The following is a 226383-nucleotide window of genomic DNA, read 5'->3' as shown; positions in this document are numbered from 1 at the left end:
CACCACCGCCACCGTAGCCACCACCGCCGCCGCCGTAACCACCGCCGCCGCCGCCGCTGCGACCACCGCCGCCACCACCACCGTAGCCGCCGCCACCACCGCCATAACCACCACCGCCGCCGCCGCCGCCGTAGCCGCCACCACCGCTGCGGGGCGGACGAGCTTCCATCGGGCGAGCTTCGTTGACCACAACGCTGCGGCCGCCCAAGGGCTGGCCGTTCATGCCGTTGATTGCCGCTTGCGCTTCAGCATCACTGCCCATCTCTACAAAGCCGAAGCCCTTGGAGCGCCCGGTATCCCGCTCCATCATGACTTTGGCGCTGGTGACGGCACCGAATTGGCCGAAAGCCTGCTCGAGATCGCCGTCACGCACCGAGTAAGGCAGATTACCGACGTACAGTTTGTTGCCCATCAAGGGACTCCTAATAAACACGTAAAAAAAGCGATGGAGTCCCGAGAGCACCGCAAGGCGGAATCCGCCAATGTTGCGCGAAACTGACCGATCACCCAATCACCTCCACCTGAATTTCAGAGGGAGGCTCGCGCATTATGTGGGAAATAAAAGTTGCGCAAGTAGGAATTTGCCCGGACCGATGTCGCCCGCAAAATATATTTGATGTTAGTGCAAACTTACATGAAAGAGGTAGGCCACGCTACAATCCCCCACAGTCATCGGGGAGTAGCCGCCTTCCATTGCGAGAAGGGTTTGCGTCAACAGACTTGTCCTACATCGAGTGGGATATGGCGCAAGCAGCGGACAGCCTGGCGAGACCTTTGACCGTGCGACTTCGGGTTCGGCCGAGTTGTCGTGCGGTCAATTGCGTCTTCGGCCGAGGGATCCTTATTCATGGAAGCTTTTTTCGTTGCCACCGGCGTGGTCGCTCTCGCCGAGATGGGCGACAAGACCCAACTCCTCTCGCTCGTGCTTGCCGCGAGATTCCGCAGGCCTTGGCCGATCGTTCTCGGAATCCTCACCGCCACAGTCCTCAACCACGCATTAGCGGGCGCCGTCGGAAATTGGGTGACGCACTTCCTGGGCCCGGTCGTCCTGCGCTGGATCCTCGGTGGCTCGTTCATCGCAATGGCGCTGTGGATACTCGTCCCCGACAAGCTCGAGGACGACGAGGTTCCCAAGTCTTCTCGCTTCGGCGTTTTGGGGACGACCGTCATCGCCTTCTTTCTCGCCGAAATGGGCGACAAGACGCAGATTGCAACGGTGATGCTCGCGGCGCGTTATGTGGATGCCTATGCGTGGGTCGTTCTGGGCACGACGCTCGGGATGATGCTGGCGAATGCGCCGGTCGTGTGGCTTGGGGAGCGCATCGTCAAGCGCGTGCCGATCAAGCTTGTTCATGGCATCTCCGCCGTCATCTTTCTGGCGCTGGGCGTGGTCGCTTTGATCGACTGGGGTTGAAAGACAGAACGTCATATACTTTCGCGACGCGCCGATTTGCTCCAGCTTGCGGGCGCTTAACAAATGCAGCTAAAGACGGATGCCGACCCGGCTCGTTTTTGGCGAGGCCGGGTCTTTTTCATTCATGTCGTTCGTCGTTACTCCGCAATCCATGCAGTTCGCCGGCCCGCTGGCCCTGACCAGCGGCGCTTCGATCTCCGACTACACACTTGCTTTCGAAACCTACGGCGAACTCAACGCCGACCGCAGCAACGCGGTGCTGGTGTGTCATGCGCTCAATGCGTCGCACCATGTCGCCGGCATGTACGCGGGCCAAGCCAAGTCCGAAGGCTGGTGGGACAACATGATCGGGCCCGGAAAGCCGGTCGATACCGACCGGTTTTTCGTCATCGGCATCAACAATCTCGGCTCGTGTTTCGGCTCGACAGGGCCGATGCACATCAATCCGGCAACCGGCCGCGCCTACGGAGCCGACTTTCCGGTGGTCACGGTCGAAGACTGGGTCAATGCGCAGGCCGCGTTGCTCGATGCGCTCGGCATTCACACGCTTGCTGCAGTGATGGGAGGCAGCCTCGGCGGGATGCAGGCGCTCTCATGGGCTCTGCAATTCCCGGAGCGCGTGCGAAATGCCGTGGTGGTGGCGAGCGCTCCGAGTCTCACCGCACAGAACATTGCATTCAATGAAGTGGCGCGCCGGGCGATCGTGACCGATCCCGACTTCAACGGCGGCCACTTCTACGAGCACGGTGTCATCCCCAAACGAGGCCTGCGTATCGCGCGAATGGTCGGCCATATCACCTACCAGAGCGACGACCTCATGAACGAGAAATTCGGTCGGGCCCTGCGCAGTGCGGTCGAAGGGAGCGCCGTCAACACCGACTTCCTCTATTCGACGCAAGAGGTCGAGTTCCAGATCGAAAGCTATCTGCGCTACAACGGCGACAAGTTCAGCGAGTACTTCGACGCCAACACCTATCTGCTGATCACGCGCGCGCTCGACTACTTCGACCCCGCGCGAACCCACGGCGGCGACCTTCGCGCCGCGCTGGCCAAAGCATCGGCCAAGTTTCTGTTGGTCAGCTTCACGACCGACTGGCGCTTCGCTCCGGCGCGCAGCCGGGAGATCGTCAAGGCGCTGCTCGACAACCGCCGCAACGTGAGCTATGCGGAGATCGACGCGCCGCATGGGCACGATGCCTTTCTCCTCGACGACGTGCGCTACATGAGCGTCGTGCGCTCGTACTTCGAGCGCATCGCTGGCGAGCAGACCCTGTCACCCAAGCGCGTGGAAGTCGCACCGGCATGAGTGATCTCGATACGCAACGCCTCATTGCGCGACTCGTGCCGGAGGGCTCTCGCGTGCTCGATCTGGGCTGCGGCGATGGATCGTTGCTCGACCTTCTTCAGCGCGAGCGCGGATGCAGCGGCTACGGCGTCGAGATTGCCGATGGCAACGTGCTGCAATGCGTGCGACGCGGCGTCGACGTGATCCAGCTGAACCTCGACGAAGGCTTGGCCATGTTCGACGACGCGTCTTTCGATGTTGTGCTGCAGATCGACACGCTGCAGCACTTGCGCAACGCCGAGGTGATGCTGCGCGAAACCGCCCGCGTCGGGCGCATCGGCATCGTCGCGTTCCCGAATTTCGCGCATTGGCCCAACCGCATCAGCATCGCGCGTGGCCGCATGCCCGTGACGCGCCGGTTGCCCTACCAGTGGTACGACACGCCCAACATCCGTGTCGGGACATTCAAGGACTTCGGAGTGCTCGCGCGCAAGAACCGCTTGCGGGTGCTCGACTGTTTCGGCCTCGAAGCGGGACACGAAGTGCGCTGGCTTCCGAATGCGCGCGCCAGCACGGCAGTGTTCAAGTTCGAGCGCGGCGAATAGCCAATACCCAATACCAATATACCCGGCGAAGATGGGCGGCGAGCGCCCGACCCCCATGTCCTTCACACTTGCTGCTCCGACGCACAGCGAGCTGATCATCAAGAAAAGCCGATTCATCGGCTGCGTCCAGCTGGTCGCCAATCGCGAAGCGGCGCACGCCGTGGTGGCCGCGCTTCGCGCCGAACATCCCGGAGCCGCTCATGTCTGCTGGGCATTGATGGCCGGAGGCCAATCGGCGGCGAACGACGACGGCGAGCCAAGCGGCACTGCTGGACGGCCCATGCTCGAAGTGCTGCGCCATCACGATCTCGAAAGCGTGCTGGCCACGGTTGTGCGCTACTTCGGCGGCGTAAAGCTCGGTGCGGGCGGCCTGGTGCGCGCCTACACCGACAGCGTTGCGCAAGCGCTCGTTGGCGCGACGCTCATTCCATTGGTGCGTTTGCGCACTCTGAATTGCGCAGTCGCCTATGCGTTCGAAGGACTGCTGCGCCGCGAGATCGCCGCAATGGGCGCGACGCTCGACGAGGTGCATCACGACAGCCAAGTGCGTTTCTCGTTCACCCTCCCGCAATCGGCCGCGGATGCGTTCATCGCACGACTGGACGACGTGACGCAAGGGCGAGTTGCGTGGCTTAGCGCGTGATTGGCCGAACATGCTCGGCCGCGCGAGCACAAAAGTTCGCAGGCATCACGCTTTGGACTTATTCAGTTACGCCTATTGCGCAATGAAGTGCCGCCTTCGGTGACGGCGTTCTTACGATAGTCGATTTTGAGGAGCTACCCATTGGCCACACAGTCCCCCTTCTTCGGCAAGCGTGATCGCGACGCTGCCGACAATGTCACCTCCCGCCCCGCGCCGCTGATGGGTTCCGGTACCAATCTTTCCGGTACGCCCGTCAGTCCCTCGACGCTCACCACGCAGGCCGCCAACGCCGTTGCCAGCGTCGCCGCCCCCAAGGAGGGCGGCAGCAAGCTGACCGTGGGTCCCAACATCAAACTGAAGGGTGTCGAGATCACCGATTGCGACACGCTCGTCGTCGAAGGCCTTGTTGAAGCCACGATGGATTCGCGCGTGATGCAGATCGCCGAACAAGGAGCGTTCAAAGGCTCGGCGGAAATCGACATCGCCGAAATCCGCGGTCTCTTCGACGGCAATCTGACGGTTCGCGAAAAGCTCGTGATTCACTCCACGGGCAAGGTCACCGGCAAGATCCGCTACGGAAAGATCATCATCGAAGAAGGCGGCCAGCTTTCAGGCGAGATCACCTTCGGCGCCGCGGCGGCCGGCAGCAGCAAGCCCGCGGCGGCTCTTCACGCCGCTGCCTGACGCGCATCACGGGTCAGCTCAGTCGCTCGATCAAGGCACCGGCGGCCGCCGGTGCCTTTTCTTTTGCGCCGTTGATGAAGTAGACAAACACGTCACGCGCTTTCGAGGCGCCTGACTTGTCTTCTTCAACATGGGGCAATGACGAGGGTGTTCCGCCCGCGGCCCAGGTTTTCGCGGCCTCGGCCCATTCGTCCAACGCCTTCGGCGCGTATCCGGACGCAAGCTTCGCGTCGCTGTTCATCAGGCGCGCGTAGACGAAGTCGCCCGTCAGGTCGGCAAACGACGGAAACTTCGGCGAATCCGTGAAGACGGTCGCCACCTTGTGCTTGCGGACGAGCGCAAGGTACTCGGGCGTTCGAAAGCTGTCATGGCGCACGTCCAGCACATGACGCAGCGCACGGCTGCCTTCCTTCTTCGGCAGCAGTTCCAAAAACGCTGCGAGATCTTCCGGGTCGAACTGTTTAGTCGGCATGAATTGCCACACGATCGGCCCCAACTTGCTGCCGAGTTCGCCGATGCCGCTGTCCACGAAACGCTTGATCGATTCACCTGCCGTGGCGAGTTGCTTGCGATTGGTCGAGAAGCGCGAAGCCTTCATCGAAAACACGAAATCGTCCGGCGTCTCGTCGTGCCACTTCTTGAAAGTCGTCGGCTTGAAGGTGCTGTAGTAGGTGCCGTTGACCTCGATGGCGGTGACGTGGCGACTCGCGTAGTTCAGTTCCTGCGCGTGCGGAAGACCCGCCGGATAGAAGTTGTTGCGCCAGGGCTCGAAGGTCCACCCTCCAATGCCGACACGGATTCGCTCAGCAGCGGCGTTCATTTCGGGCCCTTTCCCGCGGTGGCGGGCAGGTGACAAAGGCGAAGCTGGATGCGCGCAGGCATGGCATTCCTCGGAAGCAATGGCGAAGCACGCCTTTTTATCCCATCCAGCGGGTGCTTGCCATCTGCGCACGACCGGCCAAGACCCACTAACATCGTTCTCCTCACCCCGCGGAGTACTTTCATGAACGCCCCTCTCCACCGCGAAATGCCCGCCGGCCTGCTCGACGCCGGGCGCGCACTGTCCGACGTCTCGTCCCAATGGGACAACGACATCGTCAAGCAACTCACCAACTACATCGCGATCCCAGCCAAGTCCCCGGGCTTCGACAAGGAGTGGGCACAGAACGGCTACCTCGAAACCGTGATGCGCAATGCCGCTGCCTGGGTCGAAGCTCAGAAGGTCGATGGCCTGAAGCTGGAGATCGTGCGGCTCGAAGGCCGCACGCCGGTGCTCTTCTTCGAGCTGGCGGCGACCGGTACGGACATGACCGAAACCGTGCTGATGTACGGCCACCTCGACAAGCAGCCTGAATTCACCGGCTGGCGCAACGACCTCGGCCCCTGGACACCCAAATACGAAGACGGCCTGCTGTACGGACGCGGAGGCGCGGACGACGGTTACGCCGTCTATGCGAGCGTGGCAGCAATCCAGGCGCTGAAAGCCCAAGGCGCGGCACATCCGCGCATCGTGGGTCTGATCGAAACGTGCGAGGAATCCGGCTCATACGATCTGCTCCCCTATGTCGACGCATTGCGGCCGAGACTGGGCGACGTGTCGCTCGTCATCTGTCTCGATTCGGGCGCGGGCAACTACGATCAGCTTTGGCTCACCACTTCATTGCGCGGCATGGCGAGCGGTACGCTGAAGGTCGAGATCCTGACCGAAGGCGTGCACTCGGGCGACGCTTCGGGATTGGTGCCGTCGAGCTTCCGCATCATGCGGCAGGTCCTTGACCGGCTCGAAGACAGCAAGACCGGGCGCCTGTTGCCCGAAAGCTTTCATTGCGCTGTGCCGGCCGAACGGTTGTCGCAGGCCAAGGCGACGGCCGCGATCCTGGGCGAAGAGGTCTACAAGCGCTTTCCGTGGGCGCACTACGATTGCGGCGGCGCATCGGCGTTTGCGCTGCCGACCACGACGGACCCGGTGGAGGCGCTGCTGAATCGCACCTGGAAGCCTACACTCTCCGTCACCGGCGCCGAAGGGTTCCCGGCGTTGAAGGACGCGGGCAACGTGCTGCGCCCCTATACCGCATTCAAGCTGTCGCTGCGTCTGCCGCCGCTGGTCGATGCGGGTCAGGCAGTGCAACAGCTCAAGTCTCTGCTCGAGGACAACGCACCCTACCAGGCCAAAGTCACCTTCGAGAGCCATGGCGGCGCGACCGGATGGAACGCGCCCGACACCGCGCCATGGTTCGAGCATGCGCTGAATGCCGCGTCACAGGCGCACTTCGGCGCGAGCTGCGGCTACATCGGGCAAGGCGGCACCATCCCGCTCATGAACATGTTGAGTGTCGGCTTCCCGAAGGCGCAAATGATGGTCTGCGGTGTGCTGGGCCCCAAGAGCAATGCGCACGGGCCCAACGAGTTCCTGCATATCCCTTATGCCAAGAAACTGACGGCGGCGGTGGCGGAGGTCATCGCGGCCTTGCCGGCGGCGAACGCCGTCGCTGCTTGAGCGCTCGTCCGACGCAAGCGGCGCCGCAGGTGCATCAAGCGCTGCGAACGCCCGACGGCGAAACATTGGCGCTGCACGTCTGGCCACCAGGACGTACCGTTGCAAGAGCCGTCGTCGTCATCGTTCATGGCTTGGGCGAACACGCCGGCCGCCATGCGCATGTCGCACAGCGACTCAATGGGTGGGGCTTCGAAGTGCTCGCCCTCGATCAGTATGGCCATGGCGCTTCCACCGGCGCGCGCGGCGGTTTGCCGACGTCCAACCGCCTTACCGAAGATCTCGCGCTCGTGGTCGACGATGCCAGGCGCCGGCACCCGGGGCTCCCGGTGGTTCTGCTTGGCCACAGCCTGGGTGGGCTGGTGGCTGCAAGCTTCGTCGCGCGCGATGTGCGCACGGTAGATGCACTGGTGCTTTCGTCGCCAGCACTCGATCCCGGTCTCAGCCGATTCCAGAAGCTCCTGATCGCAATGCTGTCGCGGCTCGCGCCCGAATTGCGCGTGAGCAATGGACTCGACCTCAAGTATCTGTCGCACGATCCCGCGGTGGCAGAAGCGTATCGAGCCGACCCGCTGTGTCACGATCGCATCGGCGCGCGGCTGGCGAGCTTTTTGGCGGATGAGGGCGCTACCGTGCAGTCAGCTGCCGCCGCCTGGCGCGTGCCCACCCTGCTCATCTACGCCGGGAATGATCGCCTTGTTTCTCCCGCGGGCAGCCGCGCATTCGAAAGTGCGGCGCCGCCTGAGACTGTGAGCACCACGTGCTACACGAGCCACTTCCACGAAATCTTCAATGAACGCGACGCTGAGCCCGTCTTCGACAGGCTCGAGCACTGGTTGGCCGAACGCTTTCCGAATCCCTAGGCGGCTGCCGGGGCGGACGCGGCGCGCCGCCGCGCAAGCCACAAGAGCGCAAGGCCGGTCAGCACCACTGGCACCAACGAGCCGAAGTTAAGCAAGCGCCATCCCTGTGTCGTGACCAGTACGCCTGACGCGAAAGAGCTGATCGCCAGGGTCCCGAAGACACAGAAGTTCAGCGCGCCTTGCGCCCGGTCCCTTTCCTCGGCCGTGTACGCGGTCAGCGACAAGGTCGTGCTGCCGGTGAAGAGAAAGTTCCAGCCCACTCCCAGCATGAACAACGCAATCACGAACCGATGCAAGTCCACGCCAGACAGCGCGACGGCGATGCACCCCAGGTTGAGCAGCAATCCGACACCCATGACCGGCAGCGCGCCGAACCGGCGGATCAGGTGACCGGTGAAGAAGCCCGGCGCAAACATCCCGATCACGTGCCATTCAAGGACGAGCGCTACATCTTCAAATGGAAGACTGCACACCTGCATGGCGATCGGCGTCGCGGCCATCAGCAGATTCATGACACCGAATCCCAGCGCGCCCGAGACAGCGGCAACGATGAATACCGGCTGACGTGCGATCTCGGAAAGCGATCGCCCGCCTGCGGATGCGTTCTTGGCCGGTGGCGCGGGAAAGTCGATGAATTGCATCATCGCCATCGACGCCAGCGCGATCACCGCCAGGGCGAGGTACGCACCAGCGAACGGCACTTCGAACCAATTGCGCGTGACCGCGGCGAGATTCGGCCCCGCGACAGCACCGATCAGACCACCAGCCATCACCAGCGACACCGCCTTCTCGCGCCATTCGGGAGCGGCGAGTTCCGCGGCGGCAAATCGGTAAAGGCTGGCGTTGGCGTTGTAGTAGCCAGCGACCAGCGTCGCAAAGCAGAGGAGCCAGAAGTCCTTCCAGACAGCAGCTTGCGCGCACAGCAGCGCCGAGAACAGCGCCACTGCAATGCCGATCTGGAATGAACGTCGACGACCGAGACGGCGCTGGGTGCGCGCCACCAAGCCGGTCGCGAGCGCGCCGCCCACCACGTAGCCCATCACGGGCAGCGTTGCCATCCAGCCATGCGGCGCGAGTGCCAATCCGACGAGACCATTGATTGCGATGAACGTGACGTTGTTCGTCAGGAACAAGCCTTGGCAAATGGTCAGCAGCCAGAGATTGCGATTCATGGCATGAACGAAGGACTGCGGTCGTCAGCCCTTTTGAAGCAAGCCGCTCAGGGATGACAGCAGATCATCGTGATTGCCGAGGCCTTCGGCAGGCACCTGCCCCTTCGGCGTCAGGTGATCGATCAAGGTGGGCAGCAGCGTTGCGAGCAATGGCAGCAAGGTTGCGCTGTTCATCCCGAGCTTTTGCGCGATGCCGGAGATCGCGTCGCTGCCCAGCACGTCCTGCAACTGGCCTCCAGAGATGGGCGCGTTCTCGCCCTTGCCTATCCACGAGCCGATGACGTCGCCCATCCCGGCCTGATCGAACTTGGACACCAACCCGCCGAGGCCACCAGTTTCACTGTTGTTAGCGAGCAGCCCGCCAAGGGCGCCGGCAATGCCGCCCAGATTGCCGAGCCCCTCGAGGCCGCTGAGCCCGCCGGGACCGCCTTCCTGAGGTTGCGCCTGCGCGCCGCCGAGCACCTGACCGAGTACCGAATCGAGCAATCCCATGATGGGCTCCTGAAGCAATGAAGGATGTGGAACGCGGCGTTACTTGGGGCGCGGTGTCCGCTTGGCCAGCAGCGGCTCGCTCACACCCTGCACGCCGACCAGCCCAAGCACGGTCGCGAGCGCATTCTGCGCGCCCTGCCAACCATCTGTCACGTCGATCCATTCAGACAGCGCATGAAAGCCGCCGGTCTTGCCTCCGCTACCGATGATGATCGCCGGGATCCCCAGCGACATCGGCACGTTGGCATCCGTGCTGGCGCCGGTGAGGAGCGTCTTATGGCCGAAAGCGGCGTTGGAGCGGACCGCCGCCTCGACGACCACAGAATCCGACCCTGTGCGTCCGCCTGGCCGATCGCCGATAAGCTTGGTCGATGCACTGAGGGTCGTGACATTCCAGCGCTTGTTTTCTTCCGCTACGGCCTCGTCGATTGCGGACAGCACCTTCTTTTCAGTGTCCAGCAAGGCGCCCATTTCGTCCGAGCGGATGTCCACCGCCATTCGCGCATCCGGCGCGATGGTGTTGACGGAGGTTCCACCGCCGACGGTGCCGACGGTGAACGTCGTCTTGGGAAAGCTCGGCGTCTTGATGTCGGCGATCTTTGCGATGGCGCGACCCATCCCGTGGATCGCGCTCGGAACCTGACCAAACGCCGCGTAGCTGTGGCCACCCGGGCCCTTGAAGTTCACTTCGTAGCGATGGCTGGCGGTACCGAGCACGAGAACGGTTCCGTCCGGCGCCGGCTCCAGGCCAACCATGCCGTCGATCTCCGGGTGATCGCGAAAAATGGCCTTCATGCCGCGCAAGTTGCCGAGTTCTTCTTCGCCCACATTGCCCACAAACATCAGGTCGCCGACCGTCTGCACCTTGTGATCGTTCAGCACCTTGAGCCAGGAGAGCAACACGGAAAGGCCCCGTGTGTCGTCCGAGATGCCAGGCGCATGGAGCTTTCCATCCCGCTCCTTGACCTTGACGTCCGTGCCTGCGGGAAAGACCGTATCGAGATGCGCCGAGATCAGCAGTGTCGGCCCGTTGCCGGTACCTTTGCGCACGCCGATCACGTTGCCCTCGGCGTCGATCCTGGCGTCCGCAAGGCCGAGTGCCTTGAGTCGCGCAAGAAACGCTTCGGCGCGCTTCTGCTCCTTGAACGGCGGCGCCTCGATCTCGGTGAGCGCCTTCAGATCCTCGACCGAACGCTCATGGTCAGCCTTGACGGCATCAAGCAACTGCTTGACGGCCGGTGCGGCCAGGAGCTGCGTATACGCCTCGTCGACTGCGGGCCGAACCTGCGACGGCGTCGGCGCCACAGCGGAGACTTGTGCGTGCGCGCCGCCGCCGATGCATGCTGCGGCAAGCACGATGGGCGCCATGCGCGACGGCAGCAAAGCCCGCGAGGGCAAGGAAATGAGGCGAGATGACATCATTCTTTGATCTTTCATTGCGAATCGGTGAGCAACACCAGCGCAGCGAGCGCGGCTGTTTCAGCGCGCAAGACACGCGGTCCCAGCGTCAGCGGGGCAAAGCCGCGGACCAGCGCTTCTTTTTCTTCTGAAGCACTGAGGCCGCCTTCCGGGCCGCTCAGGACCCAAACCGAACGCTGAATGCTGGCCGCCGCTTCGTGCGCCGACCAAGCTCCTTCGGTGAGGCTCAAGATGAACCGTTCCGAATCGTCCGCCGATGCCGCGAGCCACCCTGCCAGCGGCCGAACCGGATGAATCACCGGAACACGGTTGCGTCCGCATTGCTCGCAGGCCGAAATTGCGATGGCTTCCCAATGCAGGCGCTTCTTGTCGGCCCTTTCGCCTGACAACCGGAGCACCCCATGTGCCGTCACGAGCGGCTGAATGCTCGCGACGCCGAGTTCGGTCGCTTTCTCGACCAGCCAATCCATCCGTTCGTTGGCCGGCATACCGACGGCCAGGTGCACCGCTCGCGCAGCCTCGCGCTCGATGGGCTTGCGCGCGCCGACTGTGACATCGACGTCGCTCCGCCCCATGCGGTCGACGGTCGCCGCGAATTCGCCGCCGCTGCCATCGAAGAGGGTCAGCGCATCGCCGGGTTGCATCCGAAGCACCTGCACGTGGCGCGCAGCACCGGGCGGCAGCGTGAGCGAGCTGTTCTCGACCAGCGCCACAGCGCAGTGAAATCGCGCCGTCACATGCGTCCGTAGGCGAAGCCGCTCAACGGCTGAGTGCCTTCGACTTCGTCGATCACGCGCAGCAACGGTGTGAGTTCGCGATAGCGACTGGCGGTCGCGCGGATATAGGCGATGAACCGCGGCGTATCGGCCAGGTACTTGGGCTTGCCGTCACGAACCGTGAGCCGCGCGAAGATGCCCGCGACTTTCAGGTGGCGCTGCAGACCCATCCATTCGACGCCCCTATAAAACGCACCGAAATCGTCGTCGACCGGCAGACCAGCCTTGCGGGCCCGCTCCCAATAGCGCACGGTGACGTCGATCACGAACTCTTCGTCCCAACTCAGAAACGCATCGCGCATGAGGCTTGCGATGTCATAGGTGATCGGGCCATGAACCGCGTCCTGGAAGTCCAGCACGCCCAGCGCCTGTCCCTCCTTGACCATCAGGTTGCGAGGCATGAAGTCGCGATGCACGTACACGCACGGCGCGGCGAGATTGTTCTCGACGATCAATGCAAAACTGCGGTCGAGACGCTCCTTGAGCTGCCCCTCCACCGGAATTCCTCGGTGCCTGGCGATGTACCACTGCGGAAACAGCGCAAGCTCGCGCTCCAGCAGCGCGCGATCGTAAGGAGGCAGGACATTCGGCTTCGATGCCAGTTGCCAGCGAATCAGTGCATCGATCGCCTGCTCGTAGAGAGGCCGTGCCGCGCCAGAGTCGGCGGGATCGATCACGTCGAGCATCGTGTGCGCACCCAGGTCATCGAGCAACAAGAATCCGTCGGTCTGATCCCACTCGAGCACCGTGGGCGCAGTGACGCCTGCGTCGCTCATCAGCTTGGCGATCTGAACGAAAGGGGCGCTGTTCTCCTGGGCGGGCGGTGCATCCATGATGATGCGGGTCTTGGCGCCGTCGCTCGTGTCGACCCGGAAGTAGCGTCTGAAACTGGCGTCTGCCGAGGCGAGCCGCACGGTCTGCGGCTGCAATTGGTGCGCCGGCGCAACGCGATCCATCCAGCGGTTGAACGCCTGGGCGCGGGCCGGATCGGTCCACGCTGGGGAATGAAGGGGAGATGCGGCGCGGTCGACCGGGGACGAAGAGGCTGTCATGGATAATTGATTCTACAAATCCGCCTTGCGCGGGCTCTCCCAACTCGACGGCCGTCAGCGCCGCCCTTCCCCTTCAGAAGATATTTGTTCCGTACCGATGCCTGACCTGAACCGAGCTGCCTGGCGCCGGTGCCGCCCGCCCTTGCCGCTGGCGGTACTGACGCTCGCACTGTTGCATGCGCACGCCGTGCGGGCGCAGGATACGGAACTGGATGCTCCGCTCGTGCTCAAGCGCACACCGCAGCTTGCCGAAGTGATCACGCCCGCGCAGCGCGGCGACCGGCCCAGCTTCGTGGATGGAGATCGCATCTCCGGCAGGCCGGACCTCGAGACGGTGGTCGAAGGCAACGCCACGCTGCGTCGTGGCGACACCTTCATTCGCGCCGACCGGCTGGAGTACTACCAGCCCGAAGATCGCGCCCGCGCCACCGGTAACGTCCATGTGAACCAGGCCGGCAATGTCTACGAAGGCCCCGAACTGGAACTCAAGCTCGAATCCTTCGAAGGGTTTTTCAACAAGGTCCGCTACTCCTTCCTGGCCAATGGCGGGCGGGGAGACGCGGAGCGAATCGACTTCATTGACAGCAATGTCTCGGTCGCACGCATCGCGACCTACACCACCTGTCGTCCCGAGGACTATCCGGGCTGGATGCCGGCCTGGCTCCTGCGCGCCAAGACCATCACCACCGACTCGGAAGAAAACATCGGGGTGGCGACAAGCGCGCAGGTCACCTTCATGGGCATCAGTACGCCGCCGTTCCCGTCGCTCAGCTTTCCTCTGAGCAACGCACGCAAGACGGGTCTGCTGCCGCCAGTGATCGGCATCGACAGTGTCAACGGCATCGAACTGACCACGCCTTACTACTGGAACATTGCCCCGAATCGCGATGCAACGTTCTATCCGACGCTGATGAGCAAGCGCGGCATCAATCTCGGAAACGAGTTCCGATATCTTGAGAACACGTACCAGGGCGAGATTCGCGCGGACTACATGCCGTACGACCGCCTTCGCGATCAAGACCGCTGGGGCGTCTGGACCCAACACAACCAGACTTTCGACCCCAAACCGCTCGGCCTCGACTATCTGACCGGCTCCCTCAGCATCAATCGCGTGAGCGACGACAACTACTGGCGCGACTTCACGCGGACGCCGTCCCTGACGACGCGGCTGCTTGCCAATGATGGCGCGCTGCGATGGGGTTCAGGGGACTGGAGCGGCATGGCCCGCGCGCTGAGTTACCAGACGCTGCAATACGCGCCTTCGCCGATCATTCCGCCGTACGACCGCATGCCGCAGATCACGGCCAACTACAACAAGTACGACGGCCCGGCCGGTTTGGACTTTTCGTTCAACAACGACTACACGCGTTTCCAGGGCGATCCGATCTTGCAGGGGCAGCCCGACGGGGAGCGCGCTTTCACGCAGCTTTCGCTGAGCCGGCCTTTTCTGACCCCGGGCACGTTCGTCATTCCAAAGGTGATGGTGAACGCCCGCGCCTATCAGTTCGACGCGCCGATCAACGGATTGACTTCAACCAACGTGACGGTGCCGACGTTCAGTCTCGACAGCGGCATGATCTTCGAGCGGGACGCGAACTATTTCGGACGTGGGTTCCGGCAGACGCTCGAGCCTCGCGCCTTCTACGTCTATACGCCGTTTCGCAACCAGAACGAGTTGCCCAACTACGATTCAGCGGCCAACGACTTCAACTTTGCGACGGTTTACACCGAGAACGCCTTCTCCGGCAATGACCGGATATCCGACAGCAACCTGCTCACGCTGGGCGTGACTTCGAGATTGATCGATCCGGACACGGGCGCCGAGGCTGCCCGCTTCGGTATCGCGCAGCGGCTGCGTTTTGCCGATGAACTCGTCACGCTGCCGGGCGGAGTTCCTGTGACAGACCGTTTCAGCGACCTCTTGCTCGGCGCGCAGATCAACTGGACGCCCAAGTGGACCTTCGACGGCACTGTTCAATACAACCCGGACCAGCACAACTCCGAGCGCACAGCGCTGACCGCCCGCTATAGTCCCGGACCTTATCGCACGATCAGCGCCGCCTATCGCTACCAGGCAAGCAGCTACGCCGCAGCCGCGGACGGGACCAGAGTCTCCAACAATGACGGCAACCAATCGATCGATGTCGGCTGGCAGTGGCCCATCAACGATCTCTGGGGCGACAAAGGCAAGGACCTCGGCTCGGGGCGGGGTCAGGGGGGTGGGCGCTGGTACGCTGTAGGCCGTCTGAATTACAGTCTGCAAGACAGCAAACTCACCGACGGCGTACTCGGCTTTGAATACGACGGCTGCTGCTGGATCGGCCGCGTGGTTGTTGAACGTATCACCACCGGGCAAGTCACAGCCAGTACGCGAATCATGTTCCAGCTCGAGCTGGTCGGCTTCGCCAGCATCGGTACGAGCCCGCTTCGCACGTTGACGCAAAACATCCAGCGCTACACCCCTCTACGCCAACCCGGCGCCGCGCCGAGCCGCTACACCAATTACGACTGAGATAGAGCTTCGCCATGAAACACATTCGCTCCATCCTTACGCTTGCCTGCATGGCGACCCTGGCCACCGCTTCTGGCGCGCAAGGCATCACCGACATCATGCGCTCGGGGCCGCGCATCGCGCCTCCGGTCCCGGCCGACACGAGGGCCGCGCCGCCCAACGTGCAGCGCTCGGCCGAGTACATCGTCGCACTGGTCAACTCCGAACCCGTCACGAACACAGAGGTGCAGGCGCGCGTTCAGCGCATCCTGAGAGAGAACCCCGAAGCCGACCGCATGCCCCGGCCTGAGCTGACGCGTCTGGTGCTGGAGCGGCTCATCAACGAGCACGCCCAGCTGCAGATGGCCCAGGAAAACGGCATCAAGGTGGACGACCTTGCAATCGACCAGGCCGAACAGGCGGTGGCCCGGCAGAACCAGATCAGCCTTGTCGAGCTGCGCCGCCGGGTGGCGGCCGAGGGACTCTCGCAGGAGCAGTTCCGGCGCGAGCTTCGTGATCAGCTCATGCTGACCCGCCTGCGCGATCGCGAGATCGAAGCCAAGGTCAAGATCAGCGACGTCGAAGTCGACCAGTTCATTCGTGAACAGCGTGCCGGCGGCAACGCGGCAATCGCGCCGAACATCAACATCGCGCAGCTGCTGGTCGCCGTGCCCGAGAACGCGAGCGAGACAGACATCGCAAAGCTGCAGCAGCGCGCGCAGAGCCTCGCCCAGCGCGCGCGGGCCGGCGAGGATTTCGCAAAGCTCGTTCAGGAAAATTCCGACGCGGACCGCGCTGCGGGTGGCGCGCTCGGGGTGCGCAGTGCCGAGCGTTATCCGCCACTCTTCGTCGAAGCTACACAGTCGACCCCGGTCAACGGAATCGCCGGCCCGGTTCGGTCGCCAGCAGGCTTCCATGTGCTCAAGCTGCTGTCCAAATCGCAGCCTGGCGCGACTGACGCGGTCGTCACGCAGACGCACGTGCGTCATATCCTGCTGCGCAACGATCCCAAGCGCACCACTGCTCAATCGGTCGCGCAACTCGCCGAGTTCAAGGATCGCGTGCAAAAGGGTTCGGCGGACTTCGCGAGCCTTGCCAAGGACAACTCGGAAGACGCAAGCGCTAAGGAAGGCGGCGACCTCGGCTGGGCGCGCCCGGGCCAGTTCGTGCCCGAGTTCGAAGATGCAATGAACGGCCTCGCTCCCGGTCAGATCAGCGATCCGGTGGTGTCTCGCTTCGGGGTCCACCTGATCTTGGTGGAAGGTCGCCGAGAAGCCAAGCTCACCCAGACCGAGCAGCGTGAGGCAGCGCGCGCGGTGCTGCGCGAGAAAAAGATCCAGCAAGCCACCGAGACTTGGGCCCAGGAAGTGCGCGCGCGGGCCTACGTCGAATACCGCGACCCTCCGCAGACCTGATGCGTCGCCCCAAGGTTTCGCGCGCTTCCTCGTGAGCCGCGTTCATATCCCTCGCAAGCGCTTCGGGCAGCATTTCCTTGCTGACCAAGGCATCATCGACGCGATTGTTCGTGAGATTGCCCCGAAGCCCGGCGATGCAATGGTCGAAATCGGCCCAGGGCTCGCGGCGCTCACGCAACCACTCGTCGAGCGCCTTGGCCGATTGACCGTAATTGAACTCGATCGCGATCTGGCGCAGCGTCTGCGCAGCCACGGTCAATTGGATGTGGTTGAGTCGGACGTCCTGAAGGTTGATTTCGCCGCGCTTGCCGACAGGCTCGTGGCGCTGCCTTCCACCGGCCTGCGCGTCGTAGGCAACCTGCCCTACAACATCTCCACACCGATCCTCTTTCACTTGCTCGGCTTCGCACCGTTGATCTCCGACCAGCACTTCATGCTGCAGAAAGAGGTGATCGATCGCATGGTTGCGCGACCGGCAACCTCGGACTATGGCCGTCTGAGCGTCATGCTGCAGTGGCGGTACGAGATGGAGAACGTTCTTTTCGTGCCGCCGGAAAGCTTCGATCCCCCTCCCCGTGTCGATAGCGCCGTGGTCCGCATGGTGCCGCTGGCGGAGCCGCCGAAGGTTGACGCGGAACTGCTCGGCGAGATCGTCCAGGTCGCTTTCAGCCAACGCCGCAAACTGCTGCGCCACAGCTTGGGCAAGTGGCTGGATCAAAAGGCTTTCGCCGGCACCTTCGACACCCAGCGCCGCGCCGAAGAAGTCCCGGTCCACGAATACCTAACCCTGGCCCAGCAGTTCCCAAAATGAAAAAAAGCCCGTCACTGACGGGCCTTTGTTAGTGAAACACCGCGGAACCGGCTCTGCCGGGCCGCTGGTGTTGCCCCCGGTAGGGGGTAGGTGGCCACACGAAGTGGGCAAGCCTGGGGGCGAGCAACACCTACGCTGCAGCGAGCCAATATCCCGCGTTGAACGGGCTGCTCATGCGCAACGCCAACGGGGAAACATCGACCAATTTGTCTGTCGGCATTTTTTCTGCCGCTGGGTCGGAATTCTGAACTTCGATATCGGCGGCCGGTGCGGTGCCGATTTGAGCCTCGTTCGCCCGTTCTGCTTGGCTGGTTTGTGCAGAACGGGCTACAGAAAAGAATAGAAGCACCGGAAGGGTATCTTTCGGTCTCCCCAGTAATCGGCAGCGTCACGGAAGATGTCCAGCAGTTGCTCCCGCGCTTCCTTGTCGAACTTGGCGTTCGCAGGGATCTGCTCGAGCACGATCACAAAACCGGGCTGCGGGCCCGATTTGTGCAACGGGTCCGTCATGCAGTCATACAGCGCATCGAAGTTCTTGCCGAAGTGCTGCGGAAAGGTGAATTGCTGAGCGATCAGATCCAGCACATCCTGCTTGGTCTGGGCGTTGCCGAGGTTGGCATATAGAAAGTGCTGACCGGCCGCATGTGCTGCCTCTTGCAGGTCGTTCACGCGAAATGCGCGAATCGACTGCACGATGTTCGGTCGCACGCCACGAAGGGATAGGGTCATCTCCGCTGGTCTTTCCATGGTTGTATTCATCATTTCGTCAGGACGCTCGTTCGCGCCTTTCCAATTCTGTTTGTCGCTCAAGGTTCGATCCGCCGAAAACTCGCATAGTGATCTGCCGTGTACCAGCAGGCCGATGGCGTCGTACGCTCGCCTCCGCAGACGATGCGCCGTGCACCACGATCGCGCGAGCCGGGCGTATCGACCGTGTACTCTCGGTAGTGGCCTCGGCGCTCCTGCGGCAGCAGGCGTTCGCGATTGCCGAACACCACGCCGTCTTTTTCATGCCGGAAAGGGCCACCGTTCAAAATGGCCTCATATGTACGCTGGCCTTGCACAGGCAATTCGGCCAACGCAATCGATTCCTGCACGGGCTGACCGGCTTCAGTACCGAACCATTCACGTGCCTGAACTCCAGTTGCAAAAGCCACCAACAACAAGCTGGTAAGCGCAAACTTGGAAACCGGAGACGTGATCGAGGCGTAAGCCGCCATGGGGCACCAGAAAGAAAAGAGCGAGAGCCGAATTGGGGGGTCAACCGGTTGGGGTTAACCCGCAAATTCAAGGCCGCAAGTGTGCACCAGAGGCGCGCAAATAGCAAGCGCCTGCCCAATCTTTGAGCAGGCGCAAGGGTTTGAGCGCGGGTTTGAAGTTAGCGACCGCTGTCGCCACACTGCCTAGCGCTCTGCGTTGGCGTCCGCGACTGTCAGTGCCGTCATATTCACGATGCGACGAACAGTGGCGCTCGCCGTGAGAATATGGACGGGCTTCGCTGCGCCCAGCAGAACCGGGCCGATCGCGATATTGCCGCCTGCTGCCGTTTTGAGCAGGTTGTACGAAATGTTGGCCGAATCGATGTTGGGAAACACGAGCAAATTGGCATCGCCAGCCAATGCGCTATGGGGCATTACCGCCGCACGCTGCTTGCCGTCCAACGCCACGTCGCCATGCATTTCCCCGTCGACCTCGAGCCACGGCGCTTGGGTGCGGAGCAAATCGAGCGTTTGACGCATCTTGAGGGCCGTTGGCAGATTGCTGCTGCCGAAATTGGAATGCGACAGCAAGGCGGCCTTTGGCTTGAGGCCGAACCGCATCATTTCTTCCGCGGCCATCGTCGTGATCTCGGCGAGTTCCTCAGGCGTCGGATCGTAGTTGACGTGCGTGTCGACCAGGAACACCTGCCGGTCGGGAAGCAGAAGGCCGTTCATGCAGGCATAGATCGGCACGTTCTGACTGGTACTCGCGCAACCGCCCGGGCGCTTTCCGATCACCTGGTCGATGTAATGCAGGTGAATGGTCGTGGTACCCCAGGTACCGCAGATCATTCCGTCGACATCTCCCTTGTGGAGCAACATCGCGCCGATCAGGGTCAGGCGGCGACGCATCTCGATCTTTGCTGTCTGGACGGTCGTGCCCTTGCGTTCGGTCATCCGGTGATAGGTCTGCCAGAAGTCGCGATAGCGATGGTCCTGTTCGACGTTCACGATGTCGTAGTCGAGATCTTCCTTCAGGCGAAGGCCGAATTTTTCGATGCGTTGGGCAATGATTGCGGGACGGCCGATGAGCGTGGGTCGCGCGATTCCTTCGTCGACCACGATCTGCGCAGCGCGCAGCACGCGTTCTTCCTCGCCTTCGCAGTAGGCCACGCGCTTCTTCGGCGCGCGCTTGGCGGCATCGAAGATCGGTTTCATCATCGACCCTGAGGTGTAGACGAAGGTCTGCAGCTTGTCCCGATAGCCATCGAGGTCAGAGATGGGCCGCAGCGCCACCCCGCTCTCGGCAGCCGCCTGGGCGACGGCGGGTGCGATCTTCATCATCAACCGCGGATCGAAAGGCTTCGGAATCAGGTATTCGGGGCCAAAGCTGAGTTTCTCACCCGCGTATGCGGCCGCCACCCGCTCGCTCTGTTCTGCTTGCGCGAGTTCAGCGATGGCATGGACCGCCGCCACTTCCATTTCGTCCGTGATGGTGGTCGCGCCGCAGTCCAGGGCGCCGCGGAAGATGTATGGAAAGCAAAGGACGTTGTTGACCTGGTTCGGGTAGTCGGTCCGGCCGGTGGCCATCACGACGTCGTCGCGAACGGCGTGAGCATCCTCGGGCGTGATTTCCGGATTCGGATTCGCCAGCGCGAAGATCACGGGCTTCGCCGCCATCTTTGCCACCATGGCGGGCTTGAGCACGCCACCGGCGGACAAGCCAAGGAAAACATCCGCGCCTTCGATGACCTCGGTCAACGTCCGCGCCTTTGTCTTCTGCATGTACTGGCGCTTGTCGTCGTCCATCAATTCGGTGCGGCCTTCATAGACGACGCCCGCGAGATCGGTGACATAGACGTTCTCGCGCTTGAGGCCGACTTTCAGCAGCAGGTTCAGGCAGGCCAAGGCTGCAGCGCCTGCGCCCGAGGTCACGAGCTTGACCTGGGAGATTTCCTTGCCGACCACCTTGAGGCCGTTCAGCATGGCTGCCGCAACCGTGATGGCGGTGCCGTGCTGGTCGTCGTGGAAGACCGGAATCTTCATGCGCTTGCGCAGTTCGCGTTCGACGTAGAAGCAATCCGGCGCTTTGATGTCCTCGAGATTGATGGCCCCGAATGTGGGCTCGAGGGCGGCAATGACTTCGACCAGCTTTGCCGGGTCCTTCTCGTCGATTTCGATGTCGAACACGTCGACGCCGGCAAACTTCTTGAACAGAACGCCCTTGCCCTCCATGACGGGCTTGGAAGCCAGAGGGCCGATGTCGCCGAGACCGAGAACGGCCGTTCCATTGGTGATCACCGCAACGAGGTTGCCACGCGCGGTGTACTTGAATGCGTTGACGGGGTCCTTGACGATTTCCTCACACGGGGCCGCAACGCCGGGCGAATAGGCGAGCGCCAAATCGCGCTGATTGACCATCTGCTTGGTCGCGGCGATCGAGATCTTTCCGGGGACGGGATGCTCGTGATATTCGAGGGCTGCGCGGCGCAGTTCGGCACGTTTGTCCTCGGGCGTGGGGATCGGTGAAGTCGGATCGGACATTGGGCCGTGCCTCCAGTGACGCTTCTTGCAAAAGGGCGCCGATTGTAGACCTCGACTTTGGCGCGGCCGACGCGGATCGGGGGCCTCTGCGGCCCGGCGCCGTCTGTTCCTACTTCTTCTACTTATTCTTCCTATTTAGATTAGTAGTAGTAGTAAGGGACCGGCTCCGCTGTGGACAGTGGCACTTTCCCGTTGCGCAGCAAGCACTTGCCGAAGCCGGCCAGCTGTGGGCAGCTGCGCTTTCGTGCTGTCGCGCGAAGGCGAACAACTTTGACGAGAGCCTCTCGCCTGTGGATAACTGATGGGTTGTGCCGGAACTGTCCCCAGGGTTGTTCGACGGGCGCTGTGGCAATATGCCCGGCACAGCAACCCCGTAGCGAGGAACGACCATGGCGCTGATGGATTTCATCAAGAAGCAGTTCATCGACATCATTCAGTGGACCGAGACCAGCGATGGAACGCTGGCCTGGCGCTTTCCGATGCAGGACCTGGAAATCCAGAACGGCGCATCGCTGACGGTGCGGGAGTCGCAGGTGGCGGTGTTCGTGAACGAGGGCCAGGTGGCCGATGTCTTCGGGCCAGGCATGTACAAGCTCACGACGCAGACGCTGCCCGTGCTCACATACCTCCGGAACTGGGACAAGCTGTTCGAGTCGCCCTTCAAGAGCGATGTCTACTTCTTCAGCACGCGACAGCAGGTCGATCAGAAGTGGGGCACGCCGCAGCCGATCACCGTTCGTGACAAGGATTTCGGTGCGGTTCGCTTGCGGGCATTCGGCAACTTCAGCTTTCGCATTGGCGACGCCAAGCTGTTCCACAAAGAGATCTCGGGCACCCGCGACCTCTACACGGTGGCGGAGCTCGACGGTCAGTTGCGCGGGCTGGTGCTTCAGAACATCAGCAACGCCATCGCTTCGAGCGGCGTGCCATTTCTCGATCTTGCAGCCAACCAGATCCAGTTCGCCCAAGCGCTCGCGACCCAGCTCGTGCCGGAGTTCGCAAAAATCGGCATCAAGCTCGAGACCATCACGGTGCAGAGCGTCTCGTTGCCCGAAGAACTCCAAAAGATCCTCGACCAGAAGATCGGCATGGGCATGGTCGGCAACGACATGGGCAAGTTCATGCAGTACCAGACGGCGCAGGCCATTCCGAAGTTTGCCGAAGGGGCCGGCACTGGCGGTGGCATTGCGGGCGATGCCATGGGATTGGGCGCCGGCGTTGCGCTGGGCCAGGTGCTCGCGCAGAACCTTGCGCAGGGGCTGGGTCAGCAAAACCCTGCTGCTCCCGCGGCGGCCGGTCAGCAGCAGTCGCCCGTCGTCGCCGTTGTCAATCCAGCCGACGTGATGGCGACCCTTGAAAAGCTCGGTGAACTCAAGGCCAAGGGAATCCTCACCCAGGAAGAATTCGACGCCAAGAAGGCGGAGCTTCTGAAGAAGCTGGTCTGATCCGCGCGCGTTGGCCACCGATTCGTTTCAGCAGCGGCTCTATCGCGCGCCGTGCCCGGGCTGCGGCGCGCCGGTCGAATTTCGATCGGCGCAGTCGACCCATGCTGTGTGCCCCTACTGCCAGAGCACCGTGGTGCGGCAGGGCGAGACGCTCTCGCGCATCGGCAAGATGGCGGAGCTGTTCGATGACTTCAGCCCACTGCAACTCTTTGCGGCCGGCCGCTTCGCGGATCGACCGTTCACGCTGGTCGGCCGCCTTCAGTACAGCTATGACAGCGCGCGTTGGACCGAATGGATTGCCGCGTTCGATGCCGACCGCACCGGCATCCTGAGCGAGGACAACGGCGCTTACGTCTTCACGCTGCCGATCGACCTGCAACGCCCTGCTCCGCCTGCGGAGGACTTGCGAGTCGGCGCGACGACAGCGTTCAACGGCCAGAGCTACACGGTCACGTCGAACGAACAGGTTGCGCTGATCTCCGCGCAGGGCGAGTTGCCGAGGTTGCCCGAACTCGGCCGCCGATTTCCGGCCGTCGAATTGCGCAACGACCAGGGAGAGGTGCTCAGCCTCGACTACGACACAAACCCGCCTGGCGCGTACCTTGGGCGTGCGGTGCGTCTGGAGGACCTCCAGCTCACGGGATTGCGTGATGAATCGGCCAAGGAGGAGAGGGGCCGCAGCTTCAACTGCCCGAACTGCGGCTCGCCGGTCACACTCAACCTGGCCGACAGCAAGAGCGTCACCTGCCCTTCGTGCAACAGCATCATCGATCTGTCGCAAGGCATTGGCGGGGAGTTGCGGCACGCGTCGCAAGACGAACCCATCCAGCCGCTGATTCCGCTGGGTGCCGTCGGGCAATTGCAGGGCGTGAATTGGCAGGTGGTCGGCTTCCAGCATCGCATGGGCGTGGCGCCGGGCGATGACGAGCACTTCGGCTGGAGCGAATACCTGTTGTTCAACCAGAAGCGCGGCTTCAGCTTTCTCGTCGACGCAGAGGATGGCTGGAGCATGGTCAAGCCGACCACCGGCGCACCGACCATGGCGGAAAGCGGGTCGCGGGCCACCTACCTCGGCAAGGTCTACCAGCAGCAATATGCCTACAACGCCGAGACGGGCTACGTCGCCGGCGAGTTCTACTGGCAGGTCCAGCGCGGGCAGAAGACCTTCAACCGCGACTTCGCCGCCGGCACCTCGCTGCTGTCGATGGAGCGTTCCGCCAACGAGCTGACGTGGTCGGCTGGCAGCAGGATTGACAGCGCCACAGTGGCGGCGGCCTTCAAGCTCGACCGCCGCAAGGACATGTTCAAGCGCAACGATGCGTTGCCCGTGAGCGCGGCATCGAGCCTCGGATGCGGCACCATCGTTCTCGTCATCGTGGTGATCATCATCCTGCTGATCATCTTGAGCACGTGCAGCGGTTCGGGCGGAACGGGCGGCACGCGCAGCGCAGGCGGTTCGTACGGCGGCTATTCGAGTGGCGGCGGCCACAAGTAATCAAATTTTTTCCGGAGGTTCTCTCATGACACTTGAATGGTTGAAGCCCGACGTCATCCTCGGATCGCTCGTCTATGCGGTGATCGGCATATTGGTCTTCTGGTTTTTCTTTCTGCTCATCGACAAGATGACGCCTTACGACCTCTGGCTCGAGATTGTCGAGAAGCAGAACGTGGCGCTGGGTCTCGTGGTTGCGGCGATGAGCCTCGGGATTTGCATCATCGTCGCAGCGGCGATCCATTGAGACCGAGCGAGGTCGCTGTGCCGGCGCATGCGGCCGCGAAGAGCGGCCCGCAGCCTGTCGAGGTCGCGCTGCTCGCCAGCGTGTTCGTGGTCGCGGCCTGCGGGCTGGTCTATGAACTCAGTGCGGCGGCGTTGAGCTCTTACCTGCTGGGAGATTCCGTGCTGCAGTTCAGCACGGTGATCGGCACCTACCTGTTCGCGATGGGTCTTGGCTCATGGCTCTCGCGCTATTTCGATCGGCAGCTGCCTGCGCATTTCCTGCGCATCGAACTGCTCGTGGCCTTGATCGGCGGCACCTTGCCCGCCGTTCTCTTCGTGGCCAACGCGTACATGCCAGGCGCTTTCCGGCTGCTGTTGTATGGGCTCGTGCTGGCCGTGGGCATGCTCGTTGGGCTCGAGATTCCGCTGGTCATGCGGATCCTGCGGCGCAATATCTTGCTGAAGGAACTGGTCTCGCAGGTCCTGACCTTCGATTACCTTGGCGCGCTTGCGGTGTCGATCGCGTTTCCGCTTTTGCTGGTGCCGCAATTGGGAATGATCCGCACCGGCTTGTTGTTCGGGCTGATGAACGCGGCCGTGGCGGTGTGGGCGCTCTGGCTATTTAGAGGCGAACTGCGACGGGTCAGGGCACATGCAATGGCCTGCCTGCTGGTGCTGCTGGCGCTCATGGCTGCCTTCATCTTCGCAGAGCGCATCACGACGCTCGCGGAGGACAAGTTCTATCAAGACCGGGTGGTGTTCAGCGCGACCTCGCCCTACCAGCACATCGTGGTCACACGGGGTGCTTCGGGGCACCGTCTGTTCCTCAACGGAAACCTGCAGTTCGCGGAGCGAGACGAGTACCGATACCACGAGGCCTTGGTCCATCCGGTGATGGCCGCGCACGGGGCGCCCCGGAAGGTCGCGGTGCTTGGCGGCGGCGACGGAATGGCGGTGCGCGAGATCCTCAAATATCCCTCCGTCGAAGGCGTCACGCTCGTCGAACTCGATCCGAACATGACGCGGCTCTTCACGGAGCACGAGACCCTGGCGGCGCTGAACGGCGGCTCGCTGAAATCGCCGAAAGTACGAATCGTCAATACCGACGCCTTCCAATGGCTCCAGGAGCAGGGCGAGACCTTTGACGTGATCGTGGTCGATTTTCCGGACCCGACGAATTTCGCCATCGGCAAGCTCTACACGAGCTCGTTCTATGCGTTGCTCGACAAGCGCCTGTCGGCCAGCGGCTACGCAGTGATCCAGACCACGTCGCCGTTGATTGCACGCAAGAGTTTCTGGACCGTCGCCACGACCATCGAATCGGTCGGGCTTCATGCGACGCCCTATCACGCGCATGTACCCAGCTTCGGCGAATGGGGCTACATCATCGCCAGCCGGCGGCCCTATCGCCTCCCCGAAACCTTGCCCGCGGGCTTGCGCTTTCTGTCGACGGAAAGCTTGCCGTTGCTGTTCGACTTTCCGCTGGACATGGCGCGCGTGCCAACGCAGGTGAACCGCCTTTCGAACCAAGTCCTGGTCACGACCTACGAGCAGGAATGGGGGAAGCGGTGAGGCGCCGCGGGTTTCTGGGCGCGGTTGCAGGCGCGGCCATGCTGCCGGGGTGCAAGCCGTCAGACGAAATCCAGGGCGGCTTTGCAGGCATCGAAGTCGCACGAGGGCACGCACTTCGCGATGGTGCATTGAAAAGTGGTGACGCTCCGGACATCGTGCGTCGCACCCGGGTCGTGATCGCGGGCGGCGGTGTCGCAGGCCTGGCTGCCGCGCGTGCGCTGCGGCTCCACGGCATCGATGACTTCGTGCTGCTCGAACTCGAAGACACAGTGGGTGGCAACAGCCGGGGTGGCGCGGTGGATGGCATCGCTTGTCCGCTCGGCGCGCACTATTTGCCCATACCCGGCGAAGACGCGCACGAGGTTCAGGACTTGCTCGAAGAACTGGGCTTGCGGCGCCGCATGGCGGGCCGCTGGGGTTACGACGAGCGCAATTTGTGCAGCGCGCCTCAGGAGCGACTCTTCTTTCGCGGCGCTTGGCAGGACGGGTTGCTGCCGATGGATGGCGTCGCCGCGAGCACGCTGGCGCAGTACCGCCGTTTTGCCGGTCGGGTCGATGCGTTGCGTCGAGAAGCGCGGTTCGTGATCCCGACCCTGAGGGCAGAAAGCGCGCCCCTGCTGCTCGAGTTGGACGGGCAAACTTTTCAGGCTTGGCTCGACCGCGAAGGCTTCACTGACCCGAACCTCCGCTGGTATCTGGACTACTGCTGTCGAGACGACTACGGCGCAGGCATGGCTTTCGTGTCGGCCTGGGCCGGGATTCATTACTTTGCCAGCCGCCACGGCTTTCACGCGCCGGGCAACGACAGCGCGGAGCCCGATGCTGTGCTGACGTGGCCGGAGGGCAATGGCTGGCTGACGCGGCGACTTGCCAAGCCTTTGGGCGAGCGGCTGAAGACTGGGCATGCGGTGAGCCGCATCGCGGAGCTCCGCGGGAGTGTCGAGGTCGACGCCTTCGATATCACGACCCGATCTCAGGTGCGCTGGCACGCAGAGCGTTGCATCGTTGCGCTCCCCGCATTCATCGCTGTGCGCGTTGTCGAGAACCCGCCCGAGGTACTGCGTCGAGCTGCGTCGGCGCTGGGCTACGCGCCATGGCTGGTTGCCAATGTCCATGTGCGTGAGCCGCTGGCAGACAGGCCGGGCGCGGCACCCAGTTGGGACAACGTGATCTTCGGAACGCGCGGGCTCGGCTACGTGGACGCGCGCCATCAGACTCTGGACCCAACGCCGCGCGCCACGGTGCTGAGCTGGTATCGGCCGCTGGGGCCGAGCGGTTTCGATGGGCCTGACGGTCGGCGCCTGTTGCTGGACCGCGCGTGGTCCGATTGGCGCGACGAACTGCTGGCGGAGCTATCGGTCTCTCATCCCGACCTCGCGGGACTGGCAGCGCGAATCGACATCACCCGATACGGCCACGCCATGGCGATTCCCGCTCCGGGCATGCTGAAGCAACTGGGCGCGCGCGACCGAATCGTGGCGGGACGCCTGGCCTTTGCGCACAGCGATTGGTCCGGCTACTCGATCTTCGAGGAAGCATTCACGCGCGGCCACCTGGCGGCTGCGGCGACCTGAGGTCCGTCCTTCAGCCCCGCATCAGCGCTTCGATCTCGTCGCCATCTACGGGCACGCCGCGAGAGATGAGCTCGCAGCCGGTCTCGGTGACGATCGCGTCGTCCTCGATGCGGATTCCAATGTTGTGGAATTGCTCCGGCACGCCTTCCGCAGGGCGCACGTAGATGCCGGGTTCGATCGTCAGGACCATGCCGGGGTGCAGGATTCGACTCGGCCGGTTCTTGATGATCTCGTTCGACAGCGGATCCCGGCGCTCGCTCACCTCACCGATCTGCGTGGGTTCGACATAGCTGCCGCAATCGTGCACGTCCATGCCAAGCCAGTGGCCTGTGCGATGCATGTAGAAGGGAAAGTAGGCGCGGTTTTCGATCACGTCATCCAGGCTGCCCACCTTGTTGGCGTCGAGCAACCCGAGGTCGAGCATGCCTTGCGAAAGCACCTTGACGGTGGCTTCGTGTGGATCGTTGAACCGTTGGCCCGCGCGGGTTGCCGCAACGGCGGCGTCCTGGCTCGCGAGGACGAGGTCGTACAGCGCGCGCTGCGGGCCGGTGAACTTGCCGTTTGCCGGAAATGTACGCGTGATGTCGCTCGCATAGCCGTCGAGCTCACAGCCCGCGTCGATGAGAACCAGTTCACCGTCCCGCACCGGCGCGGTGTCGGCCCGGTAGTGCAGGACGCAAGCGTTCGCGCCCGCCGCCACGATCGAGCTGTACGCCGGGTATTGCGATCCGCCCAAGCGGAATTCGTGCAGCAACTCCGCGTCCAGGTGGTATTCGCGGACGTCCTTGCCTTCACGCAGCATTCGCGCCGATAACTGCATCGCACGGACATGCGCCCTGGCGCTGATTTGCGCCGCCCGGCGCATCGTGTCCTGCTCATGCGCGTCCTTGACGAGCCGCATTTCATCCAGCGGGCCGCACAGGTCGCGCTGTTCCTCAGGACAGAGCGCGCCGAAGCGCACGCGGGCGCGTACTGCAGAAAGCCATCCGTCGACTCGCGTCTCCAGCCCCTTGTGGGTGGCGAAGGGATACCAGACGACTGATTTGTTCTCCAGCAGCCGTGGCATCCGGGTGTCCAGTTCGTCGATGGAGTAAGCCTCGTCGACGCCCAGTGCGGCCGGCACGGCTTCGGGGCCGAGCCGGTAGCCGTCCCAGATTTCCCGCTCCAGATCCTTCGGTGCGCAGAACAAGGTGGACCGGCCATCACCCGACAGCACCAGCCATGCGTTCGGCTCCGTGAAGCCCGTCAGGTAATAGAAATAGCTGTCGTGCCGAAACAGAAAGTCACTGTCTCGGTTGCGCTGCCGCTCTGGCGCGGTGGGGATGATGGCGATGCTTTCGGCACCTATATAAGCAGAAAGATGTACACGTCGGGGGGCTTGATGAATTGCGGTCATAAGGTCACTATCCGATACGTTTGTAAGCAGTCCCTGGGGTAGGGAAAACACGAAGAAAGCAATTGCAAGAAGAATTGCCGTGTAGGACTACTCCCACTAAAAACCACCACTTCTTATTTCGGAGGTGTTTTTTTGTTCAATGTTCTAAATAAGAGCGCGATTCTGCTCGCGATAGGCGCTGGCGTGCTCACAGGTTGTGGTGGAGGAGGAAGCGGCGGCGGGGGCGGTATTGCCGCGACTGCCGTCAATGCGGCAGTGACACCCGACGCGGCCAATGCGTCGGCCCCCACAGTCTCGTCTGGCGGCACGACACTCGGCACCGCCGCGGCTTCGACCACGTTCTGTTCGACCCAAAGTACAGACATCGTGGACGCATCTTCCAACATCGTGGCTGCGCAGTACACGGCGATGGCCAAGCAACTGAGCAAGGATACCGGCATCGCGTACCGCTACGGTCCCGACGCGGCGTCTTGCGGAACCGCCAACACCGGTCCCGCCCTGGCCAAGCGCACGGACACCAAGCTTACCGACCCCGCGCAGAACGTCCCGTTCTACTGGTCGGTGGGCGGGCCTGTTTCCGGCGATCCGGGGCTTTTTTCCACCAACCAGGCCAACATGCTCTTCGCGGCCGACAATACGAGCGAACGCGTCGGCGTGGCCCTGTTCCAGGCTTCGGCGTACGTCTACAACGTCTTCGCCCAACTGCCGCAACTCCCATGGCAGATCTATCAGAAAGGCCAAGGCATCGACACCCCGAACGTCATGAACTACAAGGCGGCGGGCATCACGAGCGGCGATCCGGTGGCAATGGGCCGCTGCTATGGCCGCACGGGCTTCTGCGCGGAAGCCGTGGTCGCCTTCCAGAACGGCGTCATCGGCAGTGTCGGCACCAACACGGCGAGCAACAACGCGACGACCACGCTGGGGCCTAACAAGGTGCCGACGGGTGTCGCGGTGACCAATAACAACGAGTTCGCCCTGATCACGGTGTGGGACACCGTGGCGCTGAAGGGCCAGGTTGCCGTGGTGGCGCTGGCGGGCCTTTGCGATGGCTGCGATGCCATGAATGGAGCGGCGCACACCGTCAACGGCGTCTCATACGCGGCTTGGCATGACTGGTGGGGCGAATGGACGAGTCCCTACCCTGGCTTGCCCAACATGGGCAACACCGCTTTCATGAAGGTGCTGGGCTATGTCGATCTTCCTGGCATGGCGGCGCCTACCGAGATCTCGGTGACCACCGGCATGGACCAGTTCGACACAGTGCTTCCCAACGGCGCCGGCTTCATGGGATCGGCCAATTCGCCCCTGACCAGCAACTGGCAGAAGTTCGCCAAAGGCGGCAGCGACTACCGCCGGTATGCAAAGGGCGGTGTGGCAGTGGTGGTTTCCAAGTCGGAGCAGAAGGCTGCCTTCATCGACCTGAAGCCGCTCTTCAGCTACATCAACGGCGTGTATTTCAGCTCGAACGTCGGGTCCACCAGCAACCTGGGGCAAGGCGCCAACCAGTGGCCCTTCATCTCGGATGCAGCGACCCAGATGCCCAAGGTGGTGAAGACCGTGTCGCTGGGCGGCCGCCCGACGGCCGTGAAGACGACGGTCCTCGCCAGCAATCCGCGCGCATGGATCGCGACTCAGGACGGCACGTTGCACATCTACAGCCTGGACGGCTATGCACCGGGCGGCGCGGACAGCTCGCCGGCAGCCAGCGCCATCGCTGAAGTGGGCACCGTCAGCGGCATCGGCCGCAACCCGACTTCGCTGGCCACCTCCAAGGGCGAGCCGAGCAACTGGAGCGGAGAGCCCCTGAACCAGCAGGTGATTGTGGGATCGCGCGGCGACAACAAGATCTCCTGGGTGCGTTTTGCTGCCGACGGGAACAGCGGTGGCATCGTGCGGACCATCCAGCACAACGAGCTGAAGGACCTGATCGCCGTGGAAGATGCCGACAACTTCGCCAACGCGAACAACGTGGTGAGCGTGACGGACTACGCCGGCAAGGCAGTGCGCAACTACCGCTACGGACCGGTGATCTTCTCGGACGGCGGTGCGTGTCCCAAGCCCAATGGCTGCTCGGTCAACTCGATCAACGGCAGCGTCGCTGAATACGGCGGTGCCATGACGGTGCCTGGCAAGCCATTCCAGGTGTCGACAGTCAACGTCCCCTGACGCGGATTCGAGACTTCATGTAGCAAACGGCCCGCCTCATGCGGGCCGTTTTTTTGTGTTCAGTTCAGCAAGCCGTTCGGGCGTGCCGACATCGGCCCAGCGCCCGCTGTAGCGCTCGGCACTGACATGCCCGTCCTTCATGGCATGGCGCAAGATCGGCGCCAGCGCAGCCTTGATTCCCTCAGGATTGCCCCTTGGGATGTCGCAATGAGGCGTGGCGAACAACTCGGCGCGGTACAACGCAATCGTGGAGAAGGTGTCCTTCTGTGCCGATACGCTCAGGGCGCTCCCGTCCGGCGCGATGCCGAAATCGCCGTTCGGGTTGTGCGCAGGATTGGGCACCAGCCATAGATGCGCCAGCCGGCCGCTGGCCGCAAAACGATCCACCGCCGCTTGCGTGAACTCGAAGTCCGGAGCGAACACATCTCCGGCAACCACCCAGAAAATTTCTCCGAGCAAAGGCAAGGCCCGTACGATGCCTCCTGCGGTTTCGAGCGGGCCGCCGAAATCGTGCCCTTCATGCGAATAGGCAATGGTGGACGTTTCGAATCGCTGGCCAAAACGCACCTGTATCTGATCGCCAAGCCATGCCGTGTTGATCACGAGTCGGCCGAATCCTCCCGTTGCGAGCGCTTCCATGGGCCATTGCATGAGGGGCTTGCCTGCGACCTCCAGCAGAGGCTTCGGCGTGGTGTCGGTCAAGGGCCGCATGCGCTCACCGCGCCCTGCGGCAAGAATCATCGCGCTGACTGCTGGAGTCGCTGAAGTGGCTGGAGTCGTCATGCGGCCTCCGCCCGGATCGCTCCGCGCTGCAGCGCATGCCGCTCGACGTGCAGTGGCAGGAAGAGTGCCTCCAGCGAACCCATCAGCGCATGCGCCTTGGCCGAATGATCAGCGCCGAAGTTGCAGACGTAGACGTCGAGCGTGACGCTGCCTTCCTCGGGCCATGTGTGCACGCACAGGTGCGACTCCGCGAGCAGCACTGTGGCAGTCACTCCGCCCTCGCCCTTCGGTGTCGCCGGAAACGCATGAAAAAGCCGCCCAACCACCTGCAGCCCCGCGGATTCGGCCGCTTCGGCACAGGCGGTGCCGAGCGCATCGGCGTCGACAAGCCAGCGCGTCTCGCAGCGGCATCGATGGAGATCGGCAGTGAGGTGCAGTCCATGCATGGGCGGCACTCTAGCAGCCGTCCGCGCTTCGTTCGAAGTGCACCGACCTCGGCCGCTAAAATGCCGGGTTCCCCCTAACTTGCTCCCAGGAAGCCACAGATGGCCAACCAAGCCTTGATGGCCAACGCGATTCGCGCGCTGGCAATGGATGCCGTACAACTCGCAAACTCGGGGCATCCGGGCGCACCAATGGGCATGGCCGACATGGCTGTCGCGCTATGGGGCGAGCATCTCAAGCACAACCCCACCAATCCACACTGGTTCGATCGCGACCGCTTCGTGCTGTCGAACGGCCATGCGTCGATGCTCATCTACGCGGTGCTGCACCTCACGGGTTACGACCTGCCGATCGACGAGCTGAAGCACTTCCGCCAGTTGCACAGCAAGACCGCCGGCCACCCTGAAACGGGCATCACCCCCGGCGTCGAGACCACCACCGGGCCGCTGGGCCAGGGCATTACGAATGCCGTGGGTTTTGCGCTTGCCGAAAAGCTGCTTGCGTCGGAATTCAACCGCAAGGACCACACCATCGTCGATCATCACACCTACGCTTTCCTTGGCGACGGGTGCCTGATGGAAGGCATCAGCCACGAAGCCGCTGCCCTCGCCAGTGCATGGAAGCTTGGCAAGCTGATTGCGCTCTACGACGACAACGGCATTTCGATCGACGGTCCGGTCAAGCCCTGGTTCGTCGACAACACCGAAGAGCGTTTCAAAGCCTACGGCTGGCGAGTGATCGGGCCGATCGATGGGCACGACATCAAGGATGTGTCGAAGGCGATCGAAAAGGCGAAGAAGCACGACGATCGGCCCACATTGATCATCTGCGAGACGCAGATCGGCAAGGGAAGCCCCAATCGCGCCAACACGGCCAAGGCGCACGGAGAGCCGCTCGGTGCGGACGAGATCGCACTGACGCGCAGCGCGCTCCAGTGGAGCCACGCGCCCTTCGACCTGCCAGCGGCCGTCTATGAGGAATGGGATGCCAAGGCAGCCGGCGCCAAGGCCGAGGCCGAATGGAATGAAAGATTCGCGGCCTATGCGCAGTCCTTTCCCGATCTCGCGGACGAGTTCACGCGCCGTATGAAGGGAGAGCTGCCGAAGAACTTCCATCAGACCGCCTTCGATACGGTGGTGGCCGCCCACACCAAGGCCGAGACGGTCGCGTCGCGAAAAGCATCGCAACTCGCTCTCGAAGCCTTCACCGCCGCATTGCCCGAGTTGCTCGGCGGCAGCGCCGATCTCACCGGCTCGAACCTCACCAACACCAAGAGCACGCCCAGCCTGCGCTTCGATGCCAATGGCGCCGTGATCCGCAGCGAAGGCAACGAGCAGTTCCCTGACGGTCTGCCGGGCCGCCATATCAATTACGGCGTCCGCGAGTTCGGCATGGCCGCCATCATGAACGGCTTGGCGCTGCATGGGGGCTACATCCCTTACGGCGGCACCTTCCTGACTTTCAGTGATTACAGCCGCAATGCCATTCGCATGGCCGCGCTGATGAAGCAGCGCGTGATTCATGTCTTCACGCACGACTCCATCGGTCTCGGCGAAGACGGCCCGACACACCAGTCGATCGAACACGCTGCCTCGCTTCGCCTGATCCCGAACCTCGATGTCTGGCGCCCCGGCGACACGGCCGAGACTGCCGTCGCCTGGGCCGTGGCGCTGCAAAGCGCAAATCGTCCGACCGCACTGCTGCTGTCGCGCCAGAACCTGCCCTACTCGCCCAAGTCGGATCTGAGCGACATCAGCAAGGGTGCGTATGTGCTGTCTGAGCCGGCGGCAGTCGGGCTCAAGAACAAGAACGTGAAGGCCGTGATCATCGCGACGGGCTCCGAAGTGCAATTGGCCCTCAAGGCGCAAGAGCTGCTGGCCGCAAGGAAAATCGCGGTTCGCGTGGTTTCGATGCCTTCGACCACCACCTTCGATCGCCAGGACGTCGCCTACAAGACCAGCGTGCTGCCGAGCGGCACCCCGCGCATCGCCGTCGAAATGGGCGCCACCGGTGGGTGGTGGAAGTACGGCGTCGCGGCGGTGGTCGGCATCGACACTTACGGCGAATCGGCGCCTGCGGGCGTGCTGTTCAAGCATTTCGGGTTCACGGCAGAGAACGTGGCTGCCACGGTCGAAGCGGCGCTCAAGCGCTGAAATCGATCGCCCTTTCGGTTTTCATCATCCAGGAGCAAATGACATGGCTATCAAACTCGGCATCAATGGCTTCGGTCGCATCGGTCGCAACGTGCTTCGCGCGGCGGTGCAGAACTTCAAGAACGACATCGAGATCGTCGCGATCAACGATCTGCTCGAGCCGGACTACCTGGCATACATGCTGCAGTACGACTCCGTGCATGGCCGCTTCCAGGGTGAAATCAACGTCGAGGGCAACACGCTCATCGTCAATGGCAAGAAGATTCGCCTGACGCAGGAGCGCGACCCGGCACAACTGAAGTGGAACGACGTCGGCGCCGACATCGTGCTCGAGTCCACCGGCCTCTTCCTCACCAAGGAGACGGCGCAGAAGCACATCGACGCCGGCGCGAAGAAGGTTCTTCTCTCGGCGCCGAGCAAGGACGACACACCCATGTTCGTCTACGGCGTGAACGACAAGAAATACGCGGGCGAGGCCATCATCAGCAACGCCAGCTGCACGACAAACTGCCTGGCGCCGCTTGCCAAGGTCGTGAACGACAAGTGGGGCATCAAGCGCGGCCTGATGACCACCGTGCACGCAGCCACCGCCACTCAGAAGACCGTCGACGGCCCGAGCAACAAGGATTGGCGCGGCGGCCGGGGCATTCTCGAGAACATCATTCCGTCGAGCACCGGTGCAGCCAAGGCCGTCGGCGTCGTAATCCCCGAGCTCAACAAGAAGCTCACGGGCATGAGCTTCCGCGTGCCGACTTCCGACGTGTCGGTGGTCGACCTCACTGTTGAGCTGGTCAACGCGGCGACCTACGAGGAAATCTGCGCTGAAATGAAAGCCCAGAGCGAAGGCGCGCTCAAGGGCGTCCTCGGCTACACGGAAGACAAGGTGGTCGCCACCGATTTCCGCGGCGACCCGCGCACCTCGATCTTCGACGCCGACGCTGGCATCGCCCTGGACGGCACCTTCGTCAAGCTCGTGAGCTGGTACGACAACGAGTGGGGCTACTCGAACAAGTGCCTGGAGATGGTTCGCGTGATGGCGAAGTAAGGCGGTTTCGAGCACTCACCGACAACGCGCCCGAGGGCGCGTTTTTTCATGGTGCCTTAAGAAAGCGCTTGGAGAGCTGGCGAGTCGTTGAGACGACGAATCGATGCAGCCGGACGGCCAACGTTTTCGCACCCGCGGATAAATCGGGCTCAAGGGACTCGATGGCTGCTTCCGTTGCGTCAGGCAGCTTGTTGGCGAGTTCTTCGGCAATGGCGAACAGGAACCCCGAGCGCATATTGAATGCTTCGGCGAGCGCCATGATGTTCGCTCGCGACATCGTACCGGGCGTCGTCTCGCCGCCGATGGAGAAAGCGAAGTGCGGTGACAGTCCGGGATAGATGCGGGTGCACATCAAGTCGTAGAACGGCGTGAGCCTCATGCCAGCGCAAGGCACCCGATAGAGCGACAAGTTCTTGGCGTGGCTGTCGTTGTTGCCGACATAGAGGTTGAAGAACAGCCAGGCGACGAAGTTCTTCAAGTCCGACGCAGGTTGCGTGCTGTACCGGCGAATCAGTTCTGCGCAACGTGCTGCACCGGGGCCGCCTTCAATCTCGTATTTTTTCTCCGACACTGTGCCGGCCAATTGGCACAAGTCGTACTGCAACAAGCGACCCAGGGTGCCGTCCGCCCGGTCGAGGCGGTCGAAGCGCTTGACAACGCAAGCCTGGGTGGTCGGCTCATAGAAGACTTGCGCTGTCGGCAGCCCGCACAACGCCGAGGTGCGCATCATCACAGCTTCGTTGGCCGCCGAATGCCAGATCTTGGCAATGCGGCGGATGTCCGGCTTGAGAATGTGCGTGGACGGAGAAGTGCCCTGAGGAAGTCGCGGCAATCCATCGTCGAACAATGCGATGGAAGCCTTGTCTTGGGCGCCGGCCAGCGACACTCGGGCATGGTTGCCTTTGATGTCGATAGCGGCAGCTGACTTGCGCCCCAGCATCAGCGCGAGGGCCTGCCAGCTCGTTGCCTCATAGGAAGGGGGTTCGGGTCGCTCCCCACCCGGGAGAATGACGAACCCGCCGGCGGTGTCGCCCGCGACTTCGTGCAGCAGCGAGAACAACGTGGAAGCCTTCTTCTGCTCTGAGAGATAGGCGCGCAGTTCGCCTTCGGGCAGCAGGTTTTCCAAGAACGCCTGCACGGCCGCCGAGGATTGATGCCCTGGAGAAAGGTCTATGGCGGCGACTTGCAGCCGCTCAGCGCGGGCGAGCCATTCAGGCGTGTACTCGAATTCGATGGGGGAACTGTCGTGGACTACGGCGACGTGCTCTTCGCCGAAGAAGACGTCCAGGCTGTGCGGCCGGGCCATCAAATGCCACCGGAGGTTCGGGGCCGCACCACGACTTCCAGTCCCAGCAGGTCAAGCACATCCAGCGCTTTTTGCAGTTGGACCGTTGGCTTGCCGCCCTCCAGATCCACGATGAAACGGTTGCCTGTATTGCCCAATCCAGCGATGTCCAACTGCTTGAGGTTGAGAGAACGGCGGCGCTGGCGAATCAGTTCGCCGAGATCGGCAGTAGAACGGATGACGCCATCCGTGTCTTGTGAATTACCGATCGGTAACGATGACTTTGCTCCAGGCATTGTTGCTCCCACGAATTACCTGTCGGTAATTCTGCCGCGACGCCGCACTCAAAGTCAATAAAAATTACCGATCGGTAACTGACCTATCGATGCGCTATACCGGCTCAAGCACATGGATCAAGCGGCTCTCCGTCCAGTCTTTCACCTTCGCTCCATAGGCGGCCATGTGTGGCGCTGCCGCGTGCGCCTGCAGGTCCGCGAGCGTTTCCCACTTCTCGATCACCACGAAGGTGTCCGGTCCGAATGAAGCGCGCGAGGTCGGCACGCCGGCGGCGTCCGCGGTCGCGGTGTATTCGATGCAGCCTTTTTCCGCGAGAACCGCGGCCCGATTGGCGCGGTAGGCCTCGAGGATCTGCGCGCGTTGGCCGGGTTTGGCGGTGATGACGGCGACGACGTGAATCATGGGCGAATGCTCCTTGGTTGCCTGGATGATGGACCGTCGAATTTACGAGGAACAGGCGCCTTCCGCCTGTCGCATCGGAGGCCGGCCGACATGAGCCGGCGTTCAAATCTCCAGGAGCGTGTCGGGTTGGGTCCTGTACCAGCCGCGGTCGGGCATCTCGTGCCAATGATGAAGGCTCACCCCCCGCGTTGCGAAGCTGAGGGCGCCGCGCCGGCTCAACGCCTCCGTCAGTATCCGGCTGAGGCGCTGCCGCGCTTCGATGCTGATGGAGACGAAAGCCGACTTGGTGTGTTTGCGCTGCGCCGCAGGCGTGCTCTGCCCGACGATCCGATCGAGCACCTGGGTCGACACATGGTTCAGGTTCCCCGCATTGGGTGCCTGCAGCAGGCAGAGCTGCGACGGAAGATCGACACCCAGCCGCTCGGCAAAGGTCGCTCCCGCGTCGAGCGCCTGAACGCCCGCCCTTCCCGTGAGCAGAACCCCCTGCCCACCGAACTCGCCATAGAGCACCGCGCTTGATTCGTTCTCTGCCGTGGTCGTGGCATGAGCGCGCAGACGTTCGCGCGCGTAGCGTCGGGTCCAGCGGTCCAGCAGGTGAACAAACTCGAGAAGCCGAGCGATCCGCTGCGAAGCGCCCTCGCCGGGGCCATCAAATTTCCCATCGAACTTCGCATTAAAGGCCGGCAGCAATGCATCGACATACCAGTCGTGGCCGGGAGACAGGACGACGAAGGGGCCGACATTGGCGCCGGCAAAAGGTTCGAACACAGGGACACCCCGCGATTTGGCCAGGCTCTCGAGGGCACGCGCCGGTCCCATGGCGCTCCGCAGCCGCCTCGAATAGGCCCAGGGCCGCTGCATCCACAACTCGCCGACTGTCAGTTTGCCGAGAACCACCGGCAAGCCGTCCATGTGATCGCTCGCCGGATGCGAACTCACCAGGTAGTCCACATGAGACGTCATGTACAGGTTCTGGATGTGAGCCACCATCTGCGCGCCTGAGAGCGCCGTGCCGGCGTCGTAGACAAGCACCTTGTAATTGCCCGGTTGGCCCCAGCGGACGCTGATGGCTGCGCCGCCTGACTTCACAGGCAGGAAATCGACCTCATACCCCATCCAACACTCCCTGACCTTGACCATTTGTTCGCATCGCAAGGCGACGCACTGGTTTTGTGCCGAAAGTCTAGCGAGCCGCGGTCATCGAACCTTGTAGGATTTGCATCATGTCGATTGATGCAGTTCGTGTTTCGTTGGGGGAGTTGACTGCCATCAAGGCGGGCTATCCCTTTCGCGGCTCCATCGAGGAGATTCCTGGAGGCCCGGTCCGCGCCGTCCAGATGAAGGACGTGCATCCTGCCGCCGGGGTCCGATGGCAGACGGTGGTGCGGACGCGGCTCACGGGACGCGGCGATGCCGACTGGCTGCTCCCAGGCGATCTGCTCTTTGTGGCGCGGGGCAGCCGCTTCTATGCCGCCTGTCTTGATGAACCGCCTGAGCATGCAGTTTGCGGGCCTCATCTTTTTCATCTGCGCCTCAAGCCTGGGAGCCCCGCGATCGCGGCCTTTCTCGCCTGGCAGATCAACCAGCCGCCTTTTCAGCGAGCGCTGCAGCGCGCGGCCGAGGGTTCGAGCCAACTGAGCGTGCGCCGGCCGATGCTCGAAGCCATGCGCGTCAGCATTCCTTCTCTGCCCGATCAGCAGCGCATCGTCGAACTGGTGCGGCTGGCCCACCGTGAGCGACACCTGCAGGCCCTGCTCATCCGCAATCACGAGCGCCTCTTCGAATCGATCGCCGAGGAACTGGCAGCGACCCCATGACAAAAACCACAGGGAGAACATGAAACAACCCACCATCGAGCAGGATGCGATCAATGGCGCCGTGTGGACCGCTTGCGAAACCCTTCGAGGGATCGTGGACCCGGGCATCTACAAGGACTACGTCCTGACCTTGCTGTTTCTCAAGTACGTGTCGGACGTCTGGCAGGAGCACTACGACGGGTATCTCAAGGAATACGCCGATGCCGAACCGGGGCTCATCGACGAATTGCTCAAGACCGAACGCTTCGTGCTTCCGCCGAACGCCAGCTTCTACGCGCTGCACGCGGCGCGCTATCAGCCCGGCAATGGGGAGCGCATCGATCGTGCGCTGCATGCGATCGAAGACGCCAACCTATCGAAGCTGCGCGACATCTTTCAGGACATCAGCTTCAACGCGGGCAAGCTGGGGGACGAGCAGCAGAAGAACGACATGCTGCGGCAGCTCCTCGAAGCTTTCGCCAGGCCCGAACTCGACCTGAGCCCCAGCAGGGTCGGGACGCTCGGCGTGGTCGGCAACGCGTACGAATTCATCATCAAGCGATTTGCCTCGACCAGCGGTAAGAAGGCCGGCGAGTTCTACACACCGCCGGAAGTTTCGGAGCTCCTCGCGCGCTTGATGGACCCGCGGGACGGCGATGAAGTCTGCGACCCCGCATGTGGATCCGGTTCGCTGCTGCTTCGGTGCGGCCGGCTCATCCGAGAACGCAGCGGCATGCGGCGCTATGCGCTCTATGGGCAGGAGGCCATAGGCAGCACCTGGGCGCTCGCCAAGATGAACATGTTCCTTCATGGCGAGGACAACCATCGCATCGAATGGGGCGACACGCTCCGCAATCCCAAGCTGGTGGTGGGCGACACGCGGCTGCGACGCTTCGATGTCGTCGTCGCCAACCCACCGTTCAGTCTCGACAAGTGGGGCCATGAGAGCGCCGAGAACGATCGCTTCGGCCGCTACCGCCGCGGGCTGCCTCCGCGTGGCAAAGGCGACTTCGCCTTCATCCTGCACATGGTCGAGACCCTGAATCCGCGCACCGGGCGCATGGCGGTGGTCATGCCGCATGGCGTTCTTTTTCGCGGAGGCGCCGAGCGCGCGATCCGTCGAAAGCTGATCGAGGAGAACCTGCTCGACGCGGTCATCGGCATTCCTGAAAAGCTCTTCTATGGCACCGGCATCCCTGCCGCAGTGCTGGTGCTGCGCAAGGACAAGGCCGACGACAAAGTCCTTTTCATCGACGCCAGCCGCGAGTTCCAGCCTGGCAAGAACCAGAACCTGCTGCGCGCGGCCGACATTGAACGGATCCTCGCGACCTATGCCGGGCGTGAGTCTGCTGACAAGTACGCCATCCTCGTCGCTCCCGACGCCATTGCCGAACAGGACTACAACCTCAACGTCGGCCGCTATGTCGACAGCACGCAGGCTCCACTCCACGTTGACCTCGACGCATTGCGGCGCGAGCGGATCGAACTGAAGAAGGAGTGCGCAGGCATTGAAGAGGAGATGGCCGGGTACCTGAAGGAGCTCGGGTATGACTGATGACGCCCGCCTGAGTGCGTTGCGCATGCTGTGCAATCTCGACTGGCGCTACCTGAATCCGGCGGCGTGCCTCGAACTGCGAGGCGGCGCGCGCGAAGTTCTGGTCAAGCGCTGGGTTGTCGAGTTTCTCCAGACGCGCCGGTTTGAATACAAGGGCGCTCACCACTCGCTCTCCGCTGGCGCCATCGATCAGATCCTGCGCGAACTCGCCACGCTCGGGTTGGGAGACGGACTGCTCGCCGCCAACCAGCGGCTCTATTCGAGGCTTGCCTACGGCGTCACGGTCACCGAGTTCATGCCCGACGGCAAGAAGCATCAACCGACCATCGCGATCATCGACTGGGACGACCCCGCCGCCAATCGCTTCGACGTGACAGAGGACCTGAGCGTGCTTTCGCAGGGCAGCGGCAACCACCGCGCGCCCGACGTCGTCGCCTACGTGAACGGCATTCCGCTTGTTGTGATCGAGTGCGGGCGCCCCACGGTGCGTGAAGCCATCGAGCGGCACCTGCGCAATCAGCGCGACGAGGAAGTGCCGCATCTCTTTGCATACGCGCAACTGCAGATCGCCATCGGCCCGACCGATGCCTGCTATGGCACCACTCGCACACCTGCGAAATTCTGGTCGAGATGGAACAAGGAAGAAGAGTTCGACGAAGCGCACGTGCGCTCGCTGAAGAATGCGACGCCGCCGTCCGAGACGCTCGGGCAGCTCTTGCAAGGAAAGTCTTCCGTGCTGAGGACCGGGCTCGAATCGCTATGGGCTTCGCCGCTGTCGCCTGATGCGGCCGACCGCCTGCTGGTCAGCCTGCTCACGCCTTCGAGACTGCTCGAAGTGCTGCGCGGATTCATATTGTTCGACCGCAAGCTGGGCAAGATCGTGGCGCGCCCGCCGCAATTCTTCGCTGCGGGTGCGCTGCTGAAGCGCCTCGCGTCCTTGCGAGCCGATGGTTCGCGCAAGGGCGGCGTGGTCTGGCACACCGCAGGGTCGGGCAAGAGCCTCACCATGGTGTTCTTGGCCAAGGCATTGCTCTTGAACGAAAACTTGAAGGACTGTCGCATCTTCGTCGTCACTGATCGGGTCGATCTGGAGCATCAGCTGGCGCGGAATTTCGTGGCGAGCGATGCCTTCGGTCCATCCTTCGGCGCGCACAAGGAAGGCGAGCGCAGCAAGGCCGTCACGGGCCGGGATCTCGCAAGGCGCATTGGCAGCGGCACCGAGCGGATCACCTTCGCGCTGATTCAGAAGTTCAACATTGCGTCGCGCTTGCCCGAATGCCGAAACGAGTCGGCAAACATCATCGTGCTGGTCGACGAAGGCCATCGCAGTCATGGGGGCGAAACGCACGAACGCATGCGCAGGGCTCTGCCCCGTGCGGCCTTCGTGGCCTTCACCGGCACACCGCTGCTGAAGGACGAGAAGACGACGAAGAAGTTCGGGCCGATCATTCACGCCTACACGATGCGCCGCGCGGTCGAAGATGGCGTCGTCACGCCGCTGCTCTACGAAGAGCGTGTGCCCGAACTCAAAATCGACGCGAAGGCGGTGGACCGCTGGTTCGACAAGATCAGTGCCACCTGCGGCGCGAATCAGCGAATCGATGCGAGCAAGCCATGCGCGGCGCGTGGAGTCATCCACGGCGCGGCCGGGCGCATCGAGCTGATTGCGTGGGACATCGCGACCCATTTCAGCGAAAACTTCAAGAAGTTGGCGCCCGGGCTGAAAGGCCAGGTCGCCACCGCCAGTAAGCGCGATGCAGTTCGCTACAAGAAGGCGCTCGACGCGACCGGGCTCGTCACCAGCGCCATCGTCATCTCGCCGCCCGACGCGCGCGAGGGCGACTTCGATCCCGACGATGATGGGTTGGCAGAGGTGCAGCATTGGTGGCGCCACAACGTGCTCGCAAGTGCGCACAAGCCGGCGGAACACGAGCGACAGGTGCTGCGTGGCTTCGGCACCGACGCCGAACCCGATCTACTCATCGTCGTCGATCGGCTGCTCACAGGGTTCGACGAGCCGCGCAATGCCGTGCTCTACATCGACAAGCCGCTCCAGAGTCATGGCCTCATCCAGGCAGTGGCCCGCGTGAATCGGTTGCACGACGCCAAGCGACACGGTCTGTTGGTCGACTATCGCGGCGTCCTCAAGCAGCTGGATACGGCGATCAGCGGCTACCAGGACCTCGAGGAGCGCACGCAGAGTGGGTTCGACGCCACGGACCTCGTCGGGCTATACACGCCGGTGCATGCCGAATTCAAGCGACTGCCGTCGTTGCACGCGTCGATGTGGTCGTTCTTCGATGAGGTCGCCGATCGCGACGATCCCGAGCAACTGCGGCAGGCGCTGAGCGCGGGAGTTCGCGATGACTTCTCCGCGGCCTTCAATGCCTTCGGACAATGCTTGAGGACGGCGCTGTCCTCGCGCAGCTTCTTCGAAGACCCGCAGTTTTCGGAAGAGCAGGTTGCCCGCTACAAGCAGGACTTGCGCTTGTTGCGAAATGCGCGGCAGACCGCTCAACGCGATGCCATGGAGAGCGTCGTGGACAGCGAATACGACAAGCAGATCCAAAGGCTTGTCGACGCATGCGTCGAAGGCAGCACGGTGCGCGAACCTGATGCCGTCTATGCAGTGAGGCAGTCTTCCCACGGCGATGCGGCTGATGCTTGGCCTGAGCAAAGGGCGCGCCGTGAAGCCGCGTTGATCAGGACGCGCCTTCAGAACACCATTGCGCACGAACTCGTCGAAGATCCGTACGCGCAAAAGGTGTTGTCCGGCTTGCTCAAGAGCGCAATCGAAGATGCAGAAGCGCTCTTCGACAGCCCGCGAAAGCAATACGCCCTGTTTCGCGAGTTCGAGCGAAGCGTCGACCTTCGCGCAGTCCCTGGCATGCCCGACGTGTTGTCAGCCAACCCGCGGGCCAGGGCATTCTTCGGCGCCATCCTGATGGCCTTGGGCGATGAAGCCGCCGCGGGACTCGATGCATCGGCGCGCCGCGGCTATATCGACCACGCGCTCGCCGTCAGCCGCCTCGTGGATGACGCGATGGCTGAACACTCACTCGATCCGCAAGGCTTCGAGTCCGCCGTCCGCAGGGATTTGCTGATGCGCTTCCATGCGTCGCTGGGCGTCAACAGGGCCAACGCCGTGATCTCCCATGTGCTTCAGATCACCCGCGCTGGCAGAAGCCGGAGCGCCTGACGATTGCGGGTCCGCTCAACCTTCTTGCATCACCACCACCATCCAGGAAACGCCGAACTGGTCCGCCACCATGCCGAAGGCCGGGGAGAAAAAGGTCTTGCCAAGTGGCATCTGCACTTGGCCGCCATCCCCCAGTGCGGTGAACAAGCGATTGGCTTGCGCCTCGTCGTCCACGATCAGCGACAGCGAGACCCCTTGAAACACTGGCTTGCCGGTGCTATTGCCGTCTGACGCCATGAGCGTTGTCTTGCCGATCGTGAAGCTTGAGTGCATCACCTTCTCCGCCGAACCGGGCGGGCACATCTCTGCAGCATTGGGTTCCGGCATCTCCTTGAAGCGCATCAGCGAGGTGATCTGCGCGCCAACCGCCTTGCGATAGAACTCGAGCGCTTCTTCGCAGCGGCCATCAAACATCAGATAGGGCTGAACTTGCATGAGGTTCTCCTGTGGGTGAATGCACGGATGGGCGATTGGAGGCGGGGTGCGGATGCACCCGCAGCGACGTGACTTGCTTTGTGTACAACGTCCACAAGACAATAGCAAACACAATGAACGCTGTCCACATGAAACGCTCGATGACCCCATCTGCTGCCCTGGCTCCTGCCGCACGCAGTACCTATCGGCACGGAGATCTTCGGCGTGCGCTTCTCGACGCGGGCATCGAACTCGCGCGAGCCGGCGGCCCGGAAGCGGTGGTATTGCGCGAGGCGACGCGCCGCGCAGGCGTGGCCCCCAATGCGGCGTATCGGCACTTCACAAATCGGCAGGCCCTGCTGCAAGCGGTGCGGGCCGCGGCCCTGTCCGCGGTGGCGCGCGCGATGGAGGCTGAATTTGCGACCCTCCCGCCTGCGCCGGATGCTGCGGAATTCGCCCGCGCGAGCCTCCGCGCGGTCGGCACCGGCTATCTGCGCTTCGCGCAGGCGGAGACCGGCTTGTTCCGAATGGCCTTTGCAACGCCTGTCGATGTGAATGACCAGCCCGCCGAAGCCAAAAGCGGCCAAAGCGGCTTGAATCCATTCGAACTCCTTGGCGCCGCGCTGGACCGCTTGGTCGCCGCCGGCGCCATGGCGCCCGAAAGCCGCCCGGGCGCGGAATTCCTGGCTTGGTCGGCCGTGCACGGATTCGCGCTGCTCGTCATCGATGGACCTCTGAGAGGCATGCCGCCGGCGCAAATCGAGGCGCTGGGCCGGCGGGTTGTGGATATGGTTGAAAAGGGGCTGTAGCGTCGCGCCAACTGACGACCTGTTCACTTCTCCAGTGAGAGTCGCCAAGCGCGCGGAGCGAACTCACTGAGCAGTCTTGGTGAAGCCGGGTGAAAAATTTGCCCTTAGCCGGCACAAAGAAAACCCGAGCAGCAACCAGGCAATTGCCGCTCCAACGACAAAGGGCGCAGATCGGCTCTGAGCATTTATAGGCCACGCCCCGAGGGCTGGCCCACTCACCACAACCAGCATCTGCAAGCTGCGCGCGGATGTGCTAATCCGCCCGAGCATTGGCAAGGGACATGTATTCTGCAAATTAACTCCATTGCCGATCAGGAACAACTCGTAGCCGAGGCCGTTGAGGAGCCAGATCAATACAAAGACAGATATCGTTGCCGAGTCCATGTAAAAGGTCGACACGACAGCAGCGCCAGTTACTGCAATAGTAAACGCCGCGATACCGCTTTGCATCAGCGCCACTGGGGCCGCCCTCGAAAAGACAAAGCGAACCAATATCGCACCGATCACAGCGCCCGCACCTGTGGCAGACACTACGATCGAAAAGGCGCGAGCATCAAAGCCGGAACCGGAAAGAAAACGAGCCAGGTGAGGATCGTAAACTGCCAGTGCCAACGACATGCCAACCCCCAGCGCGATGGTGACAATCAAATTGCGAGGAAGAAAGAAAAACTGACGAAACCCCATTGCATTTCCTTTTGGGCCCCGCTCTTTGGATTCCGGCGAGCTCCAGTCAAGACTCGCGCTGCTCAACAGCTTCGGTAATAGTATTGCGCCGACTATCGTCATGCATGCAGAGAAAATAAAAATCATCTGTGATGCAAAAATCATCGTAAGCACGCCCGCAACGAGCGGCGTAATGATCTTGGCGCCCTGATCGAACACGCTAAGGCCGCTGTAATATTTGACGCGATCGGCGCTTCCTAGAATGCGGTTGGTGACGATAGCCGCTGCCGGCCAGTAGCAAACATTCGCGAAGCCCTTGAGGAAAACCAGAACGGCAAAAGATCCATAATTGGGCGCAAAGGCGATCGCACCCGTCAATATTGATCGCGTCAGGATGCCGACATAGATAACCCTTCGAGCGTCGGCGCGATCTAAAAAGGAGCCCATGATCGGCCCTAAAACCAAAGTCGGGATTCCGAAAAGAGCCGCAAGAAGCGCCATCTCGCCCGGGCTGGATTTCCACAGAAAAGCAGGGACAGAAAAAATAAGGAAAACGTCCATCCATTGGGCGAGGCCTGCAAGAGCCTGTACGGTCAAAAGGCGGCGGGTGCGAGGATTTGACGGGTGCGCCTCCCTTTTCACGAGGGGTCACGCGCGAGGGTTTTCAAAGCCTCGGCGTGCGGAAAGCTCGAAGGTTCTTCAGGATGCATCGAATTAGCTTGATATGGAGAGAAAGCGCCTGATTCTTCTTAAGCGAATGCGCATTCAAAGACCATCTTCAGGCCTGCTCGAGCGCGGAGTGTAGGGGGCGCTTTTCGCCAGCCGCGCACTTCAACGGTCGGCTCATCGGGTCTGACGCACTCCGAGTTGTAACGGCGCAAGCGTTGTACTTCGAATGTCGCAACGCTACTGTGCAAACCTCCCGGGAGCGCGCGCAGATGGCACTGCTGATCCTGATGACACCCAAGGGCGAGACCACGCAGGTCCCCGTTGCCGAGCCCGTTCTGGCCATCGGTCGGGCCGAGCGCAACCATGTCGTGCTCGCATCCATGCGCGTGAGCCGGTTTCATGCGGCGCTGAGGACGGAGGGGCCGCTGATCACCATTCGCGATCTGGGCAGCAAGAACGGCACTTTCGTGAATGGCAGGCGTATCCATGTGCAACTTCTGGCAAACGGCGACAACATCGATATCGCCGGTTACTGGATGCGCTTCCTCGCGGTCGATCAAGAGTCGGTTGCCGACGAGGCCATGCGGCTGATGAGTGAACGGGGACCGTTGATGTGATTCGCCCCCAGGCTTGCGCACTTCGTGTCGCCGCCTTCCCCCTGCCGGGGGCAACACCGGCGGGCCGGCTTAGCCGGTTCCGCGGTGTTTCTGGAACTGGCGCGCCCGTTTTGGGGCGGCTTTATCGGGTGTGGTGGGTGGGGGCCAGCTCGTAGACGCGGGTGGGGAGTCCTTCCATGCGGGCTTTGAGTTGCAGGGCAAGGAACTGGGAATAGTGGCGCGACTGGTGGAGGTTGCCGCCGTGGATCCAGAGTTGCGGGACTTGGGTGGGCTTCCACATGTTGCGGAGTTCGCCTTCCCACGGGCCGGGGTCCTTGGCAGTGTCGGAGCCGAGGCCCCAGACTTTGCCGACCTTGTCGGCGATCTCGGGCGAGATCAGGTCGGCGAGCCAGCTATTCATGGAACCGTAGCCAGTTGCGTAAACGATGAGGTCCGCCGGCAGTTCGGTGCCGTCGCTGAGCGTGACGGAGCGCGGATTGATGCGCTCGATGGTGACGCCGCTTCTGAGCTTGATGCTGCCGTTGGCGACGAGCTCGGATGCGCCGACGTCGATGTAGTAGCCGGAACCGCGCCGCAGGTACTTCATGAAAAGGCCGGAGCCGTCGGGGCCGAAGTCCAGCATGAAGCCGGCCTTTTCAAGGCGCGCGTACAGGTCCGCATCCCGCTTCTTCATCTCTTCGTAGATCGGCACCTGCATCGGCGCCAGGATCTTGTAGGGGATGGACGCGAAGATCAGATCGGCCTTGTCGGTAGTGACACCAGCCTTCAGGGCGGCCTCTGAATACAGGGCGCCGAGCCCCAGTTCCATCAGCGAATCGGATGGCGCGATATGCGTCGAACTGCGCTGGATCATCGTGACGTCGGCGCCGTTTTCCCACAGCGCGGCGCAGATGTCGTGCGCCGAGTTGTTCGACCCGAGCACCACGCACCTCTTGCCGCGCCAGGCTTCAGGGCCCGGATGAGCGCTGGAGTGGTGCTGTTCGCCCTCGAAGGTTTCCGCGCCGGGGATCTTCGGCACGTTGGGATAGCCCGATACGCCGAGCGCGAACACCAGTTGCTTGGGTCGCAACGTGATTTCCTTGCCGTCGCGCTCGACCGTCACTTCCCACTCGTTCTTCTCTTCGTCGAAGCGCGCCTTCCTTGCCGTCGTGGAGCTCCAGTAGTTGAGCTCCATCACCTTGGTGTACATCTCGAGCCAGTCGCCGATCTTGTCCTTCGGCGAGAAGACCGGCCAGTGCTCCGGAAATGGCAGATACGGCAGGTGGTCATACCAGACCGGGTCGTGCAGGCACAGGCTCTTGTAGCGCTTGCGCCAGGAATCGCCGGGCCGCGCGTTCTTCTCGACGATGATGGTCGGCACACCCATGCGCCGCAGGCGCGCGCCGAGCGCGATGCCGCCCTGGCCGCCGCCGATGATCACGACATATGGCTGCTCCGAATAGCCGAGGGTCTTCGATTCTTCGTCGCGCCGCTCCTGCCAGTTTTTGCGCTGCGGATTCGCCCCATGCTCGGCACCCTTGATGCGGCGCTCGCCCTTGGGCTCCTCGAAGCCCTTGAGCTCGGTCATGGTCGTCAGCAGCGTCCAGGCCTTGCCATTGCGCAATCGCAGATGGCCGCGCCCGCGCGCCACAGCGGTCTCGAAGGTGAACCACGCGTCGACCACACCGTCGGCCTCTGTCGCGTCGCCTTCGACGGCGAAGCCCACGGGCTTCGTGTCGGCCAGTCGCGCCTTCAGCATCTGGCGGATGGCCTCGGCGCCTTCTTGCGTGCGAATGTTCCAGGTGAAAGCGACGAGATCGCGCCAGTACGAATCAGGCTCGAACAGCGCCACCGCGGCGTCGATGTCCTGTTTTTCGAGCGCGGAGCTGAAATCGGCCAGCCAGGCGCCGGCGATCTGTGTCGGGTGAGTGGACAGATCCGTCATCGCTTTGTCTCCTTCGATCCGGCCCCCGCGTGCAGGCCGGCGGCAACCGTACCCCCATCGGCGCCTGTCGTCAAACGCCGATCACTCGCCTTGGACTTGCGCCGGTTCGGTGATCGTGCCAGTCTGGAGGCGGTGCCTTGATATCCGCCTCGCAGACCTGATCTGACTCCGTTCGGTGATCCACGACTTCCACCCCGCCGTCGCCAACTGGTTTCGCGCGACATTCCCCGCCCCGACGGACGCCCAGTCCGCTGCATGGCCGGCGATCGCCGCAGGCCGCCACACGCTGATCGCGGCACCCACAGGCTCGGGGAAGACGCTGACGGCTTTTCTCGCGGCACTCGATGCGCTTGTGCGGCAGGGTCTCGATGCCGGGGGGCTGGTCGACGAAACGGTCGTGCTCTATGTTTCGCCGCTCAAGGCACTATCCAACGACATCGGCCTCAACCTGAAAGCGCCACTCGCCGGCATCCGCCGCGAGCTCTCCAACCTCGGGTTGCCGGACGTCGAGATTCGCACCGCGGTCCGTACGGGCGACACGCCTGCTAAGGAGCGTCAGGAGAGCCTCCGCAAGCCCCCGCACATCCTGGTCAGCACGCCCGAGTCGCTGTACGTGCTGCTGGGATCGGCATCGGGCCGCAAGATGCTGTCGACCGTTCGCACGGTGATCGTCGATGAGATCCATGCGGTGGTCTCCAGCAAGCGCGGCAGCCACCTGGCGCTGTCGCTCGAACGGCTGCAGGCGATCTGCGAACGCCCGCTGACGCGCATCGGCGTCTCGGCGACGCAGAAGCCGATCGACGAGATTGCGCGCTTTCTCGTCGGTGCGGGCGCGGTGAAGGACGGCGTGGCAGATTGCGAGATCGTCGACATCGGCTATGCCAAGCAGCGCGATCTGGCGCTGGAACTCCCGCCTACTCCGCTTGCAGCGGTGATGTCGAACGAGCAATGGGAGCAGGTCTATGCGCGGGTCGCGGCGCTGGTCCATGCGCATCGCACGACGCTGGTCTTCGTCAACACGCGCCGCATGGCCGAACGCGCAGCGCGGCACCTCGGGGAGATTCTGGGCAAGGAAGTGGTGGCCGCGCACCATGGCAGCCTGTCGAAGGAAACGCGCCTGGACGCCGAACAGCGCCTGAAGCGCGGCGACCTGAAGGTGCTGGTCGCCACGGCCTCGCTAGAGCTCGGCCTGGACATCGGCGATGTCGATCTCGTCTGCCAACTGGGTTCGCCGCGATCCATCGCCACCTTCCTTCAGCGCGCAGGGCGCTCAGGCCATGCGGTGGGCGGTGTGCCGAAGGCGCGGCTCTTTCCGCAATCGTGCGATGAACTGGTCGAATGCGCGGCGCTGCTGGACTGCGTGCGCCGCGGCGAACTGGACGCGCTGCACGTGCTGCCGGCGCCCCTCGATGTCCTGGCACAGCAAATCGTCGCCGAGACCGCGAGCCGCGAATGGGACGAAGACGAACTCTTCGCGCTCGTCCGTCGCGCGTGGCCCTATGCACAGTTGACGCGTGAGGCCTATGTGTCGGTGGTCCGCATGCTGGCGGAAGGCTTCACCACACGGCAGGGGCATCGCGCGAGCTATGTGCATCGCGATGCCGTTCATCATCGCCTGCGGCAGCGCAAGGGTGCACGCCTGACTGCGCTGACGTCCGGCGGAACCATTCCGGAGACGGGCGACTACACGGTGATGCTGGAACCGCAGGCGCACAAGATCGGCACGGTCAATGAGGACTTCGCGGTCGAGAGCCTGGCGGGCGACGTCTTCCAGCTTGGCAACGCGAGCTATCGAATCCTGCGCGTCGAACCCGGCCGGATCCGGGTCGAGGATGCACATGGTGCCGCGCCGAATATCCCGTTCTGGCTGGGCGAAGCGCCGGGGCGGACGGATGAGCTCTCATTCGGTGTGTCGCGGCTGCGCGGCGAAATCGCCGAGGTGCTCGCGGCGCGCGGCGTCGATGCGGCCCAGGAGTGGCTCGTTCGCACGACAGGCATCGATGCCGCCTCTGCGCGACAGATCGTCGACTACCTTGCGCGCGCTGAACGGGCGCTGGGCGCATTGCCGACGCAGGAGCGCATCGTGATGGAGCGCTTCTTCGACGAATCCGGTGGCATGCAGCTGGTGATTCACTCGCCTCACGGAAGCCGAATCAACCGCGCCTGGGGACTTGCGCTGCGCAAGCGCTTCTGCCGCAAGTTCAATTTCGAATTGCAGGCCGCAGCGACCGAGGATGGCATCGTGCTGTCGCTGGCGACCAGCCACAGCTTTGCGCTGGATGAGGTTGCGCGTTATCTGCATTCGGCATCGGCACTCGACGTCCTGGTGCAGGCGCTGCTGGATGCGCCGCTCTTTGGCGCGCGCTGGCGGTGGAATGCCACCACGGCGCTAGCGCTGCCGCGCTTCGTCGGCGGGCGCAAGGTGGCGCCGCAGTTGCAACGCATGAAGTCGGAGGATCTTCTTGCCTCCGTGTTTCCGGACCAACTGGCCTGCGCCGAAAACCTCGCCGGTGCGCGAGAGATCCCGGACCATCCGCTGGTCGCGCAGACCCTGCAGGACTGCCTCTATGACGCGATGGATGCCGAGGGCTGGCTCCGGTTGCTTAGTCGTATGGAATCGGGCGAAGTCGAAGTGGTGGCGCGCGATCTTCCCGCGCCCTCGCCGCTTGCCGCTGAGGCGCTGAATGCGCGGCCCTACGCATTCCTCGATGACGCCCCCATCGAGGAACGCCGCACGCAGGCTGTGCAGAGTCGCCGCTATGTCGATCCCGAAAGCGCGGACGATATGGGTCAGCTCGATCACGACGCCATCGACAGTGTTCGTGAAGAAGCCTGGCCCACTGTGCGTGGCATCGACGAGATGCATGAGGCGTTGAGCGGCCTGGGCATTGCGACAGACGCGGAAGCATCGGCGAACGCCGAGTGGCCGACTTGGCTGCAAGCACTCGCGCAAGTCGGACGCGCCACGCGGTTGGTGCCTGCAGGCGCGCAATCCGGCGCGGGTCTGTGGGTCGTGGCGGAGCGTCTTGCGCAGGTCGGGGTGCTGTACCCCAATGCCGCGCTGCACCCGGCGATCGAGTCGCCCGCCGAGTACGCGCACGCGCACGGCAGTTCCGAAGAGGCGTTGCGCGAGTTGCTGCGTTCGCGCCTGACGGCGCTCGGACCGATGCATGCTGACGATTTGGCAGCGCAGTTGCAATTGCCGCGCGGCGCCGTCGATGCAGCCCTGTCTGCCTTGGAGGCCGAAGGCTACGTGCTCCAAGGCCGGTTCACGCCCGGGGCCGAATCGATCGAGTGGTGCGAGCGGCATCTGCTCGCGCGCATCCATCGCTACACCTTGAAGCGTTTGCGGCGCGAGATCGAACCTGTCGAACCGCGGGACTTCGCGCGCTTCCTCTTTGAATGGCAGCACGTCGGTCCCGCCAGCCGCGTCAGCGGGCCCGACGCATTGGCGGGCATCCTGACGCAGCTCGAAGGCTACGAGGCGCCGGCGGCCAGTTGGGAGGCCGAGCTGCTGCCGGCGCGGGTCAAGGACTACGCGGCTGCATGGCTCGACGACCTGTGCACTTCCGGGCGCACGCTGTGGACGCGACTGCGTCCGCCCGCCGCGGATGGCCGGCCCGGTGGCGGCGGCGCATCGCTGCGGGCAACCCCCGTGCTGTTGCTGCCGCGCAAGACGGCTTCTCTTTGGGCGGGCCTTGCACCGGCGCCAGTCGACGATGCGGCGCTGGGCTCGCGCGCGCAGCGGGTGGCGGCGTTCCTCGCCGAGCGCGGCGCGTCCTTCTTCGATGAAATCGTCCAAGGCACGCATCTGCTGGGCACGGAACTCGAAGACGCATTGAGCGAACTGGTCGTACGCGGTCGCGCGCATTGCGACAGCTTTGCGGGGTTGCGCGCGTTGCTCATACCGCCATCCAAGCGCTCGTCGACGCATGCGCGTCATCGCCGCCGCACGTCGCTGTTCGGCATCGAGGACGCAGGTCGATGGTCGCTGGTGCGGCAACGCGCGGCGGACTCTGGTGGCGCGGCCGCCTCCACATCGCCGGACGCCATCGAGCAGGTCGCGCGCATCCTGTTGCGCCGCTACGGGGTGGTGTGCTGGCGCGTGCTGGAGCGCGAAGCGTCTTGGCTTCCGCCGTGGCGTGATCTCGTGCGCTGCTATCGCCGCCTCGAAGCGCGCGGAGAGATTCGTGGAGGCCGCTTCATCGCCGGCGTTGCCGGCGAACAGTTCGCGCTGCCCGAGGCCATCGGCCTGATGCGGCAAGTGCGGCGCCAGTCGCTGGACGGCGCACTGGTTTGCCTCGCCGCGACCGATCCTGCCAATCTGCTCGGCACGGTCTTGCCAGGGCCGAAGGTGCCGCGCGTCTCGGGCGCGCGCGTGGCTTTCCGGGACGGAGTTCCCTTGGGCACCAATGTGGCTGGCCAGGTCGAGCTGCTGATTACGTTGCCATCGTCGGAAGCTCAAGCCGTGACGCGCGCGCTGACGTCCGATCTTTCCGTGCGGTTCCTTGAGATGGCAGCGCAGGCTGCTTGACTATGATTCCATCAGCCCAGCGATCGGAGTCTTTCCATGAGCATCCCCACCACCCGCCTTGGCCGCACCGGCCTGACCGTGTCGCGCCTCGCGCTCGGCACCATGACTTTCGGCCTGCAGACCGACGAAGCCGTGTCGCACCGCATCCTCGACCATGCGACGGAAGGCGGCATCAACTTTCTTGACACGGCCGATGTGTACCCGCTCGGCGGCACCGTCGAGACCACCGGGCGCACCGAAGAAATCATCGGCCGCTGGCTGCACGCAAAGGGCGCCGGCGGACGCAGCCAGTTCATCATCGCGACCAAAGCCTGCGGCAAGGTCGGGCCGAACAGTTGGGACCAAGGCGCATCGCGCAAGCACCTGCTCGATGCCATCGATGCATCGCTCAAGCGCCTGCAAACGGATCATGTTGACCTTTACCAATTGCACTCGGACGACCGCGAGACGCCGATCGACGAAAGCCTGGAGGCGCTGGACGTGATCGTGCGCTCGGGCCGAGCACGCTACATCGGGGTTTCCAACTTCCTGGCATACCGGCTTGCCCGAGCCATCGGACGCAGTGAACTGCACAAGCTCACGAAGCTGGTGTCGGTGCAACCGCGCTACAGCTTGCTGTTCCGCGAAATCGAGCGCGAACTGCTCCCGCTGGCGGGCGAGGAAGGCTTGGGCGTGATCCCGTACAACCCATTGGCAGGCGGCCTGCTGACGGGCAAGTACAAGTCCGGCGCCAAACCGGAAGACAACACGCGCTTCACGCTCGGAACCGCCGGCTCGATGTACCAGGATCGCTACTGGAACGAGCGCAGCTTTGCCACGGTAGCGCAATTGCACAAGCTGGCCGATGAAGCCGGCGTGCCGCTCGCGACGCTTGCTGTGTCATGGGTGATGGCCAATCCGCTGATCACGGCGCCGCTGCTGGGTGCCAGCCGGCCGGAACAACTGGATGCGACGCTCGCCGCCGCGGATTACAAGCTGGATGCGGACCTGAAGACGCGCCTGGACGAGCTGACAGCGGAGTACCGCAAGGGCGACGCTCCCCGTTGATTCGCACCCGCGGCCGGCGGTGTTCAGGCCGTCTTGGCTGGGGCTGCTTTGACCGCTTCCTGCCGGCGGGCATAGCGTTGTGCCAGCACAGCGCAGACCATCAGCTGCATCTGGTGGAAAAGCATCAGCGGCAGCACGATGGCGCCGACTGCATGTGAGGCGAAGAGCACCTTCGCCATCGGGATGCCGCTCGCCAGGCTCTTCTTGGAGCCGCAGAACACGATCGTGATCTCATCGGCCTTGTCGAAACCGAGGGTGCGGGCCGCCCAGGTGGTGATACAGAGCGCCAGAGCCAACAACACGGCGCAGACCACCAGCAGTCCTGCCAGCGCGCTCATCGGCACTTGCTTCCACAGGCCCTCGATCACGGCCGCACTGAACGCGGTGTAGACGACCAGAAGGATGGAGCCGCGGTCGACCAGCGTGAGCACTGATGCACGATGCTTGATCCAGGCGCCGATCCATGGCCGCAGCAGGTGCCCGGCGACGAAAGGCACCATCAGTTGCAGCAGGATGCGCCCGATGGCGTCTAGCGAAGCGCCGGAGCCGTTGTGCGGCACGACGATCAGGTTGACCAGGATCGGTGTCACGAAGACCCCGAGCAGCGTCGATGCCGATGCGCTGCAAACGGCGGCCGGGATGTTGCCGCGCGCCATCGAGGTAAAGGCGATTGCCGACTGCACGGTGGCGGGCAATACGCAAAGAAAGAGCACGCCCGTATAGAGCTCCGGGGTGACCAGCGGCGTCAGTACCGGCTTGAGAGCCAATCCCAGCAGCGGGAACATGACGAAGGTGGCTGCGAACACCAGCACGTGCAGGCGCCAGTGCGTGATGCCTCCGAGGATCGCTTCGCGCGAGAGCTTGGCGCCGTGCAAAAAGAACAGCAGCCCGATCGCGACGGTAGTGAGCCGTTCGAAGAAATGCGCCGCCCCCCCGCTGGCGGGCCAAAGGCTGGCGAGCGTGACGACGGCGACCAGCGCCAGGGTGAAGTTGTCGGGGAGGTAGCGTGAACGTGCCATGGGGCGAGATTGGACGCTTTCCACATTCAAAAGTGAAATGGATTTATTTGATAGATATATGATTGCACCGCATGAATGTCACGCTTCGACAGCTCCGCGTTTTCCAGGCGGTTGCCGAGGGGCGCAACTTCAGCCGTGCGGGCGATCAGGTCGGGCTCACGCAACCGGCGGTCAGCCGCTCCATCGTTGAGCTCGAGGCGCAGCTCGGCCTGAAGCTGCTCGATCGCACCACGCGCGAGGTCGTGCTGACCGAAGCCGGCCAGTCCTTGGCGCTGCGGCTCGATCGGGTGCTCGATGAGCTCGACCAGACACTGGCGGAAGTGCATGGCATGGCCGGTGCCAGACGCGGAAAGGTCAGGGTCGCGAGCAGTCCGACGTTGTCCGCGAACCTAATGCCGGCTTGCATCGCCGAGTGCGCGCGGCGCGATCCCGACATTGAACTCGTTTTGCTCGACCGAATTCAGCAGGACGTGCTCGACAGCGTGCGCGCCGGCGAGGTCGACTTCGGCGTAGTGGTCGAGCCGACGGCGGCGGACGACCTGCATTGCGAGGCGATTCTCGAAGACCCCTTCTGCCTCGTCATGCCCCCGACCCACCGCCTTTCGGCGAAGACGTCGGTGCGCTGGTCGATGCTCGAAGGCGAGCCGCTTGTGTTGCTCGACCATGCCTCAGGCAGCCGGCGCCTGATCGATCAGGCCCTCGCCTCGCATGGCGTGCGCTGCGATGTCCGGCAGCAGGTGGGTCATCCCACCACGGCTTTCCGGATGGTCGAGCAGGGAATCGGCATCAGCGTGATGCCGGCGCTCGCGATGCCGCCCATGGGGTTGCGGACGCTGGCCGTGCGGCCGCTGCTGCCCAAGGTGAAGCGCGCGATCATGCTCGTGCACCGCCGGAATCGAGCGCCAGCCCCGCTGGCTCAGCGCGTGTGGGCGTTGATCCGTGAGATGGCCTTGCAGCGAGGGAATTGAGGGCGCTGAAGGCGCTCAGCTCTCCGCGCGGTCCAGCGGCCGTTCTTCCCGGCCGCCGGGGTGCCGCGCAAAGCGCGAAGGGTCGCGCCCATGCACCGGCGCGTCGTCAGGCCACGGCCAACCGCCGAACTGCGTGCGGCGATAGTCCGACATCGCCTGCGCGATTTCGGCCTGCGTGTTCATGACGAACGGGCCGTACTGCGCGACAGGCTCGCCGATAGGCCTGCCCTGCAGCACCAGGAATTCGCTCGGCGCGTCGCCGTTGAGCAGATCCACGGCAGCATCAGCGCGCAGTTCGATGGCCGCATGGCTGTCGACGTTCTGACCGGCGATCGACACCGAGCGGCCCTTGAAAAAGTAGAGACTGCGGCGCGTGCCTTCACCCGCCGCTGCCGGCAGTGTCCAGCGCGCGCCGGGCTCCATGCGGATCGTCCAGATGGCGAGATCAGCCTCCGGCTTCGATGCCCACGAGTCCGGCGGAGGCGCGAGCGGGCTGCCCTCGCCGGGTTGCCCGGCGACGGGACCGATCCGCCCCGCGATGCTGGCGATCTCAGTCTTCAGGCCATCGGCGTCAGTTGCCGTGAAGCTGGGAATCTCCTCGGACCAGAACATCGTGAAGTGCGGCTCGGCCATCTTGCTGGCAGCGGGCAGGTTGAGCCAGATCTGGAACAGCTCCAACGGGTTGGGTGCGGTCGTGTCTAGCAGGGGGAACATCTCCGAATGCACGATGCCCTTGCCTGCGGCAAGCCATTGCACGTCGCCGCCGCCGAAGCGGGCCGTTGCGCCGAGCGAATCCGAATGATCGATCAGGCCCTTGCGCACGATCGTCACGGTTTCGAAGCCGCGGTGTGGATGTCCCGGGAAGCCGGGAACCGTCGTGCCGTGATACATGCTCCAGCCGTCCTTGCGGCTGAAGTCCTGCCCCAGGTTGCGGCCGGCCAACACAGTGTCGGGGCCCATCTGCGCATTCGCGCGCGGATAGGCATCGTCGTGATAGACGCAGAAGAGGAACGGGTCGATCGTCTCCCACGGAAACCCGAGGGCTTTGATCTGGACGATGGGGCTGGCAGTGGTCATGGCGCTCGATTCCTTTGAGTTCCCCGGTCGATGCGACTCGGGCGATCAGCGGAATATGAGGCCATTGGGCCGCTGCAGAAGGCCGGCGCGCGCAACGCAGTCGAGCGACGAGCGCAACAGTGGCCCGGTCGGCCCTGTCAGTGAACCATCATCATGTTGATGGAATGCGCCGCGGCAAGCAGTGCCACGGCAACCGCCGCGGAGGCGGCATGCTGCAGGATGAGTGCTGCGGACAACGGCTTTGCGCTCTTGAGGGTCTTCAGACGTTTGCTTCTTCGGGAGGGGAATGGCATGGCGCCGAATGTGCCTCAGCAAGCCTGAATGCCCGCTGACGTCAGTGATGGTGCCCGTGCTCGCCATGCGCATGACGATGCGTGATCTCTTCTTCGGTCGCTGCGCGAACATCGGTCACCGTCAGGCTGAACTTGAGCGACTTGCCTGCGAGCGGGTGATTGCCATCGAGGATCACCTGCGGCCCCTTGATCTTCATCACGCTGAAGACCTGGGGCTCGCCCTTGTCGTTGCGCCCTTCGAGTTGGCCCCCCACCTTCACGCCGGGCGGGAACTCGCTTTTGGGAATGGTTCGCACCAATGATTCATCACGCGCTCCAAAAGCATCGTCGGGCTGCAGGTTGAGCGTGGCCTGGAAGCCGGGCTCTTTGCCTTCCAGCGCAGCTTCGATCTTCGGGAAGGTGTTGTCGTAGCCACCGTGCAAATAGACCATGGGCTCGCGACCTTCGTCCACGAGTTTCTGGGTGGCGGCATCGGAGACTTTGTAGCGAAGGGTGACGACGGTGTTGGCTGTGACTTTCATTGGACGGTCTTGCGGAGTGTGCGGAGTGTGTACGGATGCCCGCAGTCTACGATTTCGTCCCCGTACCTCCGCAGCCGCACTACAACGCGCCGATGCTGCCCGTGATCGGCAGGACGATTCCCGTGATGTAGCTTGCGCACGACGGCGCAGCGAGGAACACATAGGCCGGCGACAGCTCTTCAGGCTGGGCCGGGCGCTTCATGTCGGTGTTCTTGCCGAAATCCTTGACCTGGTCGGCCGAGCTGTCCGCGGGATTCAGCGGCGTCCACACCGGGCCGGGCGCCACTGCGTTGACGCGAATGCCCTTGTCCAGCAGGTTGCTCGCCAACGACTTCGTGAATGCGTGGATGGCGCCCTTGGTCGTCGAGTAGTCGATCAAGTGCGCGCTTCCCTCGAAGCCGGTCACGGATCCGGTGTTGATGATCGAACCCCCTTTGGGCAGGTGCGGAACCGCCGCGCGTGCCATCTGGAAATAGCCGAACACGTTCGTGCGCAGGGTGAGGTCCAGGCGCTCGTCCGTGATGTCTTCGATCGAGGATGCGTGGAGCTGGAACGCCGCATTGTTGACGAGGATGTCGAGCTTGCCGAAGGCCTCCAGCGTTTGCTTGACCGCCAGCTCGCAGAACTGTGGATCGCGGACGTCGCCAGGAATCAACACGCAGTGGCGGCCTTCGGCTTCGACGCAGCGGCGCGTCTCGTCGGCGTCGACCTGCTCGTCCTTCAGGTAGACGATGGCCACGTCAGCGCCCTCCCGCGCATAGAGCAACGCCACCGCGCGGCCAATGCCCGAGTCGCCGCCGGTGACCAGTGCGACCATTCCGTTGAGCTTGCCGCTGCCGAGATAGCCGCTCGCCTTGAATCGCGGCTGAAGGTCCATCTCTGCCTCCAGGCCGGGCTTGTCGAGGTGTTGGGCGGGCATGGGGTTCTCGGGCTCTGGCACATGGCCGGCTTGCACCGGCCCTTTGCCTTCCGAGGCGGATTCGGTCGCACGGTCCTTGGCGTCCTGCTCGCGCTGCACTTTGCGGTGCTGGACGGCGACGTCGCCGTTCTCCGCGTCCGAATTCGAGGGGTCCTGGTTCGAGGTCATGGATGAGTGCTCCTGCAAAGAATGGCCTCAACGTAGGGACGCCTGGAGGCCCGCCTTGTCATCCAAGACCGCGTCCCCTGCGCAGAAGTCGACGACGTCCCACAGCACGCCAGGGCGGGCACCTATTCGCGCCGGGAAGACCTCACGCCAATGTCGGCGGCTGCGACTCTCGGAATCCTCGATCCTCATGAGCACCCCATCCAATCTTGCGACCGCCGACCTGGCGCCGACCGGCAAGCGCTGGTGGTCCAAGCTCGGCCCCGGGCTGATCACGGGCGCAGCGGACGACGATCCCAGCGGCATCGCCACCTTCTCGCAGGCTGGCGCGCAGTTCGGCTACGGCCTCGGCTGGACCTTGCTGATCACGTTTCCGCTGATGATGGGGATCCAGCTTGCAAGCGCGCGCATCGGGCGCGTCACTGGCAAGAACCTGACCGAGACATTCGCGCGCTTCTGTCCGCGCTGGATGGTCGCCTCGCTGGTGTTGCTGCTGCTGACCGCCAATGTGATCAATCTGGGCGCCGACCTGAGCGCCATGGGCACCTCGGCCGCAATGGTCCTGCACGGGCCGGCGGCCTGGTACGCGGGGGGCTTTGCGGTCCTGTCGCTGCTGCTTCAGGTCTTCATGACCTACGACCGCTATGTGCGTGTGCTCAAGTGGCTCACGTTGTCGCTCTTCGCGTATGTGGGCGTCGTGTTCGTGGTCGACGTGGACTGGGGTGCTGCGATGAGAGGCGTTTTCGCACCCTCCTTCCACTGGGGCCGCGAGTACGTGACGACCGTCGTCGCCATTCTCGGGACCAGCATCAGCCCTTACCTCTTCTTCTGGCAAGCCTCGCAGGAAGTGCAGGACATCAAGCGCGTCCCGGCAGATCAGCCGCTGCGCGTTGCCCCGGAGCAGGCGCGGCGTCAATTGCGGCGCCTGCGTATCGACACCGCCGTGGGCATGGGCTTCTCGAACCTCATTGCATTCTTCGTGATCACGGCGGCGGCCGCGACTTTGCATGCGACCGGCCAGACGCAGATCGAATCCACTGCGCAGGCCGCCGCTGCGCTGCGCCCGGTGGCCGGCGATGCCGCGTTCTTGCTGTTCGCCGTCGGCATCATCGGAACCGGAATGCTGGCGCTGCCCGTGCTCGCAGGCTCGGCGGCAGAAGCCGTGGCGAGCTATTTCCACGTGCGCAAAGGCCTGGACCTGACGCTGGCGCAAGGCCGCAGCTTCTACGGCATCCTCGCCGCGGCCATGGCCGTCGGCGTTGCGTTCAGCCTATCCGGCGTCAACCCGATCTCCGCGCTCTACTGGGCCGCGGTAATCAACGCCGTCATCTCCGTGCCTGTGATGGCGGCCGTGATGATCGCGGCTTCGAGTCCCAAGGTGATGAGCGAGATGGTGCTGCCGCGAAAATGGAAGGTGCTCGGGTGGCTCGCCACGGGGGCGATGGCGGCGGCTTCGGTGGCGCTGGCCGTGGTTTCGATCTGGTGACCGGCGCGACCGCCCTTTCGCTCCAGGCTATCGGCCGAAGGCGATGAGACTCCAGACAATCAGCGCGAGCTGGCCGACATTGATCAGGATGGCCGTGATGTGAGTCCGGCGAAAGCCCGGGATGGCATCCATGTAGTTCGACTCGATCTCCGCGCCGAGTGAGTCCATCCTGGGAATGACCTTCTTGCGCAAGACCATGGCAAGCAATGCCAGCGCTGCTGCACCCAAGGCAACGCCGAAGCGGCCCGCGAGCGCATAGCTGACGGCCGTTGCGGCGGCACTCACGAAGGCCGCCACGTAGTAGATATTGAAGAACCCGCGCACGAAACGGGCATCGAGCGGACTGTCGTGCTTCAGGATCAGGAGCGGGATGGAGCCCATGATGAAGTAGGCCGTGGTCACGAGCAGTGCCACGGTGAAGCCCAGGGCGGCAAACATGGCGGCGGACATCTTTGTTTCCTTGGGCTGGTGGAATTCGCTTGGCCTTTCCGAGTTTGTCTTATCTCCGGCGCCGCTAACATGTGTATGTTCATCCAGTGCTTCGTCCGCCCCATTCATCAGCCTCATGGCCGCCGTATTCGATTCACCGCCAGCGTTCACAGTGTCCGTGAAAACGCTCTGCGCGTTCGCGGCGAAGGCTGGCGATCTCGATCTGCGCTTCGTGCCGGCGCCGAGCGCGCAGGAGGGACAGGCCGGCCATCGCTTGGTGCAGGGGCGTCGCGGCCCCAGCTATGAAAGCGAGATTGCGCTCGCATCGCACCACGATCGGCTGCAGGTGCGCGGACGCGCCGATGGCTACGACCCTCATCGCGCACGGGTCGAAGAGATCAAGACTTTCCGCGGAGACTTCGCAGCCGTCAAGGCCAACCATCGCGCGCTGCACTGGGCACAGGCCCGAACCTACGCCTGGATGCTTTGCGAGCGCGATGCGCTGGAGCGAATGGAAGTTGCGCTCGTCTATCTCGACCTCGGCACGGAAGAGGAAGTCGTGCTCGAAGAGACGTGCACGCGCGAAGCCCTGCGCGATCACTTCGAGATGCTCTGCGGCAGTTTCATCACGTGGGCCCAGCAGGAGGCGGATCATCGGGCGCAACTCGACAAGGCGCTGGGCGCGCTGAACTTTCCGCACGGCGAATTTCGTGCCGGACAACGCGATCTGGCACAGGCCGTCTATCGCGCTGCCGCCGGCGGGCGCTGTCTTCTCGCGCAGGCGCCCACGGGCATCGGCAAGACCGTCGCCACCCTCTTCCCATTGCTCAAGGCACGGCCTGCGCAGAAGCTGGACAAGATCTACTTCCTCACCGCAAAGACCTCCGGCCGCTCCGTCGCGCTGAATGCCCTGCGTACGCTGGAGGGCAATCGAGCCGCGCTGCGCGTGCTCGAACTCACAGCGCGCGAGAAGGCCTGCGAGTACCCGGGGCGGGCCTGCAATGGCGAAGCCTGCCCACTGGCGCGCGGCTTCTACGACCGGCTCCCAGCGGCGCGCAGCGAGGCAGCACGCGCCGCGTGGCTCGACCGGCCGACGCTGCGACGCATTGCCCTGGCGCACGAGGTTTGCCCTTATTTCCTGGCGCAGGAACTGGCGCGCTGGAGCGACGTGATCGTCGGCGACTACAACTATTACTTCGACGGTAACGCCTTCCTCTTCGGGCTGATGAAGGAGGAAGACTGGCGCGTCGCTCTGCTGGTCGACGAGGCGCACAACCTGCTGGACCGCGGGCGCGGCATGTATTCCGCGCAGCTTGAAGCAGCGGCAATGGATGCCGTGCGTGGCAAGGCACCGCCATTGATCAAGAAGGCGCTCGGGCAGCTGCACCGCGAATGGCAGTTGCTGCAAAGAGACCAGATCGCAGCCTATGAGCCACGCGACGAGATACCGGAACGATTCACGCGTGCGCTGCAGGATGCGGTCGGCACGATGGCCGAGCATTTCACGGCACGGCCGGATGATGCGCACGGGCCGCTGCAGGAGTGCTTCTTCGACCTCCTCCGCTTCGCTCGCTTGGCCGATTCCTTCGGCAAGCATTCGGTGTTCGAATGCACCGTCGCCGACGACGGTACGCGAAGCCTTGCCATCCGCAACCTCGTGCCGGCGCCTTTCCTGGCGAGTCGCTTCGCGGACTGCGATTCGGCGGTGTGCTTCTCGGGCACCCTGGCGCCGTTCGCCTTCTACCGCGACACGCTCGGCCTTCCCGACGACACGGCGACACTGGACGTGGGTTCGCCTTTTCGCAGCGAACAACTGAAGGTGCGCGTGGCGATGGACGTATCGACACGATTCCGGGATCGCGACCGTTCACTGGCGGCGCTCACCGACGTCATCGCCGGCCAGTTTGCCGAGCAACCGGGCAACTATCTCGCCTTCTTCAGCAGCTTCGACTATCTGGCGGCCGCATCGGCGGCTTTTGGAGAGCGCCACCCCGGAATTTCTGCGTGGGCGCAGTCGCGCGGCATGCGAGAAGCCGACCGCGATGCCTTCTTGGCCCGCTTCGCGGCGGGCGGGCGAGGCGTCGGTTTCGCGGTGCTTGGAGGTGCGTTCGCCGAGGGCATCGACCTGCCGGGCGATCGGCTCGTGGGTGCCTTTGTCGCAAGCCTCGGCCTGCCGCAGCACAACGAACCGAATGAAGTCATGCGCGAGCGGCTGGACACCCTCTTCGGCGATGGCTACGAATACACCTATGTCTACCCCGGCCTGCAAAAGGTCGTGCAGGCGGCGGGCCGGGTCATCCGAACCGAGACCGACGCCGGCGTGCTCTACCTGCTCGACGACCGTTTCGCGCGCCCGGAGATCCGGCAACTGCTGCCGGCATGGTGGCATGTGCAGCCGATGTTCGCTGCCAGGTGTTGAAGCGCGATCGCCTCAGGGCCTCAGAAGCTCTGTCCTCGCACGCTGGCACTGCGCCCTGTCTTTCTCAGCCTGGCAGAAAGCTGCGCCTGGGCTTCGAGCTCGCGCTGCCACAGCTCATAACCCGCATCGCTGGGATGAAGGCCATCCGGCGCGACCAGCCGGGCGGGATGCCGCGCGAAGGGATCGTCCTCCCGCTCCTGGTAGAGCGAAACGTACTGCGCGCCATTGGCTTGCGCGACCTCCGAGACGATGGCATGGAGCTGGCGCGAGCGGAAGCGCATCCACCAGCTCCAGGGCGGAAGAAGAAATCGGGTGTTGCCGACGTTGCCGGGCGGCATGAAGATGACGAGGTCCGAGCGGATGCGAGCTCGCTGGGCGATCTGGCGGACGCTGTCGCGCAGCGCGCCGCCGCTGGTCCCATGAAAGAGGTCGTTGCTGCCGCCGAGCACCAGCACCGCGTCGAAGCGCTCGTCTCCTTCGAGCTGTCGGGCAAAGTCCTCGAAGCGCGCGCCGTGCGCTCCTTTGTTGACGATCGTGAGTGTCGGGTTGGCGCGAGACAGCAGGCCGGCGAGGCTGTATTCAGGGGCGCTCGCGCTGGAGCCCTTGGCAGCGCTGTCGCCGACGATCAACAGGCGGGCACCCTCTGGACGTGCCACGCGCTCGAAGGGATGGCCCCTGCGCGCCTTGCGGCCGGCCTGGCGGATGCGAAGTGCGGCATAGCCGCCCGTGGCCGCGATGAAGCCGGCCAGCACGGACAGGCCCGCCGCGGCTGCAATGTTCTGGCGTTTCACACGGTCTCCTTCTGGGCTTTGTTGGATTGGATCTGAAGCCTAAAGGTAGCCTGATCCGCGAAATGTAGGAAGCGTCCCAACGGCCATGCTGAAGACTTCCAATGGCGCAGCGATCATCAATGAAAGTGACGGCTGACGCACATCGCCCGCGAATTCCTACCCGCGTGCCGCATGCGTCGCGGGAGATATGTGACGTCCCAACGCACTAGGAGCACAGCATGCCAAGGGGTGATAAATCGTCCTACACCGGCAAGCAGAAACGCCAGGCCGAGCACATTGAAAGCGGCTACGAGCATCGCGGCGTGGCCAAGCAGGAAGCGGAGCGCCGCGCCTGGGCGACAGTCAATGCCGAAACCGGCGGCGGCAAGAAGAGCGGCTCGGGCCGCGGCAAGGCGGAGAACCACGCGCCTGCGCACAAGGGCGGCCACAAAGGTGGAGCGGCGTCGGCCTCGCGCTCGGCTGCTGAACGCTCGGCGTCAGCCAAGAAGGCAGCTGCGACCCGCAAGCGCAACGCCGAGCATCGCGGCTGATTGTGCTGCCCGCCTTCGACGGGCGCCCGCTCAGGCGGGATCTGACCGCTTCGACATTTCCGTCAGTTGAAGCTCGATTCTGAAGAGGCGCTCGTTGAGGATCGCGGTCTGCAGCCGTATCGCCTCGATGATTGCCCGCGTCTGCGGGTCGGCAGCGTTGTTCGAAAGCTCTTGCAGCTCGTGCAGTTTGTTGCGCAGCTCGTTGCTCATGTCGGGACTCCGTGGGGCGTTGGCTCCATCGTAGGCAAAGCCGCGCTTCGCGTCATCAGCCGTGCGGCGTCGGCGGCAAAGTCTTGAGGTACAGATGCAACGCTTGCACGTCCATCTCGCTCATCTCGCGCAGTGAGCCGAAGGGCATCACCTTGACCGCCGTGCCATCGGGGCGATTGCCCGTCTTGAAGAGACGCGCAAAAGTCTCTACGTCAGCGTAGCGGGCCATGGCCGAACCTTCGCCGGGCGTCAGGTTGGCTGCTGCGGGCCAGTCGGGCGGGCCGCCCGGGATCTTGCCGCCGTTGAGCTTGGCGCCATGGCAGCCGAGGCACATGTTCGCCACGTAGGCGCCGTGGACGACTGTCACCCCGTCAGGCACCGGCTGCTCGGACGGCCGTGAATGATCGATCTTCGCCGCTGCGTCCTTGACCACGCCGAAGCCGTAGAAGGCACGAACCGGCAAAGGCAGTTCGACCACCGCACCACTGCCCGTGGCGGGCTCGGTGTGCCGGAGGTAGGCGACGAGTGAGGCGAGATCGTCGTCGGTCAGCCGGTTGTAGTCTTCGCTCGGCATCACCATCAGCGCCCTCCCCACCGGATTGACGCCATGCCGGATGGAGCGCTCCCAATCTTCCGGCTTGTAGCCTGCCACGACGCTCCCGGGGCCGGGGCTGATGTTCGGGCCGGCGATTCGCATGCCTTTGCCATCGTCGAGGAACACAGCGCCATTTGCCTTGGCACCGTGGCAGTCGACGCATCCTCGGGATGCGAATAGATAGCGCCCCCGTTCGATAGCGGCTGCATCGTCGCGGAACGCGACGCCCTGCACGACGACGTCGACCTTGCGCTGCATCTTGTAGCGCGCCAGCTGATCGCCGGCGAAGAGCGCCGCTGCAATGAGCGCGACCATGATCGCCAGTGCCAGAGCGATCCGCTTCAGCCACCGTTTGCCGGTCCGGCCCGTCGGGGCCGTCATGCCAGGTCCTTCGGCAGCCGTGGCGGATTCGCGACCTTGCGGGCGCCCGCTCCGGCGCCCAACTTTTTGTGAGACATGGCAAACTCCCGTTCGTTGATGTATGGTTTAAATTTGGATTGCGTGTTCAAAAATGGATGATCGCGTAAATTTCGGCGGAGCGTCAATATCGCTTTTGCCAGATGCACTGGCCGAAAGTGTGTGGCGCGCGCAGCCCGGGCTGCTCAAGCGCGAGCGCACCCGCGTGCAGCTCGTGCAGGCTGCAATCAAGGTTTTCGGCGCGCGCGGCTATGTCGAGGCCACCATTCAGGAGATCGCGGCGGTCGCCGGTATGGCGACCGGCACCGTCTACAACCACTTCAAGACCAAGGATGAGGTGGCCAGCGCAGTGGCGCTGCTTCTCGCGGACACGCTTTGCCGCCGGATCACGGACAGTCAGCAAAGCATTCAGGAAGGCGCCCAGCGCATGGCCATTGGCGTTCGGCGCTACATCTGGCTGGCGGAAGAGAGCCCGCAATGGGCACTGATGATGCTGGAGATCGCGGCCGCGGCGCCGCAGCTTCTCGCCGAGGTGCGTGACTACGCGCTGGCCGACCTGCGCCTCGGCGTCAGGCAGAAGGCTTTCCGCGTGCCCAGCGAGACAGCCGCGATGGACATGATCAACGGCAGCGTCCAGCAGGCGATGCGCACGGTCATCTATGGCGCCGCGCCCGCGAATCACGGACGTGATGTGGCGAACTGTGTGTTGCGGGGATTGGGCATGGAGCTGGCCGAAGCAAAGGAGGTCGCGAGCCGGCCCTTGCCGCCCTTCCCGCCAATGGCCGACAAACCCTCGGTGAAGGCAAAGAGCGCGGCCGGGTCGAAGCGCCGGGCCGCCTGACGGCGCTCAGCTCAGGGCTCGGACGCGTCCCATGCCGGAGAGTGCGGGGAGTGCCACCCAAGCAATTCGGCCAAGCGCCGCACGATCCAAAGAGCTTCGGCCGGTGACACACCCGCGTCGGGCGAACTCAGGCCCGCATGAATCCGCAGCAGGATCTCTTCTTCGGACGGCACTTCGACGTGGTGCAAGATTTGCGCGTGCTGCACCAGATGATTGGCAAGGTCCTCGCACACCTCATAGCGCGAACGAACGATGGCAATCGGTTCGCTGAGCCGCTGCCGATGATCGGTGTAGACGGCGAAGAACGAAGGCGGGATGTCGATCTGGTAGTCGTCAGACATGTCGGAAGGGGTGCGGGAAATCCAATGAAAAACGCGCCCGTAGGCGCGTTTCAGGAGATTGCTGCGCCAGACGGTGCGACTGGCGCAACGGGCCCCCGACCGATCAGCCGCCCTTCTTGGCGCGCTTGCCGGGGTTCTTCTTGCTGCGAGTGGCGGTGCCGCGCTCCAGGCTTACCTTCTGGCCGCCACCCATCTTGGGAAGGCTGTAGCCGGGCATCGGAACGGGCTTGGGGGTGGCAATGCGGTCTGCCTCGGTGCGGATTTTGTTGGGCATGGAAAGCTCTGGTGAAAAAAATCGAAGGACGTAATTAAGCCACATCGTCGAGCAGCCGCACTTTGACGGTCTTGCCCTTGACGCGGCCAGTGGAAAGCTTGTGCACGGCTTCGCGGGCAATGCGCCGGTCGACCGCCACGTAAGTGGAGAACTCGTTGACGTTGATCTTGCCGACCTGTTCGCGCGTGAAGCCGGCTTCGCCGGTCAGGGCGCCCAGGACGTCGCCGGCGCGTATTTTTTCCTTGCGCCCACCGATGATCTGCAGCGTGGCCATCGGGGCCCGCAGGGGATCAGCGTCGCCGGACGGGCCGGCAGTGAGCTCGGAAAGGGGATGCCATTCGGATTCGCGGCCTTGCAACTGCTCGATCTTTCCGACGCTGCCCATCTCGTCCATGCTGGCAAGGCTGAGCGCCAGACCTTCCGCGTCGCCGCGGCCCGTGCGGCCGATGCGGTGAATGTGGATCTCGGGATCGGGGGTCACGTCGACATTGATCACTGCTTCGAGTTGTGCAATGTCGAGACCGCGCGCCGCGACGTCGGTGGCGACCAGAACGGAACAGCTGCGGTTGGCAAACTGCACCAGCACCTGGTCTCGCTCGCGCTGCTCCAGCTCGCCGAACAATGCCAAGGCGCTGAAGCCCTGGCTTTGCAGCACCTGAACCAGATCGCGGCACTGCTGCTTGGTGTTGCAGAAGGCGAGCGTGCTGGAAGGACGAAAGTGGTTGAGCAACAAGCTCACGGCATGCAGCCGCTCGCTATCCTTGACCTGGTACCAGCGCTGGCGGATCTTGGCGCCGTCGTGCTGGGCCTCGACCGTGATCTGCTGCGGCGTCTTCATGAACTGCGCGCTGAGCTTGGCGATACCTTCGGGGTAGGTCGCCGAGAACAGCAGGGTTTGTCGTTCCTTCGGGCAGAGCCGTGCGACCTTGGCGATGTCGTCGAAGAAGCCCATGTCGAGCATGCGGTCCGCTTCATCGAGCACCAGCGTGTTGAGCGCTTCGAGGTTCAGGCTGCCGCGATCGAGGTGGTCCATGATGCGGCCGGGGGTGCCGACCACGATGTGTGCACCGTGTTCGAGGCTGGCGAGTTGGCCGCGCAGTGCGACGCCGCCGCACAGGGTGATCACCTTGATGTTTTCGGCGGCCCTGGCGAGGCGGCGTACTTCCGTCGTCACCTGGTCTGCCAATTCGCGTGTCGGGCACAGAACCATCGCCTGGACCGCGAAGCGCCTCGGATTGAGATTGGCCAACAGCGCCAGTGCAAAGGCAGCCGTTTTACCGCTACCGGTCTTGGCTTGCGCGATCAGGTCCTTGCCCAGGAGGGCCACTGGCAGGCTTGCCGCCTGGATCGGCGTCATCTGCAAGTACCCGAGCTGCGTCAGGTTCGCCAGCGTTTCTGGCGAAAGCGGCAGCGTGGCGAAATCGGTGGCCGGACCGGTCACGGAGAGGATCAGCGACGCTGCGAGTTGTTGCCGGAATTGACCGGCGGCGGACCACGGCGCTCGAGATGGCGGAACGTGATGCGGCCCTTGGTCAGGTCATAGGGCGACAGCTCCAGCGACACCTTGTCGCCGGCCAGGATGCGGATGTGATGCTTGCGCATCTTGCCGCCGCTGTAAGCGATCAGCTGGTGGCCGTTGTCGAGGGTCACGCGGTAGCGCGAGTCAGGCAGCACTTCCGTGACTGCGCCGTTCATTTCGATCAGTTCTTCCTTGGGCATGAATTACCTTTGATTGAATATGTTTGTCGTAATTGGACAGGAAAATGGTCGGCCGGTTCAAGCGGCGCAATGCACAGGTGGGGCGCTGCGTTCGCGCACCCAGCCCAAGCCTTCGTCGACGGCGTAGCGCACCGCTGCGGCGCGGCTGGCAAAACGTGGGGTGAAGCGCATGACCCGGTCATGCATGCCGCTGCCGCGGCCTGAGCGGATCGATACAGACGCCGCAAAGCGGCCGTCGTCCAGATCCTTGATGAGCGGCGAGACTAGGTACTTGCCCACCGCGATGCTGTGTTGAATGATGTCCATCGAAAGCCTTGCGCAACACGACTTCGCGCTACGCTGAAAAATATTTGAAAAAACGAGCGCAGGCCGGGCCGGATGGCGCCCACCGGGGCGGACAGCGCGCTATTCGCTTCAACAAGTACGAAGGCAGTGGTGGCAATCATGGGCGCCCGGTCTGGCGCACCAACACACTGTAAGAGCCGGCTTGCTTTTAAAAGGGCCTGGGGATTCCAGGCCAGCCGGCGAGTTTGACGAAATGCTTCGTCGTGGTATCGAAACGAACCCGGCATTCTATCCGACTGGCACAACAGTTGCTATTTCAATCTTGTGACACGACTTGCGTGTGACGCGCTTGCGACGCACGATGGCAAGTACAACGTCCGAGGAGCGCGGCCATGCAAGTTCAGCGATCAGGCACTCGATCTTCGCTCGTTCGATGGTATGGCTGCATGCTCGCGGTCAGTTTGATCTTCTTCTGCCCGGCAGCGATCGCGGCAACATCAGTCCCCGACAAGGCCGCGACGAACGCGCAGATTCGTGCGCTCAAGCGCGCTGGCGACGCGGTTGTCCTGGTCAACGTCACCGCAACGGAAGGTGCCACTTCGGCCGACAGCCTTGGCCAGCGGCGCTCGGGGTCCGGCGTCGTCATCGGATCCGACGGACTGATCCTCACGATCGGCTATTTGTTGCTCGAAGCTGAAACGATCGAAGTCGTCACGCAGGACGATCACGTCCTGCCGGCGCGACAAGTGGCGTATGACCTCGCGACCGGATTCGGCCTGATCCGGCCGCTGGTGCCACTGCGCGGCATCGAGCCTGTGCCGCTTGCCGGCATCGGAGCGCTCAAGCTGGGGCAGCCGCTCCTGGTCGCCACCGGGGGCAGCAGCGGCACAGAGGTGGGATTCACGCGTCTGACCGGTACACGTCCGTTCTCGGGCTACTGGGAGTACTACATCGACGCCGCGATATTCACCAGTCCACCGGTGCCAAACCACAGCGGAGCGTCGCTCTTCAACAGCAACGGAGAGCTGCTCGGTATCGGAAGTCTGTTCGTCCTGGAAGCCGGCGGGCCGGACGAGGCCTTGCCGGGAAATATGTTCGTCCCGGTGGAGCTGCTGCGGCCTGTGTTGTCGGAGATGAAAGCGACCGGCACCACGCGCGCGAGCACCAGGCCATGGTTGGGCGTGTCCTCGTCGGAGCGCGGGGGGCATGTGCAAATCGTGCGTGTGGATCGCTCCGGCCCCGCGCTCGAGGCAGGCGTGCAGCCCGGCGACGTGGTGCTGGAAATCGACGGCGTTCAGGTCAGTACGCTGGAAGCCTTCTACAAGCAGCTCTGGAAGCGGCCGGGCGCCGAAGGCGATGTCGAGCTCACCGTGCAACAAGGATCGGAAGTACGGAAGATCACGGTGCATGCGGTGGATCGCATGCGGACCCTCCGCAAACCTCAAGGCATATAGCCGGCGCTTTCGTCGGCTCAGTTGATTCCCAGGATTTTCTTGTTGGCGGCCTTGTCGATACCGCCTGCTGCGAAGTCATCGAACGCACGATCGGCCACCCGGATGATGTGCTGAGCGATGAATTCCGCGCCTTCCCGGGCACCGTCTTCGGGATGCTTCAGACAGCATTCCCATTCCAGCACCGCCCATCCCGGAAAGTCGTAGGCAGCCATCTTGGAGAAGATCGAGCCGAAATCCACCTGCCCGTCACCCAGTGAGCGAAAGCGCCCGGCCCTGTTGATCCACGACTGGAAGCCGCCGTAGACACCCTGCTTGCCCGTCGGATTGAACTCCGCATCCTTCACGTGAAAGATCTTGATCCGGTCGTGGTAGTGGTCAATGTACGCGAGGTAGTCCAGTTGTTGGAGGACGAAATGGCTCGGGTCATAGAGCAGGCAGGCGCGGGGATGGTTGTTCACGCGCTCGAGGAACATCTCGTAGGTCACGCCGTCGTGCAGGTCTTCGCCGGGATGGATCTCGTAGCAGACGTCGACCCCCACATCGTCGAAGCGGTCGAGGATCGGTTTCCAGCGCCGGGCGAGTTCGTCGAAGGCTTCCTCGATCAGGCCGGCCGGGCGAGGCGGCCATGAATAAAGATAAGGCCATGCGAGTGCCCCCGAGAAGCTCGCGTGAGCCGTCAAGCCTAGGTTGGCCGATGCCTGGGCGGCATAGTGGAGTTGCTCGACCGCCCATTTCTGGCGCTTGACCGGATCGTTGCGGACCTCCGGCGCGGCGAAACCATCGAACCCGGCGTCGTAGGCCGGATGCACCGCGATCAACTGTCCCTGAAGATGGGTTGAAAGCTCCGTGACCTCGAGCCCGTGGCTTGCCAGCGTGCCCTTCACCTCATCGCAGTAAGTCTTGCTTTCCGCCGCTTTCTTGAGATCGAAGATGCGGGCGTCCCAACTGGGGATCTGGACGCCCTTGTAGCCAAGATTCGCGGCCCAGCCTGCAATAGCTTCGAGCGAATTGAAAGGCGCAGTGTCCCCGGCGAACTGAGCCAGAAAAATCGCCGGCCCCTTGATGGTCTTCATCGGTGGTCTCCTAGGTTCGATCGGTGTAAATGATGCACTCGTTTTGCGTCCACGCAACGCAAGGCACCGTCCGACACGCGCGATAGGGCTTGGCGTGTGCGCTTGGCGGTGGAAGGTTTCACAATGGTTTCTCTGTCCACCTGGGGGCGACGCGGCATACGCGGCGGCCCGAAAGAGCGATGTCACAAACGGTTTCCGGGCGCCTCAAGATCGGCCTGTCCGCCTGCTTCTCCCACGCCGACCCCGAGCGCTCCTTGTTCACGAACAAGACGCTGCAATATGTGGAGCAGTCGATTGCGCACTGGCTGATGTCCGCCGGCGCGATGGTGGTGATGGTTCCATGCCCGACCGGCGAAACGGCGCGGGGTGACACCAAGCTCTCGCACTACGCCGAATGGCTCGATGGCGTCGTCATGCATGGCGGCTCCGACGTCTGGCCCGGAAGCTACGGTGAAGTGCCGCTCAAGGACGCATGGAACGGTGACCGTATCCGGGACCTCTACGATCTGGCGCTGGTGGAGGCTTTCGAGCAAGCTGGCAAGCCGATCTTCGGCGTCTGCCGGGGGCTGCAACTGATCAATGTGGCCTTCGGAGGCACGCTCTACCAGGACATCGAGGCGCAGCACCCCAACGCGCAGCGGCATCGTGATCCGGTGGCCTACGACCAGAATTTTCACGAAATCCGCCTCACGCCCGGATCACGCCTGTCGATGCTTTATCCGGGAATGGAAACCACGCGCGTCAACAGCATCCATCACCAGGGCGTGAAGGACCTCGCCCCTGGATTCGAAGTCGATGCATGGAGCATTCCGGACCACGTGGCCGAAGCGATCCGGCGCCGACCGGACCGCGGACGCAGCTACATTGCGGCCACGCAATGGCATCCCGAGTTCCACAAGTACGGCGCGACCGACACGCTCAACGACACCGCCATCCTGGAGGATTTCCTGTGGGCTTGCGCCACGGCCAAGGTCAGCCCCAAGGGGCCGCTGCGCACTGCCCCCGGCCGCATCCGCAACCGCGCGGCGCGCCTGCTGCGCCAGGCACTGCTGATGCGCTAGCGGCTTTGGTTCTTGTAGCTGCTGACGCCCGCGTCGACGGTACCGAATACCGTCACGCCGCTGCTGGAACTGCCGGCACTGGTGCCGCCGCCCGTCCCTGCGCAGGCAGTGAGCAGGCATACGACGCTGGTTGCAAGCAGCGCGGCAAAAATTCGCTTCATGCGGATCTCCGTTTTCAACTCAGATGCTTGCCGACGATGCCGGCCAGTTCGAACATCGTGACCTGATCCTTGCCGAACACGGGCTTGAGCTTTGCGTCGGCGTTGATCGCGCGCTTGTTCGTCGAATCCTGCAGGCCGTTGGCCTTGATGTAGTCCCATAGCTTCTTGATGACTTCGGTCCGGGCCACGGGTTCCCCACCGATCACCGCGGCCAAAGCGTCGCTCGGCTTGAGTCCCGCGCCGGGCTTGCGCGGCGCCTTGGGGGCGGCGGCTTTCTTGGCTGCAACCTTCTTTGCCGCGGCCTTCGCAGGCGCGGCAGTCTTCTTGGCGGCGGGCGCTGCCTTGGTGAAAGTCTTGCGCGGCGGGAACTTGCTGGTGCGCGGCTCGAACTCGAAAGTCACCTTGCCCTCTTCCTTGTTCCAGGCCAGGAAAGCCTTGAACGCGCGGCGCGTGCGCATCGACACGAACTTGTCGAGCAGGTCGGTCTTGCCGGTGGCGAGCAGCTTCTCAACCTGCGCTCGTTCCACGGGCTGCTGAAGAATGATCTTGCCGGTCTTGAAATCGCACGTCGGCGTGGGTTGTTCGTTGGTCGGCACCGACTTTTCGCAAACGTAGTTGCTGCCGTGTTCAAACACGCGTGCGCCGCATTTCGGGCAGGCGCCCAGTGACTCCTGGCCGCTGAAATCGACGATCTCGCCCGTCTCGGCGTTCTTGTCGTCACCGAAATCGAACTCGAGCTTCCAGTTCTTCGCTTCCTCGTCGAACTTGAGGATGATCTCCGACGTGAAAGGCCAACCCGCCTTCGAGCGGAAGCCTTCCAGCGGGCCGATGTGCTTTTCGCGCAGCAACTGCTCGGCTTCCTGGACCTCGAAGGTTCGTCCGGCAGGCGACTTGCCGAACGAGAAGCCGCAAGGTTCCTGGCCAGGCTTGCCGGTGCATGTGTAGCGGCGGTAGTTTTCTTTCACCACGCCGCCGCAGTTGGGGCAGGGTGTCGAAAGCGTGGCGTAGTCCCCCGGCACGGTGTCCCGGTCGTATTCCTTGGCCTTCTTGACGATGTGCTCCGTCATCTCGGCGATTTCGCGCATGAAGGCTTCCCGGCTGAGCTTGCCGTGCTCCATCTGCGCAAGCTTGTATTCCCACTCGCCGGTGAGCTCTGCCTTGGAGAGTTCCTCGACGCCGAGGCCGCGCAGCAGCGTCATGAGCTGGAACGCCTTGGCGGTCGGAATCAGCTCGCGGCCTTCGCGGTACATGTACTTTTCGGCCAGCAAGCCTTCGATGATGGCCGCGCGAGTCGCTGGCGTGCCAAGGCCTTTTTCCTGCATCGCCTCGCGCAGTTCGTCGTCGTCGATGGTCTTGCCTGCGCCTTCCATGGCGCCGAGCAGCGTGGCTTCCGAATAGCGCGCGGGCGGCCGCGTCTTCAGGCCTTTGGGTTCAGCGGATTGGACCTTGACCATTTCGCCAGGCTTGACCGGCACCAGGCGCTTGCCGTCCTTGTCGTCTTCCTTCTCGTCGTCCTGGGCTTCCTTGCCATAGATCGCGAGCCAACCCGGCTTGACGAGCACCTTGCCGTCCGTGCGAAACGGATACTTCTTGCCCGCATGCTCGACAGTGCTGATGCGTGTCGTCACCTGGTATTCGGCACTCGGGAAGAAGACCGAAAGAAACCGTCGAACGACGAAGTCATAGAGCTTCTGCTCGGCATCCGAGAGGCCGCTAGGCGCTTGCAAGGTCGGGATGATCGCGAAGTGATCGCTGACCTTGGCGTTGTCGAAGATGCGCTTGGAAGGCTTGACGTAGCTGCCGTCGATCGCCTGCTGTGCAAAGGGCGCCAAGTGCCGAATGCCGCTGTTGGCGAGCATGCCCATGGTTTGCTTCACGACAGGCAGGTAGTCCTCGGGCAGCGCGCGCGAATCGGTACGCGGATAGGTCAGCGCCTTGTGACGCTCGTAGAGGCTTTGCGCCAGCGCCAGCGTCGTCTTGGCGCTGAAGCCGAAGCGGCCGTTGGCCTCGCGCTGCAGCGATGTCAGGTCGAACAGCAGCGGCGACGCCTGGGTGGTCGGCTTGCTTTCCTCGGTGACGCTCGCGACCTTGCCGCGTGCGGCTTCGGCAATTTCACGGGCATCGCGCTCGTTCCACACACGGTCGGCACGTTGTTCAGGGTCGGCCACGCCATCAGGGCCGGGCGGCGGTTTCCTCCAGGCAGGATCGAACCACTTGCCGGGGTATTCGCCGGCTTCGGCCAGGAAGCTGCCATGCACTTCCCAATAGTCGCGGCTGACGAACTTGCGGATCTTTTCTTCGCGCTCGACCACCACCGAAAGCGTTGGGGTCTGCACGCGGCCCACGGTGGTGAGAAAGAAACCACCATCGCGCGAATTGAACGCCGTCATGGCACGGGTGCCGTTGATGCCGACCAGCCAATCAGCCTCGGACCGTGAACGCGCGGCGTCGGCCAGGCCCCGCATCTGCTGCTCGGTGCGCAGCTGGTCGAAGCCCTCCCGAATGGCTTGCGGCGTCATCGACTGCAGCCAGAGCCGCTTCACGGGTTTGCCGAGCGTTGCTTTGCCGCCGGCATATTGTTCGATCAGCCGGAAGATCAACTCACCCTCGCGGCCCGCGTCGCAAGCGTTCACAAGCTGGGTCACGTCCTTGCGCTTGGCCTGCTTGACCACCGCATTGAGGCGGGTCTTGGTCTTGTCGACCGGCTTCAGGTCGAACCGTGGCGGAATCACCGGCAGGTTCGCGAAGCTCCATTTGCCGCGCTTGACGTCGAACTCCTCGGGCGCCTGGATTTCGACCAGGTGGCCCACCGCACTCGTCACGACATACTTTTCGTTTTCGAAGTGCTCCTCGTGCTTGTCGAATTTGCCGGCCACGGGCGTGAGCGCGCGCACGATGTCCTGGGCCACCGACGGCTTCTCTGCAATCACCAAAGTCTTCATTGACAAGTCATCCTTACAATCTGGCGCTTCTCGCGTGCGCACGCGCACGCGCATGCGTACATATTCAAACTATCAGACTTCGCCGATGCCTTCCAAGTCCCCTGTTTCCAGCGGCCGTCGCATTCAGACTCGGCGCTCGGCCGTCCATGGCAACGGCGTCTTCGCCGTGCAGGATATCGCGGAGGGCGAGACGCTCATCGAATACAAGGGCGAAGTCATCACGTGGAAGGAAGCGCTGCGCCGCCATCCGCATGACCCGGCCCAGCCCCATCACACGTTCTACTTTCATATCGATGACGGCCATGTGATAGATGGCGGCGTCAAGGGCAATGCGGCGCGCTGGATCAATCACTCCTGCGACCCAAGCTGCGAGGCCGACGAACAGGACGGCCGTGTCTTCATCAAGGCGCTGCGCAATATCGCCGCCGGCGAAGAACTGAGCTACGACTACGGCCTTGTCATCGACGAACCCTATACAGAAAAGCTGAAGGCGGACTTCCCGTGCTGGTGCGGCTCGGAGAATTGCCGAGGCACTCTGCTGGCGCCGAAAGGCGGTGGCAAGGGCAAGAAGAAGGACAAGGGCGCCAAGAAGAACGCGAAGAACGCCAAGAACGCGAAGAACGTCAAGGACGCCAAGACAAAAAGCGCCGCGAAGAAGAAGGACAAACCCGAGAAGCCAGGGAAGGGCAAGGCGCGCAAGGATCCGAAGAAGCAAAAGGCCAAGTCCAACAAGGGCTGAACATGGCTGCACGCTGGTTCGAAGACGAGATCGCGCACGCACTGGCAGAGTCGCTGCCGGGCCTGAAGGTGGAAGTCGTTGCCGAGATCGACTCCACCAGCAGCGAATTGATGCGCCGAGCGCGCGATGGACGCCGGTCTCCCATGCTTCTGGTGGCCGAACGGCAGACTGCCGGCCGGGGGCGTTTGGGCCGCAACTGGCAAAGCGCGCAAAGCACGGGCGAGCCTGCATCACTGACCTTCTCGCTCGGGCTGCCCTTGGCACCGCGAGACTGGTCGGGCCTGTCGCTTGCCGTTGGCGTGAGCGTTGCCGAAAGCCTGGACCCTTCAAATGCGGCGGGGCTCGCGCTGAAATGGCCCAACGACCTATGGGTCGGCGACCGCAAGCTCGGCGGCATCCTCATCGAAACCGCGTTGCTCACTCCCGACGCGGCCGAGCGCTATCTGGTGATCGGCATCGGGATCAACATCGGTCCGCGCGAGGCGGCCGGATTCAGCACCGCACCAGCCTGGCTCCAGGAGTGGCAGCCGCTTGCCAAGGCCGGAGAGGTGCTTCGCGAGATCGTGGTGCCGCTGGTGCACAGCGTCCGTGAATTCGACGAACGAGGCTTCGTGCCTTTTGCGTCGCGGTTCGCAGCGCGCGACATTCTTCGTGGCCGCGATGTGTGCCTGAGCGACGGCACCGAGGGCCAGTGCGAAGGCGTCGGCTGGGGTGGTGAGCTGTTGGTGCGGACTGCCGACGGCATGAAGACCATCACCAGCGCTGAAGTCAGCGTGCGGCCTGCTCGTCCGTCCCGATGAAAGTGCGTCTCTTGGCGGTGGTGTTGCTGTTGGCCAACCTGGGCTACTACGCGTGGTCGCACGGCGGGTTTGCCGCGTTTGGTGCCAAGCCGGCGCGCTTCGATGAGCGCGAACCTCAGCGTCTGCAGCAACAAGTGCGACCGCAGTTGCTCGAAATTCGCAGGAACGAAGCCAGCGCCGCCCTTTAGCTGCTGACGCGAACGGCGTGTCGTTCGCTTTCGTTTCCGTCGAAACGCAGGCTGACGAGCGTGCCTGGTGGATGCTGTCCCGGATGCGCGTCTTCCAGTCGCACCGTCGCAAAGTGCTGGCGTGCAATCTCCCGCACGATGGGCAGACCAAGTCCTGAGCCGTCCGCCTCGTTGCCGAGCACACGGTAGAAGGGCTCGAACACCAGCTCGCGCTCGCTCTCCGCGATGCCCGGGCCGTTGTCCTCGACTTGCACGACGACGATCCGGCCGAAAGGATCCGCCAGCACTCGCGCAGTGATCACCCCTGGGCGCTCGGGCGCCGAGGGCGTGTAGTTGATGGCGTTGTCGAGCAGGTTTCGGATCAGTTCCTTGAGCAGGGTCGGATTGCCGTCGATCCCCACCCCCGGTGCGCCCGGCTCGGCGCCCTCATAGCCGAGGTCGATGCGCTTGTCGATCGCCCGGGGTACGGCCTCGCGCACGACCTCGATGGTGAGCCGTGCGAGGTCGCAGGGCTGGCGGCCGATGTTGGCGCCGCTGCTTTCCGCGCGCGCGAGCGACAGGAGCTGATTGACCGTGTGCGTCGCACGCACGCTGGCACGGCCGATTTGCTTGAGCGACTGCTTCAGTTCGTCCGCATTGGCGCCTTCGCGCTGTGCAAGATCGGCCTGCATGCGAAGTCCTGCGAGGGGGGTCTTCAGCTGGTGAGCTGCATCGGCAAGAAAGCGCTTTTGCGTGCCGATCGAATCGTTGAGCTTGCTCAGGAGATCGTTCACCGACAGGACCAACGGCACGACTTCGAGCGGCACCGAGGATTCGTCCAACGGACTCAGGTCTCCAGGCCGGCGCTCGCGAATGCGCGCCTCGACCACCGACAGCGGTTTGATGCCGCGCACGAGCGCCAACCAGATCAGAAGCACCGCCAGCGGAAGGATCGCGAACTGCGGCAACAGTACGCCCTTGATGATTTCTGTGGCGAGCACCGACTGCTTCTCGCGCGTCTCGGCCATCTGAAGCAACGCCACCGGTGTGTCGGGGCGGCTGCCGGCTATCCAGAGCGAGGCCACCCGAACCTGTCGCCCATGGATGTCGCTGCTGCTCAGGTACACCGCGCCGGGTGTTGGCGGATCGTCGCTGGACGGAAAGGGCACGTCCGGATCGCCGCTCAGCAGCGTGCCGTGCGCATCGAGCAACTGGTAATAGACGCGGTCGACGTCATCACCACCCAGGATCTCGCGTGCCGGCTGCGGCAGCACGAACTTGACGCGCCCTTGATCGACCTCGACCATGCGCGCCAGCGTCTGGATATTGGATTCGAGTGCGCGGTCGAAGGGCGCGTTGGCAATGCCCTGCGCAACCAGCCAGGTGACCCCGATGCTGACCGGCACCAGCAGCAGGAGCGGCGTGAGCATCCAGTCGAGGATCTCGCCGAAGAGAGAGCGCTGCGCGCGCTGGAAGAGCTTCACGCTCGCCCCCAGGCTTGCCCACTTCGTGTGGCCGCCCACCCCCTACCGGGGGCAACACCAGCGGCCCGGCGGAGCCGGTTCCGCGGTGTTTCACCAATGGGCCTGGCTGCGCAGGCCATTGACGTCAGGGCGCCATGGGGCATCAGGAGGGGATTTTTTCGAGGCAGTAGCCGAGGCCGCGGACGGTGGCGATACGCACCGGGCCCTTCTCGATCTTCTTGCGCAAGCGGTGGATATAGACCTCGATCGCGTTGAGGCTGACTTCCTCGCCCCATTCGCACAGGCGTTCGACCAGTTGATCCTTGCTCACCAGCCGCCCGGCGCGCTGGAGCAGCACTTCGAGAAGGCCCAGTTCGCGCGCCGACAGTTCGATCATCTTGCCGTCGATGGTCGCAACGCGGCCGGCCTGGTCGTAGACCAGCGGACCGTGCTTGATGGCGTTGCTCGTGCCGCCCATGCCGCGGCGCGTGAGCGCACGCACGCGTGCTTCCAGTTCCTGCAGCGAAAAGGGCTTGGCCATGTAGTCGTCCGCGCCGTAGTCGAGGCCCTTGACTCTTTCCTCGACGCTGTCGGCTGCGGTCAGCACCAGTACCGGCAGTTGCGAGCCGCGTGCGCGAAGTCGCTTGAGAATCTCCAGGCCATGCATATTGGGCAGGCCGAGATCGAGAATGAGTAGATCGAACTCGCTGTTCGTCATCAATGCGGCGTCGGCCTGCGAGCCGGTCGCCACATGATCGACCGCCGAGCCGGAAGTTCGCAGGCTTCGCAGCAGCGCATCGGCCAGCACCTGGTCATCTTCCGCAATCAGTATTCGCATCCCAGCCTCCAGACATCGCAGCTTGCACCGGCCGCCGCCCTATCGGGAATTCTAGGACGCGGCATAGGCTTCGAGTCCGATGGTTACCACGGTGGCGACGTCATCGCCGACGCTCGCCCGGAACTCTGCTTCGGCCTGTGCGACCGCGTTTCGAAATGCCTGGAGCCATGCCAGCCCATCCGAGGTGAACATCACGCGGCGCGCGCGTGCGTCGAGTGGATCCGCGCTGCGGGTCACGAGGCCCCACGCCTCGCATTGGTCGACCAGCGTGCCCATGGCCTGCTTGGTCATTCCTGCTCGCTCGGCGAGCTCCGTGAGGCGCGAGCCTTCGCGCGCCAGATGCCGCGTGATGTGGATATGGGCCGCGCTCACCTGCGCCCGTGCCGCGAGATTGGAAAGCGCCAGCGGCACGTCCGCGTCGTGGGCCATCAATGCGAGAACGCGTTCATCGAAGCGGCGCATGGCATGGCCCAGAAGCCGGCCCAGGTGGGTTTGCCGCCAGGCATCGTGGTCGATGGGAAAAACCATGTCATTCATGCCGGACGATAGTAAACCAAACTGACCAAAAAACACGAGATCGACCGCGAATCAACCTCTACACTACTGTTCAAGCATCCAGCCTGTGATTAAAAGCAGAGTGGATGAATCCAACACAACCCGTTGATATTCAAGGAGTTTTTACATGGACGCAATCGTCAAGGGCACAAGTATTTCGGCCCCCAACAGCGAAAAAGCCAAGGCTCTGCAGGCCGCGCTGGCCCAAATCGAAAAGCAGTTCGGCAAGGGCACGATCATGCGTCTGGGCGAGGGCGAAGCGCTCGAAGACATCCAGGTGGTCTCCACCGGCTCGCTGGGTCTGGACATCGCGCTTGGCGTCGGCGGCCTGCCGCGCGGCCGGGTGATCGAGATCTACGGTCCGGAATCCTCGGGCAAGACCACGCTCACGCTCCAGGTAATCGCCGAAATGCAGCGCCAGGCCGGCACCTGCGCCTTTGTCGATGCCGAGCACGCACTTGACGTGCAATACGCCCAGAAGCTCGGCGTGAACCTGTCCGACCTGCTCATCAGCCAGCCCGACACCGGCGAGCAAGCTCTCGAAATCGTCGATTCACTGGTGCGCTCCGGCGCGGTCGACCTGATCGTGGTCGACTCGGTCGCCGCGCTCACGCCAAAGGCCGAAATCGAAGGTGAAATGGGCGACTCCCTGCCTGGCCTGCAGGCTCGCCTCATGAGCCAGGCGCTGCGCAAGCTCACGGCCACCATCAAGAAGACCAACTGCATGGTCATCTTCATCAACCAGATCCGCATGAAGATCGGCGTGATGTTCGGATCGCCCGAAACCACCACCGGCGGCAACGCCCTGAAGTTCTACGCCTCCGTGCGCCTCGATATCCGCCGCATCGGCACCATCAAGAAGGGCGACGAGGCGATCGGCAACGAAACCAAGGTCAAGGTGGTCAAGAACAAGGTCTCGCCGCCCTTCAAGACCGCGGAGTTCGACATCCTGTTCGGCGAAGGCATCAGCCGCGAAGGCGAGATCATCGACATGGGCGTGACCGCCAAGATCGTCGACAAGTCAGGCGCCTGGTACGCCTACAACGGCGAAAAGATCGGGCAAGGCCGCGACAACGCGCGTGAGTTCCTGCGCGAAAACCGCGAGCTGTCGCGCGAGATCGAGAACAAGGTGCGCGAATCGCTCGGCATTCCGCTGCTTCTGGCCGAGACACCCGACGCGTCGGCGGAAAAGGCTGAGAAGCCCGAAAAAGCAGAGAAGGCCGAGAAAGCCGAGAAGGCAGGGAAGTAGGGCGGCTCCTCCGCAGCAGCGCTCGCCCGACGCGGCGGGCGCGGTTATGAACCGCAGCGATCATTCATGCCATGGCCTTTGCCGCACCATCCCTCAAGGGCCGCGCGCTTCGCCTGTTGAGCCAACGTGAGCATTCACGCGCGGAGCTCGAACGCAAGCTCGCCAAGTACGAAGAGCAGCCGGGCGAGCTGTCACGCGCGCTCGACGAGCTGACCGCCAAGGATTTCATCAGCGAGGCGAGGGTGGTGCAGTCGGTTCTGCATCAGCGTGCCGCAAGGCATGGCGCTGCCCGAGTGCGCCAGGAATTGCTTCACAAGGGCATCGCACCCGAAGCCATCGCGGAGGCTGTCGCGAGCCTGCAGGGCAGCGAACTGGACCGCGCCCGCGAAGTCTGGCGACGCCGCTTCGATGCGCTCCCGCAGGACGCAACGCAACGCGCGAAGCAGACGCGATTCTTGCTGGCGCGCGGATTCTCCGGCGCCGTGGTCTCCAGGGTGTTGCGCTACGACCCGGACGAGTGAGCCGCCGCGCCGGGGGGCTGCAAAGCCAGGATCGGCTCAGATCCCCAGCATCAGCTTCAGATTCTGGACCGCCGCACCGCTAGCGCCCTTGCCCAGGTTGTCGAGCCGGGCGATGACGACGGCGTGCCGATGGTCTTCATTCGGGAACACGCGGATCTCGAGCTGATTGGTGTCATTGAGGGCCAGCGGATCGAGCTTGCCATCCGAGCTCGGCGGCAACACCTTCACGAACTGCTCCGGCGTGTTGCTCTTGGCGTAGTGCGAGGCGAGAGCGTCGTGCAGGTCGCTCGCCTTCGGGCGGCCGGGCAGGTCATCGAGGTGCAGCGGCAACTGGACCAGCATGCCTTGCTTGAAGTTGCCCACTGCGGGAATGAACACGGGTCGGCGGGTCAGGCCGGTGTATTTCATGATCTCGGGGATGTGCTTGTGCTTGAGTCCGAGCGCATAGGTTTCGAAAGCCGGCGCGGCGCCTGCTTCATACGCTTCGATCATGGTCCGACCGCCGCCGGAATAGCCGCTGACCGAGGGCAGGGCGATCGGGAACCCGGGTGGAAGCAGTCCGGCATCGACCAGCGGGCGAACGATTGCGATGGCGCCCGTCGCGTAGCAGCCCGGATTGGCGACGCGCTCGGCCTTGGCGACGGCGTCCTTCTGGCCGGCCACCAGCTCTGGAAATCCGAACACCCAGCCTTCCGCCGTACGGTGCGCGGTAGAGGCGTCGATGATCTTGGGACGGCGGCCTGCGAGTTGATCGATCAAGGCCACTGATTCACGTGCGGCGTCGTCGTGCAGGCAGAGCACCACGAGATCGACGCCTGCCATCAGCTCACGCTTTGCGGCGACGTCTTTTCGGAGCTCAGGGGCGATGCTCACGAGTTCGATGTGCGGCATCGACTGGAGCCGCTCGCGGATCTGCAGGCCGGTCGTGCCGGCTTCGCCATCAATGAAGACCTTGGGCATGGGAGGGCCTCGAAAAAGCTCTGACGTCTCTGGAGTAACTACGTATTGACCACAGCGCAAGGGGCGGCCCTTGGTGCGGCGCACCATGATACAGTCCTCTGCTGTTCGCCGCCCCCGCCGCCAGGCGCCGTGGCCCGCGGACAACAGCCACAATTTCTCCCGATCTCCAAACCCCGTTCCGAGAGACACCCTCATGAAGATTCACGAGTACCAAGGCAAGGAAATTCTTGCCAAGTTCGGCGTGCCTGTGCCCCGTGGCATTCCGGCGTACACAGTGCAGGAGGCGGTCGAAGCCGCTCAGAAGCTCGGCGGCCCCGTCTGGGTCGTCAAAGCCCAAATCCACGCGGGCGGCCGCGGCAAGGGCGGCGGCGTCAAGGTCGCCAAATCGATCGAAGACGTCAAGAAGCTGGCCGGCGACATCCTCGGCATGCAGCTCAAGACACACCAGACCGGTCCTGAAGGCCAGAAGGTGCGCCGCCTCTACATCGAAGACGGCGCGGACATCCAGAAGGAATACTACGTCTCGGTCGTGACCGATCGCGCGACGCAAAAGGTCGCGATCATCGCTTCCAGCGAGGGCGGCATGGACATCGAGGAAGTGGCCCACTCCACGCCCGAGAAGATCGTCACCGAATTCGTCGACCCGCTCACCGGCCTCGGCGACGCGCAAGCCAAGAAGATATCCGATGCCATCGGCATGCCGGCAGACTCTACGGCCCAAGCCGTGGACGTCCTCAAGAAGCTCTACACCTGCTACATGGAAACGGACGCCTCGCTGGTCGAGATCAACCCGCTCAACCGTGACAGCAAGGGCAACGTCGTCGCGCTCGACGCCAAGTTCAACTTCGACAGCAACGCGCTGTTCCGCCATCCCGAAATCGTGGCGCTGCGCGACCTCGACGAGGAAGACGCAGCCGAAGTCGAAGCCAGCAAGTTCGATCTCGCCTACATCAGCCTCGACGGCAACATCGGCTGCCTCGTGAACGGCGCCGGCCTTGCCATGGCAACCATGGACACCATCAAGCTCTTCGGTGGCGAACCGGCCAACTTCCTGGACGTCGGCGGCGGCGCCACACCCGAGAAGGTGACCGAAGCCTTCAAGATCATGCTGAAGAACAAGAACGTCGAGGCCATCCTCGTCAACATCTTCGGCGGCATCATGAAGTGCGACACCATCGCAACCGGCGTCATCGCAGCCTGCAAGGCCGTGAACCTGCAGGTGCCGCTGGTGGTGCGCATGAAGGGCACCAACGAAGTCGAAGGCAAGAAGCTGCTGACCGATTCCGGCCTGCCGATCATCAGCGCCGACACCATGGCGGAAGCGGCCCAGAAGGTCGTGGCAGCAGTCAAGAAAGCCTAAGGAAACGTCATGTCGATCTACATCAACAAAGACACCAAAGTCATCACGCAAGGTATCACCGGCAAGACCGGTCAGTTCCACACTGAAAAGTGCCAGGAATACGCGAACGGCAAGAACTGCTTCGTGGCCGGCGTGAATCCGAAGAAGGCCGGCGAGTCGATCTTCAACATCCCGATCTTCGGCTCCGTCAAGGAAGCAGCCACGCAAACCGGCGCGACCGTGTCCGTGATCTACGTGCCGCCGGCTGGCGCTGCCGCCGCGATCTGGGAAGCCGTCGAGGCCGACCTGGACATGGCGATCTGCATCACCGAAGGCATTCCCGTTCGCGACATGCTCGAAGTGCGCAACAAGATGAGGGCCAAGGAAGCCGCCGGCGGCAAGAAGACGCTGCTGCTCGGCCCGAACTGCCCCGGCCTGATCACGCCCGACGAAATCAAGATCGGCATCATGCCCGGCCACATTCATCGGAAGGGCCGTATCGGGGTGGTCAGCCGCTCGGGCACGCTCACCTATGAAGCCGTGGCGCAATTGACCGAAATCGGTCTTGGCCAGTCGAGCGCTGTCGGCATCGGTGGCGACCCGATCAACGGGCTCAAGCACATCGACGTGATGAAGGCCTTCAACGACGATCCCGACACCGACGCCGTCATCATGATCGGCGAAATCGGCGGCCCCGACGAAGCCGACGCGGCACGCTGGTGCAAGGACAACATGAAGAAGCCGATCGTCGGCTTCATTGCCGGCGTGACTGCCCCTCCCGGCAAGCGCATGGGTCATGCAGGCGCGCTGATTTCCGGCGGCGCTGATACAGCGGACGCCAAGCTGGCCATCATGGAAGAATGCGGATTCACCGTGACGCGCAACTTCTCTGAGCTCGCCAAGCGCCTGAAGGCACTTATCTGATAATCGCGCCTAGCGGTGTGAACCACACAAGAAAAAGCGCCCGCAATTCAGGTTGCGGGCGCTTTTTCAATCAATAACACGTGGCTTGAGACATGGAACTTTTGCAAACCGCGGACTTCTGGATCGGTCTTGTCAAGATCGTCTGGATCAACATCATTCTCTCGGGCGACAACGCCGTCGTCATCGCGATGGCGGCGCGTTCGCTTCCACCCCAGCAGCAGCGCACGGCCGTGCTGTTCGGTTCCGGGGCCGCAGTGGTTCTGCGCATTATTCTCACGGTCGTCGCGGCCAAGTTGCTGGCGCTGCCTTATCTGCAGATCGTCGGCGGCGCGTTGCTGTTGTGGATCGGCACCCAGTTGCTCGGCGAAGAGGAAGACGATGGCGGCGAGGACAAGGAATACGGCAGCATGTTTGCGGCGGTAAGAACCATTTTGCTGGCCGACCTCGTCATGAGCCTGGACAACGTCATTGCCGTCGCGGCAGCGGCCCAGGGCAGCATGGTGTTGCTGATCCTCGGACTGGCAATCAGTATTCCGCTGGTGATTTTTGGCAGTACGCTCATGATCAAGCTCATGGAACGTTTCCCCATCATCGTCATGCTCGGCGCAGCGCTGATCGGCTGGGTCGGCGGCGAGACGATCGTCAGCGACACCATCCTTGCCGACGTCCAGGCAAACAACCCGTGGCTGCATTACGCCGCCGCGATCACCGGTGCCATCTTCGTGGTTCTGGTTGGCCGGTGGCTTCAACGCCGCGGACACGCTGAAAAGCTGATCGCCTGATCACCCACTCACGACCATGGCGAACTTGGGCGCACCAGCAACTCCGGACATCGGCACTTTGACCTGGGATTTCGCCGCCCTCACCGACGCCGGGCGGATACGCGCCAACAACGAGGACACCATCGCCTTCGATGCCTCGCTGGGTCTGGTTCTCCTGGCCGACGGAATGGGCGGCTACAACGGCGGTGAAGTCGCCAGCGGCATGGCGATCGCGCTGCTGCAAGCCAGCTTCGGCCGATGGCTGGCGCACGCTGGCCCCCAGGCAAACCCAAAGGCGGTTCGCCGAGCCTTGCAGGCCGGCACCGACGAGGCGAATGCGGCCATTCTCGAAGCCGGCATCGCGAACCTCCAATTGCAAGGCATGGGGACGACCCTGGTGCTGGCCGCTTTCGGGCAGCAGCGAGCCATCGTCGGCCACATCGGCGATTCCCGCTGCTATCGGCTCCGCGGAGAAAAGTTCGAATTGCTGACGCGCGACCACTCCCTTTTGCAGGAGCAACTCGACGCGGGGGCGATCACGCCAGAGCAGGCCATCCAGTCGCCGCACCGCAATCTCGTGACGAGGGCCCTGGGTATCGAGCGCCACGTCGAACTCGAAATGCACGAGCACAGCGTTCGGGCGGGCGACCTCTTTTTGTTCTGCTCCGACGGCTTGAGCGAGATGGTGTCGGACGCGCAGCTTTTCACACTTTTGTTACAGAATATAGAACTGCCCGAAAAGGCAACACTTTTGGTTGCAACTGCGAACGAGAATGGGGGACGGGATAACATTTCCGTTGTCCTGGCCCGAGCGAGCGGAAGCGGACGGTCCGAGGAACCTGGATAGCCAAAATCAAGGGACCGTCGCCGCAGGGACCTACTGTGAATAGAAAAATGAGATCCAGGAGTCGGCCATGCCGAAATTGATCGTGTCGATCGACGGCGTCGTCATCAAGGAAGTGACGCTTGCCAAGGACCGGACCACGCTGGGCCGCCGGCCCTATAACGACATCGTGGTCGACAATCTCGCCATCAGCGGCGAACATGCCGTGCTGCACTTGATTGGCGGCGATGTCTATCTGGAAGATCTCAACAGCACCAACGGTACCTACGTCAACGGCCGTGCCATCAAGAAGCAGGCGCTCGAGCAGAACGACATCATCGAGGTTGGCAAGTACAAAGTTCGCTACCTCGCGACGGGCGGATCCGAGAACGCCGCTGCTGTCCGTGCCACAGTCCCGCCCGTTCCGTCCGGCCCCATCCCCCTCTCGTCTGCGCCGACCGTCCAGTCTCCCCTTGGCGGCGGCACCGCCGGTGTCGCGGTCATCCGCGTCCTTTCTGGCAGCGGCGCCGGACGCGAACTCTCCCTCCAGAAGGTCGTCACGACCATCGGCAAGCCCGGCGTCGCCGTGGCGGCTGTCACCCGGCGCTTGCACGGCTATGTCGTGGCGCCCATCGATGGCGGAACCGTGCTCAATGGCGAGCCGCTCGGCAGCGAAGCGGTTGCCTTGCAAGACGGCGACGTGCTCGAGCTGGGCGGTACTCGAATGCAGTTCGTCGTCGGCTGACCTTTTTCCGCGGGACACAGCAACCCGCGGGCGCCGGCAGCAATGATTGGGCTGCGCCGGCGCTGGGCGCGGATCGCCGTCACTCTCTTGCCCGTCGCGTTCGCCATAGCGCATGTGGTGGGTGGCTGGCATCTCCCCTTCGTCGGGGCGCTCGACTACTTCATCTATGACACGCGCCTGCGCGCAACGATGCCGCGAACGCTCGATCCGCGCGTCGTCATCGTCGATGTCGACGATCGCAGCCTGCAGCAGCTCGGCCAATGGCCCTGGAGCCGTGACCTGCTGGCGAAACTCACCACCGAGATCATGGATCGGCAGCAAGCCAAGGTGCTGGGCTTCGACGTGCTCTTTGTCGAACCCGACGGCACCTCAGGCGTGGACCCGCTCCGGCGGCTGGCGCAGGGGCCTTTGTCTGACCGCCCCGAAGTCGTCGAGGAAATCAAGCGCTTCGCCTTCGAACTCGATCACGACGCCGCCTTCGCGAACACGCTGGCCGGGCGGCCCGTTTCGCTTGGCTTCTACCTTAAGCAGACGCGAGAGCCGCGCACCCGAGGACAGCTGCCCGCACCCGTCTTGCCAGCCGATGCCTTCCCCGAAGGACGCATCTACACGACTCAGTGGAACGGCTTCGTCGGCAGCATCCCCCAGCTTGCGCGCGTGGCGCCCGCAGCCGGCTTTCTCAACGTGGTGTTCGATGCGGATCAGGATGGCATCGTCCGATCGGTGCCGTTGATCGCCCGCTATACGGGCGAAGTCGCGCAACCAGGCTATTACGAATCCATGGCCCTGAGCGTTTACAGGATGGCGGTCGGTTCGGAGGCCATTCGACCCATCTTCGCGTCGACTGGCCACCAAGCCGGGCCACCCCCTCTGGAAGCTCTTGCCGTCGCAACCGCATCGGGTACTCAACGCATTCCGGTGAACGCGACCGCCAGCATGCTCGTCCCGTTTCGCGGACCGGGCGGCGCATCCGGCGGCTCTTTTCGCCATGTCCCTGCCGCCGATGCCATCCACGGTGCGCTAGAACCCGGTGAACTGAAAGGCAAGATCGTTCTCGTCGGCTCGACAGCGCCAGGCCTTGAAGACCTGCGATCCACCCCGGGGGGCGCCGCCTTTCCCGGGGTCGAAGTGCACGCCAACATCATCTCCGGGCTGCTCGACGGACGCGTGCGCGGCGTTCCGGACTACGCCCCCGGCTATGAATTGGTCGTCGTGCTCATTGCCGGTCTCGCGCTCGCTTTCGGGCTTTCGCTCAGCAGCGCGCCTCGTGCCTTGTTGATTGCCTTGCTTGTCGGCGGCGCGGCGGTGGGCATCAATACATGGCTGTTCCTGTATGCCAATCTCGTGCTGCCCTTGGGAGCCACCGTCATCATGATCGTGGCGGCGTTCTTGCTGAACATGAGCTGGGGTTACCTGGTCGAATCGCGCGCCAGTCGCAGGCTGGCCAGCTTGTTCGGCACCTACGTGCCACCCGAGCTGGTCGCCGAAATGCGGGCAGACCCCGAGCGCTACAGCATGCGCGCGGAAAGCAAGGAAATGACCGTCATGTTCTGCGACATGCGCGGCTTCACCCAAATGGCCGAACAGATGGCGCCTGTCGAGCTGCAGGATTTCTTGAACACCATCTTCAGCCGCCTGACTGCCGTCATCAGCGCGCATCGCGGAACAGTCGATAAATACATGGGCGATTGCGTCATGGCGTTCTGGGGCGCGCCTGTCGATACGCCCGACCACGCGGAGCTTGCCGTCCGCGCGGCGATGGACATGAGCGCGGCCGTGGGCGAGCTGAACGAAGTGCACCGCAAGACAGGCCGCCCACAGATCAGCATCGGGATTGGTCTCAACTCCGGCGTCATGAGCGTCGGGGACATGGGTTCGGCCGTCCGCCGCAGCTATACGGTCGTCGGAGACGCCGTGAATCTCGCGTCGCGAATCGAAGGCCTGGGCGTGCACTACGGGGTCGAAATCGTCGCCAGCGAGTCGACCCAATCGCTTGCACCGTCGTTCGTCTGGCAAGAGCTCGATCGCGTTCGCGTCCAGGGAAAAATGAAGATCGTCCGGATCTTCACCCCCGTCGGCTTGCGAGGCAGCATGGCGGAATCCCACGACGGCGAACTCGAGCGCTGGGATCGCGTTCTTGCTGCCTATCGCGCGCAGGAATGGCGGCAAGGTCAAGTTATGCTGGCAACCCTGCACGCCACGGATGCGAAAAAAGTCCTTTACCAGCTCTATGCGCAGCGATTAGCCTCGCTTTCGTTGCAGCCAAAGGACCCAGCCTGGGACGGTGCGACCCGGTTCGAATCGAAATAGCGGCCAAGCGGCTGAAAGGGCAAAGGTCTCGCCAAATGCAGGTGCGTGTGTTGGGGTGCTCCGGCGCCATTGCCAAGGACTGCCGCACGACCTCTTTTCTGGTCGATAGCGACCTGCTGGTCGACGCCGGCACGGGCGTCGGCGACCTGACGCTCGACGAAATGGCCGCCATCGACGACGTGGTGCTGACGCACTCGCACCTCGATCACGTCGCCGCACTCCCGTTGATGCTTGACTCCGTTGCAAACAACCGGGCGCGGCCACTGCGGGTGCATGCGCTGCGGGCAACGATCGAAGCCTTGCGGGCGCATGTTTTCAATAACGTCATCTGGCCGGACTTTGCGAGCATCCCCAGTCGTGAGGCCCCGTTCGTGAGCTTTCACGACCTGGTGATCGGGCAGCAGTTGCAGCTTGGGACGGGGGCGCTCAAGCACATCGAAGTGCTGCCTGCGGTGCATACCGTTCCGGCTTGCGGCTACGCCGTGAGATGCGCGCGCGGGGGGCCGAACTGGGTTTTCAGCGGGGATACCGAGCGCAATGCGCCGTTTTGGGATCGGGTGAATCAGCTCGATGTCGCGATGCTGGTGATCGAGACTGCGTTCAGCAATAGAGAGCAAGCGCTGGCTCAGCGGAGCTTGCATCTTTCGCCTTCGACGCTGGCAAGCGAACTGGCGCAGATCGCTGAGGGCAAGAACTATCCGATCTATATCACCCACACCAAGCCGGCCGAGACGGGCGAGATCATGAGCCAGATCGATTTGCTGGCGCATGGGTCCCAACGACATGGGAAGCAGGGGTGGGACATTCGGTGGTTGCAGGCGGCTGGCGTTTTGACGGTCTGACCGTCTGACCGTCTGACGACTCTTGCCAGTGGAGTGACAAAAATTGTCGCAGTGTTTGTTGGTAACAACGAAGATTGTCACGCGTTGTAACGCGAACGTGAACAAATTGGCAGCGGGATCGACGTCAACAGGCGTGCGGCAGCATGGCATGGATGCTGCGGTTAGATGAACGCACCGGGGGCTCGCCTCGGGCCCTCAAACCAAACTGGAGTAACTGAATGAACCGTCGTTCCATCGCACGCAATGTGCAAAAGGGTTTCACCCTTATTGAATTGATGATCGTTGTGGCGATCATCGGTATTCTGGCTGCTGTGGCTTTGCCTGCCTACCAAGACTATGTGGTCCGCTCGAAGGTTAGCGAAGCAATGCTCGCGATTGACGGCTGCAAGACGGCGACCGCCGAGTTCCTGCAAACCAACAACGTGTTTCCGGCCGATGCCGACCAAGCCGGCTGCAGCACGACTGCCACAAAGTATGTCACTGGCTTGGCGGTTAGTAACACCACCGCTGCAATCACGGTCACGGTGCAAGGCACCGGTTCTGCGGCAGACGGCAAGAAGCTCACGCTGCAGCCTACCTCAGATACGGCTCGCACCACAGCCATCAGCATCACGAACAATGTCATGACCCCTATAGTTGGTTGGTCTTGCTACACGGACGCCACAACCGCGGATCTGAAATTCTTCCCAGCAAGCTGCCGCCAAGCAGCACTCGGCGGTCTGTAATTCGCCACAGCGCTTCAAAGAGAGCCGCCTTCGGGCGGCTTTTTTCGTCGCGTTGACCGTCCTGCTCTGGGTCGACACTTTTTCCTCGAAGAAAAGTCGAATCAAAACGGCGTTAGACGCGCCCAGTGTGACTACAGGCTGACTTTTAAGCTCTCGATCATTGAGCGGGTAGAAAAAGCGAACTCACCTAATAACAAACCCGGGAGCCCTATTGCATCCAGGGCCGCTCGAAGGTGCTGATGTGACTGCGCAAACATGACCGTCAGAATTGGGGTCGGCATCATCACGACGCCCATGGCAGTTCCGATCAAGAAACCTCTTCCTCCAGTGCGCCTGCGGCGCCGCTCACTCCCGAGCAAAAGATAAAGGCCCTCGAAGTGCAACTTCAGCAGGCCAACGAGAAGGCTTAGTTGTTCGAGACCGTGCTCGATGTCCGCAAGAAGAACTCCGGGGTGCGTGTCTTAAAAAAGTCTTTGAGCAAGTCCTCTCGCAAAAGCTGCGTCCGGGCTGGGCGTATCGAGGACTCGCCGCCAACGTCGCCTGCATGCGCGCAAGCACCACCTGCTGGTGCAGCTGCAGAAGGCCAACGCGAGCCTCGTGCGTGAGTCATCAAGCGCTCGGCGCGGTCACGATACCCACCGGCTGGCGTGCACAGCCATAGGGCATTCGATGCAGATCGTCGCAACAGCTCGCGAAACCAAGTTGCGCGTTTGAGCGCCGCCGAGACGCGCCATAAGACGCTCACGCCGAGCGTCGCGTCTCAACTCGAGTTGGATTGCTTCGGTAACGGCGGGCCCGCGCGACGGTGCCCGCAACGACGCCCCACAAGCTCTGGCGCGTGCTTGAGCCATATAGTCGCTGCCGCCGAGCATGCGGAATTCGCCTCTCGGAGATGTCCAGCTAGCAGATGGACAGCACGATCTCCGGATTGGCTTCAGATCTCATGTGGGGCGACTGGCCGCTTCCACTGGAAACCTCTTGAGCCGCGGCACGCGCATCATCAACCCTTCCGTGGAACAGACGCCGGAGTCCGTTTGATGCTAATGGTCCAACAATCCGTGCGCGGTCGGGGCCTCCGCAATGTTGTCCTGGCGGTCTGTTCCTTCCGGTGTGTCGTCTCCAGTTCAGCGCACGACCCCTCAATCCGTCAATTCACGCCAAGAACTCCTATGCGCACTGCCGGTCCCAGTCAACGATTGTGTCGGCGGAATCTCAGTCCTGATGTCACCGTTGCTGCCCTGCTCGATGATGCGCACATTGCCGTTGGTGTCCTTGACCCAGCTCAGGCCGACGATCAGCGAGTTGCTGCTCCACTGCTCGCCTGAGGGGTTGGTAGTCACCACACCGCCATTCGTCACATCGAGGAAGTAGCGCCAGGACGAGCCGCCTGAGGCACAGGCATCGCCATTCGGAATAGCACTTGCAATCGCCAGCGTATTGAATTGCAGCCCCAGGCTGGTAGCGACGCGTTCGCCCGAATGCGGCAAGTCAATCCACCAGCCGCCCTTGACGCTCCAGTCGACAGTGGTGTCCGAGACTGCGGCGCTGGTGGCTGTGTTCGAAGGTCCATTCAGCGTGAAGGTCTGCTGCACGAAGTTTGTGGTGTCGGCGCGCACATCACCCCACCCGGTCGCATTCAAGTTGTCTTTGATGGCGTACACGCTTTGCTGTGTCGTGTCAGCGATGTCGGATGTACCGAGGTAGCGCCCCGTTGCGACGATCACTACGGGCTTGCCGGAGGGCTCCGACAACTCGGGCTTGGTCGTGATCGGTTGAGGGGTGTTCGTGTCGATCTGCAGGTTGGCGAGCAGCAGGGCACCCTGTTTAGGCGCGACGAGATTGTCGACGTCGAATCGCCAGACGTTGCCCTTCAGGTCACCGCCGTAATAGCGCTTGGCCGTGTTGTCAGTCGGGTTGTCGATCCAGGCGTTGATCTTGGCCAACCCACTCGGATCGGTGGAACTGCCTACGCCAGTGGAGATGTCCAGGAGCTTGGCGCCAGAATTCGCATTGAGCAAATACAAGTGCCCCTTGCCGTCGCCGCTGGTGTTGTTGTAGCCCGAACTGACTGCGACGGTCCAGGTGCCATCAGCGCGTTTGGCGATCACCGGGTTGCCGTAGGTCAAGCCCATGTTGGCGTCGGTGAACTCCCAGAGTGCCTTCGGGCTGTTCGGATCGGTGATATCAAGCGCGTAGTAGCCGCTACCCCCTGAATTGAGCCCCGCGACGAGAATTGTCTTCCAGGTACTTCCTACCTTGATGTCGGCCATGACCGGCGCACCGTCTGCGAGATACTGGTGCTTCGACGCATAGGTCGAGTCTGCAAGCTTGTAAAGATTCTGCATCACTGCGCTGGGCACGTAGGCCCAGAGTTCGGTGCCGCCGTCTGCGGTGTCGGCCGAAAACGCGTGCAACATCCCGTCGTTCGCGGCGACATACACCACGTTTTTGCGTGTCTTCTGTGCCGCGACGAAATCGGCGTAGCCGGCGTCTCCGTATTTGAAGGGCGGCACGCCGACATGGACCGGCGCACCATTGATGATGTCGCCGAGCAAGTGGTCGCGCTTGCGATAGAGCGCGTTGGTGGTAACGCTGATGCCGGTGGAGGCTGTCGTGACGACCGCCTCGTAGGTTCGGACACCCTTGAGATAGTCAACCAGGTTAGTGCCGGTGTTGGCGAGCGCTTTGTCGTCGGGCGAAAGCGTGGCGCACTGCGCGGCCATCAAGGCTTGGGAGCAAAGATTGTTGAAATAGCCCTGCTGCGTCGAGCTCAAATTGTTGTAGTCGAAGCTCTGCAAGCCGCTCGTTCCCTTGAAGTAGATTACGCGATTGGCGACAGGTGTCGAATCGAGTTTGCTCTGCGCTGACCAGGTCGGAGTGGCCGCGATGGTGGCGTCTGCGCCATTGAGCGCATAGGCCTGGAGGTCGCCGGTCCAGGACTCCGTGGTGTAGCTCGCCTTGTAGACCTGGTTGTTGTTGCCCGCAACGAGTTCGAGCGAACTGGTGGAGGCCGCGGAGGCCGATCCCGAGATCTGCTGAACAGACGTGATGACGCCGTTGATGGCATCCGCCAAGAGGCCGGCATTGAGGGCTGAGTAATATTGGCCGCGACCGTTGACGGCAGCGTGCCAGAGGTCGTCAACGTTCGTTGCATTGCCGCCATTGCTTGTTGACGCGGGAGTCGGCCAATCCAATGCGCCGCTGGTGAGATCTACGTAAGTGCCGACCTTCTGCGTCAGGTAGTTCCGGTCGTAGGGCAAGGTTCCGCTCACCCCAAGACCGATGGTGAACGTGTTCATGTGCTGCTTGGTATTGGTGTCCGCACCTGCGGGTCGAACGATGTCGGCGCACACATCCTGGCTGCTGCCCGAACTCGTAGAAGTGCAATTGCTCAGTGAGGTGTTTCGCAGGTCGGTGTTGTAGTAGTAGTCGGCGACGTCGGCCAATGTGTTGGGCGAGCCTCCCGAGGTCGAAGGCGTCGTGACAGTGTTCGACGTGTACTGCCCAATCACAGGGGAAGAGGTGCCACTTGTTCCCGCGACCCAACTGCCATACCCGTTGTTGACAGGGTTCGAATAGCTCGGCTTGTCATTGCCAGCAGTGGACTGCGAGCTGACGACCGGATTTCCACTGTTTACCCAGACGCTGCCGGCATTCGGTGCGCCTTTGTCTATGCCGGGGACGATATTGGAAGTCGCGGCGGCGGTGTTGTTCCATGAAGAATAGGTCACCGGACTGGTGACGGGGCTGCCGGCCACACCGTCCCTACTGACGACCGTCACGGTGTAGGTGGCCGTTGCGGACTGAGGAGTGGTATCCGTTCGCGCTTGCGTGTTCTCCGTATAGACCTGCGTCTGCGTCGACACAGAATATTTGGGCTTCTTGTTGGTACCGGTATTTGTCGACGAAACCGTGACAGCAGTACGCGTCCACGTCCACGTGTTTGAGTAATTGGCAGTTGCGCTTCGCGTTGCCTGGGCGGTATAGGTTGTGACCGTCGTCAGGATGCTAGTGGCGTCGTCCTTCATGGGCCGCAGTTCGGCGCTATCGGGACTTCCAACCAGTGTCGAATTGTCGAGTTGATAAGGACCGAACTTCGGCGCACTCGTGCTCTCCAGGCCGGTGTTCCAATAACCGTCAGTCGACAACAGCGCGTAGTTCCGCTGGCACGAGTACTGCATCGGGTCGTAAGTCTGCCCGCTGACCTTTTTGGCGAAGTAGCGGCCAGCCTTCGAGAGAGCGCCTCGCAGCGGTGTATTGCCGCTTGGAGACGCGTTGTAGAGACTGCTGTAGAAGTTTGTCTTCTGCGTACTATCGAAGTCCTTGACGTCCCGGAAGTTGTTGGTGCCGTCGACTGCCGACTTGTCGCTGATCGTGCTGAATCCTACGCGGTAACTGGAATCGAGCGCGGCGATCGCGCGGCCCATTGCCGTGCGCATCAGCAGATAGCGCTTGCGATAGTACGAATACCAATTCGCATAGTTTTGCGCTTCGGTGGAGTTGACGGTGACTGTGACTTTGGTGAACAGATTGCTCGTTGAACCGCTAGAGGTCGAGCACTCTTGGTAGAAGGTGTTGTTGACCGGACCGCTGGAGTCATAGACCCAACCCATCTTGGGTTGAGTGCCCGAATATCTGTAGTAGTAGTTGTTGCTGGACTGGGTGAGGTCGACCGTGGTGCCTGACGTGACGAAGCCGTCGACCGGCACCGCGGCGCCGAAGGTGATATTCGGATATGACGTGCCGTCTGCATTGAGCGGCGGTGAGTAAGTGAGCGTCGGGTCATAGGCAACCCCATTGCATTGCGCCGAGCGGTAGCCATAGGTGCTGGTTCCGCTCATGTCGTCCGGCATGTAGGCCGAATCCATACTGCCCGAGTTGTCCAGGATGAACAGCAGATTGGGTTTGGCTTGCACGGTGGGACGCGTGGCCAAGGGCTGATTCGAGAGATCAGTCACCCCGGCTCGCGTGAGTTGTCCGAAGCCTGCAAGCACTAGAGCGCAAGCGAGCGTCAATGCCGCGCGTTGGCTCACACCTCTAAATTGCCCAGGCGCCGTCGAGGCGGCAGTCGCTTTGTTCTTCATGGCAGCAGGTTCCTCTCTCCGTTGGCGCCGGTCGGCGCTCCCTCGTCAGAAATGCACGATTGTTTCTGTGTAGCTAGCTGTGTTGCGCACCCCAAGCACCCGTACAACAACACGGTAGTACGCGCTGGTTGTCGAGCACGACAGGGGGGTGTCGCTGTAGCTCAACCCTCCCTTCGATCCGCACGATCCGGTGCTGGCGGCCCGCTGGGCGCAAGTGATGGTGTTGTCGGTGAGGTAGTCGCCCGGCTTCGAGCAAAGCCTGAACACCACATAGCGAGCGGCGTTGCCGTTGATGGTGCCGGCGTTTGCTGTCAACACGCTGCAGCCGTTATAGGTTCCGCTGGCAGCGCTTTGGCAGCCATTGCCGTCCCAGTCGACCAGTTGGCGGTCGGCGGTGGTGGCCAACATCCGGCCTGTGACATCGATCGGCGGCTTGACAGTGACACCGTCCGCCGCGAGTTCTCGCGTGCTGGCGTAGTAGCCGTTAGCGGGGATGTCTGTATTCAAGGTGGCGTTGTTGAGCGTCAGCCAGTTGATGGCCTGGCGCGCTGCCTGATCCGCAGCGGAAGTCGCGTCTTGCTTGAAGCCGATGTTGCCGAGGAGCAGCGTGCTGGTATCGACCGAGCGCACCAGTGCAAGTGTTGCGAGCGACAAGGCGACCAGCGCCAGCAGCGCAAACAATAGCGAAACACCGCGCTGAGGTTGCAATTTCGGAATGGCGGGGGATGCGTCGAGATGCATGGTGATACTCAGGAATTCCATAGCACGTTGCGCAAGGGCACGATGGCGTCGTAGACCTTATAGCGGTAGTGCTGCCACTCGGCCAGTTGATCCACTTTGAGGGTGATGCACTTGCTGGTGCCGTTGCACGTGGTCGTGGCGGGACCTGTGATCGTTGCGGTCGCGCCCACGTCCCATTTCGGCTCGCTTGCACTCACAAGGTCTTTTTCGTATTCATTGCTACGCGCCACGACGGCGATTCGGATTGCGACCACTCGCTGCCACTCGGCATTGGTCAGCGGCGTGACGTTGTCATACGTGTCGACGATGACATTTCCGCTTGCGTCCTTCGTGCCCTTGCCATACAGCGCTTGCAGGTTGACGATCTGCGGATACAGGGCTTGAGCGGGACCGGGTTGGCCGTTTACAAGAGAAAGGTCGCTGACTTGTAGGTTGTACGCGCTGTTGGCCGTATCGATTGAGTAGCTGCGCGAAAGCATGGAGCCAACGTTCAGCAGATAGTCGTCCTTGGCGTAGCCGCCGGCGGGAAGCACGCTGTTCTGGTTCCACTTGCCCTTGCTCGTGGTGGTCAGCACGTGTGGGATGACAGTAGGACTCAACGTAGTGCTCGGAGAGGCGCTGTCGTTGGTGACGCTGAACAAGGTGCACCAATTGGTGCCGGGGGTCTGCGACAGCGGCACCGCGATCATCATGTTGCCAGCGACCGCGCCGAAGGACGAGTTGACGGCGAAGTGGTCGTCGGTGTTCGTATGAGCGCCTGACAGTCCGATGGGCGCCGAGAAGCCCGACGTCTGGCCGCGGAGCAAAGTGATTGTGTCTGGCGCACCATTGGGACCGTCGTTGATCACGACCGGAGCCAGCGTGAACGTGAATGCGGCATTCGTGTCGAATTGCGCCTTCACTGTGCAACCCAACGCATCGAGGCTCGAGGTTGTGCCGTAGCCCGCCATCTGGATCTCGCGTTGCAGTGTGTAGAGCGCCATCGCGCCATTGACTTGCGCGTCGGCACCCATCGAAACCGATCGCTTTTTTCCTTCGGCGAGTACCAATACTTGAGCGATGACCAAGACTGTCAGCATGCCCAGCACCAAGCCGACCATGAGCTCGATCAAGGTGAAGCCGCCTTCCCGCGAGGACGAGTGGAACGTCGAATTCATGGTGCGCATGTCAGCTCCCCGCTTTCGCAACCGTGGTGCTCGTGACGAACTTGTGCGATTGCCCCCCGGGCATGGTCCAGGTAATGGTGATGGATACGTCACCAGTCGGAGCATCGACGGCCACCGCGCCAACGCCACCGGGAAGCGTCGTGGCCACCTTGCTCTGCCATTCGCTGCAGGCCGCCTTGGAGGCACAACCGCTGCCGCTGTAGGTTGCCATGTTCGTCAGATCGGACCACATGCGCCCGACAAGGTCGCTTGCGAGCAGGGCAGCGTCAGCGCGGACTTTCGACTCGGTCTGCGCGCGCGTCATTGCGCCCTGCAAGCCAACGAGTCCAATCACGCCAAGTATGAAGATCAACATCGCGACCAGGACTTCGAGCAACGCAATGCCACGAACGTGGTGTCGCACAGCGATCCCGTGTCTGCTGCGGTTTCTCAGTGGGGCGTGCATGTTCTTTCTCGCTTCAGCACTTGCGCGGATCCGTGGCGCTGTTCACGCGGGGGTCGCACATTCGCACCAGTCCCATCGGTGAGATCATGACGCTCAAGTCGATGCTCGATGTGCCGCCAGTGATGTTGATTTGACTGATGGGGCCTGTGTTGGGGTCTGTGTTGGCTACTCTTCCAAAACCGTCGAAGGTCAGGCTCTTTCCGGGCGTGCCGTCGGATCGAACGGAGGCGACCGTGGCACCGGCACCCCCGTCACCGACTGCTCGCCCGGTGACGAGCATTGGCGAGGACGTGGTCGAAGGAGCGTCCGCGCAATGGCCCACCGGAGAATTCATGCTTACGATCCAGGAACCGCTTGTTCCCGAAAGGGTGCAATCGTTGCTGAGAACGCCGGGATCGTTGAGTGCAACCAGCCAGAAGGACACGTTCTGATTGCGCCGTATCGCTTCGGCACGTGCAATCTGGACTCCGTTCTGAATCGAGTCCGCGACGTTTCGAATACGAGCGTTGCCAAGCCAGTTGCCCACGCTTGGCACCGCGATGGCAAGGATCGTTGCCAGCACCGCAAGGGTGACGATGAGTTCGACGAGCGAGAAGCCGCGTTGACGCATAGTGGGGCTCGTCGTGTCGTCAGCAAGTAGGCGACTTCATGAGCCAGCACGACGCTGTGACCGAGCTGCCCTTGAATTGCGTGGTGGTGCGGTCGCCGTTCTGGTTGATGGTGTACGTTTGCCCTACCGCAGCGCCCGCGTTGCCGGTCGCAGTGACGATGTAGCTTTGTTGGGCGGCGTCGTTGGTGGCACAGGTGAAAGCAAAGTACTTCGCGCTGCTCGGCGCGAAATTGTTCCAGGCGTTGGCTGTCGGGTCGGTGGCGCACCCAGCGCTAGTACCGTAATTGCGGTTGTCCTGGTAGTACTGTTCCAACTTTGTCCGGTAGTCGGAAAGAAAGCCGAACGCTTCTTGGATCTGGCCTCTGCGGATGTAGTCGTTGTAAGCGGGCAGGGCGATGGCGGCCAGGATCCCGATGATTGCGACCACGATCATCACTTCGATCAGAGTAAAACCATGAGCGCGCGACTGTCGCGCACCGAAACGGAAGCTGACCTGTTTTTTCACGGTGAGTGCTTTCGAAGTACGGGGGTAACCGCTTTGCAATCTGGCAAATTCGTTTCAGATTGTGTCCGGCCCGATACTGACCCGCAAACCGCCAGTCGGCCATAAAGCGCCTTCTATCAACTTTTGGCTATGGCGGGTGCCGGCAGGATGCTCCGGGAGCTACATCTGCCCTGATCCGGGCGTTGGCGCCGGGTGCGATGACTGAAGAAGCCAGCAAAAGTGCAGGCGTTCATTCGCCGGCGATGTAACTCCCCGACTTCCCCCCATGCTTCTCCAACACATGCACCCCGCTGATCGTCATCCCCCGATCCACCGCCTTGCACATGTCATAGACAGTCAACAGCGCCACCTGCACAGCCGTCAGCGCCTCCATCTCGACGCCGGTCGGCCCGACGGTCTCCACCGTCGCGGTGCAACTCACGTGCGGGAGCTCGCCCTCGACAAGCGCAAACGCCACCGCCACGCGCGTGAGCGCCAGGGGATGGCAAAGCGGAATCAAATCGCTGGTCTTCTTGGCTGCCTGGATGCCGGCGATCCGAGCCACGCCCAGCACGTCGCCCTTCTTGGCGGTTCCGGATTCGACCAAGGCCAGCGTAGACGCCAGCATCTCGATACGTCCCGTAGCAACGGCCACGCGATGGGTCGCGGGCTTGGCTGCAACATCGACCATGTGCGCCTGGCCTTGGGCATCAAAATGGGTGAGAGAGCTCATATGAACGTTCCGCGGAGTGCCGCATCATACGAGCCGAGCCGTTGAAGAGGAATGCCGCGCTTGACCACGATTTCTGAATCCTCCTCCAGACCTGCAGTACGCGTCCGCCGCCCGCTGCGTGCCCTTTGCGCAGCCCTGGTGATCGCCTCCCAGCTGGTGTTGCCGGCCCCCGTCCGCTCCCAGCAACTGCCCGGCATGGGCGACGGCGCCGAAATGACGGCCACTGCCGAGCGCCATCTGGGCGATCAGATCGCGCGCGAGTTGTACCGCGACCCGGACTACATCGACGATCCGGTGCTGATCGAATATGTGACCGACATCTGGCAACGCCTGCTCGCGGCGGCGCGCACCCGTGGCGAGCTCACGCCCGAACTCGACGAACGCTTTGCGTGGACGATCCTCCTGGGCCGCGACCGCGAGGTGAATGCATTTGCGTTGCCCGGTGGTTACCTCGGCGTGAACCTGGGGCTGATCGCGATTGTCGGCAGCCGCGACGAGCTGGCCACGGTGCTCGGGCACGAAATGTCGCACGTCACGCAGCGCCATATCGCGCGCATGATGTCCAAGCAGAACAAGCAGTTTCCGTTGATGCTCGCGGGCATGATCCTGGGCGTGCTCGCCGCAAGCAAGAGCCGCAATCCCGATGCCGGCCAGGCAGTGATGATGGGCAGCCAGGCGGCTTTTGCGCAGAGCCAGCTGAGTTTTTCGCGCGACATGGAGCGCGAGGCCGATCGCATCGGATTCGGCGTGATGACGCAGGCCGGCTATGCCCCGCAGGGCGCGGCGTTGATGTTCGAAAAGCTGCAGTACGCGTCGCGACTCAACGACAACGGCTCGTACCCCTATCTGCGCAGCCACCCGCTGACGGGCGAACGCATCGCGGACATGCAGGCGCGCTTCCAGCTTCAGCCCGGCAAGTCGGGCGCCCTGCCGCTGGCGATGGATCACGCAATGATCTCCGCCCGTGCGAGGGTGCTGACGCGGCCAGGCGTGGATGTGCTGCGTCTCTGGGTCGATGCGCCGTCAACCGGCGAGTTCGCGCGCAGCTCGCCAGCGCAACAGGCGGCAATGCTTTACGCAGCGGCGTTGTCGGCGAGCGAATTGCGCGACTTCAAGGCAGCCCGCTCGTTGGCGCAGCGGCTCGTCACTCGAACTGCGGACGACGCACCGTCGGCGCGACTGGCCCGTTTGCTTTCGGCCGAGATCGAGTTGGTCGCGGGCTCCGCACCGGCGGCGCAGGCGCTGCTCAATCCCAAGGCCAAGGATCGTCCTGAAATGCTGCTCGCTGCGCAGGCCGCCATTGCCGTGCACAACCCGGCGCCGATGGTTCAGCCATTGCGGGACTGGGTCGCCACGCATCCTCGCGATGCGACGGCTTGGCGCACGTTGGCCAATTTGTATGGCGCCCAGAACGATCCGGTTCGCGCTGTGCGCGCGGACGCTGAGTCCAACATCGCGGTGCTGGACTATCCGGCCGCGCGGGATCGGCTCAGGGCGGCGCAGGACATGATCCGCAACAACGCGCGCGGAGCTGGGGGTGAGCCGATCGACAACTACGAGGCATCGATCATCGATACCCGAGCGCGCGCGGTGGAGGCTCTCGCGAGAGAACAGGCCGCAGAGCCGCCCCTCAAATAGACGACCAGGCGCCGCTCAAGCCCGGGCGAAGAGTCCACCCAGCGCCGATTCGATGATCAATCCGAGCAGCGAATAGAGCAACGATCCGATGAGGGCGGCCAGGAAGCTGTTGACGTGGAAGCCCGAAAGCAACCCTGAAGCCGCCCAGAAGAGCAGCGCGTTGATCACGAACAGGAAGAGCCCGAGCGTGACGATGGTCACGGGCAGCGTGAGCACCACCAGAACCGGCCGCACGAACATGTTCAGAAGGCCGATCACCGCCGCCGCAAGCAGTGCCGAGCCATAGCTGGTGACCTGGACGCCGCTGTAGATATACGTGACCGCCAGCAGCGCCAGTGCGCTGAGCAGCCATTTGATGACAAGGCGCATTGGCTGGGCGCGTATTCAGTCGGTGAACTCGGCGGCGAGCATCATCAGCGCACCCATGCTCAGCAGGGCACTGGGAAGCGCCCAGCTCGAGCGCCCGGGAGGCGCCACGTCCGCTGCCACGGGCTCCAGGTCGAGCCCGGCCTTTGGACGGCGCGCATCGACGACTTGCGCCACGCCATGCTCCAGTCTCAGTCGCTTGGTCAGGTCGGCGAGCGGCCCCTCGGCGAGAACCCTTGTGACGCGATCGCCTTCCTCGCTTTGCAGGGCAGGCACTAATTGCTCCTGCACCTTGGCGAACCATTTGCTCCGCCAGTTTTCGCGCGCACTGTGGCTGACCCATTTGCTGATGCGACGGGTCATGCGCGGCGCGCAAGCCACCAGCACCCAATGCCGCGGAGCCCGACCGTTCGCTTCCGCTGCCATCTTCGCCAGAAATTCGCGGGCGTAGGCGGCGTCATCAACGTACAGAATGATCTTTTCCATGGGAGCTCCTTCTTGCGATGGTTGTAGTGGCAGAGACATCGAGCGCTACGTCAAACGGTGACCGTGTCGGCAGGTTTCGGGCGGCGCGCGGCCACCCACTTGCCGATGGCCAGTACCAGCAGCGCGCCGGCGACACCGGCCGCATAGCGGACCACGTCGCTTTGGGGCAGCTTGGGCACCCATGTCCACGCGGCGGCGTTCGCCACGGCCGGATCGGAGACAGCCATGGTGCCGGCGATCCAGCCCAGAAGCATCCCTCCGAGCGTGATGATGATCGGGAAGCGGTCCATCAGCTTGATGACCAGCTGACTGCCCCAGACGATGATCGGAATGCTCACGAGCAGCCCGAAAACCACGAGCGACATCTGATGGCCTTCGCCGGCACCTTCGGCCGCACCGGCGATCGCGATGACGTTGTCCACGCTCATGACCAGGTCGGCAACGATGACGGTCTTGACCGCGGCCCAGAGCTTGTCGCTGGCAGCGATGTTTCCGTGGGGGTCGTCGTGCTCGGGTGCGAGAAGCTTGATGCCGATCCAGACCAGCAGGATTGCGCCCGCGAGCTTCAGGAAAGGTATGGCGAGTAGCGTGAGCGCGAAAAAGATCAGGATCACGCGCAGCACGATGGCGCCAGCGGTGCCCCAGAGAATGCCCTTGGTGCGCTGCGCCGGCGGCAGCTTGCGGCATGCCAGCGCAATCACCACCGCGTTGTCGCCGCCGAGCAGGATGTCGATCATGATGATCTGACCGACGGCAACCCAAAACTCGGGCGTCAGAAACTGTTCCATAAAGTCCTCTGTTCGTTTCGATTCATCCCGTAGGGGCCGGATGAAGCGGGCGGGTGAGGACCAACGCCCTCGAGGAACACGCAATCGCTTCGATCAAACCAGCAGGGGTTCAAATCGAAGGTCTTGCTCGACAGCGCGTGACTGCCCGAAAGGCCGGAAGTGTGATGCTTCGTATTGACGACCTGACGATGCCCGCTGAAAAGCGAGCGGGAGCTACTCCCCTTCGTGGCGGAATTAGAGCATTGCGCCTGATGTGTGGCAACCGGGCGGAGCTTCGGCCTTGAGCGAAAGCCGCTGGCGGGCCGCATCGGGTAAGAAGTTGTTGCTATGAATATGAGAGCTGATCAATTCCTTCGGGCACGGCGGGATTTGTCGGGACTATGATCGCCGCTCGCTTTTTTTCGTCCGTATGGCCGCCATTCACATCACCGACATCGAGGCCGCCATCAACTTCTGGCGCGGCCGAAAGCCCTCGCCCGACGGCGTGACGCTTGCGCCCGAACTGCGGGCGCTGGCCGAGGTGTACGCGCTCATGGTGTTCCACCACGAAGACGAGGTTGATGAAGTCGGCTTTCCGTCGAAGGCATGGGACGCATGGCTGACGTGGTACCAGACCACGCCCGATACGCCGTGCATCGCCATCTGCTCCACCAGCCAAGGTGATGACGAATGCAAGGGTTGCGGGCGAAGTTTCGACGAGGTCCAGCACTGGCCGGCCATGACGCCGGGCGAGAAACGCTCGACCTGGCGGCGCATCACGATGCAGGATTCGGCCTGGCGCTTCAATAAATACGCGGAGCGCGCCCGCGAGGTCTCCGATACTGCAGCGAGCACCGAGTAGCCTCGCCTCAATCTATGCGCCGCCTCGTCCAAGCCCCCAATCTGGCCATCGCGACGCTGTGGTTGCATGCATTGCGCGAAGACGGCGTGCAGGCGTCGGTGCAGCGTGAATATCTGGGTGCCGCAGCGGGCCAACTGCCTCCGGACCAGTGCCTGCCCGAAATCTGGATCGAGGACGACGCGCAGTTCGCGCTCGCCGAGCGCCTCTTGCATGAACTGCGCCATCGGCCCCAACGCCGCTGGCAATGCGTGTGCGGCGAACTGGTCGAAGGCGGCTTCGAACAGTGCTGGCAATGTGGCGAAATGATGCCGAGCTAGGCTCGCACCGGGGGCAAAGCAGCGATCCCTACTTGAGCTTCACGGGTTCGATATCGATGTTGTGCGTGCCGTCGCCCAGCATCAACGCGCCTTCCTGAATCGTCGCCTGCAGCTGCATCGACCGCTGCGCCAGAGCGGCAAGCGCCTGCGAAGCTGCGGTGGGTATCCGGAACACGCTCAGGTTCTGCGGCCGCGTCAGCTTGTTCTCGATGCCGCGCCACCAGATCTCGGCGGCGTGGTTGAAGCAATAGACGATGACCTCGTCCGCCTTGCCGCACGCCTTGATGATGGGCTTGTCTTCCGGCTGGCCGACCTCGATCCACATCTTTACTTCGCCGGTGAAGTCGCGCAGCCAGACGTCCGGCTCGTCCGGGTTCGAGAGGCCGGCGCCGAAGGCGAGCGTTCCGTCGCCATTGCAGACGTCCTGCAACTTGTGGGCGTTGAGCGCCAGCGCCACCAGCCGGATCATCATCCGCTCGTCGGTTTCGCTCGGATGACGCGCCAGCGTCAGCGTGTGATCGGCGTAGTAGCCATGATCGATGTCCGCGACAGCGAGACTGGCCTTGAATATCGTTGACTTGAGTGCCATCAGATTCGCCGCTCCGTCAGGGGGAAGCGAGGACACGAAGTGCCGAGAGTGGGGGCCATCATGCCCGCCGGGCCAATTCGGCAGCCTTGCCGATGTAGCTGGCCGGCGTCATGGCCAGCAGCCGATCTTTTTCGGCGTCAGGGATCGCAAGCGAGCGGATCAGCCCATGCAGCGCCTCGGCCGTGACCGTCTTGCCGCGAGTCACTTCCTTCAACTGCTCGTACGCACCCTGCACGCCGAAGCGCCGCATCACCGTCTGGATGGGTTCTGCGAGCACTTCCCATGAAGCGTCCAGATCCGCTGCCAACGCTTCTTCGTTGAGTTCGAGCTTGCCCAAGCCGGCCGCCAAGCTCGCATAAGCGAGCGTGGCATAGCCGAGCGCGACGCCGATGTTGCGCAGCACGGTGCTGTCGGTCAGGTCGCGCTGCCAGCGGCTGATGGGCAGCTTTTCGCTCAGGTGGCGAAGAACCGCATTCGCAAGGCCGAGATTTCCTTCGGCATTCTCGAAGTCGATCGGGTTGACCTTGTGCGGCATCGTCGAGGAGCCGATTTCGCCTTTCTTCAGCCGCTGCTTGAAGTACCCCAGGCTCACGTAGCCCCAGATGTCACGCGAGAAGTCGATGAGGATCGTGTTGGCCCGAGCGATCGCGTCGAAGAGTTCGGCCATGTAGTCATGTGGCTCGATCTGGATGCTGTATGGCTGAAAAGTCAGACCCAGACCCAGCGGCGCGGGCGTCTCGACCACTTTTCGGCTGAAGGCCTCCCAGTCGAAGTCTGGCCACGCCGCCAGATGCGCGTTGTAGTTGCCGACCGCTCCGTTCATCTTGCCGAGCAACTGCACGCCCGCGATCTGCTCGCGCGCCTTCGACAGACGCACGGCGACGTTGGCGATTTCCTTGCCCACGGTGGTCGGGCTGGCGGTCTGTCCGTGCGTGCGCGAAAGCATCGATACGTCAGCGAACTTCGTCGCCATCTCGCGCAAGGTCGAGATCAGGCCGTCGATGGCGGGCAGCATCACCTTCTCGCGGGCCGCCTGGATCTGCAGCGCATGGCTCGTGTTGTTGATGTCTTCGCTGGTGCAGGCGAAGTGCACGAACTCCGAAGCGGCAAGCAGCTCGGGCCGCGCCTCGAACTTCGACTTGATCCAGTACTCGACGGCCTTCACGTCATGGTTGGTGGTCTTCTCGATCTGCTTGATCGCTATCGCGTCGGCCTCCGAGAAGTTGGAGACCAGCCCGAGCAAATACTTGCGGGCGCCTCCGGTGAGTGGCTTGAATTCAGCGAAGCCGCAGTCCGAAAGGGCGATGAACCACGCCACTTCGACCTGCACCCGCCGGTGCATGTAGCCCTGTTCGCTCATCAGCGGGCGCAGTGCCGCGAGCTTTGGCGCGTAGCGGCCATCAAGGGGGGAAAGCGCGGAAACGGTGGAGAAACTCATCGGCGAATTTTAGGTCTCGCCCGGCTCGAAGCAATTGCGGCTCCGGCTCGCCGCCGCACGCCAAGAACGGGTCGGGAGGGCAACGTCGATTCCGCAGTGGTCCCGTTCCCATAGAATCAAAGCGCTACAACGATGACCCTGATGGGGGGAAAGCCCGAATGAAACTGATCGGATCCGCTGCCAGTCCTTACGTGCGCAAAGTGCGAGTGGTCATGGCCGAGAAGCGGCTCGACTACCAGTTCGTGATCGAAGACGTCTGGTCTGCCGATACCACCATTTCCAGTGCCAATCCACTCGGCAAGGTGCCCTGCCTGATCATGGACGGCAGCGAAGCCATGTTCGATTCGCGCGTGATCGTCGAGTATCTCGACACGCTCTCGCCGGTCGGCAAGCTGATTCCACAGCAAAGCCGCGAGCGAGCGGAAGTCAAGACCTGGGAAGCGCTGGCTGATGGCGTCATGGACGCGGGCGTGCTGTGGCGGCTCGAAGCAACGTGGGCACATCGTGCCGACGGCGAACGCAGCCAGGCCTGGATGGACCGCCAGCGCGCGAAGGTCCTCAACGGGATCGCGGCCATGGCCAAGGGGCTCGCCGACAAGCCATTCTGCAGCGGGATCCACCTGAGTCTTTCGGACATCGCTGTGGGCTGTGCCCTCGGCTGGATCGCCTATCGCTTTCCCGATATTGACTGGCGCGGCGATCACCCGAATCTTGCCAAGCTCTACGACAAGTTGATGTTGCGGCCCAGCTTCGCCGACACCTGCCCTTGAGCCGGCCCAGACAAAAAAATGCCCCGCAATGCGGGGCATTTTTTTGGTGGAGATAAAAACGTTGCGAGGCGCCCCGAGACGAAGGAGGGAGGGAGGGAGGAGGAGAAGAATCGCCTCGGGATTTCAACCAAGCGACACGCACCTGGAAGACCTCGCAACATGAAACCGATCGGGTGATCCACACCCGAAACCGTTATGAGCGTGGCCCCGGCGACCGGTTCCCGCGCGAGAGGTAAGCGTTTGTGACGGTAAATCGATCAGTGGGTCGATCGATCGGGACCGAGTTGCTTTTCGACATCGCGGATAAAGGATCGATCCTCAGGCGTCGTGAGGCTTGAGTAAGACTCGACCACCGTTCCGTCTCGCGCGATCAGGTATTTGTAGAAATTCCATTTCGGCGTTGTTCCCGAAGCGCGCGCCAACTCCTTGAACAATGGGTTGGCGTCTGTTCCGCGGACAGAGCTTTTCGCAAACATCGGAAATTTGACACCAAAGGTGCTTTCGCAGAAGTCGGCGATTTCCTTGTTCGAACCTGCCTCTTGCGCGAAATCGTTGGACGGGAAACCAAGCACGACCAAGCCCCGAGCGCGGTATTTGCTGTGCAGGGATTCGAGACCTTTGTACTGGGGTGTAAATCCACAGAAGCTCGCGGTATTTACGACCAGCAGCACCTTGCCCGTGTACTGGCACAGATTCTGGGGTTTCTCATCTTGAAGCCGCGCAAAGGTGTGCTGCAGGATGGCTGGGCAGGCGGATGCCGCGGTCGAGGCGGCTTTGGCGTCGTCAGCCTTGGCGCTGCGGGGGAGAAAGCTGGCCACGGCGGCAATGGCCAAAAGAATCGTCAACGGCAGCCGGACGTGAATTCGCATGGCGGATTTCCTCAGTTTTGCGCATGGGAAGCGTACGCGTATTTGTATGTTCTTGCGCGTGTCATGGACGCGCCAAGACCGCCGTCTAAAATCCAGCGGCTTCAGAAAGACACCAATGCTGTACCCGGAACTCTTCAGACAACTCGAATCCGTCCGCTGGGACATGGACAAGGATATTCCGTGGCAGTCATTCGACGGGACCCTGCTATCCGAAGAGCAGGCCCAGACCATCAAGATGAATGCCATCACGGAATGGGCCGCATTGCCTGCCACCGAGATGTTCCTGCGCGACAACCGGCATGACAGCGACTTCTCGGCCTTCATGTCGATCTGGTTCTTCGAAGAGCAAAAGCATTCACTGGTGCTGATGGAATATCTCAAGCGCTTCAGCCCGCAGCACGCGCCGACCGAACAGGAACTGCACGACGTGCGCTTCGATTTCGATCCCGCGCCGCCGCTCGAAACCCTCATGCTGCATTTCTGCGGCGAAATCCGCCTCAACCACTGGTATCGCCGCGCGGCGGAGTGGCACACCGAGCCCGTCATCAAGCACATCTACACCACGCTCAGCCAGGACGAGGCGCGCCATGGCGGCGCCTATCTCCGCTACATGAAGCGTGCGCTCGAAAAGTTCGGCGACGAGGCGCGTTCGGCATTCACCAAGGTGGGCGTGCTCATGGCTAGCGCCCGCCGGACCGCGCAGGCGCTGCACCCGACCAACCTGCACGTCAACAAGGCGCTTTTCCCCAACGACACGATCCAGAGCCGTGTGCCGGACCCCGACTGGCTCGAGCACTGGCTCGACAAGCAGATCAAGTTCGACACGGTCTGGGAAAACAAGGTCGGCGACCGCATCCTTCACAACTTGAGCTTGCTGATGAACAGGAGCTTCAAGACCGTGCAGGAACTGAATCGCTATCGCAAAGAGCTGGCGGCTTCGCTTGGGCCGAAGCCCGAGTACCAGGGAGCCTAGCCAAGCTCGCCCCCAGGCTGCGCGCACTTCGTGTCGCTTCGCCAACCCCCTGCCGGGGGCGGCCGGCCGCTTCGGGCGGCCGGGCGCGGCGGCCCTCCTCTGAAGACGCATCGCCGTCAGTGGCGCTCTACGATCACGGGGGTTAGTTGGAGGCCGTTGCGGACTTGCTCTGCGGTGTTGCGGGCTGATTCGCGTGAGGCGTAGGGGCCGGCTTGCAGGCGGTGGGTGCCGCGCTCGCTGAAGACGTTGAGGGACGGCGCGAGGCTGGGCAGATCGCGTGCGACCTGTTGCTGAAAGCGCGTCGCGCCATCTCGCTGGCTGAATGCGCCGAGTTGTACCCAGAAGCCTTGCACACCTTGCACTCTTTGCGTTGGCGCCGAAGCTGCGCCTTCGGACGGCAGCATGGGCGAAGCGATCGGGGGCGATGCGGCAGCGGTTGAAAGCGGAGCCATCGGTGCCAGAGGCGAGACTTCCATTGCCTCGAAGCGCGGCGTGGCCGCGACTGGCGCCGTCAATGCTGCTGGCACGGCGACGCTGTCCGCCGCCGGGGCAAGTTCGGCAGGTGTGGGCGGCGGCGTACGGCTTGCCAACTGCGTGGCATCGGCATTGCCGCGACGCCAAGCACCTGTGCGGATGTCGTCGTTGGTGATGCGTTCGATCTCGACAGGCGCAACGCCGCGCAGCAAGTCCAGCTTGAGCGCGGCGGTATAGCTCAGATCGATGACGCGGTCGTCGTGAAAAGGCCCACGGTCGTTGACTCGCACGATCACTTCGCGACCGTTTGCCGGATTGCGAACGCGCACATAGCTCGGCAACGGCAGTGTCTTGTGGGCCGCGGTCATCGCGTACATGTCGTAGGGCTCGCCGCTGGCGGTCGATTGGCTGTGGAATTTGCGGCCATACCAGGACGCCAAGCCGCTCTCGCGGAATGGGCGGTCATCGACGATGGGAACATACGAGCGGCCCAGCACGACATAGGGCTTGCTGGTTCCACCGCTGCTGCGGATGGGTTCGACGCGGGGTTCCGCATCGGGGACCTGGCTCAGGTTCGGGGGCGGGCTGGCATCGGCGCCGTCGCGCCCGAAGCCGCCACTCTTGGGGCCGCTCGCGCAACCGGCGAGCAACAGAAGGACCAGCGAAATGACGCGCGTTGCTCCCTGAGAGCGGATGGGCGGCCACACGAGGTGGGCACGCCTGGGGGCGAGCGTCGTCCTATCCAAAGACCGCCTTCCAAAGTGCCAACATGGCCTCACGCTCGTGGACGAGAGAGCTCATCGGCACCTGCGTCGGTTCTTCGTTGAGCCGCGCCCGGTGCTGCACACGACGCAGTTCACGGTATGCCGCCGCGGCGTTCTGGCCGATGCCTTGGGGCAGCAAACCGGCGTTTTCCGCGCGCACGAGCAGGGCGATGTTGCCGACGTTGGGGACCAGTTCAGGGTGGGCTTTGGCTGCGGAGAGGATGAGAAATTGCACCGCGAATTCGGCGTCGACCATGCCGCCCGCACTGTGCTTAACGTCGAAGTGATCGGGCTTCACCGGCCGCGCTGCTCGCACCTTCTCGCGCATGGCAACGATCTCGGCCTTGAGGGCATCGTGATCGCGCGGCGCGGTGATCACGGCTTCACGGACGCGGTCGAACCGCTCCCCCAGCGACGCATCGCCGAGTACGAAGCGCGCACGCGTCATGGCCTGGTGTTCCCAGGTCCAGGCCGTGTTGCTGCCGCGGCCAAGCTGATACTTCTCGTAGGCCTCGAAGCTGGTGGTGAGCAAACCCGAATTGCCGTTCGGCCGCAGCGCCGTGTCAATCTCGAACAGATCGCCTTCGCGCGTCTTCACCGTCAGCCAGTTGATGAGCTTGCGAACATAAGCCGCATACACCTCGCCCGCGCGCTCGTCGTCGTCGTCATAGACAAAGACGATGTCCAGGTCGCTCCCGTAGCCGAGTTCCTTGCCGCCGAGTTTTCCGTATCCGATGATCGCGAACTGTGGCTGTTCGCGGTGCGGATTGCGCACGTGCGGCCAGCACCAGCGCGCCGTGGCGCGCAGCACCGCGTCGGCCAGGGCGCTGAGATCATCGGCCACCTGCTCGACGGTGATGCGCCCGTCGACGTCACGAGCGAGCGTGCGAAACAGCTCCGCGTGGTGGGCGTGGCGCAAGAGATTGAGCAAGCGCTCCTCGTCGGCTTCGCCGGTTCGGGTGAGCGACTGGTGCCGCGCTTCGAGTTCGCGCTCGAACTCCGTCGCGACAAAGCGGCCCGAGAGCATCTCGTCGCTCGCGAGCTCGTCGATCACACCCGGGTGCTGCATCAAATAGCGCGCCGGCCACTTGGCGGAGCCGAGCAGTCGCAGCAAGCGCTCCTGCACGGCGGGCCGCTCGACAAGCAAGGCGATGTAGTTCTCGCGCCGCAGGAGTGGTTCGATCCAGTCCGCCCAGCGCAGCGCCGCGTCGATGTGATGGCCGATCTTGCCGGGCGCCTCGCTGTCGGGTTCGCGCAGCCATTGCCCCGTGCGGTGCACGAGCTGGCGCAGGCGGGCACGCGTTTCGTCGCGCAAGGCCCGGATGCGGGGGTTCTCGCGCCATGCTTCGATGCGTTCGGCGAAAGGTGCGGGAAGGCCGTCGATCAGGTCGGCCAGGTCCGTCGGCGCCGCGCTCGCGCCGCCGTTGCATCGCTTGCAGGGCGCCTTGCCGCCGAGCAGCTTGTCGAATTCCTGGGCGACGAACTCACGGTGTGTATCGAGTTGGGCGAGGAAGCTGCAGCAATCGGCAAAGCCGAGCGTCTGTGCGATCCATCGGACGTCGTCGTCGCTGACCGGCAGCACGTGTGTTTGCTGGTCATCCAGGTACTGGATTCGATGCTCGACGCGCCGCAGGAACACGTATGCCGCGGCTAACTCGTCGGCGGCTTCCTGCGGCATCAGGTTGGCGCGCGCCAGTCGCTGCAGCGCATCGAGCGTCGGGCGGGTGCGAAGCTCCGGGAATTGCCCGCCGCGCACCACCTGAAGCAACTGGACCGTGAATTCGATCTCGCGGATGCCGCCACGCGACAGCTTCACGTCGTTCGCGCGCTCCGGCCTTCCAGCGCTGCGGCGCGATGCCTGTTCGCGAATCTGCCGGTGCAGCGTACGCAACGAGTCGAACACGCTGTAGTCGAGATAGCGGCGGAAGACAAAGGGCAGAACCACGCCCCGAAGCGCTTGGGCCGAGCCGCTGGTCACCACCGATCGCGGCGCGACCACGCGGCTCTTGAGCCAGGCAAAACGCTCCCACTCGCGCCCTTGCACCTGGAAATACTCTTCGAGCGCGTCGAGCGAAACCACGCTCGGGCCTGAATTGCCGTTCGGTCGCAGCGCCAGGTCGACGCGGAACACGAACCCGTGCTCAGTGGTGTCGCCCACCAGTGCATAAATGCGCTTCACCGCCCGCGCGAAGTATTCCTGGTTGGACAGCTTGCCCCGGCCGTCGATGTCGCCGAGCGTGTCGCCATCCTGGTCGTACAGGTAGATGAGGTCGATGTCGCTCGACACGTTGAGTTCGCGCGCACCGAGCTTGCCCATTCCGACGATCCAGATCTGCGCGCGCTGGCCGTCGGCTCCGATGGGCGCGCCATGGGCCGCGTCGAGTTCAGTGCAGGCCTCATGGCAGGCGACGTCGAGTGCAAATTCAGCGAGTTCGGTGACCGCGGTCGTCACGACGGCGAGCGGCGCCTGCTGGTCGCAATCGAGGGTAATCAGCCGTTCCATCACGAGCTGGCGCACGATGCGCAGCGCGTCGGCGGCATTGTCCCCGCGGCGGCGAAGGGATTCATATGCCTGGGCCATGTGCGCGAGAACCGGCGCACCGGGCGGCAGCAGCGACAGTTCGCCGGCATAGCGGCGCCTCAGGCGTTGAACGAAGCGCGAGTAGCCCGCCAACGGCGTTGTGGGCGCGGATGCCTGTGGCGCGCCATGCGGCGCGGAGCCGGGGCCGTTGGAACCGGGTTGGGAGCTGGCAGTCATAATTCTCGACACAGCGCGATCCTCAATGAACGACACGACGTCTTCCCCTTCACGTCTGCTCAAGATCACCGCTGTAACGGCGCGCTGGTTGCTGGCATTGCTTTTCGGTGCATGGCTCCTGCTCGTGCTGTCCGTCGTTGTCCTACACGTCTGGATTGTGCCGCGAATCGGCGACTACCGTGGTGCCCTCGAAGCGCAAGCCAGCCGGGCCATCGGTGTACCTGTGCGCATCGGTTCGGTTGCTGCTGAGTCCGGCGGATTGTTCCCCACGATCGAGTTGCGCGACGTCGTGCTCCAGGATTCGAACGAGCAGGAGGCGCTGCGCCTGATGCGCGTGGTGGCGAGCGTTTCGCCGCGATCGCTCTGGAATCTCAGTTTCGAGCAGCTCTACATCGAAGAGCCGCAGGTCGACGTGCGGCGCGACGCCGCCGGCAAGCTCCACATCGCGGGCATCGACATGTCGGCCGAGACCAGCGGCGAGCGCGACGGCGCCGACTGGTTCTTTGCGCAGCGCGAGCTCGTCGTGCGGGGCGGCACGGTCGTCTGGATCGACGAAGGCCGCAGGATGGAGCCGCTGCGGCTGACCGATGTTCAGTTCGTTGCGCGCAACGGCGGGCGGCGTCACGCCATGCGCCTGGACGCGACACCGCCGGCAGGTTGGGGCGAGCGGTTCACCCTCGTCGGCGATTTCCGCCAACCCCTTTTGTCGGTGCACAGGGGCAACTGGAAGACCTGGGACGGCAAGATCTTCGCGAATCTCCCGTATGTCGATGTCACGCGCCTTGGCGGCTACGTGGACCTCGACGCGCGTATTCGCGAAGGCAGTGGAGGAATGCGGCTCTGGGCGGACATCACGGACGGCAAGCTCACGGGGGCCGTCGCCGATCTGGCGCTGCAAAGGGTCGACGTCTCGCTGGCCAAGGGCCTTCAGCCGCTGTTTCTTCGTGACGTGACGGGGCGTCTCGCTGGCCGTCTCGACAATGAAACCTTCGAATTCTCGACCACCAATCTGCAGTTCGATACGGCCGGTGGAAAGCGTTGGCCTGGCGGCAACATCTGGCTGCAGCACACACCCGCCAAAGACCGCGCGGCGGAGCGCGGCGCCTTCCGTGCCGATCGGCTGGACCTCGCCGCGCTGGCGCTCATCGCGGACCGCTTGCCGTTCGGCGAAGCCACGCGCAAGCTCATCGGTGAATTCGGTTTGAGCGGCCTCGTCGAGCGCGTCGATGCGAACTGGCAGGGTCCGGCGTCCAAGCCCGACAAATACCAGGTGCGCGGGCGGCTGAGTGCCTTCGGCATTGCGTCACAGCCCGGCGCGCCGGTCGAGGCGGTGGCAACAGCCACGGCCGAACCGCCGCCGGTCCCGGTGGGCACGCCGGGCGTGCGCGGCGCCACAGTAGAGTTCGACGCCAGCCAGACGGGCGGCAGCGCCACCGCGTCCATTGCAAACGGCGCGCTCGATTTTCCCGGTGTTTTCGAGGAACCAGTGATCCCCATCGACCGGATGTCGATGCAGGCGCAGTGGAAGGTCGACGGAGAGGCCGTCCAGTTGCAGGTTTCGAACCTGCGCTTTGCCAATGTCGACGCCGAAGGCGAGGCGCAGGCCAGTTGGCGAACCAGCGATCCGGCGGTGTCCGGCGGCGGCGCGCGCTATCCAGGCATTCTCGATTTGCAAGGAAAGCTCACGCGAGCCGATGGAACGCGGGTCTATCGCTACCTGCCGCTGCATATACCCAAGGGCACCCGCGACTACGTGCGAGACGCAGTGACAAAGGGAACGGCCAGTTCTGTCGATTTCAAGGTGCGGGGCGATCTGTACGACATGCCGTTCATGGACCCGAAGCAAGGCGACTTCCGCATCGCCGCGCGGGTGGCCGACGTCACCTATGCCTACGTTCCCTCCATGCCGAACGCGTCCAAGTCGTGGCCCGCGCTGACGGGGCTTTCCGGCGAGCTCGTCTTCGAACGGGCCGGCATGCTGGTGCGCAACGCACGCGGGCGTATCGTCGGCGCGCCCGGCGTGGAACTGACGAAGGCCGAGGCGCAGATCGCCGACATGTCGCACCATGCCGCGCTGTTGAAGGTCGATGCGCAGGCCAAGGGCGCCCTTGCCGAAGTGCTGCGCGTGGGCGCACCGCTGGCAGGCGACGCCGAGAAGACGCTGGCCGACATGCGCGCAACCGGCAACGCCGACTACAGGCTGCGCCTCGAGCTGCCGCTTTCAGCCATGGACAAGTCGAAGGTGCAGGCAGGTATCGTGCTCACCGACAACGACCTGCAACTCGCTTCTTCCGCGCCCGCGTTGACGCAGGTGCGCGGCACGGTCAACATCACCGAGACGGGCTTTTCGCTGGCGGCGATTCAGGCGCGCGCATTGGGCGGCGCAGTGCGCATCGAGGGCAACGGGCGCTTCGGCAATGCGGTCCAGGACCTGAACTTTCGGGTGCAAGGCAATGCCACCGCAGAGGGGCTGCGCGCCGCGCGCGAAGTCGACTGGCTGACGCGCCTTGCCAGGGGCGCAAGCGGCGGTACAGCCTATGCGGCCACCTTCTCCGTGCGTGACGGCGTTCCAGAATTTCTGCTCACCAGCAGTCTTCAAGGATTGGGGCTGCAAATGCCGCCGCCGCTGACCAAGGCGGTCGAAGAGTCGATGCCGTTGCGCATCGAAAAGAAGGTCGTCCTGCGCGGCTCTCGTTCGACGGGCGGCGCCACGCAGCCCATCAACGACCAGATCTCGATCGATCTCGGACGCGCGGTATCGGCGGCCTACGTGCGCGACCTTTCCGGCAGCGAACCGAAGGTGCTGCGAGGCGGAGTCGGCGTCGGCCTCTCGGCGGGGGAATCGGCGGCGCCGCCCGATCGCGGCATCTTCGCGAACTTGCGCTTCGATCGCCTCGACATCGCTGCCTGGCAGGCACTCTTTGCAGACGCAACCGGCAGGGCGCCGGAAGCCGCCGGCGCCAATGAAAGCGCGGACGACGCGCTCTCCTATCTGCCCACTCTCATCGCCCTGCGGGCGCGGGAACTCGCCGTCGGTGGCAGGACGTTGCACGACGTTGTGCTTGGCGGAACGCGCGAGGGGTCGCTCTGGCGCGCCAATATCGACGCGGCGGAGCTCAGCGGCTATGCCGAATACCGGCATACGCAGTCTGGTCGCCTGTATGCGCGGCTGGCACGACTGAAGATCGCACGCAGCGAGGCCACGGCCGTCGAAACGCTGCTCGACGAACAACCCAGTACGCTGCCTGCCCTCGACATCGTGGTGGACGACTTCGAGCTCTTCGGACACCGGCTCGGGCGTGCGGAGATCGACGCGGTCAATCGTGGCGGCGCCGCGCGTGAATGGCGGCTCAATCGGCTGGCGCTGTCCAATCCGGATGCCACTTTCACCGCGCAGGGCACGTGGGGTGCGCTTCCGGGTGGTGGTGCCTCAGGCGGGCGCGAGCAGCGCCGCACCAGCATGGACTTCAAGCTCGAGATTGCGGATGCCGGCAACCTTCTCACGCGGTTTGGCATGAAGGACGTCGTGCGGCGCGGCCGGGGCCGGCTGGAAGGCGCGGTGCAGTGGACCGGCTCGCCGTTCGCAATCGACTACCCAAGCCTTGGCGGGCAACTGCAGATCAACGTCGAAACGGGACAGTTCCTCAAGGCCGAGCCCGGCATTGCCAAGCTGCTGGGCGTGCTCAGCCTGCAGGCCTTGCCGCGACGGCTGACACTCGACTTCCGCGATGTCTTCAGTGAAGGCTTCGCATTCGACTTTCTGCGCGGCGACGTCAAGTTCGACCAGGGCGTCGCGTCGACGAACAACCTGCAGATGAAGGGCGTGAACGCCGCCGTGCTGATGGACGGTTCCGCCGACCTGGCGCGGGAAACGCAGAGCATCCGCGTGGTGGTCGTGCCGGAGATCAATGCCGGGACCGCGGCGCTGGTGGCCACGGCGATCAATCCCGCGATCGGCCTGGGCACCTTCCTCGCGCAGATGGTGCTGAGCAGGCCGCTCATCGCGGCCGCCACGCAGGAGTTCAAGATCGACGGCACCTGGACCGACCCGAAAATCACCAAGGTGCCCCGCCGGCTGCTGCCGGAAGCGCAGAGCGCGCCGGTGGCACCCGCTCCGCGCTAGAAGCAAAACCGAAGGAGACATTCGCCATGAAAGTCGCTGCAATCCAGATGGTGTCGGCCATCACCCGCGAAGCCAACCTGGCGAGCGCCCGCGCGCTGCTGGCCGAAGCTGCGGAAGGGGGCGCGGAACTCGCCGTCCTGCCGGAATATTTCTGCATGATGGGCGCGCGGGATACGGACAAGCTGGGGCTGCGCGAGGCGACGGGCTCGGGTCCGGTACAGAGCTTTCTCTCGGACGCCGCGCGCGAATTCGGCTTGTGGATCGTCGGCGGCACTCTGCCGCTCGAGACGGGCGATGACACCCACGTCTACAACAGCTCGCTGGTCTATGCACCGGACGGCGCCTGCGTCGCGCGCTACGACAAGATCCATCTCTTTTTCTTCGACAACGGCCGCGAGCGCTACGACGAACGGCGCGTGATCGCGCCCGGCAGTCAGCCTGTGACATTCGATCTGCCCTCGCGGGACGGTCATCTCTGGCGCGTCGGAATGAGCGTGTGCTACGACCTTCGCTTTCCCGAGCTTTATCGGGCGCTGGCCCGCGAGGGTGCCGAACTCCTGCTGGTACCCAGCGCGTTCACTCACACCACGGGGGCTGCGCATTGGGAGGTGCTCCTGCGCGCCCGCGCGATCGAGAACCTCGCTTGGGTGGTTGCGCCCGCACAAGGCGGCAAGCACGAGAACGGACGCCAAACCTGGGGCCAGTCGATGGTGGTCGACCCCTGGGGATCCGTGGTTGCGCAGCAGGCCGCTGAAGAGGCGGTGGTGCTGTTCGACGTCGATGCGCAGCAGGTCGAACGCGCGCGCACGCAACTGCCGGCGCTGTCTCATTGCGTGCTCTGAAGACGGTGTCCTCGCCCACGCTGCCCGTCGCCCGCGTCCTTCGCCCCGCATTCGCGCGGCTGCGCTTCCTGCGCTCGGTATGGAGGCGCTGGTTCCTGTGGGTGCTGCTGGCCATCCTCGTGCTTGCGTTGCTCGTCACTGTCGTGTGGCTGGCCGGGCGGCATGAGGTCGAGCAGGCACAGACGGTGCTGGACCGTGACACGGCCGATGCCGTGGCGGACTTGCGTGGAGGCCTGCAGCGCAACGTGCAGACCTTGCGCGCTTCGCTCGCTGGCGGCGTGAATCGCGAGCAGTGGGATCTTCGCGCCGGCAGTCTCCTGCGCGAGCACCGCGAATGGCTGCGGCTCGAATGGCGAGATGCCGGCTTGCAGACGCAGGCGGCGGTCGACACACCCTACCGCCGGCGCATCTTCGACGAGTCCGATCGCGGCGGGCAGGAGCCTTCGGATGTGGCGCTCGCCTGCGCCACTGCGCGCAAGCTCGGCGGCGCCGCCTATTCGCCAAGCCACTATGTTCCGGTCACTCAGGGCAACGGCCTGGAAGTCATGGAAATGTGCCTGCCAGTCGAGGGCGGCGGCTATCTCATCGCCTCCTATTCGCTGCGGGACATGTTGACTGAACTGGTCGCCCCCACGCTGAGTCGTGGACAGGAGGTCGCTTTCACCGAGGCGGATGGCACGCGGCTGGTGGCGATTGGTGTTCAGCGTCGCGTCGGCACCCGTGTCTTCACGTCGCAGCAGCTCATCGATCTTCCCGGCGCGCCGCTGATGCTGCGGGTCGACGGCTGGCGTGCCGTGCCGGATCTCTTCCCGAACATGCTGACGGCGCTCGTCACGGCGATCTCGATCGCGCTCGTGTCCGTGCTGGTGTTGCTGGCGCGCGATACGCGTCGACGCCAGCGCGCCGAGCACGACCTCGCCGATGCGCTCGCGTTTCGCAAGGCCATGGAGGACTCGGTCATCACCGGCCTGCGGGCGCGCGATCTTCAGGGCCGCATCACCTATGTGAACCCCGCCTTCTGCGAAATGGTGGGCTTCAGCGTGGAGGAACTCACCGCCAGCGGCGGCAACGAGGCGCCCTATTGGCCGACCGAACTCGCCCACGAATACCAAAGCCGCCAGGCGGTGCGGATGGCCGGTGGCGTGCCACCACGCGAAGGCTTCGAATCGGTGTTCATGCGCAAGGACGGTAGCCGCTTTCCGGTGCTGATCTTCGAGGCGCCGCTGATCAACGCGCACGGCTCGCAAACGGGATGGATGAGCGCCTTCATCGACATCAGCGAGCAGCGCCGCATCGAGGAGCTTTCGCGCGCGAGCCAGGAGCGGCTTCAGGCCAGCGCGCGCCTCGCGACGGTGGGTGAGATGGCGTCGCTCCTGAGTCATGAGTTGACGCAGCCGCTGGCGGCCATTGCCAGCTACGCGAGCGGCTCGCTCAATCTGCTGCAGGCGCCCGACGAGAGTTCGCTGCAGAGCCATCGCGACGATGTCGCCATGGCCGTGCGCCGTATCGCCGAACAGGCCGACCGTGCCGGGCGGGTGATTCGCAGCGTCCACGATTTCGTTCGGCGGCGCGATCGTACCCGCGAGACTGTCGCGCCGCATGCCCTGATCGATGCGGTGCTTCCGCTCGTGCGCCTGCAGGCACGCAAGCTGGGCGTGCAGATCGACGTCTTCGTGGAAGACTCACTGCCTTCCGTGTACTGCGACCGCACGCTGGTCGAGCAGGTGCTGCTGAATCTGGCGCGCAATGGCATGCAAGCCATGGACATGCCCGGCTTGAGCAATCGCGTGCTGCGCCTGAGGGTCGCTCGCGCGCGGAACACAGGGCGCAACCGCGAAGCCGCCTCGGGTGCGGACGCACGCCGCTGGCTCGAATTCTCAGTGGCCGACGTCGGCTCAGGCATCAGCGACGAGGTGGCCGCTCGCCTGTTCACGCCTTTCTTCACGACGCGATCCGATGGCATGGGCCTCGGCCTCAGCCTGTGCCGCACGGTCGTCGAGCAGCACGGCGGGGTGCTGATGTTCGAGCCGCAGCGGCCTCGCGGCACCCTATTTCGCTTCACACTGCCGGCGGCCTGAGAGTCCGTCGGCCCATATTTATGCAACCCCTGATCGATGCCCTGATTTTTATCGTCGACGACGATGCGAGCGTCCGCGATGCCCTGGCATGGCTGCTTCGTTCTCGACGACTTTCGAGCGAGAGCTTCGCGAGCGCCGAAGCTTTCGAGGCCAGGCTGGCCTCCGAACCGCTGAGCGACCGGCCGCATTGCCTCTTGCTCGACGTGCGCATGCCCGGCACCAGCGGATTGGTGCTGTTCGACCGGCTGGCCGAGCGCGGCCTGGTGGATGCGATGCCGGTGATCTTCCTGACCGGCCATGCCGACGTGCCCACGGCAGTCGATGCCGTCAAGCGCGGCGCCTTCGATTTTTGCGAGAAGCCTTTTTCGGACAACGCACTGGTCGACCGCATCGAGCAGGCGCTCGGCGCGTCACTGCGCGCGGTCGAGGCGGAGCGCGCACGTCAGGTATTGAAGCGGCGCATCGGCGAATTGACCGACCGCGAGCGCGACGTCATGCGTTGCGTCGTCGAAGGCTTGCCCAACAAGCTGATCGCCGATCAACTGTCGATCAGCGTCCGCACCGTCGAAGTCCACCGCGCCCGCGTCTTCGAGAAGATGGAAGTCAAGTCAGCCGTCGAACTCGCCAATCTCCTTCGCGGAATGTGAACGTTGCTCGCCCCCAGGCTGCGCGCACTTCGTGTCGCTTCGCCTACCCCCTACCGGGGGCAACACCGGCGGCCCGGCGAAGCCGGTTCCGCGGTGTTTCACTAAGGAGCCGGGGCCTCCGCGCGGGGGCTATCCTTGCGCTCGTTCGCCTACGTAGATTTCGACGCGGCGGTTCTGGGCGCGTCCTGCGGGGGTGTTGTTGTCCGCGACGGGTTCGCGTGAGCCGCGGCCGTCGATCTTGAACGCGCTTTGCGACACGCCGCGTGCGATCAGGTAGTCGCGCGTTGCGGCGGCGCGCTGGATCGACAACGGATCGTTGATCGCGTCAGTGCCGGTGCTGTCGGTGTGGCCGATGATCCGGACTTCGGCGTTCGGGTTGTTGCGAAGGCCGGAGGCAAATTGGTCGAGGATCGGCGAGAAGTTGGGCTTGATGACCGAGCGGCCCACGTCGAACGACACGTCGCTCGGGATTGCGAGCTTCAGTTCATTGTTCGGGGTCTGGGTCACGGCGACGCCGGTGCCTTTGGTCGCGGCTTCCATCTGACGCTTCTGGTTCTCCATGCGCTGCGACCACAGGTAGCCGCCCGCTGCGCCCGCCAATGCGCCGATGGCCGCACCAGCGCCTGCGTTGCGGCCGGTCGCCGAGCCAATCGCTGCACCAGCGACCGCGCCAACGCCTGCACCGATGCCCGTGTTCTTCTGCGTCGTGCTCATGTCCGCGCATCCGGAGAGCACGTAGGCGGCGGCGCAGCTTGCGAGTACGAGTTTTTTCATTGGACCCTTTCGATGGTGAGAATTGACCGGGCGATTATCCAGAGCGAGGGGTCGGCTCCAGGGGCGTCGGCAGTTTCAGCATGTAACGCATGCGGCGCATTTCAGTCGCGTCGTGCGTTGTCGCCGGGCGCGGGTTTCTCGTCGGTGTCCGCATCGTCGTGCAACTCGCCGCGTTTGCGTCCCGAGAACATGGTCCACCAGATGATGAGGATGAACACGATTCCGGCGCCCAGGGCTTCAAGCAAAATCAGACCCATGAAAAAAGGACTCCAGTGGCTGGTTGGGCTCGCGATCGTAGCAACGCTCGCCGGCTGTTCCACCAGCATCAGGCAGCCCGAAGTGCCGATTGCAACGCCGAGCGTGGGCACGCCGCCTCGCGACCTGGGTCCGCTCACCGGTTCGCTCGCGCATCCGAAGAGCCGTTGGGTGCCCGTCGCGTGGTCCGAGCTGCCGGGCTTCAACGATGACGCCTTGCATGAAGGCTGGGTGGCGATGATTTCGAACTGCGCGCGCCCCAACGCCGCATTTGCGCCGCTGTGTCGGGAGGTCCGGCAGTTGTCGCTCGCCGAGACCGGCGAGCAGCGCGAATGGATGATGCAGCGGCTGCAGCCCTACCGGGTCGAATCGCCGACCGGCCCGACCGATGGCAAGCTCACCAGCTACTACGAACCGGTGTACGACGCCACCCGCCGTCCCGATGCCACGCACACGGTGCCCATCTATCAGGCGCCAGCCGGACTAGTTCCGAAGCGGCCCTGGTACACGCGTCAGGAGATCGACACGCTGCCGCAGGCGCAGGCCGCGCTGAGGGGTCGTGAGATCGCGTGGCTCGCGGATCCAATCGACGCGCTCATGCTCCACATCCAGGGTTCGGGGCGATTGCGCATGACTGAAGCCGATGGGACACAGCATGTGATCCGTGTCGCCTTTTCGGCCACCAACGAGCAGCCGTACCGGAGCGTGCAGCAATGGCTCATCAGCCAAGGCGTGCCCAAGGTCAGCTTGTGGCCTGACGACGTCAAGCTGTGGGTGGCTCAGAACCCGCAGCGTCTGTCGCAGTTGCTGTGGAGCAATCCGCGCTACGTGTTCTTCCGCGAGGAATCCATGTCTGAAGTCGACGCTTCTTCGGGTCCGGTGGGGGCGCAGGGTGTGCCGCTTACTGCCGGGCGCTCGATCGCTGTGGACCGAGACAGCATTCCGTACGGCACGCCGGTCTGGCTTGCGTCGCCGGGGCCTGCCATGCCTTTGGCGAAGCTGGTGGTGGCGCAGGACACAGGCAGCGCGATCGTGGGGGCGGTGCGGGCGGACTACTTCGCCGGCACTGGCGCGGATGCGGGGCGAATCGCAGCGAGGATGAATCAGCCGCTGCGGCTTTGGGCGCTCTGGCCTAAATAGGGCTCGCCCCCAGTCTTCGCGCACTTCGTGTCGCTTCGCCTTCCCCCTGACCGGGGGCAACACCGGCGGCCCGGCGGAGCCGGTTCCGCGGTGTTCCTGGTGCTCGCCCCCAGGCTTTGCGCACTTCGTGTCGCTGCGCCTTGCCCCTGACCGGGGGCAACACCGGCGGCCCGGCGGAGCCGGTTCCGCGGTGTTCTTGTTGCTCGCCCCCAGTCTTCGCGCACTTCGTGTCGCTTCGCCTTCCCCCTGACCGGGGGCAACACCGGCGGCCCGGCGGAGCCGGTTCCGCAGTGTTTCTGGAAGGCGTTGCGGAGGCGGGTGGGTGTGGTTAGAGGCCGATGATGCCGCCGTCGTCCTTGGTGATCATTACGGTGGCGGAGCGGGGGCGGGCTGTGGGGCCGCCGGGGCCGTAGGCTGCGACGCCGGCGCCGTTGCCGGGCCAGTGGCTTTCGTATTTGCTGGGGTCGGCGATGCTGGCGGCGGAGGTGTTTTCGCCGGGGTGCTGGATGTTGATGAATAGCGCCTTGCCGTCGGGGGATTCGGCCAGGCCGGTGACTTCGGCGCCCAAGGGGGCGGTGAGGAAGCGCTTGAAGATGGTGTCGTTCATCTTCTTGCCGGCGTAGGTGGTCACGGTGACTGGGGCGGTGGCGGCTGCGCCGGGTTTGCCGTTGGGCTGGTTGACGACTTCGATCTTGGTGCCGTCGCCGTATTCGCCAGGGATCGCCGCGAGCAGCATGCAGTTGCTGACGTCGGTGTAGGCGTTGTCGTCAGTCTCGATCCACAGGATGCCGCTCGCGCGCGAGAACCAGCAGCCGTCGGGCTTGGAGAGGTCATTGAAGTCCGAGAGACCCGACAGGTTCACGTTCTTCTGATAGTTGACGTCATCGAGTGCGGCATCGGCCTTGGCTTGGCTGCCGAACAGGAAGATGTCCCAGTTGAAGGTAGCGGAGGACGCGTCGTTGCCGCTCTCGCGGATGCGCATGACCTGACCGTTGACATTGCCCTTGGACGTGGAGGCCGTGGCGTTCTGCGTCGAGACTCCCTTGTTGTCGAGCCAATAGCGCGGAAAGGCGGGGTCGACATCCGGGTTCGGCACGTTGTTGCTGCTCGTGGTGCCGACTGCGCCCCGATCGGGGTTCTCTGTCATCGTGATGTAGATCTCGCCGTTCTTGGGGTTCACGGCTGTCCATTCGGGTCGGTCGCATTTGGTGGCGCCAGCCGCATCGGCGGCGAGGCGCGCGTTGACCAGCACATCGGCGAGGTCGGCGAAGGCATATGCCGCATTGCCTGATAGGGCGGAATTGCTCAGGTCGAGCTTGAGCCATGTGCCGGTGCCGTCAGCGTTGAACTTGGCTGCATAGAGCGTGCCGTCATCGAGGTACTTGCTGCCGGTGGCGAGGCGGTCGGCCGGGTTGGCATCGGCCGCGCTCCACAACGCTTTCGAGACGTACTTGTAGACGTACTCGCTGCGCGAATCGTCACCCATGTAGAAGGCCAGCGGCTTGCCGACGACGGGGTTGCTGGGCCATGCGCCTTCATGCGCGAAGCGACCGAGGGCGGTGTGCTTGACCGGTTTTGAAGTCGGATCGTACGGATCGATCTCGACCACCCAGCCAAAGGTATTGGCCGTGTTGCGGAAGTCATCGCTGCCGTCCGCGGAGGCGCCGATGCTGCTTGCATCCCATCGCGCGTATTCGGTGCTCGTGCCGTCCGCCGGCACGACGGTGGCCCAGCGCTGACCGCCGCCTGCGCCCTGCGCAAGGCCAATTCGCTTGAAAGCAACGAGTTCCTTGGCGGTGCGCTTCGCATCGTCGGCTGCGCCGCGCCTGAAGAAGCCGGCGAAGTTTTCTTCACAGGTCAGGTAGGTGCCCCACGGGGTGTAGCCGGACGCGCAGTTGCCGATCATGCCGCGCGTGTCGGTACCGGCGGGCGAGTAGGCCGTCTTCAGCAGGGCCGAGCCGCGCGCCGGACCGCCGAACGCCATCGGCGTGCGCGGCGTGATGCGGCGGTTGAAAGGCGAGCCCTTGACCACTGCGAACTTGCCGTTCGACCGGGCGATCTCGACGACGGACGCGCCGTGCGCTTCCACTTCCTTGAGCGCCTCTGCTTCGGGGCGCGGACCGGCGCTGGAGCCGGCATTGGTCTGCCCGCTCGGGTGCATGAAGACCACGGTGCCGTTGATGGCCTCGTGATTGATCGCCATCAGCGCGCGTTCGTTGGCGCCGGGAGACGGCTTGCCGTCAGCGCCCAGGCCGAAGTAGTGCATGCCGTCGTGTTGGTCGCCGCTGCGGCGGCCAAAGGTGTCGTCGGTGCCGTTGTTCTTGTAGTCGCCGACGGCGGGGTCGATCGAATCGCCCGTCGCGTAGATCACCGTGGCGGTGTAGCCGGCCGGTACGGTGATGCGGTCCGCAAGGTCTTTGCCGACAGCCGAGAAGCCGAGCTTCGGCTCTGCGGGGCCCGGTGCGGGCGCGGGTGTCGGCGCCGGTGCCGGCGAGGGCGTCGTGGCAGGCGCGGGCGCGAAGATGCCGCCGTTGCTGCCTCCGCCACAGGCGCTCAGCGCCAAAGGGCCCAGCGTGGCCGCTGTCAGCGCGCCGACGCCGCCGCGCAGCAAGTGACGGCGATGCATGCGCGCGGCGATGACGTCGTGAAGACTGGCGTTGGAACTTGCGTTGTTGTCTAGGTCGTCCGGATCGATGGAGTCGATGGCGTTGACGGATGCAGGGGGTGCGGAAGGATGCTTCATCTTGTGGTCTGGCTGACGAGAGCCTGACCATAGCCACGCAATATGAAACTTCTGTGTCGCTGCGGCCCAGCGCGAACATCCTCTCAGGGAAGCGGCAACGCCGTCTTGTAGCGGACCTGCTTGAGCGCAAAGCTCGAGCGGATTTTCTCGATGCCGCTGATGGGCGTGAGTTGTTCGAGGATGAATTTCTCAAGGGCGGCGATGTCGGCGACGGCAACGCGGATCAGGTAGTCGCTGTCGCCGGTCATCAGGTAGCACTCCATGACCTCCTCGTGCTCCGCGATGCGCTGCTCGAACTCCGCCAGCGATTGCTTGCTTTGCGTCTTCAAACTGATGGAAATGAACACGTTCAGGCCGAGGCCGAGCGCGCTAGCGTCGACGAGCGCCACATAGTGCCGGATCACGCCGGCGTTCTCGAGCGCCTTGACGCGCGCCAGGCAGGGAGACGGCGAAAGATGCACCCGGCGCGCGAGTTCGACGTTCGAAAGCGCGCCGTCGCGCTGCAATTCATCGAGGATGCGAAGGTCAAGAGCGTCGAGTTGCATGAAGTGCTTCGGTTGAAAGATGTTGCGGCAGTTTATGCGGTGCTCTTGCCGATATGGATGTAGAAACAGCATCCAATGTCAGCGAACGCAGCCTAAAGTGCGGCCTATGAACGCCCCGATCTCTCCCGACCCATTGCGCGCCGTGCCCGATGCAGCCCTGCGCGACGCGGACCCTGCCGAAACAGCCGAATGGCGCGAAGCCTTCATCTCGCTGGCCGAGACGCAGGGCCCTGAACGCGCGCGCTGGATGCTCGACGAACTGGCGCGCATGGCGCGGGCCCAGCGCATCGCCTGGCAGCCGGAGTTGTCGACGCCATACGTCAACACCATCGCGGTCGACTCGCAGCCGTCCTTTCCCGGCGATCTCGCGATCGAAGAGCGGCTTGCCTCGCTGATGCGCTGGAATGCGCTCGCCATGGTCGTGCGCGCCAATCAGGCCTACGGCGAACTCGGCGGACACATCGCGAGCTACGCCAGTGCAGCGGATCTGTTCGAGACGGGCTTCAATCATTTTTTCCATGCCCGCACGGCGGCGCATCGCGGTGATCTCGTGTTCTTCCAGCCGCACAGTGCGCCCGGTGTCTATGCGCGTGCGTACCTCGAGGGCCGCCTGGGCGAAGAAGACCTGATGCATTACCGCCAGGAGCTGACGGCGCCGGCGTTCGTCGACGGGAAGGGCGCTCGCGGACTGAGTAGCTATCCGCATCCGTACCTGATGCCGGACTTCTGGCAGTTCCCGACCGGCTCGATGGGCATCGGCCCCATCAGCTCGATCTATCACGCGCGCTTCATGCGCTATCTCACGAATCGCAATCTGCTCGATTGCGGAGGCCGCAAGGTGTGGGGCGTGTTCGGGGACGGAGAGATGGACGAGCCCGAGTCCATGAGCGCGCTGACACTCGCCGCGCGCGAGAAGCTCGACAACCTCGTCTGGGTCGTCAACTGCAATCTGCAGCGCCTCGACGGGCCGGTGCGCGGCAACGGCCGAATCATCGATGAGCTCGAAAAGCTCTTCGCCGGTGCAGGCTGGAATGTGATCAAGCTCGTGTGGGGCAGTGATTGGGACGGCCTCTTCGCGCGCGACGTGAACGGCGCATTGGTGCGCGCGTTTGCCAACACGGTCGACGGGCAGATGCAGACTTTCGCGGCCAAGGATGGCCGATACAACCGCGACACCTTCTTCGGGCAGGACGACGAACTCGCGCGCCTCGCGCAAGGCATGACCGACGAGCAGATCGATCGCCTGAAGCGCGGCGGCCATGATCTCGTGAAGATCCATGCTGCTTACGCCGCGGCCGCTGCACACCAGGGGCAGCCCACGGTGATCCTTGCGCACACCAAGAAGGGTTACGGCATGGGTACGGCGGGTCAGGGCAAGATGACCACGCACTCACAGAAGAAGTTGGACGACACCGACCTGATCGAGTTTCGCAACCGCTTCAACCTGCCCCTCACGGACGAACAGGCGACCACCGCCGCGTTCTATAAGCCGGCCGATGACAGCGCCGAGATGCACTACCTGCTCGGCCGTCGCGCCGCGCTCGGCGGCAGCATGCCGCGCCGCGAGACCGTTTGCGACGTCGTGCCCAAGCCCGACATCGCCGCGTACGCGCAATTCGCCGTCGCCGCCGCGGGCAAGGAGATGAGCACCACGATGGCCTTCGTGCGCCTGCTGGGAAACCTCATGAAGGACAAGGCGCTCGGCCCGCGCGTGGTGCCCATCGTCGCTGACGAGGCGCGCACCTTCGGCATGGCGAATCTCTTCAAGCAGGTGGGCATCTATTCGAGCGTGGGCCAGCGCTATGCGCCGGAAGACATCGGCTCCGTGCTTTCATACCGCGAAGCCACCGACGGACAGATTCTGGAAGAAGGCATCAGCGAAGCCGGCGCCATCGCAAGCTGGACGGCGGCGGCCACGAGCTACAGCGTGCATGGCCTGGCGATGCTGCCTTTTTATATCTATTACTCGATGTTCGGCTTCCAGCGCGTGGGCGACCAGATCTGGGCCGCGGCTGACCAGCGTGCGCGCGGTTTTCTGCTGGGCGCCACGTCGGGGCGCACCACATTGGGCGGCGAAGGGTTGCAGCACCAGGATGGATCGAGCCACCTGATCGCGGCAACCATTCCGAACTGCAAGGCGTACGACCCGGCCTTTGCCGGCGAGATGGCGGTCATCGTGGATGCGGGCATCCGCGAGATGATGGTCGAGCAGAAGGACGCGTTCTATTACGTCACGCTGATGAACGAGAACTACGCGCAGCCCGATCTGCCGCCGGGTGTCGAAGCCGACGTGCTGCGTGGTTGCTATCGATTCAAGACATGGACCGGCGGGCAGCCGGCATCGAAAAAAGGCAATCGCGAGTTGACCTTGCTCGGCTCCGGCGCGATCCTGACGGAAGTCATCAAGGCCGCTGAACAGTTGGCGGCCGAAGGCATCGCCGTGGATGTGTTCAGTGTCACGAGCTGGAGCGAGCTTGCGCGCGACGGTCGCATCCGGGAAGAGCGCGCGCTGTCTGGCGACCCGGATACTGGCGCGCCCTACATCGCGCAACTCCTCGCCGGCGGAAGCGGCCCGATCATTGCGGCGACCGACTACGTCCGTGCTGTGCCCGAAAGCATTCGCGCCTTTCTCCCTCAAGGTCGGCGCTTCCTCACGCTCGGCACCGACGGCTTTGGCCGCAGCGACACGCGGGCAGCCTTGCGCCGCTTCTTCGGTGTCGATGCGCAAAGCATCGTGCGCGCCGCGCGGCATTCGCTCGCACCGCGCTGACGAGCCAAGCGGGGTTATTCCCGTTGTGAAGCGCGGCCATGGATTCCTAAGATCGCGTTTCGCGCCGCGCCCCCTTGAGCGCCGGCCATCGTTCGAACGCCTCGGGAATCTCCATGAAAAAAGCAGGACTCATCGGCCTCGGCGCCATGGGCGCGGGCATCGCGGCCACACTGCGGGCCAAGGGCTATGAAATGCACGTGTGCGACGTTCGGCCTGGCGCGGCGTTGCGCTTTGCGGAGGAAGGCGGCGTCGCCTGGGGAACGCCCGCTCAAGTCGCTGCCACATGCGAAGTTGTGGTGTCGGTCGTGGTCAACGCCGTCCAGACCGAAGCCGTGCTCTTTGGCGACCACGGAGCGGCTGCGGCGATGAAACCGGGCAGCGTGTTCGTGATGTGCTCGACAGTCGACCCGAACTGGTCGGTGGCGCTCGAAGCACGCCTTCAAGCGATGGGCATCCACTACATCGACGCGCCGATTTCCGGCGGCGCCGCCAAGGCGGCCAGCGGACAGATGACGGTGATGAGTTCGGCGCGACCGGAAGCCTATGCGCGGGCCGATGCGGTGCTCGACGCGATGGCCGGCAAGGTCTATCGCCTGGGTGACCGTGCCGGCGCGGGCAGCAAGGTCAAGATCATCAATCAGCTGCTGGCCGGCGTACACATCGCCGCGGCGGCCGAGGCGATGGCGCTCGGGCTGCGCGAAGGCGTGGCGCCCGATGCGCTCTACGACGTCATCACGCACAGCGCGGGCAACAGCTGGATGTTCGAGAACCGCATGGCCCACGTGCTGGCCGGCGACTACACGCCGCTATCGGCCGTCGACATCTTCGTGAAGGACCTGGGACTGGTACTCGATACGGCGCGCGCGAGCAAGTTTCCGCTGCCACTGGCCTCCACGGCGCACCAGATGTTCATGCAGGCCTCTACTGCAGGCCATGCGAAGGAAGACGACAGCGCGGTGATCAAGATCTTCCCCGGCATCGAACTTCCAGTCAGCTCCAGAGCGCCGTCCAAGCCATGAGCATTCTCCTGGGCTGCATCGCCGACGATTTCACGGGCGCGACCGATCTCGCGAACAACCTCGTACGCGCGGGCATGCGCGCCGTGCAGACGATCGGCGTGCCGGCATCGCCATTGGCTGCGGAAGTCGATGCGGTGGTGGTGGCGCTCAAGTCGCGCACGATCCCGCCGGCCGATGCGGTCGCGCAATCGCTGGAAGCGCTGCGCTGGCTTCAGACGCAGGGTGCAGGGCAGATCTACTTCAAGTACTGCTCCACATTCGACAGCACGCCAGAGGGCAACATTGGCCCCGTGACCGAGGCGCTGATGGATGCATTGGGCTGCGACTTCACGATCGCGACGCCGGCCTTTCCGGACAACAAGCGCACCGTGTTCAAGGGCTACCTTTTTGCGGGCGACGTGCTGCTCAATGAAAGCGGTATGCAGAACCATCCGCTGACGCCCATGACCGACCCCAACCTGGTGCGCGTCCTGCAGGCCCAGACAAAGCGCAAGGTCGGCCTGATCGACCATGCGGTGGTCGCCGGCGGGCCGGAGTCCATTCGCGAGCGCATGGCTCAGTTGCGCGCCGAAGGTGTGGGCATCGCCATTGTCGATGCGGTCTCCAACGCCGATCTCCTGCGACTCGGCCCTGCCCTGGCCGACATGCCGCTGGTGACGGCCGGCTCGGGCGTAGCGATCGGGTTGCCCGCGAACTTCGGCATCGCGCCGTCATCCACCGCGGGAGCGTTGCCGCCGTCGAGTGGGTTGCGGGCCGTGGTGTCGGGCAGCTGCTCGCTCGCAACCAATCGGCAGGTGGCGGATTTCATCGGGTCGGGGCGTCCGGCCCTGGCGATCGATCCGCTGCAGATTGCGGCGGGTGCCGATGTGTCTGCGCAAGCGCTCGAGTGGGCGGCTCCGCTGTTGCAGGACGGACCGGTTCTGATCTATTCGACTGCCGACCCGGCGGCCGTCAAATCGGTGCAGGGCCGGCTCGGCGTCGAAGAGGCGGGCGCCATGGTCGAGCGCGTTATCGCGGCCATCGCGCGCGGGCTGGTGGAGCGCGGCGCGCGGCAGCTCGTCGTCGCGGGCGGCGAGACTTCGGGAGCCTGCATCCAGACCCTCGGGATTGCGCAATTGCAGATCGGCGCGCAGATCGATCCCGGGGTGCCGTGGTGCCATGCCCAGAGCGACGCGGCAGGCGGGGTCGGCCTGCACGTCGCCCTCAAGTCCGGCAACTTCGGGACCGACGATTTCTTCAGCAAAGCCTTTACATTGCTTGGATGAATGAAGCCCAGATCCGCGAGGAAATCTGCCGCGTCGGCCGCAGCCTGTTCGAGAGAGGCTATGTGCATGGCACCGCCGGCAACATCAGCGTGCGGCTCGACGACGGCTTCCTGATCACGCCTACCGAGGCCAGCCTCGGCCATCTTGATCCCTCGCGGCTCGCGAGGCTGGACGGCAACTTGCGGCAGACGCACGGCGATCTCGCGAGCAAGACCATCGCTCTGCATACGCGCATCTACGGAGCAGCGCGCCGCTTTGACCCGGGCACGCGCTGCGTCATTCACACGCACAGCACGCACTGCGTGGCGCTTACGCTCAACGCACCGGGCGCCGAGCTTCTGCCGGCGCTCACGCCCTATTTCGTGATGAAGGTAGGCCACGTGCCGGTGATACCGTATCACCGGCCGGGCGCGCCGGAGGCCGCGGTGCTCGTTGCGCAAACCATTGAGCACTACGGCACGCGGCGCATGCCCATTCGCGCCGTGGTGCTCGAACGGCTCGGGCCCAACGTATGGCACGACTCCCCTGCCGCGGCGATGGCTGCGCTCGAGGAGTTGGAAGAAACGGCAAGGCTCTGGTTCGTCTGCCGCCAATCGCCGCAGCGCGCGCCCGCGCCGCTGGATGAAACACAGATCAATGACCTGCGCCGGAACTTCGGTGCCCGTTGGTGACGACACTATGCTCACCCCCAGCCTCGCCCACTTCGTGTGGCTCGGGCACCCCCTCCCGGGGGGCGACACCTGCGGGCCGGCAAAGCCGGTTCCGCGGTGTCTCCCGACGGGGCCGCACGTGACCATTGGAGCCTTTGATGCCTCGATTTGCCGCCAACCTTTCGATGCTCTATCCGGAGCTCGATTTTCTCGATCGCTTCGAAGCCGCTGCCAAGGATGGATTCCGCGCTGTCGAATATCTGTTTCCCTATGCCTACAAGCCGCATGAACTCGCGGCCCGGCTGTCGGCGAACGGGCTCGAACAGGTGCTGTTCAACGGGCCGCCCGGCGATTGGGATCGCGGCGATCGCGGCGTGGCCTGCCTGCCCGGGCGCGAGGCCGAGTTCCGCGAGGGCATCCTGAAGGCAATCGATTACGCGGATGCGCTCAACTGCCCGCGCATCCATGTGATGGCGGGTCTCGTGCCCGACGGTGTGGAGCGCGAGACAGTGCAGCCCGTCTATCTGGACAACCTGCGCTGGGCGGCGGTCCAAGCGGCCAAGGCAGGACGTGACGTGCTCATTGAGCCCATCAACACTCGCGACATCCCGCGCTTCTTCCTGAATCGCCAGGACCATGCGCATGAGATCGTCGACCTGGTCGGCGCGCTCAACGTGCAGGTGCAGATGGATCTCTATCACTGTCAGATTGTCGAAGGCGATGTGGCGATGAAGATCCGCAAGTACTTGCCGGGCGGCCGCGTCGGGCACTTCCAGATCGCCGGCGTGCCCGCGCGGCACGAGCCCGACATGGGCGAGCTGAACTACGGCTATCTCTTCGACGTGATCGACGAAGTCTCGGCGCAATGCGGCTGGAACGGCTGGGTGGGCTGCGAATATCGTCCGCAGCGCGGCGCAGTGGCGGACAGCACTTCCGCAGGCCTCTCGTGGTTGCGTTCCCTGCAAGGCACGTCCCGCGAATGAAGCTCCAGGCGGTACGCATTCCTCCGCGCCTGCGGGCTTTCGAGGCCGGTGAAGACCAGGTGTTCGACGTGATGGTGGCGGGCGGGCGCGTGACATCGATTGCGCCGACGCAACAAGCCGCGCGCGGCACGCTGCTCAGCGGTCTGGTCGACGCGCACGCGCACATCGACAAGAACTACACCGTGCGAGAGGTGGGCGCGGCCGAGGGCAACCTCTTCGCGGCCATCGGCCGCATGGTCGCGCACCGTGCAAGCTGGACCGCTGAAGGGTTGCGCGCCCGCATGCAGCGGGCGTTGGATGAAGCATGGCGCGGCGGAACGCGCGCGCTGCGCACGCATCTCGACTGGAGCGATGCGGAGGCGCCGACCTCGCTCGCGGTGTTCGAGCGCTTGCGCGACGAGTGGCGCGGCCGCATCGAGCTCCAGTTTGTCTCGCTCACGCCGCTCGACGTGTTCGCCGACGCAAAGACGGGCGACAGCATCGCGCGAAAGGTGAAGCGCGCGGGTGGCGTGCTGGGCGCATTCGTCTATCGCAACGACGGCATCGTGCACAAGCTGGGACGCGTGTTCGATCTTGCGCAGGAGCACGGTCTCGCGCTGGACTTCCATGTCGACGAAGGACTCGATCCCGAGGCGACCGGCCTGCGCACCATCGCGCAGATCGCGATCGCTCATGGCATGCAAGGACGGGTGATGTGCGCCCATGCATGTTCGCTGTCGGTGCAGGACGAGGCGTTTGCCAACCACACGTTGGCCCTCTGTGCGCAGGCGGGCATTCATCTGGTCGCCCTGCCCACCACCAATCTCTATTTGCAAGGCGCCTGGGACCGCACACCCTTGCAGCGCGGCATCACGCGTGTCCGCGAGGCCGCGAGCCGCGGAATTCGCGCCAGTCTTGCCACCGACAACGTGCAGGACGCCTTCTACCCCTATGGCAGCTATGACTTGGTCGAGACCTTCGGCCTCGGCGTGCAGATGGCACATCTCTCGCCCGCGACCGACTGGCTGGACGCAATCACCGTCAGCCCCGCGAAGGCACTCCGGCTTGATTGGGATGGCCGCATCGCGCCGGGCTGCCCTGCAGACATGGTGTTGCTGGCCGCATCGGACGAATATGAACTTCTGGACCCGCGCGGACGTCGACGCACCGTCATCCGCGCCGGCCGCACTTTGGAGAGCATCGCATGAGCATGGGCAAGCCGATGGCGAACTACGCCGCCGCCAAACGGGTCGGTGACTTCGTCTTGATGAGTGGCGTCGTCGCCGTCGACCCCACGACGCGCCGCGCGGTCGCAAGCTATGAAGACATCCCAGAGGCGGCCCGCACGGCGCTGCGCACGCTGGGCTACGCCACCGGACAAATGTCCGTGGACGTCTTCGAGGCGCCGATCGTCGCGCAAAGCTGGTTCGTGCTCGAACGCATTCGCCAGATCGCGGCGGAACATGGCGGCACGATGGATGACGTCGTCAAGCTGGTGCAGTACTTCACCCATCTGCCGAACTACGCGCCGTACAACCGCGTGCGTGGACTGTTCTACCCCGGAGAGCCGCCGGTCAGCACGGTGGTTGAAGTGTCGCGATTCCTGCCGGGGAGCGAGGTCTTGGTGGAGGTGGAGGCGACGATGTATTTGCCGGCGCAGTAAGTCGAGGCCTCAGCAACGCAGCAGTTCGAGAGCAACGCTCAATTCAGAATCCCAAGCACCGTCGCGCGCACTGCCGCCGCCGTCTTATTTGGTACTTGCAGCTTCGCGACGGCATTCCTGACGTGGAAATCCACCGTCGCCTTCGAGAGACTCAGTATGTTGGCAATGTCCTGAGCCGACTTGCCGTCGGCGGTCCACCTCAGCACTTCAATCTCCCGGACGGTCAGCTGTGGGTGGCACTGCTCACGCTGCACTTGGCGCACCGATCTCGCCACCTTCCTGGACCGGCCACATTTCAAGCGCGCCAATCACAGCCAACCCAACGGCCAATCCGAGCAGAATAGGGGACGCACCGTGGCAGACGGCCCAGATCTGACATGACACCACCATAAAACGCAATATTCCATCCAGACGCCCCAATTCGCGCGAAGTCATCTTCAGGCGCGCAAAGGCCCAAACGAGGTACGCACAGCCACCAAGATTTATCAGAAAAAGTGCGCTTGGGTCTAAGGGTTGAAACGCCGTTGCTAGCCCCATCGTTTCATCGATCCATTGAATAAGTTGTAGGGCGAAGGGCGTAATAAAAGGCACTGCAAGGGGGGTCGTAGCGACAATGTCGTACATCGCGCCGAACTGAACAATTTTCTTATAGGATACTGGAGTCATCGTGAGCTTGAAGAGGAATGAAGAGTTAGGAAAGCTTGGGGATCAACTGGCGTATCTCTCGAAACTCGCCCGAAGGCAGCATCAGTCGGTCGCGCTGGTCGATTACTGATGCAATGTGCATGGCTCGGTCGCGTGCATTGACCAAATACCCCGGCCTGAAAGACCGCTCGCGCAATGCGCAAAGCTCATCGAAGCGTTCATCCGCTTGTAGGATGACCTCCGCGAGGCGCGTATCAACATTGCAAAGGCCAAGAACGGCGAAGAAGATTTCGGGATTCTCCAACTGGTAAACCTTGGCTAGTGCATTCAGTGCGGCCTTTGATACGGAGTAGGAGAGCATTCCTGGGCGTTGTCGTATCGCCGAAACGGACGAAGAAAATATCACGCACTTCGGTTGCACTTCTCTCGCTAAGCATGCATCGAGGACCGCCTTGACCGCGTAGACATTTAGGCACAGTACATCTTGAAGATGCATGATCGAAGTTTCGTTGCCACGCTGCGGTTGATCACCGAACTTGCCAGCATTGAGAAACACGTTCTCTATCGGCGCGTGGCTGGTTCGATCCAGCAGCTTTGTCACCACCCGCTTAGCTTCGGCGAAGGATCGTAAATCACAAGAACTGAAAGTCATGTTTGGATGATTTACTAGGTGTTCAGGCGGTCTCCGTGACACGCCGCACACCACATACCCTTTCTCAAGATAGAGCCGACCCAATTCGTAGCCAATACCGGAACTAATGCCGGTAATTAGAACGGACTTCATCGCTACCGTTGTCACGATTTGCCGCTGTGATAGCCGCCGTCGACGCCCAGGATTGCTCCTGTCACGTAAGAGGATTCGGTGCTCAGTAGATACAGAATGCTCTCTGCTATCTCGTCTGGCCGGGCGAAGCGCTTCATCGCCGTGGCGTCTGTCTTCCGCTTGGCTCCTTCTGGATTCGCAGCCAGCCTCTCGGGCGAGTTCATACCCCCTAACGTTGGCCCAGGAGCTACAGCGTTCACTCGAACCGCGAATCCTTGATCGTTGTCGCAGGCATTTTCCAACGCCGCCACCTGTGTCACTGCATTGACTGCGGCCTTGCTTGCCACGTACGCCGCTTGATTTGGAATTGGGACGACGCCCGCACAGGATGAAACGTTCACGATAGCGCCGCCAGGAGCAAGTCGTATGCACCGCAATTCGCGTCGCATGCAATAGAGCGGTCCACTGGCATTGATTCGCATCACCCTATCCCAATCGTCGGCAGAGAGTTGAGAGACGCTTTCATACGGAGTCGTCACCCCTGCGTTGTTGACCGCGTATTCAAAACGCCCGTAGCGTCGCTCGATCGTATCGAACGCCTCATCCACTGCCAGCGCATCGCTCACGTCACACGCGAGAAAGCTAGTCTGTGGTCCTAGAGCCTCGATGGCGGTCCGACCCTTGTGCTCGTCTCGGCCCAAGACTGTGACCCTGGCGCCCTCTAGCACCATCCGTCGAGCTACAGCGAATCCGATGCCGCTCGTACCGCCAGAAATGACGCAGTATTTATCTCTAAATTTCATGTGTTCCTTGCGAATAGCTGATCTGGGAGGGTCGCCGATAATTTGGATTGACACAGCAATAGACTCGATCCAGTTGCGGATTGTTTTTGTCGCGAAAGCAGTTTCCGTCGAAGCGACAAGCATGAATGAGGTGATCTTGCCTCGCTATAGACTTAATGATCAATTCGTTATCTGCGAACAAGGCGCGAGTCATCCCGACGAGATCTGCGGTTCCGGTCGTTAGGTGCGATTCGATCTGGTCCAACGTACCAACGAAGCCAGCGAATCCAACTGGCACGCTGCTTGCGGAGCGAATCAGGCGAACGCCCTGAACAAGCGCTTCGCGTGTTTCCGCGCTCGGCCGAATCAAGTGATCAAAGGTCTCTGCGATCGACATGGAACACATAATTGCAACTACGCCTGCTTGGCTCAGGGCGGTCACCACATCCTTTAACAGGTGTGGTTGCTGGCCTCTCGTACCGAGGCAATCATCTATGCCGAGCCTTACCGAAATATCCAGCGAGTCTTCAGTCGCCATCCGTATGTCGTGGATGACTTCGAGCAGAAATCGAGCCCGACGCAGCGGTGTGCCTCCATACTCGTCTTCCCGCTTATTGGTGTAGGGCGAAAGAAAGCTGCTGAGGAGGTAGCCGTTGGAGGCCTGCAATTGGACGAGCTTCGCCCCCGCGCGTTTCGCAAGGCAAGCGGCGCGCGTGAACTGACGTCGCGCGGCTCTAATGTCGAAGGGGCTCATCGCGAGCGTTCGATATGAAGGATCAGCCTTTTGCATCCGTCGACAGGGGAGTCCACTCGGTCCTAGGAGCGGCACGCCTGTTTGTTGAGTGCTGCCCTGCGGTCCATAGTGCTGAAGCTGCACCGCCACCGTGCAGCCGCGATCTGCGCCGTAAGCAATCAAAGGTGCCAAGTCTTGTGCATGGCGCTCATCGTGAAGGCACAGACCTCGACGATGAAGTCTGGTCGCGGAATCCACCGAGGAGTTACCCAGCACAACCATGCCGCATCCTCCATCAATGATGCGCTCATAAAAGTGCTTCATTGCTTCGGACATTCCACCGTTGTCCGCCGCCAAGTCGATACCCATTGGCGCGAAATAGATCCTATTCTTCAAGACGAGAGATTTGCCGAGTTGCAGCGACGAAAGTGCAGTTGGGCACCGAGAGCTTTGAGTCGATTGAGTCGTCACGCTGCTTCTTTGGTGTAGTGGCGGACGGGCACGAACTTTTCCTGCGCGACTTTGCTCGGCCGGTCGGCGTGTTCCGCGAAGAAGCAATGGCACTTTATCGCTTCCTTGAGCGCCGCCATCTGGTCGCGAGATGCACCATCGATCTCTAGCAACAAAATGCCATGTTCGGACATGGACTCCGCCGGGAGCACTGGCAGACATAGGAACCCCACTCCTTCGATGCTCAAAGTGATATGCCGAGCGGCCTTAATCGTTCTCAAATGAGTGGCGTCAACGCTCAACTTGATGGCCCGCACGGAGAGCATGGACAATCTCGCATGTATCGGCAAACCGGTGCTAACGCCAATCAGCACATGCGGAGAAATTCGTTCTGAGGGAATGAACCAATGGTGATCCGGAAAGTTCAACACTCGCATTCGACGGAACAAGGGAATCTTCATGACCCCACCACGAAGGCGCACCTTGGCCACTAAGCGACTGTTCTGATAAAAGCTCGCCAGCATGTCCACGAATCGTGGCTTGTCTCGCGCCAATTCTTCGGCATCAGAAACCACCACCTCGACCTCGTACGCCGACTCGACATAGCTGGAAAAGATGACATTGAGACTCGAGATTGAGACTGAGACATCGCCGCGCGCGTATCCGTTGAAACTATAGAAGTAGTGGTACATCGCCTGGCGAGCGATCTCAATGAGCATCAATCCTGGAACGTGCTCATGCACTTTTCGGTAGAAAAAGTAGTTTTTTGTATCGTTACGTACCATGTAGGACTTGATCCTCGCCCACGTGTAATGGGGAGACTTCGCTAGCAGGTCTGCGACACACGCCGCATCTTGTTCACTTAGGGCGGTTACGTCTGGAAAGAAGTTCTCGCGCAAGCGGTTCTCGACGGTGCGAGGAAGGCAACGCGAGGTCAGCAGAAGCTGCCCTTTATGCGGAGAGTAGTGCTCCGGCAGGTCCATCTCAAATTGGGATATCTGCCCGGCAGCGTCGAAGCTCAGATGCAACGGCACACCCCGACGAACGAAGAAGCCACTGTCTTCGCGATATGCCGTGTCAAAGGCCGTCCTTTCATGAAGCTGCCAGCCTTGAACAACGCTCTCGACCAGATCACTTTCAATACGCGCAGGGAGGATCTCGAAAGCATTCTGGATTAGCACGTCATCTGGGTTTTCCTTGTGAAGAGTCTCTGGTTCGATGGACTGGTGGGCTGGCATTGACAATTCCTCCGCAATTGACACTTTTGTTAAATCCGTACGGCTTGCAACATTTTCTTCACGATCACCCTGTGGGCGGGTGCAACCGGAACCATGTAGGCTTTGCCGAATGCGTTATAGGTTTTGACCGAAGCTGTTAGGTGAAGCCACTTTGATGGTTTTGCCGTTGGAGCGACTTCGGCGCGCGAAATCAGGTCTAGCGACACCATTACCCCCAGGTGCTTGTCTTTTGACGTTAGTACCAGTTGGCTGTCGGTTAGAGCTTCAACGGTGAAAAAATCGAGCTTGCCTCCCGCATGTGGCGCCTCAGATGGCCTGTGTCCCGTGAAGCCGTAGATTTCCTCCACCTTGAATAACCTGGAGATCTTGTCGCGCAGAAGGAATGCGAGCCGCAGCGCCGTCGACATGTTTTTTGTCATCTCACAATAAGCCTCGAAAGCGGTCAATTCTGGGTCCACTCGTGTTCCTGCGGAGTGGAGAAAATCGAGTTGCGAAATATCAGAAATAAGTCGCGCGCATTGAGGCAAGTCGTGAGCGGCACATTCGTAAGACGCGATCATTGAATCAGATCGATTTGTGCCACCTCTGCCTTGATGAGGAGCTTTTCGTAGGCCACGTCAGGCGGGTCTTGAATAGCCTGGACGGCGGAGGCTACATCGTCTGCCACAGCGGCGATAGCCACGTCGCAAATGAACACAGATTCGTACACGACGATAGGTGTGAGATACCTTCCTCCGACGTATGAAACTGTCTGCTGAAAAGGGCGGAGCAGTTCGTCAACGGTATAGCTGTTGAACCCCCCAGCTCGATAGCCCGCTTCAGGCGCGCCTACCGTAGTGGCAACTAAAAACTCCTTGCCTTGCAACTTGTCTCCATGGCGCGCGTACGCAAAGCCCGGCGTGAACACATCATCAATCCACTTCTTCATGATGGCCGGGCAGGAATACCAGTACAAAGGAAAGAGTAAAACTATGCGGTCGTGTTGAGCGAGCAGTTCCTGCTCGGCGTGTACATCGAATTGGTAATCCCGATGAATCTCGGAAAGCCGGTGCAATGTCACTTCCTCAGCTGCGAGCCGATTCAAGAGCGCGTTGCTGATCCGCGACAGGTTTAAATTGGGATGGCCCGAAATCAGTAGTATCTTCAAAATTACTCCGATTGAATTTATGAAGCGGCGATTCGCAAGAATTGCAAAGAAAGTTTAAGCGTCAAAGTTTAGACATATCGACGTCAATCGCCGCCCGTCAAGTCGTCTGCTTCAAGTGAGTTCAACTAAAAATTGCGATATCCGGATTGGGACTCAATTTCCTCGGTTTGTGACCTCCTACTCTTCGTAGGTCTGCGAACCTTAGCTCGCATTTTTTTGATCTTCGACTGCACTTTTCATGATTCACCAAGAGAGTCTTTAGGCGGCGGTTGCTGGCAGGCGCGGGCCTGCCGATGGTAGTAATCGCGGGGAGGCTGTGGCTATGCACGAATCTTGGATGTGGCCGTCGCAATCTCGGAAAGATTCGTCTGGGTATGTGCGAGAAATATCTCGGTCGTCGACCAGATAAAAGATAGGTGCACTTTGTCAGCATTGCTGCTGATCGATCTTTAGCCATATTGAGTTGGAAAAATTGATCGAGCGCAAATGCCACCGGCGGGCCGCAGTGGCCAACGGAACTTTCGCTTGCCGCGCCCAGCCGCGCGCGCTGTGATTGACACCTCGCGGGCATGAGGCCCGAGACGAGCAATTTCTTCTCGCCTGCGGCAATTGGATGGAACGCCCTCGAACTGAGCCGTGCACCGCGGAAGCGGGCTGCGTCCTCTGACTGACGCGGTAGTTTGGTACTTATCTGCCGAACGACGCGCACGCGACCGAGCGCATGGACTGTCGAATTGGCGAAGGTGCGCCCGCGTAAGGTGATGGAAAAGACACGTTTTCTGGCGGTGACCGACCTCCCCCGGGGGGCGACCACCTCGAGCGAGGACTTTGAAAACGCCGAGCCGCGGCGGCTATAAGACTGGTGCCAAGTGAACGAGCTGCGATGCAGCTGGCAGGCGATCCTGTCCTCAGGAAGTAGAAGCCAGCCGCCAGTTGCCGCGCTGCTTCAACGACCTGCACAGCAACCGTAATATTCGCGTTCTTGCCCCGGAGAAGCATCATGCCCATCCATCTGAATCACACGATCGTCAAAGCCCGCGATCCGCGTGCGTCGGCGGAATTGCTGGCGGAATTGCTCGGTCGAGGCGCGCCAGTCCGCTTCGGGCCGTTCATCGGCGTGGAGACCGACAACGGCGTCACGCTGGACTTCATGCAGGTCGACGGGGAGGTCGATTGGCAGCACTATGCGTTTCTCGTGAGCGAGGATGAGTTCGACGAAATCTTCGGTCGCATTCGGGTGCGCGGCATCCGCTATTGGGCGGATCCCGGCCATCATCGGCCCGGCGAGATCAACCACGGCGATGGCGGTCGAGGCTTCTACTGGGACGACCCGGACGGCCACAGCCTCGAGATCCTCACTCGCGCGTATGGCAGCGGCAGCAACAGTAGCGGCTGACCATCCCGCTTGCGCTCCATGGACCTGCGACGTCCTCGTGATCGGCGCCGGACCGGCTGGCAGCGCCTGCGCCCAGGTGCTCGCAAATGCGGGCTTCGATGTCGTGCTCGCCGACCAGCATGAGTTTCCGCGGGACAAGGTCTGCGGTGACGGCCTGATCCCCGACGCGCATCGCGCCCTCGCGCGGCTTGGTGTTCTCGACGAAGTGCTGGCGCATGCCAGAAGCGCGCAGCATGTCGCGTGCTTCGGGCCTCGGGGAGGCAGGGTGGACGTACCGGCGCGGCTGGCCGTTTTGCCGCGCCGCCAACTGGACGAAATACTTCGCCAGGCGGCGGTCGGGGCCGGTGCGCGCTGGCTACCGTCCGCTCAGTTCGAGGAGCCCTTTCTCGACCCCGAAGCACAAGTTGCTGGCGCGATCTTTTCGATGTCCGGAGGTCTCTCGCGGACAGTGCGTGCGCGCTGGACTGTGCTGGCCACTGGCGCCGGTTCCGGGCCATTGGCGGCGGCCGGCATCTGCGAACGGCGCGCGCCGAGCGGGATTGCGCTTCGGGGCTATATCAAGAACGACGCCATGCTCAACCGTGTGACCGAGTTGCAAGTCGTATGGCATCGCGCGCTTCGGCGAGGCTACGGGTGGATTTTTCCGTGCGCCGGCGGCGTGTTCAATGTGGGTGTCGGCGTGATCGGAAAGACTGACGTCAACCTGCGCCACCTGTTCGACGCCTTCGTGCGGGTCCATCCGCCAGCACGCGATTTGTTGGAAAGCGGGCTGTCGCTCGGACCTCTCAAGGGCGCGCCGCTGCGCTGCTCACTCGATGGCGCGCGCTGGTCTCGGCCCGGGATGCTCGTGGTGGGCGAAGCGGCGGGCAGCACCTATCTCTTTACGGGGGAGGGCATTGGCAAGGCGATGGAGACCGGCATGCTCGCTGCCGATGAGATCGAGGCGCATCGCGACGAACGACTGGGCGATGACGAAGCGCGCAGGCGCTATGAAGCCGCGCTGGGCGCACTGAAGCCGCGCTTCGCCGCTTACGAGCAGGCCAATCGCATCAACAACCATCCGTGGCTGGCCGATCTCTTGATCTGGCGAGCGCGTCATAGCGAAGGAATCAAGACCCACCTGAGTGGTGTGCTGCAGGAAACCCATGACCCAGCCAGCCTCGTGAGCACCATGGGCATCCTGCAACTTCTGCTGCCCCGCTGACGCAGTGACACCGGCGACGACAGGGCGCTCTCACCGCGCGCTCTTGGGGCTCAAATGGCCGAGAGGCAAGGCGTGGCTTGCCTTGACCTCGCCGAGCGAGAAGCTGGTGTGCAGATCCTTGACGTTCGGCAGGTTGATCAGATGCCGCAAGGCGAAGCGCGAGAAGCTGTCCAGGTCCTGCGAAACCACCTGCAGCTCGAAGGTGCCTGTGCCGCTGATGTAGTGGCACGCGATGACTTCCGGCAGCTTGCGAATCGCATCCTCCAGCTTGCGGGTGAGGTCGCCAGTCGTGCGCTCGGTGTCGACGCGCACGAAGGCGAGCACCCCGAGGCCGATCTTGTGCCGGTCGATCTCCGCGTGATACCCCTTGATGAAGCCGGCCTCTTCGAGCGAACGGACCCGGCGCCAGCACGGCGCAGCCGACAGCCCCACGCGCTGCGCAAGCTCGGCGTTGGTGAGTCGTCCATCGGTCTGCAGTTCTTGCAGGATCGCGAGGTCAAACTTGTCAAGACTTTCCATTCTGGCGCATTTTAAGCAAGATCCTTTCAAGATCGGGCCTTGAGCGGGCAAAGAACGCAAACACCTGTCGTCACAGCAGGCATACACTTTGCGTGATGATGGCCGAGAGGCACCCGACCCGGATGCTTCGCAAGCCACGCCCACAAGGCACAGCCAACTGGTCACTTGGAGACAACCGATGAATGCCCCGCTGCCCGAGCACATCCGCAAAGCCCTGGAAACGGTCACGCTCGACGACAAATATTCACTCGACTATGGCCGCGCGTTCATGAGCGGCGTGCAAGCGCTGGTCAAGCTGCCGATGCTCCAGCGATTGCGCGACCAGCAGCAGGGCAAGAACACGGCCGGCTTCATCAGCGGCTATCGCGGCTCGCCGCTCGGCGGCTACGACCAGGCGCTATGGAAGGCCAGCAAGTTCCTCAAGGAACAGAACATCGTCTTCCAGCCAGGCGTCAACGAAGAACTGGCGGCCACCGCGCTGTGGGGTACACAGCAACTCGGCTTCTCGCCCGCGGGCACGAATAAGTTCGATGGCGTCTTCGGGATCTGGTACGGCAAGGGCCCCGGCGTGGACCGTTGCTCCGACGTCTTCAAGCACGCCAACATGGCCGGCACCACGCCCTGGGGCGGCGTCATCGCCGTGGCTGGCGACGATCACATCTCCAAGAGCTCGACTGCGGCGCACCAGAGCGATCACATCTTCAAGGCGTGCGGCACGCCGGTGTTCTTTCCCGCGAACGTTCAGGACATTCTCGACCTCGGCATTCATGCATTTGCCATGAGCCGCTTCGCCGGCATCTGGTCGGGCATGAAGACGATCCAGGAAATCGTCGAATCCAGCGCCACGGCAATGATCGACCCCGAGCGCGTCGAGATCGTGACGCCCACCGACTTCCAAATGCCGCCCGGTGGTTTGCACATCCGGTGGCCCGACCATGCGCTGGAGCAGGAAGCGCGGCTGATGCACTACAAGTGGTACGCCGCGCTGGCGTACATCCGCGCGAATCGGCTCAATCACAACGTGATCGAAGGTCCTCACGATCGCTTCGGCATCATGGCCAGCGGCAAGGCGTTCAACGACACGCGCCAGGCCTTGATCGACCTCGGCCTGGACGATGCGGCCTGCCGGCAGCTTGGAATCCGGCTGCACAAGGTGGCCGTGGTGTGGCCGCTCGAAGCGCAGCTCACGCGCGCATTTGCGACGGGTCTGCAGGAAATCCTGGTGGTCGAGGAAAAGCGCCAGGTCATCGAATACCAGCTCAAGGAAGAGCTCTACAACTGGCGGGCCGACGTGCGGCCCAACGTGGTCGGCAAGTTCGACGAAGGCGAAGTGCACCATGCGGAGGGCTACTCCGGCGGCGAATGGTCGATGCCCAATCCGACTGCGCACACGCTGTTGCGCTCGAACGCGGACCTGAACCCGGCGATGATCGCCAAGGCCATTGCCCAGCGTCTGAAGAAGACCGGCATCCTCGCCGCCGCGGGTGCGGACATGGGTGCGCGCATCGACGCGCAGCTGGCCATCCTCGAAGCCAAGGAACGCGCCATGGCCGCGCCGCAGACGATCGCCATGGCCGACGCGACGCGCCAGCCGTGGTTCTGCTCGGGCTGTCCGCACAACACCAGCACCGTGGTCCCGGAAGGCTCCCGTGCCATGGCCGGCATCGGTTGCCATTTCATGGCCACGTGGATGGACCGCTCGACCATCGGCTTCACACAGATGGGCGGCGAGGGCGTGCCTTGGGTGGGCCAGCAGCCCTTCACGACGGACCAGCACATCTTCGCCAACCTGGGCGACGGCACGTACTTCCACAGCGGGCTCCTGGCCATTCGCCAGAGCATCGCGGCCGGCGTGAACATCACCTACAAGATCCTCTACAACGACGCGGTCGCCATGACCGGCGGGCAGCAGGTCGGCGAGCGGCCCGAGGGGCACTCGGTGCTGCAGATCGCGGAGAGCCTGCATGCCGAGGGCGCCGTGAAGGTCGTCGTGGTCACGGACGAGCCGGAGAAGTACGAGGGCGTGACAGTGCCCGGCGAGAACGTCAAGGTGCGCCATCGCGACGAGCTGGATGCGATTCAGCGCGAGTTCCGCGAGATCAAGGGCACGACGGCGATCATCTATGACCAGACCTGCGCGACCGAGAAGCGTCGCCGCCGCAAGCGGGGCACTGCTGTCGATCCGGCCAAGCGCGTCGTCATCAACGAACTCGTCTGCGAGGGTTGCGGCGACTGCAGCGTGCAGAGCAATTGCCTGTCGGTCGAGCCGCTCGAAACCGAATTCGGCCGCAAGCGCGCGATCAACCAGAGCACCTGCAACAAGGACATGAGCTGCCTCAAGGGCTTTTGCCCGAGCTTCGTCACCGTCGAAGGCAGCCAGCTCAAGAAGAAGTCGAAGAGCAAGGGAGCGGCGCCGATCGAACTTGGTGCGCTGGCGGAGCCTTCGGTTCCCGCGCTCGGCGGCGGACAGGTGTGGGGCATCGTGGTCGCCGGCGTGGGCGGCACTGGCGTGATCACCATCGGGCAGTTGCTCGGGATGGCGGCCCACATCGAGGGCAAGGGCATCGTCACGCAGGATGCTGCCGGACTCGCCCAGAAGGGCGGCGCCACCTGGAGCCACGTGCTGATCGGCAATACACAGGACGACATCCGCACGACACGCGTCGGCACGGCGGCTGCCGACCTGATCCTGGCCTGCGATCCATTGGTGAGCGTGAACGCCGAGACGATGGCGCGCATGCGCGAAGGGCGCACGCACGTGGCGCTCAATAGCCACAGCAGTCCGACGGCCGCTTTCGTGCGCAACGCCAACTGGCAGAACCCGCAGGACACCTGCGCCGCGGAGATCGCGCGCGCCGTCGGCGCCGATGCCGTGGGCGCATTCGATGCCGACGCCGCGGCCACTTCGCTGATGGGCGACAGCATCTACGTGAACCCGATGATCCTGGGCTACGCGTGGCAGAAGGGCTGGGTTCCGCTCGAGCACGCGTCGCTGATGCGCGCGATCGAACTCAACGCCGTGGCTGTCGACAACAACAAGGCTGCCTTCGAATGGGGCCGCCAGGCCGCACAGCGGCCTGCCGAACTGCAAAAGCGTGTCCAGCCAGGCCACGTCATCGAGTTCAAGAAGCGCGATTCGGTCGACACGCTCGTCGCGCGGCGAGTGGAATTCTTGACGGACTACCAAAACGCCGCTTACGCCGAACAGTACAAGGCCTACGTTGCCAAGGTGCAGAAGGCAGAAGCCGCGTTGGGCAAGACCAGCCTGAGTGAAGCTGTCGCGCGCTATCTGTTCAAGCTGATGGCCTACAAGGACGAATACGAAGTCGCCCGCCTGCACACCGACCGCAGTTTCCTCGAGCGCATCGAGGGCATGTTCGAGGGTGAGATGGGCAAGGATTACAAGCTCAACTACCACCTCGCGCCGCCCATCATCGCCAAGAAAAACGCCAAGGGCGAACTGCAAAAGCAGAAGTTCGGCCCTGCCATGCTGCCCGGCTTCAGAGTCCTCGCGAAGCTGAAGGGCTTGCGCGGAACGGCGCTGGACATCTTCGGCCGCACCGAGGAACGCAAGACCGAGCGCGCCCTGATTGGCGAATACCGCGCGAGCATCGACGAAGTGCTCGCCGGGCTGGACGCGGCCAATCACGCAGCCGCGGTCGAGCTTGCCAGTTTGCCGGAGCAAATCCGCGGCTACGGGCACGTCAAGGATCGCAACCTGGCTGCCGCGCGCGTCCGCTGGGCCGACCTGATGGCCAAGTGGCGCAATCCGCAGGCTGCGAAGGTCGCTGCTTAGCGTCTCGCGCTGGGGAGGGCGAAGCCAGCCCTCTGATTGAAAGACCCGGAATCGGCTTTGCCGGGCTGCCGGTGTGGGCGCGGGCAACCCCTACAATCCCCGGTGCTGTGCGCGGCCAGGCCCCGCGCTGCGCGGCCTGTTTGACTGGGCCGCGGACCCGCGGGCCCTCCTGTATTCATGTACGGGAGGCCGGCGCTCTTATTTCTTCCCTCTGCTGGAGACTCCCTTGTTCATTTCCTCTGCTTTCGCCCAGACCGCACCTGCCGCCGGAGGCAGCGACATGATGTCCTCGCTCGGCAGCATGTTGCCGCTGGTCCTGATGTTCGTGGTGCTGTATTTCGTCATGATCCGTCCGCAGATGAAGCGCCAGAAAGAAGCGCGCGCCATGATCGAGGCGCTGGCCAAGGGCGACGAAGTCGCAACGTCCGGCGGCATCCTCGGCAAGATCACCCAGATCGGCGAGCAATACCTGACCATCGAAGTTGCCAAGGGCGTCGAAGTGCAGATCCAGCGCAGCGCCGTCGTGCAGGTCCTTCCCAAGGGCGCAATAAAGTAATGGCTCCCCCCCAGGCTGCGCGCACTTCGTGTCGCTTCGCCTACCCCCTACCGGGGGCAACACCGGCGGCCCGGCGGAGCCGGTTCCGCGGTGTTTCACCAACGGGCCTGGCTTCGCCGGCCTATTCCAATGAGCAGTGACTTTTTTTCCCATCGGCTGCGCTCAGCGCGCCCCACATTCGTGGGCTGCCGTGGAACCGGCTTCGCCGGGCCACTGGCAGCGCCCCCGGTAGGGGGTAGGCGCAGCGACACGAAGTGCGCGAAGCCTGGGGGCGAGTAATAGAGATGAACCGATATCCGGTCTGGAAGTACGCGGTCATCGTGATCGTGTTGCTCGTGGGGCTGATCTATGCCCTGCCCAATTTCTTCGGCGAGGCACCTGCGGTGCAGGTGTCGGCGGCCAAGTCGACCAGCAAGGTCGACGCCAGCACCCAGGCCCGAGTCGCGGAGGCGCTCAAGGTGGCCGGACTGGCGCCGGACTTGTTGACGCTTGATGCCACTTCGGTGCGGGCGCGGTTCACCAACACCGACGATCAACTCAAGGCACGCGATGTGCTCCAGCATGCACTGGTGCCCGATCCAAGCGATCCGCCCTATGTGGTTGCGCTCAACCTGCTGTCGCGTTCGCCGTCCTGGCTGACGGCGCTGCACGCCTTTCCGATGTACCTGGGCCTCGACCTTCGCGGCGGGGTCGACTTCCTGCTGCAAGTCGACATGAAGGGCGCCATGGACAAGCGGGCGGAGTCGTTCGCGAGCGACATCCGCACGGGGCTGCGCGACAAGAATGTGCGCGGCACTTCGGTCACGCGCGTCGACCAGACCGTCGAAATGCGATTCCGCGACGCCGCAGGCCTGCAAGCGGCCAAGGCCTTGTTGCAGGACCAATTCCCCGACCTCACGGCGGTCGAGAGCCAGGACGGCACCGACTTCAAGCTGACCGCGACCATCAAGCCTGAAGCCGCACGGCGACTGCAGGACGCGGCGCTCAAGCAGAACATCACCACGCTGCACAACCGGATCAATGAACTCGGCGTAGCCGAACCGGTGATCCAGCAGCAGGGGCTGGACCGCATCGTGGTGCAGTTGCCCGGTGTCCAGGACACGGCCAAGGCCAAGGACATCCTGGGCCGCACCGCCACGCTCGAGATGCGACTTGTCGACGAAAGCGCGGAAGGCCGCGCGGCTGAAATGGGCACAGGGCCGGTGCCCTTCGGCTCCGAAAAATTCCTCGATCGCCAGGGCCGGCCCGTGATCGTCAAGAAGCAAGTGCTGGTGACGGGAGAGAACCTCACCGACGCGCAACCCGGCTTCGATTCGCAAACCCAGCAGCCGAAGGTCGACCTGACGATGGACGCCAAGGGCGGCCGCATCATGCGCGACGTCAGCCGCGAGAACTATCGCAAGCGCATGGCGATGCTGATCTTCGAAAAGGGCAGGGGCGAAGTGCTCACGGCGCCTTCGATCAACGGCGAACTCGGCAATCGGTTCCAGATCTCGGGATCGATGAGCGTCGTCGAAGCCAACGATCTCGCGCTGCTGCTGCGCGCCGGTTCGCTGGCCGCGCCGATGGAAATCATCCAGGAGCGCACCATTGGCCCGAGCCTGGGCGCCGACAACATCAAGAAGGGTTTCGACAGCGTCATGTATGGCTTCATCGCCATCATGGTGTTCATGTGCATCTACTACGCGCTCTTCGGCGTGTTCTCGTCGATTGCACTTGCGGTCAACCTGTTGCTGCTGGTGGCGGTCCTCTCGATGCTCCAGGCAACGCTGACTTTGCCCGGCATCGCGGCCATGGCGCTCGCCATCGGCGTTGCAATCGACTCCAACGTGTTGATCAATGAACGCATCCGCGAGGAATTGCGCAGCGGAGCCTCGCCGCAGGCGGCCATCCATGCTGGCTATGACCGCGCATGGGGCACGATTCTCGATTCGAACGTGACCACGCTCATTGCCGGCATTGCGCTGCTGGCTTTCGGATCAGGTCCGATCCGCGGCTTCGCCGTGGTGCACTGCATCGGAATCGTCACATCGATGTTCTCGGCCGTGTTCTTCTCACGCGGACTCGTCAACTTCTGGTACGGCAGCAAGAAGAAGCTCAAGACCCTGTCGATCGGCACCGTCTGGAAGCCGGCCAACCAGGTCGCTGCGGACGCGAAATAAGGGGCACCAAAAATGGAGTTCTTCCGAATCCACAAGACGATCCCGTTCATGCGCCACGCGCTGGTGCTGAACGCGATCTCTCTCATCACGTTCCTGCTGGCGGTGTTCTTCCTGTTGCATCGCGGGCTCCACCTGTCGGTCGAATTCACGGGCGGCACGGTGATGGAAGTCGCCTACCAGCAGTCCGTCGACGTCGGCAAGGTGCGCGAAACGATTTCGACGCTCGGCTATCACGACGTGCAGGTGCAGAACTTCGGCACTTCGCGGGACGTACAGATTCGATTGCCAGTGCAAAAGGGCCAGACCTCGGCCCAGCAGAGCACGCAGGTCATGGACGCCCTCAAGGCCGCCGACGCTTCGGCGACGCTGCGCGGCACCGAGTTCGTCGGCCCGCAAGTTGGCGAAGAGCTCACCACCAACGGCCTCAAGGCGCTTGGGATGGTGGTGGTCGGCATCATGATTTATCTGGCGTTCCGCTTCGAATGGAAGTTCGCCCTCGCGACCGTACTGGCGAACCTGCACGACGTGGTGATCATCCTGGGGTTCTTCGCCTTCTTCCAATGGGAGTTCTCATTGGCGGTGCTCGCGGCCGTGCTGGCTGTGCTGGGCTATTCGGTGAACGAGTCAGTAGTCATCTTCGACCGGGTCCGCGAGAACTTTCGCCGCTATCGCAAGATGAACACGCGCGAAGTCATCGACAACGCCATCACGTCCACGATCAGCCGCACCATCATCACCCACGGGTCCACGCAGCTCGTGGTGCTATCGATGTTCTTTTTCGGCGGTCCCACGCTGCACTACTTTGCGCTGGCCCTGACGATCGGCATTCTTTTCGGCATTTATTCGTCGGCCTTCGTGGCGGCCGCCATCGCCATGTGGCTGGGCGTGAAGCGCGAGGACCTCGTGAAAGGTCCGATCAAGCGGGAAGGGGATCCGGACGATCCGAATGCCGGCGCAACAGTTTGAGCGTTCAAGTTTTGGCCCGGCACGTGTGTTGCGTTGGGGTTGCCGAGCATTGCCGGCTCTTGTGCGCTTACGTTTCCCGATGCAAGCTCGCGCGATAGCTCAATTGAATCCATAGCATCCTGTTCATCCATGCCCACGCGGTCCCACGCATCCTCCCTCCAACTTTCCCGCGAGACGCGCGAGCGTTTCGTCGCCGCCACCGAGGGAGTGATTGGGCCGGTGGCCCATGCAGTTCAGGAGCGGCTGGTCGCGCTGGCCGCACAGGTCGGCAATGCACGTGAAATGCAGGAGAACCGGGACGGCTTCCTGGCGTTCCAGGCACACGGTGCGGGTTGGGTGACGGAATCACGCGCTGCATGGCGAAAGGCGCTGGCAAGCGGTGCTTCGGGCGTCTCGATCTCCAATTCGCTGTCGCGCCTCGAGTTGATCGGCGATGAAGTCGTCGAAACCGGCATCCTTTCATCGCGGCTTGCGCAGTCCATCCAGGACAAAGCCAGCTTCGAACTGAACGACCTGCGCTTGCGCATCCAGCATCTCGAAGGGACTCACGAGCTCGATCCCAAGGACGTCCTGAAGCCCGAGACCCTGGCGAAGGTGCTGGTCGGCCAATGGCTGGCGGCCGGCTTGAGTCGCGAGCTCTGGAACAGGGTGCAGGAGCAGGTGCAGGCGCACATGGTCGACGCCGTCGTCAAGGCTTACAAGGAGGCCAACGCCTTCCTGGTGGCAAGTGACGTGATGCCGGAGATCGACCTCAAGAGCTTCGTCCGGCGGACGGGCTCGGTCACCTCGGGTGCCGCTGCGCTCGGGGGCAGTTTTTCGGGTTCGCATGCCGGCAGCGCATCAATGGGGATCGCCCAGCAAGCGCAGCCCGGTCGCGGCGGCTTTGGCGTCCCACCCGGCAGCTTCGCTCCGGCGGCCATTGGTGTAGGCATGGGCCGTGGAGCAAGCGCGCAGGGTGCTGCCGGAGGCGACACGATGCTTGTGACGGGCGGCTCGCCGCTGCTGCTGGCACGTCAGCGCGCCCAGGGCGTGTTGCTTAATCTGAAGCGGTTCGTGACGGCGCGTATCGGTGGCGACATCACCCAGCAGAGGACGCCCGGCAGTGGCGGCGAATTGATGGGCGGCGGTGCCGGTGGTCTTGGCGGCGGGGCAGGTGGCGGCATGGGCGGACCCGCCTTCGCGGCCGCTATCGCCGATGCGGAGGCAGCCTATCAAGTCGCGGCATCGCAGTATGTCGTGGGCGATCACGCTGCTGCCGTTCACAACGCATCGAGCGAACTGAGAAGGCGCAGCACCGAGCTGAAGAAGAAGGCTCCGACGACCGCAGACAAGGCAACCGTGGAGATCGTCGCGCTGATGTTCCAGGCGATTCTGGCCGAGGAGCGCATCCCGTTTTCGGCGCGCGTCTGGTTTGCGAGGCTCCAGATGCCGGTCCTGCGAGTGGCCATTGCCGAGCCTGAGTTCTTCGGCACGCTGCAGCATCCGGCGCGGATGCTGATCGACCGCATGGGCTCGTGCGTGATGGGCTTCGATGCCGCCGCCATTTCCGGCAGTGCACTGGAGGGCGAGATCCGCCGTGTCGTGCAGGTGATCGAGCAATATCCTGAAACCGGCCAGCGCGTGTTCAAGCTGGTGTTCGACGAATTCGTCGCCTTCCTCAACAAGTACCTCACCCAAAGCGACACCACCCAGAAGGTGATGAGCGTGGCGCAGCAGGTCGAGCAGAAGGAGACGATGGCGATCCAGTACACCATCGAGTTGCGCAAGATGCTCAACGACATGCCGGTGCGCGAGGAGATCCGCGAGTTCCTGTTCAAGGTCTGGGCCGAGGTGCTGGCCATTGCCGCGCTGCGCTATGGGCCGCAAGACGAGCAGACGGTCACGCTCAAGCGTTCCGCATCCGATCTCGTGTGGGCAGCGAGCGCGAAGCCGAACCGCAACGACCGCACGCGCGTCATCCAGGATCTCCCGAAGCTCCTTCAGCGCCTGCGCCAGGGCATGACGCTGCTGGGCATCGTCGGCGAACCCCAGGAAGCGCACATCAAGACCATCGGTGCGACCCTGTCCGATGCCTTCATGTCGAAGACCGAGGCGATCCCGCAGGCAAAGATCGAAGCCATGGCCAAGCGCCTGGCCAACCTCGAGGATTTCGTGTCCGACGAAGGCGCGACCGACCTTCCGCTCGACGCCGCAAGCATCGAGCTCCTGCTCGGCGTCGATGCCGCTTCCATCGAGATAGTGCCCGACACCGGCACCAAGGTCAGCGAAGACATGCTTGCCTGGGCCCACGAACTTCAGGTCGGCAACTGGTTCATGCTCGACCACAACGACCGAGTGAGCCAAGTCCAATTCGTCTGGCGCAGCGACCGCAAGCAACTGCACCTCTTCGCCTCCAGCGACGGCCGCAGCTTCCTCATCCAGGTCGGAAGGCTAGCCTCCTACCTCCAAGCCGGCCTCCTCGTCCCCGCCGAAGAAGAAACCCTCACCGTACGCGCCACCCGCGAAGCCCTCGCCAAGCTAGACGCCAACCCCGAACGCCTGCTGAACTAACGCCGGCTCAAGCTCCGGCAGCGGAAAGGCGAAACGACACGAACGCGCGAGCCCTGGGGGACGAGCAACAGGAATACCGCGGAACCGGCTTAGCCGGGCCGCTGGTATTGCCCCCGGTCAGGGGGTGGAGAGCGACACGAAGTGCGCGAGCCTGGGGGCGAGCAACAGCTAATGCGCGACGCGCGCCCTGCTGTCATCGCAGAGCTCGTCGAGCACTAGCGCATCGGGCTCGACCCCGGTGCTCCAATGCACCATCAACACGATGATCTTGAGTTCATCGATCGAAAGCGGTTCGCTGGGTGTCGCCATCGCGCGTTCGATCACGATTTCTCGCATGCCCGCCGGCAGGACCCCGGAAGATTCCAGAAAGCTGATGAAGCCGAGGCATTCAGCGCCGATGTGGTCCTGCTCGATGATCGAATAGACGCGGATCGAATCCGGAGATGGAGCCATCACGTCATCGCTGCGGGTTCGAACCGTGACAGTGGCGGTGGTCTTGTCTGCGTGCCTGCTGAGCTGGATGCCCTGCGTCGCCAGGCTGAGGCCGTCGAGCCATTGCAACGCGTCGCGGATCTCTTCGGCGTCGAAACCTTGCGCACTGAGCTTTCGACCCAACTGCTCGGGCTCGGGGCACGCGTCGCCGCGCCAGTAGTTTTCGTAGACAAACACGAGCACTTCGAACATGGGTTCAATATAGCCCAGGCACGCGCTCAAAAGTTGCGCGGACACGACGATATCCAAGCCGCTCGGCCGCGCGGCCGCGAGATCGGTCAGCCAGCCGCAATGCGCTGGAACAATCCTCCAGGCAAGCGCGCGATGCGGCCGTCCAGTTCGAGTTCGAGCAGACGGGCCTGAAGCTCTGCCGCGCTGTAGCCGGTGCGCGCACAGAGCGCATCGAGACTCACCGGATCGAAGCCCATCTCGCCCAGCAAACCAGGCTCGTTCGCGCCTTCAGATTCCGATGGAGACGATGGCTGAGCCAACGCCGACGCCGCCGTGGATGCGTCGAAGTGCAGTTCCTCGAGCACGTCGGCGACGGATTCGACGAGCTTTGCGCCTTGGCGGATCAACGCATGGCAACCGTGCGATTGGGGCGAGTGGATCGAGCCGGGTATCGCGAATACCTCCCTGCCCTGCTCCGCCGCGAGCCGCGCGGTGATCAGCGAACCCGACCGAAGCGCCGCCTCCACGACCAGCGTCCCGCGAGACAGCCCCGCGATGATTCGATTGCGCTTGGGGAAGTTCTGATTGAGCGGCGGAGTGCCGAGCGAATATTCGCTCACGATCAGGCCTCGCGCCGCGATGCGGTGGGCGAGTTCGCGATGCCGGGCGGGGTAGACGCGGTCCAGTCCCGTGCCCACCACCGCGACCGTTGCCAGTCGATCGGGTCCGCCGCCCGCCTCCAGTGCGCCGGCGTGCGCTGCGCCGTCGACGCCGAGAGCGAGGCCGGACACGACGGGGATGCCTGCTTCTCCGAATGCTCGCGCAAAGGCGCGCGCAGTCTCCGCACCCTGCGCGGTCGGGTTGCGGCTGCCCACCATCGCAATGCTGTGGCCCAACTGCGTCAGGTCGAACGCAGGCGCGCCCAGCATATAGAGCATCAGCGGGGGATCGGCTGTTTCGAGCAGCGGCTTCGGATAGCCCGCGTCGGCAAGCGTCACGATCCGCCGCACGGCGCCTTGCTCTTCAGAGCCTTGAAGCCAGTCCCAAGTCTGGTCGAGTGCGCTGGGGAATGTGGGCGCCTGCTGAAGCAGCGCATCGGCCTGGGCCGGCGTGACGACTTGCTGCAGTGCTTCGCGGGACTGCGCGAAAACGCCTGAAGGCAAGCCGAACGCCGCGAGCAACTTGCGACCGGCAACGTTGCCGATGCCGGGTGTCAGTGCAAGACGCAGCCAGCCTGCGAGTTCCTCACGTTCCACGCGATGTCGAGCGCGGCGTCACGGGTTGACCAGCAGGTCGCCGGGCTTCGGCGCATCGCTGATTTCGAGCACCAGCGCATAGGAGGCTTTTTCGAACGGCCGGAACACCATCAGCAAGCCAATGCGCTCATTGGGCAGCTTGACCACTTGCTTGCCTGAATAGTCGGGGTTCGACGCACGGTCGACGACGGTGTCGCCGTTCTTGAGGATGGCAAGCACATGGCCCGCTTCGATGCCGTCGCGCGTTCCCTTGTTGATCACGACCACCTGGTTCTGAGCCACGTATTGCACCGCGTTGCCGTAAACGGAAACGATGCGTCCGTTGATCAGTTGTTCAGGCGCACGAGGCGCGTAGCTCAGCAACTGTCGCTGGGGTTCTGGCAAGAGACGATCGCCGGCGCGCATTTCCTCGCGTGCCGCAGTGATGTCGATGGTGGCCGGGACGATGTTCGTCACTTCCTTGCCGTCGACCAACTGGCTTTCGACCGACTGGCTGCGCATGAGCTGTGCCCTGCCCAAATAAGCTGCTTCGTAGCCGAGCAGTTCGCCGGTGGCGGGGTCGGTCAGCGGCGTGGCGTTGCGGAAGACTCTGAAGGTCTGGATCGGGCCAGCAGTCTCGATCAGTGCCGAATTGATGTCGCCCAGCGCATAGGCACGATCGCCACGGGCCAGGAGCACGCGGCTGTCATTGCCCGCGACGACGTGCGGTGCACTGTTGAGCGTGTTCTGGTCGATGATGATCGGCTCGCTGAGATACGGCTCGATCAGGCTCGGATTGAGTGTCGGCAGCGCCATGCCCGAGAGCGACTCGTAGCGCGTGCGCGGCGACAGCTTGACCGTGCCGTCGGCGGCGCCGCCACGACGGGTGGTCAGGCGAGCGCGGCCGTTGGTCTTGTCCAGATAGAGCACTTGGCCCGGATAGATGCGGTGTGGGTTCGAGATCTCGCTGATGTTCATGCCCCAGAGCTCGGGCCAGCGCCAGGGGCTGCGCAGATAGAGACGCGAAATCGCCCAGAGCGTGTCGCCCGGCTTGACGGTGTATTCGTCCGGCGCGTTGGGAGCCAGTTCGCTCACTGGGATGCCGGCTTGTGCCGTTTGTTGGGCTGTGGCGCGCTGTTGCGGCGTGATCGGATAGTTTTGCGCGGAAGCCGTGGTGGCTCCCATGCCCAAGGCAGCGAGGGCTGTCAGCGTGGCGAAAAGGCTGGGACGCAGGTGTTCTTTGATTCGGAATTTATTCATGTTTAATGGTGTGCACACACTGCGCCACGCAGAACGTACGAATCCTCACAATTTGCTACGAATTTTGCGCTGAAGCCCTAGATTGGGCAATGTATATCCCCCGCCTCACATTCACGCGTCGCGGAAATGGCGAAAATAGCGACAACTTTTCCTCGCTTTCATGGCAAAACGAACCATTTTGAGTTACCCCGATGCGCGACTGCATACGGTGGCGAAACCAGTGCAAGGCGTCGACGCACGCATCAAGGCCCTCGTTGCCGACATGCTCGAGACCATGTACGACGCCAACGGCATCGGTCTCGCGGCCACCCAGATCGACGTGCATGAGCGCCTCGTCGTGATCGATGTTTCGGAAGAGCGAGACAAGCCGCTCGTGCTGATCAATCCGGAAATCGTCTGGGCGAGTGACGACAAAGTCCTCAACGAAGAGGGTTGCCTGTCCGTACCCGGCATCTACGACGGCGTCGAGCGCTCGACGGCCGTCCGCGTGACCGCACTGGATGCCCAGGGCGAGCTGCAGAAAATCGAGGCCGAGGGTTTGCTGGCGGTATGCATTCAGCATGAACTCGATCACCTCTTGGGTAAGGTTTTCGTCGAATACCTGTCGCCCCTGAAGCGCAACCGCATCAAGAGCAAGCTGCTCAAGCAACAACGCGAGGACCAGAAGGTCGAGCAGCGCGAAGGACGGCGTTGATGAGGAATCGCCGCTGGATCTTGCCGCTGGCACTAGTCGTGGCCCTGGCCGGCTGCGCAAGCGATCCGACACGGACCCCGCTGGGCGCATCGCGGGCGCAGGTTCTGCAGCAAGTGGGAACACCCACTGCGACCTATCCTTTGCCAGGCGGCGGAGAACGGCTTCAGTACTCGCGGGCGCCGATGGGTTTCGAAGTCTCCAACATCGACATCGATGCCAGCGGGCAAGTGGTTTCCGTGCGGCAGGAGCTGTTCGAAGGTTTGTTCGGCAGCACGATCAAGCCTGGCGAATGGCGCGTGCCTGACGTGCTGCGCACCTACGGACGTCCCTTCGACATCACGCGCGTGACCTCGTTCGACGGAGACGTCTGGAGCTGGCGCTACAAGCACCTGAACCAGCGGCGTTTTCTGTACATCTACGTCTCTCCAGATGGTGTGGTCGACCACTACAACACCGGCGACGACCTGACCCAAGAGCTGATCAACCGGTGAGCGCCACATGAAGGTTGCGTTCGCGGGGACACCCGAGTTTGCGCGCGTCGCGCTGGAAGCGATCGCGGCTGAGCCTAGGTTCGAGATCGTCCTGACACTGACCCAGCCTGACCGCCCGGCCGGCCGCGGCATGAAGCTGCATGCATCGCCGGTCAAGCAGTTCGCAATCAGCCGCGGCTGGCGGGTGGCACAGCCACGCAGCTTGCGGCGGGACGGCAAGTACCCGGACGATGCCGCTGCCGCGCGCGACGCCATCGCCGAAGCGAAGCCTGACGTGATGGTCGTTGCCGCCTACGGGCTCATCCTGCCGCAATGGGTGCTCGATGCGCCGCGGCTCGGCTGCCTCAACATTCATGCGAGCCTCTTGCCGCGCTGGCGCGGCGCGGCACCGATCCACCGCGCGATCGAGGCGGGAGATGAAGAGACTGGCGTCACCATCATGCAGATGGACGCGGGCCTCGACACCGGCGACATGCTGTTGCGCGAGTCGATCGCGATCGGCAACGACACGACCTCGCGGCTGCACGACCGACTCGCAGCGATGGGCGGTCGCCTGATCGTGCAAGCATTGAAGCAAGCCGAAGCGGGAACGCTCCGCGCCGAGCGGCAACCCGCCGAAGGCGTGACCTACGCGCACAAGGTCGAGAAGAGCGAGGCGCAGGTTGAGTGGTCACTCGATGCGGCCACCATCGTGCGCCGTATCCGGGCCTTCGATCCCTTCCCGGGTGCGACCAGCACGCTGGACGGCGAAAGCGTCAAGCTCTGGGCCGCCCGGAGCAGGGCCGAAGCCCCCGGTGAAGCGCCGGGGACGGTCCTCGCTGTCACGCCAGACGGCATCGCCGTCGCCGCCAGGGATTCCGTGGTCGTGATTTCCGAACTGCAGCGCGCCGGCGGCAAGCGCCTGCCGGTCGCCGATTTCCTGCGTGGCTTCGATGTGAAGCCCGGCCAGGTTTTCGGCTGATGTTTCTCTCGACGTCCATTCGGAGCCGGCCGGAGTTTCGCGAAGGCTTGCGCGACATGTTGCCCGTCGCTCTCGGCATCGGCGCCTGGGGCCTCATGACCGGCGTGTCGATGCTCCAGTCGGGCATGAGCCTCTTCGAGTCGATCGCTATGACGGTGCTCGTCTATGCGGGCAGCTCGCAACTGGCCGCCATTCCGCTCCTGATCGCGGGCGCTCCGGCGTGGGTGATCCTGGCCACGAGCTTCTGCGTCAATCTGCGCTTCGTGGTCTTCAGCCTTCACCTGCGGCCCTATCTCATGCACATGCCGCGCTGGCGTCGCATGACCCATGGCTATCTCACGGCCGACATGAGCTATGCGCTTTTCACCCGGAAGTACCCGCGCCCGCCGGAATCGGCCGCCGAGCAGCGCGGGCAGGAGGCCTATCTCACAGGCAACTATTGCGTGACTTGGGTGGCGTGGATGGTGCTGAGCCTCGTCGGCATCTTGCTCGCGAACATGATCCCGCAAAGCTGGGGGCTGGGCTTCGCCGGCGTGCTGAGCCTGGTGGCGATCGTTTGCTCGATGGCGAGCACGCGTCTGCGCGTGCTGGCCGTGCTGATTGCGGGGGTCACCGCCGTGGCGGCATATGCATTGCCGCTCAAGCTCAACATCGTCGCCGGCATCGGGGTCGCGGTGCTGCTGTGTTTCTGGCTCGAGAAGCAGTTTGGACTCGATCCGGACGCGGAGGATGACAAGTGAACGTGGGGACAGGCCAGACCGATTGGTGGACGCTTGCGGTGATCCTCGGCATGGCCGGCGTCACGGTCTTGACGCGCTGCTTCTTCTTCATCCTCGATCGGCCCTGGGGTCTGCCGGAGTGGGCCCACCGCGCTTTGCACTACGCCCCCGCCGCCGCGCTTGCCGCAGTGATCATTCCCGAAATCGTGATGACGCAAGGCCACCTGACCTCTACGTTGCACGACGCGAGGCTCTATGGCGCCGTGGCCGGCACTGCCTACTTCTTTTGGCGGCGCGGCGTGCTGGGGACGATGCTCGCCGGGATGGCGGTCTATCTGCCGCTGCACCTCGGCTTGGGCTGGTAACCGGCCACAGGATTCGTGCGGATGAGCGACCTCATTCAGCGTACACGAGTGCGGCGCGGATGGCGGCTGCAATGCTTGCTGGCGTAGGTTCAGTCAGCAGCGCGGCGCGGTAGGCGTCCGGACGCACGAGGCACAGGCTGCCCGGCGTTGCATTCCCAAGGTGCCGCGCCAGCATCTCATCCGGCTGCAGCGTCGGAAGCCCGCTGTTGCCGCCGATTGCCACGAGCCGCACAGGCAATGAAGTGACGGCGTCGGCCGCTGCGTCCGCTTCCGCGCGCGTGGGCGCGAACCAGAGGCCGAGGCAATGCGAGCCCTCGTCCAGCAACTCCATCAACGTGGTCGACGTACCATCATGGCGGCGCAGCGGCAGGTTCTGCACGGTCCTTCCACCCTCCGGCAGATGAGGCGCCACCGGATATTCGTTGGCTACTGACATTCGGCCCGTGTTGACGAGTGTGCGAGCGAATGCATGGCGCGACGCCAGTGCCATCACCGCGCGGCGCAGCATGTGCTCGGCCGGCGACCGCGGTGCGAGAAAGCGCGCCGAGCGGCTCGTGACGCGCAGGTTCTCCGCAGCGGCGTGCCTTCGCTCGGCATCGTAGGTGTCGAGCAGGGCGTCGCCAGCCAAGCCGTTGGCGACCAGTGCCAGCTTCCAGCCGAGGTTGGCCGCATCCTGGATGCCGCTGTTGCCGCCGCGGGCGCCGAAGGGGCTCACCACGTGCGCCGAATCGCCGATGAAGAAAATGCGGCCGTGTCTGAAGTTGTCGAGCAAATGGTCACGGTAGCCATACGGCCCGATCCATACGAACTCGAATTCCACGTCAGTCCCGAGCTGGTTGTGCAGCCGCGCACCGGCCACTTCGGGCTTGCTGATGTGCGCCGCGTCGCAGTCTTCCGGCATCTGGTAGTCGATGCGCCAGACGCCGTCGCCCATCAGGTGCTGCCACACCGCGCGACCTTCGTTGAAGGGGGCATCGACCCAGGTCCACCGCTCGGTCGGCAGCGGCTTCTTGAAGCGCACATCGCTGATGCACCAGCGGTCGGTGCTGCGCGACGGGTGCGCATCGATGCCGAGCTGAGTGCGAATCGCGCTATTGGCGCCGGTGGCGTCGATGAGGTGCTCGGCTTCGATCGTGTAGTGGCCAGACGGTGTTTCGACGTCCACGCAAACGCAGTCGGCGAGCGGGGTCACTTGCGCTACGCGATTTTTCCAGCGCAGGTCGGTCAGACCGAGGTCGACGATGCGATCGACAAGAAACCACTCGATGTAGAACTGCTGCAGGTTGATGAAGGGCGGCTGCACCGAGACACTGTCGGTCTTCAGATTGAAGTTGTAGACCTCTTGCTCACCCGAGAAGGTGCGGCCGAAAGACCATGTGATGCCCTTCCCGGCAACCCGCTCGTAGATGCCCAGCCGTGCGAAGATTTCCAGCGACTTCTGCGCATAGCAGATGCCGCGCGACGAAGCGCCGCGCACGCCGACCGTATCGTCCTCATCGAGCAGCACGGTGCGCACGCCGCGCCGGGCAAGGTCGCAGGCCAGCGTCAATCCCGCGAGGCCTCCGCCGGCGATCACGATGGGGTGGCGTACGACTGCGCCACCGTCCAGTTCAGGCGGCGGAACGAAGGGCCATCGCGGCAGTTCGTATCCGGTGTTCAAAGCGCGTGAGCCCATTCGGCAATCGCATCCGCAGCCTGCTGCACGAGTCCCGGCTGGCCTGCAAGATAGTGGGTGCCCCCAACGATGTCGACGTTGCGAATGCGCCGGTCCCCTGCGGCCATCCACGCGTCGCGCGTGCTCGGGAAGGTCGACTGGTCACCGGTATAGGTAAGCAGCAACTGAGGCACCGTCGTGCGCGCGAGGTTCGATGGCCCGTCGGCTTGTGAGCGCGATGACCATTGCGACAGGAATGCGGTCAACGACGTCACGCGGCCCATCGCGTTGGCCGAATAGTTCACCTGTCGCGCATTGCCCCAGACGCTGCCTGGCGCCCGATCGTTAGGGTCGATCGACAAGTCGACGCAGCGCGGATCGGCGTGCGTGCGGTAGACGATGAATGCCTGGTCGCGCGGCGCGCCGGGCGTGCCGCGCAATTGCTGTAGGCGCTCCAGCACCCAATGCTCGATACGGTCGAGCCGCTGCTTCTGGGCTGCGCTGAATCGCGCCAGGAACTCGGCGCTGTAGGGCAGCGCGTGGCGAGCGTCGTACATATCGAGCTCGGGATTCACCGACAGCGGGTCGTGCTCGTCGGTGACGGAAGGGTCGATCCAGTCGCGCATCAGCTTGGAACGGCCCTGGTGCGCTGCGCAAAGCGCGATGCCGTCCACTGGCGGCAAATCGTCGGGATGGAGATGCGTCGGGTCACCGTCCGGAAAATGATGTGCGGTGAGGTTCTCCGCTTGTGCCTGGTAGAAGCTGGACAACGCGGCGCCACCCGAATTGCCGATCAGCACGACCTTGTCGTAGCCCGCGGCCCGGAGGAACTGCACGCCCGCACCCAGGTCCTGGATGGCGCGTTCCATGCGCAGCATGGTGTCGTTGCCCATATAGCGAGAGTTCAGGCCCATGCAGCAGATGCCGCGCTCTGCGAGCGGCTCGATCAGGTAGTGCCCCATGAAGTTGCTCGTGGGATGCATGACGATGGCCGCGACCGTTTTTGCGCCGCTCGGCGCGCGATACGCGCCGTAGATGCGCGGGCGCAGCATCTGCAAACCCGATTGACTCTCCAGCGCTGCCCCTGGCTTGACGTCGATGACCGCGAGCTGCAACTCAGCCATGCTGGGCTGCCTTCCGCAGGTCTGCCTTGCGCTGCGTCCAGGCATCGAGTTCGGCGCGGGCGCGCCGGGCGTGCTCGTCCATTTCTGCCTTCGGCACTGTGGGCGTGGTGAGTTCGAGACGGATGCCGTTGGGGTCGAAGAAATAGATCGACTTGATGATGTGGTGGTCGGTCGGCCCCAGTACTTCGACGCCTGCGGCTTGGAGCCGCGACTTGGCGGCCAGCAGTTCTTCCAGAGAGTCGACACGCAAGGCGAGATGGTTGACCCAGGCCGGCGTATTGGGCGAAGGCAGTGCCGCGACATCGTCACCGAGATCGAAGAAGGCGATCGATGAACCATCGCGCATCTGAAAGAAGATGTGGACGTAGGGGCAATTCTCGCCAGTGCTCGGGACGTGATCGCTCTTGATCACGTGCGTCAGCGGGAGACCCAGCAGGTCCTCGTAGAAGCGGCGGGTTTCCTCGCTGTCCCGGCAGCGCCACGCGAAGTGGTGAAGTCCCTGGACGGGCACAGGAGGCGAGGAAAGAGGCGGGTTCTCGGCGGGCATGGATGTCTCCAACAGGGCTCTCAAGACGTAGAGGGTGTGATCGGCGATGGTTTTTCTTCCCATTCAATCAAAATAATTCGATAGATGGAAATCAGCGGAATTTGACGCTGCGCCACGTGCAAGCCTGACATTCGCCGGAGGGACCCGATCCCTACAATGTCCGTTGCTGCCCGTCGAGGCATTTCCAACCTCCACCCGCATTTATCCGCCTACATCCGCCTATGAACGTTCTTCGATTCACTGACCTCTGTGCGCAAGGCAAGGTTGCCGGCCAGCGCGTGTTCATCCGAGCCGACCTCAACGTGCCGCAAGACGACACCGGCCGCATCACCGAAGACACACGCATTCGCGCATCGGTGCCCTGCATCCAGCAGGCGCTCGACGCGGGTGCAGCCGTGATGGTGACCTCCCACCTCGGCCGGCCCACCGAGGGCCAGTTCAGGCCTGAAGACTCGCTGGCACCAGTCGCAAAACGCCTGGGCGAACTGCTCGGGCGCGAAGTGCCGCTGATCTCCAATTGGGTCGATGGTGTCCAGGTGGCGCCCGGCCAGGTCGTGCTGCTGGAAAACTGCCGCTTGAACAAGGGCGAGAAAAAGAACGACGAGGCGCTTTCTCGAAAGCTGGCAGCGCTGACGGACATCTACGTCAACGATGCCTTTGGCACCGCGCATCGCGCCGAGGCGACGACCTACGGCATCGCGCAATTCGCAAAGATCGCTTGTGCCGGTCCGTTGCTCGCAGCCGAGATCGACGCCATCACGAAGGCGCTGGCCCAACCGAAGCGGCCGCTGGTTGCCATCGTCGCCGGTTCGAAGGTCAGCACCAAGCTCACCATTCTCAAGAGCCTGGCCGACAAGGTCGATCAACTGATCGTCGGGGGCGGCATCGCCAACACCTTCATGCTGGCCTCCGGCCTCAGGATCGGCAAGTCGCTGGCAGAACCCGATCTGCTGAACGAGGCCAAGGCCGTGATCGAGGCCATGCGGGCTCGCGGCGCCGCAGTTCCGATCCCCGTCGACGTCGTCACGGCCAAAAGCTTTGCTGCCGATGCGGCGGCGACGGTAAAGGATGCGAGCGACGTGGCCGAAGACGACCTGATCCTCGACATCGGACCGAAGACGGCGGATCTTCTGGCGGCGCAACTGCGTGAGGCCGGCACCATCGTCTGGAACGGCCCCGTGGGCGTGTTCGAGTTCGACGCTTTTGCCAACGGCACGAAGACGATCGCCCATGCCATCGCTGAAAGCGGCGCCTTCTCGATTGCGGGCGGCGGCGACACGCTGGCGGCCATCGCCAAATACGGCATCGAAAACAAGGTCGGGTACATCTCGACCGGCGGGGGCGCTTTCCTGGAAGTGCTGGAGGGCAAGACGCTCCCGGCCTTCGAGATTCTTTCCAAGCGCGCTGGATGAGCTCGCCCCCAGGCTGCGCGCACTTCGTGTCGCTTCGCCTTCCCCCTGACCGGGGGCAACACCAGCGGCCTGGCTAAGCCAGTTCCGCGGTGTTTCTGGCTTGTGGCGGGGGAGCGCTGGCGGGGGGTTGATAAAGTGTATACAGTGCGGAATACAACACGGAGACATTGAATGAGCACGCCACGCCTTCCCCGTCACGCCACCAAGATCGTCGCCACACTCGGGCCGGCGTCGAGTTCGCCCGACCTGCTGGTGCAGATGATCACTCACAAGGTCAGCGTGGTCCGGCTGAACTTCAGCCATGGAAGCGCGCAGGATCACATCAACCGTGCCGCAATGGTGCGCGAAGCGGCCCGCCGCACCGGGCGCGAAGTGGCGATCATGGCGGACCTCCAGGGGCCGAAGATCCGTGTCGGCAAGTTCGCCGAAGGAAAGATCTGGCTGGAGCCGGGCGCGAAGTTCGTGCTCGACGCATCGCGGACGGAGCCGGGAGACATCGATTCGGTCGGGCTGGACTACAAGGATCTTCCGCGCGACGTGAAACCCGGTGACCGCCTTCTGTTGAACGACGGGCTCATCGTGCTGACGGTCGACGCGGTCAAGGGCGATGCCGTCTACACCACCGTCCACCTCGGCGGCGAGCTCTCGAACAACAAGGGCATCAACAAGCAGGGCGGCGGCCTCACGGCGCCGGCGCTGACGGCCAAGGACATGGAAGACATCAAGACGGCGATGAGCTTCCAGGCCGACTACGTGGCCGTGAGCTTTCCGAAGAACGCGACCGACATGGAGATGGCACGCCAGCTCTGCAACGTCGCCGCGGCCGAGTACGGCCACAAGCCCGGGATGATCGCGAAGATCGAACGTGCCGAGGCGATCCCGAAGTTGGAAGAAATCCTGCGAGCGAGCGACGGGATCATGGTTGCGCGAGGCGACTTGGCCGTGGAGGTCGGCAACGCGGCCGTGCCGGCGCTGCAGAAGAAGATGATCCGCATGGCGCGCGAGATGGACAAGGTCGTGATCACCGCCACGCAGATGATGGAATCGATGATCACCAACCCGGTGCCGACCCGCGCGGAGGTCAGCGACGTGGCCAATGCGGTGCTCGACGGCACGGACGCGGTGATGCTTTCGGCGGAAACTGCCTCGGGCCGCTATCCGCTGGAGACGGTTCAGGAAATGAGCCGGATCTGCGAAGCCGCCGAGGCCGCGGAAGATCCGCACCTGGACGCCGATTTCAGCGGCCAGGCCTACAGCCGCATCGACCAATCGATCGCCATGGGTGCACTTTTTACCGCGCATCACCTGGGCGCCAAGGCGATCGTCGCGCTGACCGAATCAGGCTCTACGCCGCTGTGGATGAGCCGGCACCGGGCGCACATTCCGATGTATGCACTGACGACCCGTCTTTCCACGCAGCGCAAGATGGCGCTCTATCGCAATGTGCGGCCGCTGCTGATGGATTCGGAAAGCGATCGCGACACGGCGCTCGAGCAAGCCGAGGCGCACCTGAAGAAGCGCGGCATCGTGCAGACGGGCGATGTCTATGCAATCACCTGCGGCGAGCCGATGGGGGCTCCGGGCGGCACGAACATGCTGAAGATCTGTAGGGTGAGCTAGGCTCGCCCCCAGGCTACGCGCACTTCGTGTCGCTTCGCCTACCCCCTACCGGGGGCAACACCAGCGGCCCGGCGAAGCCGGTTCCGCGGTGTTTCTGGAATTGGGCGGTGCGTCGAAGGTCGATGAGCCGCGGTTGTCGGGGGCGATTAGTAGAATCGTTGCAGTTTTTTTGATTCAACCTTAGATCCTGCGAGGTATTTCCATGGCACTCGTTTCGATGCGCGAACTGCTCGACCACGCCGCCGCCAACGGCTACGGTATTCCGGCTTTCAACGTCAACAATCTGGAACAGGTGCAGGCCGTGATGGAGGCCGCCAAGGAGGTCGGTGCTCCAGTCATCCTGCAAGCGAGCGCGGGAGCTCGCAAGTACGCCGGCGAAGCGTTCATCAAGCATCTCATTCAAGCCGCGATTGAGGCGTATCCGACGATTCCGCTGGTGATGCACCAGGACCACGGGCAGAGCCCCGACGTGTGCCGCGGCGCCATCGATCTCGGCTTCAGCTCGGTGATGATGGACGGCTCGCTCGAAGCGGACGGCAAGACCATCGCAAGCTACGACTACAACGTCGACGTCACCAAGAAGGTGGCCGACATGGCACATCGGGTCGGCGTCACGGTCGAGGGCGAGCTCGGCTGCTTGGGTTCGCTCGAAACGATGAAGGGCGACAAGGAAGACGGCCACGGCACTGACGCCACGATGACGCGCGAGCAACTGCTCACCGACCCGGAGCAGGCCGCCGACTTCGTCAAGAAGACGCAAATCGACGCGCTCGCGATTGCGATCGGCACCAGCCACGGGGCCTACAAGTTCACCCGCAAGCCCACTGGCGATATCCTGGCGATCGACCGCATCAAGGAAATCCATCGCCGCATTCCCAACACCCATCTGGTGATGCACGGTTCATCCAGCGTGCCGCAGGACCTGCTGGCGATCATCCGGCAGTACGGCGGCAACATGAAGGAAACCTACGGCGTGCCCGTCGAGGAAATCCAGGAAGCCATCAAGCATGGCGTGCGCAAGATCAACATCGACACCGATATTCGCCTCGCGATGACCGGCGCGGTGCGCAAGTTCCTGGCCGAGAATCCCGAGAAATTCGACGCCCGCGAATGGCTGAAGCCAGCGCGCGAGGCCGCCAAGCAGATTTGCAAGCAGCGCTATCTGGAGTTCGGCTGCGAAGGCCAGGGCCTCAAGATCAAGGGCGACAACCTGCAAGTCGTCGCGGCCAAATATGCCAAGGGCGATCTGGCACAAGAGGTCGTCTAAGTCTTTTTGCTACGGGCGGCCGGGCACGGCGGCGTTCCGCATCAGTTTTCGCCGGCCACCGTTCGCGGTGGCTTTTTTCTGCGCGCACAATCTCCGTCGTCTCCGCACATCGATACAGCTACCCCGCTACCCAGCCATGACCACCGTCCACACCTCCTCCATCAAGAGCCTCCCGCTGCTCGCGCGCGGCAAGGTACGCGACAACTATGCCGTTGGCAACGACCGCATCCTGATGGTCGCGAGCGATCGCCTTTCGGCCTTCGACGTGATCATGGGCGAGCCCATCCCCGGCAAGGGCGTGATCCTCACCCAGATGGCGCTCTGGTGGTTCGACCGGCTCGGCCACCTGTGCCCGAACCACCTGACCGGCGAAGCGCCCGAGAGCGTCGTGACGCCGGACGAGGTGCCGCAGGTCAAGGACCGCTCGATGCTGGTCAAGCGGCTCAAGCCGATCCCTGTCGAGGCGGTCGTGCGCGGCTATCTCGCGGGCAGCGGCTGGAAGGAATACCAGGAGAACCGGGCGGTCTGCGGCGTACCGCTGCCTGAAGGGCTGTCCAACGCGAGCAAGCTGCCCCGGCCAATCTTCACGCCGGCTGCCAAGGCGGCGGCTGGCGCGCATGACGAAAACATCAGCTACGACAAGGTGGTCGAAGTGGTCGGCCCGCGGCTTGCGCAGCAGATTCGCGAGACCAGCATCGCCATCTACGAGGCGGCGGCCGAGATCGCGCTGGCCAAGGGGATGATCATTGCCGACACCAAGTTCGAATTCGGCCTGGATGATGCGGGCACGCTGGTACTGATGGACGAAGTGCTCACGCCCGACAGTTCCCGGTATTGGCCGATCGAGGGCTACGAAGCCGCGCTGGCTGCTGGAACAAATCCGCCGAGCTACGACAAGCAGTTCGTGCGCGATTGGCTGGAGTCCGCGCGCATCAACGGCAAGCCATGGGACAAGACACCCCCGGCGCCGCGCCTGCCGGCCGAAGTCGTCGAAAAGACCGCGGCAAAGTATCGCGAAGCACTGCAAAGGCTCACGGGCTGATCAATCGGCCGCCGCCAATGTGAATAAGTCACAAGGCTGGCGGCAATAGTCACGCCCTGAAAACGGCCCTGTCTTCCAAACTCTTCGCATCCCCCCGATAGATGAGGAGTGCGAGATGGAAACGGCAGTGGACTTTCAGATTCGATACCTTAGGGACGAGGCTCCGGTTTCCGCGCCGCCGCCTGACGCGCTTCATCCCGGCGTGATGGCGCGCGTGCTCGACGAGATCGACCATGGTCTGCTGCTGCTGGATCTGACCGGGCGCATCCTGCACGCGAACTTCCCTGCCCGGCGTGAGCTGGCCGGAGCGCGTGCCGTGCGAAGCGTCGACGGCATGCTGTGCGCGGGGCAGCCGGAGTCGCAGTTGAAGATTCGCCACGCCCTCAAGGATGCGGAGCGCGACTGCCGCAGCATCGTCGAGCTCGACCACGCGGGTGAGTCGCTGTCCCTGGCCTTCATACCGCTCGCGGCGCTGCATGGCGAGGACAGGATCGACACGGTACTGGTCATGTGCAGCCGGCGATCGGGCTGCGAAAGTCTGACGATGCAGATGTTCGCGCGATCCAAGCATCTGACGCGTGCGGAACAGAATGTGCTGGCGCGTCTGTGCGCCGGGCACGATGCCGAGGAAATCGCCTGCCTCGAAGGCATCCGGATGTCGACCGTGCGCACGCACATCAAGAACGTGCGGCAGAAAACCGGCAGCAACAGCATCCGCGAGGTCGTCCACAGGGTGTCTCGCATGCCGCAGATCGTCTCTGCGCTCAGGCTGACCGGGGAAGACTGATCCAGGCCCGCTCGCGAGCTGCCTTCAGCGCGCTTGCGCCGTACCTAGAACGGCCACGGTGCGGCCGCTGGAGTCCAGAAGAGACATGCGTGACGATCCTTGGAGGCGATAGCTGGCGGTCGATTGAAGCGCGGCAAAAAATTGCGACTCGCTGGCGCTGCGCGCAGGATCGGCGCAGGCCATTCGCGTGGAGGCAAGCTGGCTCAGCCTGAGCGAGTTTCCGCTGCGTTCGAAGGTGCCGGACACGCGGTTGCAGCCGCCGGAGCCGCTCACTCGGCCGTTGCGGCGATCGAACTGGAGTTGCGGATCGCGCTGAGGGTCGCCAGTGGATGCGACGGGTTCACCGCCGAGTTGCTCAAGGCGCCAGACCGGACCTTCGATCGGCTCATCCAGGCTGATGCCGCTGCCGCAGCCGACTAGCAAACCAGCGACGAGCATTGCGGGGGCGACAAAGAGAGCGGCGTTCGAGCGGGCGGCGAGACGAAAACGCATGGCCAGTCTTTCCTTCTGCGACATATTGAAACACCGCGCCATCGTATTCGAGTCAGGGCTCAGCTCAAGACCACGCTGCTGAGCCGGCGGCGATAGCTCGCCACCGTCGGGTCGTCCGGCGGAATCTGCCCGTCGGCGACCTTCGCTTTCGGTGGCTCGATGATGTCGAGGATCGCGATGTAGGTCTTGCGCGCAAGATCGCTGTTCCAGGTCTTATCGCGCATCAGGATGTCGAGCAGCTCGTCCATGGCTTCGGTCCACCGCTGCGCCGCCATGAGGAGCCTGGCCCGGTCGAAGCGAGCGTCGAAGTCACGCTTGTTGGTGGCGATGCGCGCATCGAGCCCGGCCAGGTCGGGTGCTGTGCCGGTCGCAGGCTGCGCGAAATCGATGGCGTCCATGCACCGCTGGAGTGAATCGAGGCGGCGCACCAGTGACGTCTTGGCAATCACCGGCGCAAACGCCACCTTGGCGTCGTCGATACGACCCTCCTGCAGCAGCAGTTTGACGTAGTCGAATCGAAGGTCATCATTGGCCGGATCGGTCGCGACCGCATGCTGGAGCTTTTCCAGCGCGCCTTGGGTATCGCCATCGGCGAGCGTCGCCTGGGCCGACTCCTCCTGTTCCTGCGCCTCGACCTCGTCCGCGCCCGGCACGTGCTTGTCGAGGAACTCGCGGATCTGCTCCGCGGGAATCGCGCCGACAAAGCCGTCGACCGGCTGCCCGTCCTTGAACATCACGCAGAACGGAATGCTCCGGACGCCGAACATCTGGCTCAACTGCTGCGAAATCTGGGGCACTTTATCGGCGTCGAGCTTGGCGAGGGCGAACCGCCCCGCGTATTCGACTTCGAGCTTTTCGAGCACCGGCCCCAGCTGTTTGCAAGGTCCGCACCATTCGGCCCAGATGTCCAGCAGCACCGGGGTGGTCATCGAGCCGTCGATCAGCTCGGTCTGGAAGTTTTCGAGGGTGATGTCGATCATCGCGGGAAGTTGAGGGTGAAACGTAAAATTCGAACCATGAAGCAAGCAATTCAGGTCGGCGTGGTGATGGGATCGAACTCCGATTGGGAGACGATGCGCAATGCCGTCGAGATTCTCCAGCAATTCGGCGTCTCCCACGAAGCGCGGGTGGTCTCGGCCCACCGGATGCCCGACGAATTGTTCGCCTACGCCGAAAGCGCCGCTCCGCGCGGGCTCGCCGCGATCATCGCCGGTGCAGGGGGCGCCGCCCACCTGCCGGGCATGCTCGCAGCGAAGACCACCGTCCCGGTGCTCGGCGTGCCCGTCGCCAGCCGGCACCTTCAGGGTGTGGATTCGCTCTACAGCATTGTCCAGATGCCCAAGGGCGTACCCGTGGCAACCTTTGCCATCGGCAATGCCGGCGCGGCGAACGCGGCGTTGTTTGCCATCGCGATGCTTGCGGTCGCCGACCCGGCGTTGCGAGCCCAACTCGACGCCTTCAGGGAAAATCAGACGCAGGCCGCGCAGTCCATGACGCTGCCGCCGATCGAGTCCCAGGCCGTCTCGCCTTTCTCGCCGCAAGGCGGGGGCGCCCTGTGATCCCGATACTTCCCGGCGCCACCCTGGGTGTCGTCGGGGGCGGCCAATTGGGCCGGATGTTCGTCCATGCGGCCCAGCAGTTGGGCTATTTCACGGCGGTGCTCGATCCGGACCCCGATAGTCCGGCCGGGCGCGTGAGCCATCACCACATCCACACCGACTACACCGATGTCGACGGCCTCGCGAGACTCGCGGGCTTGGCCGATGCGGTCACCACCGAGTTCGAGAACGTGCCCGCACCCTCACTCGAGCACCTCGCGGTGGCGCGGCCGGTCTCTCCGGGCGCGGACGCCGTCGCCATCGCGCAGGACCGCATCCGCGAGAAGGGCCACTTCGTGCGCTGCGGGGTCGACTGCGCCCCCTTTGCCGTCATTGAGACGGCGCAGCACTTGGCCGCGGTCCAGGCGGACCTTCTTCCCGGCATTCTCAAGACGGCACGGCTCGGCTATGACGGTAAGGGCCAACGGCGTGTGGCGACGCGCGCCGAACTGGCATCCGCCTGGGAGGACGCCGGCGGCGTGCCCTGCGTGCTCGAAAAACTCCTCCCGCTCGACTTCGAGTGCTCGGTGATCATCGCCCGTGCCGAAGACGGGCAGATGGTGCACTTCCCGGTGCAGCGCAATCTGCATCGCGACGGCATCCTCGCCGTGACAGAGGTCCATCCGCACAACATGCCTGAATCGACGGCCAAGCGCGCAGTGGCTGCCGCCCGGTCGATCGCGGAGGGCCTCTCGTACGTCGGCGTGCTGTGCGTCGAGTTCTTCGTGCTGGGCAATGGCGCACTGGTGGTCAACGAGATGGCGCCACGTCCGCACAACAGCGGCCACTGGACGCTGGACGCGGCCGACGTCTCGCAATTCGAACTGCAGGTTCGCACGCTGGCGAGCCTGCCGTTGAATCCGCCGAGGCAGCACAGCGCCGCGATCATGCTCAATCTGCTGGGCGATCTGTGGTTCGTCGATGGCGATGTCGAGGCAGAGCCGCGCTGGGCCGACGTGCTCGCGTTGCCCGGCACGCATTTGCACCTCTATGGCAAGACCGAGGCGCGGCGCGGACGCAAGATGGGGCACTTGAACATCACCGGCGAAAGCATCGAAGCGGTTCGCAGCACGGCTGATTTTGCGGCCGCGTTGTTGGGCCTGCCGATTCCGCTTTCCGAGTAACGCCTGATGATCCGCGACGGCAACACGCCTGAAGCCATCGAAGAAGCCGCCAGCGTATTGCAGGCAGGCGGCCTGGTCGCTTTCCCGACCGAAACGGTCTACGGCTTGGGCGCCGATGCGGGCAGCGACGCCGCGGTGGCTGGCATCTTTTCAGCGAAGGGCCGGCCCGCGGACCATCCCTTGATCGTGCATGTCGCGGCCGGCCCCAAGGGCACGGAGGCCTTGTCCCACTTCGCCCAGCCATTGCCGGTCTTTGCCCAGAAGCTGGTGCGCGCCTTCTGGCCGGGTCCGCTGACCCTGATCGTCGAGCGCCGGCCCGGCATTGCGGCCGCTGCTGCAGGCGGGCAGGACACCATCGGCCTGCGTTGCCCCTCGCACCCTGTGGCACAGGCGCTGCTCATGGCGTGCGCGGCGCATGGCGTCCATGGGGTTGCCGGACCGAGCGCTAACCGCTTTGGCCGCGTGAGCCCGACGACCGCTCAGCACGTGCGAGAGGAATTCGGCGATGAGCTTCTCGTGATCGACGGCGGTCCGTGCGAAGTCGGCATCGAATCGACGATCGTGGATTGCAGCCGCGGGGTGCCCGTGCTGCTCCGCCCCGGCGCGATCACGCGCGCGCAGGTCGAAGCGGCTTGCGGCGAGGCGCTGCGCGACAAGGAAGATCTCGCCGCTCCCGATCCGCGTGCCTCGGGCACTCTCGAAGCGCATTACGCGCCGAACGCCAAGGTGCGGCTGATGGATGCAAAAGCCCTGCAGGCGGGGCTCGAAGTGCTCGGTGTCAACGCAGCGCACATTGCCGTGTGGTCGCGCACCCCGCTCAAGAGCCGTTCCCAGCGGATCGTGCAGCGCCGCATGCCTGACGACGCGGCGACGACCGCGCATCAGCTTTTTGCCGTCCTGCGCGCCTTCGACGCCGATGGCGCCAAGCTCATCTGGATCGAGACCCCACCCGACACGCCCGAGTGGGAAGGCGTGCGCGACAGACTGCGGCGCGCCGCCGCAGCCTGACCCAGCCAGGCTCAGGTTAGAGCCCTGCGGCCATCACACCCTGGAAGAAGCCTCGCGCCGTCGCCATGCAGAAGGGCGGCACCAGGGTGCCGTGGTAGGCCTGAGTGACAGCCGACGCCTGGTCGGCCGGCGTGCCGGGCGTGCTGGCGGCCAGGCGCGCCTTGGCTGTCGCGAATCCTGCGCGAGCGGCTGAGAAAGCATCGGTCGCGGTCGAGTCTTCCAGATCCACCACAGTCAGCGCGCTCGCGGACATGCCGCTGGCGCCGAAGTAGCCCGCTGTCGCGCGAGTGCTCACGAAATTCACTGTCGGATCATTGGCGCCACCACACATCAGCACCGGCCGCAGCGGCAGCCAGTTGCGCAGATCGTTCGCTACTGCGGCCTTCCGGAAGCCCACCAATGGCCTGCAGTTCAGCGGCGCAGTGGTGTTGAGTGAAGTAGCTGTGGCAGGCAGCGCATTGCCGGGGCATGGATTGGCCTGGATGTCGTTCGCGACTTGCGTCAGATAGCTTTGGCGGATCAGGTTGCTCGGTCCGTAGAAGATCGACAACGCGGGAGTCACAGGTCCCGGCACCGCATTGGCCGGATAGAGCGCAAGAGGTGGCAGCTTGCCCGTCGCGAAGAGCGTGTTGACCGGGGTGAGGCTGGGCAGAAGCGTGTCGATGCCGTTGGCGTACTGGGCTTCATAAACGTCGGTGGTCGCCGCGTAGACGTTGCCGAACTGCTTCTGCCAACTGGTCGAAAGCAGCGGGGTGAACAGCGTCGAGCCCAGCGCAGGCCAGCCGCTGAAGCTGTAGTCGGTCAGCAGGCTGATGGCCGAAGGTGCCGACAGCGGCGCCGAGGCGGTCACCGTCTTGCCGGTCGCCTGCATCTCGCGATGTGCAGCCATCGCGACGTAGCCGCCTTGCGAATAGCCCGTGATGAAAAGCGAGCCACTCTCGTTCGCACCGATCAACTTGAAGGTCTTGCGGGCAGCAGTCAGGGCATCGACCATGTCCTTGCCTTGCTGGTCGCCGTTGAGGTAGGGGTGGTAAGTGAGCGTGGACTTGTCGTAGCCGGCATAGTTTGGCGCGACGACGATGAAACCCTGGGCGGCGAACATCGCGGCGACCGACAGCCCTTCGCCCGCGGCGGGTTGCGTGGCGTCGGTCCACTGGGCGAGGTTGTAGTTCTTCGCCGCCGTGGTGCCGTGCGCATACAGCACGACGGGTCGCGGGCCCGTGCATGCGGGATCGCCCCCGTTCGGCACCATGATGGCGGCTGTCGCATTGGTCGCTTCGCCCTGGCCGCCGACGGTGCGGTATTCGAGATAGCGAAGCACCAAGCCGCACTTGGGCGCACCCGCCACCTGCAGCAATGCCTGGCCCGAGGCGTTGGCGTTCAGCAGGGATGAGAAGTCGGCGACCGAGAGCTGGGCCGTCTGCTGCGGCGGCACAGTCACGACCGAGCCGCGGCCCGAGTCCACCACCGGCGGCACGTTCACCGCAAACCCGCCGCCACCGCCGCCTCCGCAGCCGGAAAGCGTCAGGACGGCGCCCGCGAGGGCAATGGCTGTAAGGCGAATCATCGGGTGTCTCCTGCTCGGTTCTTGAATTTGCGTCCGGGCGATTCTGGGCAGGGGCCGCAATATGCGCAAGCGCGGGTTTCTGCTGGCGCGTGTGTCAGTTGCTGGTCAGTCCTGCGAAGCCCAGTCCACCAGCGCGTCGAAGGCCGGCCGCGCCGCCACGGCATTGGCATGGTTGGCGATCGCCACCACCACATAGCGCCGCCCGCTCGCGGTGTGCACGAATCCGGCGACTCCCGCCGCATCACGAAGCGTGCCGGTCTTCAAGTGCGCCGCACCGCCTGATCGCAAGGCACGTTTGCGCAGCGTGCCGTCGACGCCCGAAGCCGGCAGCGAGGACACCAGCTCGGGCATCAGCGGTGATCGCCACGCCACCTGGAGCATCTTCGCGAGCTCGGCGGCGGTAATGCGCTCGTCGCGAGAGAGCCCCGAGCCGTTGTCGAACAGAGGCTGCCCCTCGCCCGTGCCGATGCGGTTGTTCCACCACTGTTGCACCGTGGCGCGCGACGCTTCGAGGTTGCCGCGCTTCTTCTGCTGCAGGCCGAGCGTGAGGAAGAGCTGCTGCGCCATCACGTTGTTGCTGTACTTGTTGATGTCCCGGATGACCTCGGCGAGCGGGGGCGACGCGATCTCGAATGCGGGCTTGAGTTCGGCGGGCACGCGGCCTTCGCGCACCACGCCCTTGATGCGGCCGCCCATCTCGACCCACAAGCCGCCCACGGCTCTCGCCGCAAAGCTGCGCGGATCGGCATAGGCGACAGGCCACACCTTTTCGCCGCAAGCGGCCGGGTAGCTGCCGGTAAAGCCGATGCGCGCCGGATCGGCGAATTCAGCTGCGAGCGTCGCGTGCCAGTCGCCGCATTCGCCTGCGGAAAGCGGCACCGTGGCCTGTGTCGCGACGCCAGCGAGCGGCGGCTCGAAGCTCACTTGCGCCATCTGCGTTGCGCGGTTCGGCACGAAGGTCATCACGACCGACTTGAAGTTGATCAGAAGGGCATCCGGCGCAGCGTTGTAGGGACGGAGCCCCTCGCCATCGAAGGCGGAGGGATCGGTGTCCGCGACTTCGAAAGCGCTGCGGTCGAGCACGATGTCCCCCCTGATGGTCTGGATGCCAAGTCCCTGCACGCGGCGCAGCAGCAGCCAGAGCCGTTCGAGTACGAGCTTGGGATCGCCCTGGCCCTTGATGTAGAGGTTGCCTTCGAGCACTCCGTCGCGGACCGGCCCGTCCACGTACACCGGCGTGGTCCATGTGAAAGCCGGTCCCAGCAAGTCGAGCGCCGCGTAGGTAGTGACCAGCTTCATGATCGATGCCGGGTTGACCTGGGCCTGGGTGCGCCATGCGAGCCGGGGCCGACCCACACCTTCTGCATCGACGACAAGCATCGTCACGGCGTCCCGCGGCACCTTCGCGCGGGCGAGCGCGGCGTCCACTTCGATGGGCAGGCTCTGCGCCGCAGCGGTCACGGGCAGCAGCGCCGCCGAAGCGAGAACAGATGCGCAAGTGATGGCGAGGCGAAGGAGGCGATGTCGTGCGGAAGCGGTGTCGAGAGGCATGCGGCGGATTATCCCGGCCCGCCCCAGGGAGGGGCGACGGGGAGCGAAAAAGGGCGACATGAGCCTTCCAAGACGCGATTTCCGACGCCCCTCGATAATCGCCGGATGCCCGCCGCTCCCCGATTTTCTCCGCGCACCATCGGCCTCGGCGCGGCCATCGTCACCGTCCTGGTCTGGACCGCATTCATCGTCATCGCGCGTGCTTCGGCGGCGCGGTCGCTGACGCCTTTCGACATCGCATTCGCGCGCATCAGCGGCGCTGGCCTGGTGCTCCTGCCTTGGGGCGCCTGGCTGGTCATGCGCGCGCGGCAGCGCGATCCGGCGGCAGAGAGCTCGCTTTTCGGGCTGTCGCCGCTTTCGCTGCGGCTGACCATCCTCGCCGGCGTGGTGGGCGGTTTGGGCTACCCGCTGCTGGCCTACAGCGGATTTTTCTTTGCACCCGCCATTCATGCTTCAGTGCTGATGCCGGGCAGCCTTCCGCTGTGGACGGCGCTGCTCGCCGCTGTCGTCCTGCGCGATCGGATCACGCCCGGCCGCGCCGTGGGCTTGGCACTGATCGTGGTGGGCGATCTCTTCGTCGGCGGGGCGAGCCTGCTTCACGCGCTGCAGGGCGGCGCCATCTGGAAGGGCGATCTGCTCTTCATGACGGCCGCCTTCTGCTGGGCGAGCTACAGCGTGCTGGCGCGCAGACACGCCCTCGAGGCGGTGCGGGCGACCATCGCCATCACGGTGTTCGCCTTCATCACCTATGTGCCGGTCTACGCTCTGCTGGCGGCGTCCGGAGTGATCGCGAGCCGGCTCGGCAGCGCGCCCATCGGCGAAGTCCTGTTCCAGATGTTGTTCCAGGGCGTCGGCTCGGTCGTCATCTCGGGCATCACCTTCACGCGGATGATCCAGCACTTCGGTCCGGTGCGTTCCACCATGATCACTGCGCTGGTGCCCGGCCTCTCCGCGCTCGGAGCGGTGGCCTTCCTGGACGAGCCGCTGTATTGGAATCTTGTCGCGGGGCTTCTGTTGGTGACTGCCGGCATCCTTTTCGGGGTTCAGCGCAGCCGGGTGGCGAATCCTCCGCCGAAAGGCGCCGTGCCCGTGGGAGGATGCGCCGATGCATAAGCTGCTCGCCTTCGACACCAGCACCGAATCGCTCTCGATCGCGGTGCGCCATGGCGATGTGTTGCTCGAGCACAGCGGCATCGGCGGCGCACAGTCGTCCTCGACTTTGATCCCGCTGATTCAGCGACTGCTCGCCGATGCCGGGCTGTCTTTGCGCGAACTCGACGCCATCGCGTTCGGTCGAGGGCCCGGTTCCTTCACCGGACTGCGCACCGCTTGCTCGGTCGCGCAGGGCCTGGGCTATGGCGCCGGTGTGCGACTGTTGCCTATCGACACGTTGCACGCCGTCGCCGAAGAGGCGCGCCATTGTTTCGGCGCGACGCGCGTGGTCGTGGTTCTGGACGCGCGCATGGAGCAGGTCTACACGGCCAGCTACGACCTCGGCGTCGAAGTGATTGCCAGCGAGGCTGAATTGCTGGCGCCGGAAACCGTCGTCGTGCCGGAGGGCTGGGTCTTGGCCGGCAATGCCTTCGCTGCCTATGGCGACCGTTTGCCGCATGCTGGACCGAGACACAACGTGCTCCCGACGGCGGCCGCGATGCTGCGCCTCGCACCCGCGCTGCTTGCGCAAGGCCGTACCGTCGCGCCGGCCGAGGCATGGCCTCTCTACGTTCGCGATAAAGTGGCGCAGACTACCGAAGAGCGTGCCGCCATCAAGGCGGCAACCACCACCGTTCAGCCATGAGTGCCGTCCTTCTTGAACCGCGCGAAGCCCGCCTTGAGCCGATCACAAGCGAGCGGGTGTCTGCCATCTGCGCCATCGAGCAGGCGGCCTACACCCATCCCTGGACGGCTGCCAACTTCACCGATTCGATGGCCGCTGGCTACCACTGCCAGTGCCTTGTAGGCCCTGGCGCCGAAGAAGGCTCCACGCCGACGCCAGGCGGCATGCGCGCGTTATGGAGTCGCGTCGCTTCGCGCACCGTCGATGAAACCATCATTGGCTATTTCGTGGCGATGAAGGGTGTCGACGAGGTCCACTTGCTCAACATCACCGTCGCGCCCGCGTTTCAGCGCCAGGGATGGGCGCCTTTGATGCTGGAGGCACTCGCCGGCTGGGCTCGCGGCCTGAGTGCGCAATGGCTCTGGCTCGAAGTACGCGCGAGCAACCTGCGCGCATTGGCCGTCTACGAACGCAACGGTTTTCGCCGTGTCGGGCTGCGCAAGGGCTACTACCCCGCGCATGCCGGCGCCCGCGAAGATGCCGTGGTGATGAGCCTGCGCCTCAACGAATCCAACAGCGCCTGGGGAGGGCTGAAATGACGCCACGCCAACGCGCGATGCTGGACGAGATGGGCATCAAGCTCTTCTGGTGGCCCAGGACGGATGCCAATGGGGCTGGCGTGGCCGGCGGGGCTGGCGAACTTGCCAAGGTCGAGCCGCCGGTCGCCGTCGATGCCGATGCGCCACCGCGGCCGGCTCCCGAGCTCGCGCCGTCGCCTGTCCAAAGGGCCTCGGTGCCGGCCGCCGCGCCGGCGGTGGAAGCTCGAGCGCCGATTGCGGCAAGGCAAGGGGCTGCCGCCGTGCTCTCGGACACACCGCGGCGCCTCTTCGGCAGCGAAGCCGCTTCAGAAGGCGGCTGGCTGATCATCGCCGACATGCCTCCCGAACTCGACGGCCGCCACGGCGAACCGTTCGCTGGCGATGCAGGCCGTCTGCTGCACAACATGCTGCGTGCACTGCAACTGCAAGACGGGGAAGCGCCGGTCCACCTGATGCGGACCCATCGAGGCGTCGTTTCGGGTCAACCCACCAGTCCGCGGCCTCTGGACGAAGCACTGGCGGATTGCGTCCCGGTGTTGGCGCCTCGCCTGGTGCTCGCCCTTGGCCCATTAGCGGCCCAAACCCTCATGCAAAGCGGAGATCCACTCGGCAAGCTGCGCGGGCGTGTGGTCCCCGTCGCGCTGGTTCCGGGCGCGGAAATGGTGCCCGTCGTTGCAACTTATCACCCTGCCTACCTGCTGCGCAACCCGCTGGACAAGGCCCGCGCGTGGGCCGATCTCTGTCTCGCGGCGGAGCAACTGGCGCCGTCGGGCTGAGGTCCGGCGGCGCCTAAAATTCCGCCCCATGACCTTCCTGGACAAGCTGCGCGCTGCCGAGCGCCAAAACGGCTCGCTGCTGTGCGTCGGCCTCGACCCCGAACCGACGAAATTCCCCGCCCATCTGAAGGGCGACGCCAGCAAGATCTACGACTTCTGCGCGCGCATCGTCGATGCCACAGCCGATCTCGTCATTGCCTTCAAGCCGCAGATCGCATATTTCGCAGCCCACCGGGCCGAAGTGCAGCTTGAACGGCTCATGGAGCACATGCGCCGCAATGCGCCCCACGTGCCCACGATCCTCGACGCCAAGCGCGGCGATATCGGCTCGACGGCCGAGCAGTACGCGCGGGAGGCCTTCGAACGCTATGGCGCCGATGCCGTCACGCTGTCGCCCTTCATGGGCTTCGATTCCGTCGAGCCCTATTTGCGGCATCAGGGCAAGGGGGCCTTCCTGCTGTGCCGCACCAGCAATCCCGGCGGTGCCGACCTGCAGGGCCAGCGTCTGGCGGGAATCACGGGCGAGCCGTTCCTGTACGAGCATGTTGCGCGTCTGGCGCAGGGTCCGTGGAACCTGAACGGGCAGCTCGGCTTGGTGGTCGGGGCGACCTATCCGGCGGAAATCGAGCGCGTACGGGTACTTGCGCCGACGGTGCCGTTGCTGATTCCAGGCGTCGGAGCCCAGGGTGGGGATGCGGTCGCGACGGTTCGGGCCGGGTGGCGAGCCGATGCGCCGATCGTCGTCAATTCGTCTCGCGCTATCTGCTACGCCTCGGCTGGCGACGACTTCGCCGAAGCGGCCCGAAGGGAAGCGAACCGGACGCGTGACGGGCTCGAAGCTGCCAAAGCCTGAGCGACATTCCGCGTCACCCTGCAGGCATCGATGACGCGAATCTGACGAAAAAGTCACAATTCTTCACATTCGCGCGGGTTTGATGCGGGACTGATTAGTCCTTAACGACTCACTTTCCGTGCTTTGAGTCGGCCCAGTTACCGGCACGGCATTTGCCTCACGAGATCGGCGCCGGAGCGCCGAGGAGTGAGGAATCCCATGGTGGAAGACATTGCAAGCGGTCGCGCCGTGCCGACCGACGAATCGACGTGCGCGCGCGAAACGCCCGTACACGCACAACCATCGCGCGCCTTCCGACCGGAAGTGCCAGAGCGCCCTGTACCGCTTGTCGCCGCACTCTCTGCGGCTGCGGCACTCGCGGCTTGCGGAGGCGGCGGGGGAGGCGGCGGCGGGGCCGGCGCCTTTTCGGTGCAAGGTGGCAGCGGCAGCGCGACCGTGCAGGCAGGCTCGCTGACAGGCCTGGGCGCCACACCCACCGCGCAAAGCTATGTCTATACGCAAGCCAGGAGCGACGAAGAGGCCGCTCGCTTTCTCCTGCAATCGCAGTTCTCGGCCTCGGATGCGGATATCGCGGCCGTGCGGAACAGGGGTTACCTGCCGTGGCTCGGCGAACAGGTCGACCGGGCGCCGACGCAGACCGGCTGGGACTGGCTGTCGAGCAAGACCTACGGCACCGTCAACGCCGACGACATGATCTGGAACCAGCTCATCACCGCGCCTGATGGTTTTCGCAAGCGAATGGCGCTGGCGTTCACGGAAATTTTCGTCGTGTCGCTATTGGATATTGGTTCCAACTGGACCGATCACATGATGGCGCAGTACTGGGACACGCTCGTGAAGGGCGTGACCGGCAACTTCCGGCAACTGCTCGAAGACGTGACGCTCAACCCGGCGATGGGCTACTACCTCAATACCAAGGGCAACCAGAAGGAAAACGCCCAGGGACGCCAGCCGGACGAGAACTACGCCCGCGAGGTCATGCAGCTGATGACCATCGGCCTCTACCAACTCAACGCCGACGGCACCGTCAAGACCGGTGCCGATGGCGCGCCCCTCGACACCTACACACTCGACGACGTCACGAACCTGGCGCGTGTCTTCACGGGCTATGACGTCGACGTCCGCACGGAGGAGAAAAACGGATCCGCAGGTGCCGTCGTCCGGACGAGCGGCAGCGTCGAGAGCAATGCGTGGACGAAGCGGCCGATGGCGCTGACAGCCTCGAAGCATTCCACGCTCGAAGCCAAGTTCCTCGGCGCCACGGTGCCGGCCGGAACGGATGGCAAGGCCGCGCTCAAGATCGCGCTCGACACGCTGTTCAATCACCCGAACGTCGGCCCATTCATCGGCAAGCAGTTGATCCAGCGGCTCGTCACCAGCAACCCGAGCTCGGCTTACGTCAAGCGCATTGCGGATGTCTTTGCAGACAACGGAAGTGGCGTGCGCGGGGACATGAAGAGCGTGTGTGCCGCGGTGGTGCTCGACAACGAAGCGCGCAGCCCGGCCGGCTTGACCGACCCGAACTTTGGACGCTTGCGCGAGCCCATGCTGCGCTTCGTGCAATGGGCGCGGACCTTCGGCGCCGACTCGGCGACCGGCAACTGGAAGATCGGTGACCTCTCGCGGTCGGACACGCAGCTCGGGCAGAGCCCGTTGCGTTCGCCTTCGGTCTTCAACTACTTCAGACCTGGCTACGTGCCGCCTTCGACCGCGATCGCGAGCGCGAAGATGGTCGCGCCGGAATTCCAGTTGGTCAACGAGACAAGCGTCGGCGGCTACATCAACTACATGCAGGGCGCGCTCCAGAGGACGGCCAAGGACGTCAACGCCACCTATGCGAATGAACTCGCGCTGGTGCTCGATCCGGCCGCGCTGGTGAAGCGACTGAACCTGCTGCTCACGGGCAACCAGCTTTCAGCGGCGACGGTCGCGCTGATCGTCGGGGCCCTCGCCACACCGGCCGTGACGGCATCCAGCGCTGACGGCGTCAAGCTCAATCGCGTGTATGCCGCCGTGCTCCTGGTGCTGGCAGCGCCTTCGTACCTCATCCAGAAATAAGGGACTGCGCGATGTACCTGATCGATCCTGCCGCCCATACCCGGCGCGCGTTTCTTCGCCGCTCCGGCCAGCTTGCCATGGCGGGCACTGCGTTGCCCTTTGCGCTCAATCTCGCGGCAATGGGCGAAGCCGCCGCGCAGGCCGCTTCCTCCGACGACTACAAGGCGCTGGTGTGCGTCTTCCTCTTTGGCGGCAACGACTATGCGAACACCGTCGTCACCTACGACGACCCCAGCTACAACGCCTACAGCACCATTCGTGTGCCGCAGGCCGCCAATGGGATCGCCATTGCGAAGGCCGCTCTCGACCCGACGCTGCTCACGCCGACGACTGCGTTGGCCGACGGACGCCAATACGCGCTGCATCCGTCGATGGGGCAACTGGCCGGCCTCTTCAACAACGAGGGCAAAGTGGCGGTGCAACTCAACGTCGGTCCGCTCGTGGTCCCGCTCACGCGCGCCCAGTACAACAACAGCAACAAGAAGCTCTATCCGCAGCCGCCCAAACTCTTCTCGCACAACGACCAGCAGTCGATCTGGCAGTCCTCTTCACCCGAAGGCTCGACGGTAGGCTGGGGCGGCAATCTCGGTGACCTCGCGCTGTCGCAGAACACGACCTCGTTGTTCACCTGCATGTCCGTCGCGGGCAATGCGGTGTTTCTCTCGGGCGACACCGCCCTGCAATACCAGGTCAGCACGAACGGCGCCGTCGGCATCGGCAGCGTGAAGAGCAACACGGTCTTCGGATCGGCCTCGGTCAAGTCCGCCATGGCGCAACTCGTGCAGGAGGCGCGCACCCACGCGCTGGAGAACGAATACAACCGCGTGACCCGGCGCGCGGTGGAAGCCGAAACGGCTGTGACGGCGGCCATTGCCCCGGCCACCTTCACGAACGACACCTTCGCGGGACTGACCACCGGGCTCGCGAACCAGCTCAAGATGGTCTCGCGTGTCATTCGCGGGCGTGCCGCGCTCGGCGTGAAGCGGCAGGTTTTCTTCGTGTCCATGGGTGGGTTCGATCTGCACGACAACCTGATCGCCAACCAGCCAGGCCTGATGAAGCAGCTCAGCGATGCGCTGGTTGCGTTCTATCGCCAGATGGAAGCGCTGGGCGTCGGGGACAAGGTCACGGCTTTCACGGCGTCGGATTTCGGCCGCACGCTGGCGAGCAATGGCGATGGCTCCGATCACGGCTGGGGTAGCCATCACTTCGTCGTCGGCGGCGCGGTCAAGGGCAAGCAGTTCTATGGCATGCCGCAGGTGGTGAGCATCAACAACGACCCGAAGCTCGCCGGCTACGAAGGGCACGTGGGGCAGGGGCGGCTGATTCCCACGACCTCGGTCGATCAGTACGGTGCAACGTTGGCCAGGTGGTTCGGCGTGCCGGACATCGATCTGCCAGGCATCCTGCCGAACCTGAAGAACTTCGGCGGCAACTTCAACGGCCTCGAGTATCCGAAGAACCTGGGCTTCATGGGCTGAGACGACTGGAGTAATCTCCTGGCCCGATGAAGGCAAGGAGCCACGATTGACTCAGTTACTTCCACTTCTTGGCATCGCCGGCGCTTTGGCGGTCGGCGTGGTGAGCCCGGGGCCCAGCTTCGTGATGGTCGCGCGCACGGCCGTGTCGCTTTCGCGCTCGCAAGGCGTGGCGGCGGCATTCGGAATGGGGCTGGGCGGGGCCTGCTTTGCGCTTGCTGCATTGGCCGGGCTGCAGGCGTTGCTGCTGGCCGTGCCGACGCTCTATGTCGTCCTCAAGGCCGCGGGCGGACTTTATCTTGCTTATCTCGGCGTGCGGATCTGGCTCGGCGCGAGCCAACCTTTGTCGATGGGTTCATCAGTGCGGGGTGCGGGTGGAGCGAAGCGTCAGGCGGGCCGCGCGTTTCTGCTTGGATTGGCGACGCAGCTGAGCAATCCGAAGACGGCGATCGTCTACGCGAGCGTCTTCGCCGCATTTCTTCCGCCGACGCCTTCGCTCGGTTTCGGAGTGGGCATCGTGGCGGTGGTCTTCGCGCTTGAAACGAGCTGGTATGCGCTGGTGGCGCTGGCCCTCTCCGCGAGTGGGCCCCAGAAAACCTATCTCCGGTACAAAGCCTGGGCGGACAGGTTCGCCGGCACGGTGATGGTCTGCCTGGGCCTGCGGCTTCTGGCTACAGCCCAACGCGCCTGAAAGGACATCGATGAGCACCGATCCGTTCCCGATAGAAGGCGGCTGCACCTGCCGCGCAGTCCGCTACCGCATGGCGACTCGGCCGCTCTTCGTGAACTGCTGCCATTGCCGCTGGTGCCAGCGCGAGAGCGGCAGTGCGTTTGCAATCAACGCGCTGATCGAACGCGACCGCTTGCAGTTGCTGCAAGGCGACCTCGAAATGGTCGACACCCCTTCGCTGAGCGGCAAAGGCCAGAAGATCGCGCGCTGTTCGCAATGCCGGGTCGCCCTGTGGAGCCACTATGCAGGCGCGGGCGAGGCGATCGCTTTCGTTCGCGTCGGCACGCTCGATTCGCCCGACGCCCTGCCGCCAGACATCCACATCTACACGGCTTCGAAGCAGCCTTGGGTCGTGCTGCCGGCGGGCGTACCGGCGACTGCGGAGTACTACAGCGGCTCGCAGTACTGGCCGGCGGAGAGCCTGGAACGGGTCAAGGCCTTGAAGCCGAAGCGCCCAGCCGCTGCGACACCTGATCCGCGCACGCCTTGAGGGCGAGCGCGATCTCGCCGTCCCAATCCGTGTCGAAGATGGCGGACGGCCCAATGGCCGTGAGCGCCAGCGAGATGGCTCCGGTGTGATCGAAGACCGGCGCTGACATCGCGCTCACACCGGGCAGGATTTCGCCGTCCGAGCGGCTGACGCCGTGGCTGCGGACTTCGCGCAATTGCGACTCGAAATCCTGCCAGCTCGGCAGAGGTCGCGCTGGCGGCATGCCTCGCCGGGGAGCGTGCGCCGTGGCCGCGCCCTTGCGCTCGCGCCGGCGTTCGTCCTCGAGCAGTTGCTTGACGACCGCTGGATCCAGGTAGGCGCCAAACAGACGGCCCGACGCCGTGTTGGTGAGCGAGAACACCGTGCCGTGCCGCATGTTCACGTGCAGCGGCGCTGGCGATTCCGCGATCCGCACAATGGTGGCGCCCCGGTCGCCCCAGACGGCGATGGCCACAGTCTGCCCGATCTGCTGCGCCAGTTCGGCGATCAGCGGCGTGGCGACGTGAACCGGGTTCGCCTGCTGAAGGCTGATCAACCCCAGTTGCAACGCGAGCGGTCCGAGCAGATAGTGGCCGCTGACGCGATCCTGCTCGATGAGCCCCAGCCGGCCGAAACTGACCATGTAGGGATGCGCCTTGGCGGGAGACATCTCCGCTTCGCGCGCGAGGTCCTTCAGCGCCATGGGTCGTCCGTTGTGGACCAGGGCGCGAAGCAGTTGCCCGCCGACTTCGATGCTCTGGATGCCGCGTTGGCTGCGCTCGTTGTCTGTGCTCATCGCCAGTCCCTTTTGTTCGTTTCTGCGGAAGGCATTAGACATTAACTGATTGGCGATCTAAACTGCGTGCATTCGTTTACGCCGAATCAATTTACGTTAGACAAATTTTTACAAGGAGACCCGTGATGACCGAGGTCAAGAAATTCGCCAGCCAAGCCGATCTGGAAGAAAAGAAGATCACCTTCAGCCAGATCTCCGAGCACGCCTGGGCCTATACGGCCGAGGGCGATCCCAACACCGGGATCATCATCGGCGACGACTGCGTGCTGGTGGCCGATACGCAGGCCACGCCCGCCATGGCGGCCGATGTGGTCCGGCGCATCCGCGAGGTGACCGACAAGCCGATCAAGTACGTCGTGCTGACGCACTATCACGCCGTTCGTGTGCTCGGCGCCGCCGCCTACAAGCCCGAGCACATCATTGCCAGCCAGGACACGCGCGACCTCATCGTGGAGCGCGGCGAGCAAGACAAGGCGAGCGAGATCGGTCGCTTCCCCCGGCTGTTCCAGAACGTCGAAACCGTGCCGCCGGGGATGACTTGGCCGACCATCACGTTCACCGGCAAGATGACCTTGTGGCTGGGCAAGCTCGAAGTGCAGCTCATCCAGCTGGGCCGCGGCCACACGAAGGGCGACACGGTCGTCTGGCTTCCGGAGGAGCGGGCGTTGCTCAGCGGCGACCTGGTCGAGTTCGACGCCACGCCCTACGCCGGCGATGCCTACTTCCAGGACTGGCCGCAGACGCTGGACAACATCGCCGCGTTGAAGCCGAAGGCGCTCGTTCCGGGGCGCGGTGCCGCGCTGACGACCGCCGATCAAGTGGCGAAGGGCCTCGCAGGCACCCGCAGCTTCATCGCCGACGTCTACAGCAGCGTCCAGGAAGGCGTCAAAGCCGGCCGCGACCTCAACGCGGTCTACAGGGACACCTATGCCAAGCTCAAGCCCAAGTACAGCCAGTGGGTCATCTTCGACCATTGCATGCCCTTCGACGTGAGCCGTGCCTACGACGAAGCGTCGGGCCATGTCGATCCGCGCATCTGGACCGCCGAGCGCGACATCGAAATGTGGAAGGCGCTGGAAGGCTGAGCGATGCAGGGCGTCGACTATCAGTCGCTGCACTTCGACTACAGGCGCCACGCGGACCAGGACGCCGCGCCGCCCGCGCGGCATCCGGTCGTGGTGGTCGGCGCCGGCCCCGTGGGGCTCGCATTGGCAATCGATCTTGCGCAACGGCAGGTGCCGGTGGTGCTGCTCGACAACGACCACACGCTGTCCACCGGCTCGCGCGCCATCTGCTTCGCAAAGCGCACGCTCGAAATATTCGATCGGCTGGGTTGCGCCGATCGCATGGTGGCCAAAGGGGTGTCGTGGAAGGTCGGCAGGGTGTTCTTCAAGGACGAGCAGGTCTACAACTTCGACCTGCTGCCCGAAGAGGGACATGAGCGACCGGCATTCATCAACCTGCAGCAGTACTACGTCGAAGGCTATCTGTCGGAGCGCGCCGCCGAGCTGCCGCTGATCGACATCCGCTGGAGCAACAAGGTGGTCGGCGTTGCGCAGCATGCGGGCCACGCGCTGCTCACCATCGAGACGCCCGAGGGCAACTACCAGCTCGGTGCCGACTATGTGGCGGCTTGCGATGGCTCGCGATCCAGCCTGCGGCAACTGCTTGGACAGGAGGCCAAGGGCCGCGTCTTCCGGGACCGCTTCCTGATCGCCGATGTGAACATGGACGCGGGGCTTCCGACCGAGCGGCGCTTCTGGTTCGATCCGCCTTTTCATCCCGGCCAAAGCGTGCTGCTTCACAAGCAGGCCGACAACATGTGGCGTGTCGACTTCCAGCTTGGCTGGGACGCCGATCCGGTGGAAGAGCGCAAGCACGAAAACATCATCCCGCGCGTGCGCGCATTGCTCGACAGCATCGGCCATGAGCGCGTGCAGTTCAGCATCGGATGGGCCAGCGTCTACACCTTCGCCTGCCAACGCATGGAGCGCTTTCGCCATGGCCGCGTGCTGTTCGCTGGCGACTCGGCGCATGGCGTGTCGCCCTTCGGCGCGCGCGGTGCGAACTCGGGCGTGCAGGACGCGGACAACCTCGCGTGGAAGCTGGCTGCCGTCATCAGGCGCGAAGCACCCGACGCGCTGCTCGACAGCTATGCGAGCGAGCGCGAATACGCGGCCGACGAGAACATCCGCCACTCGACACGCGCCACCGACTTCATCACGCCGAAGAGCGAAGTCAGCAGGCTGTTTCGCGACGCCGTGCTCGAACTTTCCAAGCGCCATGCCTTCGCACGGGCGCTGGTCAACAGCGGGCGTCTCTCGGTCCCGAGCACGCTGAGCGAGTCGCCGTTGAACACGCCCGACGAGGATGCTTTCGACGGCCGGATGGCGCCTGGTGCGCCCGCCGCCGATGCGCCGATCGTTCGGCCCGATGGCTCCAGCGGATGGTTGCTGCGCGAGCTGTGTCCCGCTTCATCCGCGGGCGCTGCGTGCTTCACCGCGGTGGTTTTCGGCCAAGGCGAGGAGGCCGAACGCAGTCTGCAAGCAGTGGCAGAGGCCGACGTGCCGCTGCACGTGGTGCGGGTCAGCGCGACGGGCGAAGGCGAAGTCGCGGCCCGCCGCTATGACGCGCGTTCCGGCACTGTTTACCTGCTGCGTCCCGACCAGCACGTGTGCGCGCGCTGGCGCCATCCCACATCCCACGTCGTGCGTTCCGCGCGCGATCGTGCCCTGGCAAAGGCATAGAAGACGATGGAACTCATCACCACCCCAAACCTCGACGCGCCCGACGATTTCTACGAGGCGCTGATCGAAGCACACCAAGGCTTGTCGACCGAAGAAAGCCACGCTCTGAATGCCCGGCTCGTGCTTGTGCTCGCCAATCACATCGGCTCGATGCCGGTGCTTCGCCAAGCCCTTGAGGCCGCTTCGAGCGCCGCTGAGACTCCCAAAGGAGAAAGGACACCATGACCGACGCATCCGCCGGCGAGCGCCGCTATCAAAGCGGCTTCGGCAACGAATACGCGACCGAAGCCGTCGCAGGCGCCTTGCCCCAAGGCCGCAACAGCCCGCAGCGCGCGCCCTTCGACCTGTATCCCGAGCTGATTTCCGGCACGGCCTTCACCGCGCCGCGCCACGAAAACAGGCGCACGTGGATGTACCGGCGCCAGCCCTCCGTGGTGTCCGGACGCTACAAGCCCTACGCGCAGGCGCAATGGAAGACCGGTGCCGATCGTGAGATGCTCCTGCCGCCCGAGCCGCTGCGCTGGGCGCCGATCCCGATGGACAACGCCAACGTCGACTTCGTCGATGGCGTCCATACGATCGCCGCCAACGGCGATGCCGAAGCGCAGACCGGCGTCGCCGCGCACGTGTACATCGCGAACCGCTCCATGGAGCGCCGCGCCTTCGTCAACGCCGACGGTGAAATGCTTTTCGTGCCGCAGCAGGGTCGTCTTGAAATCACCACCGAGATGGGCGTGCTCGACGTCAAGGCCGGCGAGATTGCGCTGGTGCCGCGAGGCGTGGTCTTCAAGGTCGGCCTGCCCGATTCGGAATCTGGCGCAGGACCTTCCCGCGGCTACGTTTGCGAGAACTACGGCGCGCAATTCCGCTTGCCCGAGCTGGGCCCGATCGGTTCGAACGGCCTTGCCAATGCGCGCGACTTCCAGGCGCCCGTCGCCGCCTTCGAGGAAGCGAGCACGGGCTACGAGCTCGTCAAGAAGGCGGGCGGCCGCTTCTGGTCGGCGCCGACAAGGCAATCGCCCTTCAACGTCGTCGCCTGGCACGGCAACCTTTCGCCCGTGAAATACGACACGGCGCATTTCATGACGATCGGCTCGATCAGCTTCGACCATCCGGATCCTTCGATCTTCACAGTGTTGACTTCGCCGAGCGACACGCCCGGGACCGCCAACTGCGACTTCGTGATCTTTCCGCCGCGCTGGCTCGTCATGGAAGACACCTTCCGTCCACCCTGGTACCACCGCAATCTCATGAGTGAATTCATGGGGCTGGTCTATGGGCAGTACGACGCCAAGCCGGGCGGCTTCAAGCCTGGTGGTGCGAGCCTGCACAACTGCATGGTTCCGCACGGCCCCGACGAAGAAGCTTTCGAGAAGGCGAGCCGCAGCGAGCTCAAGCCGCAGAAGCTCGACAACACGCTCGCCTTCATGTTCGAGAGCCGCTATCGCTTCATCCCCACCGAATTCGCGATGAAGAGCCCGGCGCTCGACAACGACTACGCCGACTGCTGGGCCGGCCTCAAGGATCAATTCACCCCATGACCTACGCCATCAACACCACACACGATCCGAAGCTGCGCAGTTGGGTGTCATCGGCCAACGAAGCCGGCTGCGACTTTCCGATCCAGAACCTGCCCTTCGGACGCTTTCGGCCTGATGGCAGCAGCGAGGGATTTCGCATCGGGATCGCCATCGGCGACCAGGTGCTTGATCTCAAGGCCGCCGGACTCATCGATACGGATGACATGAACGTGCTGCTGGGGCAAGGCGCAGCGGAACGCCAGGCGCTGCGCAGCGCCATCTCCGAAGGGCTGCGCGAAGGCAGCCCGAAGCAGGCCGCCTGGAGTAAGGCCCTATCGGCGCAATCGTCCGTCGAGATGACCGTGCCCTGCCGCATTGGCGACTACACCGATTTCTACACGGGCATTCATCACGCAACCACCGTCGGCAAGCTGTTCCGCCCCGACCAGCCTCTGATGCCCAACTACAAGTGGGTGCCGATCGGCTACCACGGCCGGGCCTCGTCCATTGGCGTGAGCGGCCAGCGGTTCAAGCGCCCGCAGGGGCAGACCAAGGCGCCCGATGCCCAGGCGCCGAGCTTCGGCCCATCGAAGCGGCTCGACTACGAGTTGGAGCTCGGGTTCGTCGTTGGCCGCGGCAATGCCTTGGGCGAGCCCATCGCCATCGCTGATGCCGAGCAGCATCTCTTCGGGGTGACGCTGCTCAACGACTGGTCAGCGCGCGATCTGCAGGCTTGGGAATATCAGCCGCTCGGCCCTTTCCTGGCAAAGAATTTTGCGACGACCGTATCGCCGTGGATCGTCAGCATGGAGGCGCTCGCGCCTTTCCGTGCGAAGTTTGCGCGCCCTGAAGGAGATCCGCAGCCGTTGGCCTATCTCGATGCACCTGCCAATCGCGAAAGCGGCGCGCTCGACATCACGCTCGAGGTGTGGCTGCAGACCGCGAGGATGCGCGACGCGGGCGAATCGGCTGTGCGGCTCACGCGTGGCAACACCACGGAAGCTGCCTATTGGACCGCTGCGCAACTCGTCACGCACCACACGGTGAACGGCTGCAATCTGCAGCCTGGTGATCTGCTTGGATCAGGCACGTTGTCGGGGCCGAATCCGGATGAGGCGGGCTCTCTGTTGGAACTCACCCTGGGTGGCAAGCAGCCGATCACCCTGCCCAATGGCGAACGCCGCGCCTTCCTCGAGGATGGCGACACGCTGAGCCTGCGCGGCTATTGCGAGCGCGCAGGCGCGGTGCGCATCGGGCTGGGTGAGGTGAGTGGGACGGTGGTCGCTATAGGCTGATTGCGACAAGATCAAGCGGTCAGCGGCGCCTAAGTACCGGCAGCCGCCCGCGACGCTTCAAGATGCGCCCGCGCCCGCTCGGCCAGCGCCATTTCGCCCGGCGTGCCTGGCGCGAACGCATCGACCGGCAGCGGACGGCCGTGCGAATCGACCGAAACGAAGACGATCAGGCACTCGGTGGTCTTCTGCATCTCGCCGCCCTTCATGTCGCCGCTGCGCACTTCGACCGAGATGTTCATGCTGCTGTTGCCGGTGTAGGCCAGGCGGGCCTCTACCTCCACCAGGTCGCCAATCATGATCGGGCGGTGGAAGCGAATGCTGCCGAGGAACACGGTCACGCAATAGCGCTTGGACCAGCTCGTCGCGCACGCATACCCGGCTTCGTCGATCCACTTCATGACAGTGCCGCCGTGAACCTTGCCACCGAAGTTGACGGCGCTGGGCTCGGCCAGAAATCGCAGGGTGATGGACGACATGTATTCCTGGGCGATGAGTTGATCGATGAAACGCCCTCGCGGATTATGCGAGCGCCGGGGCGGAGTCGGCACCAAAGAGTTGCGCCAGCGTGCGGCGCAGCCAGGCATTGCCGGCGTCGGCGTGAAATCGTTCGTGCCAGTGCTGTTTGACGGCGTAGGTCGAAAGTGCAAAGGGCGGATCCATCATCTTCACAGGCTCCTGGGTCACGAGGACTTCGCCCAGGATGCGCGGCACGATCACGATCAGCTCGGTGTGCGCCACGATGCGCGCCACGCTCAGGAAGCTCGACAAGCGCACCACGACGTTGCGCGTGAGGCCCAGTCGCGCAATGGTCTTGTCGATGATGGCGTGGCCGGTGCCCGAGGACGAGATCACCGCGTGGGCCTCACCCTCGAAGCGCTTGAGCGTGAGTCGCGCGCCGATGCGAGGATGGTCCCGCGCCACCAGGCAGACGAAGTTCTGCGCAAAGAGCGTCTGCTGATAAAAGCCCGCGTCGAGTTGCGGCATGAAGCCCACCGCGAGATCGACTTCGCCGTCTTCCAGGCGGCGCCCGCTGTCGGTCGAGATGATTTCGGTTTCGATGTGCACGCCAGGGGCTGAGCGCCGCAGATGGTCCAGAAGCCGGGGCAGCAACACCACCTCGCTGATGTCCGTCATGCAGATGCGAAAGGTGCGCTGCGCCTCGCCCGGATCGAAGCCGCCGCGGCTGCCGCGCGCCTGGTCGAGTTGGGAGAGCACTTCGCGCACATGAATGCACAGCCGCTGTGCATAGGGCGTGGGTTGCATGCCCTGCGCAGTGCGCGCGAACAACCGGTCATCGAAGTGCGCGCGCAGCTTGTTCAGCATGGTGCTGGCTGCGGCCTGCGCCATGCCCAGGCGGTCCGCGGCCTTGGAGACGCTGCCGGTCTTGTAGATCTCGTCGAACACGGCGAGCCATTCGAGATCGAGTTTGGACATGAGGGCCTCCGGAATGCTCAGAACTTCAGAACGGCCATTATCTGAAAACGCAATTGTGGGTATCGAGTTGTCCATCTTGAACAAATAGTAGGTGCGACCAACAATCGCATTCGGGCTTCGATCGCCAGGAGACAAATCCCATGAACACCGCTACGCAAGCCGCGCACACGGACGCCGCCGAACGCCGTGCCTACTACGAGCGCATCCGACCGCTGAACCTCACGCCGCTTTGGGAATCGCTGCACGCTCTGGTGCCGCGTGAACCGCAGACTCCCTGCGTGCCCGCGCTCTGGCGCTACGACGAGATTCGCCCGCTGCTGATGGAATCGGCCGAACTCATCACTGCCGAAGAAGCCGTGCGCCGTGTGCTGGTGCTTGAGAATCCGGCGATTCCAGGTCGTTCATCGATCACGCAATCGCTCTACGCGGGCTTGCAGCTCATCATGCCGGGCGAGGTCGCGCCATCTCACCGCCACGTGCAATCGGCGCTGCGTTTCATCGTCGACGGCAAGGGGGCCTACACCACGGTGGGTGGCGAGCGCACCACCATGTACCCGGGCGACTTCATCATCACGCCTTCGTGGGCCTGGCACGACCATGGCAACGAAGGCATCGAAGGCGTGACCGAGCCGGTGGTCTGGCTCGATGGGCTCGATATCCCGATGCTCCGCTTCTTCGATGCCGGCTTTGCAGAGAACGCCGATGCAAAGGTGCAGCACGTCGCCCGTCCCGAGGGCAACAGCCTCGCGCGATTCGGCCACAACATGGTGCCTGTGCGGCATGACCACAGCTCGCCGACCTCGCCGATCTTCAACTATCCCTACGCCCGCAGCCGCGACGCACTCGCGCAGTTGCAAAGGCAGGAGGCGCCTGACGCATGGCTGGGCCACAAGCTGCGTTACATCAATCCGCTGACGGGCGGCTCGCCGATGCCCACCATCGCGACCAACCTGCAGCTTCTTCCGGCCGGGTTTGCCGGCAAGACGCATCGCGCGACCGATGGCGCCGTCTACAGCGTGGTCGAAGGCCATGGCACGGCCGAGATCGGCGGGCAGCGATTCGCCTTCGGTCCGCGCGACACCTTTGTCGTGCCTTCCTGGGCGCCGCTGCGCCTCTCGGCAGCCGACGATGCCGTGCTGTTCAGCTTTTCGGATCGTCCTGTGCAACAGGCCATGGGCATCTTGCGCGAAGCGTTCCTCCAGGACTCCTGACGCCGGATTCCTGATCGTTCGCTGCGCTCGTCAGCGATTTTTTCGACCCACGTGCCGCACAGGCGGCAGGAGCCCACATGTCTTTCGTCGTTTCTCCTCCGGCCGTCGTCGGCCTTCCCATCGCCGGTTCGTCCGACCTGTTTCCGGTGCGCCGCGTCTATTGCGTCGGCCGCAACTACGCAGCGCATGCGCGCGAGATGGGTTTCGATCCCGATCGCGAGCCGCCTTTCTTCTTTTGCAAGCCGAACGACGACGCATCGATCGTTCCGGTGGCCGCTGGAAAGACCGCGAACATTCCCTACCCACCGCAGACCGCCAATTACCACTACGAGGCTGAGTTGGTCGTCCTGATCGGCAAAGCCGGAAGAAACATTGCCGTGGCCGACGCCGCCAGCCACATCTACGGTTACGCCGTCGGCCTGGACATGACGCGCCGCGACCTGCAGATGAAGATGCGTGAACAGGGCCGCCCATGGGAAATCGGCAAGGCTTTCGATTTTTCGGCGCCCGTGGGTGCGGTGCGCAAGCTCGCTGACTCGGGAGAGATCGCGCAAGGTGCGATCACACTCGAGGTCGATGGCGAGGTCCGCCAGAAGAGCGACCTGCGCAACCTGATCTGGTCGGTCAACGAAGTCATTGCCAACCTATCGACGCTATTTGCACTTCAGCCTGGCGATCTCATCTTCACCGGCACGCCCGAAGGCGTGGGGGCGGTGAAGCCGGCCCAGACCATGAAGGTGCACATCGAGGGGCTGGAGCCGATCGTCGTTCGCGTCGACTGAAGCGCATGCTCCGGCAGACCTCCTCGTAACGTCTGGACACAGCGGGGCGTATCCTTGGGCCCTTTGCTTTTTCAACCCTTTCACTTTATGCACGCATCGAAGAGAGCTCTCCTTGTCGCTGCCTGCGGCCTGGCCGCCGGCATTCTGCCGCTGGCTTCCATGGCACAGGGCGCCGCATGGCCTACCAAGCCGGTCCGCTTGATCGTTGGCTTTCCGGGCGGTTCGACCCCCGACATCGCGGCACGGACCATCGCCGAGCCTCTGGCGAAGGCGCTCGGGCAGCCGGTCATCGTCGACAACAGGCCCGGCGCGTCGGGCAACATCGCGGCCGACCTGGTAGCGAAGGCGACCGACGATCACACCCTCGGCATCGTGATCAACGGCAATCTGACCTCGTCGAAGATGCTGTACCCCAAGCTGCCCTACGACCCGGCCAAGGACTTCACCTACTTGTCGCTGATCGCCACCGCGCCGCTGATGCTGGTCGCGCCGAACAACCTGCCCGGCGGCGCTGCCTTCTTCGATGCGGCGCGCAAGGGCGGCGACAAGTGGAGCTACGGTTCGGTGGGCGTCGGTTCGGTCGGCCACCTGGGCATGGAGCTCCTCAAGAGCCGCGTCCCTGGGCTGAAGGCCGAGCACGTGCCCTATCAAGGCAATCCACAGGTCGTGACCGGATTGCTGGGCGACCAGGTGCAGATGGCCCTTATCCCACCGGGCGTCGCATGGCCGCAGGTGCGGGCCGGCAAGCTCAAGGCGATCGGCCTCACGAGCGGGCGCAGCACGCTGGCACCTGAAGTGCCCTCACTCTCCGAAGCCGGTGTTCGTGATTTCAATCTCGAAGTCTGGACCGCCCTGCTCGGCCCCGCCAATCTGTCGAAGACCGCGCAGGACCGGATCAGCAAGGAACTCGCCGTCATCATGAAATCGCCCGAAGTGCGCCAGCGGTTGTTCGATCAGGGCTGGCAGGCAGTCGGCACGTCGCCTGACGGCATGCGGGCACGCGTCAAGGAAGAGTCCGCGATCATGACCCGCATCATCTCGACGAACGGCATCAAACTGCAATGAACGTGTCCACCGTCATCGAACCGCAACGCAGCCTGCCGGTCTTCGGCGAGTACGACGTGGTCGTGGTCGGCGGCGGCCCTGCCGGCATCGCTGCCAGCGTGAGCGCCGCCCGCCACGGCGCGCGCACGCTGCTGGTGGAGCGCTATGGCTTCCTCGGGGGCATGGGCACCGCCGGCGGCGTGACCAACTTCGCGGGCCTCTACGGCAAGCGCGACGGCGAAATGACGCTGCTCGTGCATGGCGTGGCGGACGACCTGCTCGCGCGCATCGACGCCATGGGCGGCCTCAACAAGCCGCAGGACGGCATGCAGGGCCGTATTCGCGTGCGTTCGTACGACACCTCCGTCTACAAGTGCGCGGCCGATCAGCTATTGCTCGACGCCGGCGTGCAGCTGCTGTTCCACGCGTTGGCCGCGGCGGTGGTCATGGACGGCAATCGCATTGCCGCGCTGGTAGTCGAAACGAAATCCGGCCGCCAGGCAATTCGTGCGAATGCCTTCATCGACGGCAGCGGCGATGCGGACGTGGCGGCCTTTGCCGGTGTGCCCTTCGAAGTGGGCGACGGCCACGGCAGCGGATTGTTCCCATCCACCATGTTTCGCATCGGCCACGTCGACGCGCAGCGCGCGCTGGCCGCCGTGGGCGAATTCAAGGCCATCAACGACCTGATGACAAAAGCGCGTGAGCGCGATCCGCAGGCCTACAGCTTTCCGAGAGAGGGCGCGATCCTGCGTCCGCAGATCGACCCGCGAGAATGGCGCGCCAACGTGACGCAGATCCGCAATGCCGAAGGCGGTGCGATGAACGGCGTGGACGCCCGGCAACTCAGCGACGGCGAAACCGAAGGCCGCCGGCAGATCGGCGAATACTTCCGATTCCTCAAGGCCGAAGTGCCCGGCTTCGAACAATCGTCCATCGTGGAGATCGCGCCCCAGGTGGGCATTCGCGAGACGCGGCGCATCCAAGGGCTTTATGCGCTGACGGGTGAGGACATCCTGTCGTCGGCACGCTTCGACGACAGCATCGGCATCAACGCCTGGCCGATGGAGATGCATGCGGCCGGCAAGATCGAGTGGGCCTTCCCGCGCGATGGCAACCGCACCTACAACCAACTGCCGTGGCGCATGCTCGTGCCCCGCGGGGTGGACAACCTTCTGGTCGCGGGCCGCTGCGCCTCGATGACGCACGAAGGCCAATCGGCGGCGCGGGCCAGCGGCGGCTGCTTCGTGATGGGGCAAGCGGCCGGAACCGCAGCGGCATCGCTGGGGGGCGGTAGCTTCGCGACGGTCGACGTGACCGCGCTCCAGAGCCAACTGGCCGCTGACGGGGTCGACCTGGATCGCTGACCGGCGCGGGACACCACGGCGGGGCGCTCTTTGCTATCGTTGCAGGCTTGTCTTTCCGGCGCTGCCTGCGTTCTCCCGATGACCGATCCCGCCACCGCTTCCCGACTCGTCGACAGCCTCGTCGACTTGATGAGCCTCCAACCGCTGGGCAACGACCGCTTCCTGGCTCAGAGCGAAGACATCGGCACGCCGGCCGTCTTCGGCGGCCAGGTGCTGGGGCAAGCGCTGATGGCCGCCTGCCAGACCGTGGGTGCTGAGCGCCCGGTCCATTCGATGCACGCCTACTTCCTGTTGCCCGGCGAGCATGCGCCCATTGAATACGCGGTCGAACGCATGCGCGATGGCCGCAGCTTCACGATGCGGCACGTGGTCGCGCGCCAGCGGGAGCGCATCATCTTCGAGATGTCGGCTTCGTTCCAGACCGTGGACGAGGGCATCGAGCATCAACTTCCGATGCCCGAAGCCGCAGGTCCGGACGGGCTGCCGAGCGAACTCGATCAACGCATGGCGCTCGGCGACCGGCTGCCTGCCATGTGGCGTCCCAAGGCACTGATGCCGCACGGGATCGAGTACCGCCGCATCGAGCCCGACGACCTGCTCGCGCCGGCGCCTCGCTCGTCCGAGAGCAGCGTCTGGATGCGCGCGATCGCGCCGCTGCCGGACGACCCGCTCGTGCATCGCGCCTTGCTGGCTTACGCTTCAGACCACGGTCTGCTGCGCGCCGCCATGCTGCCGCACGGCCTGAGCTTCATGAGCGGCCAGGTACGGCCCGCCAGCCTCGACCATGCGATGTGGTTCCATCGCGATTTCCGAATGGATGAGTGGCTGCTCTACTGTGTCGATTCGCCGAGCGCGAACGGTGCACGGGGACTGTGCCGCGGCAGCATCTTCACGCGCGACGGGCGGCTCGTCGCCTCGACCGCTCAAGAGGGCATGCTGCGGGTGCGGCCCACGGGAAGCCCTTTGTCGAGCGCGGGGCGAGCGGCGCCGATATAACGGGCGCCATGAGCGCCCTCTTCTCCCCCTTCGCGCTGGGTCCGTTGACCCTGCGCAACCGCATCGTGATTGCCCCGATGTGCCAGTACTCCGCCGAGCACGGCAACGCTGCCGACTGGCACATGATCCATCTCGGGCAGCTTGCGTTGTCGGGCGCGGGCTTGCTCATCATCGAGGCGACCGCGGTCGAGGAGATCGGGCGCATCACGCCGGGTGACCTCGGGCTCTATTCGGACGATAACCAGGCGGCGCTCGGACGCGTGCTGGCTGCAATCCGCCGCTATTCGCGCGTACCGGTCGCCATTCAACTCGCTCATGCGGGACGCAAGGCATCGAGCCACGTGCCATGGGAAGGCGGCCAGTGCCTGACGCCGGACGAAGGCGCCTGGCAGACCGTGGCGCCCTCCGCGATCCCGCATGCGGCGGGCGAACCTCCGCCTGCCGCCCTCGATGCCGGTGGGCTCGCGCGCGTGAAGGCGGCCTTCGTGCGTGCGGCACAGCGTGCCGATGCTCTCGGTCTCGACGCGATCGAACTGCACGCGGCGCATGGCTATCTGCTGCATCAGTTTCTTTCGCCCATTGCCAACCAGCGCGCCGATGCCTACGGCGGCTCGCTTGAAAACCGCATGCGCTTCCCGCTGGAAGTGTTCTCCGCAGTGCGGGCCGCCGTGCCGGACCGGATGGCCGTCGGCGTGCGACTCTCGGCGACCGATTGGGTCGACGGCGGCTGGGATGTCGAGCAGAGCATCGCCTTTGCCAAGGCGCTTTCGTCGCTGGGATGCAGCTTCGTCCACGTTTCTTCGGGAGGCGTGTCGCCGCAACAGAAGATCCCGCTCTCGCCCGGTTACCAGGTCCCGCTGGCCGAGCGCATCAGGAAAGCGGTCGATCTTCCGATCATCGCTGTCGGCCTCGTCACTGAACCATCGCAGGCCGATGCCATCGTCGCAGCGGGCCAGGCCGATCTGGTGGCGCTGGCCCGCGCGATGCTGTTCGAGCCGCACTGGCCGTGGCGCGCGGCCGCCGAACTCGGTGCCCAGGTCGAGGCGCCGCCGCAGTATTGGCGTTCACAGCCTCGCGAACTGAAGGCGCTGTTCGGCGACGCCCGCATCGGTCAGCGATAGGCCATGCCGCCACTGTGGGCGGCGTTCCTAGCCGCGGAACGGGTTGGCGGTCGCGAACCAAAGCCCGATGCCGGTGGCGATGATGAATGCGCCGTCGGTCACGCCCGCGATCAGGAAGAACAGGGTCTGCAAGGTGTCCTTGAGTTCTGGCTGCCGTGCGGTGCCTTCGAGGAGCTTCGACCCGACGATGCCGATGCCGATGCAGGAGCCCACCGCGGCAATGCCGATGAGTAGGGCCACAGCGAGGGGAAGGATGTCGAAGCCGTTCATGATGCTCTTTCGTTGGCCCTGAGATGTTGGCCTGTTGCTGCCGGCACCACCTCGGTTCCGGCTTGCATCCAATGTCGCCGAGGCTGCGCGCAGCGTCGATGACCTCGCAGGTCATGGAGCGAGGTGGTCGGAGATCAGCCGGGTCAGCCGGATCAGCCAGGCAGGAGGCGCTTCAGGTATCGGCCCGTATGGCTGGCTTCGTTCGCGGCGATCGCCTCCGGCGTGCCGACGCCCACCACCGTGCCGCCGCCGGCGCCGCCTTCGGGGCCCATGTCGATGAGCCAGTCGGCGGTCTTGATCACGTCCAGGTTGTGTTCGATCACGACGATCGTGTTGCCCGCGTCGCGCAGCTGGTGCAGCACCTTCAGCAATAGCTCAATGTCAGCGAAGTGCAGCCCGGTGGTCGGCTCGTCGAGGATGTAGAGCGTGCGGCCCGTGTCGCGCTTGCTGAGTTCGAGCGCGAGCTTCACGCGTTGCGCCTCCCCACCGGAGAGCGTCGTCGCGGCCTGCCCGAGCTTGATGTAGCTCAGGCCGACATCGAGCAGCGTGCGCAGCTTGCGCTCGATGGTCGGCACGGCCTTCAGGAATTCGTGCGCCGTCTCCACCGTCATGTCGAGGATTTGCGCGATGTTGCGGCCCTTGTATTGCACTTCGAGCGTTTCGCGGTTGTAGCGCTGCCCGTGGCACACCTCGCAGGGCACGTACACGTCGGGCAGGAAGTGCATTTCGACCTTCACGACGCCATCGCCCTGACACGCTTCGCAGCGGCCGCCCGCGACGTTGAAGCTGAAGCGGCCCGGACCGTAGCCGCGCTCGCGGGCCGTGTTGGTCTCCGCCATCAGCTCGCGGATGGGTGTGAAGAGGCCGGTATAGGTGGCCGGATTGCTGCGCGGCGTGCGGCCGATCGGCGACTGGTCGACGTTGATGACCTTGTCGAAATACTCGATGCCCTCAATGGCCTCGTGTTCGGCCGGCTCTTCGTGTGCGCGATAGAGCGTGCGCGCGACGGCTGCATAGAGCGTGTCGTTGACCAGCGTCGATTTGCCCGAGCCGGAGACGCCCGTCACGCACGTCAACAGGCCGACCGGGAACGCCACGTTGACGTTCTTGAGGTTGTTGCCCGTCGCGCCGACGACCCGGATTTCCTGCACGTCGGACTGTGTCGCCAGGTGCGCTGCCTCGCGGGCCGCGCGCCTTTCGGCGGCACCGCTCTGCGGAAAGCGCGATGCTTTCTTGCTTTCTTCTGCGACGGGCTTGTTCATGACCGGCAACCATGGCGTTCGGCGCGCGGGCACCGCAATCTTCTTCACGCCAGACAGGTACTGCCCCGTCAGTGAGTCCGGGTCTGCCGCAACCTGCGCGTAGGTGCCCTGCGCCATCACGCGCCCGCCATGAACGCCGGCGCCCGGGCCCATGTCGATCACGTGATCCGCGGCGTGGATCATGTCCTCGTCGTGCTCGACGACGATCACGCTGTTGCCGATGTCGCGCAGGTGCTTCAGCGTGCCGATGAGCCGGTCGTTGTCGCGCTGGTGCAGACCGATGCTGGGCTCGTCGAGCACATACATCACGCCGGTCAGCCCCGAGCCGATCTGTGAGGCGAGCCGGATGCGTTGCGCCTCGCCGCCGGACAGCGTCTCCGCGCTGCGATCCAGGCTCAGGTAGTTGAGCCCGACGTCGTTGAGAAACTTCAGGCGAAGCCCGATCTCGCGCACCACCTTGTCGGCAATTTCCGCCTTGGCGCCACGCAGATGCAGGTCCTGAAAGTACGCGAAGCTCTCGCGCAGCGTGGCATGGCTGATCTCGTAGATCGCCATGCGGCGGGGCTCCGCGCCGGTTTGATCGACCAGGAACACATGGCGCGCCTCGCGGCGCAGACGGGTGCCGTGACACTCGGGGCAAGGCTGCAAGTTGCGAAAGCGCGAGAGATCTTCGCGCACCATCGCCGAATCGGTCTCTCGATAGCGCCGCTCCATGTTCGGGATGATCCCTTCGAAGGGATGCTTGCGCACCAGCTTCTTGCCGGATTGCTGGCCGCTCTCCATCACGTAGGTGAACTTGATCTCTTCTTGCGCCGAGCCGTTCAGCACGGTCTGCTGCACCGAAGCGGGAAGCGACTCGAAAGGCGTGTCCAGATCGAACTTGTAGTGCTTGGCCACGCTTTCGAGCATGCTGAAGTAATAGCCGTTGCGCCGATCCCAGCCCTTCACCGCGCCGCTGGCGAGGCTCAGCGTCGGAAACGCGACGACCCGCGCGGGGTCGAAGAATTCTCGATGTCCCAAGCCGTCGCAACTCGGACACGCGCCCACGGGCGAATTGAAGGAAAACAGGCGCGGTTCGAGTTCGGCCAGCGAGTAGTGGCAGATCGGGCACGCGAACTTGGCATTGAAGAGGTGTTCGCGTGCCGCGGGCGACTGGGCCCCGTTTTCGGGTGCAGGCGCGTCCATCTCCAGCGCGATCGCACGTCCATCGGCCAGCCGCAGCGCGGCCTCGAAGCTCTCCGCGAGCCGCTGCTGCATGTCGGGGCGTGCGCGCAAGCGGTCGATCACCACGTCGATGTCGTGCTTCTCGGTTTTCTTGAGCTTGGGCAGGTCGTTGTATTCGTAGGTCTGCCCGTCGACACGAAAGCGGATGTAGCCCTGCGCCTGCATCTCTGTGAAGAGTTCGACGAACTCGCCCTTCTTTTCGCGGGCCACCGGGGCCAGGATCATCAGCCGGGGTTCGTCGGGAATCGCAAGCACCGCATCCACCATCTGCGAGACCGTCTGCGCCTGGAGCGGGAGATCGTGGTCGGGGCAGTAGGGTGTTCCGGCCCGGGCGTACAGCAGCCGCAGGTAGTCGTGAATTTCGGTGACCGTCCCGACCGTCGAGCGCGGGTTGTGGCTCGTCGCCTTCTGCTCGATGCTGATCGCCGGAGAGAGGCCTTCGATCACATCGACGTCGGGCTTGTCCATCAGTTGCAGGAATTGCCGCGCATAGGCGGACAGGCTCTCCACGTACCGGCGCTGGCCTTCGGCGTAGAGCGTATCGAACGCCAGGCTCGACTTGCCCGAGCCGGACAGGCCAGTGATCACCACCAGCTTGTTGCGCGGGATGTCGAGATCGACGTTCTTGAGGTTGTGCGTGCGCGCGCCGCGGATGCTGATGCGCTGTTGCGCAAGCGCGGCGCCGAGGTAGACGTCATCGGAGGGGGAATTCACAGGGCGGTCGGTTTTGGGCAACCGGACATGATAAATCCCCGCCTGTTTCAAGGTGCGTCGGGGGATTGCCCGGTCGCGAGCGGGTCGTCCGGATCCGGCGGCAGTGGCGCGCCCATCGCCATCGTCAGCATGTGTTCGGCCAAGGATTCATAGAGCGGCCTGCTGATCATTCGTGAAACCAGGCTGGCCAGCAGCGAGCAAGCCATGAGGCTGAGCACCATCGAGTGCCCGTCGACCATCTCCATCACGATGATGAAGGCGGTGAGCGGCGCCTGCGTCACCGCCGCCAGGAAGCCCGCCATGCCCATGGCGATGAGTGCGGGGCCGAGTCCAGGCCCTGCAAATCGGGCGATCCCCTCGCCGATGCCGGCGCCGATCGAAAGCGCAGGTGCAAAGATTCCGCCCGGAACGCCGCACCACGCCGTGAGCCAGGTCGCAATGAACTTGAGCAGCGTGTAGAGCGGCGTGAGCTCGTCGTGGCCCGCAAGCATGTGCTTGACCGACTCCGACCCGGAGCCGAAGGTCGTGCCGTTGGTCGCGAGGCCGATCGCCGCCACCGCAAGTCCGCCGACGGCCGCAAAGCGAATGGGCCAGCGCGCCCGAAGATTGTTCAACCGCTGCGGTGCTCCCGTGAGCGAAGTGGCGAGAAGCCTCGAAAAGAGACCGCCGGCGAGCCCCGTCGTCAAGGCCACCATGAGGCCGGGTCCCATCACCTCCCAGCCGAAACGCGGCACCTTGATGATGCCGAAATAGCTCAGATTGCCGAATACGGACACCGCGACCAGACCCGCGAGCACGATGGCCGTGATGATCAACCCGCTCGCACGCGCTTCGATGCGGCCCGACAGTTCCTCGATCGCGAACACCACGCCGGCGAGCGGCGCGTTGAACGCCGCCGCGATTCCGGCGGCGCCGCCTGCCAGGAGCAAACCGCGCGCATCGATCGTGGTGCGTGGTGAAAGCCACCGGCGCGCGTGCTGCATGACCCCGGCGGCGACCTGCACGGCAGGGCCTTCGCGCCCGATGGAGAGTCCGGCCGCAAAGCCCAGCACGGCCAGCCCGATCTTGGCAACCGTGAGCCTGAGCGAGACGAACAGACCGCGTTTCTCCGGCGGCAGCGCAGGATGCAGCGCTGCCTTGACCTGCGGGATGCCCGAACCCCGCGCACCGGGCGCCCAGCGGCGCGTTGCCCAGACGATGGCGGCCGTGACGGCAGGCGTCCAGAGTAGAACCGCCCATGGATGGGAGCGGTACAGCCCCAGGAACAGCCCGAAAGCGCGGTCGCTGGCGATCGTGAAGACCACCACGAACAGGCCCGCCGCGACGGCGTAGCCAAGGACGATGGCGCGGTCGAGCCATAGACGGCCGCTCGACAGTTCGGCGCGCAGGTTTTCGAAGAAGTCCGGTTCGCGGTTCATGGAATAGCGTCATTGTCTCCGCGGCAGGCGCAGGCGCAGGCGCACGGACCTGTCGGCGATGCGTCTTCCTGTGCGGAGCCTAGGAAATGTCTGAAAAGTACCCGGGAAAGCGGTGTAGTACTACCGATTGCAGTTTGCGCCGCTATGCTTCGCGCTTTTCAAGCCGACGGCCCTTTCTCAGGGCCACGGAAAGCCTCTTCGCTCTGTCACCAGACCCGCCGAGACGATCACGAATCGGATCGACAGGTCTTCTGCGAAGAGGCTGAACCGGGATCGGCGTCAGCAAAAGGGAGTAGGTTATGCAATCAGTAGTCGTCGTGGATGATCACCCTGCCATTCGACTGGCCGTTCGATCCGCTTTGGAGTCCACCGGTGAATTCGAAATCGTCGGCGAGGCGAGTGACGGCCCTTCGGCATTGACGGTCATCCGCGAGCTTCAGCCGAAGCTGGTGATCCTTGATCTCGATCTGCCGAGATTGAACGGTCTTGACGTCATCGAACGCGTAAGAAAGCTGCACGGCGACACGAAGCTTCTCGTGCTCTCCGGTCAACAGGAATCGATCTTCGGCGCGCGCGCGGTCAAGGCCGGCGCCAACGCATTCATCAGTAAGACGGAGGATCTGAAGCGGTTGGTCCAGGCTGCCCATACGGTCCTCGCCGGCTACAGCATGTTCGCGACTTCGATCCTGGCGTCGCACGCGGCGCTCGCAGACGGTGCGCGGCCGGGTGCCTTGATCAAGAGCCTTTCCGATCGCGAACTGACAGTGCTGCAATATCTTGCCCGCGGCCTGAGCAACAAGGAAATTGCCGAAACACTCCTCATCAGCAACAAGACCATCAGTGGCTACAAGGCGCGAATCTTCCAGAAGCTGAGCATCTCCAGCCTCGTGGAACTGGTGGATTTCTCGCGAGCCAACCAGCTGGTGGCCTGACACTCCAGCACATGGGTCAGGCAGTTCGCCGATACGAGCGGGCGAAGTCGCCGGCTCGAACAAGCACCGATTCGAGCTCGGCCCTTGCCGCGCCATAGGCTTCGCGCGTGGCCTCGATCAGCTTTCTCTCATCGTCCGCGCTCGTCAACTCGACGGTCCGGAACGCATCGACAGCGTTGCGCTCATCGAGTTGCTGACATGCCGAGCACAGTCGATGCGCCAGTTTTCTAAGCCCGATGTAGTCATCGGCCCCAGCGGCCCGGTCCATCTTTTCCAGGTCTTCCTCGCTCGCTGTGACGAAGATGCCGACCAGTTCGGCGACGTTGCCGAGGTCGCCACCACATAGCGCCGTCAGGCTCGGATATCGCGCTGCTTCCGCAGGTTTCGCGACGTCGACGGGGCCGGCTGGCGCCGCCAGCGCATCTTCTTGCGGCTCCCGCGACATGACCTTCACCAGCGCATCGCGCAGATCGCCCAGTTGCAGAGGCTTGGAGAGATAGACATCCATCCCCAACGCCAGGCAGCGCTCGGCCTCGCCCTGCAGCGCACTGGCTGTCAACGCGATGATCGGCAGTCTCGGCAGACCCTCTGCAGATTCTCTTTCACGCAATCGCGTGGTCAGCGCATAGCCGTCGAGCCGCGGCATGTGGCAATCCGTCAGCAGCAGTGCGTAATCCGCTTCCGGAGCCATCAGCATTTCCCAGGCTTCCTGGCCGTCGACCGCGCATTCGCACGTGCAGCCGAGCCTCACGAGTTGCCGCGTGATCACCTCCCGATTGATTGGATGATCCTCCGCCAGCAGCACCTTCAAGCCGAGAGCGCCACCGACGGCGTCATGTTCGAATCTGGCCGCATCGATGACGGGATGAGGCGCCGGGCTGTGCCCTGGCGCGGAGCCTGTGCCGGGTGTCCATGCGCGCAAAGGCAAGGTCACGATGAAGCGACTGCCGACACCGGGCGTGCTTTCGCAGCGGACGTTGCCGCGCATCAACTCCACCAATTGTTTCACGATTGACAAGCCCAGCCCGGTGCCGCCATAGCGGCGGGTGGTGGCTACTTCGGCCTGCTTGAAGGGCTCGAAGAGCGAACTCGTGAAGAGCGGGTCAATGCCGATGCCGGTGTCTTCCACCGTCATTTCCAGTCGGCCGTTTCGCGTGAGTCGCGCCTGGACGCTCACATTGCCTTGGTGCGTGAACTTCACGGCATTGCCGATCAGGTTGGTCAGCACCTGTCGCAGCCGGACCGAATCGCCCATCACGTACTGCGGAATTCCAGCATCGAGGTGGAATTTCAGGGCGATCGACTTGCGTGTGGTGTCCGCGGTAAAGCTCGTGCATACGTCTTCGATGAGGCGCGTCAGCGAAAGCGGTCGGCTCTCCAACCCCAGCATGCGCGCCTCGATCTTCGAGACATCCAGGATGTCGTTGATGATCCTCAGCAGTGCGACTGACGACTTGCGGCATCCCGTCAGCATGCTTCGCTGGTCGTCCGTGAGCGGCGTCTCCATGACCAGGTCGATCATTCCCAGCACGCCATTGAGCGGCGTGCGCACTTCGTGACTCATCATGGCGAGGAAATGGGTCTTCGCATCCACGGCCGCTCGCGCTTCTTCGGCCTTGGTGATGAGGTTGGCCTTGAGCTCCTCTTCTTCAGTGATGTCTTTTGCGATGCCGGTGAAGTCCATGACGACCGTATCCGACTCGTATCGAAGCGCCAAGCTGCCTCGCACCTCCATCACGCGGATCGTCCCGTTCGGTCTGCAGATGCGGTATTGGTCGCTGTAGACCTCCTGCCCCTTGTCGAACGTGCGCCTCAGTTTGCCGACGACGCTTCGGAGGTCATCAGGATGAACCAGCGCGCCGAGCTTCAGGTATGTGAGCGGGTCATCGTCGGCATGGTCGTCGATCCCCAGGATCTCGCGAATCTTCTGGTCCGCCGTGATGACGGTGGCTCCGAATGCGGGATCGGTCAGATCCGCGTTCTTGGGCAGCGTGGTGAGGGAGCGCCACACACCCAGGCCGCCGATGGTCAACGCCAGTTCGAGGTCGATCCGTGATTGCTCGAGCTCGGCCAGCACGCGCTCCGCCTGCAACTTCGCTGCGTTGAGCTCGAGCTCGCCTCGGCGACGTTCGGTGATGTCGCGGTTGACGCCGATCAGATAATCGAGGCCGCCGCGCCCTTCATCGAGCGAGCCAAAGCCCTCCACCCAGCGCACGTCGCCTGAGTCATCGATGACCCGGAACTCAAAGGTGGCAACCTCCTTGCGCGTGCGCGCAAGGTCGATGCGGGCCCTGGTCTCCTTCGCGTCCTCCGGATGAAGCCGGGCAAAAACGGAAGCGGCGTCGTGATCGCTCTCCTTCATGCCCAGGATCAACCGGGTGCGCGCGTCGGCGCGCACCTCTCCGGTGGCCATGTTCCATTCCCAAGACCCCATGCTGGCCGCTTCGAGGGCCATGCCGAGGCGCATGTTGGCGTCCTCGAGCTGGCGCTGTATCTGCTTCTCGATCGTGACATCCAGCGAGACGCCGACCAGCCCTCGCAGGGTGCCGTGGCGGTCATACACCGGCTGCTTGCGTGACTGGATGCTGTGCACCGTTCCCTGGATGACGATCTCTTCGTCATAGTTGCGGGCCACGCCGGCAGCCATCAGTTCGCGGTCCTGCGCCATGTAGCGTTCCCAGTGCTCTGGGCCGAAGAAATCCCGGTCGGTCTTGCCGATTCCGGCGTTCGAGTCGATGTCGAATGTCCGCTTGAATTCGGTGTTGAACAATTGGTAGCGCAACCGGGTGTCCTTGAAGAACAGCATGTGCGGCACGGCGTCCACGATGGCGCTGAGCTCGTCGTCCCGATCCTGCAGGGAGCGCAGGCGCGCGATCTGCACAGCTGACACGCCGATGATGCACAGCGCAATCAACGCGACCCAGAACCAGTGCAGTTCGATGGCGCTGGATTGTCCGAACAGATAACTTGCCGCGCCGAGAAGGATGGTCAAAACCATCGTGATGGCGCCGCCACGGTCGATCTTTTGGGTAAGGGAAGTGATTGGGGTCGCCATGAGGCCTCCGCGCCGAATGAACGGCATTGACGAGCCGGGAGGGCAGATTCAGGGCGGAAACGCCGTCGTCCGCCAGCTCACCGGGGGGGCATTCTTACCGATGCGCCATCAGCTGGCACCTGATTCGGGTGCCAAAGGAGCCGGTCGTCAGGTTGCTCGCGGCGAGGTAGACTCGATCGCTTTCGCGAACCCGCGACTCACAGAATTACTGGCATCTCCCAGGGGCAGTACATATGGCATCGGTCAACAAAGTCATCCTCGTCGGCAATCTCGGACGAGATCCGGAAACGCGTACCTTCCCGAGCGGCGACCAAGTGTGCAACGCGACCTTGGCCACCACTGACAAGTGGAAGGACAAGCAAAGCGGCGAAATGCGCGAAGCCACCGAGTGGCACCGTCTGGTGTTCAACGGCCGGCTGGCCGAAATCGCGGCCCAGTATTTGCGCAAGGGCTCGCAGATCTACGTCGAAGGGCAGATCCGCACCCGCAAATACACCGACAAGGACGGTGTGGAAAAGTACGCCACTGACATCCGCGTCGATCAAATGCAGATGCTCGGCAGCCGCCAGGGACAGGGCGCCCCGTCCGGCGACGACGACGGGGGGGGATATTCGCAAGGGGGGGGGCAAGGCGGCGGCTATTCGCGTCCGCCCGCATCCGCTCCGCGCGCTCCGGCGCCAGCACCGCGCCAGGCGCCCTCGAAGTCATCTTCGGGCTTCGACGACATGGACGACGACATCCCGTTCTGATCGGGCTCGTTCACCTCACCTCACCTCGCATTGAAAAGGGCCGGTTCGCAGTGAACCGGCCCTTTGTCTTTGTGCTTGTCGGCTCGTTGTAGCCGGACGAACTCAACCTTGCGGGATCACGCGTGCACCATCGCCGCTGCCCTGGATGTACACGCGCTGCCCGACGCGCAGTCCGGGCGTGACCGGCTGCGTGACCTCGACCAGCACGCCGCTGGCGGTGCGAACGAAGATCTGCTGGCCCTCCAGCGGCCGGTCGTACCTGCGTGCCACTTCGGAGCCCGCCATCGTGCCGCCGATGGCACCGACCACCATCGCGACGTCGCGCCCGGTGCCGCCGCCGATCAAGCTGCCGACGCCGACGCCCGCGAGGCCACCGAGCACCGCGCCGACACCGGTGTGATGCGAGCTCGGGATCTGCGTGGGCATGATCTGCTCGATCACACCCTGCCGGATCGCCATCGTGTCGGTTTGAGAGCCTGGCGCCGCGCAAGCGGCGAGGACAAGGGTGATCGCAATTGCTGCGAGCCGAGAGAGAAGTCGCGATGTCATTGGAATATCTCCTTCCACAAGAATGAAAAAAGATGATCGCATCAGGTGCGCAATGGGCAATTGAACCAATGTGCATTGGCGCTTGCCCCTTGGGGCAATGAACGCCGATGCCTCACCGTCTCGCGCATCCTTTGTCGACTTGACAAAGATTTGAGGCGCACTGATGCTGAGCCCGCCCTATAGAGCAAGGGGCAAGCACCCAAAGGTGCGCGCACTTCCCACAACAACCAGCAGGTCGCTCGCGACCATCGAGGAGACCCATGGCTGCTGAACAGAAGATGTCCCGCATGCAGCTCACCGCGATGGTGGTCGGTGGGATGGTCGGCGCAGGGATCTTCTCCTTGCCGCGGACTTTTGCGAACGCCACGGGTCCACTCGGTGCCGTCATTGCCTGGCTGATTGCAGGCACGGGCATGTACATGCTGGCGCGCGTGTTCCAGGCATTGGCCGAGCGCAAGCCGGACCTGGACGCTGGTGTCTTTGCCTATGCCAAGGCGGGCTTCGGAGACTACCCGGGCTTTCTGTCCGCCTTCGGCTACTGGATCGGCAGTTGCATCGGCAATGTCTCTTACTGGGTGCTCATCAAGTCCACGCTGGGCGCCTTCTTCCCTGTCTTCGGCGACGGCAACACGGTCGTGGCCATCGTTGTCGCGTCGCTGGGCATCTGGCTCTTTCACTTCATGATCCTGAAGGGCGTGCAGCAGGCCGCCTTCATCAACAGCGTTGTCACCGTCGCCAAGATCATCCCCATCGTGGTCTTCATCGTCATCCTGATCTTCTCGTTCAAGATGGACCTCTTCAGCGGCAACCTGTATGGCGGCGATCTCACCGGGAGCATCTTCGAGCAGGTGAGAGCGACGATGCTCGTCACGGTCTTCGTCTTCCTGGGTATCGAAGGCGCGAGCGTCTATTCGCGCTACGCCAAGGAGCGCTCCGACGTCGGCAAGGCCACGATCATCGGTTTCATCGGCGTCACCGGGCTCATGGTGCTGGTCACGATGCTGCCTTACGCCGTGCTGCAGCGCGCGGACATTGCCGGGATGCGACAGCCCTCGATGGCTGCCGTGCTCGAGGCGGTCGTCGGTCCCTGGGGTGCGGTGTTCGTCAGTGTCGGGCTCATCGTCTCGGTGCTCGGCGCCTATCTTGCGTGGTCGCTGATCTGTGCCGAAGTGATGTTCACTGCTGCGAAGACAAAAGACATGCCGGCCGTCTTCGCCCGCGAGAACGCCAACAAGGTGCCGGCCAATGCGCTCTGGCTGACCAACATCATCGTGCAGCTTTTCGTCATCAGCACCTACTTCTCGCGCGATGCGTTCGCGCTCATGCTGAACCTCACGAGCGCGATGGCGCTGATTCCGTATCTCTTCGTGGCGGCCTATGGCTTCATGATCTCCAAGCGCGGCGAGAGCTACCAGGTGCGGCCGCAGGAGCGCCGGCGCGATCTCATCATGGCTGGCGTGGCCGTCATCTACACGGTCTTCATGATCTACGCCGGGGGGCTCAAGTTCATCGTGCTCTCGGCCGTTCTCTATGCCCCGGGGACCATCCTCTACATCTGGGCGCGCCGCGAACAGGGCAAGCAAGTCTTTACCCCCGTGGACTGGATCATTTTCGTCGTCGCCGTGCTGGGTGCCGTCTACGGCATCTACGGATTGGCGACGGGACTCTTCACCATCTGATTGGAGACACATCATGGCCAAGACAAGTGCGGGCAATTCGAATGCGGCTGAATTCGGCGTTCACTCCGAGGTCGGCCAGCTTCGCAAGGTCATGGTTTGCGCGCCCGGTCTCGCGCACTCGCGCCTGACGCCGAGCAACTGCGACGAGCTCCTCTTCGACGATGTCCTGTGGGTGGAGAACGCCAAGCGCGATCACTTCGATTTCGTGACGAAGATGCGGGACCGCGGCATCGAAGTGGTCGAGATGCACAACCTCCTGGCCGAGACCGTGGCAGTGCCAGAGGGCAAGAAATGGATCCTCGACAACCAGGTGGTGCCCAATCAGGTGGGCCTGGGTTTCGTCGACGAACTGCGCAGCTATCTCGAAGGCCTGGACAACCGCGCATTGGCCGAGACCCTCATCGGAGGCCTCTCCACCCACGACTTTCCCGAAGCCCACGGCGGCGCCGCGCTCAAGGTCGCCAAGGAAGCCGCGGGCGGCACCGAATACCTCCTGCCGCCGCTGCCCAACACGCTCTACACACGCGACACTACTTGCTGGATCTATGGCGGCGTGACGCTCAATCCGCTGTTCTGGCCCGCGCGGCACGAGGAAACCATCCTCACCACCTCCATCTACAAGTTTCATCCCGACTTTGCAGGCAAGGTCAATGTGTGGTGGGGCGACCCGACGCAGGACCATGGCCTCGCGACGCTCGAGGGCGGCGACGTCATGCCCATCGGCAAGGGTGTCGTGCTCATCGGCATGAGTGAGCGGACATCGCGCCAGGCCATCAGCCAGCTTGCGGCCACGCTGTTCAAGAAGGGCGCGGCGCAGCGCGTCATCGTCGCGGCCATGCCGAAGATCCGCGCGGCGATGCACCTGGACACCGTCTTCACCTTTGCCGACCGCGACTGCGTGCTGCTGGCGCCGGACTTCATGAACAAGACCAGCACCTTCTCCTACCATCCCAGCAGTCATCCGAGCGGCGTCGAGCTGCGCAAGGAAAGCAAGTCCTTCGTCGATGTCGTCGCGCAGGCACTGGGGCTGAAGAAGCTGCGGGTGGTGGAGGCCGGCGGCAGCGACTATCAGCGCGAGCGGACCCAGTGGGACAGCGGCGCGAATCTGGTGTGCGCATCTCCCGGCGTGGTCTATGCCTACGACCGCAACACCTACACCAACACGCTGCTGCGCAAGGAGGGCATCGAGGTGATCACCATCGTAGGCGCCGAACTTGGTCGGGGCCGCGGCGGCGGTCACTGCATGACTTGCCCGATCAGCCGCGATCCCGTGGACTACTGACCACGAATCAGGAAGTCGCGCTCGACCGGCATGACCACTTCGAAGGACCAGCAGCTTTCGCTCGGCGCACTGATCGCCCTCGTCGTCGGCTCGATGATCGGCTCGGGCATCTTCGCCCTTCCGTCAGCGTTCGGGAGGTCGACAGGTGTCGCCGGCGCGCTGATCGCGTGGACGATCGCCGGTGCCGGGATGCTCATGCTGGCCTTCGTCTTCCAGACCTTGTCTCGTCGGCGGCCCGACCTCGATGCCGGCATCTACGCCTATGCCAAGGCCGGTTTCGGAAATTACCTGGGCTTCGCTTCCGCAGTGGGCTATTGGATCGGGTGCTGCCTTGCCGACACGGCCTGCCTGATCCTCATCAAGGCAACGCTCGGACAGTTCTTTCCGGCCTTTGGCGATGGAACCACCGTCCTCGCGATCGTCTCCGCCACGGTCGTGCTGTGGGGTGTTCACTTCCTCGTGCTGCGAGGCGTGAAATCGGCGGCGGCGCTGAACACGATTGCGACGGTCGCCAAGATCGTGCCGATCGTCGTCTTCATCGTGGTCGCGATCGTCGGCTTCAGGGCGGACATCTTTGCCTGGAACTTCTTTGGCGGCGAAGAGCGCAGCCTGACGAGCGTCGCCAACCAGGCGCGCAGCACGATGCTGGTCACGGTGTTCGTGTTCGTCGGCATCGAAGGCGCGAGCGTCTATTCACGCTACGCCAAACGGCGCCAGGACGTGGGCCTCGCCACCGTGCTGGGATTCCTGGGCGTGCTGTGCCTGCTGATCCTCGTCACGATCCTTTCATATGGCGTGCTCTTGCGCCCGGACCTTGCCGCGCTGCCCACGCCAGCGATGGCGGGAGTCATGGAAGCATTGGTCGGCTCCTGGGGCCTGATCTTCATCAGCGTAGGCCTGCTGATCTCGATCCTCGGCAACTATCTTGCCTGGTCGCTGCTCGCCGCGGAAGTGCTCCATTCCGCGGCCAAGAACCAGACGATGCCCGCCTTTCTCGCGCGAGAAAACAAGAACCGTGTGCCCGCAGCTGCGCTTTGGCTGTCCAACACAGTCATCCAGGTCTTCCTGCTTGTGACGTGGTTCGCCGAATACGCGTTCACGCTCGCCCTGAAGATGACGAGTTCGATGACGCTGATTCCGTATCTGCTCGTCGCTGCCTATGGATTGAAGCTCGCCTGGACCGGAGAGACCTACGTCGTCGATGGCCGTGGTCATGATCGTGGCCGCACTGGCGATTGGGTGCGCGGCGCGATCGCGACCGTGTACGCCGCCGGAATGATCTACGCCGGCGGATTGAAATTCCTTTTGCTCTCGGCAGTGCTCTATGCGCCGGGGACTCTTCTTTACTTGGTCGCACGGCGCGAACAGAAGGAGCGAATCTTCACGCGGCCCGAGCTGGGCGTTTTTGTGGTCGTGGTCGTTGCCGCCGTCGCGGCGGTCGTCGCGCTTGCTTCGGGCGCGATCGCTGTCTGAGCAGCCCTTTTACTTGGAGAAAGTCACATGACCCGCTACCTCTACATCGCGTTGATCGTGATCTTTGTCGGCATCGTCGTGCTCTTCAAGATCCAGAACATGGAGTCGGTGACGGTGTCGCTGTTCTCGATGAGTGTCACGTTGCCGACCTCGGTCATGGTCTTGCTGGTCTACGTCCTCGGCATGTTCACCGGGGGCTTCGTCCTCGGCCTGCTGCGGACGTGGACAAACAAGGCGACTTCGCGTACTTACTAGTCTTTCAATCTCAACAACATAGAGGAAGTTAAATGAGCAATTTCTGGGACCTGATTCAACTGCTGCTGTCGACCTTTGTCCTCATCGTCTACCTCCTCATTCTTTTTCAGATCATCGGCGACTTGTTTCGCGACTCTGAACTGGGCGGCGGATTCAAGGTGCTGTGGATCATCGGGCTCATCTTCATCCCCGGGCTGACGGCGATCATCTACATCATTGCGCGCGGCAGAGGCATGGCCGAAAGACAACGCGCCAGCCTGCAACGGGCCAAGTCCGACACCGATGCATACATCCGCCAAGTGGCCGGAAAGTCGCCTGCGGAGCAGATCGCCGATGCCAAGGCGCTGCTCGACGCCGGCACCATCACTCAGGAAGAGTTCGCGCGACTCAAGGCCAAGGCGCTGTCCTGATCCTGGCCCCGGCCGTCGCCCTTCAGAGATAGTCTTCCGGGACCAGCGGCTGCAGGAGCAGTCGCTGCAGACTATTCAGCAGCGAGATGCCGGGCTCATGGTCGACGGCCTGGTCGTCGTCCTCGTCGGGCGGCACCCACGCCAGCATGCCTCCCTCCGACTCCCGGCGGATGTGGTAGGCCTCGGCCTTCATGGCGTCCACAATGCGCAGCGCCTGCTTCGCGAGTGCGGGGCTGTCGATGGCGACGCCCAGCTCGGTGTTCTTGCGCGCCGATCGGGGATCGAAGTTCAACGAACCCAGCAGCACCATTTGTTCGTCGACGACCGCCAACTTCGCGTGAAGGCGTCCTTTCGATGAGCCACCAAAACCGAAGATCGGCTTGCTCTCGGCGGTGGTGGTCGCGCTGACCTCATAGAGCTCTATACCGGCCTTGACGATCCGCGGCCGATAGCGCGAATAGCCGAAATACACCAGTGTCGAGTCGGTGGCGGGAAGTGAATTGGTGACGAGCGTCATGTGGACCCCCTTGCTTTCGAGGCTGCCCAGCACCTCCATGCCGCGCTTGCCCGGCACCAGATAGGGCGAGATCAGCACCAGCTCCGTGCGTGCGCCGAGCATCTGGCTCAGCGCTCCGGACATGAGGCTGGTGTTCTCGACGTCGTCGGCGCCCTGCAGTCTCTTCGACGGGAGATCCGCCACCGCATAGGCGAGTCCCGGGACCAGCGTGAGCCGCTGCGCCCGCAGTTCGGTGCTGAGGGGCTCGAGCTCGAGAAGATCCCGGGTCGGAAGATCGATCTCGATGTGCGCCGCACTGGCAGGCAAGAGCTCGCGCAGCAGTGCGTCCCGCGCGCCGGCCGGCGGTTGATAGCTTGAAAGATACGCCGCGGGAAAAGACTCTTCGCTGTTCCAGTAGCGATCGAAGAGTATCCCCAACTGCGGCACGACGCGCCCCGCGGCGACGGCGTCCAGGTCAATGAAGTTGGCCACCAGATTGCGGGCAAAGTATTCGTCCGCAATGTTGCGGCCGCCGACCACCGCGAGCGCACCGTCGGCGATCAGCAGCTTGTTGTGCATCCGGTGGTCCAGCCGCCGCAAATCCCCCAGCGAAGTCACGACCCGGCCCGAGAGGTTCGATCGGGCGCAGCAAAAGGGATTGAACAGGCGGATTTCAAGATTCGGAACGTCCGTGAGCGCCTCGATGAGCTCTTCGGCCTTCGTGGTGTTCAGGTCATCCAGCAACAGCCGCACACGCACGCCTCGGGCTGCCGCATCGCGCAAGGCGCCGAACACTGCCCGGCCCGAGGCGTCGTTCTCCATGATGTAGTACTGAATGTCCAGTGTCCGTGTCGCGCGTTCGATGAGCGCCAATCTGGCGTCCAGCGCATACGAGCCCAATGGCAACAGGCGGAAGCCCGACTGGGCGTCGGCCGGAAGTTGCGAGGCGGCGAGCTGGGCGAGCGGGCTTTCGGCGGAAGAGACCTGGAGACTGTACGACTCGTGCCGCTCTACGGCGACGGGAAGCGAGCCGCAGGCAGCAAGTGCCAGACCGAGGAAACCCGTCCATATGAAGCGCAGTGACATCCCGCGAGCCTACCCGCTGCCGGGCCAATATCCCTTCGGCATCCGAAACCGGGCAATCCGAGCCAAGATAGCGGCATGGTTCCCTTTTCCATCCTCGATCTTTCCCCCATCACCGAAGGCAGCGACGCCGCCCAGTCCTTTCGCAATTCGCTGAGCCTCGCCCAGCATGGCGAAAAGCTCGGCTACCGCCGCTACTGGCTGGCAGAGCACCATGGCATGCCGGGCATCGCCAGTGCGGCGACGGCGGTGCTGCTCGCCTTCGTCGGCGCCGGCACTTCGACCATCCGGATCGGCGCCGGCGGTGTGATGCTGCCCAACCACTCGCCGCTCGTCATTGCCGAGCAGTTCGGAACGCTGGAGTCGCTTTACCCCGGCCGCGTCGACCTCGGGCTTGGCCGCGCACCCGGTTCGGACCAGCGCACAGCGCAAGCCCTTCGCCGCGATCTCCAGTCCGATGCGGACCGGTTTCCGCAGGACGTCATCGAGCTGATGGACTTCATGTCCAAGGAGCCTCGCCAGTCGGTTCGCGCCGTACCAGGCATGGGGCTGGAGGTGCCGATCTGGATTCTGGGATCGAGCACCTTCGGAGCGCAGCTCGCCGCTCACCTGGGACTTCCTTATGCCTTCGCCTCCCACTTCGCGCCGCAGCAACTGATGCAGGCGATCCAGATCTATCGCGAGACTTTCAAGCCGTCCGCACAACTGGCCAAGCCTTATGTGATGCTGGGCTTCAATGTCTTCGCAGCGGAGACGGACGAGGAGGCCGCGTTCCGCGCGACGTCATGGCAGCAGGCTTTCGTGAACCTGCGCAGCGGCCGGCCCGGGCGCTTGCCGCCGCCGGTCGCGGGCTATCGTGAGCGTGTCGGTCCGGCGGAAAATGCGCTGCTCGATTCGGTTCTGTCGTGTTCCGCCGTGGGTTCGCGCGACACGGTACGGGCGCGGCTGCAGGAATTCATCGACCAGACCGGCGCGGATGAACTCATGATCACCTCGCAGGTGTTCGAGCATGAAGCGCGGCTGCGGTCGTACGAGATCACTGCCGGACTTCGCGACGAACTTGCCGCGGCTCGCTGAGCCCGCCGCCAAGGTGCGGGTGTGGCCCCGGCGGACGCCGCCTATCGGCGCTTGCGCTCTTCCTCGTCGACAAGATCCTTCTTGGACAGCTTGCCCACTGCCGTCTTGGGCAGCTCGCTTCGAATCTCCATCGCGCCGACCATCTCGTGCTTGCCGAGACGATCCTTGAGGAAGAGCTTGAGTTCGTCCAGCGTGAAGCCTGCCGCGCCTTCCTTCAGCTTAATGAAAGCCTTGGGCGACTGGCCTCGGTATTCGTCAGGAATGCCGATCACGCACGCTTCGGCAACGTCGGGGTGCTCGTACAGCGCTTCCTCGATCACGCGCGGATACACGTTGTAGCCGCCGCACAGCAGCATGTCCTTGGTGCGATCGACGATGTAGAAGAAGCCGTCAGCGTCCATCTTGGCGACATCGCCGCTCTTGAAGTAACCGTCCGGTGTCATCGACGCCGCGGTGGCTGACTCGTTGTTCCAGTAGCCCTTCATCACATTCGGGCCCTTGATGCACAACTCGCCGGGCTGGCCGAGGTCGGCTTCCTTCGATGGATCGTCCAGGCTCATGAGCTTGAGGTGAATCCCCGGCAGCGGCATGCCGCACGAACCCGCCTTGCGCATGCCGCGCGCTGGCGTGAAGGTGCCGGTCGGTGACGTCTCCGTCATGCCCCAGCCCTCGTTGAGATGACAGCCTGTGAGTTCGAAGAAGCGGTGCTCCACTTCGACCGGCAATGGCGCTCCGCCGGAGCCGCAGAACTTCAACGAACGCAGGTCGGTTTCGCGCGCTTTCGGGTGATTGATGATGGCCGTGAACATCGTCGGCACGCCGGGAAACATCGTGATCTTCTTGGCGGCGAGGTCGTGCATCACCGCATCGAGGTCGAAGCGCGTGTGAAGCACCAGCAGTGCGCCCAGGCGGATGCCGAGCATCATGTTCACACTGAGCGCATAGATGTGAAACAGCGGGAGCACGGCCAGTATGCGTTCGACGCCCTGATCCAGGATCGGCGGATCGCCGCCTGTCGATTCGAGGTATTGCGCGCAGGCCGCCGACAGGTTGGCGTGCGTGAGCATCGCGCCTTTCGGCAGCCCGGTGGTGCCGCCGGTGTACTGCAACACCACGATCTCGTCGTCGACCGAGCGCACCACGTGCGGAACGAAGTGGCCATCATTGCCCAGGAGTTGCGTGAAAGACATGTGCCGCTCGTCCGTTGGCACTTCGGCCAGTTGGCCGGCACCCTGAAGGTGCGCCCGAACTGCATCGCGCGAGGCGCCGTAGTCCGTGAGGCTGCCGACGATCAGCTTCTTGAGACGCGAATTGCCGATCAGGCGCGCCATGTGCGGGTAGAGCGATGCGAGGTCGAGCGTCACGAGAAAGTCCGTGCGGCTGTCCTCGACCTTGTGGGCCAGCACGCGCTCGGCATCCAGTGGTGAATAGTTCACCACCGTGCCGCCTGCCTTCAGGATGGCGAAGAACGCAATGGGATAGTGCGGCGTGTTCGGCAGGTAGAGACCGACGTGCACCCCTGGCCCGACGCCAAGCGCTTGCAGGCCCTTGGCCGCGTGATTCACGGCATCTCCGAATTCCCGATAGCTCATGACCTGGCCCATGAAGTCGATGGCTGGCCGGTCTGCCCATCGTGCAACGGTGTCATCGAGGATCTGTTGCACGGGGCAGGTGGGAAGCTCGGCATCCCAGCGCATGCCGGTCGGGTAGCACTTTGTCCAAGGCGTAGCGCTGGAGGCGGAAGGAACCATGTTTTTCTCCGGTTGACCTGTCGATTGTGGAAGCCGACCAGCCGCCGGCACGCCTGGGCCTCTCGGTGATTTCCCGGATACGGGCGACGGTTTGCGGGTGCTGGGACAATCCGCACCCATGAAAAAGCAGCGCATCGTGGTGGGCCTGAGCGGCGGAGTCGATTCCGCGGTCACGGCGCACCTGCTGAAAGAGCAGGGCCACGAGGTGGTCGGCATCTTCATGAAGAACTGGGAAGACGACGACGACAGCGAGTACTGTTCGTCGAATGTCGACTTCATCGACGCCGCGAGCGTGGCCGACGTGCTGGGCATCGAGATCGAGCACGTCAACTTTGCCGCCGATTACAAGGACCGCGTCTTCGCTGAATTCCTGCGCGAATACCAGGCCGGCCGCACGCCGAACCCTGACGTGCTGTGCAACGCCGAAATCAAGTTCAAGGCCTTCCTGGACCATGCAATGCGCCTGGGCGCGGAGAAAATCGCCACCGGTCACTACGCGCGTGTGCGGCTCAATGAGGTGACCGGCCGGCATGAGCTGCTCAAGGGGCTCGACCCGGCCAAGGACCAGAGCTACTTCTTGCACCGCCTGAACCAGCAGCAGTTGTCGAAGACGCTCTTCCCGGTGGGCGAACTGCGCAAGACCGAAGTGCGGCGCATTGCCGACGAGATCGGCCTGCCCAACGCGAAGAAGAAGGATTCGACCGGCATCTGCTTCATCGGCGAGCGGCCGTTTCGCGAGTTCCTCAACCGGTACATCTCCAAGGAGCCGGGGCCGATCAAGGACGAACGCGGTCGCCGCATTGGAGAGCACCAGGGCTTGAGCTTCTACACGCTCGGCCAGCGGCAGGGCCTAGGTATCGGCGGCGTCAAGCAAAAAGGCGCGCAGCGTGGCGCGGGTGAGCATGCACCTTGGTTTGTGGCTCGGAAGGATGTGGAGAGCAACACGCTTTGGGTGGTCCAGGGACATGAGCATCCTTGGCTGTTGTCACCGGCACTTGAAGCGGACGATGCAAGCTGGGTCGCGGGCGATGCGCCTTCGAACGGGGCTTATGCGGCGAAGGCGCGTTATCGGCAGGCCGATGCTGCGTGCCGGTTGGGCGACGGAGCCGATGGTGCGTTTCGGCTGGAATTCGCTGACCCGCAATGGGCGGTGACGCCGGGGCAGTCGGCGGTGCTGTATGACGGTGAGGTTTGCCTGGGTGGGGGCGTGATCGCGCGAGCGGGATAAGGCAACACCAGCGGGCTGGCAGAGCCAGTTCCGCGATGTTTCACGAACTGGCTGGCTGTATCGATTTGTCGACGTGGATAAGTTCGAGGGGGTAACGCTTTCCGGTCAAAAAGTCTTCCACGCATCGCAGCAACAAGGGGCTCCGATGGCGCTCCTTGCTGGCCCGGATTTCATCCGCCGTCATCCACAGCGTACGCACGATTCCCTCGTCAAGCACGCGCTCCGGCTCGAACGCGCCCAGCGTGCCGGCGAAGGCGAAGCGCATGTAGGTGATGTCCTCCTTGCGCACCGTCCGGGCCATGTAGATCCCGATCAGCGCCGTCGGTGTGAAGTGATGCGCGGTCTCTTCCAGCGTTTCGCGCGCGCATCCCTCGGCGGGCGATTCGCCAGGATCCAGATGGCCGGCCGGCGTGTTGAGCATGAGTCCGTCGGAGGTCTCTTCCTCGACCAGCAGAAAGCGTCCGTCCTGCTCGATCACTGCCGCAACCGTGACGTTGGGCTTCCAGCGAATTGCCATGTTCATTGCTCCTGAGCGGCCGCGGGTGCCAGCGCCTCCACCTCGGCCATCGTCGGCTTCGGCAGCACCAGGGTGACGGTGCAGCCCGTACCGGCGGCGCTGTCGATCTCCACGGTTCCGCCGTGGCGGTGCACGACGGTGCGCACCAGCAGCAGCCCGAGCCCGACGCCATGCACTTCCGGATGGCCTTCGTGGTGCAAGCGGTGGAAGGGCTGAAACAGCTGCGACTGTAGCTCGACGGCGATGCCGGGGCCCTCGTCTTGAAACGCAATGCGCCAGTGCCGTTCGTCCTCGCGGATGCTGCATTCAAGAGCGGCGCCTTGTGGAGAAAACTTGAGGGCGTTGCTCAGCACATTGGCAAATGCGCGGTTGAGCAGGTTGCGATCCGCAATGCAAAGCGCTTCTTCGGACCGGGTGACCAGCAGCACATCGACCTGCTGACGCTGCGCGCGCGCCCAGGCGTTGTCGATCGCCTGCCGCAGCAAGTCGATCAGGTCGAGCACCTCGGTGTGAAACGGTTCGGCTTCCGCGCGCGCGAGGTTGACGAATCCGTCGGCCAGTTCGAGTCCTGTCTGCGCGTGGCGCTCGATGCTCTCCAGCAGCGATGCTTGGGTGAACGCTTCGGGCCGCTCACGCGCCAGTTCGACGATGGTGAGGATCGCCGCGCTGGGTTCGCGCGCGTCATGCGAGATGAAGCGCAACGCCTCGTCGCGCTGGCTCTGCGCGCTCCTCATCTCCGAGATGTCGACCAGCGCAATCATCCAACCGGCATGCGCGCCGGCCGCGTTGAAGAATGGCACGCAGCGAAGCAGAAGCGCGCGGCCCTGCGGATCCACGCTCTCGCCCACGATGGGATGCAGCTCGCGGCTGAGAGCGCCAGGCGGCATCATCGGCGCGCCCGTGGTGCGTCTGCGAATCTCGGCCAACAGGACGTGCACATCCTGTCCGATCATTTCTGCCGGGCTGCGCTGCCAATGCGCCAACGCCGCACCATTGGCGAGGACGACTCGGCCTGCGGTGTCCAGCGTCATGGTTGCATCGGGCAAGTGATCGAGGCCGTCGCGCACGAAGCGATGCATGTCGCGCATGTGATCGATCGCCGTTTGTGTCGCGACCATCTGGCGATCGAGAAAATCGCCCGCAGGTCGCCGCGCTGGCTCCAGGGCCCTTTGGCCGAGTTCGCGCGTCAATTCCTCAGTGCCCTTACGCAGGTAGCTGAAGGCCGCCGAAAGCCGCAGCAGGCTCCACAGCGGATACAGCAGCAGCAAGCCGGTCACGCCAGCCGCCGGAGCGAACAGCACGCCCACCGATGGACGAGCGAGGTGAATGGCAAGCTGGAACAGCAGCATGGCGCCGACCAGCGCGATGACGCCAGCCGGCCTCAGCCACAGGACGCCGAGGAGCGCCACCGCCAGCGGCACGAGGTTGAAGAGCAAGTTCTGCCAAGGCTCGGCGACCGTGACATGCCGCCCGGAGATCAGGGTCTGCAGAACGTTCGCATAGATCTCGATCCCGGACATGAGGCCGGGCACGTCAGGCGCGACGTTGGCATGCAGATCTCCCAGCCCCGGTGCGGTCGGGCCGACGAGCACGTAGCGGTCGCGGAACACGTCGGGCGGCACGTTGCCGTTCAGGACGTCGATGTAGGAGACGGTCTTGAAGCGGTCCGCGCCACGCGAGAAGACGATTCTCTCCGGATTGGTGCGCAGCCAACTTCGTGGGTAGGCGTCGGCCCCAACCGGCGTGGGCTCCGTCGGCAGCGTGATTCGACCTTCCGCCGCATCGCGCAGCGCCAATGCGAAGTGCGGCCGCAGGCTTCCCGCGAAGCCCTCGTGCAGATAGACACTCCGCGCGATGCCGTCCCTGTCGAAGGCAAGCCGGCTATGGCCGATAGCGTCGGCGGCATCGGCCAGTTCGGGTGCCGGCAGGAGTTCCTGCACATCCCGGGCGCCCAGCGTACGGATCCGCATCGGCAGCACGATACAGCCGCTGTCGCTCATTGCTCGCGCCAATGCTGCGTCATCTTCCGGATGGCTCAGATCGCGCTCTACGAGCGGCAGGTTCAGCCCGACGCATCGCGGCAAATGAACGGCGATTTGCCGCAGCAGTTCAGCGTGCACTGATCGTCGCCAGGGCCAATGGCCGATTGCGGCGAGGCTCTCTTCGTCGATGGCCACCATGACGATGTCTTGCGATGGTGGTGAAGCCAACGCGGCGCGCGCGCTGTCTTGCAAGACCCGGTCGATGCGCGGCATGGGCCGGGTCATGCTGAGCAAGGTGACCAGCGAGAGCAGTCCCGCAGCGAGCAACAACCAGGATCCTCTGTGCCGGATCCAGTGCCTCATGTCCGGTGCTTCATGAATAGAGCGGCCGAAGCGCCTGGTCCTCGATGGCTTCGAGCCGGTAGCCCAGCCTGTACACCGCCGACAGCAGGAAGCCGTTGGACGGGACAAGGTTGAGCTTCATGCGCAGGCGCGAGATGTGCGTGTCGAGCGAACGGGAGGGCGTGTCGATGCCTTCTCCCCAGACGGCCTCGCGCAGATGTTCGCGCGACAGCAAGCGGCCCATGTTCTGGAACAGAAAGACGGCAAGCTCGTATTCGCGGTAGCTGAGTTCGATGGGCTGTCCACGGACGCGGAGCGCACGCGTTGCGAGCGTGAACTGGTAGTCGCCGAAGACGAGGTCTGCTTCAAATCGGGCGGGGTATGAGCGGCGCAGCAGAGCGCGAACGCGCGCTTGCAGTTCTGCGAGCCGGATCGGCTTGACCATGAAGTCATCGGCGCCGGCAGCCAGTCCTTCGACCATGTCCTGCTCTTCGCGCCGATTTGTCACGAAAAGGATGGGAAGCCGGCTGTTGAGTTCGCCGCGTATCCTGTGGACGATGCTGGGGCCCTGCACGTCCGGAAGGCTCCAGTCGAGGATCAACAAGTCGTAGGTCTGCTGGCGGAGATCCCGCAGCAACGCCTTGCCTTCGCTGAAGGTGTGGCATTCGTGGCCGATGTTTTCCATCGTGTGCCGGATGAGTTCGAGCTGGCTCGCCTCGTCATCAAGCGCTGCAATTCGCATGGTCCATTCCCTGTATCTCGTTATGTCCCGCGCCAAGAATCTCTGTCTCGGTCGTGGGCGGCCCAAGTGTACCTATCGAGGTCGCTGCGTATGCTGAATCTGCTATTGAATTGGTAGCGCGACGCATAGAGCCGGCGTGTCATGGGTCCTTTCCGGTGGCGCGCAGCGGACACCGCGCGGGCCGGTTCTTCATGTAAGCTCTGGCGCCAATTCCCAAGCTACCCCGAGGAGACCTCCATGCTGATAGGCGTGCCGGCCGAAACTGTGCCAGGCGAGACCAGAGTGGCCGTGACTGCGGAGACCGCCAAGAAGCTGGTTGCGCAGGGCCACACCGTGCGAGTGCAATCGGGTGCGGGGGTGGCGGCGAGCCTGACCGACAGCAG

The 226383-nt window shown here is 63.7% G+C and carries 203 protein-coding genes, 1 pseudogene and 1 riboswitch (1 of these 205 only partly in view); of the genes and pseudogenes, 112 read left to right on the top strand and 92 right to left on the bottom strand.

The genetic code is table 11. The features are described 5' to 3' along the window. A protein-coding gene (locus AC1DSF_RS11530) for an RNA recognition motif domain-containing protein (protein WP_478182866.1) crosses the window boundary here: on the bottom strand, nt 1-412 show its 5' portion. Its footprint begins 128 nt before the window's first position; 412 of the gene's 540 nt are visible here — the first part of the coding sequence; it begins with the start codon at nt 410-412; its stop codon lies off the left edge, out of view. A gap of 250 nt (nt 413-662) precedes the next feature. Beyond that, nucleotides 663-835, top strand: a riboswitch (yybP-ykoY riboswitch). Nucleotides 836-847: 12 nt separating this feature from the next. Here AC1DSF_RS11530 and AC1DSF_RS11525 point away from each other — a divergent pair. The 5 genes from AC1DSF_RS11525 (at nt 848) to AC1DSF_RS11505 (ending at nt 4631) form a co-directional block, all read left to right on the top strand. Beyond that, on the top strand, nt 848-1414 hold the full coding sequence (locus AC1DSF_RS11525) for a TMEM165/GDT1 family protein (RefSeq protein WP_478127570.1): 567 nt from the start codon (nt 848-850) through the stop codon (nt 1412-1414). Nucleotides 1415-1538: 124 nt separating this feature from the next. After that, nucleotides 1539-2720 (top strand): homoserine O-succinyltransferase MetX, encoded by a 1182-nt coding sequence (gene metX, locus AC1DSF_RS11520; RefSeq protein ID WP_478127569.1) that lies wholly within the window; start codon nt 1539-1541, stop codon nt 2718-2720. After that, the gene (gene metW, locus AC1DSF_RS11515) at nt 2717-3304 is read left to right on the top strand and encodes a methionine biosynthesis protein MetW (RefSeq protein WP_478127568.1); all 588 of its coding nucleotides are present in this window, start codon (nt 2717-2719) and stop codon (nt 3302-3304) included. Before metX ends, metW begins: the two co-directional genes overlap by 4 nt. A gap of 55 nt (nt 3305-3359) precedes the next feature. Continuing rightward, a complete protein-coding gene (locus AC1DSF_RS11510; protein WP_478182865.1) occupies nt 3360-3947 on the top strand; it encodes an IMPACT family protein in 588 nt (195 codons plus the stop codon). Nucleotides 3948-4088: 141 nt separating this feature from the next. Further along, the gene (locus AC1DSF_RS11505; protein ID WP_478127566.1) at nt 4089-4631 is read left to right on the top strand and encodes a bactofilin family protein; all 543 of its coding nucleotides are present in this window, start codon (nt 4089-4091) and stop codon (nt 4629-4631) included. Nucleotides 4632-4644: 13 nt separating this feature from the next. On the opposite strand, the gene AC1DSF_RS11500 is transcribed toward AC1DSF_RS11505, so the two are convergent. Further along, entirely contained in the window at nt 4645-5451 is an 807-nt protein-coding gene (locus tag AC1DSF_RS11500) for a DUF72 domain-containing protein (RefSeq protein ID WP_478127565.1), read from the bottom strand. Nucleotides 5452-5634: 183 nt separating this feature from the next. Between AC1DSF_RS11500 and AC1DSF_RS11495 the strand changes: the two genes are divergently transcribed. Beyond that, entirely contained in the window at nt 5635-7128 is a 1494-nt protein-coding gene (locus AC1DSF_RS11495; RefSeq protein ID WP_478182864.1) for a M20 family metallopeptidase, read from the top strand. After that, the gene (locus AC1DSF_RS11490) at nt 7125-7988 is read left to right on the top strand and encodes a lysophospholipase (RefSeq protein ID WP_478182863.1); all 864 of its coding nucleotides are present in this window, start codon (nt 7125-7127) and stop codon (nt 7986-7988) included. Before AC1DSF_RS11495 ends, AC1DSF_RS11490 begins: the two co-directional genes overlap by 4 nt. Here AC1DSF_RS11490 and AC1DSF_RS11485 read toward each other — a convergent pair. From AC1DSF_RS11485 to AC1DSF_RS11465, 5 genes are read right to left on the bottom strand one after another with little or no spacing between them, the layout of a single operon-like run. After that, nucleotides 7985-9160: an MFS transporter gene (locus AC1DSF_RS11485; RefSeq protein ID WP_478127562.1), complete on the bottom strand. Its 1176-nt coding sequence runs from the start codon at nt 9158-9160 to the stop codon at nt 7985-7987. The genes AC1DSF_RS11490 and AC1DSF_RS11485 overlap by 4 nt on opposite strands. Nucleotides 9161-9184: 24 nt before the next feature. Further along, the gene (locus AC1DSF_RS11480; protein WP_478127561.1) at nt 9185-9652 is read right to left on the bottom strand and encodes a YidB family protein; all 468 of its coding nucleotides are present in this window, start codon (nt 9650-9652) and stop codon (nt 9185-9187) included. A 39-nt stretch (nt 9653-9691) separates the two neighbouring features. After that, nucleotides 9692-11071, bottom strand: coding sequence for a M20/M25/M40 family metallo-hydrolase (locus tag AC1DSF_RS11475; RefSeq protein WP_478127639.1), 1380 nt, complete (start codon nt 11069-11071; stop codon nt 9692-9694). A gap of 14 nt (nt 11072-11085) precedes the next feature. Continuing rightward, nucleotides 11086-11808: a 16S rRNA (uracil(1498)-N(3))-methyltransferase gene (locus AC1DSF_RS11470; protein ID WP_478127560.1), complete on the bottom strand. Its 723-nt coding sequence runs from the start codon at nt 11806-11808 to the stop codon at nt 11086-11088. Beyond that, complete coding sequence (locus AC1DSF_RS11465) at nt 11805-12899, bottom strand: aminoglycoside phosphotransferase family protein (protein ID WP_478182862.1); 1095 nt, start codon at nt 12897-12899, stop codon at nt 11805-11807. Before AC1DSF_RS11465 ends, AC1DSF_RS11470 begins: the two co-directional genes overlap by 4 nt. Nucleotides 12900-12996: 97 nt before the next feature. Here AC1DSF_RS11465 and AC1DSF_RS11460 point away from each other — a divergent pair, with 97 nt between their 5' ends. Genes AC1DSF_RS11460 through rsmA form a run of 3 tightly spaced genes read left to right on the top strand, consistent with a single transcriptional unit; the run spans nt 12997 to nt 17616 of the window. Next, nucleotides 12997-15411 (top strand): LPS-assembly protein LptD, encoded by a 2415-nt coding sequence (locus tag AC1DSF_RS11460; protein ID WP_478144773.1) that lies wholly within the window; start codon nt 12997-12999, stop codon nt 15409-15411. A gap of 14 nt (nt 15412-15425) precedes the next feature. Continuing rightward, nucleotides 15426-16805 (top strand): peptidylprolyl isomerase, encoded by a 1380-nt coding sequence (locus AC1DSF_RS11455; protein ID WP_478182861.1) that lies wholly within the window; start codon nt 15426-15428, stop codon nt 16803-16805. A 31-nt stretch (nt 16806-16836) separates the two neighbouring features. Then, nucleotides 16837-17616, top strand: coding sequence for a 16S rRNA (adenine(1518)-N(6)/adenine(1519)-N(6))-dimethyltransferase RsmA (gene rsmA, locus AC1DSF_RS11450; protein WP_478182860.1), 780 nt, complete (start codon nt 16837-16839; stop codon nt 17614-17616). A gap of 327 nt (nt 17617-17943) precedes the next feature. Here rsmA and AC1DSF_RS11445 read toward each other — a convergent pair whose 3' ends face one another. The 3 genes from AC1DSF_RS11445 to AC1DSF_RS11435 all read right to left on the bottom strand — a co-directional run bounded on the left by AC1DSF_RS11445 (nt 17944) and on the right by AC1DSF_RS11435 (nt 21359). Continuing rightward, nucleotides 17944-18363 carry a barstar family protein gene (locus AC1DSF_RS11445; RefSeq protein WP_478127555.1) on the bottom strand — a complete coding sequence of 140 codons (420 nt, stop codon included), beginning with the start codon at nt 18361-18363 and terminating at the stop codon, nt 17944-17946. Nucleotides 18364-18422: 59 nt separating this feature from the next. After that, a complete protein-coding gene (locus tag AC1DSF_RS11440) occupies nt 18423-18836 on the bottom strand; it encodes a guanyl-specific ribonuclease (protein ID WP_478144770.1) in 414 nt (137 codons plus the stop codon). Between the two features lie 183 nt (nt 18837-19019). Beyond that, nucleotides 19020-21359, bottom strand: coding sequence for an NADP-dependent malic enzyme (locus AC1DSF_RS11435; protein ID WP_478182859.1), 2340 nt, complete (start codon nt 21357-21359; stop codon nt 19020-19022). A gap of 389 nt (nt 21360-21748) precedes the next feature. On the opposite strand from AC1DSF_RS11435, the gene AC1DSF_RS11430 reads away from it, so the two are divergent. The 5 genes from AC1DSF_RS11430 to AC1DSF_RS11410 are packed head-to-tail and all read left to right on the top strand — an operon-like array spanning nt 21749 to nt 27667. Further along, on the top strand, nt 21749-22804 hold the full coding sequence (locus AC1DSF_RS11430) for an SPFH domain-containing protein (protein WP_478182858.1): 1056 nt from the start codon (nt 21749-21751) through the stop codon (nt 22802-22804). 10 nt (nt 22805-22814) lie between these two features. Beyond that, nucleotides 22815-24299: a DUF4178 domain-containing protein gene (locus tag AC1DSF_RS11425; RefSeq protein WP_478182857.1), complete on the top strand. Its 1485-nt coding sequence runs from the start codon at nt 22815-22817 to the stop codon at nt 24297-24299. A gap of 25 nt (nt 24300-24324) precedes the next feature. Then, nucleotides 24325-24543 (top strand): DUF350 domain-containing protein, encoded by a 219-nt coding sequence (locus tag AC1DSF_RS11420; RefSeq protein WP_478127550.1) that lies wholly within the window; start codon nt 24325-24327, stop codon nt 24541-24543. 17 nt (nt 24544-24560) lie between these two features. Then, on the top strand, nt 24561-26093 hold the full coding sequence (locus tag AC1DSF_RS11415; RefSeq protein ID WP_478182906.1) for a polyamine aminopropyltransferase: 1533 nt from the start codon (nt 24561-24563) through the stop codon (nt 26091-26093). Next, a complete protein-coding gene (locus tag AC1DSF_RS11410) occupies nt 26078-27667 on the top strand; it encodes an FAD-dependent oxidoreductase (RefSeq protein ID WP_478182856.1) in 1590 nt (529 codons plus the stop codon). The genes AC1DSF_RS11415 and AC1DSF_RS11410 overlap by 16 nt, the downstream gene beginning before the upstream one ends. Before the next feature lie 10 nt (nt 27668-27677). On the opposite strand, the gene AC1DSF_RS11405 is transcribed toward AC1DSF_RS11410, so the two are convergent. Further along, the gene (locus AC1DSF_RS11405) at nt 27678-29063 is read right to left on the bottom strand and encodes an aminopeptidase P N-terminal domain-containing protein (RefSeq protein ID WP_478182855.1); all 1386 of its coding nucleotides are present in this window, start codon (nt 29061-29063) and stop codon (nt 27678-27680) included. A 366-nt stretch (nt 29064-29429) separates the two neighbouring features. Here AC1DSF_RS11405 and AC1DSF_RS11400 point away from each other — a divergent pair, with 366 nt between their 5' ends. Then, complete coding sequence (locus AC1DSF_RS11400; RefSeq protein WP_478182854.1) at nt 29430-31232, top strand: hypothetical protein; 1803 nt, start codon at nt 29430-29432, stop codon at nt 31230-31232. A gap of 36 nt (nt 31233-31268) precedes the next feature. On the opposite strand, the gene AC1DSF_RS11395 is transcribed toward AC1DSF_RS11400, so the two are convergent. Together AC1DSF_RS11395 and AC1DSF_RS11390 are read right to left on the bottom strand one after the other, a co-directional pair. Beyond that, on the bottom strand, nt 31269-31973 hold the full coding sequence (locus tag AC1DSF_RS11395; protein WP_478182905.1) for a nucleotidyltransferase family protein: 705 nt from the start codon (nt 31971-31973) through the stop codon (nt 31269-31271). A 38-nt stretch (nt 31974-32011) separates the two neighbouring features. Then, nucleotides 32012-32401, bottom strand: coding sequence for an S-adenosylmethionine decarboxylase family protein (locus tag AC1DSF_RS11390; RefSeq protein WP_478127546.1), 390 nt, complete (start codon nt 32399-32401; stop codon nt 32012-32014). A gap of 99 nt (nt 32402-32500) precedes the next feature. On the opposite strand from AC1DSF_RS11390, the gene tkt reads away from it, so the two are divergent. Continuing rightward, complete coding sequence (tkt, locus tag AC1DSF_RS11385) at nt 32501-34552, top strand: transketolase (protein ID WP_478127545.1); 2052 nt, start codon at nt 32501-32503, stop codon at nt 34550-34552. A 43-nt stretch (nt 34553-34595) separates the two neighbouring features. Then, nucleotides 34596-35597, top strand: a complete 1002-nt coding sequence (gene gap / locus AC1DSF_RS11380) for a type I glyceraldehyde-3-phosphate dehydrogenase (RefSeq protein WP_478127544.1) — start codon at nt 34596-34598, stop codon at nt 35595-35597. Between the two features lie 46 nt (nt 35598-35643). On the opposite strand, the gene AC1DSF_RS11375 is transcribed toward gap, so the two are convergent. From AC1DSF_RS11375 to AC1DSF_RS11360, 4 genes are all read right to left on the bottom strand, one after another. Then, the gene (locus AC1DSF_RS11375) at nt 35644-36903 is read right to left on the bottom strand and encodes a HipA domain-containing protein (protein ID WP_478182853.1); all 1260 of its coding nucleotides are present in this window, start codon (nt 36901-36903) and stop codon (nt 35644-35646) included. Continuing rightward, a complete protein-coding gene (locus AC1DSF_RS11370) occupies nt 36903-37178 on the bottom strand; it encodes a helix-turn-helix domain-containing protein (protein WP_478127542.1) in 276 nt (91 codons plus the stop codon). Before AC1DSF_RS11370 ends, AC1DSF_RS11375 begins: the two co-directional genes overlap by 1 nt. Nucleotides 37179-37272: 94 nt before the next feature. Further along, nucleotides 37273-37581 carry a putative quinol monooxygenase gene (locus AC1DSF_RS11365; protein WP_478127541.1) on the bottom strand — a complete coding sequence of 103 codons (309 nt, stop codon included), beginning with the start codon at nt 37579-37581 and terminating at the stop codon, nt 37273-37275. A 102-nt stretch (nt 37582-37683) separates the two neighbouring features. Next, nucleotides 37684-38697, bottom strand: coding sequence for a ComEC/Rec2 family competence protein (locus AC1DSF_RS11360; protein WP_478127540.1), 1014 nt, complete (start codon nt 38695-38697; stop codon nt 37684-37686). A gap of 107 nt (nt 38698-38804) precedes the next feature. On the opposite strand from AC1DSF_RS11360, the gene AC1DSF_RS11355 reads away from it, so the two are divergent. Genes AC1DSF_RS11355 through AC1DSF_RS11345 form a run of 3 tightly spaced genes read left to right on the top strand, consistent with a single transcriptional unit; the run spans nt 38805 to nt 44131 of the window. After that, a complete protein-coding gene (locus AC1DSF_RS11355; RefSeq protein WP_478127539.1) occupies nt 38805-39398 on the top strand; it encodes a restriction endonuclease subunit S in 594 nt (197 codons plus the stop codon). Between the two features lie 19 nt (nt 39399-39417). Further along, nucleotides 39418-40932 (top strand): type I restriction-modification system subunit M, encoded by a 1515-nt coding sequence (locus AC1DSF_RS11350; RefSeq protein WP_478127538.1) that lies wholly within the window; start codon nt 39418-39420, stop codon nt 40930-40932. Then, the gene (locus AC1DSF_RS11345) at nt 40925-44131 is read left to right on the top strand and encodes a type I restriction endonuclease subunit R (RefSeq protein WP_478127537.1); all 3207 of its coding nucleotides are present in this window, start codon (nt 40925-40927) and stop codon (nt 44129-44131) included. The genes AC1DSF_RS11350 and AC1DSF_RS11345 overlap by 8 nt, the downstream gene beginning before the upstream one ends. Nucleotides 44132-44146: 15 nt before the next feature. Here the strand turns inward: AC1DSF_RS11345 and AC1DSF_RS11340 are convergent, their stop codons facing one another. After that, nucleotides 44147-44566, bottom strand: coding sequence for a VOC family protein (locus AC1DSF_RS11340; RefSeq protein WP_478127536.1), 420 nt, complete (start codon nt 44564-44566; stop codon nt 44147-44149). A 140-nt stretch (nt 44567-44706) separates the two neighbouring features. Between AC1DSF_RS11340 and AC1DSF_RS11335 the strand changes: the two genes are divergently transcribed. Further along, complete coding sequence (locus tag AC1DSF_RS11335; protein ID WP_478127535.1) at nt 44707-45354, top strand: TetR/AcrR family transcriptional regulator; 648 nt, start codon at nt 44707-44709, stop codon at nt 45352-45354. A gap of 63 nt (nt 45355-45417) precedes the next feature. Here the strand turns inward: AC1DSF_RS11335 and AC1DSF_RS11330 are convergent, their stop codons facing one another. Further along, nucleotides 45418-46659 carry an MFS transporter gene (locus tag AC1DSF_RS11330; RefSeq protein WP_478127534.1) on the bottom strand — a complete coding sequence of 414 codons (1242 nt, stop codon included), beginning with the start codon at nt 46657-46659 and terminating at the stop codon, nt 45418-45420. 296 nt (nt 46660-46955) lie between these two features. On the opposite strand from AC1DSF_RS11330, the gene AC1DSF_RS11325 reads away from it, so the two are divergent. Continuing rightward, nucleotides 46956-47303 carry an FHA domain-containing protein gene (locus tag AC1DSF_RS11325; protein ID WP_478127533.1) on the top strand — a complete coding sequence of 116 codons (348 nt, stop codon included), beginning with the start codon at nt 46956-46958 and terminating at the stop codon, nt 47301-47303. 121 nt (nt 47304-47424) lie between these two features. On the opposite strand, the gene AC1DSF_RS11320 is transcribed toward AC1DSF_RS11325, so the two are convergent. Next, a complete protein-coding gene (locus AC1DSF_RS11320) occupies nt 47425-49227 on the bottom strand; it encodes an NAD(P)/FAD-dependent oxidoreductase (RefSeq protein WP_478127532.1) in 1803 nt (600 codons plus the stop codon). Nucleotides 49228-49402: 175 nt separating this feature from the next. Here AC1DSF_RS11320 and AC1DSF_RS11315 point away from each other — a divergent pair, with 175 nt between their 5' ends. Both AC1DSF_RS11315 and AC1DSF_RS11310 read left to right on the top strand, forming a co-directional pair. Then, the gene (locus AC1DSF_RS11315; protein ID WP_478182852.1) at nt 49403-53761 is read left to right on the top strand and encodes a DEAD/DEAH box helicase; all 4359 of its coding nucleotides are present in this window, start codon (nt 49403-49405) and stop codon (nt 53759-53761) included. A 36-nt stretch (nt 53762-53797) separates the two neighbouring features. Then, nucleotides 53798-54808 carry an aldo/keto reductase gene (locus AC1DSF_RS11310; protein ID WP_478182851.1) on the top strand — a complete coding sequence of 337 codons (1011 nt, stop codon included), beginning with the start codon at nt 53798-53800 and terminating at the stop codon, nt 54806-54808. Between the two features lie 23 nt (nt 54809-54831). On the opposite strand, the gene AC1DSF_RS11305 is transcribed toward AC1DSF_RS11310, so the two are convergent. Further along, nucleotides 54832-55827, bottom strand: coding sequence for a bile acid:sodium symporter family protein (locus AC1DSF_RS11305; protein ID WP_478182850.1), 996 nt, complete (start codon nt 55825-55827; stop codon nt 54832-54834). Between the two features lie 71 nt (nt 55828-55898). Here AC1DSF_RS11305 and AC1DSF_RS11300 point away from each other — a divergent pair, with 71 nt between their 5' ends. Then, nucleotides 55899-56795 (top strand): LysR family transcriptional regulator, encoded by an 897-nt coding sequence (locus AC1DSF_RS11300; protein ID WP_478127528.1) that lies wholly within the window; start codon nt 55899-55901, stop codon nt 56793-56795. A 15-nt stretch (nt 56796-56810) separates the two neighbouring features. Here AC1DSF_RS11300 and AC1DSF_RS11295 read toward each other — a convergent pair whose 3' ends face one another. The 4 genes from AC1DSF_RS11295 to AC1DSF_RS11280 all read right to left on the bottom strand — a co-directional run bounded on the left by AC1DSF_RS11295 (nt 56811) and on the right by AC1DSF_RS11280 (nt 59773). After that, entirely contained in the window at nt 56811-57872 is a 1062-nt protein-coding gene (locus AC1DSF_RS11295) for a pirin family protein (protein WP_478144751.1), read from the bottom strand. Nucleotides 57873-58009: 137 nt separating this feature from the next. After that, nucleotides 58010-58165, bottom strand: coding sequence for a hypothetical protein (locus AC1DSF_RS11290; protein WP_478127526.1), 156 nt, complete (start codon nt 58163-58165; stop codon nt 58010-58012). A 41-nt stretch (nt 58166-58206) separates the two neighbouring features. Further along, complete coding sequence (locus tag AC1DSF_RS11285) at nt 58207-58686, bottom strand: FKBP-type peptidyl-prolyl cis-trans isomerase (RefSeq protein ID WP_478127525.1); 480 nt, start codon at nt 58684-58686, stop codon at nt 58207-58209. A gap of 79 nt (nt 58687-58765) precedes the next feature. Continuing rightward, a complete protein-coding gene (locus AC1DSF_RS11280; protein ID WP_478127524.1) occupies nt 58766-59773 on the bottom strand; it encodes an SDR family oxidoreductase in 1008 nt (335 codons plus the stop codon). Between the two features lie 187 nt (nt 59774-59960). On the opposite strand from AC1DSF_RS11280, the gene AC1DSF_RS11275 reads away from it, so the two are divergent. After that, a complete protein-coding gene (locus AC1DSF_RS11275; protein WP_478127523.1) occupies nt 59961-61256 on the top strand; it encodes an Nramp family divalent metal transporter in 1296 nt (431 codons plus the stop codon). Between the two features lie 27 nt (nt 61257-61283). Here AC1DSF_RS11275 and AC1DSF_RS11270 read toward each other — a convergent pair whose 3' ends face one another. After that, entirely contained in the window at nt 61284-61706 is a 423-nt protein-coding gene (locus AC1DSF_RS11270) for a hypothetical protein (protein WP_478127522.1), read from the bottom strand. Nucleotides 61707-61821: 115 nt separating this feature from the next. Here AC1DSF_RS11270 and AC1DSF_RS11265 point away from each other — a divergent pair, with 115 nt between their 5' ends. Then, on the top strand, nt 61822-64104 hold the full coding sequence (locus AC1DSF_RS11265) for an ATP-dependent DNA helicase (RefSeq protein WP_478127521.1): 2283 nt from the start codon (nt 61822-61824) through the stop codon (nt 64102-64104). Between the two features lie 20 nt (nt 64105-64124). Here AC1DSF_RS11265 and AC1DSF_RS11260 read toward each other — a convergent pair whose 3' ends face one another. Further along, on the bottom strand, nt 64125-64895 hold the full coding sequence (locus tag AC1DSF_RS11260; protein WP_478127520.1) for an SGNH/GDSL hydrolase family protein: 771 nt from the start codon (nt 64893-64895) through the stop codon (nt 64125-64127). 218 nt (nt 64896-65113) lie between these two features. Between AC1DSF_RS11260 and AC1DSF_RS11255 the strand changes: the two genes are divergently transcribed. Then, the gene (locus tag AC1DSF_RS11255) at nt 65114-65425 is read left to right on the top strand and encodes a plasmid stabilization protein (RefSeq protein ID WP_478127519.1); all 312 of its coding nucleotides are present in this window, start codon (nt 65114-65116) and stop codon (nt 65423-65425) included. 30 nt (nt 65426-65455) lie between these two features. Here AC1DSF_RS11255 and AC1DSF_RS11250 read toward each other — a convergent pair whose 3' ends face one another. Continuing rightward, entirely contained in the window at nt 65456-65635 is a 180-nt protein-coding gene (locus AC1DSF_RS11250) for a hypothetical protein (RefSeq protein ID WP_478127518.1), read from the bottom strand. A gap of 55 nt (nt 65636-65690) precedes the next feature. After that, entirely contained in the window at nt 65691-66611 is a 921-nt protein-coding gene (locus AC1DSF_RS11245; protein WP_478127517.1) for a c-type cytochrome, read from the bottom strand. Between the two features lie 196 nt (nt 66612-66807). On the opposite strand from AC1DSF_RS11245, the gene AC1DSF_RS11240 reads away from it, so the two are divergent. Next, the gene (locus tag AC1DSF_RS11240) at nt 66808-67488 is read left to right on the top strand and encodes a TetR/AcrR family transcriptional regulator (protein WP_478127516.1); all 681 of its coding nucleotides are present in this window, start codon (nt 66808-66810) and stop codon (nt 67486-67488) included. Nucleotides 67489-67499: 11 nt separating this feature from the next. Here AC1DSF_RS11240 and AC1DSF_RS11235 read toward each other — a convergent pair whose 3' ends face one another. The 5 genes from AC1DSF_RS11235 to AC1DSF_RS11215 form a co-directional block, all read right to left on the bottom strand. Further along, complete coding sequence (locus AC1DSF_RS11235) at nt 67500-67829, bottom strand: hypothetical protein (protein ID WP_478127515.1); 330 nt, start codon at nt 67827-67829, stop codon at nt 67500-67502. Between the two features lie 103 nt (nt 67830-67932). Further along, on the bottom strand, nt 67933-68103 hold the full coding sequence (locus AC1DSF_RS11230; RefSeq protein ID WP_478127514.1) for a hypothetical protein: 171 nt from the start codon (nt 68101-68103) through the stop codon (nt 67933-67935). A gap of 34 nt (nt 68104-68137) precedes the next feature. Further along, on the bottom strand, nt 68138-69544 hold the full coding sequence (gene dbpA / locus AC1DSF_RS11225) for an ATP-dependent RNA helicase DbpA (RefSeq protein WP_478144744.1): 1407 nt from the start codon (nt 69542-69544) through the stop codon (nt 68138-68140). A gap of 8 nt (nt 69545-69552) precedes the next feature. Then, a complete protein-coding gene (infA, locus tag AC1DSF_RS11220) occupies nt 69553-69822 on the bottom strand; it encodes a translation initiation factor IF-1 (protein ID WP_028249914.1) in 270 nt (89 codons plus the stop codon). Between the two features lie 57 nt (nt 69823-69879). Next, nucleotides 69880-70128 (bottom strand): hypothetical protein, encoded by a 249-nt coding sequence (locus AC1DSF_RS11215; RefSeq protein WP_478127512.1) that lies wholly within the window; start codon nt 70126-70128, stop codon nt 69880-69882. Between the two features lie 425 nt (nt 70129-70553). On the opposite strand from AC1DSF_RS11215, the gene AC1DSF_RS11210 reads away from it, so the two are divergent. Then, a complete protein-coding gene (locus tag AC1DSF_RS11210; RefSeq protein WP_478127511.1) occupies nt 70554-71561 on the top strand; it encodes a S1C family serine protease in 1008 nt (335 codons plus the stop codon). Between the two features lie 17 nt (nt 71562-71578). On the opposite strand, the gene AC1DSF_RS11205 is transcribed toward AC1DSF_RS11210, so the two are convergent. Beyond that, entirely contained in the window at nt 71579-72634 is a 1056-nt protein-coding gene (locus AC1DSF_RS11205) for a sugar phosphate isomerase/epimerase family protein (protein ID WP_478127510.1), read from the bottom strand. A gap of 179 nt (nt 72635-72813) precedes the next feature. On the opposite strand from AC1DSF_RS11205, the gene AC1DSF_RS11200 reads away from it, so the two are divergent. Continuing rightward, nucleotides 72814-73695, top strand: coding sequence for a gamma-glutamyl-gamma-aminobutyrate hydrolase family protein (locus AC1DSF_RS11200; RefSeq protein ID WP_478127509.1), 882 nt, complete (start codon nt 72814-72816; stop codon nt 73693-73695). Here AC1DSF_RS11200 and AC1DSF_RS11195 read toward each other — a convergent pair. Continuing rightward, nucleotides 73692-73856, bottom strand: coding sequence for a hypothetical protein (locus AC1DSF_RS11195; protein WP_478127508.1), 165 nt, complete (start codon nt 73854-73856; stop codon nt 73692-73694). The genes AC1DSF_RS11200 and AC1DSF_RS11195 overlap by 4 nt on opposite strands. Nucleotides 73857-73870: 14 nt before the next feature. Next, nucleotides 73871-76798 carry a DNA topoisomerase III gene (locus tag AC1DSF_RS11190; protein ID WP_478127507.1) on the bottom strand — a complete coding sequence of 976 codons (2928 nt, stop codon included), beginning with the start codon at nt 76796-76798 and terminating at the stop codon, nt 73871-73873. An 85-nt stretch (nt 76799-76883) separates the two neighbouring features. Here AC1DSF_RS11190 and AC1DSF_RS11185 point away from each other — a divergent pair, with 85 nt between their 5' ends. From AC1DSF_RS11185 to AC1DSF_RS11175, 3 genes are read left to right on the top strand one after another with little or no spacing between them, the layout of a single operon-like run. After that, nucleotides 76884-77537 (top strand): SET domain-containing protein, encoded by a 654-nt coding sequence (locus AC1DSF_RS11185; RefSeq protein ID WP_478127506.1) that lies wholly within the window; start codon nt 76884-76886, stop codon nt 77535-77537. Between the two features lie 2 nt (nt 77538-77539). Further along, nucleotides 77540-78337 carry a biotin--[acetyl-CoA-carboxylase] ligase gene (locus AC1DSF_RS11180; RefSeq protein WP_478127505.1) on the top strand — a complete coding sequence of 266 codons (798 nt, stop codon included), beginning with the start codon at nt 77540-77542 and terminating at the stop codon, nt 78335-78337. Continuing rightward, nucleotides 78334-78525: a sporulation protein gene (locus AC1DSF_RS11175; RefSeq protein ID WP_478182849.1), complete on the top strand. Its 192-nt coding sequence runs from the start codon at nt 78334-78336 to the stop codon at nt 78523-78525. Before AC1DSF_RS11180 ends, AC1DSF_RS11175 begins: the two co-directional genes overlap by 4 nt. On the opposite strand, the gene AC1DSF_RS11170 is transcribed toward AC1DSF_RS11175, so the two are convergent. From AC1DSF_RS11170 to AC1DSF_RS11160, 3 genes are all read right to left on the bottom strand, one after another. Continuing rightward, a complete protein-coding gene (locus AC1DSF_RS11170) occupies nt 78522-79988 on the bottom strand; it encodes a sensor histidine kinase N-terminal domain-containing protein (RefSeq protein WP_478182848.1) in 1467 nt (488 codons plus the stop codon). The two genes, AC1DSF_RS11175 and AC1DSF_RS11170, sit on opposite strands and share 4 nt — an antisense overlap. Nucleotides 79989-80130: 142 nt before the next feature. Beyond that, nucleotides 80131-80805, bottom strand: a complete 675-nt coding sequence (locus AC1DSF_RS11165; protein WP_093165483.1) for a response regulator — start codon at nt 80803-80805, stop codon at nt 80131-80133. Nucleotides 80806-80856: 51 nt separating this feature from the next. Continuing rightward, nucleotides 80857-81342: a MarR family winged helix-turn-helix transcriptional regulator gene (locus AC1DSF_RS11160; protein ID WP_478182847.1), complete on the bottom strand. Its 486-nt coding sequence runs from the start codon at nt 81340-81342 to the stop codon at nt 80857-80859. A gap of 145 nt (nt 81343-81487) precedes the next feature. On the opposite strand from AC1DSF_RS11160, the gene recA reads away from it, so the two are divergent. Together recA and recX are read left to right on the top strand one after the other, a co-directional pair. Continuing rightward, the gene (recA, locus tag AC1DSF_RS11155) at nt 81488-82609 is read left to right on the top strand and encodes a recombinase RecA (RefSeq protein WP_478144737.1); all 1122 of its coding nucleotides are present in this window, start codon (nt 81488-81490) and stop codon (nt 82607-82609) included. Nucleotides 82610-82680: 71 nt separating this feature from the next. After that, nucleotides 82681-83130 (top strand): recombination regulator RecX, encoded by a 450-nt coding sequence (gene recX, locus AC1DSF_RS11150; protein WP_478182846.1) that lies wholly within the window; start codon nt 82681-82683, stop codon nt 83128-83130. A 36-nt stretch (nt 83131-83166) separates the two neighbouring features. On the opposite strand, the gene argC is transcribed toward recX, so the two are convergent. Further along, nucleotides 83167-84090, bottom strand: a complete 924-nt coding sequence (gene argC, locus AC1DSF_RS11145; protein WP_478182845.1) for an N-acetyl-gamma-glutamyl-phosphate reductase — start codon at nt 84088-84090, stop codon at nt 83167-83169. 193 nt (nt 84091-84283) lie between these two features. On the opposite strand from argC, the gene sucC reads away from it, so the two are divergent. From sucC to AC1DSF_RS11105, 8 genes are all read left to right on the top strand, one after another. Next, nucleotides 84284-85450 (top strand): ADP-forming succinate--CoA ligase subunit beta, encoded by a 1167-nt coding sequence (gene sucC, locus AC1DSF_RS11140; protein ID WP_478127498.1) that lies wholly within the window; start codon nt 84284-84286, stop codon nt 85448-85450. Nucleotides 85451-85459: 9 nt separating this feature from the next. Further along, nucleotides 85460-86353 (top strand): succinate--CoA ligase subunit alpha, encoded by an 894-nt coding sequence (gene sucD / locus AC1DSF_RS11135; RefSeq protein ID WP_478127497.1) that lies wholly within the window; start codon nt 85460-85462, stop codon nt 86351-86353. Nucleotides 86354-86445: 92 nt separating this feature from the next. Next, a complete protein-coding gene (locus tag AC1DSF_RS11130) occupies nt 86446-87135 on the top strand; it encodes a TerC family protein (protein WP_478127496.1) in 690 nt (229 codons plus the stop codon). A gap of 16 nt (nt 87136-87151) precedes the next feature. Further along, nucleotides 87152-87961: a Stp1/IreP family PP2C-type Ser/Thr phosphatase gene (locus AC1DSF_RS11125; protein ID WP_478182844.1), complete on the top strand. Its 810-nt coding sequence runs from the start codon at nt 87152-87154 to the stop codon at nt 87959-87961. A gap of 67 nt (nt 87962-88028) precedes the next feature. Beyond that, on the top strand, nt 88029-88682 hold the full coding sequence (locus tag AC1DSF_RS11120) for an FHA domain-containing protein (RefSeq protein WP_478182843.1): 654 nt from the start codon (nt 88029-88031) through the stop codon (nt 88680-88682). 42 nt (nt 88683-88724) lie between these two features. After that, entirely contained in the window at nt 88725-90992 is a 2268-nt protein-coding gene (locus tag AC1DSF_RS11115) for a CHASE2 domain-containing protein (RefSeq protein ID WP_478182842.1), read from the top strand. Between the two features lie 35 nt (nt 90993-91027). Then, on the top strand, nt 91028-91834 hold the full coding sequence (locus AC1DSF_RS11110) for a 3',5'-cyclic-nucleotide phosphodiesterase (protein WP_478182841.1): 807 nt from the start codon (nt 91028-91030) through the stop codon (nt 91832-91834). A 218-nt stretch (nt 91835-92052) separates the two neighbouring features. Then, entirely contained in the window at nt 92053-92559 is a 507-nt protein-coding gene (locus AC1DSF_RS11105; RefSeq protein ID WP_478182840.1) for a pilin, read from the top strand. A 1139-nt stretch (nt 92560-93698) separates the two neighbouring features. Here the strand turns inward: AC1DSF_RS11105 and AC1DSF_RS11100 are convergent. From AC1DSF_RS11100 to moaC, 7 genes are all read right to left on the bottom strand, one after another. Further along, nucleotides 93699-97643 carry a pilus assembly protein gene (locus tag AC1DSF_RS11100; protein WP_478182839.1) on the bottom strand — a complete coding sequence of 1315 codons (3945 nt, stop codon included), beginning with the start codon at nt 97641-97643 and terminating at the stop codon, nt 93699-93701. 45 nt (nt 97644-97688) lie between these two features. Continuing rightward, entirely contained in the window at nt 97689-98405 is a 717-nt protein-coding gene (locus AC1DSF_RS11095; RefSeq protein ID WP_478182838.1) for a pilus assembly PilX family protein, read from the bottom strand. Further along, nucleotides 98393-99550 (bottom strand): PilW family protein, encoded by a 1158-nt coding sequence (locus AC1DSF_RS11090; RefSeq protein WP_478182837.1) that lies wholly within the window; start codon nt 99548-99550, stop codon nt 98393-98395. The genes AC1DSF_RS11095 and AC1DSF_RS11090 overlap by 13 nt, the downstream gene beginning before the upstream one ends. 1 nt (nt 99551) lies before the next feature. Further along, nucleotides 99552-99953, bottom strand: coding sequence for a type IV pilus modification PilV family protein (locus AC1DSF_RS11085; protein WP_478182836.1), 402 nt, complete (start codon nt 99951-99953; stop codon nt 99552-99554). A gap of 55 nt (nt 99954-100008) precedes the next feature. Next, on the bottom strand, nt 100009-100605 hold the full coding sequence (locus AC1DSF_RS11080; RefSeq protein ID WP_478182835.1) for a GspH/FimT family pseudopilin: 597 nt from the start codon (nt 100603-100605) through the stop codon (nt 100009-100011). Nucleotides 100606-100624: 19 nt separating this feature from the next. After that, nucleotides 100625-101110 carry a type IV pilin protein gene (locus tag AC1DSF_RS11075; RefSeq protein ID WP_478182834.1) on the bottom strand — a complete coding sequence of 162 codons (486 nt, stop codon included), beginning with the start codon at nt 101108-101110 and terminating at the stop codon, nt 100625-100627. Nucleotides 101111-101339: 229 nt separating this feature from the next. Then, on the bottom strand, nt 101340-101822 hold the full coding sequence (moaC, locus tag AC1DSF_RS11070; RefSeq protein WP_478182833.1) for a cyclic pyranopterin monophosphate synthase MoaC: 483 nt from the start codon (nt 101820-101822) through the stop codon (nt 101340-101342). 51 nt (nt 101823-101873) lie between these two features. On the opposite strand from moaC, the gene AC1DSF_RS11065 reads away from it, so the two are divergent. Next, a complete protein-coding gene (locus AC1DSF_RS11065; RefSeq protein WP_478182832.1) occupies nt 101874-103460 on the top strand; it encodes a M48 family metalloprotease in 1587 nt (528 codons plus the stop codon). 15 nt (nt 103461-103475) lie between these two features. On the opposite strand, the gene AC1DSF_RS11060 is transcribed toward AC1DSF_RS11065, so the two are convergent. The 3 genes from AC1DSF_RS11060 to AC1DSF_RS11050 are packed head-to-tail and all read right to left on the bottom strand — an operon-like array spanning nt 103476 to nt 105100. Further along, complete coding sequence (locus AC1DSF_RS11060) at nt 103476-103829, bottom strand: phage holin family protein (protein ID WP_478182831.1); 354 nt, start codon at nt 103827-103829, stop codon at nt 103476-103478. Between the two features lie 15 nt (nt 103830-103844). Further along, on the bottom strand, nt 103845-104312 hold the full coding sequence (locus AC1DSF_RS11055) for a hypothetical protein (RefSeq protein ID WP_478127479.1): 468 nt from the start codon (nt 104310-104312) through the stop codon (nt 103845-103847). Nucleotides 104313-104362: 50 nt separating this feature from the next. Beyond that, nucleotides 104363-105100, bottom strand: a complete 738-nt coding sequence (locus AC1DSF_RS11050) for a TerC family protein (protein ID WP_478127478.1) — start codon at nt 105098-105100, stop codon at nt 104363-104365. Nucleotides 105101-105509: 409 nt separating this feature from the next. Here AC1DSF_RS11050 and AC1DSF_RS11045 point away from each other — a divergent pair, with 409 nt between their 5' ends. Both AC1DSF_RS11045 and AC1DSF_RS11040 read left to right on the top strand, forming a co-directional pair. Continuing rightward, the gene (locus AC1DSF_RS11045; protein WP_478127477.1) at nt 105510-105941 is read left to right on the top strand and encodes a DUF3717 domain-containing protein; all 432 of its coding nucleotides are present in this window, start codon (nt 105510-105512) and stop codon (nt 105939-105941) included. Between the two features lie 14 nt (nt 105942-105955). After that, nucleotides 105956-106258 (top strand): DUF2007 domain-containing protein, encoded by a 303-nt coding sequence (locus AC1DSF_RS11040; protein WP_478127476.1) that lies wholly within the window; start codon nt 105956-105958, stop codon nt 106256-106258. A gap of 28 nt (nt 106259-106286) precedes the next feature. Here the strand turns inward: AC1DSF_RS11040 and AC1DSF_RS11035 are convergent, their stop codons facing one another. Next, nucleotides 106287-106847 carry a YaeQ family protein gene (locus tag AC1DSF_RS11035; protein ID WP_478144725.1) on the bottom strand — a complete coding sequence of 187 codons (561 nt, stop codon included), beginning with the start codon at nt 106845-106847 and terminating at the stop codon, nt 106287-106289. 58 nt (nt 106848-106905) lie between these two features. Next, a complete protein-coding gene (purB, locus tag AC1DSF_RS11030) occupies nt 106906-108285 on the bottom strand; it encodes an adenylosuccinate lyase (protein ID WP_478144724.1) in 1380 nt (459 codons plus the stop codon). 158 nt (nt 108286-108443) lie between these two features. On the opposite strand from purB, the gene AC1DSF_RS11025 reads away from it, so the two are divergent. Beyond that, the gene (locus AC1DSF_RS11025) at nt 108444-109055 is read left to right on the top strand and encodes a glutathione S-transferase N-terminal domain-containing protein (protein ID WP_478127473.1); all 612 of its coding nucleotides are present in this window, start codon (nt 108444-108446) and stop codon (nt 109053-109055) included. Nucleotides 109056-109312: 257 nt separating this feature from the next. On the opposite strand, the gene AC1DSF_RS11020 is transcribed toward AC1DSF_RS11025, so the two are convergent. Further along, a complete protein-coding gene (locus tag AC1DSF_RS11020; protein ID WP_478127636.1) occupies nt 109313-109924 on the bottom strand; it encodes a glutathione peroxidase in 612 nt (203 codons plus the stop codon). 115 nt (nt 109925-110039) lie between these two features. Between AC1DSF_RS11020 and AC1DSF_RS11015 the strand changes: the two genes are divergently transcribed. Then, nucleotides 110040-110897: a ferritin family protein gene (locus tag AC1DSF_RS11015; protein WP_478127472.1), complete on the top strand. Its 858-nt coding sequence runs from the start codon at nt 110040-110042 to the stop codon at nt 110895-110897. A 116-nt stretch (nt 110898-111013) separates the two neighbouring features. Here AC1DSF_RS11015 and AC1DSF_RS11010 read toward each other — a convergent pair whose 3' ends face one another. Then, entirely contained in the window at nt 111014-112078 is a 1065-nt protein-coding gene (locus AC1DSF_RS11010) for a septal ring lytic transglycosylase RlpA family protein (RefSeq protein ID WP_478144721.1), read from the bottom strand. 31 nt (nt 112079-112109) lie between these two features. Further along, nucleotides 112110-114893, bottom strand: a complete 2784-nt coding sequence (gene glnE / locus AC1DSF_RS11005) for a bifunctional [glutamate--ammonia ligase]-adenylyl-L-tyrosine phosphorylase/[glutamate--ammonia-ligase] adenylyltransferase (RefSeq protein WP_478127470.1) — start codon at nt 114891-114893, stop codon at nt 112110-112112. A gap of 25 nt (nt 114894-114918) precedes the next feature. Between glnE and AC1DSF_RS11000 the strand changes: the two genes are divergently transcribed. The 4 genes from AC1DSF_RS11000 to AC1DSF_RS10985 are packed head-to-tail and all read left to right on the top strand — an operon-like array spanning nt 114919 to nt 122583. Beyond that, nucleotides 114919-119016: a YhdP family protein gene (locus AC1DSF_RS11000; protein ID WP_478182830.1), complete on the top strand. Its 4098-nt coding sequence runs from the start codon at nt 114919-114921 to the stop codon at nt 119014-119016. A 26-nt stretch (nt 119017-119042) separates the two neighbouring features. Beyond that, entirely contained in the window at nt 119043-119858 is an 816-nt protein-coding gene (locus AC1DSF_RS10995; RefSeq protein WP_478127468.1) for a carbon-nitrogen hydrolase family protein, read from the top strand. Further along, nucleotides 119846-121936, top strand: coding sequence for a two-component system sensor histidine kinase NtrB (locus tag AC1DSF_RS10990; RefSeq protein ID WP_478127467.1), 2091 nt, complete (start codon nt 119846-119848; stop codon nt 121934-121936). Before AC1DSF_RS10995 ends, AC1DSF_RS10990 begins: the two co-directional genes overlap by 13 nt. A 20-nt stretch (nt 121937-121956) precedes the next feature. Further along, a complete protein-coding gene (locus tag AC1DSF_RS10985) occupies nt 121957-122583 on the top strand; it encodes a response regulator transcription factor (RefSeq protein WP_478127466.1) in 627 nt (208 codons plus the stop codon). A gap of 129 nt (nt 122584-122712) precedes the next feature. Here AC1DSF_RS10985 and AC1DSF_RS10980 read toward each other — a convergent pair whose 3' ends face one another. Both AC1DSF_RS10980 and AC1DSF_RS10975 read right to left on the bottom strand, forming a co-directional pair. Further along, nucleotides 122713-123357, bottom strand: a complete 645-nt coding sequence (locus AC1DSF_RS10980; protein WP_478127465.1) for a YiaD family glycine zipper/OmpA-like lipoprotein — start codon at nt 123355-123357, stop codon at nt 122713-122715. A gap of 101 nt (nt 123358-123458) precedes the next feature. Continuing rightward, on the bottom strand, nt 123459-123614 hold the full coding sequence (locus AC1DSF_RS10975; protein ID WP_478127464.1) for a hypothetical protein: 156 nt from the start codon (nt 123612-123614) through the stop codon (nt 123459-123461). Here AC1DSF_RS10975 and mltA point away from each other — a divergent pair. Further along, nucleotides 123613-124752 carry a murein transglycosylase A gene (gene mltA / locus AC1DSF_RS10970; RefSeq protein ID WP_478127463.1) on the top strand — a complete coding sequence of 380 codons (1140 nt, stop codon included), beginning with the start codon at nt 123613-123615 and terminating at the stop codon, nt 124750-124752. The genes AC1DSF_RS10975 and mltA overlap by 2 nt on opposite strands. Before the next feature lie 328 nt (nt 124753-125080). On the opposite strand, the gene AC1DSF_RS10965 is transcribed toward mltA, so the two are convergent. Continuing rightward, the gene (locus tag AC1DSF_RS10965) at nt 125081-127495 is read right to left on the bottom strand and encodes a PhoX family protein (RefSeq protein ID WP_478127462.1); all 2415 of its coding nucleotides are present in this window, start codon (nt 127493-127495) and stop codon (nt 125081-125083) included. A gap of 83 nt (nt 127496-127578) precedes the next feature. Continuing rightward, nucleotides 127579-128040 carry an Lrp/AsnC family transcriptional regulator gene (locus tag AC1DSF_RS10960; RefSeq protein WP_478127461.1) on the bottom strand — a complete coding sequence of 154 codons (462 nt, stop codon included), beginning with the start codon at nt 128038-128040 and terminating at the stop codon, nt 127579-127581. A gap of 106 nt (nt 128041-128146) precedes the next feature. Between AC1DSF_RS10960 and mdeB the strand changes: the two genes are divergently transcribed. The 7 genes from mdeB (at nt 128147) to AC1DSF_RS10925 (ending at nt 136369) form a co-directional block, all read left to right on the top strand. Then, nucleotides 128147-130810, top strand: coding sequence for an alpha-ketoglutarate dehydrogenase (gene mdeB / locus AC1DSF_RS10955; protein ID WP_478182829.1), 2664 nt, complete (start codon nt 128147-128149; stop codon nt 130808-130810). A gap of 107 nt (nt 130811-130917) precedes the next feature. Next, a complete protein-coding gene (gene ltnD, locus AC1DSF_RS10950; RefSeq protein ID WP_478144932.1) occupies nt 130918-131829 on the top strand; it encodes an L-threonate dehydrogenase in 912 nt (303 codons plus the stop codon). After that, on the top strand, nt 131826-133094 hold the full coding sequence (gene otnK / locus AC1DSF_RS10945; RefSeq protein ID WP_478182828.1) for a 3-oxo-tetronate kinase: 1269 nt from the start codon (nt 131826-131828) through the stop codon (nt 133092-133094). Before ltnD ends, otnK begins: the two co-directional genes overlap by 4 nt. Beyond that, nucleotides 133091-133765: a class II aldolase/adducin family protein gene (locus AC1DSF_RS10940; RefSeq protein ID WP_478127458.1), complete on the top strand. Its 675-nt coding sequence runs from the start codon at nt 133091-133093 to the stop codon at nt 133763-133765. The genes otnK and AC1DSF_RS10940 overlap by 4 nt, the downstream gene beginning before the upstream one ends. A gap of 137 nt (nt 133766-133902) precedes the next feature. Then, nucleotides 133903-134727, top strand: coding sequence for a 2-oxo-tetronate isomerase (gene otnI / locus AC1DSF_RS10935; RefSeq protein ID WP_478127457.1), 825 nt, complete (start codon nt 133903-133905; stop codon nt 134725-134727). Next, entirely contained in the window at nt 134724-135914 is a 1191-nt protein-coding gene (locus AC1DSF_RS10930) for an amidohydrolase family protein (RefSeq protein WP_478182827.1), read from the top strand. Before otnI ends, AC1DSF_RS10930 begins: the two co-directional genes overlap by 4 nt. Continuing rightward, nucleotides 135911-136369: a RidA family protein gene (locus tag AC1DSF_RS10925; protein ID WP_478182826.1), complete on the top strand. Its 459-nt coding sequence runs from the start codon at nt 135911-135913 to the stop codon at nt 136367-136369. Before AC1DSF_RS10930 ends, AC1DSF_RS10925 begins: the two co-directional genes overlap by 4 nt. Nucleotides 136370-136407: 38 nt before the next feature. Here AC1DSF_RS10925 and AC1DSF_RS10920 read toward each other — a convergent pair whose 3' ends face one another. From AC1DSF_RS10920 to AC1DSF_RS10885, 8 genes are read right to left on the bottom strand one after another with little or no spacing between them, the layout of a single operon-like run. Beyond that, nucleotides 136408-136632: a LuxR C-terminal-related transcriptional regulator gene (locus AC1DSF_RS10920; RefSeq protein ID WP_478182825.1), complete on the bottom strand. Its 225-nt coding sequence runs from the start codon at nt 136630-136632 to the stop codon at nt 136408-136410. Further along, complete coding sequence (locus AC1DSF_RS10915) at nt 136613-137035, bottom strand: hypothetical protein (RefSeq protein WP_478182824.1); 423 nt, start codon at nt 137033-137035, stop codon at nt 136613-136615. Before AC1DSF_RS10915 ends, AC1DSF_RS10920 begins: the two co-directional genes overlap by 20 nt. Nucleotides 137036-137060: 25 nt before the next feature. Then, nucleotides 137061-137813 carry an SDR family NAD(P)-dependent oxidoreductase gene (locus AC1DSF_RS10910; RefSeq protein WP_478182823.1) on the bottom strand — a complete coding sequence of 251 codons (753 nt, stop codon included), beginning with the start codon at nt 137811-137813 and terminating at the stop codon, nt 137061-137063. Further along, nucleotides 137810-138580, bottom strand: coding sequence for an SDR family NAD(P)-dependent oxidoreductase (locus AC1DSF_RS10905; RefSeq protein WP_478182822.1), 771 nt, complete (start codon nt 138578-138580; stop codon nt 137810-137812). Before AC1DSF_RS10905 ends, AC1DSF_RS10910 begins: the two co-directional genes overlap by 4 nt. Continuing rightward, the gene (locus AC1DSF_RS10900) at nt 138570-139763 is read right to left on the bottom strand and encodes an oxidoreductase (RefSeq protein ID WP_478182821.1); all 1194 of its coding nucleotides are present in this window, start codon (nt 139761-139763) and stop codon (nt 138570-138572) included. The genes AC1DSF_RS10905 and AC1DSF_RS10900 overlap by 11 nt, the downstream gene beginning before the upstream one ends. Next, nucleotides 139760-140980: an AfsA-related hotdog domain-containing protein gene (locus tag AC1DSF_RS10895; protein ID WP_478182820.1), complete on the bottom strand. Its 1221-nt coding sequence runs from the start codon at nt 140978-140980 to the stop codon at nt 139760-139762. Before AC1DSF_RS10895 ends, AC1DSF_RS10900 begins: the two co-directional genes overlap by 4 nt. Before the next feature lie 29 nt (nt 140981-141009). Next, a complete protein-coding gene (locus AC1DSF_RS10890; protein ID WP_478182819.1) occupies nt 141010-141540 on the bottom strand; it encodes a DUF2867 domain-containing protein in 531 nt (176 codons plus the stop codon). Beyond that, entirely contained in the window at nt 141537-142127 is a 591-nt protein-coding gene (locus AC1DSF_RS10885) for an NAD(P)H-dependent oxidoreductase (protein WP_478182818.1), read from the bottom strand. Before AC1DSF_RS10885 ends, AC1DSF_RS10890 begins: the two co-directional genes overlap by 4 nt. Before the next feature lie 1000 nt (nt 142128-143127). On the opposite strand from AC1DSF_RS10885, the gene AC1DSF_RS10880 reads away from it, so the two are divergent. Together AC1DSF_RS10880 and AC1DSF_RS10875 are read left to right on the top strand one after the other, a co-directional pair. Then, a complete protein-coding gene (locus tag AC1DSF_RS10880) occupies nt 143128-143523 on the top strand; it encodes a VOC family protein (protein WP_478182817.1) in 396 nt (131 codons plus the stop codon). Next, complete coding sequence (locus AC1DSF_RS10875; protein ID WP_478182816.1) at nt 143495-144727, top strand: NAD(P)/FAD-dependent oxidoreductase; 1233 nt, start codon at nt 143495-143497, stop codon at nt 144725-144727. The genes AC1DSF_RS10880 and AC1DSF_RS10875 overlap by 29 nt, the downstream gene beginning before the upstream one ends. 30 nt (nt 144728-144757) lie before the next feature. Here the strand turns inward: AC1DSF_RS10875 and AC1DSF_RS10870 are convergent, their stop codons facing one another. After that, on the bottom strand, nt 144758-145246 hold the full coding sequence (locus tag AC1DSF_RS10870) for an Lrp/AsnC family transcriptional regulator (protein WP_478127452.1): 489 nt from the start codon (nt 145244-145246) through the stop codon (nt 144758-144760). A 178-nt stretch (nt 145247-145424) separates the two neighbouring features. On the opposite strand from AC1DSF_RS10870, the gene AC1DSF_RS10865 reads away from it, so the two are divergent. The 5 genes from AC1DSF_RS10865 to AC1DSF_RS10845 all read left to right on the top strand — a co-directional run bounded on the left by AC1DSF_RS10865 (nt 145425) and on the right by AC1DSF_RS10845 (nt 155276). Continuing rightward, nucleotides 145425-149042: an indolepyruvate ferredoxin oxidoreductase family protein gene (locus tag AC1DSF_RS10865; RefSeq protein ID WP_478127451.1), complete on the top strand. Its 3618-nt coding sequence runs from the start codon at nt 145425-145427 to the stop codon at nt 149040-149042. Between the two features lie 226 nt (nt 149043-149268). Next, entirely contained in the window at nt 149269-149598 is a 330-nt protein-coding gene (yajC, locus tag AC1DSF_RS10860) for a preprotein translocase subunit YajC (RefSeq protein ID WP_478127450.1), read from the top strand. 284 nt (nt 149599-149882) lie between these two features. Beyond that, nucleotides 149883-151760, top strand: coding sequence for a protein translocase subunit SecD (gene secD, locus AC1DSF_RS10855; RefSeq protein ID WP_478127449.1), 1878 nt, complete (start codon nt 149883-149885; stop codon nt 151758-151760). Between the two features lie 12 nt (nt 151761-151772). Next, nucleotides 151773-152726, top strand: coding sequence for a protein translocase subunit SecF (gene secF, locus AC1DSF_RS10850; protein ID WP_478127448.1), 954 nt, complete (start codon nt 151773-151775; stop codon nt 152724-152726). A gap of 129 nt (nt 152727-152855) precedes the next feature. Further along, on the top strand, nt 152856-155276 hold the full coding sequence (locus AC1DSF_RS10845; RefSeq protein ID WP_478127447.1) for a DUF1631 family protein: 2421 nt from the start codon (nt 152856-152858) through the stop codon (nt 155274-155276). A gap of 168 nt (nt 155277-155444) precedes the next feature. On the opposite strand, the gene AC1DSF_RS10840 is transcribed toward AC1DSF_RS10845, so the two are convergent. The 3 genes from AC1DSF_RS10840 to AC1DSF_RS10830 all read right to left on the bottom strand — a co-directional run bounded on the left by AC1DSF_RS10840 (nt 155445) and on the right by AC1DSF_RS10830 (nt 158434). Then, nucleotides 155445-155960: a Smg family protein gene (locus AC1DSF_RS10840; protein ID WP_478127634.1), complete on the bottom strand. Its 516-nt coding sequence runs from the start codon at nt 155958-155960 to the stop codon at nt 155445-155447. An 86-nt stretch (nt 155961-156046) separates the two neighbouring features. Beyond that, nucleotides 156047-157195, bottom strand: a complete 1149-nt coding sequence (dprA, locus tag AC1DSF_RS10835; RefSeq protein ID WP_478127446.1) for a DNA-processing protein DprA — start codon at nt 157193-157195, stop codon at nt 156047-156049. 18 nt (nt 157196-157213) lie between these two features. Beyond that, a complete protein-coding gene (locus tag AC1DSF_RS10830; RefSeq protein WP_478127445.1) occupies nt 157214-158434 on the bottom strand; it encodes a LysM peptidoglycan-binding domain-containing protein in 1221 nt (406 codons plus the stop codon). 160 nt (nt 158435-158594) lie between these two features. On the opposite strand from AC1DSF_RS10830, the gene def reads away from it, so the two are divergent. The 5 genes from def to AC1DSF_RS10805 are packed head-to-tail and all read left to right on the top strand — an operon-like array spanning nt 158595 to nt 161664. Further along, nucleotides 158595-159128 (top strand): peptide deformylase, encoded by a 534-nt coding sequence (gene def, locus AC1DSF_RS10825; RefSeq protein ID WP_478127444.1) that lies wholly within the window; start codon nt 158595-158597, stop codon nt 159126-159128. Beyond that, complete coding sequence (locus AC1DSF_RS10820; protein WP_478127443.1) at nt 159128-159619, top strand: hypothetical protein; 492 nt, start codon at nt 159128-159130, stop codon at nt 159617-159619. Before def ends, AC1DSF_RS10820 begins: the two co-directional genes overlap by 1 nt. A 7-nt stretch (nt 159620-159626) precedes the next feature. Then, nucleotides 159627-160580: a methionyl-tRNA formyltransferase gene (gene fmt / locus AC1DSF_RS10815; protein ID WP_478127442.1), complete on the top strand. Its 954-nt coding sequence runs from the start codon at nt 159627-159629 to the stop codon at nt 160578-160580. Beyond that, entirely contained in the window at nt 160580-161320 is a 741-nt protein-coding gene (locus AC1DSF_RS10810; RefSeq protein ID WP_478127441.1) for an AzlC family ABC transporter permease, read from the top strand. The genes fmt and AC1DSF_RS10810 overlap by 1 nt, the downstream gene beginning before the upstream one ends. Further along, nucleotides 161317-161664 (top strand): AzlD domain-containing protein, encoded by a 348-nt coding sequence (locus AC1DSF_RS10805; protein ID WP_478127440.1) that lies wholly within the window; start codon nt 161317-161319, stop codon nt 161662-161664. The genes AC1DSF_RS10810 and AC1DSF_RS10805 overlap by 4 nt, the downstream gene beginning before the upstream one ends. Before the next feature lie 31 nt (nt 161665-161695). Here AC1DSF_RS10805 and AC1DSF_RS10800 read toward each other — a convergent pair whose 3' ends face one another. The 3 genes from AC1DSF_RS10800 to AC1DSF_RS10790 are packed head-to-tail and all read right to left on the bottom strand — an operon-like array spanning nt 161696 to nt 164989. Further along, nucleotides 161696-163339, bottom strand: a complete 1644-nt coding sequence (locus AC1DSF_RS10800) for an FAD-dependent oxidoreductase (RefSeq protein WP_478127439.1) — start codon at nt 163337-163339, stop codon at nt 161696-161698. After that, on the bottom strand, nt 163321-164442 hold the full coding sequence (locus AC1DSF_RS10795) for an alpha/beta fold hydrolase (protein ID WP_478127438.1): 1122 nt from the start codon (nt 164440-164442) through the stop codon (nt 163321-163323). Before AC1DSF_RS10795 ends, AC1DSF_RS10800 begins: the two co-directional genes overlap by 19 nt. Then, nucleotides 164435-164989, bottom strand: coding sequence for a VOC family protein (locus AC1DSF_RS10790; RefSeq protein ID WP_478127437.1), 555 nt, complete (start codon nt 164987-164989; stop codon nt 164435-164437). Before AC1DSF_RS10790 ends, AC1DSF_RS10795 begins: the two co-directional genes overlap by 8 nt. Before the next feature lie 221 nt (nt 164990-165210). Here AC1DSF_RS10790 and AC1DSF_RS10785 point away from each other — a divergent pair, with 221 nt between their 5' ends. The 5 genes from AC1DSF_RS10785 (at nt 165211) to AC1DSF_RS10765 (ending at nt 171117) form a co-directional block, all read left to right on the top strand. Beyond that, a complete protein-coding gene (locus AC1DSF_RS10785; protein WP_478127436.1) occupies nt 165211-166401 on the top strand; it encodes a phosphoglycerate kinase in 1191 nt (396 codons plus the stop codon). Between the two features lie 171 nt (nt 166402-166572). Then, a complete protein-coding gene (gene pyk / locus AC1DSF_RS10780) occupies nt 166573-168021 on the top strand; it encodes a pyruvate kinase (protein ID WP_478127435.1) in 1449 nt (482 codons plus the stop codon). Between the two features lie 202 nt (nt 168022-168223). Then, the gene (fba, locus tag AC1DSF_RS10775; protein WP_478127434.1) at nt 168224-169288 is read left to right on the top strand and encodes a class II fructose-bisphosphate aldolase; all 1065 of its coding nucleotides are present in this window, start codon (nt 168224-168226) and stop codon (nt 169286-169288) included. Between the two features lie 136 nt (nt 169289-169424). Further along, on the top strand, nt 169425-170330 hold the full coding sequence (locus tag AC1DSF_RS10770) for a phosphoribosylaminoimidazolesuccinocarboxamide synthase (protein WP_478127433.1): 906 nt from the start codon (nt 169425-169427) through the stop codon (nt 170328-170330). A gap of 115 nt (nt 170331-170445) precedes the next feature. Beyond that, nucleotides 170446-171117: a helix-turn-helix transcriptional regulator gene (locus AC1DSF_RS10765; RefSeq protein ID WP_478127432.1), complete on the top strand. Its 672-nt coding sequence runs from the start codon at nt 170446-170448 to the stop codon at nt 171115-171117. 24 nt (nt 171118-171141) lie between these two features. Here AC1DSF_RS10765 and AC1DSF_RS10760 read toward each other — a convergent pair whose 3' ends face one another. Further along, on the bottom strand, nt 171142-171609 hold the full coding sequence (locus AC1DSF_RS10760; RefSeq protein WP_478127431.1) for an META domain-containing protein: 468 nt from the start codon (nt 171607-171609) through the stop codon (nt 171142-171144). Nucleotides 171610-171668: 59 nt separating this feature from the next. Continuing rightward, on the bottom strand, nt 171669-172589 hold the full coding sequence (locus tag AC1DSF_RS10755) for a tetratricopeptide repeat protein (protein WP_478127430.1): 921 nt from the start codon (nt 172587-172589) through the stop codon (nt 171669-171671). Nucleotides 172590-172625: 36 nt separating this feature from the next. Here AC1DSF_RS10755 and purE point away from each other — a divergent pair, with 36 nt between their 5' ends. From purE to AC1DSF_RS10740, 3 genes are read left to right on the top strand one after another with little or no spacing between them, the layout of a single operon-like run. Then, complete coding sequence (purE, locus tag AC1DSF_RS10750) at nt 172626-173168, top strand: 5-(carboxyamino)imidazole ribonucleotide mutase (protein ID WP_478127429.1); 543 nt, start codon at nt 172626-172628, stop codon at nt 173166-173168. Then, nucleotides 173165-174331, top strand: a complete 1167-nt coding sequence (locus tag AC1DSF_RS10745) for a 5-(carboxyamino)imidazole ribonucleotide synthase (protein ID WP_478127428.1) — start codon at nt 173165-173167, stop codon at nt 174329-174331. Before purE ends, AC1DSF_RS10745 begins: the two co-directional genes overlap by 4 nt. Before the next feature lie 6 nt (nt 174332-174337). Then, nucleotides 174338-175339 carry an L-threonylcarbamoyladenylate synthase gene (locus AC1DSF_RS10740; RefSeq protein WP_478127427.1) on the top strand — a complete coding sequence of 334 codons (1002 nt, stop codon included), beginning with the start codon at nt 174338-174340 and terminating at the stop codon, nt 175337-175339. 16 nt (nt 175340-175355) lie between these two features. On the opposite strand, the gene AC1DSF_RS10735 is transcribed toward AC1DSF_RS10740, so the two are convergent. After that, entirely contained in the window at nt 175356-176906 is a 1551-nt protein-coding gene (locus tag AC1DSF_RS10735; protein WP_478127426.1) for an alpha/beta hydrolase family protein, read from the bottom strand. A 105-nt stretch (nt 176907-177011) separates the two neighbouring features. Further along, nucleotides 177012-178457, bottom strand: coding sequence for a D-alanyl-D-alanine carboxypeptidase/D-alanyl-D-alanine endopeptidase (gene dacB, locus AC1DSF_RS10730; RefSeq protein ID WP_478127425.1), 1446 nt, complete (start codon nt 178455-178457; stop codon nt 177012-177014). Between the two features lie 105 nt (nt 178458-178562). Here dacB and AC1DSF_RS10725 point away from each other — a divergent pair, with 105 nt between their 5' ends. The 9 genes from AC1DSF_RS10725 to AC1DSF_RS10685 all read left to right on the top strand — a co-directional run bounded on the left by AC1DSF_RS10725 (nt 178563) and on the right by AC1DSF_RS10685 (nt 187218). Beyond that, nucleotides 178563-179570: a DMT family transporter gene (locus AC1DSF_RS10725; protein ID WP_478127424.1), complete on the top strand. Its 1008-nt coding sequence runs from the start codon at nt 178563-178565 to the stop codon at nt 179568-179570. Next, nucleotides 179563-180255 carry a tRNA (adenosine(37)-N6)-threonylcarbamoyltransferase complex dimerization subunit type 1 TsaB gene (tsaB, locus tag AC1DSF_RS10720; RefSeq protein ID WP_478127423.1) on the top strand — a complete coding sequence of 231 codons (693 nt, stop codon included), beginning with the start codon at nt 179563-179565 and terminating at the stop codon, nt 180253-180255. Before AC1DSF_RS10725 ends, tsaB begins: the two co-directional genes overlap by 8 nt. Continuing rightward, nucleotides 180252-180833 carry a GNAT family N-acetyltransferase gene (locus AC1DSF_RS10715; RefSeq protein WP_478127422.1) on the top strand — a complete coding sequence of 194 codons (582 nt, stop codon included), beginning with the start codon at nt 180252-180254 and terminating at the stop codon, nt 180831-180833. Before tsaB ends, AC1DSF_RS10715 begins: the two co-directional genes overlap by 4 nt. Continuing rightward, entirely contained in the window at nt 180830-181609 is a 780-nt protein-coding gene (locus AC1DSF_RS10710; RefSeq protein WP_478127421.1) for a uracil-DNA glycosylase family protein, read from the top strand. The genes AC1DSF_RS10715 and AC1DSF_RS10710 overlap by 4 nt, the downstream gene beginning before the upstream one ends. 28 nt (nt 181610-181637) lie before the next feature. Further along, the gene (gene pyrF, locus AC1DSF_RS10705) at nt 181638-182462 is read left to right on the top strand and encodes an orotidine-5'-phosphate decarboxylase (RefSeq protein WP_478127420.1); all 825 of its coding nucleotides are present in this window, start codon (nt 181638-181640) and stop codon (nt 182460-182462) included. 198 nt (nt 182463-182660) lie between these two features. Beyond that, on the top strand, nt 182661-184520 hold the full coding sequence (locus tag AC1DSF_RS10700) for a DUF1800 domain-containing protein (protein ID WP_478127419.1): 1860 nt from the start codon (nt 182661-182663) through the stop codon (nt 184518-184520). Between the two features lie 11 nt (nt 184521-184531). Then, nucleotides 184532-186001 (top strand): DUF1501 domain-containing protein, encoded by a 1470-nt coding sequence (locus AC1DSF_RS10695; protein ID WP_478127418.1) that lies wholly within the window; start codon nt 184532-184534, stop codon nt 185999-186001. Between the two features lie 46 nt (nt 186002-186047). Then, nucleotides 186048-186689: a LysE family translocator gene (locus AC1DSF_RS10690; protein ID WP_478127417.1), complete on the top strand. Its 642-nt coding sequence runs from the start codon at nt 186048-186050 to the stop codon at nt 186687-186689. 10 nt (nt 186690-186699) lie between these two features. Beyond that, nucleotides 186700-187218, top strand: coding sequence for a GFA family protein (locus AC1DSF_RS10685; protein ID WP_478127416.1), 519 nt, complete (start codon nt 186700-186702; stop codon nt 187216-187218). On the opposite strand, the gene AC1DSF_RS10680 is transcribed toward AC1DSF_RS10685, so the two are convergent. Then, the gene (locus tag AC1DSF_RS10680) at nt 187160-187993 is read right to left on the bottom strand and encodes an IclR family transcriptional regulator (RefSeq protein WP_478127415.1); all 834 of its coding nucleotides are present in this window, start codon (nt 187991-187993) and stop codon (nt 187160-187162) included. The genes AC1DSF_RS10685 and AC1DSF_RS10680 overlap by 59 nt on opposite strands. A gap of 125 nt (nt 187994-188118) precedes the next feature. Here AC1DSF_RS10680 and AC1DSF_RS10675 point away from each other — a divergent pair, with 125 nt between their 5' ends. From AC1DSF_RS10675 to fahA, 5 genes are read left to right on the top strand one after another with little or no spacing between them, the layout of a single operon-like run. Continuing rightward, a complete protein-coding gene (locus AC1DSF_RS10675) occupies nt 188119-189078 on the top strand; it encodes an MBL fold metallo-hydrolase (RefSeq protein WP_478127414.1) in 960 nt (319 codons plus the stop codon). 3 nt (nt 189079-189081) lie between these two features. Further along, a complete protein-coding gene (locus AC1DSF_RS10670; protein ID WP_478127413.1) occupies nt 189082-190740 on the top strand; it encodes an FAD-dependent oxidoreductase in 1659 nt (552 codons plus the stop codon). 6 nt (nt 190741-190746) lie between these two features. Further along, the gene (locus AC1DSF_RS10665; protein ID WP_478127412.1) at nt 190747-190965 is read left to right on the top strand and encodes a DUF2783 domain-containing protein; all 219 of its coding nucleotides are present in this window, start codon (nt 190747-190749) and stop codon (nt 190963-190965) included. Then, nucleotides 190962-192281 (top strand): homogentisate 1,2-dioxygenase, encoded by a 1320-nt coding sequence (gene hmgA, locus AC1DSF_RS10660; RefSeq protein WP_478127411.1) that lies wholly within the window; start codon nt 190962-190964, stop codon nt 192279-192281. The genes AC1DSF_RS10665 and hmgA overlap by 4 nt, the downstream gene beginning before the upstream one ends. Further along, complete coding sequence (gene fahA / locus AC1DSF_RS10655) at nt 192278-193555, top strand: fumarylacetoacetase (protein ID WP_478127410.1); 1278 nt, start codon at nt 192278-192280, stop codon at nt 193553-193555. The genes hmgA and fahA overlap by 4 nt, the downstream gene beginning before the upstream one ends. 29 nt (nt 193556-193584) lie before the next feature. Here the strand turns inward: fahA and AC1DSF_RS10650 are convergent, their stop codons facing one another. Then, nucleotides 193585-194031, bottom strand: a complete 447-nt coding sequence (locus AC1DSF_RS10650) for an acyl-CoA thioesterase (protein ID WP_478127409.1) — start codon at nt 194029-194031, stop codon at nt 193585-193587. A gap of 43 nt (nt 194032-194074) precedes the next feature. Continuing rightward, nucleotides 194075-194989 (bottom strand): LysR family transcriptional regulator, encoded by a 915-nt coding sequence (locus AC1DSF_RS10645; protein ID WP_478127408.1) that lies wholly within the window; start codon nt 194987-194989, stop codon nt 194075-194077. A gap of 140 nt (nt 194990-195129) precedes the next feature. Here AC1DSF_RS10645 and gtdA point away from each other — a divergent pair, with 140 nt between their 5' ends. The 6 genes from gtdA to AC1DSF_RS10615 all read left to right on the top strand — a co-directional run bounded on the left by gtdA (nt 195130) and on the right by AC1DSF_RS10615 (nt 201510). Continuing rightward, nucleotides 195130-196200 carry a gentisate 1,2-dioxygenase gene (gtdA, locus tag AC1DSF_RS10640; protein WP_478127407.1) on the top strand — a complete coding sequence of 357 codons (1071 nt, stop codon included), beginning with the start codon at nt 195130-195132 and terminating at the stop codon, nt 196198-196200. Nucleotides 196201-196277: 77 nt separating this feature from the next. Beyond that, nucleotides 196278-196982: a fumarylacetoacetate hydrolase family protein gene (locus AC1DSF_RS10635; protein ID WP_478127406.1), complete on the top strand. Its 705-nt coding sequence runs from the start codon at nt 196278-196280 to the stop codon at nt 196980-196982. Nucleotides 196983-197069: 87 nt separating this feature from the next. Further along, nucleotides 197070-198047, top strand: coding sequence for a Bug family tripartite tricarboxylate transporter substrate binding protein (locus AC1DSF_RS10630; RefSeq protein WP_478127405.1), 978 nt, complete (start codon nt 197070-197072; stop codon nt 198045-198047). After that, nucleotides 198044-199393 (top strand): FAD-dependent oxidoreductase, encoded by a 1350-nt coding sequence (locus AC1DSF_RS10625; RefSeq protein ID WP_478127404.1) that lies wholly within the window; start codon nt 198044-198046, stop codon nt 199391-199393. The genes AC1DSF_RS10630 and AC1DSF_RS10625 overlap by 4 nt, the downstream gene beginning before the upstream one ends. 78 nt (nt 199394-199471) lie before the next feature. Beyond that, nucleotides 199472-200389 carry an acyl-CoA thioesterase gene (locus AC1DSF_RS10620; RefSeq protein ID WP_478127403.1) on the top strand — a complete coding sequence of 306 codons (918 nt, stop codon included), beginning with the start codon at nt 199472-199474 and terminating at the stop codon, nt 200387-200389. Nucleotides 200390-200397: 8 nt separating this feature from the next. Beyond that, on the top strand, nt 200398-201510 hold the full coding sequence (locus AC1DSF_RS10615; protein WP_478127402.1) for an NADH:flavin oxidoreductase/NADH oxidase: 1113 nt from the start codon (nt 200398-200400) through the stop codon (nt 201508-201510). Nucleotides 201511-201537: 27 nt separating this feature from the next. Here the strand turns inward: AC1DSF_RS10615 and atpE are convergent, their stop codons facing one another. The 3 genes from atpE to AC1DSF_RS10600 form a co-directional block, all read right to left on the bottom strand. Next, complete coding sequence (gene atpE / locus AC1DSF_RS10610; RefSeq protein WP_478127401.1) at nt 201538-201780, bottom strand: F0F1 ATP synthase subunit C; 243 nt, start codon at nt 201778-201780, stop codon at nt 201538-201540. A gap of 152 nt (nt 201781-201932) precedes the next feature. Beyond that, nucleotides 201933-204980, bottom strand: a complete 3048-nt coding sequence (uvrA, locus tag AC1DSF_RS10605) for an excinuclease ABC subunit UvrA (RefSeq protein ID WP_478127400.1) — start codon at nt 204978-204980, stop codon at nt 201933-201935. Between the two features lie 47 nt (nt 204981-205027). Then, the gene (locus AC1DSF_RS10600) at nt 205028-206398 is read right to left on the bottom strand and encodes a chloride channel protein (protein ID WP_478182815.1); all 1371 of its coding nucleotides are present in this window, start codon (nt 206396-206398) and stop codon (nt 205028-205030) included. Between the two features lie 299 nt (nt 206399-206697). Here AC1DSF_RS10600 and AC1DSF_RS10595 point away from each other — a divergent pair, with 299 nt between their 5' ends. Continuing rightward, entirely contained in the window at nt 206698-207330 is a 633-nt protein-coding gene (locus AC1DSF_RS10595) for a response regulator (protein ID WP_478127398.1), read from the top strand. Between the two features lie 16 nt (nt 207331-207346). Here AC1DSF_RS10595 and AC1DSF_RS10590 read toward each other — a convergent pair whose 3' ends face one another. Next, nucleotides 207347-210385, bottom strand: coding sequence for a PAS domain-containing hybrid sensor histidine kinase/response regulator (locus tag AC1DSF_RS10590; RefSeq protein ID WP_478182814.1), 3039 nt, complete (start codon nt 210383-210385; stop codon nt 207347-207349). Nucleotides 210386-210618: 233 nt separating this feature from the next. On the opposite strand from AC1DSF_RS10590, the gene ssb reads away from it, so the two are divergent. After that, nucleotides 210619-211134 carry a single-stranded DNA-binding protein gene (gene ssb, locus AC1DSF_RS10585; protein ID WP_478127396.1) on the top strand — a complete coding sequence of 172 codons (516 nt, stop codon included), beginning with the start codon at nt 210619-210621 and terminating at the stop codon, nt 211132-211134. A gap of 102 nt (nt 211135-211236) precedes the next feature. Here ssb and AC1DSF_RS10580 read toward each other — a convergent pair whose 3' ends face one another. Next, nucleotides 211237-211683: an outer membrane lipoprotein gene (locus AC1DSF_RS10580; RefSeq protein WP_478127395.1), complete on the bottom strand. Its 447-nt coding sequence runs from the start codon at nt 211681-211683 to the stop codon at nt 211237-211239. 260 nt (nt 211684-211943) lie between these two features. Between AC1DSF_RS10580 and AC1DSF_RS10575 the strand changes: the two genes are divergently transcribed. The 5 genes from AC1DSF_RS10575 to AC1DSF_RS10555 are packed head-to-tail and all read left to right on the top strand — an operon-like array spanning nt 211944 to nt 216782. Next, nucleotides 211944-213362: a basic amino acid/polyamine antiporter gene (locus AC1DSF_RS10575; protein ID WP_478127394.1), complete on the top strand. Its 1419-nt coding sequence runs from the start codon at nt 211944-211946 to the stop codon at nt 213360-213362. A 13-nt stretch (nt 213363-213375) separates the two neighbouring features. Beyond that, on the top strand, nt 213376-214644 hold the full coding sequence (gene arcA / locus AC1DSF_RS10570; protein ID WP_478182813.1) for an arginine deiminase: 1269 nt from the start codon (nt 213376-213378) through the stop codon (nt 214642-214644). A gap of 30 nt (nt 214645-214674) precedes the next feature. Then, complete coding sequence (locus tag AC1DSF_RS10565; protein ID WP_478127392.1) at nt 214675-216117, top strand: basic amino acid/polyamine antiporter; 1443 nt, start codon at nt 214675-214677, stop codon at nt 216115-216117. A gap of 27 nt (nt 216118-216144) precedes the next feature. Further along, nucleotides 216145-216372 (top strand): LapA family protein, encoded by a 228-nt coding sequence (locus AC1DSF_RS10560; RefSeq protein ID WP_478127391.1) that lies wholly within the window; start codon nt 216145-216147, stop codon nt 216370-216372. Nucleotides 216373-216404: 32 nt separating this feature from the next. Continuing rightward, the gene (locus tag AC1DSF_RS10555) at nt 216405-216782 is read left to right on the top strand and encodes an SHOCT domain-containing protein (protein WP_478127390.1); all 378 of its coding nucleotides are present in this window, start codon (nt 216405-216407) and stop codon (nt 216780-216782) included. A gap of 22 nt (nt 216783-216804) precedes the next feature. Here the strand turns inward: AC1DSF_RS10555 and AC1DSF_RS10550 are convergent, their stop codons facing one another. Then, entirely contained in the window at nt 216805-218364 is a 1560-nt protein-coding gene (locus AC1DSF_RS10550) for a phospholipase D family protein (RefSeq protein ID WP_478127389.1), read from the bottom strand. Nucleotides 218365-218439: 75 nt separating this feature from the next. Between AC1DSF_RS10550 and AC1DSF_RS10545 the strand changes: the two genes are divergently transcribed. Next, a complete protein-coding gene (locus AC1DSF_RS10545; RefSeq protein ID WP_478127388.1) occupies nt 218440-219438 on the top strand; it encodes an LLM class flavin-dependent oxidoreductase in 999 nt (332 codons plus the stop codon). 41 nt (nt 219439-219479) lie between these two features. Here the strand turns inward: AC1DSF_RS10545 and AC1DSF_RS10540 are convergent, their stop codons facing one another. Then, nucleotides 219480-221189 (bottom strand): long-chain-fatty-acid--CoA ligase, encoded by a 1710-nt coding sequence (locus AC1DSF_RS10540; RefSeq protein WP_478182812.1) that lies wholly within the window; start codon nt 221187-221189, stop codon nt 219480-219482. A 118-nt stretch (nt 221190-221307) separates the two neighbouring features. On the opposite strand from AC1DSF_RS10540, the gene mnmA reads away from it, so the two are divergent. Continuing rightward, nucleotides 221308-222417, top strand: a complete 1110-nt coding sequence (mnmA, locus tag AC1DSF_RS10535; RefSeq protein ID WP_478182811.1) for a tRNA 2-thiouridine(34) synthase MnmA — start codon at nt 221308-221310, stop codon at nt 222415-222417. Nucleotides 222418-222457: 40 nt separating this feature from the next. Here mnmA and AC1DSF_RS10530 read toward each other — a convergent pair whose 3' ends face one another. From AC1DSF_RS10530 to AC1DSF_RS10520, 3 genes are read right to left on the bottom strand one after another with little or no spacing between them, the layout of a single operon-like run. After that, nucleotides 222458-222934 (bottom strand): NUDIX hydrolase, encoded by a 477-nt coding sequence (locus tag AC1DSF_RS10530; RefSeq protein WP_478182810.1) that lies wholly within the window; start codon nt 222932-222934, stop codon nt 222458-222460. A gap of 2 nt (nt 222935-222936) precedes the next feature. Then, complete coding sequence (locus tag AC1DSF_RS10525) at nt 222937-225246, bottom strand: CHASE2 domain-containing protein (protein WP_478182809.1); 2310 nt, start codon at nt 225244-225246, stop codon at nt 222937-222939. A gap of 43 nt (nt 225247-225289) precedes the next feature. Next, a complete protein-coding gene (locus AC1DSF_RS10520; RefSeq protein WP_478127379.1) occupies nt 225290-226000 on the bottom strand; it encodes a response regulator transcription factor in 711 nt (236 codons plus the stop codon). Between the two features lie 237 nt (nt 226001-226237). On the opposite strand from AC1DSF_RS10520, the pseudogene AC1DSF_RS10515 reads away from it, so the two are divergent. Next, nucleotides 226238-226383: pseudogene (locus tag AC1DSF_RS10515) on the top strand (NAD(P)(+) transhydrogenase (Re/Si-specific) subunit alpha); the annotation flags it as partial.

Source organism: Variovorax sp. 01N429, from assembly GCF_056399425.1.
The sequence above is the reverse complement of the archived record's forward strand: the minus strand, read 5'-3'. Positions and strand labels throughout refer to the sequence as shown.

Bases quoted from the DNA above. Each gene is read 5' to 3' on its own strand.
- AC1DSF_RS10930 (WP_478182827.1), top strand. From the start codon at position 134,724: ATGAAGCTCCAGGCGGTACGCATTCCTCCGCGCCTGCGGGCTTTCGAG.
- AC1DSF_RS10670 (WP_478127413.1), top strand. From the start codon at position 189,082: ATGCAGGGCGTCGACTATCAGTCGCTGCACTTCGACTACAGGCGCCAC.
- AC1DSF_RS11320 (WP_478127532.1), bottom strand. From the start codon at position 49,227: ATGACGGATCTGTCCACTCACCCGACACAGATCGCCGGCGCCTGGCTG.
- AC1DSF_RS11370 (WP_478127542.1), bottom strand. From the start codon at position 37,178: ATGCCTGGAGCAAAGTCATCGTTACCGATCGGTAATTCACAAGACACG.
- AC1DSF_RS10555 (WP_478127390.1), top strand. From the start codon at position 216,405: ATGAGCAATTTCTGGGACCTGATTCAACTGCTGCTGTCGACCTTTGTC.
- AC1DSF_RS10665 (WP_478127412.1), top strand. From the start codon at position 190,747: ATGGAACTCATCACCACCCCAAACCTCGACGCGCCCGACGATTTCTAC.
- recX (WP_478182846.1), top strand. From the start codon at position 82,681: ATGGCCTTTGCCGCACCATCCCTCAAGGGCCGCGCGCTTCGCCTGTTG.
- AC1DSF_RS11125 (WP_478182844.1), top strand. From the start codon at position 87,152: ATGGCGAACTTGGGCGCACCAGCAACTCCGGACATCGGCACTTTGACC.
- AC1DSF_RS10625 (WP_478127404.1), top strand. From the start codon at position 198,044: ATGAACGTGTCCACCGTCATCGAACCGCAACGCAGCCTGCCGGTCTTC.
- AC1DSF_RS11115 (WP_478182842.1), top strand. From the start codon at position 88,725: ATGATTGGGCTGCGCCGGCGCTGGGCGCGGATCGCCGTCACTCTCTTG.
- AC1DSF_RS10790 (WP_478127437.1), bottom strand. From the start codon at position 164,989: ATGCCCGCCGAGAACCCGCCTCTTTCCTCGCCTCCTGTGCCCGTCCAG.
- AC1DSF_RS10760 (WP_478127431.1), bottom strand. From the start codon at position 171,609: ATGCGTTTTCGTCTCGCCGCCCGCTCGAACGCCGCTCTCTTTGTCGCC.
- AC1DSF_RS11405 (WP_478182855.1), bottom strand. From the start codon at position 29,063: ATGACCGCAATTCATCAAGCCCCCCGACGTGTACATCTTTCTGCTTAT.
- AC1DSF_RS11495 (WP_478182864.1), top strand. From the start codon at position 5,635: ATGAACGCCCCTCTCCACCGCGAAATGCCCGCCGGCCTGCTCGACGCC.
- AC1DSF_RS10800 (WP_478127439.1), bottom strand. From the start codon at position 163,339: ATGGGCTCACGCGCTTTGAACACCGGATACGAACTGCCGCGATGGCCC.
- AC1DSF_RS11455 (WP_478182861.1), top strand. From the start codon at position 15,426: ATGAAACACATTCGCTCCATCCTTACGCTTGCCTGCATGGCGACCCTG.
- AC1DSF_RS10715 (WP_478127422.1), top strand. From the start codon at position 180,252: ATGAGTGCCGTCCTTCTTGAACCGCGCGAAGCCCGCCTTGAGCCGATC.
- AC1DSF_RS10565 (WP_478127392.1), top strand. From the start codon at position 214,675: ATGACCACTTCGAAGGACCAGCAGCTTTCGCTCGGCGCACTGATCGCC.
- dacB (WP_478127425.1), bottom strand. From the start codon at position 178,457: ATGCCTCTCGACACCGCTTCCGCACGACATCGCCTCCTTCGCCTCGCC.
- AC1DSF_RS11230 (WP_478127514.1), bottom strand. From the start codon at position 68,103: ATGCCCAACAAAATCCGCACCGAGGCAGACCGCATTGCCACCCCCAAG.
- AC1DSF_RS11250 (WP_478127518.1), bottom strand. From the start codon at position 65,635: ATGAGCAACGAGCTGCGCAACAAACTGCACGAGCTGCAAGAGCTTTCG.
- AC1DSF_RS11060 (WP_478182831.1), bottom strand. From the start codon at position 103,829: ATGCGCCTTGTCATCAAATGGCTGCTCAGCGCACTGGCGCTGCTGGCG.
- AC1DSF_RS11160 (WP_478182847.1), bottom strand. From the start codon at position 81,342: ATGAATGACATGGTTTTTCCCATCGACCACGATGCCTGGCGGCAAACC.
- AC1DSF_RS10580 (WP_478127395.1), bottom strand. From the start codon at position 211,683: ATGACATCGCGACTTCTCTCTCGGCTCGCAGCAATTGCGATCACCCTT.
- AC1DSF_RS11195 (WP_478127508.1), bottom strand. From the start codon at position 73,856: ATGAAGCGAATTTTTGCCGCGCTGCTTGCAACCAGCGTCGTATGCCTG.
- AC1DSF_RS10520 (WP_478127379.1), bottom strand. From the start codon at position 226,000: ATGCGAATTGCAGCGCTTGATGACGAGGCGAGCCAGCTCGAACTCATC.
- AC1DSF_RS10895 (WP_478182820.1), bottom strand. From the start codon at position 140,980: ATGCCAGCCCACCAGTCCATCGAACCAGAGACTCTTCACAAGGAAAAC.
- AC1DSF_RS11055 (WP_478127479.1), bottom strand. From the start codon at position 104,312: ATGGAAAAGATCATTCTGTACGTTGATGACGCCGCCTACGCCCGCGAA.
- AC1DSF_RS11215 (WP_478127512.1), bottom strand. From the start codon at position 70,128: ATGGACATCATTCAACACAGCATCGCGGTGGGCAAGTACCTAGTCTCG.
- AC1DSF_RS10595 (WP_478127398.1), top strand. From the start codon at position 206,698: ATGCAATCAGTAGTCGTCGTGGATGATCACCCTGCCATTCGACTGGCC.
- AC1DSF_RS11190 (WP_478127507.1), bottom strand. From the start codon at position 76,798: ATGAAGACTTTGGTGATTGCAGAGAAGCCGTCGGTGGCCCAGGACATC.
- AC1DSF_RS11275 (WP_478127523.1), top strand. From the start codon at position 59,961: ATGAGCACCCCATCCAATCTTGCGACCGCCGACCTGGCGCCGACCGGC.
- AC1DSF_RS10980 (WP_478127465.1), bottom strand. From the start codon at position 123,357: ATGAAAAAACTCGTACTCGCAAGCTGCGCCGCCGCCTACGTGCTCTCC.
- AC1DSF_RS10575 (WP_478127394.1), top strand. From the start codon at position 211,944: ATGGCTGCTGAACAGAAGATGTCCCGCATGCAGCTCACCGCGATGGTG.
- gtdA (WP_478127407.1), top strand. From the start codon at position 195,130: ATGAACACCGCTACGCAAGCCGCGCACACGGACGCCGCCGAACGCCGT.
- AC1DSF_RS11105 (WP_478182840.1), top strand. From the start codon at position 92,053: ATGAACCGTCGTTCCATCGCACGCAATGTGCAAAAGGGTTTCACCCTT.
- recA (WP_478144737.1), top strand. From the start codon at position 81,488: ATGGACGCAATCGTCAAGGGCACAAGTATTTCGGCCCCCAACAGCGAA.
- sucC (WP_478127498.1), top strand. From the start codon at position 84,284: ATGAAGATTCACGAGTACCAAGGCAAGGAAATTCTTGCCAAGTTCGGC.
- AC1DSF_RS10615 (WP_478127402.1), top strand. From the start codon at position 200,398: ATGAGCGCCCTCTTCTCCCCCTTCGCGCTGGGTCCGTTGACCCTGCGC.
- AC1DSF_RS10675 (WP_478127414.1), top strand. From the start codon at position 188,119: ATGACCGAGGTCAAGAAATTCGCCAGCCAAGCCGATCTGGAAGAAAAG.
- AC1DSF_RS11180 (WP_478127505.1), top strand. From the start codon at position 77,540: ATGGCTGCACGCTGGTTCGAAGACGAGATCGCGCACGCACTGGCAGAG.
- AC1DSF_RS11245 (WP_478127517.1), bottom strand. From the start codon at position 66,611: ATGACGGCCCCGACGGGCCGGACCGGCAAACGGTGGCTGAAGCGGATC.
- moaC (WP_478182833.1), bottom strand. From the start codon at position 101,822: ATGAGCTCTCTCACCCATTTTGATGCCCAAGGCCAGGCGCACATGGTC.
- AC1DSF_RS10960 (WP_478127461.1), bottom strand. From the start codon at position 128,040: ATGCAACTCGACGCTCTTGACCTTCGCATCCTCGATGAATTGCAGCGC.
- AC1DSF_RS11165 (WP_093165483.1), bottom strand. From the start codon at position 80,805: ATGCGAATACTGATTGCGGAAGATGACCAGGTGCTGGCCGATGCGCTG.
- AC1DSF_RS10695 (WP_478127418.1), top strand. From the start codon at position 184,532: ATGTACCTGATCGATCCTGCCGCCCATACCCGGCGCGCGTTTCTTCGC.
- AC1DSF_RS11395 (WP_478182905.1), bottom strand. From the start codon at position 31,973: ATGATTCTTGCCGCAGGGCGCGGTGAGCGCATGCGGCCCTTGACCGAC.
- AC1DSF_RS11025 (WP_478127473.1), top strand. From the start codon at position 108,444: ATGAAACTGATCGGATCCGCTGCCAGTCCTTACGTGCGCAAAGTGCGA.
- AC1DSF_RS10995 (WP_478127468.1), top strand. From the start codon at position 119,043: ATGAAAGTCGCTGCAATCCAGATGGTGTCGGCCATCACCCGCGAAGCC.
- AC1DSF_RS11365 (WP_478127541.1), bottom strand. From the start codon at position 37,581: ATGATTCACGTCGTCGCCGTCATCACCGCCAAACCCGGCCAACGCGCG.
- tsaB (WP_478127423.1), top strand. From the start codon at position 179,563: ATGCATAAGCTGCTCGCCTTCGACACCAGCACCGAATCGCTCTCGATC.
- AC1DSF_RS11445 (WP_478127555.1), bottom strand. From the start codon at position 18,363: ATGGAAAGACCAGCGGAGATGACCCTATCCCTTCGTGGCGTGCGACCG.
- AC1DSF_RS11500 (WP_478127565.1), bottom strand. From the start codon at position 5,451: ATGAACGCCGCTGCTGAGCGAATCCGTGTCGGCATTGGAGGGTGGACC.
- AC1DSF_RS11280 (WP_478127524.1), bottom strand. From the start codon at position 59,773: ATGACCTCGAACCAGGACCCCTCGAATTCGGACGCGGAGAACGGCGAC.
- AC1DSF_RS10940 (WP_478127458.1), top strand. From the start codon at position 133,091: ATGAATGAAGCCCAGATCCGCGAGGAAATCTGCCGCGTCGGCCGCAGC.
- pyrF (WP_478127420.1), top strand. From the start codon at position 181,638: ATGACCTTCCTGGACAAGCTGCGCGCTGCCGAGCGCCAAAACGGCTCG.
- AC1DSF_RS11200 (WP_478127509.1), top strand. From the start codon at position 72,814: ATGTCACAAACGGTTTCCGGGCGCCTCAAGATCGGCCTGTCCGCCTGC.
- AC1DSF_RS10765 (WP_478127432.1), top strand. From the start codon at position 170,446: ATGGAAACGGCAGTGGACTTTCAGATTCGATACCTTAGGGACGAGGCT.
- AC1DSF_RS11000 (WP_478182830.1), top strand. From the start codon at position 114,919: ATGAACGACACGACGTCTTCCCCTTCACGTCTGCTCAAGATCACCGCT.
- AC1DSF_RS11390 (WP_478127546.1), bottom strand. From the start codon at position 32,401: ATGCATGGACTGCACCTCACTGCCGATCTCCATCGATGCCGCTGCGAG.
- AC1DSF_RS11485 (WP_478127562.1), bottom strand. From the start codon at position 9,160: ATGAATCGCAATCTCTGGCTGCTGACCATTTGCCAAGGCTTGTTCCTG.
- AC1DSF_RS10620 (WP_478127403.1), top strand. From the start codon at position 199,472: ATGACCGATCCCGCCACCGCTTCCCGACTCGTCGACAGCCTCGTCGAC.
- AC1DSF_RS10905 (WP_478182822.1), bottom strand. From the start codon at position 138,580: ATGAAATTTAGAGATAAATACTGCGTCATTTCTGGCGGTACGAGCGGC.
- arcA (WP_478182813.1), top strand. From the start codon at position 213,376: ATGGCCAAGACAAGTGCGGGCAATTCGAATGCGGCTGAATTCGGCGTT.
- AC1DSF_RS10590 (WP_478182814.1), bottom strand. From the start codon at position 210,385: ATGGCGACCCCAATCACTTCCCTTACCCAAAAGATCGACCGTGGCGGC.
- AC1DSF_RS10560 (WP_478127391.1), top strand. From the start codon at position 216,145: ATGACCCGCTACCTCTACATCGCGTTGATCGTGATCTTTGTCGGCATC.
- glnE (WP_478127470.1), bottom strand. From the start codon at position 114,893: ATGACTGCCAGCTCCCAACCCGGTTCCAACGGCCCCGGCTCCGCGCCG.
- AC1DSF_RS10870 (WP_478127452.1), bottom strand. From the start codon at position 145,246: ATGGAAAGTCTTGACAAGTTTGACCTCGCGATCCTGCAAGAACTGCAG.
- AC1DSF_RS10965 (WP_478127462.1), bottom strand. From the start codon at position 127,495: ATGAAGCATCCTTCCGCACCCCCTGCATCCGTCAACGCCATCGACTCC.
- AC1DSF_RS11325 (WP_478127533.1), top strand. From the start codon at position 46,956: ATGGCACTGCTGATCCTGATGACACCCAAGGGCGAGACCACGCAGGTC.
- gap (WP_478127544.1), top strand. From the start codon at position 34,596: ATGGCTATCAAACTCGGCATCAATGGCTTCGGTCGCATCGGTCGCAAC.
- pyk (WP_478127435.1), top strand. From the start codon at position 166,573: ATGAGCACGCCACGCCTTCCCCGTCACGCCACCAAGATCGTCGCCACA.
- AC1DSF_RS11065 (WP_478182832.1), top strand. From the start codon at position 101,874: ATGCCGCGCTTGACCACGATTTCTGAATCCTCCTCCAGACCTGCAGTA.
- argC (WP_478182845.1), bottom strand. From the start codon at position 84,090: ATGCCCAAGGTCTTCATTGATGGCGAAGCCGGCACGACCGGCCTGCAG.
- AC1DSF_RS10740 (WP_478127427.1), top strand. From the start codon at position 174,338: ATGATCCGCGACGGCAACACGCCTGAAGCCATCGAAGAAGCCGCCAGC.
- AC1DSF_RS10635 (WP_478127406.1), top strand. From the start codon at position 196,278: ATGTCTTTCGTCGTTTCTCCTCCGGCCGTCGTCGGCCTTCCCATCGCC.
- otnI (WP_478127457.1), top strand. From the start codon at position 133,903: ATGCCTCGATTTGCCGCCAACCTTTCGATGCTCTATCCGGAGCTCGAT.
- AC1DSF_RS11130 (WP_478127496.1), top strand. From the start codon at position 86,446: ATGGAACTTTTGCAAACCGCGGACTTCTGGATCGGTCTTGTCAAGATC.
- AC1DSF_RS11310 (WP_478182851.1), top strand. From the start codon at position 53,798: ATGAGCATCCCCACCACCCGCCTTGGCCGCACCGGCCTGACCGTGTCG.
- atpE (WP_478127401.1), bottom strand. From the start codon at position 201,780: ATGAACGGCTTCGACATCCTTCCCCTCGCTGTGGCCCTACTCATCGGC.
- hmgA (WP_478127411.1), top strand. From the start codon at position 190,962: ATGACCGACGCATCCGCCGGCGAGCGCCGCTATCAAAGCGGCTTCGGC.
- AC1DSF_RS10770 (WP_478127433.1), top strand. From the start codon at position 169,425: ATGACCACCGTCCACACCTCCTCCATCAAGAGCCTCCCGCTGCTCGCG.
- AC1DSF_RS10540 (WP_478182812.1), bottom strand. From the start codon at position 221,189: ATGGTTCCTTCCGCCTCCAGCGCTACGCCTTGGACAAAGTGCTACCCG.
- AC1DSF_RS11430 (WP_478182858.1), top strand. From the start codon at position 21,749: ATGGCGCTGATGGATTTCATCAAGAAGCAGTTCATCGACATCATTCAG.
- AC1DSF_RS11525 (WP_478127570.1), top strand. From the start codon at position 848: ATGGAAGCTTTTTTCGTTGCCACCGGCGTGGTCGCTCTCGCCGAGATG.
- AC1DSF_RS10795 (WP_478127438.1), bottom strand. From the start codon at position 164,442: ATGGCTGAGTTGCAGCTCGCGGTCATCGACGTCAAGCCAGGGGCAGCG.
- AC1DSF_RS10680 (WP_478127415.1), bottom strand. From the start codon at position 187,993: ATGAGCACAGACAACGAGCGCAGCCAACGCGGCATCCAGAGCATCGAA.
- AC1DSF_RS10820 (WP_478127443.1), top strand. From the start codon at position 159,128: ATGAGGAATCGCCGCTGGATCTTGCCGCTGGCACTAGTCGTGGCCCTG.
- AC1DSF_RS10880 (WP_478182817.1), top strand. From the start codon at position 143,128: ATGCCCATCCATCTGAATCACACGATCGTCAAAGCCCGCGATCCGCGT.
- mnmA (WP_478182811.1), top strand. From the start codon at position 221,308: ATGAAAAAGCAGCGCATCGTGGTGGGCCTGAGCGGCGGAGTCGATTCC.
- AC1DSF_RS11110 (WP_478182841.1), top strand. From the start codon at position 91,028: ATGCAGGTGCGTGTGTTGGGGTGCTCCGGCGCCATTGCCAAGGACTGC.
- sucD (WP_478127497.1), top strand. From the start codon at position 85,460: ATGTCGATCTACATCAACAAAGACACCAAAGTCATCACGCAAGGTATC.
- AC1DSF_RS11090 (WP_478182837.1), bottom strand. From the start codon at position 99,550: ATGCGCACCATGAATTCGACGTTCCACTCGTCCTCGCGGGAAGGCGGC.
- AC1DSF_RS10600 (WP_478182815.1), bottom strand. From the start codon at position 206,398: ATGAACCGCGAACCGGACTTCTTCGAAAACCTGCGCGCCGAACTGTCG.
- AC1DSF_RS10810 (WP_478127441.1), top strand. From the start codon at position 160,580: ATGTTTCTCTCGACGTCCATTCGGAGCCGGCCGGAGTTTCGCGAAGGC.
- AC1DSF_RS11120 (WP_478182843.1), top strand. From the start codon at position 88,029: ATGCCGAAATTGATCGTGTCGATCGACGGCGTCGTCATCAAGGAAGTG.
- infA (WP_028249914.1), bottom strand. From the start codon at position 69,822: ATGCCCAAGGAAGAACTGATCGAAATGAACGGCGCAGTCACGGAAGTG.
- AC1DSF_RS11355 (WP_478127539.1), top strand. From the start codon at position 38,805: ATGTCGATTGATGCAGTTCGTGTTTCGTTGGGGGAGTTGACTGCCATC.
- purE (WP_478127429.1), top strand. From the start codon at position 172,626: ATGAAGCAAGCAATTCAGGTCGGCGTGGTGATGGGATCGAACTCCGAT.
- AC1DSF_RS11270 (WP_478127522.1), bottom strand. From the start codon at position 61,706: ATGTCCGCCGCCATGTTTGCCGCCCTGGGCTTCACCGTGGCACTGCTC.
- def (WP_478127444.1), top strand. From the start codon at position 158,595: ATGGCAAAACGAACCATTTTGAGTTACCCCGATGCGCGACTGCATACG.
- AC1DSF_RS11340 (WP_478127536.1), bottom strand. From the start codon at position 44,566: ATGCAAGTTCAGCCCTATCTGATGTTTGATGGCCGCTGCGAAGAAGCG.
- ssb (WP_478127396.1), top strand. From the start codon at position 210,619: ATGGCATCGGTCAACAAAGTCATCCTCGTCGGCAATCTCGGACGAGAT.
- AC1DSF_RS10875 (WP_478182816.1), top strand. From the start codon at position 143,495: ATGGCAGCGGCAGCAACAGTAGCGGCTGACCATCCCGCTTGCGCTCCA.
- fmt (WP_478127442.1), top strand. From the start codon at position 159,627: ATGAAGGTTGCGTTCGCGGGGACACCCGAGTTTGCGCGCGTCGCGCTG.
- AC1DSF_RS11205 (WP_478127510.1), bottom strand. From the start codon at position 72,634: ATGAAGACCATCAAGGGGCCGGCGATTTTTCTGGCTCAGTTCGCCGGG.
- secD (WP_478127449.1), top strand. From the start codon at position 149,883: ATGAACCGATATCCGGTCTGGAAGTACGCGGTCATCGTGATCGTGTTG.
- AC1DSF_RS10530 (WP_478182810.1), bottom strand. From the start codon at position 222,934: ATGGCAATTCGCTGGAAGCCCAACGTCACGGTTGCGGCAGTGATCGAG.
- AC1DSF_RS11235 (WP_478127515.1), bottom strand. From the start codon at position 67,829: ATGTCTGACGACTACCAGATCGACATCCCGCCTTCGTTCTTCGCCGTC.
- AC1DSF_RS11375 (WP_478182853.1), bottom strand. From the start codon at position 36,903: ATGGCCCGGCCGCACAGCCTGGACGTCTTCTTCGGCGAAGAGCACGTC.
- tkt (WP_478127545.1), top strand. From the start codon at position 32,501: ATGGCCAACCAAGCCTTGATGGCCAACGCGATTCGCGCGCTGGCAATG.
- AC1DSF_RS11020 (WP_478127636.1), bottom strand. From the start codon at position 109,924: ATGCGAATTCACGTCCGGCTGCCGTTGACGATTCTTTTGGCCATTGCC.
- mltA (WP_478127463.1), top strand. From the start codon at position 123,613: ATGAAAAAAGGACTCCAGTGGCTGGTTGGGCTCGCGATCGTAGCAACG.
- AC1DSF_RS11265 (WP_478127521.1), top strand. From the start codon at position 61,822: ATGGCCGCCGTATTCGATTCACCGCCAGCGTTCACAGTGTCCGTGAAA.
- AC1DSF_RS11035 (WP_478144725.1), bottom strand. From the start codon at position 106,847: ATGGCACTCAAGTCAACGATATTCAAGGCCAGTCTCGCTGTCGCGGAC.
- AC1DSF_RS10890 (WP_478182819.1), bottom strand. From the start codon at position 141,540: ATGATCGCGTCTTACGAATGTGCCGCTCACGACTTGCCTCAATGCGCG.
- AC1DSF_RS11460 (WP_478144773.1), top strand. From the start codon at position 12,997: ATGCCTGACCTGAACCGAGCTGCCTGGCGCCGGTGCCGCCCGCCCTTG.
- AC1DSF_RS11335 (WP_478127535.1), top strand. From the start codon at position 44,707: ATGACCCCATCTGCTGCCCTGGCTCCTGCCGCACGCAGTACCTATCGG.
- fba (WP_478127434.1), top strand. From the start codon at position 168,224: ATGGCACTCGTTTCGATGCGCGAACTGCTCGACCACGCCGCCGCCAAC.
- AC1DSF_RS11480 (WP_478127561.1), bottom strand. From the start codon at position 9,652: ATGGGATTGCTCGATTCGGTACTCGGTCAGGTGCTCGGCGGCGCGCAG.
- AC1DSF_RS11295 (WP_478144751.1), bottom strand. From the start codon at position 57,872: ATGACCACTGCCAGCCCCATCGTCCAGATCAAAGCCCTCGGGTTTCCG.
- AC1DSF_RS11410 (WP_478182856.1), top strand. From the start codon at position 26,078: ATGGGGGAAGCGGTGAGGCGCCGCGGGTTTCTGGGCGCGGTTGCAGGC.
- AC1DSF_RS11040 (WP_478127476.1), top strand. From the start codon at position 105,956: ATGCGCCGCCTCGTCCAAGCCCCCAATCTGGCCATCGCGACGCTGTGG.
- AC1DSF_RS10925 (WP_478182826.1), top strand. From the start codon at position 135,911: ATGAGCATGGGCAAGCCGATGGCGAACTACGCCGCCGCCAAACGGGTC.
- AC1DSF_RS11015 (WP_478127472.1), top strand. From the start codon at position 110,040: ATGCTGTACCCGGAACTCTTCAGACAACTCGAATCCGTCCGCTGGGAC.
- purB (WP_478144724.1), bottom strand. From the start codon at position 108,285: ATGAGTTTCTCCACCGTTTCCGCGCTTTCCCCCCTTGATGGCCGCTAC.
- AC1DSF_RS10840 (WP_478127634.1), bottom strand. From the start codon at position 155,960: ATGTTCGAAGTGCTCGTGTTTGTCTACGAAAACTACTGGCGCGGCGAC.
- fahA (WP_478127410.1), top strand. From the start codon at position 192,278: ATGACCTACGCCATCAACACCACACACGATCCGAAGCTGCGCAGTTGG.
- AC1DSF_RS11510 (WP_478182865.1), top strand. From the start codon at position 3,360: ATGTCCTTCACACTTGCTGCTCCGACGCACAGCGAGCTGATCATCAAG.
- AC1DSF_RS11100 (WP_478182839.1), bottom strand. From the start codon at position 97,643: ATGAAGAACAAAGCGACTGCCGCCTCGACGGCGCCTGGGCAATTTAGA.
- AC1DSF_RS11345 (WP_478127537.1), top strand. From the start codon at position 40,925: ATGACTGATGACGCCCGCCTGAGTGCGTTGCGCATGCTGTGCAATCTC.
- AC1DSF_RS10630 (WP_478127405.1), top strand. From the start codon at position 197,070: ATGCACGCATCGAAGAGAGCTCTCCTTGTCGCTGCCTGCGGCCTGGCC.
- AC1DSF_RS10830 (WP_478127445.1), bottom strand. From the start codon at position 158,434: ATGAATAAATTCCGAATCAAAGAACACCTGCGTCCCAGCCTTTTCGCC.
- AC1DSF_RS11095 (WP_478182838.1), bottom strand. From the start codon at position 98,405: ATGGAATTCCTGAGTATCACCATGCATCTCGACGCATCCCCCGCCATT.
- AC1DSF_RS10650 (WP_478127409.1), bottom strand. From the start codon at position 194,031: ATGTCGTCCATCACCCTGCGATTTCTGGCCGAGCCCAGCGCCGTCAAC.
- AC1DSF_RS11435 (WP_478182859.1), bottom strand. From the start codon at position 21,359: ATGTCCGATCCGACTTCACCGATCCCCACGCCCGAGGACAAACGTGCC.
- AC1DSF_RS11350 (WP_478127538.1), top strand. From the start codon at position 39,418: ATGAAACAACCCACCATCGAGCAGGATGCGATCAATGGCGCCGTGTGG.
- otnK (WP_478182828.1), top strand. From the start codon at position 131,826: ATGAGCATTCTCCTGGGCTGCATCGCCGACGATTTCACGGGCGCGACC.
- metW (WP_478127568.1), top strand. From the start codon at position 2,717: ATGAGTGATCTCGATACGCAACGCCTCATTGCGCGACTCGTGCCGGAG.
- AC1DSF_RS10550 (WP_478127389.1), bottom strand. From the start codon at position 218,364: ATGTCACTGCGCTTCATATGGACGGGTTTCCTCGGTCTGGCACTTGCT.
- AC1DSF_RS11050 (WP_478127478.1), bottom strand. From the start codon at position 105,100: ATGGAACAGTTTCTGACGCCCGAGTTTTGGGTTGCCGTCGGTCAGATC.
- AC1DSF_RS11475 (WP_478127639.1), bottom strand. From the start codon at position 11,071: ATGTCATCTCGCCTCATTTCCTTGCCCTCGCGGGCTTTGCTGCCGTCG.
- AC1DSF_RS10545 (WP_478127388.1), top strand. From the start codon at position 218,440: ATGGTTCCCTTTTCCATCCTCGATCTTTCCCCCATCACCGAAGGCAGC.
- AC1DSF_RS10700 (WP_478127419.1), top strand. From the start codon at position 182,661: ATGGTGGAAGACATTGCAAGCGGTCGCGCCGTGCCGACCGACGAATCG.
- secF (WP_478127448.1), top strand. From the start codon at position 151,773: ATGGAGTTCTTCCGAATCCACAAGACGATCCCGTTCATGCGCCACGCG.
- AC1DSF_RS11420 (WP_478127550.1), top strand. From the start codon at position 24,325: ATGACACTTGAATGGTTGAAGCCCGACGTCATCCTCGGATCGCTCGTC.
- AC1DSF_RS11045 (WP_478127477.1), top strand. From the start codon at position 105,510: ATGGCCGCCATTCACATCACCGACATCGAGGCCGCCATCAACTTCTGG.
- AC1DSF_RS11465 (WP_478182862.1), bottom strand. From the start codon at position 12,899: ATGACAGCCTCTTCGTCCCCGGTCGACCGCGCCGCATCTCCCCTTCAT.
- AC1DSF_RS10735 (WP_478127426.1), bottom strand. From the start codon at position 176,906: ATGATTCGCCTTACAGCCATTGCCCTCGCGGGCGCCGTCCTGACGCTT.
- AC1DSF_RS11360 (WP_478127540.1), bottom strand. From the start codon at position 38,697: ATGGGGTATGAGGTCGATTTCCTGCCTGTGAAGTCAGGCGGCGCAGCC.
- AC1DSF_RS10865 (WP_478127451.1), top strand. From the start codon at position 145,425: ATGAATGCCCCGCTGCCCGAGCACATCCGCAAAGCCCTGGAAACGGTC.
- AC1DSF_RS10975 (WP_478127464.1), bottom strand. From the start codon at position 123,614: ATGGGTCTGATTTTGCTTGAAGCCCTGGGCGCCGGAATCGTGTTCATC.
- metX (WP_478127569.1), top strand. From the start codon at position 1,539: ATGTCGTTCGTCGTTACTCCGCAATCCATGCAGTTCGCCGGCCCGCTG.
- AC1DSF_RS11185 (WP_478127506.1), top strand. From the start codon at position 76,884: ATGCCTTCCAAGTCCCCTGTTTCCAGCGGCCGTCGCATTCAGACTCGG.
- AC1DSF_RS10710 (WP_478127421.1), top strand. From the start codon at position 180,830: ATGACGCCACGCCAACGCGCGATGCTGGACGAGATGGGCATCAAGCTC.
- AC1DSF_RS11440 (WP_478144770.1), bottom strand. From the start codon at position 18,836: ATGGCGGCTTACGCCTCGATCACGTCTCCGGTTTCCAAGTTTGCGCTT.
- AC1DSF_RS11290 (WP_478127526.1), bottom strand. From the start codon at position 58,165: ATGCCATTCCCCTCCCGAAGAAGCAAACGTCTGAAGACCCTCAAGAGC.
- AC1DSF_RS10985 (WP_478127466.1), top strand. From the start codon at position 121,957: ATGCAACCCCTGATCGATGCCCTGATTTTTATCGTCGACGACGATGCG.
- mdeB (WP_478182829.1), top strand. From the start codon at position 128,147: ATGAACGCCCCGATCTCTCCCGACCCATTGCGCGCCGTGCCCGATGCA.
- AC1DSF_RS11255 (WP_478127519.1), top strand. From the start codon at position 65,114: ATGCCAAGGGGTGATAAATCGTCCTACACCGGCAAGCAGAAACGCCAG.
- AC1DSF_RS11175 (WP_478182849.1), top strand. From the start codon at position 78,334: ATGAAAGTGCGTCTCTTGGCGGTGGTGTTGCTGTTGGCCAACCTGGGC.
- AC1DSF_RS10725 (WP_478127424.1), top strand. From the start codon at position 178,563: ATGCCCGCCGCTCCCCGATTTTCTCCGCGCACCATCGGCCTCGGCGCG.
- AC1DSF_RS11210 (WP_478127511.1), top strand. From the start codon at position 70,554: ATGCTCGCGGTCAGTTTGATCTTCTTCTGCCCGGCAGCGATCGCGGCA.
- AC1DSF_RS11080 (WP_478182835.1), bottom strand. From the start codon at position 100,605: ATGCGTCAACGCGGCTTCTCGCTCGTCGAACTCATCGTCACCCTTGCG.
- AC1DSF_RS10915 (WP_478182824.1), bottom strand. From the start codon at position 137,035: ATGACTCCAGTATCCTATAAGAAAATTGTTCAGTTCGGCGCGATGTAC.
- AC1DSF_RS11305 (WP_478182850.1), bottom strand. From the start codon at position 55,827: ATGGCACGTTCACGCTACCTCCCCGACAACTTCACCCTGGCGCTGGTC.
- AC1DSF_RS11285 (WP_478127525.1), bottom strand. From the start codon at position 58,686: ATGAAAGTCACAGCCAACACCGTCGTCACCCTTCGCTACAAAGTCTCC.
- AC1DSF_RS10785 (WP_478127436.1), top strand. From the start codon at position 165,211: ATGAACGTTCTTCGATTCACTGACCTCTGTGCGCAAGGCAAGGTTGCC.
- AC1DSF_RS10755 (WP_478127430.1), bottom strand. From the start codon at position 172,589: ATGATCGACATCACCCTCGAAAACTTCCAGACCGAGCTGATCGACGGC.
- AC1DSF_RS10645 (WP_478127408.1), bottom strand. From the start codon at position 194,989: ATGTCCAAACTCGATCTCGAATGGCTCGCCGTGTTCGACGAGATCTAC.
- AC1DSF_RS11300 (WP_478127528.1), top strand. From the start codon at position 55,899: ATGAATGTCACGCTTCGACAGCTCCGCGTTTTCCAGGCGGTTGCCGAG.
- AC1DSF_RS10685 (WP_478127416.1), top strand. From the start codon at position 186,700: ATGAGCACCGATCCGTTCCCGATAGAAGGCGGCTGCACCTGCCGCGCA.
- AC1DSF_RS10845 (WP_478127447.1), top strand. From the start codon at position 152,856: ATGCCCACGCGGTCCCACGCATCCTCCCTCCAACTTTCCCGCGAGACG.